The organism is Knoellia sp. LjRoot47, from assembly GCF_964253435.1.
Taxonomy (GTDB): Bacteria; Actinomycetota; Actinomycetes; order Actinomycetales; family Dermatophilaceae; genus Knoellia.
In genome coordinates, this window is sequence record NZ_CAXUQS020000001.1 from 2646168 (window position 1) to 2876853 (window position 230686).

Sequence of the window (230686 nt, forward strand, 5' to 3'; positions counted from 1 at the left end):
CCAGGTCGACCCCGACTCGATCCCGCTCACCGAGATCGCCTGCCCCAACTGCGGCACCCGCGGCCAGTGGACCGAGGCGCGCGAGTTCAACATGATGCTCAAGACCCACCTCGGCGTCATCGAGGACGAGGGCGGCCTGCACTACCTGCGCCCCGAGACGGCGCAGGGCATCTTCGTCAACTTCCTCAACGTCATGCAGACGTCGCGCAAGAAGCCGCCGTTCGGCATCGCCCAGACGGGCAAGAGCTTCCGCAACGAGATCACCCCCGGCAACTTCATCTTCCGCACCCGCGAGTTCGAGCAGATGGAGATGGAGTTCTTCGTCAAGCCCGGCGACGACGACGAGTGGTTCCAGTACTGGATCGACGAGCGCACCCGCTGGTACGTCGACCTCGGTATCAAGCCCGAGAACCTGCGCCACTACGAGCACCCGGCCGACAAGCTCTCGCACTACAGCAAGCGCACCGTCGACATCGAGTACCGCTTCAACTTCACCGGCAGCGAGTGGGGCGAGCTGGAGGGCATCGCCAACCGCACCGACTTCGACCTCACGACGCACAGCCAGCACTCGGGCACCGACCTCGTCTTCTTCGACCAGACGTCGGGTGAGAAGTACACGCCCTACGTCATCGAGCCGGCGGCCGGTCTCTCGCGCAGCCTCATGACGTTCCTCGTCGACGCCTACGCCGAGGACGAGGCCCCCAACACCAAGGGTGGGGTCGACAAGCGCGTCGTGCTCAAGCTCGACCGTCGCCTCGCCCCGGTCAAGGCCGCCGTCCTTCCGCTGTCGCGCAACGCCGACCTCTCGCCCAAGGCCCGCGACCTTGCCGCGACCCTGCGCAAGAACTGGAACGTGGACTTCGACGACGCCGGCGCCATCGGCAAGCGCTACCGCCGCCAGGACGAGATCGGCACGCCGTTCTGCATCACGGTCGACTTCGACACGCTCGAGGACCAGGCGGTGACGATCCGCGAGCGCGACACCATGGCGCAGGAGCGGGTGGCGCTCGACCAGGTCGAGGGCTACCTCGCGCAGCGTCTCGTCGGCTGCTGACGTGGTTCTCGCGCCGGGCGCGCGCATGACGTGGTGACCGAGGCCGCGGGCACCCCGCGAGCCACGTCGTCCGGCACGTCCGCCGGGTCCGCCGGGTCCGCCGGGTCCGCCGGTCCGACGCGGCACCACGCGGGGCTCGTGCTCACGCTCGTCCTCGCGGGCATGGCGATGCTCGGCCCGTTCTCGATCGACACCCCGTTCCCGGCGTTCGCGCAGATGCGTGGCGAGCTCGGTGTCGGCGTCGACGAGATGCAGCTCGTCGTGAGCGCCTACATGCTCGCCTTCGCCGTGATGACGCCGTTCCACGGGCCGCTGTCGGACGCCGTCGGTCGCAAACCCGTCGTCATCGGTGCCCTCACGGCCTACACGCTCGCGAGCGTCGGCTGCGCCCTGTCGACGAGCCTGCCGATGCTGCTCGCCTTCCGTGTCCTCCAGGGCCTCTCCGCGGGTGGTTCGACGATCATCGGCCGCACGATCATCCGCGACCTCTTCGACGGTGCCGAGGCCCAGCGGGTCATGAGCCGCGTCATGATGATCTTCGGTCTCGCCCCCGCGGTGGCGCCGATCATCGGCGGGCTGCTTCTGGGGCTCGGTCCGTGGCCGACGATCTTCTGGTTCATCGGTGGTCTCGCGCTCGTCCTCGCCGTCGTCGTGCTCCTCGTCATCCCCGAGACGCACCCGCCCGAGCGCCGCCGTCCGCTGCGGCTCGGCCCAATGCTCCGGGACGTCGCGCACGTCGCCCGCGACGGACAGTTCGAGCGGATGGGCTGGGCGATCACCCTCGTCTTCGCCGGTCAGTTCATCTACATCGGCGGTGCCGCGATCTTCGTCGTCGACCTCCTCGGCAAGGGCGAGGCCGACTTCTGGCAGTTCTTCGTCCCGATGATCAGCGGCGTGGTCGTCGGGTCGTGGGTCAGCGGCCGCACGGCCGGCCGGGTGGCCCCGCGTCGGCTCATCACCGCGGCGTTCGCGGTGTCGGTCGTCGCCGCCCTCACCAACGTCGCGCTGGCCACCGCCTTCGGGCCGACCCTGCCGTGGGCGGTCGTCGGCCCGAGCCTCATCGCACTCGGGACCGGCGCGGCGTTCCCGACGATCCAGGTGGCCCTGCTCGACCTGTTCCCGCAGGTGCGCGGTGCCGCGGCCTCGGTCGCGGGGGTCATGCCGCTGGCGACCAACGCTGTCGTCGCAGCGGTGCTCACGCCCCTCGTCACCGGGTCGGTGGTGACCCTGGCGCTCGCCAGCCTGACGCTCGTCGTCCTCGGCTGCCTCATGTGGGTCTGGCACCTCGCCGTCGACGTTCGCCGCGCGCGCTCCCTGAAGGCGCAGACGCCGTCCGTCGCCCCCTGACCGGACCCCCGCCGCCCGCTATCGTCGGCCCATGGCTGGGACGACCGACGACGCTTCCGCCGACGTCGTCGCAGACGCCGCGGCGCGTCTGTATGCCGTCCCGCTCGCGGACTTCGTCGCGTCGCGCAAGTCGCTCGCGGCCGAGGTGAAGGCGGCTGCCGGCGCCCCGGCGGCCAAGGCCGTCCTCGCGCTGCGCAAGCCCACGCTCACGGCCTGGGCGATGAACCTCGTACCGCGCGGGGACTCGGCCGCGCTCGCGGAGCTCGTCGGGCTGGGTGCCCGCATGCGGGCCGCGCAGTCACGGCTCGACACCGCCGCCCTCACCTCGGTGAGGGGCGAGCGCGACGCGGCCCTCACGGCATACGTCGCCGCTGTCGTGGCGGCGGCCGAGGACGAGGGAGGGACGCTGTCGGCGTCCGCCCGTGAGGAGGTGCGGGCCAGCGCGATCGCCGCGCTCGCCGACGAGACCGCTGCCGACGCCCTGGCCTCGGGACAGCTGACGCGGTCACTGAGCTACAGCGGGTTCGGCGAGGTCGACCTGTCCGGCGCGGTCGGGGTCACGAGCTCGGGGTCGATCGTCTCGGTGCTGCGCGGTGGTGGTCAGGGCGATGCGGTGGCGCCCGGCGGCGACGGTGGTGCGGCCGGCGGGGGAGGGACGGATGACGAGGACGGCAAGGACGGCGAGGACGGCGAGGACGAGCTCACCCCCGAGGAGCTCGCCCGGGCGGTCGCAGAGGCGAAGGCAGCCAAGGCGGCGGCCCGCGTCCGCGAGAGGGAGCGTCGCGAGGCCGACGCCGAGCTGGCTGCCGCGCAGGACGTGATGTCGCGGGCACAGGCGAGCCTCGACGCCGCCGAGCAGGCCGCTCGCACGGCTCGTCGTGCCGTCGTCGACGCCCAGACGCGCCTCGACGCCGCGCGCTCGACCGTCGCGGACCTGGGCCCTGCGGGCGGCTGACGTTCACAGGTGGCGTCCAGCCCGCTCCGTAGGATGTGGCGCATGGATCGCCCTCGAAGTCCCATCCGGAACCTGTCTGAGCGCCCCGCCAGGAGGTTCCGGTGAATCAGGACACCGCACTCGCCTTCGGGCTCGTGCTGCTCTTCGTCCTCGTCGGTGGCGTGTTCGCCGCCACCGAGCTGGCGCTGGTCTCGCTGCGCGACACCCAGCTCGGCGCGATGGAGCGCAACAGTGCGCGTGGGGCCAAGGTCGCACGGCTGGCGCGCGACCCCAACACCTTCCTTGCCGCCGTCCAGATCGGCGTCACCGTCGCCGGTTTCCTCTCGGCGGCCTACGGCGCGACGACCATCGCGCCCGACGTGGCTCCGCTGCTCGAGCGGGTGGGGATCCCCGAGGGTGCGGCGGGCACGGTCGCGCTCATCCTCATGACGCTCGTCATCGCCTACCTCTCCCTCGTCTTCGGTGAGCTCGTCCCCAAGCGGCTCGCCCTCCAGCGTGCGGCGCCGATCGCCCTGGCCGTGGCGCCCCCGCTGTCGCGGTTCGCCACGCTCATGAAGCCGGTCATCTGGCTGCTGTCACGCTCGACCAACGCGGTCGTGCGGTTGCTCGGGGCCAACCCCGAGGCCGCCGGTGACGAGATGAGCGAGGAGGAGCTGCGCCACCTCGTCGGCCACCACAAGGACCTCGAGGCCGACGAGCGGCAGATCCTCCAGGACGTCTTCGCGGCGACCGACCGCAACCTCAAGGAGGTCATGCGTCCGCGCGGCGAGGTCGACTTCCTCGACGCCTCCGCGACCCTGGCCGAGGCGCGCGCCGTCATCGCGAGCACGCCGCACTCGCGCTTCCCGGTCACGCGCCGCCACTCCGTCGACGACGTCGTGGGCTTCGTCCACGTGCGCGACATCCTCTCGGCCGACGCCGAGGCCGACTCCGACACCCGCGCCGACGCCGACTCGGAGACCCGCGCCGACGGTGCGGGCTCGCCGGCCACCATCGAGCACCTCGTCCGCGAGATCACCGTGATGCCGAGCAGCGGACGGCTGCTCGCGGCCCTCACCCGGATGCGCGAGGGCGTGCACATGGCCCTCGTCGTCGACGAGTACGGCGGCACCGACGGCATCGTCACGCTCGAGGACATCGTCGAGGAGCTCGTCGGTGACATCCGCGACGAGTACGATCCGGCCGACGAGCAGCCCCTCGGCGACGAGCCGGGCGAGGGCGAGCTGGCTCTCGACGCCACCGCCGAGATCGACGGTGGCACCCACCTGGCCGACTACGCCGAGCTCACCGGGACCGAGCTCGCCGTGGAGCGCTACTCCACCGTCGCCGGGCTCGTGCTGGAGCACCTCCAGGACATCCCCGTCGTCGGCGACAGCGTCGTCGTCGACGGTCGCCGCCTCACGGTGCTCGAGATGGACGGGCGCCGGGTGGCCCGGGTCCGGGTCAGTGCGGCGGTCGACACCGCCCCTCGCGAGGCCTGACCCCCCGCCGGTCGACCGGTGGGGAATGCGGACGAACCTGCCGCCGTTCAGTTAGGTGAATGGTCAACTAGTTAGCACAAGGAGTGGGGCAGATGGAGTTCGGCATCTTCACCGTCGGGGACGTCACGACGGACCCGACCACGGGCCAGGCGCCCTCGGAGCACGAGCGCATCAAGGCCACGATCGCCATCGCCAGGAAGGCCGAGGAGGTCGGGCTCGACGTCTTCGCCACGGGTGAGCACCACAACCCGCCGTTCGCCGCCCCGGCCAACCCGCCGGTGCTCCTCGCGAGCATCGCCGCGCAGACCGAGCGCCTCGTCCTGTCGACCTCGACGACGCTCATCACGACGAACGACCCGGTGCGCATCGCCGAGGACTACGCCTACCTGCAGCACCTCTCCGACGGCCGCATGGACCTCATGATGGGCCGCGGCAACACCGGTCCGGTCTACCCGTGGTTCGGCAAGGACATCCGTGACGGACTCGACCTCGCCGTCGAGAACTACGCGCTGCTGCACCGCCTGTGGCGCGAGGAGGCCGTGTCCTGGCAGGGCAAGTTCCGTACCCCGCTCCAGGGGTTCACGTCCACGCCCCGCCCGCTCGACGGCATGCCCCCGTTCGTCTGGCACGGCTCGATCCGCAGCCCCGAGATCGCGGAGCAGGCCGCCTACTACGGCGACGGGTTCTTCCACAACAACATCTTCTGGCCGCTGTCGCACACCAAGCAGATGGTCAACCTCTACCGCCGGCGCTACCAGCACCACGGCCACGGCAAGCACGACCAGGCCATCGTCGGTCTCGGTGGTCAGGTCTTCATGCGGGCCAACAGCCAGGACGCGGTGCGCGAGTTCCGGCCCTACTTCGACAACGCCCCGGTCTACGGTCACGGGCCGTCGATGGAGGAGTTCACCCGCGAGACGCCGCTCACGGTCGGTTCGCCGCAGCAGGTCATCGAGCGCTACGCCACGATGGCCGACCACGTCGGCGACTACCAGCGCCAGCTCTTCCTCATCGACCACGCCGGCCTGCCGCTCAAGACCGTCCTCGAGCAGATCGACATCCTCGGTGGCGAGGTCGTGCCCGAGCTGCGCAGGATCGCGGACGCCCGTCGTCCCGCCCACGTGCCCGCCACGGCACCCCGTCACGCCGAGCGCCTCGCCGCGCTCGACGGCACCCCTGTGGAGGTCTGAGATGACCCGTCGCATCGTCGCCGTGACCGCTGGCCTGTCCGAGCCCAGCTCGACCCGGCTGCTCACGGACCGCCTCACCGAGGCCGTGGACCGGCACGTCACGGCCCACGGCGAGGCCGCCACGATCGAGGTCGTGGAGCTCCGCCCGCTCGCCAGGCACATCGCCGACCAGATGCTCACCCGCTTCCCGACCGGCGAGCTCACCGCGGCGATCGAGAAGGTGCTGTCGGCCGACGCGCTCGTCGTCGTGAGCCCGGTGTTCTCGGGGTCCTACAGCGGGCTGTTCAAGTCGTTCTTCGACAACCTCGACGTCGGTGCCCTGGACGGCAAGCCCGTCCTCATGGGGGCGACCGGCGGCTCCGCCCGTCACTCGCTCATGCTCGACCACGCCATGCGGCCGCTCTTCTCGTACCTGCACGCCGCGGCCGTCCCGACCGGGGTCATGGCGGCGACCGACGACTTCGGCACGGCCGGGCTCGACCGGCGCGTCGACCGGGCCGCGGCTGAGCTCGTCTCGGCCCTGCTCGGTGCCGCGTCCGGCACCTCTGCCGGACGATCGGGGTTCCTGCCCGCCGAGGGCGAGCAGCGCGAGGCCGGCTTCACCGACCGGTTCGACGAGGTGCCCGACTTCACCGACCTCCTGCGCCGCGCCTCGTCCTGACGGTCTCCGCCCGCCGAACACGCCCGCGGGGTGGGCCGCTCGATGGAGGGTACGGCGACGAAGGCTGCTACCGTTGTCACGTTGCCTTTCAGACCACGTTCTGCGTGGCCGACATGACCGACTTGCCCTCGCGAACAGTTCGCGGTGTGTGACCGGGTCGGGAATCGGCGGCAATGAGGACTCCACACGGGAGTTCTCGCAACACACAGAAGAGGCATCACCAGTGGCAACCGGCACCGTGAAGTGGTTCAACAGCGAAAAGGGCTTCGGCTTCATCGAGCAGGACGGCGGCGGCGCTGACGTCTTCGTTCACTACTCGGCGATCGAGAGCAGCGGCTACCGCGAGCTCACCGAGGGCCAGAAGGTCGAGTTCGACGTCACGCAGGGCCCCAAGGGCCCGCAGGCCGAGAAGGTCAAGGGTCTCTGACCTTCGATCACCTTCGAGACTGAGTTCTCGCGCAAAGCCCCCCGACCGCGAGGTCGGGGGGTTTTCGTATGCCGTCCTGCCCGGATCCCTTCCCGCCGCGAGGTCCGCGGCGGGACAGTGGGAGGGTGACCCGACCGCGGCGCGAGGTCGACGACGACTTCGCCGAGTACGTGCGCGCGAGGCAGCAGCAGCTGCTGCACGCGGCCTACCTCGTCTGCGGTGACCGTGAGCTCGCCGAGCGGGTCACCGAGTCCACCTTCGCCGCGCTCCTGCTGAGGTGGCCGAGGGTCGGTGACGACGACGACCCCGACGCCTTCACCCGACGGGTCCTGCACCGGGCTGCACTCACGGCCCGGGTGCCACGGGGCGGTGACGGGCATCGCAGTGGCACCAGCGCCGGCGGAGCCGTTCGCGCTGTGGCGGCCGACCGCAGGACCGGTCCCGGGCTCCCGCCGGAGCTGGCGGCGCTCACCCGCAGGGAGCGCGCCGTGGCCGTCCTGCGCCGGTTCGAGGAGCGGTCCGAGGCCGAGACGGCTCAGGCCCTCGCACTGTCGGACTCGGCGGTGAGGCGGCTGCTGCCCCCGGTCACGCGTGACACGCTCGCCGACGCCGCAGCGCCCCTGGGTGAGCCCGACTTCGTCGAGCGGTCGCGTCGACGGGCGCAGGCCCTGCGACGTCGCAGACGGCGGACGCGGTCGGCCTCGGCTGTCGCCGTCGCCGCAGTGGTCGGTGCGGTCGTGCTCGTCCCGCGCGGCCAGGGCGAGGCCGCTCCACCACAGCCGGCACCCAGCACGAGGACCACCCGCGACCTCGTGGTGGACTCGCAGCCGTGGGACCCGACGCCGTTCGGGCTCCTCGGCACCCTGGCCCAGGTGGGTCCGACCCCCTCGCAGCTGCTCGAGCTGCCCCGGATCGACGAGCTCGTCCGCGGTCAGCTCGCCCTCCCGGACGTCCTGTCGTTCGGGCCGCGCACGGTGATGCGAGACCTCAGCGACCTCGGCGGGAGCAGTGCACCGGTGCGGGCGGTGCTCCTGCGGCACACGTCCGACGGGCTGCGAGCGGTCCTCGTCCGGCCGACGCTCAGCGACCCGTTCGTGCTCGTGGACTCGGTACCCCTCGTGCGCACGGTCGACGAGGCCGGCACCGAGGCCTCGCCGCTCGTGGTCAAGGCCGTCGCCGGTGACCGGCGGCGGGTCATGTTCGTCCAGCCGGGCCGGGTCGTCGTGCTCGACGCCTACACCGGAGAGGCGAGGACCTTCCCCGTCCCGGATCGCTACCTCACCCACGGGGGCTGGGCCCCGGACGGGCGGTCGGTCCTCGTGTGGTCACGGACGTCCCGGTGGCGCATCACCCCGGAGACGGGCACGGTGCGCGACGTCCGCCGAGCGGCGCTGTCCGTGCATCCCGGCAGCTACGAGGTGCGGGTCGAGCCGCCCGACGAGATGCGGGTGCTCGGCTTCGACCCGCAGGGAGCCGGCTCGTCCACGCGCACCGGGCCGAGCGCGCTGTCCGGGGTGTGGGGCGCCACCTTCGCGTCCGGGGACCGCTTCGCGACGGGGGGTTTCCTCGGCCAGGCCGCGGCGCTCGCGGCCAACCAGCGCCGACCCGACGGGCTCTTCCAGGGGGTGTTCGCCGCCGCGGCCGACGATGCGGTCACGCCCCGGCTGCTCATCGCACCCGGGAGCCAAGGAGCCTCCGTCGGGTGCTGCGAGGTGCTGGGCTGGGTCTACCGCGACCAGGTCCTCGTCCGCTGGAACACGACCGACCTGCTCACCTGGAACACCACCACCGGGGCCCTGCTCAGGGTGGCGACCCTCCCGGCCGCCTCGGATCGCCCGGTGCCCGGGAGCCCCGCAGACGCGGTCGCCATCGCCCCCTGAGCGGGCGAGCCGGTGTCGGCCCACCACCGGGTGGGCGCCGGTCGGGGACGACTTCCCTCGCGCGCCCAACCAGACACAGGGGCCCGAGCGTTGGGAGGGTGTGACCATGCACCGGGGACCAGCCGAGGTCGACGAGGACTTCGCCGAGTACGTCCGGGCACGCCAGCAGAGGCTCCTGCGCGCGGCCTACCTCGTCTGCGGCGACGAGCACCTCGCCCAGGACCTGCTCCAGGGCGCGCTCATCAAGCTGGCCCTGAACTGGCCCAAGGTGCGTGACGGGCACCCGGACGCCTACGTCCGGCGCATCCTCTACCGCGATGCGGTCTCCGCGTGGCGTCGCCGCCGGCGTGAGGTCGTGGGTGGCGACGCCCCCCTGCTCGCCGCGACCGCCCCCGAACGGGTCGAGGGTCGCATCGACCGGGTCGACCTCATGAGGGCGCTGGCCCAGCTCGCGCCGAGGCAGCGTGCCGTCGTCGTGCTGCGCTACTTCGAGGACCGCAGCGAGCGCGAGACCGCCGAGGTCCTCGGGGTGAGCCAGGGAACCGTCAAGAGCCAGGCACACGACGCCCTGCGCCGTCTGCGCGAAATCCTGCCCGACCTCAGCCTCGAGACACCCGGAGGTGTGCGATGACGCACGAGCTCAAGGACCTGCTCGAGGAGGCCGTGCAGGACGTCACGGCCCCCGACCTCGGCGCCACCGCCTGGGACGCCGCCCAGGGCACGCGCCGCCGCCGGCGTCTCGTCGCGGCCGTCGCCACCGCGGCCGCCGCGGCCGTGGTCGTCGCCGCCATGGTGCTCCCGGGGGCCACCGACGGGCTGGACACCCTCCCGGGGTCCGGTCCGACGACGACGGGACCGACGCCGTCGGCGACCGGACCGACGCCGTCGGCGACCGGACCGCAGCCCTGGCGGGCCGCCCCGGTGGACCTGCTGGGTGTCGCTGCGGTGTTCGGTCCCACCGCCGCAGAGGCTGCCTCGCTCCCGCGCGTCGACGCCGAGACGGCGCTGGCCCTGGGGCTGCCCGAGAGCCTCGCCCCCACGACCTCGCAGGTGCGCGCGTGGAGCAAGGAGCAGGGCGCCTTGGTGGCCGGCGGCGACGCCACGGCGCCGGTGACCGCAGTGGTGCTCCGCCGTGGAGACACCGGTTCGGTGTTCCCCGTCGTCTACCGGCCCACGCTCGAGCGTCCTTGGCTCGAGGCCGACACGCTCCCGCTCGTCCCCGTCCGCGACAGCGGCGGCAACCAGTCCGACCCGCTTCGGGACCGGGCGATCGCCCCGGACGGGCGACAGGTGGCCTTCGCGCAGCCGGGCAAGGTCGTCGTCCTCGACGTCGTCACGGCGCAGGTGCGGACGATCGCCGTCGACGACCCGTTCCTCGAGGACGTCGGGTGGAACGGCGACGGGTCGGTCCTCGTCGCCAGGTCGTCGGGCCGGCAGTGGCGCGTCGACCCGACGACGCAGGCCGTCACCCTGTTCGGGGACCCGGCCTACGCCGGACGGCACGAGGTCGTCGTGTCGGGCGACGAGACCCTGCTGCGCACGGAGCGTTCCCTCGCTCTCATGGACGAGGGGCGCCGACTGCCCGGGATCTTCGCCGCGACGTGGGGCGAGACGATCAGCGGACCCGGCAACCGGGTCGCCGTCGGCGGCAGCCTCAGCCCGGCCACCGAGGCCACCGCACCGACCGTCGATGGCACCGTCCCGTACCAGGGCGTCCTCACCGTCACCGCTGACACGCTCGACGACCCGGCCATCCTGCTCGCCCCACCCAGCGAGGAGGCCGGCCTCGGCAAGGGCTGCTGTCGCGCCCTGCGCTGGCTCGACCCCGACCGGCTGCTCCTCGTCTGGGACAGGGATCTGCTCGTCTGGGACGGCCGGGCGCGGACGATCACCCGTGCCTCGGTCCGCCCTGTCGGGGCGGAGTCGGAGGCGCCGGGAACCCTCACCGGGTCCTTCGCCGTCGCGCCCTAGCTGGCCGGGCCGGTCTCGACCGGGCGGTCGGGGTCGGTGATCCAGTGGCTCCAGGAGCCGACGTAGGGCACGGCCTCGAACCCGGCGAGGTGGAGCGCCAGGGCGGTGTGAGCCGCCGTCACCCCGGACCCGCACGACGTCCCGACCTCGCCCGCGTCCGTGACGCCGAGCCCGGCGAAGTAGGCCCGGAGCTCGTCGGCCGACCGGAACCGGCCGTCGGCCTCGAGCTGCTCGGCCATCGGCGCGTTGCGGGCGCCGGGGATGTGGCCGGCGACCGCGTCGATCGGCTCGGTCTCGCCCCGGAAGCGCTCTCCCGCACGGGAGTCGAGGAGTATGCCGTCCATCGCCACCCGCGCTGCTCCGTCCGCGTCGAGCACGGCGACCGACCCGGGGCGCACCGTGACGGTGCCAGGCTCCACCACCGGCACCTCCGTCGTCACCGCGCCGCCGGAGGCCCGCCACGCGGCCAGTCCGCCGTCGAGCACCCGGACGTCGGTGATGCCCGCCCACCGCAGCACCCACCACGCACGCGCCGACGCCAGCGACGTCTGCTGGTCGTAGACGACGACCGTGTCGCCGTCGTCGACCCCGACGGCTCGCAGACCGGCCTCGAGGACGGCCGGGTCGGGCAGCGGGTGCCGCCCACCCTCGCCGGGCGGACCCGCGAGCACGGCGTCGAGATCGAGGTGAGGTGCATCCGGGACGTGCGCCACGGCATACAGGGCTGGTCCGTCGCCGGCGAGGGAGTACTGGACGTCGAGGACGCGGACGGTGCCGGCGTCGATGGCGGAGGCGAGCTCGCCCGGAGTGATGAGCGTGGACATGGCGCCAGTCAACCAGTGGGACAATCGTGCGGTCATGACTGCCGCACCCACGACCTCCAGCACCCCCGTCCTGCCGCCCCTGCAGATCGGGCGCCACACGATCGAGTCCCCGGTCGTGCTCGCACCGATGGCCGGCATCACCAACCGGGCGTTCCGCCGGCTGTGCCGCGAGTACGGCTCGGCAGGCTCCGCGGCCGGTGGCGCCAGTGGCGCGTCCAGCCTCTACGTCAACGAGATGGTGACCTCGCGCGCGCTCGTCGAGCGCAGCCCCGAGACCATGCGGCTCATCAGCCACGGCCCCGAGGAGAACCCGCGTTCGGTGCAGCTGTACTCCGTCGACCCCGCCACGGCCGGTCTCGCCGCGCGGATGCTCGTCACCGAGGACCGCGCCGACCACATCGACCTCAACTTCGGCTGCCCCGTGCCCAAGGTCACGCGCAAGGGTGGGGGAGCGGCGCTGCCGTGGAAGACCGAGCTCTTCCGCGGCATCGTCAGCAACGTCGTGCGCGAGGCCAGCCCCTACGGCGTGCCCGTCACGGTGAAGATGCGGATCGGGATCGACGCCGACCACGTCACCTACCTCGACGCCGGGCGGATCGCCGAGGGCGAGGGCGCGGCAGCAGTCGCGCTGCACGGAAGGACTGCGGCACAGGCCTACTCGGGCCAGGCCGACTGGTCGGCCATCGCCCGGCTCAAGGAAGCCGTGACGACCGTTCCGGTGCTCGGCAACGGCGACATCTGGTCGGCCGAGGACGCGCTCGAGATGGTGCGGCAGACCGGCTGCGACGGCGTGGTCGTCGGACGCGGCTGTCTCGGTCGCCCGTGGCTCTTCACCGACCTGGCGGCGGCGTTCGCCGGGACGACCGAGCGGGTCCAGCCGGGCCTGCGCGAGGTGACCGACACGCTCCGGCGGCACGCGACATACCTCGTCGACTTCTACGACGGCGACGAGCTGCGCGGCTGCCGCGACATCCGCAAGCACATCGCGTGGTACCTCAAGGGCTTCCCGGCGGGGTCGACCGTGCGCAACCAGCTGGCGCTCGTCGACAGCCTCCAGGCGCTCGACGACCTCATCGGGTCGATGGACCTCGACGCGCCGTGGCCGGGTGAGCCGGCCGAGGGCCAGCGTGGTCGCGCCGGCTCTCCGCGCGTCGTCGCGCTGCCCGAGAACTGGCTGCGCTCGCGCGCCCTCGACGAGGCGCAGCGGGCCCAGATCGCGCACGCGGAGCTCTCTGTCTCGGGCGGCTGACAGACTTCCGTCCATGGGACAGATCGGTATGCCGGGTGGTTCCGTCGAGCGCCCCGCGCTCTTCTTCCGCGACGCGGCCGAGTTCCGCGCCTGGCTCGAGGCGCACCACGAGACCGCCACCGAGCTGTGGATGGGGCTGCACAAGAAGCACGTCCCCGACCGTGGTCTCACGTGGGAGGACGCCGTGCCCGAGGCGCTGTGCTTCGGCTGGATCGACAGCGTGTCGCAGCGCATCGACGAGGACTCGCGCCGCCAGCGGTGGACGCCGCGCAAGTCCTCGAGCGTCTGGAGCGCGGTCAACATCGCTCACGTCGAGCGGCTCACCGCGGCAGGCCTCATGCGTCCCGCAGGTCTGGCCGTGTTCGAGCAACGCAGGCCCGAGCTGAGCGGCTACTCCTACGAGACCCGCCAGCAGCTCGGTGACGAGCAGCGTTCCCGACTCCTCGCCGACCCCGCGGCCGCGGCGTTCTGGGAGGTCGCGACGGCGTCCTACCGCAACGTCGCCGAGAACTGGGTCGTCACGGCCAAGCGCGAGGAGACGCGCGAGTCGCGGCTGGTCCAGCTCATCGACGACAGCGCGCACGGGCGCCTCATCCCGAGCCAGCGCTACGGCACGACACCCAAGTGGGTCGAGCGTGCGGCGGCAGCCGCCGAGGCCGCGCGGGCGTCGGACGGCCAGCCGCCGGACAGCTAGACGCGCTGCCCGAGGGGGCAGCGCGGACGTCGTGGGGTCAGTCGCCGTCGACGAGGTTGGGCGGAGGCTCGATCGCCTCGATCGCCGTGCCCCATCCGGTAAAGGTCGACGTCGTCACCGAGTCGTCGGCCGTGACGACGAGCTCGAGGGGGCGGCGGTCGCCGTCGACGCACACGCGTGCCGACGTCGGCGCCGGTCCGTCGGCTGGCTGGGTGCCGGCCTTGGGCGCGAGCGTGAGCGTGTGGCAGGTCGCGGCCTGCGCGTCGACCGTGGCCTTCTCCGTCTTCGTGACCCGGGAGGCGTCGTCGAGGACGCCGAGCAGCCCGTCGAGGGTGACGTCCTCGAGGCGCTCCTTCGTCTCGGCCGCGGAGAGCCGGCTCCAGCGGTTCGTGGACTTCTTGACGGACTGGTCCTTGAGGTAGCCGACCCCCGCGACGACGTCGAGGGTCCAGATGTCCTCGCCGACGTGGAGGACCCGTCCCGACATCGGTTCGGTGAGCTCGACCTCGATCTCCTCGTGGGTGGTGCCGCCCCCCTTGGTCTCCGAGGTCGTCGTGCGGGTGACGACGACGGAGCCGGCGGCCAGCGCCGCGTCCTTGATCGGTCCGGTGGTGTCAGACGGCTTCGCCTCCCGCTGCCGGGTGGTCGTCGTCGTCGCGCCGTCTCCCGTGCCGTTGCCGCCGTCGTCGCCGTCACCCTCGCCCGAGCAGCCGGAGACTGCGAGGGTGAGCGCGACCGCGCCCGTCACCATCCGCGCCAGACGTGTGCGCACCGCCACCTCGGTCCCTGCTCGTCGTTGTCTCGATGCGCGGGGCCGGTGCCCCGCGCTGGAGCAACCCTAAGCGGGCGGCCCGGCACCCTCTAGTGTCGTGCGCGTGACGTACACCGCCCGCGACCGGGAGCGCTGGGTCGCCGAGGACCCAGCGCACAAGCGCGCCGACCGCGACGACTTCGCCCGCGACCGGGCGCGGCTCGTGCACTCCGCGTCGCTGCGACGCCTCTCTGCCAAGACCCAGGTGCTCCAGCCGGGCAGCGACGACTTCATCCGCAACCGTCTCACGCACAGCCTCGAGGTCGCCCAGATCGGCCGCGAGTTCGGTGCGGCGCTCGGCTGCGACGCCGACGTCGTGGACACCGCCTGCCTCGCCCACGACCTCGGACACCCGCCGTTCGGCCACAACGGCGAGACGGCACTCAACGAGGTCGCCGCGGACATCGGCGGGTTCGAGGGCAACGCCCAGACCCTGCGGATCCTCACGCGGCTCGAGCCCAAGCGCTTCCACTCCGACGGCCGGCCCGCCGGCCTCAACCTCACCCGGGCCTCGCTCGACGCCACGACGAAGTACCCGTGGTCGCGCGGGCAGTCTCCGTCGCCGACGCCGAAGTTCGGGGTCTACGCCGACGACCTCCCCGTCTTCGCGTGGTTCCGCGAGGGCGCCACCGCCGGTCAGCGGTCCTTCGAGGCCGAGGTCATGGACTGGTCCGACGACGTCGCCTACTCGGTGCACGACGTCGAGGACGCGATCGCGTCGGGCCGCCTCGACCCGCGCCGGCTGTGGGACGCCTCCGACGTCGATGCCGTCCTCGCGGTGGCGACGGCGTCCTATGCCACCGACCTCACGCGCGACGCGCTCGGCTCCGCGCTGGAACGGGTGCTCGCCACGGGGACGGTGCCCACGGCATACGAGGGCTCGCGCAGCGACCTCGCGGCGCTCAAGGACATGACCTCGCGGGTCATCGGGCGCTTCGTGCACTCGGTCGAGACGGCGACCCGCGACCGGTACGGCACCGGTGCGCTGGTGCGGCACGAGGCCGACCTCGTCGTCCCGGTCGCGACGCGGGCCGAGGTCGCCGTGCTCAAGGCCGTGGCGGCGCACTTCGTCATGAACGCCGCCGAGCGCGTCGAGCTCATGGCGGGGGAGCGCGAGGTCATCGCCGACCTCGTCGGTGCCTACCGGCAGGACCCGAGCCGCCTCGACGCCGACCTGCTCGCCGACCACGAGGCCGCCCCGGACGAGGGGGCGGCCCTGCGTGTGGTCGTCGACCAGGTGGCCTCGCTCACGGACGTCCGCGCCCTGGAGCTTCACCGCCGCTGGTGCTGAACGCCACCGTCAGCGCACGACGTCGAGGACGTTGAGCTGGACCCCGTTGCCGTATGCCGCGTACTCCGTCAGCGTGAACCTCCCCTTGTCGGCGTCGGTCGCGAAGAGCCGCTTGCCGGAGCCGAGGACGAGCGGGAAGACGAGCAGGTGGTAGCGGTCGACGAGGCCGGCGGCGGCGAGGCCCTGCGCGAGCCTGGCGCTCGCGTGGACGAGGATCGTCCCGGGCTCGTCGGACTCCTTGAGCGTGGCGACCTCGTCGAGGCCGCGCAGGACCGTGGTGTTGTGCCACTGCGGGTCGGTGAGGGTGCTCGAGACGACGTACTTCGGCATCGCGTTGTAGTCCGCGAACTCCTCCATCGTGGGCCACACGGGCGCGAACTCGTCGTAGGTCTGGCGTCCGAGGAGCAGGCAGCCCGCCTCCTCCTGCTCGCGGCCCTTGATCTCGTAGGCGGCCTCGTCGAACTCGACGTCCTTGAAGGTCCAGCCCGCGTGCGGGTGGTCGCCGCCGCCGGGGGAGTCGATGACGCCGTCGAGGGAGATGAACTCGGAGACGATGAGGGTGCGCATGTGGGGTGGTCCTTCCGGCTGTGTGGCGTGAGGTTCATCCTGTCCACGAACGGGTGAGCCCGGATACGACACCTCGGCGAGGAAGTCTTCCGTCCCCGTGGTGCGGTCGGGGTCAGCGGTGCTCGGCGGGGGCCGTCGCAGCGGGGAGCCGGACCTCCGCATGGAGGCCGCCACCGTCTCGCGGCTGCAGCGTCAGGGTGCCGTGATGGGCGAGGGCGATGCTCCTGACGATGGCGAGCCCGAGGCCGACCCCGCCGTGGTCGTCGCGGACGCGGTCCGTGGCCCGGCGGAACGGCTCGACGAGCGTGGCCACGAGCGCCGGAGTGAGTTGTGGGCCCGTGTTGTCGACGATGACGTGCACCGTGTCGGCGGTGCCGCCCGTCGTGACCCGAACGGTGCGGTCGTCGCCCTCGGGCACGTTGTGCACGATCGCGTTGTGCACGAGGTTGGTGACGAGCTGCTGCAGCAAGGTGGGTGAGCCGGTGGTCGTCGTGGGCGCGCCCGACCTGGTCTCGACCGCGACGCCCCGGGACTCCGCCAGCGCGAGCAGCGACTCGACGGACTCCTCGGCGAGCAGCGAGAGGTCGACGGTCTCGCGGGCGAAGGAGCCCTGGTCGGCGCGACTGAGCAGGAGCAGCGACTCGGTGAGGTCGATCGCCCGGGCGTTGACGGAGTGGAGCCGGTCGACGAGGGCCTGCCGGTCGCCGTCGGGGTCGGCGCGGGCGACGTCGAGCAGGGTCTGGGTCACCGCCAGCGGCGTCCGCAGCTCGTGGGAGGCGTTGGCCGCGAACCGTTGCTGCTCGACGACGTGGGCCTCCAGCCGGGCGAGCATCGAGTCGAAGGCGTCGGCGAGCTCGCGGAACTCGTCCCCGGCGCCCTCCATCGCGATCCGGTGCGCCAGCGACCCCGTGGCGGCGACGCGGGTCGCCTCGGTGATCCGCGCCAGTGGCGCGAGCATCCGTCCGGCGAGGTACCAGCCACCGGCCAGCCCGGCCACGACGAGGAACGCCATGGCCTGTGCCGCCCTCGGCGTGAAGGCGTCGAGCAGGTCGGACCGGGACGGGCTGAACGGTCCAGGGCCCTGGCTCACACCGTCCGGGACGTAGCGCAGGAGGAAGACCCACACGGTCGCGAGGAGGAGCGCGCCAGTCGCCACGACGACGCCGGCGTAGCTCAGGGCGAGCCTGAGCCGGACACTCGTGCCGCGAGGCCGGTCCGCCATCGACGTCCCGTCAGCCATCGGCAGCCGGTCCGCCGTCGTGCTCGTCTCCGGCGGGACGGGCGTCGATCCGGTAGCCGACACCCGGCACGGTGGCGATGACCCACGGCTCACCGAGGCGCTTGCGCAGGGCTGACACGGTGATCCGGACGGCGTTCGTGAACGGGTCGGCGTTCTCGTCCCAGGCACGCTCGAGGAGCTGCTCGGCGCTCACGACGCCACCCTCGGCGTCGACGAGCACCTCGAGGACGGCGAACTGCTTGCGGGTCAGCGCGACGTGCCGTCCGTCGCGGAACACCTCGCGACGGAACGGGTCGAGGCGCAGACCCGCGATCTCCCGGACCGGTGGCCGGCTGCGGCCACGGCGCCGGTCGAGGGCCCGGAGCCGAAGCACGAGCTCGCGCAGCTCGAACGGCTTGGTGAGGTAGTCATCGGCCCCGACCTCGAACCCCGACGCCAGGTCGTCGATCCGGTCGGCGGCGGTGAGCATGAGGATTGGTGTGCCGACCCCGGACGCGACGATGCTCGCCGCCACCTCGTCACCAGAGGGTCCGGGCACGTCCCGGTCGAGGACCGCGACATCGTAGGTGTTGACGCCCAGCAGCTCGAGCGCCGTGTCTCCGTCGCCCGCGACGTCCGCCGCGATCGCCGCGAGCCGCAGGCCGTCCCGGATGGCGCCCGCCATCAGGGGTTCGTCCTCGACGACCAGCACACGCATGCCGCCGATGCTACGAGCCGGGACCTGTCGTCCGCGTATGCAAAACGGCATACGCCCCGGCAACGGGCTCCCACGTTGGCTGGAGCCATGAGCTCCAGTCCCGCCACCCACGCGACCGGCCGCGCGGCGCCCCGGCCGCTGCTCCTCCTCGTCGCGACCTTTCTCGCCGTCGCCGCTGCGGCGGCCGGCCTGGTCCCGGACCGGCCGCGCGCCCTCGCGACGGGCGCCCCGGTCGTGACGCCGCCGCCGCAGGTGGGCGCCCCGGCCAACCCGTCGGTCGTCACCGCGTTCGACGCGCGCACCCGCGAGGTGACCCGGCTCGACCCCGCCCTGCGCGAAGCCCTCCGGCGTGCCGCCGTGGACGCGGTGGGTGACGGCGTCACCTTCGTCGTCAACAGCGGGTGGCGCTCACCGGAGCGTCAGGAGCAGCTGCTGGAGGACGCCGTGGCCGAGTACGGGTCGCGCAGCGAGGCGGCCCGCTGGGTCGCCACGCCGGAGACGTCACCGCACGTGTCGGGCCGGGCGGTGGACCTCGGGGGTTCCGGCACGACCGGCTGGCTCTCCGAGCACGGCTCGCGCTACGGCCTCTGCCAGATCTACCGCAACGAGCCGTGGCACTACGAGCTGCGTCCCGACGCCGTCACCCACGGCTGCCCGCCCATGTATGCCGACCCGTCACGGGACCCGCGGCTGCGCCGGTGACGTCGCCTCGCCGGAGCGCGTGGCCCGCGTGGGGACATGCCGCCACGACCCTCGGGACCACGCGGCATACTGAAGCCCTCACTGGAGCACACGAGGACGGGAGGCGCGCGTGGCCGGGCGGATCAACGCTGACGACGTGCAGACCGTCAAGGAGCGCTCCTCGATCGAGGACGTCGTGCGTGACCACGTGACGCTGCGACCCGGCGGTGTCGGCTCGCTCAAGGGGCTGTGCCCGTTCCACGACGAGAAGACCCCGTCGTTCACCGTGCGCCCGGCCGTCGGCGCCTACCACTGCTTCGGCTGCGGCGAGGGTGGCGACGTCATCTCGTTCGTGCAGAAGGTCGAGCACCTGACCTTCGCCGAGTCGGTCGAGCGGCTCGCCGCCAAGATCGGCATGGAGCTGCGCTACGAGGAGGGTGGCGGCCCCCGGTCCGAGGGTGGCATCGGTCGGCGCTCGCGCCTCATCGAGGCGCACCGGGTGGCCGAGGAGTTCTACGCCTCGATCCTCGTCGACCGGCCCGACGCCCGGCCGGGTCGCGACTTCATGCGCGACCGCGGGTTCGACCGCAAGGTGGCCGAGAAGTTCGGCATGGGCTTTGCTCCGCGCGGCGGCGAGGAGCTGACCCGGCACCTGCGCGAGAAGGGCTTCAGCGAGGACGAGATGGTCACCGGTGGCCTGTCGGGGCGGGGGAGCCGCGGGCTCTACGACCGCTTCCGCGGACGGCTCGTCTGGCCGATCCGTGACGTCACCGGCGACACGGTCGGGTTCGGCGCCCGCCGGCTGCTCGACGACGACCGGATCGCCGCCAAGTACCTCAACACGTCCGAGACCCCCATCTACAAGAAGTCGATGGTGCTCTACGGCCTCGACGCGGCCAAGAAGTCGATCGCCAGCGAGCGGCAAGCCGTGATCGTCGAGGGCTACACCGACGTCATGGCCGCCCAGCTGTCCGGCGTCGAGGGCGCCGTGGCGACATGCGGCACGGCGTTCGGGCTGGACCACATCAAGATCCTGCGGCGCATCATGCGCGACGAGTCCGACGGTGCACCGGCCAAGGTGATCTTCACCTTCGACGGCGACGCCGCCGGCCAGAAGGCCGCGATGAAGGCGTTCGGCGAGGACCAGCGCTGGGCCTCGCAGTCGTTCGTGGCCGTCGCCCCCGACGGCATGGACCCGTGCGACCTGCGCCTGGCCCGCGGCGACGAGGCGGTCAAGGCGCTCGTCGAGGACGCCGTCCCGATGTTCGAGTTCGCGGTGCGCACGACGATCAAGCGCTTCGACCTCGAGACGGCCGAGGGCCGTGTCCAGGCCATGCGGGCCGTCGCGCCGATCATCAACTCGATCCGCGACTCCTCGCTGCGCCCCGAGTACATGCGCACCGTCGCCGGCATGCTCGGCGTCGAGGTCGAGCAGGTCCGCAACGAGGTCCAGCGCGCCGGGCGGATCTCGGCGCGGGAGGCCTCGGAGGGCACGCCAGGACGGCCCGGTGACCGGACGCCGGCGTCGACCGACGACGTGCCCGAGCCCAACGCTCACGAGGACGCCGCCGCGATGCCTGCGCCCAACCTGCGCGACCCCGTCGTCATGACCGAGCGCCAGCTGCTCCAGGCGCTGCTGCAGTACCCGACCCGATTCAGCACCGAGACGATCGACGCGCTGCCGTCGGTGGCGTTCACGGCACCGGCGCATGCGGCGATCTTCGACGGCGTGCGGTCGGTCGCCGCGCGCGCCTCGCAGCTCTCGACGGCCGGGTGGACGGCTGCCGTCGCCGAGGCCGGGCCGCTCGCCGTGCGTGGGCTGCTCGCCGAGCTGTCGGTCGCGCCCCTGCCCACCCGGGTCGACCCGACGACCGGGCTTCCGCCCCAGCGCTACCTCGACTCGCTCGTCATCGGGGTCCACGACGCCGGGCTGAGCCGCCAGATCGCCGACGAGACGGCCGCCATCCGTCGGCTCCAGAACTCACCCGAACCCGCACCGGAGGCCATCCGTGAACGCTCCCGCAAGCTCATCGAGCTCGAGATGAGCCGTGCCCGTCTGCGCGACCGGCTCACCTCATGAGGCTCGGCCGGCTGGGGCGCCGCGGCCCGGACGTGCCCGACGAGGTGTCGTCGGTCCTGGGTGACCGCGCGCGTGTCGTGCTGAGCGTCGCGCGCGACGAGCGTTCCGGCGCAGACCTCGTCGCGACGACGACCCACGTGTATGCCGTCCGCTCCGGTTCCGTGGAGCTCGAGCGTCCGTGGCACATGGTCGACACCGGCGCGTGGGACGACCAGACACGGCTGCTCAGCGTGCAGTGGGTCGACAAGGCCCCCGCCTCGGTGTGGGAGGTCGAGCTGCCCTCGACGTTCCCGCAGGTGCTGCGCGAGCGGGTCCAGGCGACCGTCGTGCTCTCCGACGAGGTCGACCTCGGGGCCAAGCGACGGGCGCGGGTCGTCGTCCGCAAGAACCTCGAGACCCAGGCGTTGCTCGGGCAGACGATCCTCGGGCGGGGCGTGCGCTCCACCGATCCCGAGGTGCGCGAGCAGACCCGGGAGGCACTCGACCGGCTCCGCGAACAGGTCGGTCTCGACTGACCTGCAGGCCCCGGCCGGGGCCGCGGGAGCCGTTTTCGTGACTGACCCCACCCTTTGCTATCGTTGCGCAGCGCGCCGCCCGCGGCACGCCACGTGCGTCAGTCATCGCTGACCGACCTGCGTTCCCCTGTAGCTCAATTGGCAGAGCAGCCGACTGTTAATCGGCAGGTTGTTGGTTCGAGTCCAACCGGGGGAGCAACCGGATGTCGTCCGACGTCCGCGACAGCCGGAGCCACGACCTGTGGGTCCGGCTCTCGCGTTTTCGAGCCCCCACCTGCGGCGATGCCCCAGCATCTCGTCCTGCGCGTCGTGGCCCTCGAGGGCGTGCAGCGGCCTGCGGCTGACCTATGCTGCCGGAGTGTTTGATGAGATGTACTCGGGAAGGTTGGAGCGCTTGCTCGATGCGGCGGAGGCGGCTTCCCCGGTGGAGGCACTCGAGACGGTGACGCGCGAGCTCGGCCGGGCGTTCGGTGCGACGCAGGTGTCCTTCCTCATCGCCGACCTGTCCGGGCGCGCGCTGGTCCGCCTCACGCACGTGCCCCTCGCGGACTCGGTGTTGGCCCGCGTGACCGCATCCGGCGAGCGCGGCGAGGCCCGGGAGCGCGCCACGGTCCTGCCCTTCGACGGCGGGCCGACCGAGCAGGCCGTCCGGACGCAGACCGTCCAGGTCGTCCCGCCCGAGGGCGCTGGAGGCGAGACGGCGGGAGCCTGGACCCTCCTCGCGCCCATCACCGAACGCGGCGAGGTCATCGGCGTGCTCGAGATGCTGCTGCGCGAGGAGCCGGGCGCTGACACGAAGGAGCGCATCGCCCAGATGGCGCACTTCCTCGCGTTCGTCGTCATCGCCAACCGGCGGCACACCGACCTCTTCGAGTGGGGGCAGCGCAGCCGTCCGTCCAGCCTGTCCGCCGAGATCCAGCAGCGGCTGCTCCCCGCGTCCCGCACGTGCGAGGCCGGTGCGTTCACGCTCTCGGCGTGGCTCGAGCCGGCCAGCGACATCGCCGGCGACACCTTCGACTACAGCCTGGCCCGCGACCACCTCCACCTCTCGGTGACCGACGCGATGGGTCACGGTGTCGCGGCCGCGCTCACCGCGACCCTCTGTGTGGGCGGGCTCCGTGGTGCGCGGCGTCGTGGCGCCTCGCTCCTCGAGCAGGCCGCCTCGACCAACGCCTCGCTGGTCGCGCACGCCATCGACAAGACGCTCGATGACTACGTCACCGGCATCGTCGGACGCCTCGACCTCAACACCGGCGTCCTCGAGCTCGTCAACGCCGGCCACGTCCCGCCCTATCTCGCCCGCGGTGACGAGGTGCGGTCGCTCGACCTGCCCGCGGACCTGCCCTTCGGGCTGTTCACCGAGACGTCCTACCGCGCCACGAGCCTCACGCTCGAGCCGGGTGACCGCCTGGTCTTCGTCACCGACGGCATGCTCGAGCGCAGCGCGGCCGGGCTCGACCTGGCCGGCGTCATCGCGCGCACGCGCGACCTGCACCCCCGTGAGGCCGCGCGGTACCTCGCCGACAGCATCCTCGACGAGACCGGTGAGGACCTGCGCGACGACGCGACCATCCTGCTCGTGGACTGGTACGGCGAGCACGGGCAGGTTCGCACGACCGTCTCCGGAGCGGATCCCGCCCGAGCCAGCGCCCGACTGGTCTAGGTATACGAGACAACGACGAAGGGCCCGGATCCGTGACGGATCCGGGCCCTTCGTCGTCGCTGCTCGGCGGACTGTCGCCGCTCTGTGCCGGCGGCGTCAGTCGGCGGCGGCCGCGCCGGGCAGGGGAGCAGGGGTGGCGTGCGCCCCGCCTGCCGTCTTGCCACGGCGGTTGAGCCGCTTCTCGACCGTGACCGCCAGCCGGGAGAGCAGGTAGTTCATCGTGATGAACAGGATGGCGGCGACGATGTAGGCCGGCACCGTGTTGGTGAAGGCCGACCCGAGCGTCTTGGACCACGTGAGCAGCTCGGTGTAGGTGATGGCCGTCCCCAGTGCCGAGTCCTTGAGGATCGTCACGAACTGGCCGATGAGCGCCGGCAGCATGGCCGTGAGCGCCTGCGGGAGCTGGATCGAGCGCAGCACCTGTCCGGTCGTGAGGCCGACGGAGAGCCCGGCCTCGCCCTGTCCCTTGGGCAGGGAGTAGACACCCGAGCGGACGAGCTCGGCGATGACCGCACCGTTGTAGAGGGTGAGGGCCGTGACCACGGCGGCGAGGGGGTTGATGTCGTTGGCGAAGACGCCGTTGCGGGTGTAGACGCCGAACGCGAAGATCATCATGATCAGCACGGGGACGGCGCGGAAGAACTCGACGACGACGCCGCAGATCCACCTCACCGGACGGATCGTCGAGAGCCGGCCCACACCGAACAGCAACCCGAAGACGCCCGCGAAGACGATCGAGATGAGCGCGGCCTTGATGGTGCCCCAGAGGCCCTTGAGGAGGTAGTCGCGCCAGACCGACCGGTCGGTGAGGAACGGCTCCCACATGTAGCCCTGGAGCTGGTTGGCCTCCTGCATCTTGCGGACGACGAAGTACAGCGCCACGAGGGCGATGACTGCACCCACGGCCGCGAGGATCGCGTGCCGACGGCGCGCCCTGGGTCCCGGTGCGTCGAAGAGGACGGACTGCGCGCTCATCGCTTCACCGCCAGTCGACGGGACATGCTCGTGAAGAGCAGCCCGAGGGGCAGGGTGAGGATGACGAAGCCGATGGCGAAGATGAGGAACACGCTGAACCGGCTTCCCTCGTTCTCGATGATCGTCGACATGAGGTTGGCGGCCTCCCCGGCACCGATGACCTGCGCCACGGTGCTGTTCTTGATGAGCGCGATGATCGTGGACCCGATGGGGGCGACCGAGCCGCGGAAGGCCTGCGGCAGCAGGACGTGCTGCATGCTCTGCCCGAAGGTCAGGCCGATCGCGCGCGCCGCCTCGGCCTGCCCTGCCGGCACGGTGTTGACGCCGGAGCGCAGCGCCTCGCAGATGAAGGCGCCGTGGTAGACGGACAGCATCACGACGGCCCAGCGGAAGACGTTGCTGCTGACGTCGGTGGTGTTGAGCTGGATCCCGAGGATGAAGCTGAGCCCGAGGATGCTGAAGACCATGAGCAGCGTGAGCGGGGTGTTGCGGAACGTGTTGACGTACCAGGTGCCGATCCACTGGAAGACCCGCACCGGGGAGAGTCGCAGGATCGCGACGATGGTGCCGAGGAGCATGGCGCCGACCGTCCCGAGGATCGACAGCTGGATGGTGCCCCAGAAGGCAGCCAGCACGTCGTAGTTGCTCAGGATCTCACCCATGCAGGGGACCTTTCCTTGCTGTCGTCGTCGTTCGCGGGCTCAGGTATGCCGTCCGCCCGGGTGAGCGGACGGCATACCCGAGACGCCGTGGAGCCGGTCAGATGCCGGTCAGGTGCCGGTCAGGAGCAGGCGTCGGGCTTCGGCGGGTTGACCGCCGTGTCGACCTTGAACCCAGCTGGGCCGAGGTTCGCGTCGACGGCCTTCTGCCAGTCGCCCGAGCTGACCATCTTGGTGAGGGCCGTGTTGATCTTCTCGCAGAGCGCGGTGTCGCCCTTCTTGATGCCGACGCCGTAGCGCTCCTCGGAGAAGGTCTTGCCGACGACCTTGAGCTTGCCCTTGTACTGGTCCTGCGAGGCGTAGCCGGCGAGGATCGTGTTGTCCGTCGTCAGGGCGTCGACGCCCTTGGAGACGAGGGCCGCGACGCACTCCGAGTACGTGCCGAACTCCTGCAGCTGCACGCCGGGGTACTTGTCCTTGACCTTCTGGGCGGACGTCGAGCCGGTCACCGAACACAGCTTCTTGCCGGTGAGGGTCTCCGGGCCGGTGATCGAGCTGTCGTCGCCACGGACGAGGAGGTCCTGGCCGGCGACGAAGTACGGACCGGCGAAGGAGACGGTCTCCTTGCGCTTGTCGGTGATCGAGTAGGTCGCGAAGATCATGTCGACCTGGCCGGTCGAGATGAGCGTCTCGCGCTGGGCCGACGGTGCCTGGACCCAGGTGATGTCGCCCTCGCCGCTGCCGAGCTCCTTGGCGACGTACTTGGCGACGTCGACGTCGAGGCCGGCGTAGTCGGTGCCCTTCTTGAGGCCGAGTCCGGGCTGGTCGAACTTGATGCCGATCTTCACGGCCTTGCCGGTGCCCCCGCTGGCGTCGCCGTCGGAACCGGCGTTGCCGTCGTTGGCGCTGTCACCGCAGGCGGCGAGACCGAGCGTGAGCACCGATGCGGCGAGAACCGCGCTGAGCTGACGAACCTTCATGTTTTCCTCCTGATTGGGCTGGGTCAGTGCGTGAGGATCTTGCCGAGGAAGTCCTTGGCGCGGTCGCTCTTGGGGTGGGTGAAGAACTCCTCGGGAGTGTTCTCCTCCACGATCTGGCCGTCGGCCATGAAGACGACGCGGTTGGCGGCCTTGCGGGCGAAGCCCATCTCGTGGGTGACGACGATCATCGTCATCCCCTCCTTGGCCAGGCCCACCATGACGTCGAGGACCTCGTTGATCATCTCGGGGTCGAGCGCCGAGGTCGGCTCGTCGAAGAGCATGACCTTGGGGTCCATCGCCAGGGAGCGGGCGATGGCGACGCGCTGCTGCTGGCCGCCGGAGAGCTGGGCCGGGAACTTCTGGGCCTGGTGGGCGACGCCGACGCGCTCGAGGAGCTCCATGGCGCGCTTCTCGGCGTCGGCTTTCTTCTGCTTGCGGACCTTGATCGGGCCGAGCGTGACGTTGTCGAGGATCGTCTTGTGGGCGAAGAGGTTGAACGACTGGAACACCATGCCGACGTCCGCGCGCAGCTGGGCGAGCGCCTTGCCCTCCTCGGGCAGCGTGTTGCCGTCGATGGTGATCGACCCGGACTCGATCGTCTCGAGGCGGTTGATCGCGCGGCAGAGGGTCGACTTGCCGGAGCCGGACGGGCCGATGACGACGACGACCTCTCCCTTGCCGATCTCCAGGTCGATGTCGCGCAGGACGTGGAGGTCGCCGAAGTGCTTCTGGACGTCCTTGAGGACGACGAGGGGCTCAGTCATGGGCGAAACCTACCGTCATGTGCCTGTCGTCACGCATGACTGGCCCGATGCGACACCGATTCGCAACGTGGTCGGCGTGCCCGAACCCCGTCGTATGCCGGGTGCTCACCGCCCGCAGGTAGGCTCGGCCCCGCTTCAGGGGCGGTAGCTCAGTCGGTCAGAGCAGCGGACTCATAATCCGTCGGTCCTCGGTTCAAGCCCGAGTCGCCCCACCACGTCCGACCCGGGCTGCAGTCGAGAGTGCACGACCTGCCGCGGGACGGACCCGGCCACGGCGTGTCGTGCACTCTCGACGTCCTCGACTGGGGGGGAAGTGACCGGGGTGTCCCCGTGGTGTTCGTGGTGCTGGTGCGGCATGATGTGCACACGGTTCACGAGTTCGCTCGTGAGGCGACAAACAGCGGCGCGGAGCGCGCCCTCACAGCAAGCTGGCCGGCATACATGTTCTGCCGCCTCCGAAGACCACGTGCGACGGCGTTGGGGAAGACGTCCCTTGCACACCAAGGAGGCCAGGATGTCTGTCGCGACGCGACGTGTGTCGACCCGGGGAGTGGTGTTCATCCACTCGGCCCCGGCAGCGCTGTGCCCCCACATCGTGTGGGCGCTCGAGTCCGCCACGGGCTTGCGCGTCACCATCGACTGGACCTCGCAGCCCGCTGCGCCGGGTCTCAAGCGGGGTGAGTTCTCGTGGATCGGTGAGCAGGGCACGGGTGCGCGCATCGCCTCGACGCTGCGCGGCTGGCAGGGCGTGCGCTACGAGGTGACCGAGGACCCGAGCGCCGGCTGCGACGGCTCGCGCTGGTCGCACACCCCGAGCCTGGGCATCCACCACGCCACGACCTCCGCGAGCGGCGACGCCGTCATCAACGAGGAGCGGCTCAAGGAGATCCTCCTGCTCGCGCAGGGCTCGCCCGACGCCATCGAGGAGATGATCGAGGAGGTCCTCGGCACCGAGTGGGACGCCGAGCTCGAGCCGTTCCGCTACGCCGGCGAGGGCGCACCCGTGCGCTGGCTGCACCAGGTGGGCTGAAGCGCCGCACCACCCGCACGACCCACACACGTCGCGAGGCCCGCTCCGGTACAGGGGGAGCGGGCCTCGTGACGTGTGCGGGCACCATGCGGAGGAAACCTTGAGGGTCCGGAGGGACATGTTCCCTCCGGACCCTCAAGCTTCCCGCACGAGGAGCACAAGCTGGGAGGTCACAGGGGAATGTTGCCGTGGTCGCCGCGGCGCTGGGGTGCCTCGGCGATGGCCGCCGCGAGGGCCGAGCGGGTGGCGGTGGGCTCGACGATCTCGTCGACGACGCCGATCTCGACCGCGCGGGCGAGACCACCGGACAGGCGGTCGTGCTCGTCGGCGAGCTGCTGCTCGACGGCTGCGCGCTCGGAGTCGTCGACCTCGGCGAGGCGGCGGCGGTGCAGGATCCGGATCGCCGCGACCGAGCCCATGACGGCGACGTGGGCCGTCGGCCAGGCGAACACCTTGGTGGCGCCGAGCGAGCGCGAGTTCATCGCGATGTAGGCGCCGCCGTAGGTCTTGCGGGTCACGAGCGTCACCCGGGGCACGGTGGCCTCGGCGAACGCGTGGAGCAGCTTGGCACCGCGGCGCACGACGCCGTCCCACTCCTGCCCGACGCCGGGGAGGTAGCCCGGGACGTCGACGAGCACGATGAGCGGCACGCCGAACGCGTCGCACATGCGCACGAAGCGCGCGGCCTTCTCGGCGCTGGGGGAGTCGAGGCAGCCGCCGAGGCGCATCGGGTTGTTGGCGATGACGCCGACCGTGCGACCACCGAAGCGACCGAGCTGGGTGACGATGTTGGGCGCCCAGCGCGGGTGCAGCTCGACCGAGTCGGCGTCCTTGTCGAGGACGTTGTCGACGACGGGGTGCACGTCGTAGGCGCGCTTGGCCGACTCGGGGAAGGTCTCCTCGAGGTCGAGGTCCTCGATGCCCGAGGCGTCGAGCGTGCCCTGGTCGGCGAGCAGCGAGCACAGCTGGCGACCGCGCTCGTAGGCCTGCTCGGTCGACTCGGTGACGACGTGGACGACGCCGCTGCGACGGCCGTGCGGCTCGGGCCCGCCGAGGCGGAGGGCGTCGACGGCCTCGCCGGTGACCGAACGGACGACGTCGGGGCCGGTGACGAAGATGCGACCGTCGGGCGCGAGGATGACGATGTCGGTGAGCGCCGGGCCGTAGGCCGCGCCACCGGCGGCCGCACCGATGACGACCGAGATCTGCGGGATCTTGCCGGACGCGCGGGTCATGATCGCGAAGACCTCACCGACCGCGTGCAGGCTGACGACGCCCTCGGGGAGGCGCGCGCCTCCCGAGTGCCAGATGCCGACGACGGGTATGCCGTCCGCCAGCGCCCGCTCGTAGGCCGCGAGGACGACCTTGCAGCCGGCGACGCCCATGGCGCCACCCATGATCGTGGCGTCGGAGCAGAAGGCGGCGACGCGCGTGCCCTGGCAGGTGCCGACGGCGGCGAGCATGCCGGAGTCGTCCTCGGGCGTGATGAGCTCGACCGAGCCCTCGTCGAAGAACTCGGCGAGCCGCAGCCGCGGGTTGCGCGGGTCGGTGGCGCGATCGGGCTTGGGCTTGGTCGCGGCGGACGCGGTGGCGGACGCCTCGTTGGGCTGGTGCGCCATCAGATGCTCTTCACCGCGAGGGCGACGTTGTGGCCGCCGAAGCCGAAGGAGTTGTTGAGGGCAGCGATGTCGCCCTCGGGGAGCTTGCGGTGCTCGCCGCGCACGACGTCGAGCGTGATCTCGGGGTCGAGGTTCTCGATGTTGATCGTCGCCGGGGCGATGCGGTGGTGCACCGAGAGGATGGTGAACAGCGCCTCGAGAGCGCCTGCGGCACCCAGGAGGTGGCCCGTCATCGACTTGGTGCCGCTGACGCACATGCCGTCGGTGGCGTCGCCGAACGCGCGCCGGATGGCGTTGGCCTCGGCGATGTCGCCGACCGGCGTCGAGGTGGCGTGGGCGTTGATGTGCACGATGTCCGCCGGGGTGAGGCCGGCGCGCTGCACGGCCTCGCGCATGGCACGGGACGCACCGGCGCCCTCGGGCTCGGGGGCGGTGATGTGGTGGGCGTCGGACGACATGCCCGCCGGTGCGAGCTCGGCGTAGATCCGTGCGCCGCGGGCCTTGGCGTGCTCCTCGGACTCGAGGACGATGACCGCGGCACCCTCACCCATGACGAAGCCGTCGCGGGCGGTGTCGTAGGGGCGGGAGGCGTGGGCCGGGTCGTCGTTGCGGGTCGAGAGCGCCTGCATCTGCGCGAACCCGGCGAAGGGCAGCGGGTGGATGGCGGCCTCGGTGCCACCGGCGACGACGATGTCGGCGCGGCCGGAGAGGATCTGGTCGACGGCGAGCCCCATGGACTCGGCCCCGGAGGCGCACGCGGAGACGGCGGTGTGGGCGCCGGCCCGCGCGCCGAGGGCGAGCGAGACGTTGCCGCTGCTCGTGTTGGGCATGAGCATCGGGACGGCGAGCGGGAAGACGCGGCGCACGCCCTTCTCGCGCAGGTTGTCCCACTGGGTCAGCAGGGTGTGGACGCCGCCGATGCCGGTGCCGATGGCCACCATGAAGCGCTCGGGGTCGACCTCGGGGCTGCCGGCGTCGGCCCAGGCCTCGCGCGACGCAACCATGGCGTACTGCGCGCTGGGGTCCATGCGGCGGCACTCGACCTTGGTGAGCACCTCCTCGGGGGAGGTGTGGATGGTGGCGGCGAAGGTGACGGGCAGCTCGTACTTCTCGACCCAGTCCTCGTGCATCGGACGGGCGCCGGGGGTCCCGGCGAGGATCGCGTCCCACGTCTCGGTGATCGTCCCACCGAGGGGGGTGGTGGCTCCGAGTCCGGTGACGACGACGCGACGTTCGGTGCTCATGTTCGATGACTCCTTGGCGTGGGACGGGCCGACTTGTTGCGCTCCGGGGCGCGCTTCGGGGCAGGTGTGCCGCCGCGTGCTGCACTCAGGAGCGCAACAAGTCGAAGGGGAGAGCGGGTCAGCTCTGGTTGGACTGGATGAACGAGACGGCGTCGCCGACGGTGCGGAGGTTCTTGACCTCGTCGTCGGGGATGCGCACGCCGAACTTCTCCTCGGCGTTGACGACGATCGTCATCATCGACAGCGAGTCGATGTCGAGGTCGTCGGTGAACGCCTTGTCGCTCTGGACGGTCTCGGGGTCGAGGCCGGTCTCCTCGTTGACGATCTCTGCGAGACCCGCGAGGATCTCCTGCTCGCTCTGAGCCATGTCGTGCTCCTTCATGGTTCGGGTCCGCCGGATGCGGACGCTCTGGGGTGGTGCATGGTGCTGTGGCCCTTGGAACCCGGGGCCCGCGGGAGTCTCTAGGGGAGGGTGACGACCTGGGCGGCATACGACAGGCCGGCACCGAAGCCGATCTGCAGCGCGAGTCCTCCGCGAGGGGCCAGGCCCTCGCGCAGCAGCCGCTCGGTCGCGAGGGGGACCGAGGCTGCGGAGGTGTTGGCCGAGTCGACGATGTCGCGGGCGACGGCCACGTGGTCCGGCACCTTGAGCTGCTTGCACATGGCGTCGATGATGCGGACGTTGGCCTGGTGCGGGATGAAGGCGTCGAGCTGGTCGACCGTCACCCCGGCCACCTCGAGGGCGCGCTGGGCGACGGGAGCCATGCCCCAGACGGCCCAGCGGAAGACCCGCTGGCCCTGCATGCCGATCGTGGGCCAGTCGAGCTTCTGCTCGTGGACGTCGATCCAGCTCTCGTTCTGGGCGATGACGTCCCACTTGTCACCCTCGGAGCCCCACACCGTGGGACCGATGCCCGCGGTGTCGGAGGCGGTGACGATCGCGGCGCCCGCGCCGTCACCGAAGATGAAGGCGGTGCCACGGTCGGTCCTGCTCGTGAAGTCCGAGAGGCGCTCGACCCCCACCACCGCGACGTTGCGGGCGCTGCCACCGCGCACCATGTCGCTGGCGAGCGAGATGCCGTGGCAGTAGCCGGCGCAGGCGGCGGAGATGTCGAAGGCGGCGGGGGAGCCCATGCCCATGCGGTCCGCGAGGGCGGGTGCGGCAGCGGGCGTCTGGTAGGGGTGCGTCACCGTCGCGAGGATGACGGCGTCGATCTCGCCGGCCTCGAGGCCGGCCATCTCCAGAGCGTCCCGGGTCGCGAACTCGGACATGTCGATGACGCTCTCGCCGTCACCGGCGAAGTGCCGGGTCTTGATGCCGGAGCGCTCCTGGATCCACTCGTCGGAGGAGTCGATCGCCTCGACGAGCTCGGAGTTGGGGACGACGCGGCGGGGGCGGTAGGCGCCGATGCCGGAGATGCGCGCGTGGGCGGCGCCGCTGGGCGGGGTGATGAGTCCGGTCACGCGACTCAGCCTTCCTGGGGGTGCAGACGGAGGACGGGCTGGCCGGGGGAGACGGGGTCACCGTCCTCGACGAGCCACTCGACGACGCGGCCACCGTGCGGGGCGACGACCTCGTAGGTGTCGCGCAGGGTGCCGACGGTGGCGACGACGCTGCCGGCGTCGACGGCGGTGCCGACCTCGCTGTGGGTGAACGAGACCATGCCCTTGGCGGGGCTGATGACGAGGCGCCACGTCGGGTCCTGGGCGACGCCGGAGCTCTTGCCGTGCTCCTTGACCATCCGGTGCGCCTGCTCGAGGTCGTCCGGGCTCTTGAGCGCGAGGATCTCGACGTCCTTGAGGACACGCTTGGCGAGCCCGGCGAGGGTGCCGGCCGGCGGGATCTCGATGATGCCCGTGACGCCGAGCTCCTTGAAGGTCTCCATGGTGAGGTCCCAGCGGACCGGGTTGCTCACCTGGCTCACGAGGCGACCGAGCACCTCGCGACCGCTGTGGACGACGGCGCCGTCGCGGTTGGAGACGAGCGGCACGCGCGCGTCGTGCGTCGACATGGCCTTCGCGTAGCCGGACAGGACGTCGACCGCAGGCGCCATGTGCTCGGTGTGGAACGCGCCGGCGACCTTGAGGGGGATGACCCGGGCCTTGGCCGGCGGCTCGGCGGTGAGCGCCGCGAGCTGCTCCATCGTGCCGGCCGCGACGACCTGGCCGGCACCGTTGATGTTGGCAGGAGTGAGGCCGTGGCGCTCGATCGTCGCGGTGACGTCGTCGGGGTCGCCACCCATGACGGCGCTCATGCCGGTCGGGGTGACGGCGCTGGCCTGCGCCATGGCCCGGCCGCGCTCGCGGACGAAGACCATGGCCTGCTCGGCGGAGATGACGCCTCCGGCCGCGGCGGCGGTGATCTCACCGACGGAGTGGCCCGCTCCGGCTCCGACGAGGCGGAACCCGTCGGCAGGGTGCTCGAACAGCGCGAGCAGCGAGACGAGTCCCGACGCCACGATGAGCGGCTGGGCGACGGCCGTGTCCTTGATGGTCTCCTCGTCGGACTCCGTCCCGTGCTTGACGAGGTCCATGCCGGCGACGGCGGAGAGCCAGCCGAGCCGTTCGCGCACGCCGGGGATGGCGAGCCAGGGGGTGAGGAAGCCGGGGGTCTGGGAGCCCTGTCCAGGGCAGACGATCACGAGCACCCCTTCAGCGTGTCGGTCGACCCACCTCCGGGGCGCGACGGCAGGCGACGATTCTCGCCGCCGACTTCTGTAGGGTTCCTACAACTCGCGAGGAGCCGGTCGGGGGACCCGCTGGGCGGGCTCGGGGGCTACTCGTCCGTAGGCCAGGGCGAGGCGGACCGTCTGCGCGTCGTGCGGGTCGGTGAGGTCGTAGCCGATGGTGTCGGCGATCTTGGCGAGGCGGTAGCGCACCGTGTTGGTGTGGACGAAGAGCTCGCGCGCGGTGCCCTCGAGCCCGAGCCCGCCGTCGAGGTAGGCCGCGGCCGTCTCGAGGAGGTTGCCGCCACCGCTGGCTGACAGCGGGGCGTAGACGCGCGACACGAGCGATGCCCGCGCCGGTAGGTCGCCGAGGAGCGCGCGCTCGGCGAGGAGGTCGTCGCTGCGGACCGGGCGGGGAGCCTTGGGCCAGGCGTGGGCGGCCGTGTGGCCCGAGAGCGCGGCGCGCGCGCTGCGCCCCGCGGCATACAGGTGCGGGACGACGGGACCGACGACGATCGGGCCGTCGCCGAAGTGGTCGCCGAGGTGCGACGCCGTGACGAGCGCGTCCGAGACCTGGCCGACGATGCACACGACGCGGCGGCCGTGGATGGCCACCAAGACCTCGACGCCGAACCGCTTGGCCGAGCGGTGCAGCTGGTCGACCACCTGTGCTGCGCCCGTGCTCGGCGTGGAGCCCACGATGACGCACACGTCGCTCGTCGTGCCCCAGCCGAGCGCGGAGGCGCGCGACTGCATCGAGTCGTCGGCCTCGCCTCGGATGACGGCGTCGACGACGAGCGCCTCGAGGCGGGCGTCCCAGGCGCCGCGCGCCTCGGCGGCGTGGGCGTAGACCTCGGCCGCGGAGAACGCGATCTCACGGCTGTAGAGGAGGACGGCCTCGCGGACCTTGACCTCGTCACCGCCGGCGGCCAGGCCCATCGACTCGCGCTCGACGACGTCGACGACGGTGCGCACGAGGTCGAGTGTCTGGCCGAGGCTGATCGACCGGGTCAGCTCACGCGGCGCCGTGCCGAAGACGTCGGCCGTCACGTGCGCCTGGTCCTGGCTCCCCGTGAACCACTCGATGAACGACCGGATGCCGGCCTGGGCGACGAGCCCGACCCAGGAGCGCTCCTCCGGCGGGAGTGCGCGGTACCACCCGTGGGAGGCCTCCATCTGCTGCACCGCGGCGGCTCCGAGGTCGCCCGCGGCACGTTCGACGCGACGCCGGGTGGCCGCTGACGGGCGGCTTCGCGAGGTGGGCACCTCCGGAGTCTATTTGTATGCCGCGCACAATCCGCATCCGCTGTCCACCGGAGACACGCATCGTGAGACGGGTGTGCTGGTCAGGCCTGCCAGCCGAGCAGGGACTCGCCGAGCGTCAGCGTCAGCCACCACACGCCGGCCGCGACGAACGGCAGAGCGAGGATCGGCCACGGCCACCGCGTGAACCAGCGGATCGCCGTGACGAGCAGGACCAGCCAGAAGGCGAGCAGCAGGACGATCGCCCACATCGGGGCAGCCAGACCGGCGGCGACGTAGAACGGCAGCACGGCGAAGAGCCCGAGCACGCCGAGGGTCGCGACCACCCGCTCGAGAATGCGACGTCCGTCCATGGCCCCAGCATCCCGCACCACCGGGACGACCGACTGCCCTTCCGCGACATCCTCGCGGGCGCTCGGTGTCCCGGAAGGGCAATCGGTCGGAACGGAGCGGCGTCAGTCGGTACCGAACTCCATGGCGGCGCGGTCGAGCGCGTCACCGTCGGGTCCCTCGGAGGCCGGGTTGTCGGTGATCCGGTCGTAGCCGCCCGCCGGCAGCTCGCCGAAGAGGGTGCCGTTCTCGACGAGGAGCTGGCCCTGGTCGACGGGCTGCTCGGCGTAGAGCTCGAGCTTGGCGCGGCTGTCGGCGATGTCGAGGTTGCGCATCGTCAGCTGGCCGATCCGGTCGAGCGGTCCGAACGCGGCGTTCTCGACGCGCTCCATCGACAGCTTGTCGGGGTGGTAGCTGAAGTTCTCGCCGCGGGTGTCGACGATCGAGTAGTCGTCGCCACGCCGCAGCCGCAGGGTGACCTCGCCGGTCACGACGGAGGCGATCCAGCGCTGGACGGCCTCGCGGAGCATGAGCGACTGCGGGTCGAGCCAGCGGCCTTCGTAGAGCAGCCGCCCGAGCCGGCGACCCTCGTTGTGGTAGTTCGCGACGGTGTCCTCGTTGTGGACGGCGTTGATGAGCCGCTCGTAGGCGATGTGCAGCAGGGCCATGCCCGGCGCCTCGTAGATGCCGCGCGACTTCGCCTCGATGATCCGGTTCTCGATCTGGTCGGACATGCCCAGGCCGTGCCGCCCGCCGATGGTGTTGGCGAGGTCGACGAGGGCGACGGGGGAGAGCTCCTCGCCGTTGATCGCGACCGGGCGTCCCTGGACGAACCGGACGGTGACGTCCTCCTGCTCGATGACGACCGACTGGTCCCAGTGCTTGACGCCCATGATCGGCTCGACGATCTCCATCGACTCGTCGAGGTGCTCGAGCGTCTTGGCCTCGTGGGTCGCTCCCCAGATGTTGGCGTCGGTCGAGTACGCCTTCTCGGCGCTCGACCGGTAGGGCAGGTCGCGCTCGGTGAGCCACTCGCTCATCTCGTGCCGACCGCCGAGCTCGCCGACGAACGCCGGGTCGAGCCACGGCTTGTAGATGCGCAGTCCCGGGTTCGCGAGCAGCCCGTAGCGGTAGAACCGCTCGATGTCGTTGCCCTTGAAGGTGGAGCCGTCGCCCCAGATCGACACGTCGTCGGCCTGCATGGCCCGCACGAGGAGCGTGCCGGTGACGGCGCGGCCGAGGGGCGTGGTGTTGAAGTACGTCTTGCCGCCGGAGCGGATGTGGAAGGCCCCGCACGCGAGGGCGGACAGCCCTTCCTCGACGAGGGCGCTGCGGCAGTCGACGAGGCGCGCGATCTCGGCGCCGTACTGGCCGGCGCGGTCGGGCACCGTGTCGATCTCCGGCTCGTCGTACTGCCCGAGGTCCGCGGTGTAGGTGCAGGGCACCGCCCCTCGCTCTCGCATCCAGGCGACGGCGACGGAGGTGTCGAGACCCCCGGAGAAGGCGATGCCGACGCGCTCGCCGACGGGCAGGGAAGTGAGTACCTTGGACACGTTGCAAGACTATACAGTCGAGCGCATAACCACAAATGCGCTCGTATGCCGGGCACAACCCGCCGTGCGCCGGTCACCTTCCGTCCACCTCCTCGACAGGCGAGACGTCGCCGACCGCCCTACGTTTGACGGCATGAGGCGACCTCTTCTCTCCGTCCTGCTCGCGGCCGGTGTGGCCCTGTCGACCGTGGCTGCCACGGCACCCGCGGGTGCCGATGCGCCACCGACGTCCCAGGGGCGCGCGAAGTTCACCGAGCCCCTGGTGCACGCCCACCGCGGCGCGTCCGGCTACCGGCCCGAGCACACGCTCGCGGCCTACCGGCTCGCCGTGCAGCAGGGTGCCGACTACATCGAGCCTGACCTCGTCATGACCAAGGACGGGGTACTCGTCGACCGGCACGAGCCCGAGATCGGCGGCACGACCGACGTCGCCAGCCACCCGGAGTTCGCCGACCGCAAGGTCACCAAGACGCTCGACGGCAAGGCCACGACGGGCTGGTGGGTGGAGGACTTCACCCTCGCCGAGCTCAAGACCCTGCGCGCCAAGGAGCGGATCCCGGCGCTGCGTCCCGAGAGCGCGAGCTTCGACGGGCAGTTCGAGGTCCCGACCCTCGAGGAGGTCCTCACCCTGCGCGAGGAGCTCAGCGTCCAGACCGGTCGCACCGTCGGCGTCATCCCCGAGATCAAGCACTCGACCTTCCTCCACGACGCCGGCCTCGACCCCGAGGTCGCGCTCATGGAGGCGCTCACCGCGCACCGGCTCAACCGGGCGAATGCCGCACTCTGGGTGCAGAGCTTCGAGCTCACGCCGCTCATCCGGCTCGACGACGAGCTCGGCTACAAGGCCAACCTCGTCTTCCTCGTGAGCGCGAGCGGCCGCCCCTACGACCTCGAGGCCCAGGGCGACCCCCGCACCTACACCGACCTGCTCACGCCGACGAGCCTCAGGGCCCTGAGCAAGGACATCGACGGGCTCGGCGTCGACAAGAGCCGCGTCATCCCGCGTCGCGCCGACGGCACCCTCGGCACGCCGACCACGCTGGTCGCCGACGCCCACCGGGTCAAGCTCGACGTCACGCCGTGGACGTTCCGCGCCGAGAACTCCTTCCTCCCGGTCGACTACCGCATCGGCACGAACCCGGCGACGCACGGCCGCATGGGTGACGAGGTGACCCGCTTCTTCGAGGCCGGTGTCGACGGCGTGTTCTGCGACCAGCCCGACATCTGCGTCGCCGCACGCGCGGAGTTCCTCGCCCGCCCCTGACAGATGTCACGGCGAGGTCGTGCCTCCCGGCACTGTCGTGGCAGGCGGTCCGCGACCGAGCCTTGAGGCATGACCACGAACGACACACCCGCCGTCGAGATCACGGCACTCACGAAGTCCTTCCCGAGCCGCGCCGGGACCGTCCATGCGGTGCGCGGCCTCGACCTCACCGTCACCCGCGGTGAGGTCGTGGCGTTCCTCGGCCCGAACGGCGCGGGCAAGACGACCACGCTCGACGTCGTCCTCGGGCTGACCACGCCGACCACGGGTGAGGTCCGCGTCCTCGGGCAGTCACCGCGCGAGGCGGTCCGTGCAGGCCGCGTCTCGGCGGTCCTGCAGACGGGCGGGTTGCTGCGCGACCTCACCGTCCTCGAGACGGTCGAGCTCATCGCGAGCACGTATGCCGTCCACGCACCCGTCGCGGACGTCCTGCGTCGGGCGAACCTCACCGCGCTCTCGTCGCGCAAGGTCTCGAAGTGCTCCGGCGGCGAGCAGCAGCGGCTCCGGTTCGCGCTCGCCCTCCTGCCCGACCCCGAGGTGCTCGTCCTCGACGAGCCCACCGCCGGGATGGACGTCTCGGCGCGGCGTGCCTTCTGGGACGCGATGCACGCTGAGGCCGACGCCGGCCGCACCGTCCTCTTCGCGACGCACTACCTCGAGGAGGCCGACAGCTTCGCCGGCCGGATCGTCCTCGTCGCCGAGGGGCGAGTCGTCGCCGACGGACCGACCGACGTCATCCGCGGGCAGGCCCTGGGACGCACCGTGGCGGCCCGGCTCGACGTCGACCTCGTCGACGCGGCCGCGACCGAGCTGCGCGGCCTCGCCGCCGTCCACGAGGTGCGGGTCGACCACGACCGCCTCACGGTGACGACCACCGACTCCGACGGCGTGGCCCGCCTCCTCCTCACCTCCCTGGCCGCACGTGACCTCGAGGTCACCACGGGCTCGCTCGAGTCGGCCTTCATCGCCCTCACCACCACCGCCTCCGAAGGAGCTGCAGCATGACCACGACGAGCACCTCACCCGACCGGCTGACCGAGGACGCCGACGCGACCGCGCGGCAGCCGGCGTCCACGCGTGGCGAGCCGAGGGCGCGAGGGGAGCGGACGGCATACGTGCGTCTGGAGCTCCGGCGCGTCCTGCGCGACCTCGTGACGATGTTCTTCGTCGTGGGGCTCCCGGCGTTCATGTACGTCCTGTTCGGGGCGAGCGCCGGCTACTCGCAGCAGAGTGCGGGCAACGGCAACGTCGCGCTCTACGTCATGATCTCGATGGCCGCCTACGGCGCCGTCACGGCCACCGTCGGCATCGGCGGCATGGCCGCGGTCGAGCGGATGCAGGGGTGGGGCCGGCAGCTCGGGCTCACCCCGCTGGGTGACGGGACCTACGTCGCGACCAAGGCCGTGGTCGCGCTGGTCGTCGCGACGCTGCCGATCCTCGTCGTCTACGTCCTCGGGCTCCTCACGGGCGCCGAGGGCACGGTGACGGCCTGGCTCGGGAGTGCGGCGATCCTCGTCGTGGGCGCGGTGATGTTCGCGCTCTACGGGCTGATCTTCGGGCTGGCCTTCCGGTCCGAGTCGGCCGTCACCGCGGCGTCGGGCTCGCTCGTCGTGCTCGGCTTCCTCGGCAACATCTTCTTCCCGCTCAGCGGGTTCCTCCTCGACCTCGCGCGGTTCACGCCGCTCTACGGTTACGTCTCCTTGGCGCGCTACCCGCTCACCGAGGGCGACGTCATCGACGCCGGTGGTGCGCTGGTCCACGAGGCGCTGTGGATGTCGGTGGCTAACGTGGCCGTGTGGACGACGATCTTCGCGGTGCTCGCGACCTGGCTGGTGCGTCGCAGCCGCGGTCGGCAGTGAGCACACCCTCCCCGGCAGCGGTCCCCGACCGGTCCATGGGGACCCACCCCTGGCAGCGCTGGGGGTGGGTCATGGGTGGCGTGTGGCTCGTCTTCCTCGCCTTCCCCATCGCCGGTGTCGTCGACAGCGGTGAGAGCCGGCCGCGGGTCGTGGCCGCCGTGCTCCTCTTCGTCGCGTTCGCCGTCGTCTACATCCGGGGCTTCCGCGCCATGGCCGGGGCGGGCAGCGACGCCGACGTCGTGCGCAGCGGGGTCGCCCACCTCGCCGTGCTCGTCCTGCTCTGCGGCGCCATCCACGTCCTCGTCGGGCCGGCCTCGGTCGGTGGCGGTCCCTACCTCGTCGCGCTCGCGATGTTCGTCCTGCCGATGTGGGCGGCGGTCGGTGTCACGGCCGTCGTGCTCCTCGTCACCGTGTGGCTCACCGCAGTCTCGAGCGAGCTCGCCGACTCGTGGTACCTCCCCGGCATCGTCCTGCTCGTCGCCGTCGTCACCGCGGTCGTGCGGACCATCGAGCGCCGGAGCATGCTGCACGACGAGCTCGCCGCCGAGCTCACCGTGACGGCCGAGCGGGACCGCGTCGCCCGCGACGTCCACGACGTCATCGGTCACACCCTCACGGCGATGAGCCTCAAGGCCGACGTCGCCGAGAGGTTGGTCGCCACCGACCCCGAGCGTGCGCGCCGTGAGATCGCCGAGGTCGGCGTCCTCAGCCGACAGGCACTCGCCGAGGTGCGTGCGGCCGTCGGCGGGATCCGCTCCGCGCGACTCGACGACGAGATCGCCTCTGCCGCCCGCGTGCTCGTGTCCGCCGGCATCGCGGCGGACATGCCGACCGACCTCACTGTCGTCGACCCGCGCCATCGCGTCGTCCTTGCCTGGGTGCTCCGGGAGGCCGTCACCAACGTCGTGCGGCACAGCGACGCGACCGTGTGCCGAGTGGTCCTCGGGCCGTCGTCCCTCACCGTCGAGGACGACGGGCGCGGACCCTCGGGGCTTCGCGAGGGCAACGGGCTGCGTGGCGTCCGGGAGCGGGTGGACGCCGCCGGGGGCGTGCTGCGGGTCCTCGACGCATCGCCCGGGACTCGTCTGGTCGTGACCCTGTGATCCGGGTGCTCGTCGCGGACGACCAGGCACTCGTGCGCGGTGCCATCGTCACGCTGCTCGGCCTCGAGCCGGACGTCGAGGTCGTGGCCGAGGCGGGCCGGGGTGACGAGGTGCTGCCGCTGCTCGTCGAGCACGAGGTCGACGTCGCGCTCGTCGACGTCGAGATGCCCGGACTCGACGGCATCGAGGTCTGCCGGGCGATCACGGCGGCCGGGCTGCCGACGCGCGCCCTCGTCGTCACGACGTTCGGCCGGCCCGGATTCGTCCGCCGTGCGCTGGAGGCGGGGGCGGCCGGGTTCGTCGTCAAGGACACCCCGGCCTCCGAGCTGGCCGACGCGGTGCGGCGTGTCCACGCCGGGGAGCGTGTCGTCGACGGCGCGCTCGCGGCGGAGTCGCTCATCGAAGGAGCGAACCCGCTCACCGCCAGGGAGCAGGACGTGCTCCGGGCGGCGCTGAGCGGTGCACCCATCGCCGTGGTCGCGAGGACGGTGCACCTGTCGGAGGGGACGGTGCGCAACCACCTGTCGTCGGCGATGGCCAAGACGCACACGTCCACCCGGGCTGAGGCGGCGAACCACGCCCGCGACCGCGGCTGGCTCTGACACCCCGTCCGGAGGAACGGGTCAGCAGCGCCGGCCCGAGACGGCGAGCCAGGTGCCGTCCGCGAGGTGAGCGATCTCGAGGGTGGTGGCTCCGGCGCGAGCGGTGACGGAGTCGCCGGACGGTGTGGGCGTCGCGAGTGTCCACTGCTCGGCAGGGGTCGTGGACCAGTCGCGGTTCTCGTGGAGGTAGCGAGCGACAGCGCCCGTCGGGGTGCCGGCCCCCGTGGCGTCGGGCGCGACGGAGATCGCCCAGCCCGAGCAGGCCGCGCCCGGACCACCGTTCGGCGCGGGGCTGTCGAGCAGGGGAGTGCCGAGGGTGGATCCGGGTCGGGTGGAAACGGAGCCGGAGGCAGGCGGAGGCGTGGGGGCCGTGGTCGTGCCGGGTGCGGCGCCCCCTGCAGCCGAGGAGCTGACGCTGGGTGCGGGGCTGCTCACGGGTGTCGCGCCGGGACCCTCGGCCGTGCCGCAGCCGCCCAGGAGGGCCAGCGCCAGCGCGAGCACGGTCCCGGTCGCCGCACGCCGGAGAGGCAGGTCCATCGTCATGCCGCTTGGACGTCGCTGCGGCCGACCCGGTTCCACGGGACGCCGGCCAACGACAGGCGGGACGGCACACGGAGCCGGGGGCGGGACGGCATACGGAGCCGGGCGGGACGGCATACGGCAGAGGGCGCGGAGCGCCACGGACGCGACTGCGCCACGGACGCGACGGCGCCATGAACGGGACTGCGCCCGCCACCCCGGGTGGGGTGACGGGCGCAGGGAGTCCGGTGAGGCTCGGGTCAGCTGTCGCCGCCCTCGTTGCCGCTGGTGCCGGCGCGGACGTCGAGCAGGTCGTACTTCTCGGCGGCCTTGCCCGGCACGTCGGCCGGGACCTCGCCGCGGGCGGCGAGCACCTGGAGGGTGCGGACCGCGAGCGACGGGCCGTCGACGTGGAAGAAGCGGCGGGCCGCGGGACGGGTGTCGGCGAAGCCGAAGCCGTCGGTGCCGAGCGAGTGGAACTCGCCAGGCACCCACTGCGCGATCTGGTCCGGGACCGCCCGCATGTAGTCGGAGGTCGCGAGCACCGGGCCCTCGACGTCCTTGAGCTTCTGCGTGACGTAGGGGACGCGCTGGTCGTTCTCCGGGTGGAGGAAGGCCTCCTCGTCGCAGGAGAGACCGTCGCGGCGCAGCTCGCCCCACGACGTCACCGACCAGACGTCGGCGGCGACGCCCCAGTGGTCGGCGAGCAGGCGCTGGGCCTCGAGGGCCCACGGCACGCCGACGCCCGACGCGAGGAGTTGCGCCCGGGCGGGGGAGTGCGTCCACCCGGAGGTGTCGGCCTTCTCGATGAGGTGCATGCCGCGCAGGATGCCCTCGGTGTCGACGTCCTCGGGCTCGGCCGGCTGGACGTTGGGCTCGTTGTAGACCGTGAGGTAGTAGATGAGGTCCTCGGGCGAGTCGCCGTACATGCGCTGGAGACCGTCGCGCATGATGTGCCCGATCTCGTAGCCGAACGCCGGGTCGTAGGACACGACGGCCGGGTTGGTCGACGCGAGCAGCGGCGAGTGGCCGTCGGCGTGCTGGGTGCCCTCGCCGGTGAGCGTGGTGCGCCCGGCGGTGGCGCCGATGAGGAAGCCTCGCGCCATCTGGTCGGCAGCGGCCCAGATCGAGTCGCCGGTGCGCTGGAACCCGAACATCGAGTAGAAGATGTAGATCGGGATCATCGGCTCGCCGTGCGTCGAGTAGCTCGTCGCCGCCGCGGTGAAGGCCGCGACCGAGCCCGCCTCGTTGATGCCGAGGTGGAGGATCTGGCCCTGCTCGGACTCGCGGTAGCTGAGCATGAGGTCGTGGTCGACCGGGGTGTAGTTCTGCCCGTGCGGGTTGTAGATCTTGAGCGTCGGGAAGAAGCTGTCCATGCCGAAGGTGCGGGCCTCGTCGGGGATGATCGGCACGATCCGCTTGCCGAACTCCTTGTCGCGCATGAGGTCCTTGAGCAGGCGGACGAAGGCCATCGTCGTGGCGATCGTCTGCTTGCCGGAGCCCTTCTTGACCTGCTTGTAGGCGTCGTCGCCCGGCAGCGTCACCTGGGTGTACTTGCTGCGGCGCTGGGGGATGGGCCCACCGAGCTCACGCCGGCGCTCGAGCATGTACTGCAGCGTCGGGTCGTTCTCGCCGGGGTGGAAGTACGGCGGCTGGTAGGGGTTCTCCTCGATCTGCGCGTCCGTGATCGGCAGGCGCAGGACGTCGCGGTAGCCCTTGAGGTCGTCGACCGTCATCTTCTTCATCTGGTGCGTCGCGTTGCGCCCGGCGAAGCCCTTGCCCAGTGAGTAGCCCTTGATGGTGTGCGCGAGGATGACCGTCGGCTGGCCGGTGTGGTTGACCGCCGCCTGGTAGCCGGCGAAGACCTTGCGGTAGTCGTGGCCACCGCGCTGCAGGTCGTGCCAGATCTGGTCGTCGGTGAGCCCCTCGACCATCTTGCGGGTGCGAGGGTCACGGCCGAAGAAGTGCTCGCGGACGTAGGCGCCGTCGTTGGCGCGGAACGTCTGGTAGTCACCGTCGGTCGTCGTGTTCATGATGTGGCGCAGCGCGTGGTCCCGGTCGGCGGCGAGCAGCGGGTCCCACCCGCGGCCCCAGATGACCTTGACGACGTTCCAGCCGGCACCGCGGAAGAACGCCTCGAGCTCCTGGATGATCTTGCCGTTGCCGCGCACCGGGCCGTCGAGCCGCTGGAGGTTGCAGTTGACGACGAACGTGAGGTTGTCGAGCTCCTCGGTGGCCGCCAGCTGGAGCAGGCCGCGCGACTCCGGCTCGTCCATCTCGCCGTCGCCGAGGAAGGCCCACACGCGCTGGTCGCTCGTGTCCTTGATGCCGCGGTTGGAGAGGTACTTGTTGAACTGCGCCTGGTAGATCGCGTTCATCGGGCCGATGCCCATCGACACCGTCGGGAACTGCCAGTAGTCCGGCATCATCCGCGGGTGCGGGTAGGACGACAGGGCCCGGATCTTGCCGTCGACGAGGTGGCTCTTCTCCTGGCGGAACCCGTCGAGGTCGGCCTCACCGAGGTGGCCCTCGAGGAAGCTGCGGGCGTACATGCCGGGGGAGGCGTGGCCCTGGAAGAAGATCTGGTCGCCACCACCGGGGTGGTCCTGCCCGCGCCAGAAGTGGTTGAAGCCGACCTCGTAGAGGGTGGCGGCCGAGGCGTAGGTGGAGATGTGGCCACCGACGCCGACCCCGGGGCGCTGGGCGCGGTGCACCATGACGGCGGCGTTCCAGCGGATCCAGCGGCGGTACTGGCGCTCGACCTCCTCGTCACCCGGGAACCAGGGCTCCTGCTCCTGGTCGATCGAGTTGACGTAGTCGGTCGCCGTGAGCGACGGGACGCCGATCTGGTTCTCACGAGCCCGCTCCAGCAACCTCAGCATGAGGTAGCGCGCGCGCTGGCGCCCACCCTCGTCGATCACCTGGTCGAGCGAGTCCAACCACTCCGAGGTCTCCTCGGGGTCGATGTCGGTGAGGCTGCTCGGGAGGCCATTGAGGATCGGTCCGGCTTCCTCGCGAAACGTCACGACGTGTCCCTTCTTCGTGCGGATGAGACCAAGAACTGGTCGCGACCATCCTGTCACTGGGGAGTGGCAGCCGTCACACTCGGGTCGGCTGGCAGGCTGTGACCATGACAACCGAGCTCGACCCCGGTGCCGTCACCCTGCGTGGCGACGAGCTGCCGTGGCGCCCCGTGAGCCCCGCACTGCGGACCGTCCGCCTCGTCACGCTGTTCGTCTGGCTCGTGCCGTTCGTCGCGGCGTTCGCCGTGCCGGCGGTCCTCGTGTCGTCCTGGTTCTGGATCGGGGCGGTCGTCGTCCTCGCGGTGCTCGCCTGGGGAGTGTGGCTCATCGGCCGGCAGGTCTCGGCGATCTCGTGGATCGAGCTCCCCGACGAGATCGTCATCCGCAAGGGCCGTCTCTTCCGCTCGCTCGTGAGCATCCCCTACGGCCGGCTCCAGTACATCGACGTCCAGTCCGGTCCGCTCATGCGCTCGCGCGGCATCGCGTCGTGCGAGTTCCACACGGCCTCACCCGAGAGCGGGGGCACGCTGCCCGGGCTGCCGCTGGACGAGGCCGAGGCGCTGCGCGGACGACTCGCGGCCCGCGGCGAGGCCCAGCGAGCCGGCCTGTGACCGAGCCGGACGTGCCCACATCCGGCGTCGGGGGACGTGGCGAGAACGACCTCGGGCTGGGCGAGTGGCAGCACCTCCACCCGTTGTCCCCGCTCGTTCGTGGCGGGGTCGGCGGCATCGCGGTCATCGGGTATGCCGGGTCGCAGTTCGTCGACGACATCTTCCGCAGCATCGGCGGTGGCGGGGACGCCGACGACGACCCGTCGGCCGGGGGTCTCCGCGACGGGCTCGGGTTCCTCTTCGACCACTCGCTCGCCACCAGCGGCGTCGTGCTCCTCGCGCTGCTCGTCGTCGGTCTGCTCGGCTGGCTCTCATGGCGCTTCTCGAAGTTCCGGGTGACCGGTGGTCAGATCGAGCTGCGCAAGGGCTGGCTCTTCCGCGAGCACCGCCAGGTCCCCCTCGAGCGGGTTCAGGCCATCGAGATCAGCCGCCCGCTCATCGCGCAGATCACCGGACTCTCGCAGGTCATCGTCCAGTCCGCCGGTGGCGGCGACTCGCACCTCAAGCTCGCCTTCCTCTCGGCCCGTCGGGCCGACGAGGTGCGGCGCGAGCTCATCGCACTTGCCGGTCGTCGTGACGAGGCGGCACCGCTCAGGGACCTCGGCCACGTCGACGCGCCGGGTGCCCCGGCGGCGGCGAACGCCCCCACCAGAGGTGCCGACGGGACCTTCGGGGGACGCCCCGGCGCAGGCGCGCTCCTCGGCGACGACGAGGGTCGTGAGGTGCTGCGCGTCCCCAACTCACGACTCTTCGTCGCGACGATCCTCCACGGCGGGACGATCTTCCTCGGCGCGGTGGCGCTGATCGGCGCGAGCCTCGCGCTCGCGGCATACGGATCGTCGATCGAGGTGCTCACGGGGGCCGCGATCGCCCTCCCGGCCATCGGCCCGCTCGCGTTCGGCATCGCCGTCAACCGCGTCGGCGAGCTGCTCAAGCACGGCAACTTCCGCCTCGCCGACACAGGGACTGCCGCCCGCATCCAGCACGGTCTCACCGACAAGCGGACGACGACCGTCCCGCTGCACCGCATCCAGGCCGTCGGCATGGTCCAGCCGCTGTGGTGGCGCCCGCTCGGGTGGTGGCGGGTCAGCGTCAACGTCGCCGGGATCGGCCACGACCCGACGGGTGACGACGGCGACAAGGACACGACCGTCCTGCCGGTGGGCACGCTCGACCAGGCCCTCGACGTGCTCGCGCTGCTCGACCCCGCGATCTCTGCGGACGACCTGCGTCGGGCCGCGCTCGGTGACGGGCGCGACGGCGGGTGGACCCTCGTGTCGGAGCGGGCGCGCTCGCTCGACCGGCTCAGCTGGCGCCGCAGCGGCTTCGCCGTCTCGCCGCACTCGCTCATGGTGCGCAGCGGCCGTCTCTGGCGTCGGGTCTCGGTCATGCCGCACGCGCGCGTCCAGTCGCTGACGATGTCGCAGGGCCCGCTCGAGCGCCGCCTCGACCTTGCGACCGTCACGCTCGTCTCCACCCCGGGTCCGGTGTCGGTGTCGATCCAGCACCTCGAGACCGCCACCGCCACCGAGCTCCTGCACGACGAGACCGCCCGGGCCCGCGACGCACGCCACGTTCGGTAGGACTCCCCGGCCCGGGAAATCTCCGGAACCGCTTGCAGAAGCGAGGACGTTCCTAGTCAACTAGAGCTCCCACCGCCGTTCGAGGAGAGGTAGCCGACCGTGAACACGCCTGCAGCACCAGCCGCTGACCCGGGGTCCGCAGACCCGGCGTCCGCCGACACCGGGTCCGCGGACCCGGGCTCCGTCGGCCGACTCGGCTTCGTCGCTGAGCAGATCGTGCAGGAGTTCGGCTGGGACGGTGACGTCGACGACGACTTCAGGTTCGCCGTCGAGGACGTCATCGGGTCCGACCTCGAGGACGAGGACTACACCGGTGAGACCGACGCGGCGCTGCTCTGGTGGCGAGCCGGTGACGGTGACCTCACCGACGCCCTCGTCGACCTCGTCGGCGTCCTCCAGGAGGGCGGCTTCGCCGTCGTCCTCACTCCCAAGGACCGCGACGGCGGAGCGGTCGACCCCTCCGAGATCGACGAGTCCGCAGGCACGGCTGGTCTGCACCGCGCCGGCGCCTTCCACGCCTCCCCGCGCTGGCGGGCCACCAAGCTCGTGGCACCCAAGGGACGCCGCTGACCCCGACTGGGGCAGACTGCAGGGCATGAACGACGTCCTGACCGGTCTCTCCGTGGGGGAGCGGGCCCCCCTGTTCACCCTGCGCGACCAGAACGGCGTCGACGTCTCGCTCGCCGAGCACCTCGGCCGGCGCCACGTGCTGCTCGTGTTCTATCCGTGGGCCTTCTCCGGGATCTGCACCGGCGAGCTCACCGAGATCCGCGACAACCTCGGCAGCTTCGTCACCGAGGACGTCCAGGTGCTGACGATCTCGTGCGACGCGATGTTCTCGCTGCGCGCGTACGCCGACCGCGACGCCTACTTCTTCCCGCTGCTCTCGGACTTCTGGCCGCACGGCGAGGTCGCGAAGGCCTATGGCGTCTTCGACGACAAGGCCGGGGTCGCCCGGCGGGGCACCTTCCTCATCGACCCGGAGGGGATCATCCGCTGGTCGCTCGTGAGCGGCATCGGTGAGCGCCGCGACTTCAGCGGCTACCACGACGCACTCGCCCGCGCCTGACGGCGTCCTGACACAATGGGCGACCGCACGACGCCGAGCGTCGTGCCGGGGCCTGTAGCTCAGTTGGTAGAGCACCGCGTTTACACCGCGGGTGTCGTCGGTTCGAGGCCGGCCGGGCCCACGTGACCTCCACCCTTCGGGACGTCGTCGACGTCCTCGACCGTCTCTATCCACCCCGCACCGCCCAGTCGTGGGACCAGGTCGGTCTCGTGACCGGGGACCCGGAGCAGCCGGTCGAGCGGATCCTGCTCGCACTGGACCCGACGCTCGCCGTCATCGAGGAGGCCCGCGACCTCCACGCCGACCTCGTCGTCACGCACCACCCGTTGCTCCTGCGCGGCATCCACTCGGTCGCGACGACCACGGCCAAGGGTGCGAGCATCACCGGGCTCGTCGTCGGTGACATCGCCCTCTACGTCGCGCACACCAACGCCGACGTCGCCGCGGACGGCGTGTGCGAGGCCCTGGCGTCCGCCGCCGGGCTGACCGACACCGCGCCCCTCGCGGTCGTCGAGGAGCAGCCGCTGGGACGGGTCGGGCGACTCTCGTCCCCGACCACCCTCGGCGCCTTCGCCACCGGGCTGCACGCCGCCCTTCCGGCGGCGGCTGCCGGCCTGCGGGTCTCGGGGCCGCCCGACGCCGCCGTCGAGACGGTCGCCGTGCTCGGCGGGGCGGGCGACGACCAGTTCGCCGCCGTGCGCGCGAGCGGCGCCGACGTCTACGTCACCGCGGACCTGCGACACCACCCGGCGCTCGAGGCCCGCGAGGAGTCGCGGGGCGGTCCGCCGTACCTCGTCGACGCCGGCCACTGGTCGAGCGAGGCGGTCTGGCTGCAGACCCTGCGGGACGCGCTCACCACTGCGCTTAGGGTGGACATCGACATCAGCACAGTGCGCACCGACCCGTGGACCTTCACGGTCGGGGCGGAGAACCTCGGAGGTATGCCGTGAAAGCCGAACCAGCCCGTCAGCTGAGGCTGCTCGACCTCCAGGCCCTCGACACCCGCCTGTCGCAGATCGAGCACGCCCGCAGGACCATCCCGCAGCTCGCGGAGATCGCCGACCTCGAGGGCAAGGCCCGTCTGCTCGACGACCAGCTCATCCGGTCGCGCACCGAGCTCGGTGACGTCAAGCGCGAGATCACCAAGGCCGAGGGCGACGTGCAGCAGGTGCGCGACCGTGCGACGCGCGACCAGCAACGCCTCGACTCCGGTGTCGGCACCGCCAAGGACCTCACTGCCCTCCAGCACGAGCTCGGGTCGCTGGCCCGCCGTCAGGCCGAGCTCGAGGAGGTCGAGCTCGAGGTCATGGAGCGGGCCGAGGCCATCGAGTCCGACGTCGCCGAGCTCGAGCGCGGCCGCGGCGAGCTCACCGAGCGCCTCACTGCCCTGGAGCAGAAGCGCGACGAGCGCCTCGCCGAGCTCGCGACCGAGGAGAGCCAGGTCGGCGCCCCCCGCGACACCGTCGTCGACGAGGTGGGTGAGGACCTCGTCGCGCTCTACGAGAAGATCCGGTCGACGAGCGGCACCGGCGCCGCGGCCCTGCGGCAGCGGCGCTGCGGTGGCTGCCAGCTCGAGCTCAACCCGGTCGAGCTCCGGACCATCAAGGACGCCGCCGAGGACGAGGTGCTGCGGTGCGAGGAGTGCCGCAGGATCCTCGTCCGGACCCCGGAGTCCGGTCTCTGAACGACCCGGGAGCACGAGCGACGGCGACCCTAGGCTGGGTCGCATGACCTATGCCGGTGACGTCACCCCCACCGAGGCGTATGCCGCGGTGACCGCTTCCGAGGACGCCGTCCTCGTCGACGTGCGCACCCGCGCGGAGTGGGCCTACGTCGGTGTCCCTCAGCTGGACCCGCAGCGCCGACCGCTCTTCGTCGAGTGGCAGCGCTACCCCGACGGCAGTGTCAACGACGCCTTCGTGGAGGAGCTGCGCGCTGCCGGTGTGGGCGAGGGCACGGCCCTCTACTTCGTGTGCCGCTCCGGCGTGCGGTCCATCGCGGCCGCGGAGGCCGCGACCGCGGCGGGTCTCGGGCCGGCATACAACGTCCTTGAGGGGTTCGAGGGTCCGCACGACCCGGCCGGGCACCGGACGGTGGCCGGGTGGAAGGTCGCCGGCCTCCCGTGGAAGCAGGGCTGAGATGACCGACGAGGCCGGGTGCTCGTTCCGCCCCGAGACCCTCGCCGTGCGGGGAGGGTTGTCGCGCAGCGGTTTCGACGAGACGAGCGAGGCGATGTTCCTGACCTCGGGGTTCGTCTATGAGTCGGCCGAGCAGGCCGAGGCGGCGTTCAAGGACGAGATCGAGAAGTTCATCTACAGCCGCTACGGCAACCCCACGGTGAGCATGTTCGAGGAGCGGCTGCGCCTGCTCGAGGGCGCCGAGGCCTGCTTCGCCACCTCGTCGGGCATGTCGGCGGTCTGGGTCGCGCTCGCCGCGCTCTGCGGCCAGGGCGACCGGATCGTGTCGTCGCGCGCCCTCTTCGGCTCGTGCTTCGTCATCATCGACGAGATCCTCCCGAGGTTCGGCGTCGAGGCAGTCTTCGTCGACGGTCCCGACCTCGCACAGTGGAGGGGGGCGCTGTCCGAGCCGACGGCCGCCGTCTTCTTCGAGACACCGAGCAACCCGATGCAGGAGCTCGTCGACATCGAGGCGGTCTCGAGGCTCGCCCACGCCGCCGGGGCCACGGTCGTCGTCGACAACGTCTTCGGGACGCCGGTCTTCTCGCGCCCGCTCGAGCACGGCGCCGACGTCGTCGTCTACTCCGCCACCAAGCACATCGACGGGCAGGGGCGGGTCCTCGGCGGGGCGGTGCTCGGGACCTCCGAGTTCATCGACGGTCCGGTGAAGAACCTCATGCGGCACACCGGCCCGGCGATGTCGCCGTTCAACGCATGGGTGCTCGTCAAGGGCCTCGAGACGATGTCGCTGCGGGTGCGCCAGATGGCCGACAACGCCCTCGCCCTGGCCCGCCACCTCGAGTCGCGCGACGGCGTGGTCAGGGTCGTCTACCCCCTGCTCGAGAGCCACCCCCAGCACGACCTCGCCCAGCGCCAGATGACCGGCGGCGGGACGGTCGTGACGTTCGAGGTCGAGGGGGGCAAGGACGTCGCGTTCAGGGTGATGAACGCCCTCCAGCTCGTCGACATCTCCAACAACCTCGGCGACGCGAAGTCTCTGGTCACCCACCCCGCGACGACGACCCACCGCCGGCTCACCGACGAGGCCCGTGCCGCCGTCGGCATCACCGACGGCACGATCCGCATCTCGGTCGGGCTCGAGTCGCCGCTCGACCTCGTCGAGGACGTCGAGGCGGCGCTGGCCGGAGCGCTCCCGGGCTGATGCCGTCCTACCGCGTCACCGTCGACGTCGTCGGTGTGCGTCCGGGTGTGGACCCGCACGACGTCCTGCCTGCCGCCGAGGCGATCCTGGCCAAGACGCACGTCGTCGAGGACCGGTTGCTCGACGTCGCCGACCTGGCGTCGCCCCGGCCCCAGCCGCAGCTGCACCTGAGGTTCGTCGTGCCGTCCTCCGAGCGCGTCACCGAGGACGCGGAGGCCCAGGCCGTGGTGCGCCTCCTCGTGGACGAGCTCGACGCGGTCGCCCTGTGCGGGCGCTGGCAGGTCCGCCGTGGCCCCGGCCGGCGCTGGACCCCGGTCGCCTCCGGCGGGCCCACCTCCGACTGATTGCGAGTTCACAGAGTCGCTCGCTGGCGCTCCCGACTCTGCGAACTCGCAATCAGTCGGGCGGGCTAGCGAGCGGTGACGTCGAGCACCCAGGGTCGGCCGCGTCGGGCCGGCGGGCTGAGTGCGACGTCGAACGCCTCACCGATGATCGCGGCCAGCCTCTCCGGCGTACGAGCGCGCTGACCGACCACGCAGAGGTGGCGGGCGACGAGGCCCCGGGTGTGCTTGGCCATGTGGCTCGCACCCGGCACGCGGACCTGGACCCAGCGGTCGGCGACGTCGCCCGTGGGAGTCCACGCGACGGCATACGTCGAGCTGCGGCAGTCGACGACCACTTCGCGCCCGGCGGCGGGGGCGAGCACGTCGTCGAGGACCGGTCGCCACGCGGAGGCCACCGGTCCGAGACCGGGCAGGTTGACGTCCATCGACAGCCGGTATGCCGTGATCCGGTCCTTGGGTCGTACGGCACCGTGCAGGGCCGAGACGACGACGAGCCACTGGTTGGCCCGTCGGCGCGCCGCGCTGTCCATCGAGGCGAGGTCGAGCGCGTCGTAGAGGACACCGGTGTAGACCTCGGCGGCCGGCGTCGACGGCGCCGTGTCCAGGGCGAGGTTGCGCGCGACCTCGTCGGCCAGCCCGGGGCTCACGCCGAGATCGGCTGTGGCAGTGGGTGACTGGCTCACCTCGCGCAGGTGCTTCGCGACGAGGGACCGGGTCTCGGCCAGCTCGGGGAAGGACCACGTGGTGGGGTCCGCGGGCCTGCCGCGACGCCGGTTCGACTTGGACTCCGACGGGGGCAGGAGGATGAGCACGCCGCCACCCTATGCCGGGTCCGGATGGGTAGGTTGGCGGGCATGCCCCAGCGCCAGATCCGCCTCGCCCCGGCCGACGCCACGACCTCCGAGACCCTGCGGGAGGCCCTGCTCGCCCGCTTCACGGCCATCCGGGCCGAGCTCGGGGTGAGCGAGGAGTTCCCGCCCGAGGTGACCGCGGAGGCGGAGAAGGCGGCGGGTGCACCGGTCGGCCTGCCCGAGCGTGACGAGACGGCCGTGCCGTTCTTCACCATCGACCCGGCCACGTCGATGGACCTCGACCAGGCGATGCACCTCGAGCGCGACGGTGACGGCTACCGCGTGCGCTACGCCATCGCCGACGTGCCGGCGTTCGTCGCCCCCGGGGGTGCGGTCGACACCGAGGCGCGCCGACGGGGCCAGACCGTCTACTGCCCCGACCAGCGCGTCCCCCTGCACCCCACCGTCGTCAGCGAGGGAGCGGCGAGCCTGCTGCCCGGCGAGACCCGACCGGCCTTCGTCTGGGACATGCGGCTCGACGACGAGGGTGAGGGGACGAGCTCCGAGGTCTACCGCGCCATGGTGCGCTCGGTGGAGCGCTTCGACTACGTCGCGGTGCAGGAGCAGGTCGATGCCGGCACCGATGACGAGCGGTGGGTCCTGCTGCGCGAGGTGGGGGAGAAGCGCATCCGCCAGGAGCAGCTGCGCGGCGGCGCCAGCCTCCCGATGCCCGAGCAGGAGGTGCACCTCGGCGACGACGGCGACTTCACGCTCGAGTTCCGGCCGCCGCGCACGGTCGAGGAGTGGAACGCGCAGATCTCGCTGCTCACCGGCATGGCCGCAGCCGACATGATGCTCCACGCGCGCGTCGGGATCCTGCGCACGATGCCCCCGGCGGACCAGGGAGCGGTGGCGCGCTTCCGCCGTCAGGCCAAGGCGCTCGGCGCCCCGTGGCCGGCCGAGCAGGGCTACGGCGACTTCCTGCGCAGCCTCGACCGCACCAACCCCAAGCACCTCGCGCTCATCTACGACGCGACCTCGCTCTTCCGCGGGGCCGGCTACACGCCATTCGACGGCGACGTCCCCGAGCACGTGGAGCAGGCCGCCGTTGCCGACGCCTACGCCCACGTCACGGCGCCGCTGCGTCGGCTCGTCGACCGGTTCGGCCTCGTCATCTGCGAAGCCATCTCGAGCGGCACCGAGATCCCCACGTGGGTGCGCGAGGCGCTGCCGACGCTCCCGGAGATCATGAAGGAGTCCGACCGGGTCGCCGGTGCGGCCGAGCGCATGTGCGCCGACGCCGTCGAGGCCGCTGTCCTCACGCCGCGCGTCGGGGAGACGTTCTCCGCCGTCGTCGTCGACCGGGACGACCGTGGCCTCGAGATCCAGCTCCTCGACGTGCCCGTCGTCGCCCGCGCCAAGGGTGAGGTCGAGCTCGGCGCGACGGTCGACGTCCGTCTCGAGTCGGCGGACGTCGCGACCGGCACGGTGGCGTTCGTCGTCGCGTGAGCGGACGGCATACCGGGTCCGCGTTCCGTATGCCGTCCGCGCGCCCCTATGCTGGGCCGCGCGGACGAGTCAGTCGGACGGTCGCGTCGTGGGCAACCACGTCGAGGAAAGTCCGGGCTCCACAGGGCACGGTGGTGGCCAACAGCCACCCGGGGCGACCCGCGGGACAGTGCCACAGAGAACAGACCGCCTCCCGACCTCGGTCGGGCGGTAAGGGTGAAACGGTGGTGTAAGAGACCACCAGCGACTCCGGTGACGGAGCCGGCTAGGTAAACCCCACCCGGAGCAAGCTCAGACAGTGTGCGTTCGAGGGCGGCCCGCCCGAGCACACGGGTAGAGCGCTGGAGGCCACTGGCAACAGTGGTCCGAGATGGATGACCGTCAGCGTGACCCGGGCAACCGGCCACGCGACAGAACCCGGCTTATGACTGGCTCGTCCGCCCCACGGCCCGTCGCCGGCATCCGGCATACGGTGAAGGCATGCGACTGACCCACCTCGGACACGCGTGCCTCCTCGTCGAGATCGCCGACGAGCGGATCCTCATCGACCCGGGCACGTTCACGCCCTCCTTCGAGGGGCTGCGGGACCTCTCGGCCGTCGTCGTCACCCACCAGCACCCGGACCACCTCGACCAGGCCCGGCTGCCGATCCTCATGCACCACAACCCCGGCGCCCCACTGCTCGTCGACCCGGGGTCCGTCGAGGTCCTCTCGGGCCTCGGGCTGGACAGCGAGGTTCGCAGCGGACCGGGCAAGGTCGGCGCGGTGACGCTCACGCCCGTGGGCGAGACGCACGCCCTCATCCACGACGACATCCCGCGCATCCCCAACGTCGGTGTCGTGCTGCGCGCCGTGGGGGAGCCGAGCCTCTACCACCCCGGTGACAGCCTCGACGGTGACCCCGGCGACGTCGACGTCGTGGCGTTCCCGCTCAACGCGCCGTGGCAGGCGAGCCGTGAGATGGCCGGCTTCCTGCGGCGGCTCAACCCGGTCCGGGCGGTGCCCATCCATGACGCGCTGCTCAGCGAGGTGGGGCGCAGCCTCTACCTCAAGCAGGCGGACTCCTTGGGCGGCGCCGACACGGAGATCCACGACCTCGCCGCTCGAGGTGCGGTCGAGGTCGGGGCCTTGTGACCCCAGCCCACCGGTCGAGAGGAGACAACACGCCGTATGCCGTCCGGCAGAGCGGCGTGTCCTCTCCTCTCGACCTGGACGCTGAGGCGCGCCCGGGTGCTGGACCGGGTTTGGACAGGTAGGTAAGGCTCACCTACTCTCGGCTGCGTGCCCAAGGTCTCCGCGAAGAAGAAGTGCTGCAAGGACAGGCCCCGCTGCAAGGCGTGCCCGGTCGTCCTCATGCGTCTGTCGAAGATGGGCTACGCCGAGCAGCTGACGACGGGCAAGAAGGCGAAGTACGACGTCGACAAGAACATCCCCAAGAAGGCGATGGTGCTCGCCCGCCAGCGCTGAGCCAGGGCCCGCCGGCGCCGAGCCGGCGCCGACCCGCGTCAGAGCGAGTCGTGGTACTCCTGCGCGAGGTGCGCGGCGCCGATGATGCCGGCCTTGTTCTCGAGCACGGCGGGCACGATCTTGGTCCGCAGGTCGAGCAGCGGCAGGAACTGGTCGTGGTCCTTGGACACGCCGCCACCGACGACGAAGAGGTCGGGCCACAGCAGGTTCTCGAGGTGCGAGTAGTAGCGCTGGAGCCGCTCCGCCCACTCGGCGTAGCTGATGCCCTCGATGTCCTTGATCGACGAGGCCGCACGCTTCTCGGCGTCGAAGCCGTCGATCTCGAGGTGGCCCAGCTCGGAGTTGGGGATGAGCACGCCGTTATGGATGAGGGCGCTGCCGATGCCGGTACCCAGGGTCGTGACGATGACGAGCCCGTCCTGGCCCTTGGCGGCGCCGTAGTGCAGCTCGGCGACACCGGCGGCGTCCGCGTCGTTGACGAGGACGATGTCGTGGCCGAGCTTCTTCTCGAGCATCGGCTCGGCGTCGAAGTCGAGCCACGACTTGTCGATGTTGGCGGCCGAGCGCACGACGCCCTTGGTGACGACACCGGGGACGGTGATGCCGATGGGCGAGTCGCCGCGCACGTCGTCGAAGTGGTCGACGATCTGGTCGATGACGTCCGCGACCGCCTCGGGGGTGGACTTCGCGGGGGTGTCGATCCGCTTGCGCTTGGCGGCGAACGCTCCCTTGTCGAGGTCGACCGGAGCGCCCTTGATGCCGCTGCCGCCCACGTCGATGCCCAGCGGCAGACCGGTCTTCTTGCTCATGGGGACTCCTTCGTCCGTCGTGGTCGGTGGTGCGTTCGGGGATCGATGGTGTGGTCAGGGGTCGGTGGGTCAGGGGAGGGTGAGGATCTCGGTGCCGGACTCGGTGACGAGGATCGTGTGCTCGAACTGGGCCGAACGCTTCCGGTCGCGGGTGACCACCGTCCAGTCGTCCTCCCACATGTCCCACTCCTCGGACCCGAGGTTGAGCATCGGCTCGATGGTGAAGGTCATGCCAGGCTCGATGACGGTGTCGTAGGAGGGCGCGGCGTCGTAGTGCGGGATGATCAGCCCGGAGTGGAACGAGCGCCCGATCCCGTGCCCGGTGAAGTCACGGACCACGCCGTAGCCGAACCGCTTGGCATAGCTCTCGATGACGCGGCCGATGACGTTGACCTGGCGCCCGGGCAGCGCCGCCTTGATGCCGCGCATCATCGCCTCGCGGGTCCGCTCGACGAGCAGGCGCGACTCCTCGTCGACGTCGCCGCAGAGGTAGGTCGCGTCGGTGTCGCCGTGGACGCCACCGATGTAGGCGGTGATGTCGATGTTGACGATGTCGCCGTCCTCGAGCCGGCGCGAGTCCGGGATGCCGTGGCAGACGACCTCGTTGACCGACGTGCACAGCGACTTCGGGAAGCCGCGGTAACCCAGCGTCGAGGGGTAGGCGCCGTGGTCGAGGAGGAACTCGTGCCCGACCCGGTCGATCTCGTCGGTCGTCACCCCGGGTTCGATGACCGCGGCCGCGGCCTCCATGGCCTGCGCGGCGATCCGCCCCGCGACGCGCATGAGCTCGATGGTCTCGAAATCCTTGACCTCGGGGGAGAGGTTCTTGTCCGGCGCGGGCTTGTCGACGTACTCGGGCCGCAGGATCGAGGAGGGGACGGCGCGCCTCGGGGAGACCTCGCCCGGAGCGACACTTCCGTACGTCAGCGGCATAGGTTGGAGTCTAGGCAGAGTGCCGATCCGGATACCGAGGAGGACGACGTGGCGTACTGGTACAACATCCAGACCAAGCAGGTCGAGACCGACGAGAACCGCAGTCGCAACGACGACGTCATGGGTCCCTACGACACCGAGGCCGAGGCGAGCAACGCCATCGCGTCTGCCCACGAGAAGACCGAGCAGTGGGACGCCGAGGACCGCGCCTGGGAGGGCGAGAACTCCGAGGACTGAGCCGACACGGCTCGACAGACAGACGAGAGGCGGTATGCCGGGTGCGCACCCGGCATACCGCCTCCGCATCTGACTGCCCTTTCCAGCGCGCGACGTGTGCCTCACTGGAGCTGGCAATCAGTTGCGAGAAGGACGCCTCACTCCTCGAAGGAGTGCTCCGAGGCCGGGAAGGTGCCCGAGGCGACCTCGTCGGCGTAGGCGCGGGCGGCGTTGCCGAGATCGGTGCGCATGTCGAGGAACTTCTTGACGAAGCGGGGCGCGCGTCCGCCGCGCAGGCCGGCCATGTCCTGCCAGACGAGGACCTGGGCGTCGCAGTGCGGGCCGGCGCCGATGCCGATCGTCGGGATGCGGAGCGCCTCGGTCACCTTGGCGGCGACGGGCGCCGGCACCATCTCCATGACGATCGAGAAGCAGCCCGCCGCCTCGAGCGCGAGAGCGTCCTCGAGGAGCCGGTCCGCGCCGTCGCCGCGGCCCTGGACGCGGTAGCCGCCGAGGACGTGCTCGCTCTGCGGGGTGAAGCCGATGTGCCCCATGACGGGGATCCCGGCGCGCACGAGGAGCTCGACCTCGGGAACCATGGCCTTGCCGCCCTCGAGCTTGACGGCGTGGGCCAGGCCCTCCTTCATGAAGCGGGTCGCGGTGGCGAGCGCCTGCTGCGGGCTCGCCTGGTAGGAGCCGAAGGGCAGGTCGGCGACGACCATGGCGTGCTTGGCCGCGGAGGTGACCGCGCGGCAGAGCGGCACGAGGTGGTCGACGGTGACGGGCACGGTGGTCTCGAAGCCGTAGACGTTGTTACCGGCGGAGTCGCCGACGAGGAGCACCGGGATGCCGGCCTCGTCGAAGATCTCGGCGGCATACATGTCGTAGGCCGTGAGCATCGCCCACTTCTCCCCGGTCTCCTTCATCTTCTGCAGGTGGGGGACGCGGATCCGCTTCTGGGGGGCCGCCTGGGCGCCGGTGCCGTAGGGGTTGGTCGTCTCGGCCGAGGGGGAGGGCTGCTCGCTCATGGAGCCGATCCTGTCAGAGTCGGGTCGCTGTCCACGGACCGAGCCGGAAGGTCAAGGGAAGGTCAAGAGAACGTCAGCGTTCTCCATAAATCATTGTGCGATCGGTTTGCACATGTTTCTCTGCAATGGCCGCCTGACCCCTGGCTGGCGATCACATTCGGAGGAAACGTGACACGACGACACACTCGCGCGCTGGCCGGACTGGCCGGCGCGGCACTGGTGGTGAGCCTGGCTCCCATGGGTGCGCAGGCCAAGGACGCGGCCCCGCCGGCCGGCGACACCAAGGCCTCGACCGCAAAGAAGGACGACCTCCCCAACCCCCTGGGTGACGCACAGCGCGCGCTGCGCCAGGAGGCCATCCAGCAGCTCGTCAAGGGCGAGGCGACGACCGAGACGCGTGGTGGCCAGCGGGTCATCAAGATGTCCGGCGACAAGAAGGCCGCGAAGGGCGACAAGGCCAACAAGCCGCGCTTCGTCTCCTACCCCGTCGAGCGCGAGGAGGACATCTTCACGATCCTCGCCGAGTTCGGCACGCAGTCCAACCCCAAGACCGGTGGCACCGCGGGCCCGGTCCGCAACGAGATCCCCGAGCCCGACCGCAACTGGAACGGCGACGCGACCGACAACAACTCGACCGAGTGGGTCGCGGACTTCAACCGCGAGCACTACCTCGACATGATGTTCGGCGAGGGCGAGTCGTTCAAGGACTTCTACGAGAAGCAGTCCAACGGTCGCTTCCTCGCCAAGGGTGACGTCTCCGACTGGGTCAAGGTGCCCGGCAACGCGGCGACCTACGGCAGCAACAAGATCTCCGACGCCGAGGGTGCCTGGCCGTTCGTGCAGGACTCGGCCAACGCCTGGTACGAGTCGCAGAAGACCGCCGGCAAGACCGACGCCGAGATCAAGACCTACCTCGCGCAGTTCGACAAGGTCGACCGCTACGACTACGACGGCGACGGCAACTTCAACGAGCCCGACGGCTACATCGACCACTTCCAGGCCATCCACGCCGGTGAGGGCGAGGAGGCCGGTGGTGGTGCCCAGGGTGAGGACGCCATCTGGTCCCACCGCTGGTACGCCTACTCCAACCAGATCGGCAAGACCGGCCCCGCGCAGAACAAGGCGGGTGGCGTGCAGCTCGGCTCGTCGGGCATGTGGATCGGTGACTACACCACCGAGCCCGAGAACGGCGGCCTCGGCGTGTTCACCCACGAGTTCGGTCACGACCTCGGTCTGCCGGACTACTACGACACCGCCGGTGGCGACAACGGCACCGGCTTCTGGACGCTCATGTCCGGTGGCTCGTGGCTGAACCACGGCAAGGACTCCATCGGCTCCACCCCGGGCTACATGGGTCCGCTCGAGAAGCTGCAGCTCGGCTGGCTCGACTACACGGTCGCCGACAAGAGCGGCAAGTACACCCTCGGCCAGGCCGACCTCGACGGTGCCAAGACGCCCCAAGCGATCGCCGTGCCGCTTCCCGACAAGAAGGTCGTCACCAACTACAACAAGCCGCACAGCGGTGCGGCCGAGTGGTGGAGCGGGTCGGGCAACGACCTCAAGAACGCCATCACGCGTGACGTCGACCTGACCGGCAAGAAGACCGCCAGCCTCTCGGCGTGGCTCGACCACGACATCGAGGAGGGCTACGACTTCCTCTACGTCCAGGGCTCGACCGACGGTGGCGCCAACTGGACCGACATCGACGCGGTCGACGGCAAGAGCGCCGGCTGGGTCCAGAAGACCTGGGACCTGTCGCAGTTCGCTGGCAAGCAGACCAAGCTCCGCTTCCGCTACGTCACCGACGGTGGCCTCGCCCTCAAGGGTGCGTTCATCGACGACATCGCCATCACCGCTGACGGCGCCTCGGTCCTCAACGACAACGTCGAGTCCGGCGCCAACGGCTGGACCGCCGAGGGCTTCACGATCATGTCGGGCACGACCGACAAGATGTACCCGCGCTTCTACCTCGTGGAGAACCGCGTGTACTCGGGCTACGACAAGACCCTGCAGACCGGTCCGTACAACTTCGGTTGGTCCGACACCAAGCCCGACTGGGTGGAGCGCTTCCCCTACCAGAACGGCATGCTCGTCTGGTACGTCGACGGCTCCTTCGCCGACAACAACACGTCTGCCCACCCCGGTGGCGGCCAGTCGCTCCCGGTCGACGCCCGTCCGGCCCCGGTCAAGTTCCCCGGTGGCCAGCTGCTCGGCAACCGCCGTCAGCCCTGGGACGCCACCTTCGGCCAGGAGAAGACCGACTCGGTCACCTTCCACCGCAACGGTGTCCCGGTGACCATCGGCAAGCAGGCGGCGATCCCGACCTTCGACGACACCGACCCCAACAAGTACTGGACCGCGGACAACCCGTGGAACTCGGTCAAGGTGGCCGGTCTCGGCAACAAGATCACGGTCGCCAAGACCATGAAGAAGGGCACCGAGATGGAGCTCAACATCCAGCTCGGCGCCAAGTGAGCCCAGCCACAGGCTGAGTCACCACCATGAGGGGAGGGCCCCGGAGCGAGATGCTCCGGGGCCCTTGCCCTGCCTCCCCCTAGGATGCCGACCATGGATCGTCAGCAGGAGTTCGTGCTCCGCACCATCGAGGAGCGGGACATCCGCTTCGTCCGTCTCTGGTTCACCGACGTCCTCGGTGCGCTCAAGTCCGTGGCCGTCGCGCCGGCCGAGCTCGAGGGGGCCTTCGCCGAGGGCATCGGGTTCGACGGGTCGGTGATCGAGGGCTTCGCGCGCGTCTACGAGGCGGACATGCTGGCCAAGCCGGACCCCTCGACGTTCCAGGTCCTGCCGTGGCGCGGTGAGAGCCCGGGCACGGCCCGGATGTTCTGCGACATCACCCTGCCCGACGGCGCCCCCAGCATGGCCGACCCGCGCCACGTCCTCCAGCGGACCCTCGCCAAGGCCGCCGACCAGGGGTTCACCTTCTACACCCACCCCGAGATCGAGTTCTTCCTCTTCGAGCGGGAGTTCAAGCCGGGGGAGCAGCCGACACCGATCGACCAGGCCGGCTACTTCGACCACGTGCCGCACGGGTCCGCGCAGGACTTCCGTCGCGCGGCGATCACGATGCTCGAGTCCATGGGCATCAGTGTCGAGTTCAGCCACCACGAGGGCGCGCCGGGCCAGAACGAGATCGACCTGCGCTACGCCGACGCCCTCTCGACGGCCGACAACATCATGACCTTCCGCACGGTCATCAAGGAGGTCGCGCTCGAGCAGGACATCTACGCCTCCTTCATGCCCAAGCCGCTCGCGGACCACCCGGGCTCGGGCATGCACACGCACATGTCGCTCTTCGACGGCGACAGCAACGCCTTCTACGAGGCGGGGGCGCCCTACCAGCTCTCCAAGACCGGGCGGCAGTTCATCGCCGGTCTGCTGCACCACGGCGCCGAGATCACCGCGGTGACCAACCAGTGGGTCAACAGCTACAAGCGACTCTGGGGCGGCGGCGAGGCACCGGCCCACCTCACCTGGGGTCACAACAACCGGTCCGCCATGGTCCGGGTGCCCATGTACAAGCCCAACAAGGGGCAGAGCAGCCGCGTCGAGGTCCGGTCCATCGACTCGGCGTGCAACCCCTACCTCGCCTTCGCCGTCCTGCTCGCCGCGGGACTCAAGGGCATCGAGGAGGGCTACGAGCTCGCGCCGGAGACCGAGGACGACGTGTGGGGCCTCACCGACTCCGAGCGCAAGGCGATGGGCATCAAGCCCCTTCCGGCGTCGCTCAGCGAGGCGATCGAGGTCATGGAGGAGAGCGAGCTCGTCGCCGAGACGCTCGGTGAGCACACCTTCGACTTCTTCCTGCGCAACAAGCGTGCCGAGTGGGCCGACTACCGCGGTCAGGTGACCGCGTTCGAGCTCGAGCGGTACCTCCCGCGGCTGTGAGGGGCGCCTCATGAGCGCCCGTATGCCGTCCGTCCCGGGCGACCTGACTCGTCTCGGGTTCGGCGAGTCCCGTCGCGCCGAGACACTGCTCGCCGACAAGGCGCTGGTCCCGCTCGTCAAGGACCGCGAACGCGTCGAGGCCGACGGTCTCGCCGTCGCGCTGTCCAAGGTGGCCGACCCCGACCAGGCCCTGCTGGCCCTCGTCCGCCTCATGGAGGCCGTCGAGTCGCCGGCGCGGGCGTCCGTGCGCGAGGAGCTCGTCGCGGCGCTGCGCGAGCCGGGCCGCTCTCGTGAACGGCTCTTCGCCGTCCTCGGGGCCTCGACCGCGCTGGGGGACCACCTCGTCGCGCGGCCCGAGCACTGGAGCTCGGTCGCCAATGCCTTCCCGCTCGAGGTCGAGGAGCGGATCGATCTGCTCACCCGAGCCGTGCAGGAGCCGCCGGAGGGCGTGATGCCCGAGGACGCGCTGCGCATCGAGTACCGCCGGCAGCTCCTCGGCATCGCGACGCTCGACGTTGCCCGCCCCGACCCGCAGGCCCGCCTGCCCGAGGTGGCCGCAGCCCTGGCCGACCTCGCCGAGGCCGCCCTCGAGGCCGCCCTCGTCATCGCCCGGGCCGCCGTCGGCGAGGATGCCGACCGCTGCCGTTTCGCCGTCATCGGGATGGGCAAGACCGGTGGCCGCGAGCTCAACTACCTCAGCGACGTCGACGTCATCTTCGTCGCCGAGCCCGCCGAAGGCGCCGACGAGGATGCCGCGCTCGCGATCGGCACCGACCTCGCCACCCGGCTCATCAAGATCTGCTCGAGCGCGACGACCGCCGGGTCGCTGTGGCAGGTCGACCCCGCGCTGCGGCCCGAGGGCAAGAACGGCCCGCTCGTCCGCACCCTCGACTCGCACGTGTCCTACTACGAGCGATGGGCCAAGACCTGGGAGTTCCAGGCGCTGCTCAAGGCCCGCCCGGTGGCAGGCGACCGCGCGCTCGGTCGCGCGTACGTCGAGGCCGTGGCGCCGTTCGTGTGGAGCGCCGCCTCCCGAGAGAACTTCGTCGAGGACGTCCAGGCGATGCGGCGCCGGGTCGAGGACAACGTCCCCCACGGCGAGGCCGACCGCCAGCTCAAGCTCGGTCCGGGAGGGTTGCGCGACATCGAGTTCAGCGTCCAGCTGCTCCAGCTCGTCCACGGGCGCGCGGACACCTCGCTGCGCTCCGGCACCACGCTCACCGCGCTGGCCGCGCTGTCCCACGGCGGCTACGTGGGGCGTGAGGACGCGCAGACGCTCGGCACGGCATACCGGCTCCTCCGCACGCTCGAGCACCGGATCCAGCTGCACCGGCTCCGTCGCACCCACCTCATGCCGACGGCGCCCGGTGACCTGCGCTGTCTCGGGCGGGCGCTGGGCCACCAGCGCGACCCCGAGGACTCCGTCGTCGCGCAGTGGCGCACGGCCGCGCGCGAGGTGCGCCGGCTGCACCAACGCATCTTCTACCGTCCGCTGCTGTCGGCCGTGGCGCGGCTCGGACCGGACGAGGTGCGCCTCACGCCCGAGGCTGCGCGCGAGCGGCTGGCGGCCCTCGGCTTCCGCGATCCCCGGGGCGCGTTGCGCCACCTCGAGGCGCTCACCGACGGCGTGAGCCGGCGTGCAGCGATCCAGCGCCAGCTGCTGCCGGTCATGCTCGGTTGGTTCGCCGACGAGGCCGACCCCGACGCCGGGCTGCTCGCCTTCCGCAGGATCAGCGACGCTCTCGGCACGACCCACTGGTACCTCCGGCTCCTGCGCGACGAGGGGAGTGCGGCCGAGCGTCTGGCGCACACCCTCGGGCGGAGCCGGTATGCCGCGGAGCTCCTCCAGCAGGGGCCGGAGTCGGTGCAGTTCCTCGGCGACGCCGGCGGGCTGCGCCCGCGCTCGCGTGACGAGGTGCAGGGCCGGATGCGGTCGGCTGCGGGGCGCAAGGACGACGCCCAGGCGGCGGTGCTCGCGGCTCGGGCGGTCCGCCGCTCCGAGCTCTTCCGGCTCGCGGTGGCCTCGCTCCTCGGGCAGGTCGGACTCGACGAGCTCGGTCGCGCGCTCGCGGACCTCAACGGCGCCCTCATCGACATCACCCTCGAGGTGGTCCTCGCGGGCGTCGAGGAGCAGACCGGTGAGCCGCCACTGAGCCGCCACCTCGTCGTCGGCATGGGCCGGCTCGGGGGTGGCGAGTCCGCGTTCGGCAGTGACGCCGACGTGCTGTTCGTGCACGACCCGGTCGAGGGCGCCGAGTCGCGGGCCGCGCAGGAGCAGGCCCTGGAGGTCGTCAAGGAGCTCATCCGGCTGCTCGGGCTGGCCGCTCCGGACCCCCGGCTCGAGGTCGACTCCGGGCTGCGACCCGAGGGCAAGAACGGGCCGCTCACCCGGTCGCTCGACTCCTACCGCGCGTACTACGAGCGGTGGTCCCTCGTCTGGGAGGCACAGGCCCTGCTGCGTGCCGCGCCGGTCGCCGGAGACGCGGAGCTGGGAGAGGCGTTCGTCGAGCTCATCGACCCGCTGCGCTGGCCCGAGGGGGGACTCGACGCCGGACAGGTCCGCGAGATCCGGACCCTCAAGGCGCGGATGGAGTCGGAGCGGCTGCCCCGCGGTGCCGACCGCAAGACGCACTTCAAGCTCGGCCACGGCGGCCTGAGCGACGTCGAGTGGTGCGTCCAGCTCATCCAGCTCGAGCACGCGCACGAGCACGAGGGCCTGCGCACCACCTCGACGATGGGTGCGCTCGCCGCCGCCCAGGCCGAGGGGCTCGTCGACGCCGACGACGCCAAGGCCCTGTCCGAGTCGTGGCGCCTGGCATCCGAGATGCGCAACGCCGGGCTGCTCGCCCGCGGGCGCACGGTGGACTCCGTCCCGTCGGACCTGCGCGACGCCGACGGCATGGCGCGGATCATGGGCCTGCCGCCGAAGTCGGGACAGGAGCTCGCCAACCGCTACCGCAGGGTGGCCCGTCGTGCCCGCCATGCGGCCGAGCACGTCTTCTACGGGGACGCTACCTAGACTGGGAGCCATGATCCCCGTCCTCGACCTGCGTGGGCGCGCGCCCGGTGTCCGTGAGCTCAGGGGGACGCTGCCCCGTGCCGAGCTCGACGTCGAGGCGGCGCTCGCCACCGTCCGTCCCGTGTGCGACGACGTCGCGGCTCGCGGCGCCGAGGCCGTCCTCGACGCGTCCGAGCGCTTCGACGGCGTGCGGCCCACCTCGCTCCGCGTCCCGGCCGACGTCATCTCCGCTGCCCTCGAGGGGCTCGACCCCGCCGTCCGGGCGGCGCTCGAGGAGTCGATCCGCCGCGCCCGCATCGTCCACGCCGACCAGCGCCGCTCCGAGACGACGACGACCGTCGTGGACGGCGGGACCGTCACCGAGCGCTGGGTGCCCGTCGACCGCGTCGGTCTCTACGTGCCCGGTGGCCGCGCCGTCTACCCGAGCAGCGTCGTCATGAACGTCGTCCCCGCGTTGCTCGCCGGCGTCGGCTCGCTCGCCGTCGCCAGCCCGCCCCAGAAGGACCACGGCGGGTGGCCGCACCCGACGATCCTCGCGGCGTGCGCGCTGCTCGGCGTCGACGAGGTGTGGGCCATGGGTGGGGCGCAGGCCGTCGCCGCGTTCGCCCACGGGTTCGACGGCGACGAGGACCTCGAGCCCGTGAACCTCGTCACCGGTCCCGGCAACATCTGGGTCGCCGCGGCCAAGCGCCTGCTCAAGGGCCTCATCGGCATCGACTCCGAGGCCGGTCCCACCGAGATCGCGATCCTCGCAGACGGCAGCGCCGACCCCGAGCACGTCGCCGCCGACCTCATCAGCCAGGCCGAGCACGACCCTCTGGCCGCCGCCGTCCTCGTCACCGACAGCGCCGACCTCGCCGACGCCGTGCAGGCGGCTGTCGTCCGGCGTGCGGGGGAGACCAAGCACGCCGAGCGCGTTGCCGAGTCGCTCACCGGGCGCCAGTCGGCGGTCGTGCTCGTCGACGACGTCGAGGTGGGCCTCGACGTCGTCAACGCCTACGCCGCCGAGCACCTCGAGATCCACACGGCCGACGCGCCCGCCGTCGCCGCGCGGGTGCGCAACGCCGGAGCGGTCTTCGTCGGGACGTGGTCGCCGGTGAGCCTCGGCGACTACTGCGCCGGGTCCAACCACGTCCTGCCCACGGGCGGGTGCGCCACCCACTCCAGCGGGCTCTCGGTGCAGTCCTTCCTGCGCGGCATCCACGTCGTCGAGTACTCCGAGGCCGCCCTGCGCGACGTCGGCTCGCACGTGGTCACCCTCGCGCGGGCCGAGGACCTGCCCGCGCACGGCGACGCCGTCATCGCCCGCCTGCCCGAGCTTCGATGAGCACCTCGGGACGGAGCCCGGTCGAGGAGCTGCTGCGGGAGGACCTGCGTGGGCGGACGGCATACGGCGCTCCCCAGCTCGACGTGCCGGTCGCGCTCAACACGAACGAGAGCTCGTATGCCGTGCCCGCTGCGGTCGTCGACGACATCGTCGCCGCCGTCGCGGAGGTGGCGCCGGGCCTCAACCGCTACCCGGACCGGGAGTTCACGGACCTGAGAGGTGACCTCGCGGCATACCTCTCACGCAGTGGCACGGAGGTGAGCCCGGAGCAGGTCTGGGCCGGCAACGGCTCCAACGAGGTTCTCCTGCACCTGCTCCAGGCGTTCGGCGGGCACGGTCGCACCGCGCTCGGCTTCACCCCGGCGTACTCGATGCACCCGATCATCACGGCCACGACGGGGACGACGTGGGTCGACGGAATGCGCGGGATCGACGCGCGTGACGGTGGTGGCGGGGGAGCGTTCGACCTCTCGCTCGACTCCGCCGTCGCGCAGGTCCGCGAGCACGACCCGCACGTCGTCTTCCTCTGCTCGCCCAACAACCCGACGGGCACGGCACTCACCCTCGACGTCGTCACGGCCGTCCACGACGCCGCACCTCGGGCCGTCGTCGTCGTCGACGAGGCCTACGCCGAGTTCGCCCGGCCCGGGACGCCGAGCGCCCTGAGCCTGCTCGAGGGTCGGCCACGGCTCGTCGTCACGCGGACGATGAGCAAGGCGTTCGCCTTCGCCGGGGGCCGGCTCGGCTACCTCGCCGCCGACCCCGAGCTCGTCGACGCGCTGCGCCTCGTGCGGATGCCGTACCACCTGTCGTCGCCCGCGCAGGCGATCGCGCGGGCGTGCCTGCGTCACGCCGACACCATGCTCGGCACCGTCGACGCGATCAAGGAGCAGCGCGACCGCGTCGTCTCGACCCTCACCGGGCTCGGGCTCGACCCGGTCCCTAGCGACGCCAACTTCGTCCTCTTCGGCGGGTTGCGCGACAGCGCCACCACGTGGCAGGCGCTCCTCGACACGGGGGTTCTCGTCCGTGACGTGGGGATCGACCACTATCTTCGAGTGACCGCCGGGACCCCGGAGGAGACCACGGCCTTCCTCGACGCCGTGGCCGCCCTGCCGCCCGACCACCTGCGTTCCGCCCACCCCGAAGGACAGCCGTGACCAGCAACCGCACCGCGACGGTGACGCGTTCCACCTCCGAGAGCAGCGTCGAGCTCAGCCTCGACCTCGACGGCACCGGGGTCGGCGAGGTGAGCACCGGGGTGCGCTTCTACGACCACATGCTCCTGTCGCTCGCCAAGCACTCGCTCATCGACCTGCGCGTCAAGGCCACCGGTGACGTCGACGTCGACGCCCACCACACCGTCGAGGACGTCGCGATCGTTCTGGGCCAGGCCCTGCGTGAGGCGCTCGGTGACAAGAGCGGCATCTCGCGGTTCGGCGACGCCACCGTGCCGCTCGACGAGGCGCTCGTGCACGCCGTCGTCGACGTCGCCGGTCGCCCCTACGTCGTGCACACCGGTGAGCCCGCGGGCCAGGAGTACGCCGTCATCGGTGGCAACTACATCGGCTCGCTCACCCGTCACGTCCTCGAGTCCTTCGCCTTCCACGCCGGCATCGCCCTGCACGTCCGCGTGCTCTCCGGCAGGGACCCGCACCACATCGTCGAGGCCCAGTTCAAGGCCGTCGCGCGGGCGCTGCGTGCCGCCGTCGAGCGCGACTCCCGCGTCGTCGGCATCCCGAGCGCCAAGGGTGCGCTCTGAGCCGTGAGCGCCGCTGACCAGACCCCACCCTTCGGACACGGGCTCGTCCTCGTCCGGGGCAGCGCCGCAGCCTCTGCGCGTTGGGTGCGACGCGGGCTCGCCGCGGTCCGGGTCGTGCCGTTGCAGGGCTGGACCGGTGTCTGCCTCGCCGAGGACCTCGCCCACACCGCTGCGCCCTACGACGTCGGGCTCGAGATCCTCGCCGCCCGCCGCGTCCCGACCCGTCACCGCCCGGCAGTCGGTCTGTTCGTCATCGACGGCTGCGCCGTCGTCACCGTGCAGGCCCGCGGGTGGCGGCTGGAACAGCGCTGGCTCGTGTGGGAGCCGGGCACTGGCGTGCGTCGCACCCCCGACCTGCCCGCGCTGCCCGCCGGTCTCGTCGTCGACGTCGCAGGAGCCCGCTCGCGCACGTCCGGCGCCGAGGTGAGTGAGCACTTCTCCGACCCCGACGGCGACCCGCTCGACGTCCTCGTGGGTCTCATGCGCCTGCTCGGGTTGCCCGGTGAGGACCTCCTGCGCGACGGCGCCGACGAGAGTCACCTGCGCATCGACCCGAACCCGCGCTCCATCGCCGCCTTCGACGCGCTGGTCGCCGAGGAGTCGGCCCACCGCAAGGAGTCCGAGCAGTGAGCCAGCGACACGTCGTCGTCCTCGACCACGGCAGCGGCAACGTCCACAGCGCGGTGCGCGCGCTCGAGCGCGTCGGCGCCACGGTCGAGCTCACCGCCGACCGCCAGCGCGCCCTCGACGCGCACGGCCTCCTCCTGCCCGGCGTCGGCAACTTCCACGCCTGCGTCCGGGGGATGCGGGCCGCCGACGCGCCTCGCATCATCGACGTCCGCCTGTCCGGCGGTCGCCCCGTGCTCGGGGTCTGCGTCGGGATGCAGGCCCTCTTCGACTCCTCGACCGAGCCGAGCGGCACGACCGAGGAGGGCCTCGCCGAGTGGCCCGGGGTGGTGGAGCGGCTGGAGGCGCCGGTGGTCCCGCACATGGGCTGGACCGAGGTCGACGTGCCGCGCGGGTCGAGCCTCTTCGCCGGGGTCGAGTCCGAGCGCTTCTACTTCGTCCACTCGTATGCCGTCCGCTCCTGGACGCTGCCCGAGCCCACCGGGCACTTCGCGGCCGTCGCACCCAAGGTCACGACGGCCACCCACGGCGACCGGTTCGTCGCCGCCGTCGAGAACGGCCCGCTGTCGGCGACCCAGTTCCACCCGGAGAAGTCCGGTGAGGCGGGTCTGCACCTCCTCGAGAACTGGGTCCGCTCGCTCTGAGCCACCGCGCCCCATCGGCCCGCACCGCACTGCCCCGCAACCACCAACCCACGATGATGAAGGTGTCATGACCACGCCCCGCCTCCAGCTCCTGCCCGCCGTCGACGTCGCCGGGGGTCGCGCCGTCCAGCTCGTCCAGGGGGTCGCCGGCTCCGGCGGCGAGTTCGGCGAGCCGCTCGAGGCCGCGATGCGCTGGCAGGAGCAGGGCGCCGAGTGGCTGCACCTTGTCGACCTCGACGCGGCGTTCGGGCGCGGCGACAACGCCGAGCTCCTCGCGACGATCGTCGGCACGCTCGACATCCAGGTCGAGATGAGCGGCGGCATCCGCGACGCCGAGACCCTCGAGCGAGCGCTCGCCACCGGCTGCCGCCGGGTCAACCTCGGCACCGCCGCCCTCGAGGACCCCGAGTGGACCGCCTCGGCCATCGCCGAGCACGGCGACCGGGTCGCCGTCGGGCTCGACGTCCGCGGCACGACGCTTGCAGCCCGGGGCTGGACCCAGGAGGGCGGCGACCTCTGGGAGACGCTCGAGCGCCTCGACCGTGAGGGCTGCGCCCGCTACGTCGTCACCGACGTCAACAAGGACGGCATGCTCAAGGGCCCCAACGTCGAGCTGCTGCGTGACGTCTGCGCCCGCACCGACCGCCCCGTCATTGCCTCCGGAGGCGTCTCGACGCTCGACGACATCGCCGTGCTGCGCACGATGGTCGGCGAGGGGGTCGAGGGCGCCATCACCGGGTCCGCGCTCTACCGCGGGGCGTTCACCCTCCCCGAGGCGCTCGACGTCGCGGGCCGCCCGTGACCCGCGACCTCGTCTTCACCGGCTTCGAGGGCGACGACGGCTCGGCTCCTCCTGGCCTGACCGCGGCCCTCGAGAACGTGGATCCCGCGGCCCTCATGGCGGCGCTGCGCGAGTCACGGCTCCTCGTCCCCATCGTCGCCGAGCCCGTCGAGACGGCGACCGAGGGGGGGCTGACCGTCGACAAGCAGACCGACATGGCCGCGGTGACCCTTGTCGCCCCCGATGGCGAGCGGGCCCTGCCCGTCTTCAGCAGCCTCGCCGCCCTCGCCGCCTGGGACCCGGCTGCCCGCCCCGTCCCCGTCACGGCCGCCCGCGCCGGCCAGGCCGCCGTGAGCGAACGCTGCGACGTCGTGGTCGTCGACGTCGCCGGCCCGCAGACCCGCGTCCTTCGCCCCTCGATGGTGTGGGCGCTCGCGCAGGAGCGCGACTGGACCCCACCGCACCTCGACGAGTTCGTCGCCACCGGCGCCGCCCGGGCCGTCGCCGACGAGCCACAGGTCGTCTCCCACTCCATCGAGGAGGGCGCACCCACCGGCCAGGGAGTCCTCGGCATCGTCCTCGAGCTCACCCCCGGCCTCGACCCCGCCGAGGTCCAGGCGGTCGCCACCCGCGTGGGGGAGCGCCTGGCCACCGACGGTGAGCTCCGCGCCCGGATCGACGGCCTCGCCTTCCGCATCCGCTGACCCCCCTCTGCCGACCGGCCCGACCCTTGCGTCGTCCGTGACGCGCTAGCGATCCTCCGGCCAGCGCGCCGACTGTCGCTGCCGGGTCACCTTGACCTGGCGAGCGCGCCAGCCTGTCGGACCGACGCACGTCCCGAACGACGCCACGGCTCGGACCTCGGCGCTGGGGGCGTCCGGTACGACGCGAGGGGAGCGGACGGCATACGTGGATTTCGTGGGCGGGCGCGATCCTGATAACGTTGGGCGCTGACCGGCTGTGTCCCTCGGGACATGGTGCGCAAGTGAAGCTCGCTTCCACCCGCGACGACCTCAGGGTCGCCGGGTTCTCCACCTCGGTCACGGCGTACGTGTATGCCGTGGGCTCCCGATGTGGTCGGACGTGAGGCTTCTCGTGCGCAGCGCGAGGAGCCTCTTCTCATGTCTGGTCCAGCAGCACCAGACGTCCTCGACCTCAAGGAGCATGACATCAGCGAGCCTCGCATCAACGACCGCATCCGGGTTCCGGAGGTGCGGTTGGTTGGCCCCAACGGCGAGCAGGTCGGCATCGTCCGCGTCGAGGATGCCCTGCGCCTCGCCGCGGAGGCAGACCTCGACCTGGTCGAGGTGGCCCCGATGGCCAAGCCTCCCGTCGCCAAGCTCATGGACTTCGGCAAGTACAAGTACGAAGCCGCCATGAAGGCCCGAGAAGCGCGCAAGAACCAGGTCAACACGGTCATCAAGGAGATCAAGCTCCGGCCGAAGATCGACCCGCACGACTACGCCACCAAGAAGGGCCACGTCGTCCGGTTCCTGGGCGGTGGTGACAAGGTCAAGGTGACCATCATGTTCCGCGGTCGCGAGCAGTCGCGTCCGGAGCTCGGCTACCGCCTCCTCCAGAAGCTGGCCGAGGACGTCATCGAGCTGGGCACCGTCGAGTCGGCGCCCAAGCAGGACGGGCGCAACATGATCATGGTGCTGGCCCCGACCAAGAAGAAGTCCGAGGCTCGCGCCGAGCAGCGTCGCAAGAAGGATGACGCGGCCGTCGCCACCGAGGCACCGACCGAGGCCGAGGCTCCGGCCGAGGCGCCCGCAGCCGCGAAGGTCGACGAGGCCGTCGCCGCCGAGTAGGCGACGCCCCACACTTTTCCCGCAAGCAGCACCACAGCAGCACCGACAGCGAAGGAGATCGGCAGCCATGCCGAAGAACAAGACCCACAGCGGCACCAAGAAGCGCTTCCGCGTCACCGGTTCCGGCAAGGTCATGCGCGAGCAGGCCGGTCACGTCCACAAGTTCCACGAGAAGACCCCGCAGAAGGCTCGCGCCCTCTCCAAGGACGTCCTCGTTTCCAAGGCCGACGTCAAGAAGGTCAAGAAGCTTCTCGGCATCTGAGCCGAGTTTCCCGAACGTCCAAGAACAGCAAGGAGTACTCACGTGGCACGCGTGAAGCGGGCGGTCAACGCCCACAAGAAGCGCCGGGTCGTCCTCGAGCGGGCGAGCGGCTACCGCGGTCAGCGGTCCCGTCTCTACCGCAAGGCCAAGGAGCAGGTCACCCACTCCCTTGGCTACGCCTACCGCGACCGTCGCGCCCGCAAGGGTGACTTCCGTCGCCTGTGGATCCAGCGCATCAACGCTGCGGCCCGCGCCAACGGCATGACCTACAACCGCCTCATCCAGGGCCTCAAGGCCGCCGAGATCGAGGTCGACCGTCGCATGCTCGCCGAGCTCGCCGTCAACGACGAGGCCGCCTTCGCTGCCCTCGTCGAGATCGCCAAGGCGAACGTCCCCGCGCAGCAGCCGGTCACCGACAAGGTCTCCGCCTGAGCCACCACAGGGCGCACCTCTGCGCCTTGTCCGAAGCGCCGGGAGAGCCGTGCTGACCAACGTCCGATCCGATCGGGTCAAGTCAGTGCGATCGCTCTCCCGGCGCTCGGTGCGTGAGCGGACCGGTCGTTTCGTCGTCGACGGCCCGCAGGGCGTGCGCGAAGCGATCCGGTATGCCGCAGCGCGCGTCGACGACCTCTACGTCACCTCCGCGGCCCTCGAGCGGCACGACGCCATCGTCCGGGACGCGCTGCAGGCCGGGATCCGGGTCCACGAGACCGACGACGCCGTCCTCGACGCGATGTCCGACACCGAGTCGCCCCAAGGACTGCTCGCCGTGGTCGCCGCCGAGCCGGCCACGCTCGACGACGTGCTGGCCCGCGCGCCGAGGCTGCTCGTCCTGCTGAGCAACGTGCGCGACCCCGGCAACGCCGGCACCGTCATCCGCGGCGCCGACGCGTTCGGCGCCGACGCCGTGCTCGTCACCGAGGGTTCGGTCGACGTCCTCGCTCCCAAGGTCGTCCGCTCGGCGGTCGGCTCGATCTTCCACCTGCCCGTCGTCACAGGGCTCGACGTCGAGGCGACGCTCGAGGCCCTGTCGGCTCACGGCATACGGACGTTCGCGGCCGACGGCGTCGGCGAGACCCTGCTGCCCGACGTCGACGTGGGCGCGCCGCACGCGTGGGTCATGGGCAACGAGGCGTGGGGTCTCCCGGCCGAGATCCGCGACCGCTGCGACGAGGTCGTGCGCGTCCCGATCTCGGAGCGGGTCGAGTCGCTCAACCTCGCGATGGCCGCCACGGTGTGCCTCGCTGCGTCATCGGGGGCGACGCGACGCCCCTGACGTGATGGGATGTGGCCATGGACCCGCAGGCACCCGACGAGCCCGTGCTCACCGTCCCGCGATCTGCGGCCAACTCGGCGGCCGAGATGCTCCCCGACGGACTCGTCGCCGCCGACTCCGAGGGCATCGTCACGTCGGTGAACCACCGGGCCGAGCAGATGCTCGGGCGACGGGCCGACGAGCTCGTCGGCGAGGACATCCGGGTCGCGCTGCCGCTCGAGACGCGCAACGGCGAGTCGTGGTGGGCGATGACCGACCCGTGGAACGGTCTGCGCACGCGCACCGGCCACCGGGAGAAGCTGCTCCAGCTCCCCGACGGGATCGAGCTGCTCATCACCGCGCGCTACCTTCGCGCCGGCCGGGCCGGGCCGCTCGGCGCCATCCTGCTCTCGCTGCGCGACGCCGAGGGGCGGCGCCGCGCCGAGCTCGACCACGCTGCGCTCATCTCGACGATCGCCCACGAGCTGCGCTCGCCCCTCACCGGAGTCAAGGGGTTCACCTCGACGCTGCGGCGGCGCTGGGACCAGTTCACCGAGGAGCAGCGGCTGACGATGCTCGAGGCGATCGACGCCGACGCCGACCGGCTCACCCGGCTCATCACCGACCTGCTCGACGTCTCCCGGATCGACTCCGGCCGGCTGCGGATCCACGAGGTGCCTCTCGGCACGCGTGACATCTTCACGCGCCACGTCGAGCGCCACGTCGCCGCCGGGCAGGACGCCCAAGGCTTCACGATCACCGTCGGCGAGGGCGCCGAGGAGATCTACGCCGACCCGGATCGGCTCGACCAGGTGCTCGCCAACCTCCTCGAGAACGCCGTGCGACACCGGGCCGAGCACGTCACGCTCGACGCGTCGTCGTGGTCCGGGCCGACCGGACCGGGCGTCATGCTCAGCGTGAGCGACGACGGCACCGGGATCCCGGCCGAGCAGCGGCGCGCGGTGTTCAGCCGGTTCTGGCACGGCCCGAGCGGCGGTGGGACCGGTCTCGGTCTCTACATCGTGCGCGGTGTCGTCGAGGCCCACGGTGGCTGGGCGGAGATCGACGACGCCCCCGGCGGCGGGGCGGTCGTGCGGGCGTTCTTCCCGGCCGAACCCGCCTGACACCGAGCCGGCTCGGAGCCGGCGAGGACCCGGCTCGGAGCCGGCTCGAAGCCGGCGAGGACCCCGCGCCGGTCCGGCACGGGCCCGGGACGGACCCCGTCGGCGCCGGGAACGGGATCGACCTAGGCTGCTCCCGGGCCGACCGGCCCAGGGATCGAAGAGGGGTGTCACGTGTCCGTCGTGTCGATCGCGCCCTACCGGGCCGCGCTCGCCAGTCCGGGTCTGAAGTCCGCGCTCCTGCTTGGCGCCTTCGTCCGGATCCCCGTCTTCTCCGCGGGCGTGCTGCTCACCGTCCACGTCGTGACCACGCTGGGGGAGTCGTATGCCGCGGCCGGCTTCCTCGCGGCCGTCGCCACCGTGGCCATCGCGATCAGCGGGCCGTGGCGCGGTCGGCTGCTCGACCGCATCGGGCTGCGCCGCGTCGTCCTGCCGTCGACCCTCGTGGCGCTCGTCTGCTGGTCGGTCGCACCCTGGGTGGGCTACCTCCCGCTGCTCGTCCTCGCCGCCGTCGCGGGCCTGTTCGTCATCCCCACCTTCTCGATCATCCGTCAGGCCGTCATCGCCGCCGTCCCCACGACCGAGCGCCGGACCGCGATCTCGCTCGATGCGGTCGCGGTCGAGCTCTCGTTCATCGTCGGTCCGGCCGCCTCGATCTGGGCGGCGTCGCACTGGGACACCCGGTGGGTGCTCTTCGCCATCCAGATGCTCGGTGTCGTCGGTGGCGTGACGCTCTGGCTCGTCGACCCCGTGCTGCGCTCCGAGAGCGAGGACGCGGAGGAGTCGGTCCGGCCACGGCGCTCGGACTGGTTCGGCGTGCCGTTCGTCGCGGTGTGCCTCGCGGCCTCGTGCGCGACGTTCGTGCTGTCGGGCACCGACCTCGGCATCGTCGCGAGGATGCGCGAGCTCGACCAGCCGACCGCGATCGGGCTCGTCCTCGCCCTGTGGGGACTCGGGTCCCTCGTGGGTGCCCTGGTCTACGGAGGGCTGAGCCAGCCCATCTCGACGTTCTGGCTGCTGGGAGTGCTCGCGTTCGTCACGCTGCCGATGGCCCTGTCCGGCGGCGCTCTCTCCCTCGGCGGGCTCGGGTTCCTCGCCGGCCTGCTCTGCGCCCCGACGATCACCGCGAGCATCGACCAGGCGACCCGGATGGTCCCCGCCTCGGCGCGCGGCGAGGCCATGGGCTGGCACGGATCGGCCCTCACCCTCGGTGGCGCCCTGGGTGCGCCGTTCGCCGGTCTGGCCATCGACCGCGTCGGCGCCGGTGGTGGCTTCGTGGCACCGGCGCTCGTCGGTCTCCTCGTGGCCGCGCTGGGCGCCGGGGCGGCCCAAACCCGGCGGCATCGTCGCGCGCCCGCGCGATAGGCTGGGCCCATGTCGCCCGCGTCTGGCCCCAGCACCCCCCGTGCCGTGCGCCGATTTATCGTGCCCTCGGGTGCGACGACGCCTGCCTGAGCCCTCGTGCACCGGGCGCCCGGCGTCCCGCACGGCCCGAGGGCGCCGCGACCTCCCAGAGACGTCCCAGCCTTCCCCGGCGCGACTGTGCCGCGCCACGCGACGAGAGTGGAACCCCAATGTCAGGACCCAACACGAACTTCGACCCGGTCGAGGTCGCGGCGCTCGACCCCGAGCACGTCGAGGGGGCCGTCACCTCGGCCCTCGAGGCCGTCTCGGGCGCGAGCTCGCTCGACGAGCTCAAGGCGCTGCGCGCGACCCACACCGGTGACAAGTCCCCGCTCGCCCTCGCCAACCGCGAGATCGGTGCGCTCCCGCCGAGCGCCAAGGCCGAGGCCGGCAAGCGCGTCGGTCAGGCACGCGGCCGGGTCAACGCCGCGTTCGCGGCGCGTCAGGTCGAGCTCGAGGCCGAGCGCGACGAGCGCATCCTCACCGAGGAGGCCGTCGACGTCACGCTGCCGACCGGCCGTCGTCCGCTCGGTCGCCGGCACCCGATCGAGCTCATGTCGCAGCGCATCGCCGACCTCTTCGTCGGCATGGGCTGGGAGATCGCCGAGGGGCCCGAGATCGAGGCCGAGTGGTTCAACTTCGACGCCCTGAACTTCGACGCCGACCACCCGGCGCGGCAGATGCAGGACACGTTCTACGTCGACCCGCCCGAGGACGGGCTCGTCCTGCGCACCCACACCTCGCCGGTCCAGGCCCGCACGCTGCTCGACCGCGGTGTCCCCGTCTACGTCGCGGCGATCGGTCGCGTCTTCCGGACCGACGAGCTCGACGCGACGCACATGCCCGCCTTCCACCAGGTCGAGGGGCTCGCGGTCGACGAGGGCATCACCATGGCGCACCTCAAGGGCACGCTCGACCGCCTGGCGAGCGAGCTCTTCGGTGACGGCATCACGACCCGGCTGCGCCCGTCCTTCTTCCCCTTCACCGAGCCGAGCGCCGAGATGGACCTGCGCTGCTTCGTCTGCCGCGGCGAGGACCCCGACTGCCGAGCCTGCAAGGGCACGGGTTGGATCGAGTGGGGTGGCTGCGGGATGGTCAACCGCAACGTCCTCACCGCCTGCGGCGTCGACCCCGACCGCTACACCGGCTTCGCGTTCGGCATGGGCATCGACCGGGCGCTGATGTTCCGCTCGGGCGTGAGCGACATGCGCGACATGATCGAGGGCGACGTGCGCTTCGACGCCCAGTTCGGGCTGGAGATCTGATGCCCGGCACCGCTGTCCCCGCACCCGTCGTGGGTGCCTTCCTTCCCGCCGGCCTGGAGATCTGATGCGCATTCCCGTCGAATGGCTCCGCGAGTACGTCGCGGTCCCCGAGGACGCCCGAGGGCTGCAGATCGCTGCCGACCTCGTGAGCGTCGGGCTCGAGGAGGAGGGGCTGCACACCGGTGGTGTCACCGGTCCGCTCGTCGTCGGCCGCGTCCTCACCCGCGAGCCCGAGCCGCAGAAGAACGGCAAGACGATCAACTGGTGCAGCGTCGACGTCGGTGACGCCAACGGCACCGGCGAGCCGCAGGGGATCGTCTGCGGCGCCCACAACTTCGAGCCCGGCGACCTCGTCGTCGTCATCCTCCCCGGCGGGGTGCTCACGACGCCGCAGGGCCCGCTCGAGGTCAGCGCCCGCAAGACCTACGGGCACGTGTCGGCCGGGATGATCTGCTCCGAGCGCGAGCTCGGCATCGGCGACGACCACGACGGGATTCTCGTCCTCACCCGGAAGTTCGCGGGTGACGACGCCCTGCTGGCGCGCCTCACCCCCGGCACGGACGCCATCCCCCTGCTCGGTCTCGATCGTGAGACGGTCGAGGTCAACGTCACGCCCGACCGCGGCTACTGCTTCTCGGTGCGTGGTGTGGCCCGCGAGTACGGCCACGCGACCGGCGCGACGTTCACGGACCCCGTCAGCACTCTCGATGCGGCGGCGCCGAGCCGGACTGACGGCGGCTTCCCCGTCGAGCTTCGCGACGAGTCGCCGATCCGCGGGCGCGACGGGTGCGACCGCTACGTCGCCCGCGTCGTGCGCGGCATCGACGTCTCGGCGCCGACGCCGCCGTGGATGGCGGCGCGGCTCACCGAGGCGGGCATGCGGCCCATCTCGCTGCCTGTCGACGTGACCAACTACGTCATGCTCGGCCTCGGCCAGCCGCTGCATGCCTTCGACCTGGCGACGCTGGAGGCGCCGATCGTCGTGCGTCGCGCCCGCGCGGGGGAGCGGATCACCACTCTCGACGACGCCGACCGCGCCCTCGACACCGACGACCTCCTCATCACCGACCGTGGTGGCGAGCGACCCGTCGCGATCGCCGGTGTCATGGGTGGCGCGGACACCGAGGTGGGCAGCGAGACGCGGGACGTCCTCATCGAGGCCGCGCACTTCGAGCCGGTGAGCATCGCGCGCTCGGCCCGTCGCCACAAGCTGCCGTCGGAGGCGTCGCGCCGCTTCGAGCGTGGCGTCGACACGGCACTGGCCGCCGCGGCCGCACAGCTCGCGGTCGACCTCCTCGTCGAGCACGGCGGCGGGACCGCGGACACCGACGTCACCGACGTCGGGACGCCGGCCGCGCCCGCGCCGGTCTCGATGCCGGTGACCTTCCCCTCCCGCATCATCGGGGTGGACTACCCCGAGGCCGAGGTCGTCACCATCCTCGAGGCGATCGGCTGCACGGTGACCCGGGACGCCGACGACCTCACCGTCGTGCCGCCCACCTGGCGTCCCGACCTGACGACCGCGCCCGACCTCGTCGAGGAGGTCGCCCGCATCTCCGGGTACGACGCCATCCCCTCGGTGCTCCCGACGCCGCCGGGCGGACATGGTCTCACGCACGGTCAGCGGATCCGGCGCATCGCCGCCGACGTGCTCGCCGGACAAGGGCTGTTCGAGGTGTGGAGCGCGCCCTTCGTCGGCGCCGACCGCTACGCCGACCTCGGTCTCGACACCGACGCCGAGGTCGCACGGTCGGTGCGGCTGGCCAACCCGCTGTCCGACGAGCAGCCGCTCATGCGCACCCGCCTGCTGGCCACCATGGTCGACGCCCTGCGCCGCAACGTGGCCCGAGGCACGCGCGACGTCGGCCTGTTCGAGGTGGGCCTGGTCGTCGACCTCGAGGGTGAGCAACGGTCCGCGCCGACCGAGGACGTCGGCATCCGCCCCTCCGACGACGTTCTGGCCGCGATCAGGGCTGCCGTCCCGGCGCAGCCGCGCCACCTCGCCTTCCTGCTCTCGGGCGACCGTGACCGCGCGGGCTGGTGGGGTCCCGGTCGCCGGGCCGACGTCACCGATGCCATCGATCTCGCCCGAGTGCTGGGCGAGGCCCTCGGCGTCGCCGTCACTACTGTCGCGGACGCGGTGGCACCCTTACACCCCGGGCGGTGCGCCCGGGTCGAGCTCGCCGACGGGACCGTCCTCGGCCACGTCGGGGAGCTCCACCCCAAGGCCGTCGCCAGCCTGGGCCTCCCGGCACGCACGGTCGGTGGTGAGCTCGACCTCGACGTGCTCTCCCGCGCGGCCGAGGCCCCACTGACCGCACGCACGCTCACGACCTTCCCGATGGCGCAGAGCGATGTCGCGCTCGTCGTGGACGACTCGGTGACGGCGTCGGCGGTCGAGTCGGCACTGCGCGTCGGCGCCGGTTCCTCGCTGGAGTCGGTCTCGCTCTTCGACGTCTACCACGGCGACCAGCTCGAGCCGGGGCGCAAGTCGCTGGCCTACCGTCTCACCTTCCGGGCGCCGGACCGCACCCTGACGACCGAGGAGGTCTCGGGGCTGCGCGACAAGGCCGTCGCCGAGGCCGCCACACGCACGGGCGCGGTCCAGCGGTGACGTCACCGGTCGCGATCGTCACTGGCGCCTCGCGCGGCATCGGGGCCCACCTCGCCGACGTCCTCGAGGCGAACGGGTATGCCATGGAGCGCGGCTCGCGCTCCACGGCCGAGGTGACCGACCGGGCAGCGGTCGAGGCGTGGGTCGGCGACGTCGTCGAGCGACACGGGCGCATCGACCTGCTCGTCAACAACGCCGGGGTCATCGACGCCGAGGTCCCGCTCGCCGAGAGCGACCCGGACGAGTGGTGGCGCACCGTCGAGACCAATGTCCGTGGCCCATACCTCATGACCCGGGCCGTGCTGCCGCACCTGGACCGCGACTCGGGGCGCATCGTCAACCTCGCCTCCGGCGCGGGCTACCGCAACGCCGACAGTGCGACGGCATACAACCTCAGCAAGGGCGCCCTGTCGCGGCTGACCTCGCAGTTGGGCCTGGGGGAGCAGCGCACGGCCCTCGTGTTCGACCTCGCGCCGGGCGTCGTGCGCACCGACATGACGCTGGGCATGACCATGCACCGTGGGCGCACGGAGTGGACCTCGCCGACCGAGGTGAGCGACCTGCTCCTCGCGATCGCGCGCGGCGAGCTCGACGAGTGGAGTGGTCGCATGGTGCGCGCCGGCACCGACACGGTCGCGTCGCTCACGGCACGCGCCCGCTCCGGGCTCGGTGCGGCGGACCGCACGCTGGGCCTGCTGGCCTGGGGTGAGGACGACCCGCTGGGCTGATGGCGTCAGGTGCCGTTGACGCGGATCCGGTCGAGGACCGAGTCGTCGATCGCGGCCCGCAGGCGGAGGCAGGTCGACCACAGGAGCAGCGCATCGGCGCGGCTCCCCGGCGGCCAGCCGGAGCTGTCGCCCGGGTCCGACTCCGAGACGGCGAGCAACGTCCGGGTGTCGGCCGGGTCGACCGCCGGCCACGCACCCACGCAGGTCCGCGCACGCGCGACGAGCTGGACGGCATACCCTCCGTCTCGTGTCCGGGACCACGCGGCGACGGATGCCGGAGACGTCGAGGCGAGGTCCCCGATCGTCTCGACGCCCCGCTCCGTGAGGACTGTGGTCCAGCGCTCGCCGACCCCGCGCAGCGCGCGGACCGAGAGCGATGCGACCACCGATGCCATGCCCGGTTCCGGGCCCTCGCCGGGCGCCGTGGGCGCCTCGCGCACGAGCCCGGAGGGGCGCATGACGATCTCCGCCTGCCACACCACCGACTCCCACGGGGTCGTGTCCGACGCCGGCTTGGAGCCGATCCGCCCGACGACGCGTTCGACCGTGAGGGCTCCTGCCGCGTCGACGGCGCGCAGGGCTCCCGCGACGCCGGCGTCGGCCTCGCGGGCGACCAGTGCGGCGAGCTCGGCCGGTCCCACGGTCACGCCTCCGTCCGGAAACGGATCTCGATCTCGCCGAAGACGTCGGCCCGCTCGGTGGGCTCGCCCGGCTCCGGGGCGGTGAGGGGCGGCCGGACGCGCAGGCGCAGGTCGCGGATGCCGTCGAGCACCTCGGGCCGCAGGATCGTGGCGCGGGGGCCGACCAGGTCGCCGATGCGACTCACCGGCAGGCCGCCGAGGACGGAGCGGGTCGCGGCCGGGGTCAGCCCCGGAGCGGCCGCACGGGCGGGCGCCGGCTCGGTCGCGGTCCGGCGCACCGTGCTGAAGGCGAGCTTGGCGCGCAACGTCCCGCCGTCGACGAGGACGCGCGGGACGCCACGTCGCCGCACCTCCTGGACCGACTCGAGGTGGCGCCGCGCGAGGAACAGCGCGACGGCGTTGCGGATGGTCCCGACGTCACCGGTCGAGAGTCCTCCGTCGCGCGTGGGGAGCTTCACGGACAGCTCCGCCAGGGTCTCCTCGCTGGGCGTGGGGCCGCCGGTGACGACCGTGGTGCCGCCCTTGCCGTCGGGGAAGAGCTCGATGAGCGTGAGGTCGACCATCCCCCCGGTGATCGACGTCGCGGCCACCTCCTCGGGTGTGACCTCCGCCGCGGCGTCGAGCGCGCGCAGGCGGTCCTCCTGGCTGGCGTGGGACGCGACGATCGAGTCGAGGGTCTCCACCAGGAGGACCGCCACGAACTCCGCGAACCCCACGTCCGACACATCGCTGTCAGGCATGGCTCAGGCTCCTTCGGGGTCGGGCGTCAGGGGGTGTCGAGCGGCAGGTAGTCGGTCTTGAAGTTGATCTTCACGCCACCGGTGATGGTGACGTCGACGCCCGAGTTCGAGCCGCTCGCGGTGTTGCTCGTGCTGACGTTGACCGACGTGTAGGCGGTGCTCGCCGACGCCTTGACCCAGGCCGACAGGATGCTCCCCGTCTGGGCGTTGGCCTTGAACTGGAACTGCTGGCTCGAGTAGCGGCTCGAGTTGTTGCGCAGGAAGTCCGAGCCGTAGGAGTGGAAGTTCAGGCCGCTCTCGATCGTGCCGTCGGTGACGACGAGGCGCAGCATGCCGAGCTTGACCATCTCCTTGAGCAGGGTGTACTTGTTCGCCGCCACGCGCTGCGCCACTGCCTCGCGGAGGGTGTCGATCGCCTTGTCGTCGAGGTTGCCCGCCTTGGCGGCCTTGTCGTTGGTCACCGCGTTGGTCGCGGGGTCCGTGATCGTGAGCGCGGTGTTGATGGCGGTCGCCTCGTCGGCGCTGAGCTTGCCACCGGCGGTGACCGCCGTGGGGCTGTCGCTCGTCGCCGGCGTCTCGGTGTTGCGCGGCGCGATGGCCGTGAGCACCTGCATGATCTCGCCGGGACCGATGTCGTCCTTGGTCTCGTTGACATAGGCCGTGAGCGACTTGCTCGTGGCCTGCAGCAGCTCGATGAACGCCTGCTGCTGGCGCAGGTTGGAGGCGACGAGCGTGTCGAACACGTCGCTCACGAGCTTCGTCGTGAACTCGACGAAGCCGATCTCGCCCAGGCGCGTTGCGGCACCGATGGCGTCGTTGACACCGGACATGGTTCTTCTCCTCGTGACATGACATCCGCCGGGTGCGGTGTCGCAACGGGGAGGAGGGGTGTGGGGCGCCCCCTGATACAGCCGGACGGAAATTGCATACAGTTGTGATGCCGTGCAAGACTATGCACATGCTGAGAGTCGCAGTCGCCGGAGCGAGCGGGTACGCCGGGGGCGAGGTCCTCCGCTGGCTGCTCCAGCACCCGGAGGTCGAGGTCGGCGCCGTGACCGCGGGCGGCAACGCCGGTGCCCGGCTCGGCACGATCCACCCCCACCTCTTCCCGCTCGCGGACCGGGTGCTCGACGAGACGACGCCCGAGGTCCTCGCCGGGCACGACGCCGTCGTCCTCGCGCTGCCGCACGGCCACTCGGCCGCCGTCGCCGCCGCACTCGGGGAGGGCACCACGGTCATCGACTGCGGCGCGGACTTCCGCCTCCGCGACGCCGAGGCGTGGACCACCTTCTACGACACCCCGTATGCCGGGTCGTGGGCCTACGGTCTCCCGGAGCTCTCGCTCGCCGGCGGCTCCAAGGCCCGCGCGGGGCTCGTCGGAGTGGACCGGGTCGCCGTGCCCGGGTGCTACCCGACGGCCGTCTCGCTCGCTCTCGCCCCCGGTCTCGCCGCGGGCGTCCTCGAACCCGACGACGTGGTCGTCGTCGCGGCCTCCGGCACGTCGGGTGCGGGGAAGGCCCTCAAGCTGCACCTGCTCGGGTCCGAGGTCATGGGGTCGATGTCGCCCTATGGCGTCGGTGGCGTGCACCGGCACACGCCCGAGATCGAGCAGAACCTCTCATCGGCGGCCGGTGCCCCCGTCACCGTCTCGTTCACGCCGACGCTCGCCCCGATGCCGCGGGGCATCCTCGCCACGTGCACGGCACGCGTGGCCCCCGGCACGACGCCGGAGGCGGTCCGCGACGCCTGGCGGACGGCATACGAGCACGAGGCGTTCGTCCACCTCCTCGAGCCCGGCGCGTGGCCGACCACGTCCACGGTCGTCGGGAGCAACCACGTCACCGTCCAGGTCGCGCTCGACGAGCGCACCGGGCGCGTCGTCGCCGTCGCGGCGGTCGACAACCTCGCCAAGGGCACGGCCGGTGCGGCCGTCCAGTGCCTCAACCTCACCGCCGGTCTGCCCGAGGCGACCGGCCTGCTCGGATCGGGGGTGGCGCCGTGAGCGCCATGCCGCTGCACCTCATGACCCATCCGGAACCCCTCGTCGTCGCCCGCCTCGACGGTGGCGCCGACGTGACGTGGGACTGGACCCAGGGGCCGTTCGCGTCCCTCACCCGGACGCCGCAGGAGACGTCGGTCGTCGGACTCGCCGAGCTCGTGCCCGACGAAGTCCTCACCGAGGGCCCGTTCCGCGGTGTCGAGGTCGCGGGTCCGCTCGCGTTCGACGCGGTCGGCGTCATGGCCGAGATCCTCGCGCCGCTCGTGACCGCGGGCATCAGCGTGCTCGCGATGTCGACCTTCGACACCGACTGGGTGCTCGTGCCCGAGGACCACATCACGACGGCGTCCGAGGCATGGCGCAAGGCCGGTCTCATCGTCACCCCGACGGTCCTCACCGGACGGACCGACTCGTGAGCGTCACTGCGCCACAGGGCTTCCGGGCATCGGGGGCGACCGCGGGTCTCAAGGCGTCCGGGTCCTCCGACGTCGCGCTCGTCGTCAACGACGGCCCCGACCACCACGTTGCCGCCGTCTTCACGTCCAACCGCATCGAGGCCGCTCCGGTGACGTGGTCGCGGCAGGCCGTGCAGGACGGGCGCGCCGACGCGGTCTTCCTCAACTCCGGTGGCGCCAACGCCTGCACGGGCGCCCGGGGCTTCCAGGACACGCACCGCACTGCGGAGCTCGTCGCCGCCACGCTCGGGTGCAGCGCTCTCGACGTCGTCGTCTGCTCGACGGGTCTCATCGGCGAGTTCCTGCCGATGGACCGGATCGAGGCAGGCGTCGGTCTCACCGCGGGCGCGCTCGCCGCCGAGGGTGCCGACGCCGCCGCACGGGCCATCATGACGACGGACTCGGTCCCCAAGCAGGCCACCGCCACCCGCGACGGATGGTCGGTCGGCGGCATGGCCAAGGGCGCCGGGATGCTCGCGCCCGGCCTCGCGACGATGCTCTGCGTCATCACCACCGACGTCGTCACCGACGCCGCGACGCTCGACGTCGCCCTGCGGTCCGCCACGGCGCAGACCTTCGACCGCGTCGACTCCGACGGCTGCATGTCGACCAACGACACCGTCGTGCTCCTCGCCTCCGGTGCCTCGGGAGTGAGTGCCGACGCGCAGCTGGTCGCCGCGGCCGTGACCGAGGTCTGCGCCTCGCTGGCCCGCCAGCTCGTCGCCGACGCTGAGGGTGCGAGCCACGACATCGCCGTCGAGGTGCGCGCCGCCGCGACGGAGGCCGAGGCGGTCGACGTCGCGCGCTCGGTGACCCGCAGCAACCTCTTCAAGGCGGCCATCTTCGGTCGCGACCCCAACTGGGGCAGGGTGCTCGCCGCTGTCGGCACGACGAACGCGGCCTTCGACCCGACGAGCATCGACGTCTCGATCAACGGGGTGCAGGTGTGCCGTGCCTCGTCGGTGGGCGACGACCGCGACCTCGTCGACCTCGAGCCTCGTGAGGTCAGGGTCGTCGTGGACCTCCACGCGGGCGATGCGACCGCGACGGTGTGGACCAACGACCTCACCCACGACTACGTCCACGAGAACTCGGCCTACAGCACGTGAGGACCTCCCAGTGACCGACGACCTCACCCGTCTCAAGGCGAGCACCCTCGTCGAGGCCCTGCCGTGGCTCGAGGCGTTCCGGGGTGCGCTCGTCGTCGTCAAGTACGGCGGCAACGCCATGGTCGACGACGACCTCAAGCTCGCCTTCGCCCAGGACATCGCCTTCCTGCGCTACGCCGGGCTGCGACCCGTCGTCGTCCACGGTGGCGGACCGCAGATCAAGGCGATGCTCGACCGGCTCGGTCTCGAGAGCGAGTTCAAGGCGGGCCTGCGCGTCACCACCCCCGAGGTCATGGACGTCGTCCGGATGGTCCTCACCGGTCAGGTGGGGCGTGAGCTCGTCGGCCTGCTCAACCAGCACGGTCCGCTCGCCGTCGGCCTGTCGGGGGAGGACGCAGCCCTGTTCGGCGCACGCCGCCGTGGGGTCGTCGTCGACGACGTCGAGGAGGACCTCGGTCTCGTCGGCGACGTCGTCTCGGTCAACACCCAGGCCGTCGTCGACCTGCTCGACGCGGGCCGGATCCCCGTCGTGTCCACTGTCGCACCCGACCTCGACCACCCGGGACAGGTCCTCAACGTCAACGCCGACACCGCCGCCGCCGCTCTCGCCGCCGCACTCGGAGCGCGCAAGTTCGTCGTCCTCACGGACGTCGAGGGCGTGTATGCCGCGTGGCCCGACCGGTCCTCCCTGCTCTCGACCCTGCCCCTCAGCCAGGCCCGTGAGCTCCTCACCCGCGTGGACGCCGGCATGATCCCCAAGCTCGAGGCGTGCATCCGCGCGGTCGAGGACGGCGTCCCGCAGGCCCACGTCATCGACGGACGCGAACCCCACTCCCTGCTCCTCGAGGTGTTCACCTCGCAGGGCATCGGCACCCTCATCGAGGAGGACGCATGAACACACCCCACGAAAGCGCTGGCAGCCAGGACGAGCTGCTCGACCGCTATGCCTCCTCGCTCATCCCGGTCTTCGGCCGTCCGCAGCTCGTCCTCGAGCGCGGCGACGGCGCCTGGGTGTGGGACACCGACGGCAAGCGCTACCTCGACCTCGTCGGCGGCATCGCCGTCAACGCGCTCGGCCACAACCACCCGGCGCTCGTCGCGGCCGTGTCGAAGCAGGTCGCCGAGATGGCACACATCTCGAACTTCTACACCTCCCGGGCGCAGATCGAGCTCGCCGAACGCGTCCTCGCGATTGCCGGGGCACCCGCCGGATCGGGCGTCTTCTTCGCCAACTCCGGTGCCGAGGCCGTCGAGGCCGCGATCAAGCTCTCCCGGCGCACCGGTCGCACCGGTCTCGTCGCCGCCGAGGGCGCCTTCCACGGACGGACCACCGGCGCCCTGGCGCTGACGTCCAAGGCCGCCTACCGGGAGCCGTTCGCGCCGCTCATCCCCGACGTCACGCACGTGCCCTACAACGACATCGAGGCCCTGCGCGCCGCCGTCACGCAGGAGACCGCCGCCGTCGTCCTCGAACCCGTCCAGGGTGAGGCGGGAGCGATCGTCGCGGACCCGGCATACCTGCGTGCGGCACGCGAGATCACCACCGCGGCAGGTGCGCTGCTCGTCATCGACGAGGTCCAGACCGGTATCGGACGCACCGGCGACTGGTTCGGGTTCCAGGCCAGCGGGATCGTGCCCGACGCGATCACGCTCGCCAAGGGCCTCGGCGGCGGGCTGCCCGTCGGCGCGATCGTGACGTTCGGCGCCGAGGTGACGGGCCTGCTCACCGCCGGCCAGCACGGCTCGACCTTCAGCGGCAACCCGCTCGTCGCCGCCGCCGGGCTGAGCGTCCTGTCCACGATCGAGGCCGAGGGACTGCTCGACCACGTGCAGGCCATGGGGGAGCACCTCGTCGCGGCCGTCACCGCCCTCGACCACCCCGACATCGAGGGCGTGCGAGGTCGCGGGCTGCTCCGCGCGATCGTCCTGCGCTCCGACCTCTCGGCGGGCATCGCGACCGCCGCTCGTGAGGCCGGCTTCCTCGTCAACGCCGTTGCGCCCGACGCGATCCGGCTCGTCCCGCCGCTCGTCGTCACGCGCGAGGAGATCGACCTCCTCGTGACCGCGCTTCCCACGCTCATCGCCACCGCCAAGGAGACGACATGACCACCACGCCCAGGCACTTCCTGCGGGACGACGACGTCACACCGGCCGAGCAGGCCGAGATCCTCGAACGCGCCGCGGCGATCAAGGCGCGCCCGTTCAGCGACCGGTGCCTCGAGGGGCCCGAGGTCGTCGCGGTGCTCTTCGACAAGCAGACCCTGCGCACCCAGGTGTCGTTCGCCGCGGCCATCGCGCACCTCGGCGGCTTCCCGCTCGTCATCGACGGCAAGCTCGCCCAGGTCGGCGTGCGCGAGTCGATCGCCGACGTCGCCCGGGTGCTCACCCGCGAGGCCAAGGTCATCGTGTGGCGCACCTACGGCCAGGAGCGGATCGAGGAGATGGCCGCGCACTCGAGCGTCCCGGTCGTCAACGCGCTCACCGACGAGTTCCACCCGTGCCAGATCCTCGCGGACCTCCTGACGATCAAGGAGCACAAGGGCACGCTCGCCGGCCTGACGTTCGCCTACGTCGGTGACGGAGCCAACAACATGAGCCACAGCTACCTCCTCGGCATGGCGCTGTCCGGGCTGCACGTCCGGATCGGGACGCCCGCGGCCTACCAGCCGTCACCGCCGCTGCTCGCCCGCGCCGAGGAGATCGCCGCCTCGACCGGCGGCTCGGTCACCGTCGTCGAGGACCCGGAGGAGGCCGTCGCCGGCGCCGATGTCGTCGCCACCGACACGTGGGTCTCGATGGGCTTCGAGAAGGAGAAGAAGTCGCGCCAGGGCTCCGCCAGCCCGTTCGCCCGCTACGCCGTGAGCGCCGACCTCATGGCGCGGGCCAAGCCGGACGCGATCTTCCTGCACTGCCTGCCCGCCTACCGTGGCTTCGAGGTCGACGCCTCGGTCATCGACGGGCCTCAGTCGGTCGTGTGGGACGAGTCCGAGAACCGGTTGCACGCCCAGAAGGCCGTCCTGTCGTGGCTGCTCGAGAAGAGCGGGGCGCAGGCCCGATGACCGTCTCGTCCAGCCGCACCGGTCGCCAGCGACGCATCGTCGAGATCCTGTCGACCCAGCCCGTGCGCTCCCAGACCGAGCTCCTCGGCATCCTCGCCGGGGACGGCATCGACGTCACCCAGGCCACCCTGTCGCGAGACCTCGTGGACATCGGTGCCGAGAAGGTCCGCGTCGGCAAGAACCTCGTGTATGCCGTCCCCGGAGAGGGCGGTGACCGCACCGTGCGCGTCGCTCCCGACGAGGTCGAGACGTCGGGCCGACTGGCGCAGCGCTGTCACGAGCTCCTCGTCTCGGCCGAGCAGTCGGCCAACCTCGTCGTCCTGCGGACCCCGCCGGGGGCGGCGAACTTCCTCGCGTCGGCCATCGACCACACGACCGTCCCCGGGGTGGTCGGCACGATCGCGGGGGATGACACGATCATGGTCATCACGACGGGGACGGCCGCCTCACGCAAGGTGGCCGCCCGACTCATGGCCTACACCCGCAAGGAGAACGTGTGAGCAACCCAGAGGCGACCGAGCAGGCCCGGTCCGGGCTGAGCCTGTGGGGAGGGCGCTTCAGCGGTGGCCCGGCCGACGCCCTCGCGGAGCTGTCCCGCTCGACGCACTTCGACTGGCGGCTCGCGCTGCACGACATCGCCGGGTCGCGTGCCCACGCGCGAGTCCTGCACGCGGCAGGACTTCTCGGTGACGACGACCTCGCCGCGATGCTCGACGCGCTCGCCCGGCTGGCGACCGACGTCGAGTCGGGAGCCTTCGTCCCCGGCCCCGGCGACGAGGACGTCCACACCGCCCTCGAGCGCGGTCTCATCGAGCGCGCCGGTCCCGAGGTCGGCGGACGGCTGCGTGCCGGCCGGTCCCGCAACGACCAGGTCGCGACGCTCGTCCGCATGTATCTCCGCGAGCACGCCCGCACCGTCGCCGGCCTCGTCGTCGACGTCGTCGATGCGCTCGTCGCGCAGGCGGAGCGGCACCCGGACGTCGCCATGCCCGGACGCACGCACCTGCAGCACGCCCAGCCGGTCCTGCTCGCCCACCACCTGCTCGCCCACGCCTGGCCCCTGCTGCGTGACGTCGAGCGGCTGCGCGACTGGGACGCCCGGGCGGCGCTCAGCCCTTACGGCTCCGGCGCCCTCGCGGGCAGCTCGCTCGGCCTCGACCCGGAGGCCGTCGCGTCGGACCTCGGCTTCGCCGGCTCGGTCGAGAACTCGATCGACGGCACCGCAGCCCGAGACGTCGTCGCGGAGTTCGCGTTCGTGACGACGATGGTCGCGGTCGACCTGTCACGCATCGCCGAGGAGGTCGTCCTCTGGGCGACCAAGGAGTTCGGCTTCGTCACGCTCGACGACTCGTACTCGACCGGGTCGAGCATCATGCCGCAGAAGAAGAACCCCGACGTCGCCGAGCTCGCTCGTGGCAAGGCGGGCCGCCTCGTGGGCAACCTCGGCGGACTCCTCACGACGCTCAAGGGCCTGCCGCTCGCCTACAACCGCGACCTCCAGGAGGACAAGGAGCCGGTCTTCGACTCGATCGACACCCTCGAGGTCCTCCTGCCCGCCTTCAGCGGGATGGTCGACACCCTCGTGTTCGACACTGCCCGCCTCGAGTCCCTCGCGCCGCAGGGCTTCTCGCTCGCGACCGACATCGCCGAGTGGCTCGTGCGCGAGGGCGTCCCGTTCCGCGTGGCGCACGAGGTGGCGGGCGAGTGCGTGCGGGTCTGCGAGTCCCGCGGCATCGAGCTCTGGGACCTCACCGACGACGACCTCGCCGGCATCTCCGAGCACCTCACGCCCGCGGTCCGCGACGTGCTGTCGGTCGAGGGGTCCTTGGCGTCGCGCGACGCCAAGGGCGGCACCGCACCGGTGCGTGTGGCAGAGCAGCTCGAGCGGGCGCGCACCGCACGCGACGCCGCCTGGTCGTGGGCCGGGTCGTTGCCGACGGTCCGGTGAGCCTCGAGCGGTCCTTCTTCGCACGACCGGCGCTCGTCGTGGCGCCGGAGCTCCTCGGGTGCCGAGTCACCCACGGCGGCGTCACCGCCCGGCTCACCGAGGTCGAGGCGTATGCCGGCGAGGGCGCCGACCCGGGCTCGCATGCCTTCCGCGGCCGGACCCCTCGCACCGAGGTGATGTTCGGCGAGGCAGGGCACCTCTACGTCTACTTCAGCTACGGCATGCACTGGTGCGCCAACGCGGTGTGCGGCGACGAGGGCGAGGCGCAGGCGGTGCTGCTACGCGCCGGTGAGGTCGTCGCCGGTCACGAGGTCGCCGCGAGCAGGCGAGCGGGCGTGACGCAGCGCGACTGGGCGCGGGGTCCGGCCCGGCTCACCTCGACGTTGGCGATCGACCGGGCGCACGACGGCAGCGACATCGCCGGGCAGGGTCCGGTGCGCTTCGAGGCGCCGGACGAGCCGGTCGACCTCGCACAGATCCGGACCGGACCACGGGTCGGCGTGAGCGGCCCCGGTGGTGACGGGACGGCATACCCCTATCGGTTCTGGCTCGACGGCGAGCCGACCGTGAGCGCCTACCGGCCCGGCGTCACTCGCCGACGTACGCGCTGATCTCCCCGCGGATCCGCGTCTTGACGTCGTCCGGGGCGTAGCTGACGTCCACGGCCGTCGTCGCGAGGTCGGCGAGACCCGCCTCGTCGAGGTCGAGCAGGTCGGCGGCGATGGAGTACTCGCGGCCCAGCGTCGTCCCGAACATCGGCGGGTCGTCACTGTTGACCGTGACGACCACACCGGCGTCGCGGAGGGCTCGAAGGGGGTGGTCCTCGAGCCGCTCCACGCACCGGGTCGCGATGTTCGACGTCAGGCACACCTCCAGCGGGATCCGCTCTGCGACAAGGCGTTCGACGAGTCGCGGGTCGTCGATCGACCTGATGCCGTGACCGATCCGCTCGGCACCGAGGGCCTCGAGCGCGTCCCACACCGACTGGGCGTCGGTCGACTCGCCGGCGTGGGGGAGTGACCGCAGGCCGGCCGCACGCGCCCGGTCGAAGTGCGGCTTGAACTGCGGTCGCGGCACCTCGGGGCCACCGAGACCGAAGCCGATGAGCGCCTCCGGACCGTGGTCGATCGCGTAGCCGATGGTCGCGTCGGCGGAGTCGAGCCCGGCCTCGCCGGGGATGTCGTAGATCCACCGCAGGACGATGCCGTGGTCGCGCTCGGCAGCACGGCGGGCGTCCTCGATCGCCTCGGTGTAGGCCTCGATGGGGATACCCATCCGCACGCTCGTGAACGGCGTCATCGTCAGCTCGGCGTAGCGAACCTGCTGTGCCGCAAGGCCTTCGGCGACCTCGTACGTGAGCAGGTGGATGTCCTCGGGCGTCCGCAGCAGCGACACGACCGCGAGGTAGACGTCGATGAAGTGGGCGAAGTCCGAGAACGTATAGAAGTCGCGCAGCGCCTCGATGTCCTGCGGGACACCGGAGTCCGGGTGACGCTCGGCCAGCCTGGCCACGGTCTCCGGCCGCGCCGACCCCACGTGGTGGACGTGCAGCTCTGCCTTCGGCAGACCTGCGATGAACCCGTCGTATGCCGTCCGCTCACCCATGCGACGCAGTCTGTCAGTCGGCCAGGGCCTGGGTGACGGCGCGCGCGCCCAGCGGCGCCAGGTCGTGACCCCGGGGCCCGTAGATCCAGTGCGCGAAGCACCCCTGGATCGCGGCGCACGCGCGACCCCACGCCCACGCGACGTCGTCGACCTCGAGCAGCCGCCGGAAGCGCTGCCGCCCGTCGGGGCCGAGCACCCACCAGGCAGGGGTGAGGTCGGTGGCGGCGTACCCCGTCGTGAGCGTCCCGAAGTCGAGCAGCCCCACGAGCTCGTCGCCGCGGGCTACGAGGTTGCCGGGGATGAGGTCGGCGTGCAGGAGGACGGGTCTCTCGTCGGGGACGCCCGCAGCGAGGGCGTCGTCGACGATCCCCCGGATGTGCGAGGCGTCGAGCGGTCCGGACAGGACGTCGTCGGAGTCGTCGAGGCCCTCGGCCCGTTCGCTGAGGTGCCCGCCGCGCGACCCGCGGGGCCACTCCTCCCGGGGGACGGCACCGAGGTCGATGTCGCGGAGCGCCGCCACCGTCTCGGCGAGGGCGTCGGGCCAGGCGAGCGGCACGGTGTCGGACAGCACGCGGGCGGCGACGTCCTCGCCCTCGATCCAGTGGTTGACCGTCCAGATGTGGGGATAGCGCTCGGTCGGGGTCCCGAGGTGCTCGACCTCGGGCACCTCGAGGGGAAGCCGCCCACGCAGCCGGGGCAGCCAGTCGACCTCCTTGCGCAGCCCGGCCTCGGCGTCCTCGTGACGTGGCACCCGGACGAGGAGCGCGTCCCCGAGCCGATAGGTGGTGTGCTCGGTGCCAGAGGTCGTCATCGGCGAGAGCGGGAGGTCGCGCCACCGGGGGCACTGGCTGTCCACGAGTGAGCGCACCAGCTCGTCGGTGACCGGCGTCTCGCCGTCGAAGAGGGCAGGCATGGCCCACATCCCACACGCTGACGCGGTGCGTCGTCCACCGAGTTCGGCGTGGCAGGCTGGCGCCCGTGAACGACATCTTTGCCGAGCTCCAGTGGCGCGGCCTCGTGGCCCAGACGACCGACGAGGACGCCCTGCGCGACGCCCTGACCGCGGGACCGGTCACGGGCTACTGCGGCTTCGACCCGACGGCGCCATCGCTGCACTTCGGCAACCTCGTGCAGCTCATCGTGCTGCGGCACCTGCAGCGGGCTGGGCACAAGGTGATCTGCCTCGTCGGGGGGTCGACGGGCCTCATCGGTGACCCACGGCCGAGCTCCGAGCGAGTCCTCAAGACCAAGGAGCAGACCGCCGAGTGGGTCGGGCGCATCCAGCAGCAGGTGCGGCCCTTCCTCGACTTCGAGGGCGACAACCCCGCGATCATGGTCAACAACCTGGACTGGACGGCCCCGATGTCCGCGCTGGACTTCCTGCGCGACATCGGCAAGCACTTCCGGGTCAACCAGATGGTCAAGAAGGACGCCGTCGCCGCGCGCCTCAACTCCGACGAGGGGATCTCGTACACCGAGTTCAGCTACCAGATCCTCCAGGGCCTCGACTTCCTCGAGCTCTACCGCTCGCACGGGTGCACGCTCCAGACCGGTGGACAGGACCAGTGGGGCAACCTCACCGCCGGCTCGGACCTCATCCACAAGGTCGAGGGTGAGTCGGTGCACCTGCTCACGACACCCCTGGTCACCGACTCCGCCGGCAACAAGTTCGGCAAGAGCGAGGGCAACGCCGTCTGGCTGTCGGCCGACATGACAAGCCCCTACGCCTTCTACCAGTACTGGCTCAACGTCGAGGACGCCTCGGTGATCAAGCTCCTGCGGATCTTCACCGACCGCACGCAGGACGAAGTCGCCGAGCTCGAGCGCCAGGTGGCCGAGGAGCCGTTCCGTCGGGCGGCCCAACGGACCCTGGCTGCGGACGTGACGACGCTCGTCCACGGAGCCGAGGCGACGGCCTCGGTCCAGGCCGCCTCGGAAGCACTGTTCGGCAAGGGCGACCTCACCGCGCTCGACGCCCGCACGCTCGACGACGCGACGGCCGAGCTTCCCGGGGGAGAGGTGACCCCTGGGATGACCATGACCGATGCCCTCGTGGCGGTCGGTCTGGTCGACTCGCGCAACGCCGCACGCCGCGCGATCGGTGACGGTGGGGCCTCGGTCAACGGCGTGAAGGTGACCGATCCCGAGCTCACGCTGTCCGAGGAGCACTTCCTGCACGGCTCCGTGGCCATCCTCCGTCGTGGCCGCAAGTCCATGGCAGCGGGGCGACGGTCGTAAACCGTTGTCGCACAGCCCGATCGGGCCCGTTGGCGCTGTCTCGACAGACGCCGGACGGGCCCGATTTGGTTTCTGGCGAGAACGTCATCTACTGTTCTCGATGTCAGCCCGAGAGGGAGGAACGGACACCACTGCGCAGGGCCCACGGCCCCGCACGAAGTAGGCCGGTCCCGGGGTTGGCCCCAACAGCTCGACACAGCGGAAACGTTGTCGACGGTGTGACGCCCACGAGGCGTGACGGTTGGGAGTGACCGACCGTCACGAATCAGCGGAGACGCGGGTTTGGAACGCGGCCCACAGGCTGCTACGGTTGGCGCCCCGCGAAGATCCAAGTGCAGTCGGATCCGGCGGTTCCGAGAGGGACGTGGCCGGGTTTGACGCCCAAGTGTGGCCGCGGGTAGTTTTGAGTGGTTGCCCTTGATGCTGGCCTGCGGGTTGGTGGATGGTGTGCGTCCGATCCTTGAGAACTCAACAGCGTGTCAAAAATCGATGCCAATACCTCGTCTCGTTGCGGTGGTGGCGCGGCCCCTGTTCTGGGGTTGTGTTGTTGTCGTGGCGAACGAATTTTTTTCCTTTGGTTGACAATGATCATTCAGCAGTTTTTTGCTGGTTGTTCTTGCTCAGCCAGGATTTGTACAACCCTTTGTGGGTAATGTTTTTCCCTGGCTTTGGCTGGGGGATAGCAATCATCAACGGAGAGTTTGATCCTGGCTCAGGACGAACGCTGGCGGCGTGCTTAACACATGCAAGTCGAACGGTGACCTCGAGAGCTTGCTCTTGGGTGAACAGTGGCGAACGGGTGAGTAACACGTGAGTAACCTGCCCCTGACTCTGGAATAAGCGCTGGAAACGGCGTCTAATACCGGATATGACACACCCTCGCATGGGGAGTGTGTGGAAAGTTTTTCGGTCTGGGATGGACTCGCGGCCTATCAGCTTGTTGGTGAGGTAATGGCTCACCAAGGCGATGACGGGTAGCCGGCCTGAGAGGGCGACCGGCCACACTGGGACTGAGACACGGCCCAGACTCCTACGGGAGGCAGCAGTGGGGAATATTGCACAATGGGCGAAAGCCTGATGCAGCGACGCCGCGTGAGGGATGACGGCCTTCGGGTTGTAAACCTCTTTCAGCAGGGAAGAAGCGCAAGTGACGGTACCTGCAGAAGAAGCACCGGCTAACTACGTGCCAGCAGCCGCGGTAATACGTAGGGTGCGAGCGTTGTCCGGAATTATTGGGCGTAAAGAGCTTGTAGGCGGTTTGTCGCGTCTGCTGTGAAAATCCGGGGCTCAACCCCGGACTTGCAGTGGGTACGGGCAGACTAGAGTGTGGTAGGGGAGACTGGAATTCCTGGTGTAGCGGTGAAATGCGCAGATATCAGGAGGAACACCGATGGCGAAGGCAGGTCTCTGGGCCACTACTGACGCTGAGAAGCGAAAGCATGGGGAGCGAACAGGATTAGATACCCTGGTAGTCCATGCCGTAAACGTTGGGAACTAGGTGTGGGTCTCATTCCACGAGATCCGTGCCGCAGCTAACGCATTAAGTTCCCCGCCTGGGGAGTACGGCCGCAAGGCTAAAACTCAAAGGAATTGACGGGGGCCCGCACAAGCGGCGGAGCATGTGGATTAATTCGATGCAACGCGAAGAACCTTACCAAGGCTTGACATATACCGGAAACATCCAGAGATGGGTGCCCCGCAAGGTCGGTATACAGGTGGTGCATGGTTGTCGTCAGCTCGTGTCGTGAGATGTTGGGTTAAGTCCCGCAACGAGCGCAACCCTCGTTCTATGTTGCCAGCACGTGATGGTGGGGACTCATAGGAGACTGCCGGGGTCAACTCGGAGGAAGGTGGGGATGAGGTCAAATCATCATGCCCCTTATGTCTTGGGCTTCACACATGCTACAATGGCCGGTACAAAGGGCTGCGAAACCGCAAGGTGGAGCGAATCCCAAAAAACCGGTCTCAGTTCGGATTGGGGTCTGCAACTCGACCCCATGAAGTTGGAGTCGCTAGTAATCGCAGATCAGCAACGCTGCGGTGAATACGTTCCCGGGCCTTGTACACACCGCCCGTCAAGTCACGAAAGTCGGTAACACCCGAAGCCGGTGGCCCAACCCTTGTGGAGGGAGCCGTCGAAGGTGGGACTGGCGATTGGGACTAAGTCGTAACAAGGTAGCCGTACCGGAAGGTGCGGCTGGATCACCTCCTTTCTAAGGAGCACTGGCCACGTTTTGTGGTCCAGGCCCTGTTTCGTCCCCGCCTGTGGGACGGCAGGTGCTCAAGGGTGGAACATCGATTATTTGGCGTCGTCTCGTGCACTGCACGCAAGTACAGCCGGCTTCCCTTTGTGGGGGGTGGGTGTGGAACGTGGTGGTGTGTCGGGTCGGCGCCTGACACGTTGTTGGGTCCTGAGGGCTCGGGCGTCAAGCTCGGATCGTCAGGCCGGTATCCGGTCAGGACTGTCACCGCTGGTGAACCGTCCAGCTCTGCCCCTGGTGGGTGGGTGTTGGGTAGGCATTGCAGCGCATGGTGGTGGGCCGCCCGTATGTTGAGAACTACACAGTGGACGCGAGCATCTTTATCTTTGCGTATCAAGTTTTTAAGGGCGCACGGTGGATGCCTTGGCACCAGGAACCGAAGAAGGACGTAGGAATCTGCGATAAGCCACGGGGAGTCGATAACCAGACTGTGATCCGTGGATTTCCGAATGGGGAAACCCGGCTGGAGGCAAGTCCAGTCACTCTCATCTGAACACATAGGGTGAGTAGAGGGAACGTGGGGAAGTGAAACATCTCAGTACCCACAGGAAGAGAAAGCAACCGCGATTCCGTGAGTAGTGGCGAGCGAAAGCGGAAGAGGCTAAACCGTATCTGTGTGATAGCTGTCAGGCGTTGCAGGTACGGGGTCGTGGGACCTCTCGGTCAGGACTGACATCCTGGCATGGAGTCAAAAATTCGCGGTGTAGTCGAAGGGCATTGAATGGCCCGGCACAGAGGGTGCGACCCCCGTAGACGAAACATCGTGAACTTCAGAGAGTTATCCCAAGTAACACGGGGCCCGAGAAATCCCGTGTGAATCTGGCGGGACCACCCGCTAAGCCTAAATATTCCCTGGTGACCGATAGCGGACAAGTACCGTGAGGGAAAGGTGAAAAGTACCCCGGGAGGGGAGTGAAATAGATCCTGAAACCGTGTGCCTACAATCCGTTGGAGCCTCCTTGTGGGGTGACAGCGTGCCTTTTGAAGAATGAGCCTGCGAGTTAGTGCTCAGTGGCGAGGTTAACCCGTGTGGGGAAGCCGTAGCGAAAGCGAGTCCGAACAGGGCGTATGAGTCGCTGGGTCTAGACCCGAAGCGGAGTGATCTACCCATGGCCAGGTTGAAGCGACGGTAAGACGTCGTGGAGGACCGAACCCACTTAGGTTGAAAACTGAGGGGATGAGCTGTGGGTAGGGGTGAAAGGCCAATCAAACTCCGTGATAGCTGGTTCTCCCCGAAATGCATTTAGGTGCAGCGTCACGTGTTTCTTACCGGAGGTAGAGCTACTGGATAGCCGATGGGCCTCAACAGGTTACTGACGTTAGCCAAACTCCGAATGCCGGTAAGTGAGAGCGTGGCAGTGAGACTGCGGGGGATAAGCTCCGTAGTCGAGAGGGAAACAGCCCAGACCACCAGCTAAGGTCCCAAAGCGTGTGCTAAGTGGGAAAGGATGTGGAGTTGCATTGACAACCAGGAGGTTGGCTTAGAAGCAGCCACCCTTTAAAGAGTGCGTAATAGCTCACTGGTCAAGTGATTCCGCGCCGACAATGTAGCGGGGCTCAAGCACACCACCGAAGCTGTGGCATTGACATATTGCCCGGCCACCACACCTGCGGGTTGGTGGTCCAAGCGTGTTGATGGGTAGGGGAGCGTCGTGTGGCCAGGGAAGCGGCGGAGTGATCCAGCCGTGGAGGCCACACGAGTGAGAATGCAGGCATGAGTAGCGAATGACGGGCGAGAAACCCGTCCGCCGAATAACCAAGGGTTCCAGGGTCAAGCTAATCTGCCCTGGGTAAGTCGGGACCTAAGGCGAGGCCGACAGGCGTAGTCGATGGACATCCGGTTGATATTCCGGAACCGGCGAAGAACCGCCCATGACGAACCTTTTGATGCTAAGCGCCTGAAACCCGCTGACGTCTTCGGACCGATGCGGGCGGAGCGCGCGACCCGATCTGGTAGTAGTCAAGCAATGGAGAGACGCAGGAAGGTAGCCTCCGCGTGGCGATGGTAGTCCACGTCCAAGGGTGTAGGGAGTGACATAGGCAAATCCGTGTCACACATGTCCTGAGACCTGATAGTGACCGCGAATGCGGGAAGCAGGGTGATCCTATGCTGCCAAGAAAATCTTCTAGCGAGGTTCGAGCCGCCCGTACCCCAAACCGACTCAGGTGGTTAGGTAGAGAATACCAAGGCGATCGAGTGAATCATGGTTAAGGAATTCGGCAAAATACCCCCGTAACTTCGGGAGAAGGGGGGCCCAGAGGGTGAAGTTCTTCACGGACTAGCCTGAACGGCCGCAGAGACCAGGGAGAAGCGACTGTTTACTAAAAACACAGGTCCGTGCTAAGTCGCAAGACGATGTATACGGACTGACGCCTGCCCGGTGCTGGAAGGTTAAGAGGACGGGTTAGATCGTAAGGTCGAAGCTCAGAATTTAAGCCCCAGTAAACGGCGGTGGTAACTATAACCATCCTAAGGTAGCGAAATTCCTTGTCGGGTAAGTTCCGACCTGCACGAATGGCGTAACGACTTCTCCACTGTCTCAACCATGAACTCGGCGAAATTGCACTACGAGTAAAGATGCTCGTTACGCGCAGCAGGACGGAAAGACCCCGGGACCTTTACTATAGCTTGGTATTGGTGTTCGGTACGGCTTGTGTAGGATAGGTGGGAGACTGTGAAGCCGGCACGCCAGTGTCGGTGGAGTCAACGTTGAAATACCACTCTGGTCGTTCTGGATATCTAACCTCGGTCCGTGATCCGGATCAGGGACATTGCCTGGTGGGTAGTTTAACTGGGGCGGTTGCCTCCTAAAAGGTAACGGAGGCGCTCAAAGGTTCCCTCAGCCTGGTTGGTAATCAGGTTTCGAGTGTAAGTGCACAAGGGAGCTTGACTGCGAGACAGACATGTCGAGCAGGGACGAAAGTCGGAACTAGTGACCCGGCGCTGGCTTGTGGAAGCGGCGTCGCTCAACGGATAAAAGGTACCCCGGGGATAACAGGCTGATCTTGCCCAAGAGTCCATATCGACGGCATGGTTTGGCACCTCGATGTCGGCTCGTCGCATCCTGGGGGTGGAGTCTCTCCCAAGGGTTGGGCTGTTCGCCCATTAAAGCGGTACGCGAGCTGGGTTTAGAACGTCGTGAGACAGTTCGGTCCCTATCCGCTGTGCGCGTAGGAAATTTGAGAAGGGCTGTCCCTAGTACGAGAGGACCGGGATGGACGAACCTCTGGTGTGTCAGTTGTTCTGCCAAGAGCACCGCTGATTAGCTACGTTCGGAAGTGATAACCGCTGAAAGCATCTAAGCGGGAAGCACGCTTCAAGATGAGATTTCCATGGACCTCGTGTCCGAGAGGCTCCCAGCTAGACTACTGGGTTGATAGGCCAGACGTGGAAGTGCAGTAATGCATGTAGCTGACTGGTACTAATAAGCCGATAACTTGATACACACCAAAAGATTTTGTTGTGCTCGCGTCCACTGTGCAGTTCCCGAGATACGGTCGGGACCCCCGAGAACACGGGGTGTGAATCCACTGACATCTCCATAGAGTTTCGGCTGTCATAGCGAAGGGGAAACGCCCGGCTCCATTCCGAACCCGGAAGCTAAGCCCTTCAGCGCCGATGGTACTGCACTGGTGACGGTGTGGGAGAGTAGGACGCAGCCGGACAAACATTCAAGAAATGGCCCGCCCACCCGGCGGGCCATTTCTCATTTCACCTGTCAATTGCACAGTGCTTTGCGCGCCTCGAGACTGCGTCGGCCACGTCGGCCGGCACCGGCTCGCGGCCCCTAGACTGCACGTGCTCCTGTGGCGCCCTGCGCCGCCCGATCTGCCTGGAGGCACCGATGAACGACGAGAACCGTGGACCGCGCCGCGACGGTGGGCGTGACGACTCCCGTCGGAGCGGGTCCGGTAGTGGCGGCGGTTCGCGAGGTCGGGACGCGAGTGGTCGCGGCCCCCGCGGGGCGGGACGCCCGGAGCGCGACGACCGTCGTGGTTCGGGGCGTCCACAGCGTGACGAACGCAGCGGGTCGGGTCGACCGGAGCGCGATGACCGCCGCGGAGGAAGCTCCGCCCGCTTCGGTGGTCGCGACGACCGACGTGATGACCGCCGTGACGGGGGTCGCCCCCCGCGAGGTGGCGCCGAGCGCGACGGTGAGCGCGGCGGGCCGCGGCTGGCACCGAAGAGCCCCCGGCGTCCCGAGCCGCGGATCCCGGACGGGGTCACCGGCAAGGAGCTCGATCGCTCCGTGCACCACCAGCTGCGCACCCTGAGCAAGGAGAACGCCGAGGGCGTCGCCCAGCACCTCGTCATGGTCGCCGCACTCCTCGAGGCCGATGACGTCGAAGGCGCGATGGCGCACGCCGAGACCGCGGTCCGGCGCGCCGGTCGCGTGCCCGCCGCCCGTGAGGCGCTCGGCATGGTGGCCTACCGCACCGGCGACTTCGCCCGTGCGCTCGGCGAGTTCCGCACGGTCCGCCGGATCAGCGGCTCGGACCACCTCATTCCGCTCATGGTCGACTGCGAGCGCGGCCTGGGCCGGCACGAGCGTGCCCTCGACCTCGCGCAGTCGCCCGAGGCCAAGCGCCTGCCCACGCAGGAGAAGGTCGAGCTCGCCATCGTCGTCTCGGGCATCCGCCGTGACCTGGGGCAGACCGATGCCGCCCTCGTCGCCCTGCAGATCCCGCAGCTCAAGAAGTCGAACCAGCCACGGTTGGCCTACGCCTACGCCGACACCCTGCTCGGGCTCGGTCGCGCGGACGAGGCGCGCGAGTGGTTCGAGAAGGCCGCGGAGGCCGACACCGAGTACGAGACCGACGCGGTCGAGCGGCTCGAGGAGCTCGACGGTGTCAGCGTCACCGACCTCCTCGGCGGCGCCGACGAGGAGGACGAGGTCGACGAGTGAGGCTCGTCGACCGCTACGACGCCATCGTGTGCGACCTCGACGGGGTCGTCTACCGCGGTGACCCCGCCGTGCCGTATGCCGTGGACTCCCTGTCCGCGGCCGGCATACCCATCCAGTACGCGACCAACAACGCGTCCCGGTCACCCTCCGAGGTGGGGGACCACCTCCGCAGGCTGGGACTCTCGGTGCAGGACTCGGCCGTGGCGACGAGCAGCCAGGCCGCCGCGTGGCTGCTCACCCAGCACGTCCAGGTCGGCGCGTCCGTCCTGGCCGTCGGGGGAGAGGGAGTGGCGCAGGCCCTGCGCGAGCGGGGGTACGTTCCCGTGCGGTCGGCCGCCGCCGAACCGGTCGCCGTGGTCCAGGGTTACGGGGCCGAGGTCACCGCGGACGACCTGGCGCAGGCGGCCTACGCCGTGCAGCAGGGTGCGCTGTGGCTCGCCACGAACACCGACCACACGCTCCCGACGGCCCATGGCTACGCGCCGGGCAACGGTGCGCTGGTCCTCGCCGTCGGTGCGGCGGTGGGACGCGGGCCGGATCTCGTCGCGGGCAAGCCGGACGAGCCGCTCTACCTCATGTGCGCCGAGCGGCTCGGGGTCGCACCCGAGCGCGTCCTCGCGATCGGGGACCGGCTCGAGACCGACATCGAGGGCGCCCACCAGGCGGGGATGGACTCGCTGCTCGTGCTCACGGGAGTCCACGGCGTGCACGACGCCGTGTCCGCGCCACCGCAGGCCCGGCCGACCTGGGTGGCCCGTGACCTGCGCGCCCTGCTCGATGACGTCGACACGCTCGAGCCGGCGTCGGCGGCGCTGCGCTCCGAGTGGGCCGCGCGTGACAACGCGGCCACCGGCGTCGACGTCAGCCGTCCCGTGCCGGAGGAACTCGCAGCACTCGCGGAGTGACGGCCCGTCTTCGTGGGCACACTCACGAGTAGCGTGTGGCGAAACCACCACGAAGCACAGGAGGACTCCATGGCCCAGCGGTCGATCAAGGGATACGTCGAGCTCGCTTCCGGACTCGGCGAGATGACGAGGAGCGCTGCCAAGGACGCAGCGGCCGAGTTCGTCGCCCTCACCAACAACGACCTGTCAGCCAAGAAGGTCACCAAGCAGGCGAGCCGTCTCGCCGACGACCTCTTCGCGGCGGCGAACACCAACCGCAAGAACCTCGTCGCGCTCGTGCGCTCCGAGGTCGACAAGGCCGTGGGTCGTCTCGACGTGGCCACACTGCAGCGGGAGCTCTCGTCGGTGGCCGACACGGTGCAGGCCCTGCGGGGGCAGGTGGAGGAGCTCGCCGGTTCGCTCTCGGGCCGCACGTCCACGGCAGCGTCGAGCGCCGCGACCGGCGTCGCCTCTCTGGCCGACACCGCCGGTGACACCGTCGCCGATGTCGCGCCTGTCGTGGCGCCGAGCCCGAGCCGGCGTCCAGCGCGGTCGGCGCTGAAGAAGTCCTCGGCCGCAACGCCCGCCACGAAGACCTCGGCTGCGAAGAAGACGACGGCCAAGAAGTCGTCCGCGAAGAAGGCCCCGGCCAAGAAGACGTCGACCGCCAAGAAGTCCAGCGCCACCACGGCCGCGGCCACGACGTCGTCCACGGCCAAGAAGTCCCCGGCATCGTCGACAGCAAAGAAGGCGACGGGCACGAAGAAGGCGGCGACGACGTCGACCGCGAAGAAGGCCCCGGCCAAGAAGGCGTCCACCACGAAGAAGTCGACCGCGAAGAAGTCGACCGCGAAGAAGTCGACCGCGAAGAAGTCCGCGGCCTCGACGTCGGCGACCAAGGCCTCCCCGAGCTCGGCTTCCACCTCGTCGACCGGTTCGACCTCGTCCACGGCGGGCGCGTGAGCGAGCACGTTCGCGAGGGCGACGACCTCTCCGAGGCGGAGCAGCCCCAGTCCGAGGCCGCGCAGCCCCAGTCCGAGCCGTCCGAGCAGCTTGAGCGCAACCAGACCGAGGCCGACCAGACGGAACCCGAGCACGCCGGGCCCAACCAGACCGGGCCCGACCAGACCGAGTCCGACCAGACCGAGTCCGACCAGACCGGGGGTGGCACGGGCACTCCCGCGGCCCCCGAGACGGGCGACCTCGTCATCGACGCCGCCCTCCGGGACCTCGCCGAGGCCCCGGAAAACGACCTCGACGCCCAGGTCGAGCGAGGCGAGCAAGTCCAGCGCACCCTCCAGGGTCGCCTCAGCGACCTCGGGGGCTGACATCGCTCGGCTCGACGCCGAGCTCGTCCGCCGTGGACTGGCCCGGTCGCGCGGCGAGGCTCGGGAGCTCATCGAGGGTGGCCTCGTCACCATCGACGGGCGGGCGGCGAGCAAGGCGTCGTCCGCCGTCGACGAGGCGACCCCGGTCGCCGTGTCGGCGGACCGCCCGAGGTGGGTGGGGCGCGCCGCCCACAAGCTCGAGCACGCCTTCACCTCGTGGGAGGCTCGCGGCCTGACCGCGGAGGGTCGGCACTGCCTCGACGTGGGCGCGTCGACGGGTGGGTTCACCCAGGTGCTGCTCGCCCGCGGCGCCACGGACGTCGTGGCGCTCGACGTCGGTCACGGGCAGCTCGTGGCGGAGATCCGCGACGACCCGCGGGTGACCGAGCGCAGCGGCACGTCGATCCGCGACGTCACGCCCGGAGACCTCGGCGGCACCTTCGACCTCGTCGTGGGTGACCTGTCGTTCATCTCGCTCACGCTGGTCCTCGCCCCGATCGCGGCACTCGCGGCCCCGGGCGCGGACGTGGTCGTGCTCGTCAAGCCGCAGTTCGAGGTCGGGCGGGGACGCCTGAGCAAGAACGGGATCGTCACCGACCCGAGGCACCGGCGCCAGGCCCTCACCGACGTCCTCGCGGCGGCCACCGAGGCAGGCCTCGGCGTGAACGGTCTCGAGCGCAGCCCGATCAGCGGGGGAGAGGGCAACACCGAGTACCTCCTGTGGGCGCGGTCGGGGGTCTCGGGCACGATGGACCCCGACGCACTGACCGCAGCCGTTCGGGGCCTGAGCAAGGGAGGACCACCATGAGCCAGTCACGCCGCATTCTGCTCGTCGTCCACCCGTCCCGCCCCGAGGTCCACGACCACGCGCTCGGCGTCGTCAAGCGCCTCACAGCCGCCGGCGTCTCCGTCGCGGTCATCGCCGACGAGATGTTGGGCACCCCGCTCGAGGGCCAGCCCGACCTCGTCGCCGCCGACCCGGCCGACCCCACGGCGGGGTGCGAGCTCGTCTGCATCCTCGGTGGCGACGGCTCCATCCTGCGCGCGGCCGAGCTCTCGCGCGGTTCGGGGGTGCCGCTGCTCGGGGTGAACTTCGGCCACGTCGGCTTCCTCGCCGAGGTCGAGCGGGACGACCTCGACGTCACGGTCGAGCGGATCGTCGAGCGCAGCTATGCCGTCGAGGAGCGCATGACCCTCGAGGTCACGGCCGTCCACGACGGCGAGACCGTCTTCGAGAGCTGGGCCCTCAACGAGGTCACCGTCGAGAAGGCGTCGCGCGAGCGGATGATCGAGCTCACCGTCGAGATCGACGGGCGACCACTGTCGACGTGGGGCTGCGACGGGGTCGTCATGGCCACGCCGACCGGGTCCACGGCATACGCGTTCTCCGCGGGTGGACCTGTCGTCTGGCCCGACGTCGAGGCACTCCTGCTCGCCCCCATCAGCGCCCACGCACTCTTCGCCCGACCCCTCGTCGTGGGACCCGAGAGCCAGCTCGCCGTCGAGGTCGTCCCGGGCACGCAGGGTTCGGGTGTGGTGTGGTGCGACGGTCGGCGTGCCGTCGACCTGCCGCCCGGTGCCCGTATCCAGGTCCACCGCAGCAGCGACCCGGTGCGCCTCGCGCGCTTCGCGGCCTCCCCCTTCACCGACCGGCTCGTGGAGAAGTTCGACCTCTCCGTGCACGGGTGGCGTGGCGCCGCGCGTCGCGCCAACGGCTCCGACCCCGAGGCGGGCTGAACCCACCGTGCTCCAGGAGATCAGGATCAAGGACCTCGGCATCATCGATGAGTCGCTCATCGAGTTCGGGCCGGGACTGACCGTGCTGACCGGTGAGACCGGTGCCGGCAAGACGATGGTCGTCACGAGCCTCGGACTGCTCCTCGGCGCGCGCTCCGACTCCGGGCTCGTGCGTCAAGGCTCCGACCGGGCCGTCATCGAGGGCGTCTTCGACGTGCCCGCCGACCACCCCGCCGCGACCCGCGCCGTCGAGGCCGGGGGAGACGTCGACGAGAGCCTCGTCCTCGTCCGCTCGGTGAGTGGTGAGGGACGCTCTCGCGCCCACGTCGGCGGACGGAGCGCGCCCGTCGGCGTCCTCGGCGAGCTGGGGGAGCACCTCGTCGCCGTCCACGGACAGGCCGACCAGTGGCGCCTGCGCCGGCCCGAGGAGCACCGCGAGCTGCTCGACACCTTCGGTGGAGCGACGCTGGGACGGGTGCGGACGGCATACGACACGGTGTATGCCGACCACGCGGCTGCCGTGACCGAGCTCGAGAACCTGCGCACGGCCGCTCGCGAGCGCGCCCAGGAGCTCGACCTGCTGCACCGGGGCCTCGAGCGCATCGAGGCCCTCGAGCCGCAGCCCGGCGAGGACGTCAGCCTGCGCACCGAGGACGAGCGGCTCGCCCATGCGGAGGAGCTGCGCTCCGGGTCGGCGCAGGCCCAGGCGCTGCTCGCCGGCGACGACGACGCCCTCGGGGGCGGCAACGCCGGCGTCATGGGTGAGCTCGCGGCCGCCCGTTCCGCGCTCGCCCAGGTGAGCGCCAACGACCCCGCGCTGGCCGACCTCGAGCGCCGGCTCGTCGAGGTCTCCCACGTCGTGACCGACCTCGCCTCCGACCTGTCCGCCTATGTCGCCGACGTCGACCTCGACCCCGGCCGCCTGGAGTGGGTGCAGACCCGCCGCGCGGCGCTGTCGGACCTCACCCGCAGCTACGGCGAGAGCGTGGACGAGGTCCTCGCCTGGGGCGAGTCGGCCGCTCGACGCGTGCTCGAGCTCGAAGGCGACGACGACCGGATCACCGTTCTCGAGGGGCGCGTCGCCGAGCTCGAACAGCAGCGGGCCGCCGCCGCCGCGGACCTCACCGCCGCCCGCACCAAGGCGGCCAAGGCCCTGTCGAAGCGGATCAGTGACGAGCTGGGGCATCTGGCCATGGGTTCGGCCACGGTGGTCATCGGCGTCGAGCAGCCGGGACGCCTCGGTCCGCACGGCGCCGACGACGTCGAGATCGGGCTCGCCGCCAACATCGGGAGCACCCCACGCAGCGTGAGCAAGGTGGCCTCCGGCGGTGAGCTGTCCCGCGTCATGCTCGCCATCGAGGTCGCGACCGCGCAGGCGGACAGCACGCGTGCGGTGCCGACCTTCGTCTTCGACGAGGTGGACTCGGGCGTCGGTGGGCGAGCGGCCCTCGACGTGGGTGCCCGCCTCGCCGCGCTCGCCGCCAGCGCCCAGGTCATCGTCGTGACCCACCTCGCGCAGGTGGCCGCCCACGCCGACCACCACCTCGTCGTGTCCAAGGCGGACGACGGCAAGGTCACGCGCAGCGGCGTGCGACGCGTCGCGGGGGAGGAGCGGGTGAGCGAGCTCGCGAGGATGATGGCCGGCAGCGAGAGTGACGCCGCCCTCGAGCACGCACGGGACCTCCTCAGCGACCTCGGCCACAGCACGGTCTGAGGCGGTCCCGGCGGCGCGGCCGTGCACGGCCGCGCGACCACAGCGTGGCACGATGGGCGGGATGCCCTTCACGACCCGCCTCCGACGCGAACGCGACCCCGGACCCGCCGGTGTCAGGGGTCCCGCGCGCGTCGACCCGCGCACCAAGGACCTGACCAAGCGACTCAAACCCGGCGACGTCGCGGTGATCAACCACGTCGACATCGACAAGGTGAGTGCCGAGGCCCTCGTGGCGTGCCGACCCAGCGCGGTCGTCAACGCCGCAGCCTCGATCTCGGGGCGCTACCCCAACCTCGGCCCCGAGATCCTGCTCGCCGCCGGGATCCCGCTGCTCGACGAGGTCGGCGAGGACGTCATGTCGCTCGACGAGGGGACGCTCGTCCGCCTCGAGGGCAACGAGCTGCTCGCCGGCGACACGGTCGTCGCGACGGGCACGGCGCTCGACGCCGCCATCGTCACCGACTCGATGAGCGAGGCGCGTTCCGGTCTCAACCACCAGCTCGAGGCCTTCGCCGCCAACACGATGGAGTACCTCAAGCAGGAGCGGGCGCTGCTCCTCGACGGCGTCGGTGTCCCCGACATCGCGACCGACCTCGAGGGTCGTCACGTGCTCATCGTCGTGCGTGGCTACCACTACAAGGAGGACCTGCAGATGCTGCGGTCCTACATCCGTGAGTACAAGCCGATCCTCATCGGGGTCGACGGCGGTGCGGACGCGATCGTCGAGGCGCGGCACAAGCCCGACCTCATCGTCGGTGACATGGACTCGGTCTCGGACGCCACGCTGCGCTGCGGCGCGGAGGTCGTGGTGCACGCCTACCGCGACGGTCGCGCCCCCGGACTCGAGAGGGTGCGCGAGCTCGGCGTCGAGCCGGTCGTCTTCCCGGCCACCGGGACGAGCGAGGACGTCGCGATGCTCCTCGCCGACGACAAGGGCGCCACCCTCATCGTGGCCGTGGGTACCCACGCCACGCTCGTCGAGTTCCTCGACAAGGGCCGCGCCGGCATGGCGAGCACGTTCCTCACCCGACTGCGGGTCGGCGGCAAGCTCGTCGACGCCAAGGGCGTGTCCCGTCTCTATCGCTCCCGCATCTCGGGCTGGTGGCTCGTCGCCATGGTCCTCGTCGGGCTGTGCGCTCTCATCGCCGCGCTCTGGGCCACGCCCGGCGGCAAGGTCCTGCTCCAGGTCCTCGGCGCCCGCCTCGACGATCTCTGGTCCGCACTCGGAGGAATTGTCACGTGATCGACTTCCGCTACCACCTCGTCTCGATCGTCTCGATCTTCATGGCCCTCGCCGTGGGGATCGTGCTCGGTGCGGGCCCACTCAAGGGCTCGATCGGTGACACGCTCACCCAGGAGGTCACCCAGCTCCGCGAGGACCGCAGCGCGCTGCGCACCGAGCTCGACTCCGCCCGCAAGGCCGGCGCCGCGCGCGACGAGCTCACCACCGACGCCCGCGCCCGCCTCGTCGGCGGGACGCTCACCGGCGGCACGGTCGCCCTCGTCGTCCTCCCGGGCGCCGACGCCGACGACGTCTCCGCGGTCGCCGAGACCCTCACCGCGTCGGGGGCGACCATCGTCTCCCGCACCACCGTCGAGGAGGCCTGGGTTCCCGACGGCGACGACGCGACCAGCTCGCAGACGACGCTCGCGACCGAGCTGCGTCGCGCGCTGGGGCTGCCCGTGGCCGCAGCGTCCGACACCGCCCCGCTCGACGACGTCCTCGCCGCAGCGCTGGTGTCGACCTCGGGAGGCGCGGTCACCGATGCGGGCAAGCGCGCGCTCGACTCCCTCAACGGCGCCAACCTCATCGACGGCGACAGCGCGGACCTGCAGCGGGCCACCAACGCCGTCATCGTCGGCGGCGTCATCAAGGGTGACGTCGCCGCGGACCGCGACCGGGTGGCCAACCGACTGGCCGGCCTGGCGGCGGCCCTGGACCGGGCGGGCAAGGGTGCCGTGCTCGCCTCCGATGTCGGCGTGAGCGGGTTCGCCAACGCGTCCTCCGTGGTGCGCGCCGCTCGCGGCGACGCGACGACCGCTCGCAACCTCTCGACCGTCGACGACATCAGCCTGTCGCTGGGCCACGTGAGCGTCGTCTATGCCCTCGTCCAGCAGAACGCCGGTGGCGTCGGACAGTTCGGCCTCGGTGACGGCGTCTCCGCCGCCTACCCGCCGGTCCCGGCGCCGTGAGCCGACGGCCCCTCGTCGCCGGCCTCGTCGCCGCGGCGACCGCGGGCGGACTGTCGACACTGCGCCGGTCGCTGCCGCAGGACCTGCGCACCCCTTGGGAGCGCACCAACCACGCCGGTGACCCGGTGACGCTGCTGGAGGGCCCGATCTTCGCGGTCGCCGCTGCCGCTGGTGCGGTCGCGGGAGGCTCGCCGTCGGCACCCGCCGCCGTCGCCGGCCTCGGCTCCGCGGCGTTCGGCGCGCTCGACGACCTCGCCGGGGACTCCGCGAGCAAGGGGCTCAAGGGACACCTGGGAGCCCTCGCCCGCGGAGAGGTGACCACCGGCGCCGTGAAGATCGTCGGCATCGGGGCCACGGGTCTCGCCGCTGCCGTCCTCGCCGACCGGAGCGCCTCGCGTGCCACCTCCCGCAGCTTCGGGTCTCGCGTCGGTCGCGTCGGTCGCGCCGCTCGCGGTAGCGACCCGGGCGCGAGCCTGCTGGGCACCCTCGTCGGCGGTGCCGCCATCGCGGGCGCCGCCAACCTCGCCAACCTCTTCGACCTGCGGCCGGGCCGGACGCTCAAGGTCACGGTCCTCACCGGTCTGCCCGCACTCCTGCCGCCGGGATCGCGTGGCGCCGCGACCGCCGCGGCTGCCCTCGGCGCCGCCGCCGGGACGCTGCCGGACGACCTGGCGGGTCGCTCGATGCTCGGCGACACCGGGGCCAACGCCGCCGGCGCCCTCATCGGGCTCGCCGTCGTCGAGCGCACGGGACTTCGCGGCCGCCTGGCGCTGCTGGCCGTGACCGCCGGGCTCACCGTCCTGTCCGAGAAGGTCTCGTTCAGCAAGGTCATCGAGGGCAACGACGTGCTCCGCCGCCTCGACGCCCTCGGGCGTCCGCAGCGATGAACGCGCGTCGCGCCGCGGCCGGCATCGCCGGAGCCGCGGGACTCATCGCGGTCACGACCCTGTTCGCGCGCTTCGCCGGGGTCGCCCGCATCTTCGTCTTCGCGGACTCCGTGCGCGCCCGCGGCGTCGGCGAGGTCTACCAGAGCGTCAACGCGCTCCCCAACGTCCTCTTCGAGGTCGCCGCAGGCGGCATCCTCGCTGCGGTCGCGGTGCCGCTCATCGCGCACTGGCTGGGAGCGGGGGAGCGTGAGCGCGCCGACGGCATCGCCTCGGTCCTGCTCTCCTGGGCGCTGGTCGTGCTCGTCCCGCTGGCGCTGCTCCTGTGGGTCGCCGCGCCGGCGATCTCGGGGCTCATGGTCGACGACTTCGACCCGCAGGCCCAGGAGGTCGGTGCCCGACTGCTGCGGATCTTCGCGATCCAGCTGCCGCTCTACGGCGTGGGCATCATCCTCACCGGGCTCCTTCAGGCGCACCGCCGCTTCCTCATGGCCGCCCTCGCGCCGCTGCTGTCGTCGGTCGTCGTCCTGGGCTCCTACCTCTGGTACGGCTCGCTCACCGACGGCGAGACCGCACCCTCGAGGGTGAGCGACGAGGCCCTCACGGTCCTGGGGTGGGGCACGACGCTCGGCGTGGTCGCACTGTCGCTGCCCCTCGTCGTCCCCGCCCTGCGCACGGGCTGGCGCTGGCGTCCGGGGCTCCGGCTCGCACCCGACGACGCCCGGCGGATCGGCGGCCTCGCCGGTGCGGGCGTGCTGGCCCTGCTCGCCCAGCAGGCCGCCGTCCTCGCGACGATGTGGCTCACGAACCACTCGGGGGACCGCGGCGCGTTCCCCGTCTACCAGTACGTCCAGGCCGTCTACGTCCTTCCGTATGCCGTCCTCGCCGTCCCCGTGGCCGTGAGCGCCTTCCCGGCGCTCGCCTCCCGGACCGGTGCGGGTGAGGAGGTCGGTGCCACGCTGGCCCGGGCCCTGCGCGGCGTCCTCGTGCTCACCGGGCTCTCGGCCGGGGTGCTGCTCGCCGCCGCGCCCGCCATCGGCGCCTTCTTCCAGCTGCTCGACAGCCGGCGCGGCGACGCCGGGTCGAGCCCCGCGGCCCTGGCCGCGATGTCCGGTGCCCTCGTGACCTATGCACCCGGCCTCGTCGGGTTCGGCCTCACGGCGCTGCTCACCCGGGCGCTGTACGTCAAGGGCCGCCCGCTCCACGCCGCGCTCGCCGTCGCGGCCGGGTGGCTCGTCGCGCTGCTCCCGATCGTCGTCGTCGGTCCCGACCAGGGGCCCGGGCCGACCCTGCGTGCGCTCGGTCTGGCGTCGTCGCTCGGCATGACCCTGTCGGGTCTGCTGCTCTGCGTCCTCGTGCGGCGGGAGTGGGGCGAGGCCGCCACGCGCGGCGCCGCCCGCACCACCGGGGCCCTCGTGGTCGCCGCAGCCGTGGCGCTCGGGGTCGGTGACCTCGTCACGCACGGCCGGGCTCTCGACGACGTGGTCGAGGTGCTCGTGGTCGGCGTCGCCGCGGGCGCAGCGGCCCTCGTCGCGGGGCTCGTGGTCCTGGGCTGGGCGGACCGAGAGATGATGGGCGACGTCCTGCGCCGCGGCAGGGCCCGTCGCAGGGGAGGAGACGCGTCATGAGGGTCGCTCTGGTCATGGGGACGAGCGCCGGAGGCACCGGCCGTCACGTCCACGACGTCGTCACCGGCCTCGTCGGCGCCGGACACGACGTCGTCGTGCTCGCCCCCGCGGGTGAGCTCGACCAGTTCGCCTACGCGTCGACCGGCGCGGCGACCGTCGAGCTCGCCGTGTCCGACCGACCGCACCCGGTGCGCGACGCCCGGGCACTCGCCGTGCTGCGCCGGGTCTGTGGCGGGGCGGACGTCGTCCACGCCCACGGGGCCCGGGTCGGGGCGCTCGCCACCGCGGCCCTCGTCGGACAGTCCGTCCCGCTCGTCGTGACCCTGCACAACGCGTCACCGGGCGGCGGTGTGCCCGGCCGCATCCACGCCGTCCTCGAGCGCGTCGTCGCCCGCGGCTCCGACCTCGTCCTCGGTGTCTCTGCCGACATCGTCGACACCCAGCGCCGGCTGGGCGCCCGGCGTTCCGAGCTCGCGGTCATCGCCGCACCGCCGCCGGCGACCGTCCACCGCGACCGGTATGCCGTGCGGCAGGACCTCGGCATCGACCCACGAACCATGCTGCTCGTGACCGTCGCCCGGCTCGCACCGCAGAAGGACCTCGACCTGCTCGTCGACGCCGTCGCCGAGATGCTCGAGCGGCACGACATCGACGTGGTCGCCGTGGTGGCGGGGGACGGGCCGGACAAGGACCGTCTCCAAGGCCGGATCGACGCCGCGCGCGTGCCGGTGCGCCTGCTCGGTCACCGCAGTGACGTCGCCGACCTCATCGCCGCGGCCGACGCCGTGGTCTCGACCGCACGCTGGGAGGGGCAACCGGTGGGGCTGCAGGAGGCGCTGCACTCCGGGGCCGCCATCGTCGCCACCGACGCCGGTGGCACCGGCGCGGTCGTCGGCGACGCCGCGATCCTCGTGCCGGTGGGCGACGTGCCCTCGATGGCCCGGGCCCTCACCGACGTCCTGCTCCACGGCGCCGTCCGCGACGACCTCCGCTCGCGGGCCATCGCCCGAGGTGGTGAGCTCCCGACGAGTGCCGACGCGCTGGAAGCCGCGCTCACGGCATACCGGTCCGTCCTCTGAGACGACGCCTTCTCGGGTCCGGCCCCGGAGAGTCGTGGTGAGACGGTCGCTCCCGATGACGTATTGTTGAAGCCCGTGGTGGCTCAGACGAAACAGATCTTCGTGACCGGAGGCGTCGCCTCTTCGCTCGGCAAGGGCCTCACGGCATCCAGCCTCGGATTCCTGCTCAGGGCACGCGGTCTCCGCGTGACGATGCAGAAGCTCGACCCCTATCTCAACGTCGACCCCGGGACGATGAACCCGTTCCAGCACGGCGAGGTCTTCGTCACCGACGACGGGGCCGAGACCGACCTCGACGTGGGGCACTACGAGCGCTTCCTCGACCGCAACCTCGTCGGCAGCGCCAACGTCACGACCGGTCAGGTCTACAACCAGGTCATCGCCAAGGAGCGTCGCGGCGAGTACCTCGGGGACACGGTCCAGGTGATCCCGCACATCACCAACGAGATCAAGGACCGCATGCGGGCCCAGGCCGCCGGCGCCCCCGGGGTCGACGACCGTGAGGCGCCCGACGTCATCATCACCGAGATCGGTGGCACGGTCGGCGACATCGAGTCGCTGCCGTTCCTCGAGGCCGCCCGCCAGGTGCGTCACGACCTCGGCCGTGACAACGTCTTCTTCCTCCACGTCTCGCTCGTGCCCTACCTCGCGCCGAGCGGTGAGCTCAAGACGAAGCCGACGCAGCACTCCGTCGCCGCGCTCCGCCAGGTCGGCATCCAGCCCGATGCCCTTGTGCTGAGGGCCGATCGAGAGATCCCCGAGCCGATCAAGCGCAAGATCTCGCTCATGTGCGACGTCGACACCGAGGGTGTGGCGGCCGCCGTCGACGCCCCGAGCATCTACGACATCCCCAAGGTCCTGCACCGCGAGGGCCTCGACGCCTACGTCATCCGCCGGCTCTCGCTGATCTTCCGCGACGTCGACTGGACCGACTGGGACCGTCTCCTCGGCCGGGTCCACAACCCGGAGCACCGGGTCGAGGTCGCCCTCGTCGGCAAGTACATCGACCTGCCCGACGCCTACCTCTCGGTCACCGAGGCGCTGCGTGCCGGTGGTTTCCACCACGACGCCAAGGTCGCGATCCGATGGGTCGCCAGCGACGAGTGCCAGACCGCCGCCGGAGCCCAGAAGGCCCTCGGTGGGGTCGACGCCGTCCTCGTCCCCGGTGGCTTCGGCGTCCGCGGCATCGAGGGCAAGCTCGGCGCGCTGACCTGGGCCCGCGAGCACCGCGTCCCCACGCTCGGCATCTGCCTCGGGCTGCAGTGCATGGTCATCGAGTACGCCCGCAACGTCGCCGGCATCGAGGGGGCGAGCTCGACCGAGTTCGACCCCGAGACCCCGGCGCCGGTCGTCGCGACCATGGAGGAGCAGAAGGCGTTCGTCGAGGGCGCCGGTGACCTCGGCGGCACGATGCGCCTCGGCTCGCAGCGCGCCGACCTGCGCGAGGGCTCGGTCGTTGCCGAGGTCTATGGCGCGACGAGTGCCGACGAGCGCCACCGCCACCGCTACGAGGTCAACGAGTCCTACCGCGAGCAGCTCGAGTCCGCAGGCCTCGTCATCTCGGGCACGCACCCCGAGCTCGGCCTCGTCGAGTTCGTCGAGCTGGCGCGTGAGGACCACCCCTACTACGTCGCCACGCAGGCCCACCCCGAGTTCAAGTCGCGCCCGACCCGGGCGCACCCGCTGTTCGCCGGGCTCATCGGTGCCGCCATCGAGGAGCAGCGTGCCGCGCGGCTCGTCGAGGTCGAGCGCCCCAAGGTGCCGGTGGAGGCCGACGCCCCGTGACGTCGCAGCGCCTCCACGACGAGCACGACCCGCAGCCCGTGCGGCACAGCGAGGTCGTCATGGAGGGGCGGGTCTGGGACGTCGTCCGCGACGAGGTCGACCTGGGTGACGCGGGCACGCACGTGCGCGAGTACGTCCGCCACCCGGGAGCCGTCGCGGTGCTCGCCCTCGACGGCGAGGACCGCATCTGCCTCGTGCAGCAGTACCGCCACCCCATCAGGACCCGCGAGTGGGAGGTCCCGGCCGGCCTGCTCGACGTCCCCGGCGAGCCGCCGTGGGAGGCCGCGGCGCGTGAGCTGCACGAGGAGGCCGACCTCGTGGCCGGCCGCCTCGAGGTGCTCGTCGACCTCCACCCGTCGCCGGGTGGGCTCGACGAGGCGATCCGCGTCTTCCTCGCCCGCGAGACCAGTCCCGTCCCCGAGGACGAGCGTCATGTCCGTGAGGCGGAGGAGCACGGTATGCCGTGTGCCTGGGTGCCGCTGGACGACGTCGTGGAGGCGGCTCTCGACGGCCGGGTCCAGAACGGGATCCTCGTCGCTGCCGCCCTCGCCGCCAAGGTGGCGCGGGCCCGTGGGTTCGACACCCTTCGCCCGCACGACGTGGCGTGGCCGCAACGACCCACGCCCTCGCTCGCGCTCGCCCCGGAGACGACGCCGTGATCGGCGGCTCCGCGTCAGGTGGACCGTGCCCGTGCGGTGGTGTCCCACAGGGGGCCTCCCTGGCCACGTGCTGCGGGCCCTACCTGTCGGGTGAGACCTGGCCACCGACCCCGGGAGCGGTCATGCGGTCGCGCTACACGGCATACACCGTGGGTGACTCCGACCACCTGTTCCGCACGTGGCACCCCGCGACCCGGCCGGCCGACGTCGAGCCCGACCCGGGACTCACGTGGACAGGGCTGGACGTCATCTCCGAGACCGGGGACGAGACCGAGGGTGTGGTCGAGTTCGCGGCGCACTGGATGTCCGGCGAGGGCGCGACCCGGCAGCGCGGGGTCGTCCGGGAGCGCAGCACGTTCACGCGTCGTGCGGGTCGCTGGGTCTATCGCGACGGGGTCCCGACCGACCGCTGAGGCCCCTGCGGGCCGTCGGCCGTGGCGAATCCGGTTCGTGCCGGAGGGGCGCCACTCCGTAGGATGAGGGCGTTCATCCACCCCCGTCCCGAAGGACCTCCCCGTGCTCCGCACCCATGAGGCCGGCACCCTGCGCGCCGACTCCACCAGCTCGACCGTCACGCTCACCGGTTGGGTGGCCAAGCGTCGCGATCACGGCGGCGTGGCGTTCATCGACCTGCGGGACGCCAGCGGGGTCGTCCAGGTGGTCGCCCGCGACGAGGTCCTCACGGGGGCTGCGCACGACCTGCGCGCCGAGTTCTGCATCAAGGTGACCGGCGAGGTCATCGCGCGCACCGAGGCCAACGTCAACCCCGACCTGCCCACGGGCGAGATCGAGGTCGTCGCCTCCGCGATCGAGGTGCTCGCCCCGAGCGCGCCCCTGCCGTTCCAGATCGACGAGCGCGTCACGGTCGGCGAGGAGGCCCGTCTCAAGCACCGCTACCTCGACCTGCGCCGCCCGGGCGCGTCGTCCGCGGGTGCCGCGATCCGGCTGCGGTCCAAGGTCAACGCCGCCGCCCGCGAGGTGCTCGGCGCGCGTGACTTCGTCGAGATCGAGACGCCCACCCTCACCCGCTCCACGCCCGAGGGCGCGCGCGACTTCCTCGTGCCCGCTCGCCTCGCGCCGGGCTCCTGGTACGCCCTGCCGCAGAGCCCGCAGCTGTTCAAGCAGCTGCTCATGGTCGCCGGCATGGAGCGCTACTACCAGATCGCGCGCTGCTACCGCGACGAGGACTTCCGCGCCGACCGCCAGCCCGAGTTCACCCAGCTCGACATCGAGATGAGCTTCGTCGAGCAGGCCGACGTCCTCGAGCTCGGCGAGGCCATCGTCACGAAGGTCTGGCAGCTCATCGGCGTCGAGCTCGACGCGCCGTTCGAGCAGATGACCTACGCCGACGCCATGAAGCGCTTCGGCTCCGACAAGCCCGACCTCCGCTTCGGCAACGAGCTCGTCGAGTGCACCGACTACTTCGCGAACACGCCCTTCCGGGTGTTCCAGGCCGAGTACGTCGGGGCCGTCGTCATGCCCGGTGGCGCCAGCCAGCCGCGCAAGCAGCTCGACGCGTGGCAGGACTGGGCCAAGAGCCGCGGCGCCAAGGGCCTCGCCTACGTCCTCGTGCAGGAGGACGGCGAGCTCGGCGGACCGGTCGCCAAGAACCTCTCCGACGAGGAGAAGGCCGGTCTCGCCGCGCACGTCGGCGCCCAGCCCGGCGACTGCGTCTTCTTCGCCGCCGGCCCGACGAAGTCCTCGCGCGCGCTCCTCGGCGCCGCCCGCCTCGAGATCGGCAAGCGCTGCGACCTCATCGACGAGGACGCCTGGAGCTTCCTCTGGGTCCTCGACGCTCCGCTGTTCGAGCCCGCGTCCGAGGCCGTCGCCGCCGGTGACGTCGCCGTCGGCGGGGGAGCGTGGACGGCCGTCCACCACGCCTTCACCTCGCCCAAGGCCGAGTTCCTCGACACCTTCGACACCGACCCCGGCCCGGCGCTCGCCTACGCCTACGACATGGTCTGCAACGGCAACGAGATCGGTGGTGGCTCGATCCGTATCCACCGCCGCGACGTGCAGGAGCGGGTCTTCAAGGTCATGGGCCTGTCCGACGAGGAGGCCCAGGAGAAGTTCGGCTTCCTCCTCGACGCCTTCGCCTTCGGCGCCCCGCCGCACGGTGGCATCGCGTTCGGCTGGGACCGCATCGTCTCGCTGCTCGCCGGCACCGAGTCGATCCGCGACGTCATCGCCTTCCCCAAGTCGGGCGGCGGCTACGACCCGCTCACCGCGGCCCCGGCACCGATCACGCCGGAGCAGCGCAAGGAGGCCGGCGTCGACGCCCAGCCCGAGGCCCCCGCCGAGAAGGCCTGAGATGACGACGGCGGCCGACGTCAGCGTGGATGCCCGGCCGCTGCACTCCGCGCGCCCTGTCCGGGTGATGCTCTGGGACGCCGACGGTGTCCTCCAGCACCCGCGGCACGAGTGGCGACCCCGTCTCGAGTCGTGGGGAGGCCCGGGCTTCGCCGAAGCCCTCTTCGAGGCCGAGATCCCGGCCCTGCGCGGTGAGGAGCCCTTCCGGGAGTCGCTCGCGCGGCTGCTGCGAGCGCGCCCTGAGGTTACCGTCGGGGTCGACGACCTCCTCGAGCTCTGGGAGCAGGTCGACCTCGACGACGCGGCGGTCCGGCTCGTGCGGGAGGTCGCCGGCTCCGGCGTGAGCTGCGCCCTCGCGACGAACCAGCAGGACCACCGCAAAGCGTTCCTGCGTCGCACGTTCGGCTACGACGAGGTCTTCGCACGCTCCTTCTACTCGTGCGACCTCGGCGCGAGGAAGCCCGAGCCGGAGTACTTCGAGCGGGTGCTCGCCAGCCTGGGCGTCGCGCCCGAGGACGCCGGCGAGGTCGGCTTCGTCGACGACAGCCTGCCCAACGTCGAGACCGCGCTGGGAATGGGCATCCGCGCCGTCCACCACGACCCCGCCTCGGGCGTCGACGGGCTGCGGTCCGTGCTGGGATGGTCCACATGAGCTCGCAGGACGCCGACGCCGGTGCCGAGCACGACGTCGCGCACGACGTCGTGCACGACGTCGCGCACGACGTCGTGCACGACGCCGTCCACGACGCCGTGCAGCGCTACGCGCAGCGCCAGCCCGAGCTGCGTCAGGTCGCCGACCAGTTCGTCACGATGGTCACCGCCCTGCTCGACGACGCGGGCATCAACTACGTGAGCGTCACCGGTCGCGCCAAGAGCGTCGCGTCGTTCGCCGGCAAGGCGTCTCGGACCGTCGACGGCGCACCCGCCTACGCCGACCCCCTCACCGAGATCACCGACCAGATCGGCGTGCGGGTCGTGACCTACCTCCAGGGCGACGTCACGGCCGTCGCGGACCTGCTCGCGGGGGAGTTCAGCGTCCTCGACGACCGGGACCTCGGCCAGGAGACGGCGCAGCAGGGACGCTTCGGCTACTCCTCCCGCCACCTGTTGGTGACGCTCGACGACGAGGCCAGCGACCCGGCATACGCACACCTTCGCGGGCGCTCCGCCTCGGTGCAGGTGCGCACGATCCTCCAGCACGCGTGGGCCGAGTTCGAGCACGACGTGCGCTACAAGGGCTCGGTCCCGGCCGCGGACGTCTCCGACCTCGACCGCCGGTTCACGCTCGCCGCAGGGCTGCTCGAGCTCGCCGACCGTGAGTTCACGGCCATCCGCGACCGGCTCCAGGCCGGTGGTGGGCCGGGTGGGGGCTCGCCCGACGACGACCCGCGCATCGCCGGGCCCGACCTCGCGGCGTTCCTCACGGCGCACTTCAGCGACGCCGGCTGGTCGCGCACCGACCACTACTCGTGGATCTCCGGCCTCCTGCTCGAGCTCGGCATCACCTCGCTCGACGAGCTCGGGGGCCTCCTCGGCACGGTCGACGCGCAGGGGATCAACGAGCGGATGGACTACCGCTACCCGGCGGGGGCCGTGCGCCGTCTCGACGACGTGCTGCTCGCCGTGTTCGGTCCGCGCTACATCCACCTGCACGGCAACGCGCACCGCGTCGAGTCACTCACCGCGCGCCTCGAGAAGGTGCGCGCCTCCCAGCCCTGACCTGGAAGCCGGTCCGGGCACGGAGCCCGACCCGGTAGCCGAGCCGCTCGTAGAGCGTGCGGGCGTGGTCGTTGTCCGCGAAGACTCCCAGGATGCACGCGCCCGTGCGGTCGAGCCCGTCCCTCGTGAGGTATGCCGTGACGGCGGCTCCCAGCCCACGTCCCCTGAGCGAGCCGTCGACGACGATGCCGCCGAGGAGCGGCGGGTCGGCGTTGCCCGGCTCGGTGCACCCGCACGCGACGACCCGGCCCGCATCACGGACGACGGCCCACCGCTGCTGGGGGTGCTGGCCCGGGAGCGCGTGGGGCTGCGGGTTGTGGGTGCGGACGAAGTCGGTGAGCTCGGCGGCATCACCGTCGTGCCACGCCACGTCGCCCTCGGCGGCGATCGGCGGGGGAGGAGCGGTCGTCCACATCCGGTCCCACGCGTTGCCACCGCGGAGACCGAGAGCCTCCTGCAGCGGTGCATAGATGTCGACGGGCGCGGTGACGTGGTCGGGCGCGAGCCGCTCGACCCATGAGCGCAGGGAGTCGCCCCCGGCGAGGACGCCGACGTCGTCCGGATCGCCGAGCACGATGACCCCGAGCCGGCCGTCGGCCCAGTGCTGCGCCCACGCGACGGCGTCGGTGCCGGGCACGCGCAGGCCGGGGTCGACGAGCGTCTGCGCTAGGTCGAAGCGGGCGAAGGGGTGGTCGGCGGTCGCAGCGACGAGCTCGTCGCGGGACGAGAGCGGCTCGACGCCGCGACCGGACGCGCTCACCGGGTGAGGAAGGAGACGAGCGCTTCGTTGAACTCGTCGCGGTGGCTCGTGTTGATGCCGTGCGGCCCGTCCTCGACCGTGACGAGCTCGCTGCCCTCGACCTGCTCGTGGGTGCGCTGGCCGGACACCTCGACCGGCACGATCGCGTCGGAGTCACCGTGGATGACGAGGGTCGGGACGGTGACCTTGGCGAGGTCGCCGGTGAAGTCCTCGAGCCACGACCCGATGCACGCGACGGCGGCGTCGAGGTCGGCCTGCGCGGCGATGGCCTTGGCCTCCTCGCGCTGCTCCTGCGTGACCTTGAGGTCGCCGTCGGCGCTGAAGAAGTTCGTCGTGAACTCGTCGAGGAACCCCTCGCGGTCGTTGCGCAGGCCCGCCTGCATCTTCTCGGCCTCCTCGCGGGGGAGCCCGCCGTCCGGGTTGTCGTCGCTCTTGAGCAGCCACGGCGGGATCGCGGCGGCGAACGCGATGCTGTGCAGCCGGTCCTCGCCGTGGGTGCCGACGTAGCGGGCGACCTCGCCGCCGCCCATGGAGAAGCCGACCAGGGAGACGTCGCGCAGGTCGAGCCGCTCGATGAGGTCCGCGAGGTCGGAGGTGAGCGCGTCGTAGTCGTAGCGACCGTCGGCGGCCGGTGCCGACTGCCCGAACCCACGGCGGTCGTAGGTGATGACGCGGAGCCCGGCAGCGGTGAGCGCGGGCACGGTGTCCTTCCACGAGGCGCCGGAGAGCGGCCAGCCGTGGATGAGGACGACGGGGCGGCCGTCGCCGCCGGTGTCCTCGTGGTGCAGCGTGGGGGAGGTGGAAGTCGTGTCGGACATGGTTCACCTTTCGCGTGCTGGGGAAGTCGGGGGTTCTCCGACCCTATGCACGGAGTTCGGCGCACGCTGAACGGCCGACGGGTGTGATCTGGGTCACATCATGGCGTCGTCGGTGCCGCGGGTTAGTGTGCTCGCGTGTCTGCCGCCGATCTCTTCGCCTCGACCGAGGGCACGGGTGAGGCGTCGCTGCCCCCGCTCGCGGTTCGCATGCGACCCGCCTCGATCGACGAGGTACGCGGCCAGGCCGAGATCCTGCGTCCGGGCAGCCCGCTCCGCCGCCTCATCGAGGGCTCCGGTGGGACCGCCGGCCCGCTGAGCGCGATCCTCTGGGGCCCGCCCGGCACGGGCAAGACGACGCTGGCCCACCTCGTCGCGACCGCGGCACACCGCGAGTTCGTCGAGCTGTCCGCGGTGACGGCCGGGGTCAAGGACGTGCGCGCCGTCATGGAGGCGGCGGCTCGCAACCGCGACCTCTACGACCGCCAGACCGTCCTCTTCCTCGACGAGATCCACCGCTTCACCAAGGCCCAGCAGGACGCCCTGCTCCCCGGCGTCGAGACCCGCCAGGTCATCCTCGTCGCCGCGACGACCGAGAACCCGTCGTTCTCGGTGATCGCCCCGCTCCTCTCGCGCTCGATGCTCATCACCCTGACCTCGCTCGACGACACCCAGGTCGCGGAGGTCCTCGACTCCGCAGTGGCGGACGCGCGGGGTCTCGACGCGGCATACGTGCTCTCGCACGAGGCGCGCGAGCACCTCGTCCGGATCGCGGGCGGCGACGCGCGCCGGGCCCTCACCTCGCTCGAGGCCGCCGCGGGGGTGGCCCAGGACGACGCCCCGATCACCTCGGAGGCGGAGCAGGTGACGATCACCCTCGCCCACGCCGAGCAGGCCGTCGCGCAGGCGTCGGTGCGCTACGACAAGACCGGCGACCAGCACTACGACGTCGCGTCGGCGTTCATCAAGTCGATGCGCGGCTCCGACGTCGACGCCGCCCTGCACTACCTCGCCCGCCAGCTCGAGGCGGGGGAGGACCCCCGGTTCATCGCGCGGCGCATCGTCATCGCCGCCAGCGAGGACGTCGGCATGGGCGACCCGACCGCGCTCCAGACGGCGGTCGCCGCGATGCACGCCGTCGCCCAGATCGGCATGCCGGAGGCGCGGATCATCCTCGCCCAGGCCGTCGTCCACAACGCCCTCGCGCCCAAGAGCAACGCCGCGTATGCCGGGATCAACGCGGCCATCGCCGACGTCCGTGCCGGACGCGGCGGTGCCGTGCCGCCTCACCTGAGGGGCAGCGGGTATGCCGGTGCGTCCCGCCTTGGGCACGGCGACGGCTACGTCTATGCGCACGACCAACCCGATGGTGTCGCTCGCCAGCAGTACCTCCCGGACGACCTCCACGGGACGACGGCGTACTACGAGCCGACCGACCGCGGGTTCGAGGCCCGGCTGCAGGAGCGCTGGACCTGGCTCAAGGAGCGGCTCGGCCGCAGCTGAGGCCCCGCCCGGGGCTCGCAGGGTCAGGACCCGCCGCGGAACGCAGGCGCGGGCGGCAGGAGTCGGCACGTAGGATTCACCGGTGCCCGGCAACCCGGGCGCGACGCACTCGACCTCAGGACAGACGACATGGAAACCGCCGAGATCCGGCGCCGTTGGCTCACCTTCTTCGAGAAGAACGGCCACACGGTGGTGCCCTCCGCACCCCTCATCCACGACGACCCCAACCTGCTCTTCGTCAACGCCGGCATGGTGCCGTTCAAGCCGTACTTCCTGGGTCAGGAGACGCCGCAGTGGGACCGCGCCACGAGCGTGCAGAAGTGTGTCCGCACCGGTGACATCGAGGAGGTCGGCAAGACCTCGCGCCACGGCACGTTCTTCCAGATGAACGGCAACTTCTCGTTCGGCGACTACTTCAAGAAGGACGCGATCCGCCTCGCGTGGGAGCTCCTCACGTCGTCGCAGAGCGAGGGCGGCTACGGCCTGGACCCCGACCGGCTCTGGGCGACCGTCTACGAGGACGACGACGAGGCCGAGCGCCTCTGGGCCGAGTACACCTCGATCCCACTCGACCGGATCGTGCGCCGCGGCAAGGCCGACAACTACTGGCACATGGGCGTCCCGGGTCCCGGCGGCCCGTGTAGCGAGATCTTCTACGACCGCGGCCCCGAGTACGGCCGCGAGGGCGGCCCGGCGGTCGACGAGGACCGCTACATGGAGATCTGGAACCTCGTCTTCATGCAGTACGAGCTGAGCGCCGTCCGCTCCAAGGTCGACTTCGACATCGCGGGTCCGCTGCCCGCCGAGAACGTCGACACGGGCATGGGGCTCGAGCGCATCGCGAGCATCCTCCAGGGCGTCGACAACCTCTACGAGATCGACGAGGTCTACCCCGTCCTCGAGAAGGCCGCGGAGCTCACCGGCAAGACCTACGGTGCGCACTCCGGCCACGCGGCGAGCGAGTCCAACCCGGACGACGTCCGCCTGCGGGTCGTCGCCGACCACGTCCGCTCCTCGCTCATGCTCATCGGTGACGGCGTCACCCCGGGCAACGAAGGCCGTGGCTACGTCCTGCGCCGGATGCTGCGACGCGCCGTGCGCTCGATGCGCCTCCTCGGTTTCGCCGAGCCGGCGCTGCCGCACCTGCTCCCGGTGTCGATGGAGCGGATGAAGCAGTCCTACCCCGAGCTCGAGACCGGCTTCGACCGGATCAGCCAGATCGCCTATGCCGAGGAGGAGGCGTTCCGACGCACCCTCGCGTCCGGCACGACGATCCTCGACACCGCCGTGACCCGGACCAAGGAGTCCGGCGGGCAGGTGCTGGCGGGCGACCAGGCGTTCCAGCTCCACGACACCTACGGCTTCCCGATCGACCTCACGCTGGAGATGGCGGAGGAGCAGGGCCTCTCGGTCGACCGCGAGGGCTTCACCCGGCTCATGCAGGAGCAGCGCGACCGTGCCAAGGCCGACGCGAAGGCCAAGAAGTCCGGCCACGCCAACACCGAGGTGTGGAAGGACCTGCGGGCAGCCGGCGAGACCGACTTCCGCGCGTGGCACGAGCTGACGAGCGAGGCCAAGGTCCTCGGCCTCGTCGTCGACGGCGAGCGCGTCGAGGAGATCGAGCCCGGCCAGCGCGGCCAGGTCGTCCTCGACCGGACCCCGTTCTACGCCGAGTCCGGTGGCCAGATCGCCGACGAGGGCATCATCACGGCCGACGGCGTCCACCTCAAGGTCATGGACGTCCAGCGCCCGGTCAAGGGCCTCATCGCGCACACGGTCGAGGTGGTCCACGGACCGCTGCGCACCGGGGCGCCCGTCCTCGCCGAGGTCGACCCCGAGTGGCGCCTGTCCGCGTGCCAGGCGCACTCCGGCACGCACGTCGTCCACGCCGCCCTCCGTCAGGTGCTCGGCCCGTCGGCGCTGCAGTCCGGCTCCTACAACAAGCCCGGCTACCTCCGCCTCGACTTCGCGTGGGGCCAGGCGCTCTCGGCCGCGACGCGCAGCGAGATCGAGGAGGTCGCCAACCTCGCCGTCCGCAAGGACCTGCCCGTCTCCGCGGCGTGGATGCCGCTGGCGCAGGCGCGCGAGCTCGGCGCGCTCGCGCTCTTCGGCGAGACCTATGGCGAGGACGTGCGCGTCGTCGAGATCGGCGGCCCTTGGTCGCGCGAGCTCTGCGGTGGGACGCACGTCGGTCACTCCTCGCAGGTCGGTGCCCTCACGGTGACCGGTGAGTCCTCCGTGGGCTCCGGCGTCCGCCGCCTCGAGGCGTTCGTCGGCATGGACGCCCTGCGCTACCTCGCGCGGGAGCGCGCCATCGTCGCCGAGCTCACCGGCCTCGTCGGCGCCCAGCCCGGCGAGCTCACCGAGCGCGTCGCGGCGATGGTCACCCGCCTCAAGGACGCCGAGCGCGAGCTCGAGCGCTCCCGCAAGCAGGCCGTGCTCGCGGCCGCCGGCTCGCTCACCGACAACGCGAAGGACGTCGGCGGGGTGCGCTTCGTCGGGCACGACGCCGGTGCGGACGCCGGAGCCGACGACGTGCGCGCCATGGTCCTCGACGCCCGCCAGAAGCTCGGCGACGGTGCTCCGTCGGTCGTCGCCGTCACCGGTGGCGCCAAGGGCCGTCCGGTCGTCGTCATCGCGACCAACCAGGCCGCGCGCGACCGTGGCATCAGAGCCGGCGAGCTCGTGCGGATCGCGGCGCAGACCCTCGGTGGTGGTGGCGGCGGCAAGGACGACATCGCCCAGGGCGGTGGCCAGGACCTCGCCAAGACCGGTGAGGCCATCAACGCCGTCGAGTGGCGCGTGGGGGAGCTGGCCGGTTGAGCGTGCGCCCCGGGGTCCGCTTGGGGGTCGACGTCGGCACGGTCCGTGTCGGGGTGGCCGTCAGCGACCCCCGGGGCGTGCTCGCCAGCCCCTACGCGACGCTCCAGCGGACGTGGCCGGACGACGACACGACCGACGACGACATCGCCACGATCGTGGCGCTCGCGGCCGAACGCGAGGCCGTCGAGGTCGTCGTGGGCCTGCCACGCTCACTTTCCGGGGGCGAAGGACCTGCCGCGGGGGCAGCCCGCCAGTATGCTGCGGAGTTGGCCCGCCGGGTGTCGCCCGTGAGCGTGCGTCTCGTCGACGAGCGCCTCACGAGTGTCGATGCCCACAGGGTCCTGCGCCACAGTGGTGTTGATGGACGTCGGCAACGCGCCGTCGTCGACCAAGCGGCTGCGGTCCTCATCCTCCAGGCCGGCCTGGACGAGGAACGCGCCTCGGGTCGCCCACCGGGTGAGCCGGTGAAGGACAAGCGGCGCAGGCCGAAGACGAAGGACGGACAGCGGTGAGCCAGAACCACCTCGACACGACGATCTTCGGCGAGCCGCCACCCGACGAGCCGCGTCGTCGTCGCCACCGCCGCCGTCGGCGGGGCAAGGGCCGCCGCATCGTGACGATCCTCGTCGCCGTCGTGCTCGTCGGCGGGGCCGCCGCCACCGCCTTCACGCTCCTCAAGCCGCTCGTCTCGTCGCTCGTCGGTGGTGGGACCTCCGAGGCCGAGGACTTCCCGGGTCCCGGCGAGGGCGAGGTCCAGGTCACCGTCAAGGCCGGGGACAGCGGTGAGGCGATCGCCACCGCGCTCAAGGCGGCCGGCGTCGTCAAGACGCGGACGGCATACCTCAACGCCTCGGCTGCTGACCCCGAGCAGAGCGCGAAGATCCAGGCCGGCACCTACTCGCTGCGCAAGGGCATGACCGCCGCCGACGCCTTCGCGATGCTCAGCGACCCCGGCAACCGCGCCGTCCTGCGCGCGACGATCCCCGAGGGACTGTGGGTCAACGAGATCTTCGCCCGCCTGAGCAAGGCCACCGGCGTGCCGGTCAAGGACTACCAGGCCGCGGCCAAGAACACCGCGGCCCTCGGCCTGCCCGAGTCCGCCAAGGGTCGGCTCGACGGCTACCTCTTCCCGTCGAGCTACGAGTTCGACGACAAGGTGCCCGCCGCGACGCAGCTCAAGCAGATGGTCGCCATGACCCTCGCCGAGCTCAAGAAGGCCGGCGTGCAGCCGGGCGACTACAACCGGATCCTCACGGTCGCCTCGATCATCGAGGGCGAGGTCAACGGCGACGCCGACCGCGCCAAGGTCGCCCGGGTCATCGAGAACCGTCTCGACGACCCCAACGGCCCGACGATCGGCCGGCTCCAGATGGACTCGACCGTCCACTACATCGAGCAGAAGCGTGGCCGCGCCGGCACCTCCAACGAGGCGCGCAACTCCGACAGCCCCTACAACACCTATAAGGTGCAGGGTCTGCCGCCGGGTCCGATCAACAGCCCGGGTGCCGCGTCGATCGAGGCCGCTGCCGCTCCCGCCGACGGTCCCTGGTTCTACTTCGTCGCGGTCAACCCCGATACGGGTGAGACGAAGTTCGCCGTGACCCAGGCCGAGCACGACGCCAACGTGCGCGAGTTCAACGAGTGGTGCTCCAACAACAAGGACAAGTGCTGAGAGCCGCAGTCCTCGGGTCGCCGGTCTCGCACTCGCTCTCGCCTGCCCTCCACACCGCGGCGTATGCCGCACTCGGCCTAGCGGACTGGACGTACGTCCGTCGTGAGGTCACCGAGGTCGAGCTCGGCGACGTCGTGGCCGAGTTCGACGAGGAGTGGCGCGGGCTGAGCCTGACGATGCCGCTCAAGGAGGTCGCGTTCGAGGTGGCCGACACGGTGACCGACGTGGCCCGGGCGGCAGGGGCGATCAACACGCTCGTCCGTCGCGAGGACGCCCGCTGGGACGGCGCCAACACCGACGTCGCCGGCATCGTCGGCGCACTGGATGGCGTCGACCACGGCGGAGTCGCGACGATCCTCGGCTCGGGGGCGACGGCCCGATCGGCCGCGCTCGCGCTCGCCGAGCTCGGGGTGAGTGACGTCGTCGTCGCGGCCCGCAACGTCGAGACGTCCGCCGACCTCGTCTCCCTCCTGACCGATCGGGGCGTGCGGGCGGCGCGCCGACCGCTGGAGGAGTGGGCGCGGGCACCCCGCCCACTCGTCGTGTCCACCCTCGCCCCGGGCGCCAGCGAGTACGCCGGCGCGGCCGTGGTGGGTGACGGCGAGAGCCTGCGCGGAACCACGCTCATGGACGTCGTCTACGCCGACTGGCCGACACCGCTGGCGCGGGCCGCCCGTGCCCACGGCGCCGACGTCGTCTCGGGCCTCGACATGCTCGTCCACCAGGCGGCGGCCCAGGTGGAGCTCTTCACCGGGCTGCGGCCACCGCTTGACGTCATGTTCGCCGCGGCGCGCGAGGGCGTGGCCTGATGTCGTCGACCGTGCTCGGCGTCCTCGCGCTCGTCGTGCTCGTCGTCGCCGCGCTCGCGGTCGGGCACGTCACGGCCCGCGAGCTCTCCACCGGGGGCTACCGCATCGCCGAGGACGAGGCGACGCACGCCACCCTGCCGTCGTGGTGGGTCGCCCCGCTGCTGGCCGCGCTCGTCCTCCTCCTCGCGCTCACGGTCGGTGAGACGGCCGCGTACGCCGCGCTGCCGGCATACCTGCTCTTCGCCTGGCTCACCGTGTGCCTCGTGTGGATCGACATCGACGTCCACCGGCTGCCGATCGGGCTCACCCGTCCGGCGCTGCCGGCGTTCGCCCTGCTGCTCGTGCCGCCGACGGTCGCGACGGGGGAGTGGGAGCGGCTGCTCGTGGCGGGGATGTGCAGCCTGGGGCTCACGGTGGCCTACGTCGCGTTCGGGTTGCTGCCCGGTGGTGGGTTCGGCGGCGGCGACATCCAGCTCGCGCCGGCCATCGGCCTCCTGCTCGGCTGGTTGTCGGTCGGCCACGTCGTCGTCGGGACGATGGCGGCGTTCGTCGTGGGTGGTCTCACCGCCCTCGTGCTGCTCCTCACGAAGCGGGCCGGTCGCACGTCGGCCATGGCGTTCGGGCCCTCGATGTGCGCCGGCGCGATCGTCGCGGTGGCGTGGGGGCAGTCGCTCATCGACGGCTACCTCGGCCGCTGAGGGCGGTGGCCGTCGCTGCGAGCGGTAGCGTCGAGCGATGACGACGCGCTGGCTCTTCGGTGACCAGCTCGGACCGCACTTCCTCGACGACCACGACGGACCGGTCGTCATGGTGGAGTCGCGCAGGGTCTTCGCCCGGCGACGCTTCCACCGCGCCAAGGCGCACCTCGTGCTCTCGGCCATGCGCCATCGTGCGGCCGAGCTCGGAGACCGGGTGGACCTCCGGCAAGCCGACACCTATGCCGAGGTCGTGGGTGGTCTCTCGCAGGTCGACGTCGTGCACCCGACCTCGTATGCCGCGCTCGGGCTCGTCCGTCGGCTCGGCGTCGAGGTGCTCGACCCGCGGGGCTTCGCGACCTCGCGCGAGGACTTCACCCGCTGGGCGCAGGGGCGCGGTGGCCGGCGGCTGCTCATGGAGGACTTCTACCGCGAGGTACGCCGGCGGCACGACGTGCTCATGGACGGCGGCGAGCCCGCGGGTGGGCAGTGGAACTTCGACCACGACAACCGCGAGCCGCCGCCCAAGGGCGCGACCACCCTCGGCGTGACGCAGCCGTGGTGGCCCGACGAGGACGAGATCGACGAGCAGGTGCGGGCCGACCTCGACCGATGGGAGCGCGACGGCGACGTCTCCTTCATCGGGCGCGACGGTCCCCGGCGGTTCGCTGCGACCAGGGCCGAGGCTCTGGCGGCCCTCGACCACTTCGCGGAGCACCGGCTCGCGTCGTTCGGGGCGCACGAGGACGCCGTGCTCGAAAGGGATGCGTGGATGGCGCACAGCCTGCTCAGCGTCCCGCTCAACCTCGGCCTGCTCGACCCGCTGGAGGTCGCCGCGCGGGCCGAGACGGCATACCTCGCAGGGGACGTGCCCATCGCGAGCGCCGAGGGGTTCGTGCGCCAGGTGATCGGCTGGCGGGACTACGTGTGGCACCTGTACTGGTACCAGGGGGAGGGCTACCGGCGACGCAACGCCCTGGAGGCGACGCAGCGACTGCCGAAGTGGTTCGCCGAGCTCGACGCCGACGCCACCGAGGCGAGGTGCCTGTCGCACACGCTCGACCAGGTCGCCGAGCACGGCTGGGTCCACCACATCCCGCGCCTCATGGTGCTCGGGTCGTACGCGATGCAGCGCGGGTGGGCCCCGACGCAGGTGACCGACTGGTTCCACCGCGCGTTCGTCGACGGCTACGACTGGGTCATGGTGCCCAACGTCGTCGGCCTGTCGCAGCACGCGGACGGTGGGGTCATGGCCACCAAGCCCTACACGTCCGGCGGTGCCTACATCAACACGATGAGCGACCACTGCGGCTCGTGCCGCTTCAACCCCAGGGTGCGGGTGGGGGAGGACGCGTGCCCGTTCACCGCGGGGTACTGGTGGTTCCTCGACCGCAACCGCGAGCGGCTGGCCGGCAACCAGCGGATGGCGCGGGCGGTGCAGGGGCTGGACCGGCTCAGCGACCTCGAGGCGCTCGTCGCGCAGGAGGAGGACCGGGGCAACCGCGCGCCGTGACGCCCTTCGGTGGCATCGGCCTCGGTGGCGGCCCGGTGGTGGCCTTGGTGGCGGTCGGTCAGAACTGCTGGATGGGACCCGGGGCCGGAACCCCGAACTCCTCGCGCAAGGTGGTGCGGCGCCCGGCCGCCTCGAGCGCGTCAGCGACCCTGCCGACCGGCCGCGCCGACGGCCAGACGTGGACGGCCATGAGGACGAGCGACACGACTGCGCCGACGGCATACGTGAGGATCCCTCCCTCGACGACGAACGCCGCCACGAGCGACGCGATGGCGATGACCTCGCTCAGCGCGAACCGCAGGATCATCGAGCTCTGCCACCGGGTCCGGGCCGCCGTCTCGGCGTCGGCGTCGGACAGGTCCGGGTCGAGCGGCTGCACGCGGTAGCCGACCGACTCCAGGAGGAGGTGCACGACGACACCGGCCACGAGTTGGGCGGCGACGAGCCACATGGGCGGCGTGTCCTCGGTGCCGAGCACGAAGAACATCGCGATGCCGATGAACACCAGCGCGGCCATGAGGGCGCCGGCGAGGATCCGGACGGACTGGGCGAACGGCGCGGCCGGCGGTGGTGTCGTCGTCATGCCGTGAGGGTAGCCGCGGCCGGCCGCGTGGCTCGGGAGGTCGCCGCGTGCCTCGGCAGGTTGCCGCGTGGCTCAGGAGATAGTCGCGTGGCTCAGGAGGTCGCCGCGGCCTTCGCGTCGTCGAGCCGCTCGGTGAGGTGGACGGTCACCTCGTCGCCGGTGCCCTTGCCGATGGCGTCACGGACCTCGCGGGTGACCGCGAGCTTGTGCGTGCCGTCGCCGAGGGCCATGAAGGACCCGCGGAAGGGGTGGTCGTCGATCGTCCCCGCCACCTTGACGAGACCGCGCGTGCCGAAGAACTCCGCGCTCCAGTCGGTGACGAGGTAGGTCCAGCCGCCCGGGGCGCTGCTGGTGGCGAGGGTGCCGGTGAACGTGCGGTCGAGTGTCGACATGGTCTGCTCCTGAGAGTGCGACGGGACGGTGGAGGGGGTCAGCCGTACATGAGCGAGCCGGGGGTGGTGAGCTCGGTGCCCGTCTCGAGCCAGGTCTTGAGGCCCGAGAGCACCATCGGCCAGCCGCCGTGGATGGCCTCGCTCACGTCGTCGGGCAGCTGGTCGTGAACGACCGTGAGTCGGCAGGAGTCGCCGACCTCCTCGATCTCCCACGTGACCCGCGACGTGCCGGCGGACTCGGCGTCGTCGTCCCAGTGCGCCCGGAAGCTCTGGACGAGGCGGCGCGGCGGGTCGACCTCGAGGTTCTCGCCGTCGACGAGCGGGCCGTCCGCCCCGTCGTGGGTCATGACATAGGGGGAGCCCTGTGTCCACTCCGACGCGATCGTGTTGCCGAAGTGGAACCGGCGGCGGATGTCGGGGTCGGTGATCGCGTGCCACAGCCGGTCCGGCGTGGTGCGGATGTAGATCTCGAAGACCTTGGTCTGGCTCATGCGCGCTGCCTCCAGCTCGTCCTTGAGCCCGACGAGGCCGGCGGCCCAGGGCTCGGTGTACTTGCTGACCCAGCGGTCGTGGACCTGTCGGATGCCGACGGGGTTGAGGTAGTGCAGCTTCTCGCGACCGCTGCGCCGGCTCACGACGAGACCGGCCTCCTCGAGCTGGGTCAGGTGCTTGGCGACGCCGATCCGGGTCATGTCGAACCGCGCCGAGAGGGACCGCAGCGTCTGGCCGTCCTCGCCGAAGAGCGCGTCGAGCAGCGCCCGGCGGGTCGGGTCGGCGAGCGCCCGGAAGATGAGGTCCACGGTCGACACATTAGGAAACCAATTGGTTTCCTGTCAAGAGTCGGTATGCCGTCCGCCCCCGACCGCGCCCACGTCCTGACCGCGCCCACGTCCTGACCGCGCTCCGATTGCTGGGCGGCCTGCATGGGAGGATCGGCCCATGCTTCGTTGGTTGACCGCAGGTGAGTCGCACGGCCCTGCCCTCCTGGCCACGATCGAGGGTCTGCCCGCCGGTGTCGAGGTGACCCGCAAGGACCTCGCCGACGCGCTCGCCCGTCGTCGGCTCGGCTACGGCCGGGGTGCTCGCATGAAGTTCGAGCAGGACGAGGTCGAGTTCCTCGGCGGCGTCCGGCACGGACTGACGATGGGCTCGCCGGTGGCGATCCGCATCGGCAACACCGAGTGGCCCAAGTGGGAGACGGTCATGTCGGCCGACCCGGTCTCCGACGAGGCGTATGCCGCATCGAACGACGTGGGCGCCGACAAGGAGGTCGCGCGCAACAAGCCGCTGACCCGTCCCCGTCCCGGCCACGCGGACCTCGTGGGCATGCAGAAGTACGGCTTCGACGACGCCCGGCCCGTCCTCGAACGGGCCTCGGCGCGCGAGACCGCCGCCCGGGTCGCCCTCGGTGAGGTCGCAGCCCGCTTCCTCGAGCAGGCCTACGGCATCCGCCTCGTCTCGCACACCGTGTCGATGGGTCCGGCGGGTGTCGCCGACGACGCACCGCTGCCCACGCCCGACCAGGTCGCCGAGATCGACGCCGACCCCGTGCGCACGCTCGACCCCGCCGGCTCTGCCGCGATGGTCGCCGAGGTCGAGTCCGCCAAGAAGGACGGCGACACCCTCGGTGGCGTCGTCGAGGTCCTCGCCTACGGCCTGCCGCCGGGTCTCGGCTCGCACGTCCACTGGGACCGCCGCCTCGATGCCCGGCTCGCCGGAGCGCTCATGGGCATCCAGGCCATCAAGGGCGTCGAAGTCGGTGACGGCTTCCGCACCGCGGCTCGTCGCGGGTCCGCCGCCCACGACGAGATGGAGCGCGACGAGTCGGGCACGATCCGTCGGCGCACCGGCCGCGCCGGTGGCACCGAGGGCGGCATGTCCAACGGTGACGTCTTGCGGGTGCGCGCCGCGATGAAGCCGATCTCCACCGTCCCGCGGGCGCTCGACACGATCGACACGACGGGGGAGGGCGAGGCCAAGGCGATCCACCAGCGCTCCGACGTCTCCGCCGTCCCCGCTGCGGGGGTGGTGGCCGAGGCCATGGTCGCGCTCGTCCTCGCCGAGGCCTGCCTCGAGAAGTTCGGCGGCGACTCGGTCGCCGAGACGCGACGCAACCACGCGGCATACCTCGCCGCCATCCCCGAGACGATGCGCTCGTGGTGAGCTCGCAGCGGCCCGCGGTCGTCCTCATCGGACCGCCCGGCTCCGGCAAGACGACGATCGGCTCGGCGCTCGCCGAGGCTCTCGCGGTCTCCTTCCACGACACCGACGCCGCGATCGAGGCCGACCAGGGCTGCTCGATCTCCGACATCTTCGTCCTCGACGGGGAGCACGCCTTCCGCGCGCTCGAACGCGCCGAGGTGGCCCGTGCGGTCGGTGCCGAGACCGGCGTCGTGGCGCTGGGTGGCGGGGCGCCGATGGACGAGTCGACCCAGGAGGTCCTCGCCGACCACGTCGTCGTCTTCCTCGACGTGGGCATTGCCGACGCCGCCAAGCGGGTGGGCTTCGACGCCAGCCGTCCGCTGCTCGCCATCAACCCCCGGGCCGCGTGGACCAAGCTCATGAACGAGCGCCGCCCCACCTACGAGCAGCTCGCGACCCACCGGGTCGACACCGCCGGGCGCGCCGTCGACGACGTCGTCGCGGAGATCGTGTCGCTGGTCGGGCCTGCCCGATGAGCGTGGTCTCCGTCGGTGGCGACTACGACGTCGTCATCGAGAGCGGGTGCTCCTCGCGCGTCGCCGACGTCGTCGGTGAGGGCGTGCGCCGCGCGTTGGTCGTGCACCCGGACTCGATGCGGTCGCTCGGGGAGACGGTCACCGCATCGTTGCGCGACACCGGGATCGAGGCGTATGCCGTCGGCGTCCCCGACGCGGAGGACGCCAAGACCGCGACCGTCGCCGCGGACCTGTGGTCGCTGCTCGGTCGCCACGGCTTCACCCGCACCGACGTCGTCGTCGGCGTCGGGGGAGGGACGGTCACCGACCTCGCTGGGTTCGTCGCCGCGACCTGGCTGCGGGGTGTGCCCGTGGTGCAGGTGCCGACGACGTTGCTCGGCATGGTCGACGCCGCCGTCGGTGGCAAGACCGGCATCAACACGCCCGAGGGCAAGAACCTCGTCGGCTCGTTCCACCCACCGCGGGCCGTCCTGTGCGACCTCGACGTGCTCGCGACGCTGCCGCGGAAGGACTACGTCGCGGGGCTGGCCGAGATCATCAAGGCCGGGTTCATCGTCGACCCGGTCATCCTCGACCTCGTCGCCTCGGATCCTGAGGCTGCCGGGCGGTTCGACGGTCCGCACACGCTCGAGCTCGTCGAGCGCGCCATCCGGGTCAAGGCCGACGTCGTGAGCCAGGATCTGCGCGAGTCGTCGCTGCGGGAGATCCTCAACTACGGCCACACGTTCGGGCACGCCGTCGAGCAGGTCGAGCAGTATCGCCGGCGGCACGGTGAGGCGGTCGCCATCGGCATGGTCTTCGCCGCCGAGCTCGCGGGTGCGGCCGGGGTGCTGGGCCGGGACGTTGTCGATCGCCACCGCGAGGTGCTCACATCGGTCGGTCTGCCGACGTCCTACGAAGCAGGGCGCTGGACCGAGCTCGAGACAGCAATGCGCCGCGACAAGAAGACCCGCGGCGACCTGCTGCGCTTCGTGGTCCTGGAGGACGTCGCCCGGCCCGTGCGTCTGGAAGGCCCGACCCCGGAACAGCTCCACACGGCCTACGCCGCGGTCTCAGCCTGACGCTGTGGAGGAGCGTGAGGTCTCACTCTCATGCCGATGAGCGGACGCTCAGGAAGTTGCACGATGCACCCTGCGAGTGAGCCCACTGCTGAGAAGGTGAGTGCGTGACATCGGACAAAACCTGGCCGAGCGAGGCGGAGATTGAGGCTCAGTGGCTAGCGCTCGCGCATGGGACTCTGACCCGTGAGCAGGTGCACGAATGGACGATGCCTTGGGTTGAGGGCGACGGAGCCGGGTGGCACAGCGGCCTCGGGCACGTCGAGAACGGTCTGCAGACTCTGCACGGATTCTCGATGGCCTACGACCCGGCAACCCCGCATCTGATCCACCATGGCCCGCCAGGCGTCTACGTGAAGTCCAGGGAGGACATCGTCGCTGAGTTGGCCCGCTGGATGGAGGAACGGTGAGCCCAACACACGGATCTGCCGCTTGTAGTGCTTATGGCAAGCGATCCAAGTCGCGCATGTGCAGGAGGGATCGAAGCGATAGTTCACGCCGAGCTGCCGCGCTCTCCAGTCCGTCGACGATGACGGCGGCCCCCATCCAGCTGGCCCCGGCGTCCTCGGTCAGCCCCTTACAAGCGATTGCCTGCCCGCCGGATGCGATCCAGTCATCCACGAATAGCACTCGGTCGCCCGGGTGCAGTTGGGACTTGCGGATTGCCAACTCGAGGTGACGGTCTTGGTAGTCGGGAGGCGTGAGGCGCGTCAGCCAGGGGTCATCGTCAGAGCCGCGTCGAGCGCCCTTACGAACCTCCGCGAAGCCGATCCTCAAATGATTGGCGACAAGCGGTCCCAACAGGGAGCCATGCGCCACGGTGCCCATGACGACCGTGGGTGTCATGTCGACGAACAGATTCGCCAACGCCGGGCCTATCGTCTGCAAGATCTCGGGCTGTCGCCACCACTGCGTGTAATCGGCGTAGTGGGTGCGCTCCTCCGGCCAGACAGGTGGATCTGACCGCCAGCGGAGGTTGGCGAGCAGGTGGTCTTTCAAAGCGGTCACGGGCGTCAGTGTCTCAGCGTCCCCCATGGCGGTCGCACACTTGCAGTCGATTGAACATCCGGATTTGCCGCGATCAGTGCGTGGGCCGATGGCCGGGTGGATACATCGGAAGCTCTTCCGCAGGGTCAGGATCGCAAGATCGCCAGGGCGTCGACACGGGCCGGCTTCGAGCTGGCGGAGCGCACGGTGATCGCGGCGTTGGAGAACGCTGCGGTGGTGAGGGTCACCGTGGCTCGTGACCACTTCGTCGCGTTCAGACCGATCTGCCCGATCTTCTTGCGGCCGACGTAGACGTCGACCGTGCCCTGGCCCGGGCCTCGCAGCGCCACGACCGAGACCTTGCTTCCGGTCTGACCGCTTCGGGAGACCTGGGCGCCGATCGCCGACAGTGTCGTGGTCGTCCCTGAGAGCGCCATCGACGACGTCGTGCGGCTCGTCCTACCGGCGACAGCGAGCGACCGGTCGTCGAAGGGCACGCTCGTGCAGACGGGCGTGGCCCACGGTCCGATGTTGCCGGCGGCATCCCGGGCACGGGCACGGAAGCACAGGTCCTGTCCGACGCTCACCGAGCCGCGCTGCGAGGCGGCCTGGGCGTTCGTCCACGCTGTCGGCTGCACCCATGGCCCGTAGCCGGCGCCGCTCGAGGCGCGCCGGTAGGCGATATCGGTGCTCGTCCAGTCCTGCCCGTTGACTCCGACCTGGAAGGAGTAGGTCACGGTGCGAGTGGTCGTGGCCGGTACGACGCGGGGTCCCACGGTCGGGGCAGCGATCACCGGCGCGACCGTGTCGCGGTTGACGCATGACACGGCTGACCAGGGTCCGACGTTGCCCGCTCGGTCTCGGGCTCGGACCGACCAGCACGTGTCGCGCCCGGTGGTGTCCGGGAGAGCCACCCTGGTGGTGGTGAGGCTCGACGACCACGCAGCCGTGAGCCACGCCGTCGGGCTCGGACTCTGCTGGTGGACAGGCTGCTGGTAGCGCACGTCGTACGACGACAGTCCGCTGGGATGCTGCGTGGTCGATGCGGTGGTGTCCTGCGCGGTCCACGCGGCGAAGAGCGCCTGGTTCGTGTGCGGTGGCGACCCGCCGACGCTGGTGATCGTGGGACCAACCGTGTCGTCGGTGGTGGTCGGTGCCGCCGTCAGCCAGTCGAGGTCCGCAACTCGCGCGAGGAGGGCGTCGTCCAACCAGGCCAGCATGGGTGCGTCGGTCGCCGGCGCCACTACGGATCCGTACGAGCTCAGCGGGCCGAAGGTCCTCGTCGTGAAACCGGCTCCGAGGTCGCGCACGACGATGCGGCCGCCTGCGCTCGTCCACTCGGTCCAGGATGCGAATCCGGCGCCGAGTGCGGGCCAGACGTTCTGGGTGCCGGCGAGTGGCCGGGGCTTGAGCATGCCGGTGGTGTCGAGGATCTGCCACACGTTGTTGCACCGGGCCAGCACCCAACGTCCGCGCGCCATGAGTGGGGCGTTGTCACAGGTGGTCGCGCCGGTCTGGACCAGGCGCGACGACCCGGTGGCGAGGTCGCGGCCGGTCAGCCTGCCCTGTGCGTCGGGCCCGGTCCACTCGGTGGTGCCGTCGACGGCTGTTGCCGTGTTCGGATCACTCGGCGTCCCGAGCGCAGCCCCTGTGCGGGCGTACTCATAAGTGGAGCCGCCCGGTGCGTTGCGCCGCACGACCACACCGCCAGCGCCCAAAGTGAGCTCGACGTGCGAGCCGGTCACCGTCCGCCGCCCACCAGGCCAGGAGATGACGAATCCGGAGTTGGGCGCGTCGCCGGTCCGGGTGATCACCGTGCCCCCGTCGGCGGAGGACAGCAGCCCCGGCACCGGTCCGGACGCGTCAGTTCGACGTAGCGCCGGACCGCTGCCGTCAGCCGGCGCGGACCACGTCTCGCCCTCGGGCACGTAGCCGTAGCCGGTGTGGACCCGGCCGCCATCGAGCGCCAGCGTCCGCGCCGGACGCCCGATCTCGGGAAGGTCCACGAGCGTCCGCACAGGCTTCCCGTCCTCGAGAACGACGACACGACCATTGGGCGTGTCGGTCAGGTGCGCCACGAGCCTGCCGTCACCCAGGGAGCGAATCTCGCTCGCGCCACTGAGGAGCGGCGGGCCCCACGCACCGCTGTCGAGATCCACCGCATGCAGTGAGTACGTGCGCCCGTCGACGTTCTGGAGGCGGGCAAGGCCGTCGCCGTACGCCACGTAGGGCGCGTAGTAGTCCTCGGTACCCGGGAGGGTCGCCGACCCCGAGCCGGGGCCGCGACGGTCCCACCAGGCGACGGTCCGGGTCTGGGTCGAGTTGTCCCAGCTGACGACGAACCACTTGGTGGGGCCCGCGACGATCCGCGCCCGGTCCCCGGTCGTTGGCAGCTCTGTGGCCTTCGCGGTGTCGAGATCGACCTGCTGGACCATCGCCCCGGTGCCGTTGGTCACGAGAAGACCGGTCGAGTCCCCGACGATGGTCGGGCCGGCGCTCGTGGGCCAGGAGAGCTCCATGCCCTCCACGACTCGCACCGGCTGGCCCGGCCGCCGGAGGATCGCGTGGTGGTCCTGATCTGCACTGAGTACCCACGACTCGCCGACGGATGCGACGAACTCGCCGGCGGGGACCGTGATGGTCCAACGGGGGGCGCCGGAGACCGCATCCGTGGCCACGACCTGATTGCTCTCGTACCAGTACCCAGGGCTGGTCTTGAGCAGGGTTCGACCCGAGAGAGCCGTCGTGTCGGTGCCGGGCTCGTAAGGCACGCGAGCGGCGACCGAGCCATCGTCGGTGCTCCGGAGCTCAATGTCCTGCGGTTGGCCGGGACGGTAGGTCTCGCGGGTGATGCCGGCAAGCTCCGGGGAGAACAGGCCCATGCGGGTTCCGAGCTCGGCGTCCTCGGCCACATGCGGGACGGGCCGCCCGGGGGAGGGCTCCGCGGCGTTCGCGCTGGTCCCGCTCGCCGGGATGGTGACAGCCATACCGATGGCCAGCGCCACCGTCCCCCACAGTCGTGCCTGCCCCAATGTCCTGCCGCCTTCGCGTCCCGTGCCCCGCGCTGCGCGTCGGCCGCGTCATCGTAACGGCGTGCCCGAGAGGGGCGCTGCACCTTCGCGAAAACGGGCTGTGTGTGGGATCCCTCCCTCATGGCGGCTGGAAGGGATCGTGCGACCCACGCCGCATCCGGATCGCTCTCACGGCACGTGCTGCGGGAGATCCCTTCGATCACCGGGCCTGACAGGATCGTGCCGAGGAGAGGGGAGAAGGGGACGTGAGCAGACCAGAGCTGCGGCTCGACGTCGACTACGGCGCGAGTCCGCTGTGGACCGACGAAGGAAGTACGCCGATCGAGAGTTTCTCGCTGAGCCCGCGCCTGAGCGAAGAACTGCACCGCTGGGCCACCGAGTTCGACGCCACCACTCCTCAGGGTCGGCGCATGAAGCGGGGTGGCTACGTCCCCTCGGACTGGCTCGACCGGGGTCGACGTCTGGCACGACAGCTCCAAGCCGAAGTCGGCGATGCCTACCTCGTCGTCTACGGACGTGACAGGGCGGCGGCGCTGGAGGATGAGGCTGGGTACGGATCTCAGGAGGAGGAACGATGAAGCTGTTGCTGACCTCGGGTGGCGTCACCAACCCGAGCATCGAGGCGGCTCTCGTGCGTCTGCTCGGCAAGCCCGTCGCCGAGTCCTCGGCTCTGCTCATCCCGACGGCGCAGTGGGGGCATCCGATGTGCGGCCCGCAGTCGGTGCGAGGGCTCGTCGCCGCCGACGAGAGCCGGCGACACCTGTCCGGACTGGGGTGGGCGTCGCTGGGAGTCCTCGAGCTCACGGCGCTGCCGAGCGTCGGTCGTGGACGATGGGTGCCGTGGGTCCAGGAGGCCGACGTGCTCCTCGTCGACGGAGGCGACGCGACGTACCTGTGCCACTGGATGAGGGAGTCCGGTCTGGCCGACCTCCTGCCATCACTGGACGACACCGTCTGGGTCGGGGTCAGCGCCGGGAGCATGGTGCTCACGCCCCGGATCGGGGAGTACTTCGTCGAGTGGCCGGGCGCGACGGACGACCGTGGGCTGGGACTCGTCGACTTCTCGATCTTCCCGCACCTCGACGTCTTCCCGACCAACACCATGACCCATGCCGAGCGGTGGGCCAGTGACGTCGGCGGCCCGGCCTATGTGATGGACGACCAGAGCGCCATCGCCGTCGTCGACGACACCGTGGACGTGGTCTCGGAAGGTCAGTGGCGCAGGCTCACGCCGTAGGCAGAGCGCCAGCACACGGCATACGAGATCTGTCCCGGACTGCGGGGGATCCGCGAAGGGGCGTCATTCAGGAGCGGGTGCCGGAAGCACGTCGCGCCACGAGTGGCGGGGTGCGTAACCAAGCAGGTCTCGGGCCTTGTCGATCGAGTAGAAGGTCTCGTCCCGCTCCATGGGCCGGGTCAGGGGTATGCCGTCGTAGAAGCGCTCGCGGATCTCGTCCGTCGTGGCGGCGACGGACATGTCGGCGTTGGCGACGTTGAAGACCTCGTACCCGAGGCCGTCGACCTCGAGGCAGCGCTGCACCATGTGGCCGAGGTCGCGGGTGTCGATGTAGGCGAAGATGTTGCGCCGTCGCAGCGCCGGGTCGGCGAGGAAGTCCGGGAACAGCTCGGCGTACTCGTGCGGCTCGATGACGTTGTTGATCCGGAGCCCGTAGATGTCGGCTCCCGTGCGAGCAGCGAACGAGCGGGCCGTCACCTCTCCCGCGACCTTGGACATCGCGTAGGAGTCCTCGGGCACGGTCGGGTGCTCCTCGTCCACGGGGACGTAGTCCGGCCGGCGCTCTCCTTGCGCGAAGCACACGCCGTACGTCGTCTCCGAGGAGGCGAAGACGACCTTGCGGATCCCGAGCGAGGTGGCCGCCTCGAGGACGTTGTAGGTGCTGAGGACGTTGGTTGCGTAGGTCCGCGAGTCCGCCGCCTTGAGGATGGCGGGGATCGCCGCGAAGTGCACGACGGCGTCGTAGGTGGGCCTGCGCTCCAGGTCGAGCTCGGACATCCGCGCCAGCCCTGCCATCGCCGAGTAGGTCTCACCCGCGTCGGTGAGGTCGACCGTGAGGTCGGTGACCGAGGGGTGTCCCAGCGGCACGAGGTCGGCGTTGGTGACGTCGTGACCCTGGTCCGCCAGGTGGGCGACGACGTGCTTGCCGGCCTTGCCACTGCCGCCGGTGAAGAAGATCCGCATGAGCCGATCCAACCACCGGCCGGCCGCGATGCGGGCCTCAGGTCGTCGCGGTCGCGGACTCCGGTGCCTCGACGTCGCGGTCGCGCTCGGGCCACATGATCGCGGTGATGTCGCGCGCCAGGTCGGGTCCGAGCGCGCCCCACCCGGGCTCGTAGCCGTAGACCTCGCGCAACGGTGTGCCGACCCGGTTGCCGTCGAGGATCTCCACGGCGTCGGCGTCGATGAGCCCGGGGTGGGCGACCCCACACGCCTCCGAGACCTTGAGCAGGTCCCGCCGCAGGGTCTGGAGGTAGTTGGCGACGCGCACCGACTTGAGTGCCGGGTCGAGGCCGTGGGCAAGCCACGCGTCCTGGGTGGCCACGCCCGTGGGGCAGCGGTCGGTGTGGCACTTCTGCGACTGGATGCACCCGAGGGCGAACATGGGCTCGCGGGCGACGTTGACCATGTCGGCACCGAGCGCGAAGGCCACGAGCGCGTTCTCGGGCAGGCCGAGCTTGCCGCTGCCGATGAACGCCAGGTCGTCGGTGAGCCCGGCGCGGGCGAAGGTCGAGTACACCCGGGCGAACCCGACTCGTAAGGGCAGGGCGACGGTGTCGCTGAAGACGAGCGGCGCTGCTCCGGTGCCGCCCTCGCCGCCGTCGACGGTGACGAAGTCGACCCCGCGCGACCGCCCCGACATCTGCTCGGCGAGCTGCTCCCACAACTCCATCTCCCCGACCGCGGACTTGATGCCGACGGGCAGACCGGTCTCCTGGGCGATCCGCTCGACCCAGTCGAGCATGCTGTCGACGCTGTCGAACTCGGCATGCCTCGAAGGGCTCGCGCAGTCCTGCCCCATCGGTATGCCGCGGATCCGGCTGATCTCCTCGGTGATCTTCGCGGCCGGCAGGAGTCCGCCGAGTCCGGGCTTGGCGCCTTGGCTCAGCTTGACCTCGATCGCCTTGACCGGTGCCGACTGGACGAGGTCCTTGAGCCGCGCGAGGTCGAAGCGGCCCTGCTCGTCGCGGCAGCCGAAGTAGGCCGTGCCGATCTGGAAGATCAGGTCACCGCCCTGGCGGTGGTGGTCGGCCAGCCCGCCCTCGCCGGTGTTGTGGAGCGCGCCGGCCAGCGCGACCCCCTTGTTGAGCGACTCGATGGCGTTGCCGGACAACGACCCGAAGCTCATCGCCGAGACGTTGACGACCGAGCCGGGGCGGAACGCGTGGGTCCGTCCGCGAGGTGCGCCCAGCACCTTGGCGCCCGGCAGGTCGACGGCGTCGTCGTGCCCGTGTGCGACCGACGTCGACGGCGCGGACGGTGCGAACGTCCGGTGCTTGACGATGACGTAGCCCTCGGTGTTCTCGACGTCGTTGTCGGTGCCGAAGCCCACATAGTTGTTTTCGCCTTTTGAGCTCGCGTAGACCCACGAGCGCTGGTCGCGCGAGAACGGGCGCTCCGCGTCGTTGCTCGTGATGATGTACTGCCGCAGCTCGGGCCCGATCTTCTCCAGCCAGTAGCGGGCGTGCGCGATGACGGGGAAGTTGCGCTTGAGCGAGTGCTTCTTCTGGGTGAGGTCCCGGGCGGCCACCCCGGCCAGTCCGACGACGACGGCTCCGACCAGCGACTTCGCTCTCATGCCCGGCAGTCTGCACCCGCGGCGGCCACCGGCGGGGGAGGCGCTCACAGCGACCGCACAGCGGGGTCATGGTCGGGTCCGGGGCGCGGCCGCCAGAGTGTCGGCATGAGCCCACGACAGAGCCCCCAGCAGCCCCACCCCGACCACGACCGCGGCCTCGAGTTCGACGTGGCCACGCTCCTCGACCGGCGACGCGCGCTCGGCCTGTTCGGCGGCGCCGGGCTGCTGGCGCTCGCGGGCTGCGCAGACGCCACGACGGGCTCCTCGTCAGGCACGTCCGCCGGCTCCGCGTCGGCCTCCGCGACGGCGAGCGCCTCCGCCTCGTCGACGGCGAGCACTTCAGGGGTGAGCAGCGAGGTACCCGACGAGACCGGCGGCCCCTACCCGGGCGACGGCAGCAACGGTGCCAACGTCCTGGACGACTCGGGGATCGTCCGCTCCGACATCACGAGCTCGTTCGGCACCTCGACGACGAGGGCTGAGGGCGTCCCGCTCACGGTGAACCTCACCGTCACCGACAGCGCGAACGGGTATGCCGCGATGCCGGGCGTCGCGGTCTACCTCTGGCACTGCGACCGGGACGGCAACTACTCGATGTACTCGCAGGGTGTCGAGAACGAGAACTACCTGCGCGGGGTGCAGCCGACGAACGACACCGGGACGGCGACGTTCACGACGATCTTCCCCGCGGCATACATGGGTCGTTGGCCGCACATCCACTTCGAGGTCTACCGGTCCACGGCCGAGGCGACGAGCAGCGGCCAGATCGTCAAGACCTCGCAGCTGGCCCTGCCCGAGGCGGTGTGCAACACGGTCTACGCGACCGCGGGCTACGAGCAGAGCGTGCGCAACATGTCGCAGACCTCGCTGACGTCCGACAACGTCTTCGGCGACGACGGCGGGATCCACCAGCTCGCGACGGTGACCGGCGACGCGTCGAGCGGGTTCGTCGCCAACCTCACGATCGGGGTCTGACCCGAGGCACGGCTCGTCCGTGCACCTAGACTCCGGACCATGGCAGCCGCGCAGTCCACCGAGAGCGACGAGTCCGAGGTCACGACCTACCTCCTCGTCGACGGCGAGAACATCGACGCCACCCTCGGCACCTCGATCCTCGGCCGACGGCCGCAGCCCGACGAGCGGCCCCGGTGGGACCGGCTCGTCGCGTTCGCCAGGGAGGCGTGGGGCCAGGAGGTCCGCGGCCTGTTCTTCCTCAACGCGTCGACGACGATGCCGATGTCGTTCATCCAGGCGCTCACCGCGCTCGGCTTCCAGCCGGTGCCGCTGTCCGGCGACTCCGACGTCAAGGTCGTCGACGTCGCCATCCAGAAGACGCTGCGCGCGATCAAGGACCGCGACGCCGACGTCATGCTCGTCAGCCACGACGGCGACTTCCTCACCGAGGTCGAGTCGCTCCTCGAGGACGACGACCGGCGGGTCGGTCTCATGGCGTTCCGCGAGTTCCGCAACAGCGGGTTCACCGCGCTCGAGGCCGATGGGCTCGAGAGCTTCGACCTCGAGTACGACGTCAAGGCGTTCACGTCGTCGCTCCCGCGCATCCGCGTCATCCCGATCGACGAGTTCGACCCGGCCCAGTTCCTCTGAGCCTGCGCGGATTCGGGGTGCGGGCGTCCGGCGGATAGACTTCCGGGCGATCTCCCGACCCTCAATGGAAGCGACTGTCACGTGGCATCGACGAACGACCTCAAGAACGGCCTCGTCCTCAACCTCGAAGGCCAGCTCTGGTCCGTCGTGGAGTTCCAGCACGTCAAGCCCGGCAAGGGCCCGGCCTTCGTGCGGACCAAGCTCAAGCACGTCCTCTCGGGCAAGGTCGTCGACAAGACGTTCAACGCCGGCACCAAGGTCGAGACGGCCAACGTCGACAAGCGCACGATGCAGTACCTCTACAACGACGGCACCGACTACGTCTTCATGGACGGTGACACGTTCGACCAGATCGCGGTAACCCCGGCGATCGTCGGTGACGCGGCGAAGTTCATGCTCGAGAACCAGGACGCGATCGTGGCCCGCCACGAGGGCAACGTGCTCTTCATCGAGCTCCCCGCCTCGGTCGTCCTCGAGATCCAGTACACCGAGCCCGGCCTCCAGGGCGACCGCTCCACCGGCGGCACCAAGCCGGCGACGCTCGAGACCGGCGCCGAGATCGGTGTCCCGCTGTTCCTCAACACCGGCGACAAGGTCAAGGTGGACACCCGCGACGGGTCCTACCTCGGCCGCGTCAACTGATCGGCAGCTGCTCTCCACATGGCAGCCCGCACCAAGTCGCGCCGGCGCGCGATCGACCTCCTCTTCGAGGCCGAGCAGCGCCAGCTCAACGCCAGTGAGCTCCTCAAGGAGCGCCTCGCCACCCCGGTGACCGAGGCCCCGCTCAACGAGTTCACGGCCGACCTCGTCTCCGGCGTCGTCGACCATTGGACCCAGATCAACGACCTGCTCACGACGTACTCGCAGGGCTGGTCGCTCGACCGCATGCCCGCCGTCGACCGCGCGATCCTGCGGGTCGGCGCGTTCGAGGTGCTCTTCTCCGAGGTCCCCGAGGCCGTGGCGATCAGCGAGGCGGTGGCGCTCGCGACCGAGCTCTCCACCGACGACAGCCCGAAGTTCGTCAACGGGCTGCTCGCCCGTCTCGCCGAGGTCAAGCCGACCCTGGCGTGACCTCGCACGTCCGACCCGCGACGGCCGCCGACCTCCCTGGTCTGGCGGCCGTCGAGGCGTCCGGGGACCGGCTCTTCGACACGGTCTTCGACGGCGTCGACTGGCCCCCGCCGGAGTCGGGTGAGGCGCGTGCTGCGCGGGCGGGCTTCCTCCTCGTCGTCGGCGACCCCGTCGTCGGCTTCGCCCACGTCCTCTCCCTCGCGCAGGGCTGGCACCTCGAGCAGCTCGTCGTCGACCCGGCCCACGGTCGCCGAGGGCTCGGGTCGGCTCTCCTCGATGCCGTATGCCGTGAGGTCACCTCCCGCGGCGGCGACCGGGTCAGCCTGCGCACCTATGCCGACGTGCCGTGGAACGCGCCGTTCTACGGTCGCCACGGGTTCGACCCGCTCACGCCCGAGCCGGACTGGATGACGCCGATGCGCGAGGCCGAGGAGCGGATGGACCTGATGCGCTTCGGGCGCCGGGTCGCCATGGTGCGACGACTCGCTGACTGACCCCGACAACCCGCGGCCCGGCCCCACCGGCGCCTGGCGCCGGTTGTCGGGGGTCGCTCGCGCCGTCGGGGGCAGCGCGCGGCCCGACGACGCAGGGTGGCCCCGACAACCCGCGGCCCGGCCCCACCGGCGCCTGCGACCGCCTGACAGGATCTGGCGTCATGCGCAGACTCGTCTACTACGTCGCGACCACCCTCGACGGCTTCATCGCCGGCCCGGACGGGGGTGACCCGAGCGCGTCGGACTTCTTCCCGATCACGCCCGACGTCATCGAGTACATCGTGACGCACTATCCCGAGACCCTGCCCGGCCCCGCGCGCGACGCCATGGGCATCGACGGCGAGGGAACGCACTTCGACACCGTCATCGAGGGGCGCGCCTCCTACGACCTCGGCCTGGCGGCGGGGCTCGACGACGCCTACCCGCACCTGCGCCACCTCGTGGTGTCGACCACCCTCGCCGGCCGCGACGACCTGCCCGTCGAGGTCGTCGCCGGCGACCCCATCGAGCGGGTGCGCGAGCTCAAGGCCGAGGACGGAGGGAAGGACATCTGGCTCGTCGGTGGTGGCACCCTCGCCCACGCCCTCCTGCCCGAGGTCGACCGGCTCGTGCTCAAGGTCAACCCCTCCGTCATCGGTGCCGGGACCCCGCTGTTCGCAGGGGACTTCAGCCACGCCCGGTTCGAGCCGGTGGAGCAGGTCGACCTCGCCGGCGGCGTCCGCGTGGTCACCCTCGACCGGGTGCGATGAGCGGGGCCGACGAGCACCTCGACGCCTGGGAGGCGTGGAAGGCCTCACCGTGGGGACGGATTCGCTTCGCGCTCGTCGCCGACGCGCTCGACGAGGCGGTCGCCTCGCTGGGCAGCGCGCCGCTGCGGATCCTCGACGTCGGCGGTGCCGACGGCTTCGAGACCCTCCCGTATGCCGTCCGCGGACACTCGCTCACCGTCGCCGACCCCGCCGAGGGCTTCCTCGACCGTGGCCGGGCCGAGGCCAGACGGCTCGGCGTGGAGGACAGGGTCCGCTGGACCACCGCGGGACTGGACGACCTCTCGGGGACGGGCGAGACGGCATACGACGTCGTGGTCTGTCACTTCGTCCTGCAGTACCGCCCGGAGGGAGCGCTCGCCGGCGACCTTGCCGCCCTGGCCCGGGTGACGAGGCCCGGGGGAGTCGTCTCGGTGGTCTGCCCCAACGATGCCGGCGCGGTGCTGCGGACGCTCACCCGTCAGGGGCCGGCGGCCGCGCGCGCCGAGCTGGGGCGGGCGACGCAGCGCAGCCACACGTTCGAGCACGAGTCGCGCAAGCTCTCGCTCGACGAGGTCGTGACCGGGATGGCCGCGGTCGGTCTCGTCGAGGAGTCGTGGCTGGGCGGACGGGTGGCCAACGACCTCGTCGCCGACGACGACGCCAAGCACGACCCGGCCTACTTCGACGAGCTCCTCGCGCTCGAGCGCGAGTTCTGCCGACGCGACCCCTACCGCCAGGTGGGGGCGTTCTGGCAGGTCACCGCGCGGCGGACGTGACCGGTAACCGCGCTCCGAAGACGACCTCGGGCCACGCGGCCTGGGCGAGCCAGGCGCGGTAGGCCTCGACGTCGGCGTCCGCCGGGGGGAACAGCGGCGCGCGTGCGGGGGAGGCGGCGCAGGTGTCCGCGGAGTCGGGTGTCGTGAGCGGCTGCGGGTGCACGGTGCCTCCTTCGGCGTGGGAGCGGTGTGCGGCCAGTACATCACATGACGTTGGGTCAGGCATAGCACTGAGTTATGTGTTCCCCAACCGTGGACGCGCCGGGGAGCCGGGTTGGGGAGCGGGCGGGGCACTCGCTACAGTGATCGCGACCGACCGACATCCTTTAACGACCTGTCCAGTGAGGCAGGGAAGGAGGTCTCGACACTGATGTGTCCTGACGCACCTGTGCCCACCCGCTCCTCGAGCGAGACCGACCCCGCAGACGACGGGAGGACGGTCCTCGGAGCGGCCGACATCTCCCGGGCCCTGCGTCGCATCGCCCACGAGATCCTCGAGGCCAACAAGGGCTCCGACGGCCTCGTCCTCCTCGGGATCCCGTCCCGCGGCGTCCCGCTCGCCCGCCGGCTCGCCGCGATCATCGCCGAGTTCGAGGGCAGTGAGATCCCGGTGGGCAGCCTCGACATCACGATGTACCGCGACGACCTGCGCCGCCAGCCGACGCGGGCGCCGATGCCGACCCAGATCCCGGACGCCGGCGTCGACGGCAAGACGGTCGTCCTCGTCGACGACGTCCTCTACAGCGGCCGCACGGTGCGTGCCGCCCTCGACGCGCTCGCCGACCACGGCCGCCCCGCCGCCGTGCGCCTCGCGGTCCTCGTCGACCGCGGCCACCGCGAGCTGCCCATCCGCGCCGACCACGTCGGCAAGAACCTCCCCACCGCCCAGACCGAGAAGGTCCGGGTGCGGCTCGCCGACTTCGACGAGGCCGACAGCGTGACGATCACCGGAGGTGCCCGATGACCACCGCGACACAGGCGGGGATGCCGCGCCACCTGCTCTCGATGGCCGACCTCGACGCCGGGGCCATCCGCACCGTCCTCGACACCGCGGCCCAGATGCACGACGTGCAGAAGCGCGAGGTCAAGAAGATCCCGACGCTGCGCGGACGCACGATCATCAACCTCTTCTTCGAGGACTCCACCCGCACCCGGAGCTCGTTCGAGATCGCCGGCAAGTGGATGAGCGCCGACACGATCAACATCACCGGCAAGGGGTCGGCGACCTCCAAGGGCGAGTCGCTGCGCGACACGGTCCGGACCATCGACGCCATGGGGGTCGACGCGTTCGTCATCCGCCACGGCGCGTCCGGCGCCTGCCACCAGGTCGCCGGCTGGGTCGATGCGCACGTCATCAACGCCGGTGACGGCACGCACGAGCACCCGACCCAGGCCCTGCTCGACGCCTACACGATGGAGCGGCGGCTCGGCTCGCTCGAGGGCCGCCACGTCGCCATCGTCGGCGACCTCGCCCACTCGCGGGTCGTGCGGTCCAACCTCATCTCGCTGCAGCGGCTCGGCGCCCACGTCACGCTCGTCGCGCCGCCGACGCTCATGCCGAGCGGCATCGGGGCCTGGGCCGAGCGCGACGGGTTCGCGCTGAGCCACGACCTCGACGCCGTGCTCCAGGGCCGCGAGGGCAAGGCCGTCGACGCGCTCATGATGCTGCGCGTCCAGAAGGAGCGGATGAGCGGCGGCTACTTCTCCACCGCACGTGAGTACACCGTCGGCTACGGGCTCACCCGGCCCCGGCTCGCCGACCTCGTCGAGAGGAACCCCGAGATCGTCATCTGCCACCCCGGCCCCATGAACCGCGGGCTCGAGATCAGCGCCGATGCGGCCGACGCCGCCCAGAGCCTCGTCCTCGACCAGGTGAGCGCCGGTGTCGCGGTGCGGATGTCGGTGCTCTACCACCTGCTCGCGGGCGAGGACACGCCCACGGTGGGCACCACGAACGAGGGGAGTGCGGCATGAGCGACCTGCTCATCACGGGGGCACGACTCCTCGGGGGCGAGGCCAAGGACGTCCTCGTTCTCGGGGGCACGATCAGCGAGGTCGGCACCGGACTCGAGGCGCCGGGCGACGTCGAGCGGCTCGACGCCGACGGTCTCGCCCTGCTGCCGGGCTTCGTCGACCTCCACACCCACCTGCGCGAGCCGGGCCGCGAGGACGCCGAGACCATCGCGACGGGTGCGGCCGCGGCCGCCGCGGGCGGCTACACCGCCGTGCTGGCCATGGCCAACACCAACCCGGTGACCGACACCGCCGAGGCTGCCGAGCGCGTCCTCGACCTCGGTCGCGACACCGAGCTCGTCGACGTCCAGCCGATCGGCGCGGTGACCAAGGGCCTCGCCGGCGAGGAGCTCGCCGAACTGGCCCTCATGCACCGCTCCCGCGCCGGCGTCCGGGTCTTCTCCGACGACGGCCGCTGCGTCTCGGACGCGCGCCTCATGCGGCGCGCGCTCGAGTACGTCCGCGCGTTCGGCGGCGTCGTGAGCCAGCACAGCCAGGACCCCGACCTCGCCGGCCCGAGCGCCTGCTGCCACGAGGGTGAGCTGAGCGGTCGCCTCGGCCTGCCCGGGTGGCCCTCGGTCGCGGAGTCGAGCATCATCGCCCGCGACGCCCAGCTGGCCCGCCACACCGGCTCCCGCGTCCACGTCGCGCACGTGACGACCGCCGAGGGGGTCGAGGTCGTGCGCTGGGCCAAGGCGCAGGGCATCGACCTCACCGCCGAGGTCACGCCCCACCACCTTCTGCTCACCCAGGACCTGCTCAGCGGCTACGACCCGACGTTCAAGGTCAACCCCCCGCTGCGCCCGAGCGAGGACGTCGAGGCGCTGCGGGCGGCCCTGGCCGACGGAACGATCGACGCCGTCGCCACCGACCACGCACCGCACGCGCGGCACGACAAGGAGCACGCGTTCGTCGACGCCGCCTTCGGGATGCTCGGTCTCGAGACCGCCTTCGCCGTCGTCCACGACACGATGGTCCGCAGCGGCGCGCTCGACCTCGCGACGCTGGCCGACCGCATGTCGACCGCGCCGGCCCGCATCGCCGGGCTGTCCGGTCACGGCGGCGCGATCGAGGCGGGAGCGCCCGCCAACCTCGTCCTCGTCGACACCGAGGCGAGCCAGACCGTGGACGCCGCAGCGTCGAAGTCGCTGTCCCGCAACAATCCGTGGCACGGCATGAGCTTCACCGGTGCCGTCCACTCCACGATCCTGCGCGGACGGCTCACGTCCACGCTCCAGGGAGCCTCATGAGCAGCCACACGCACACCCGCGAGCCCGCCGTGCTCGTCCTCGAGGACGGCCGCACCTTCACCGGGAGCGCCTACGGACACCGCGGCGAGACCGTCGGCGAGGCCGTCTTCTGCACCGCGATGACCGGCTACCAGGAGACCCTCACCGACCCGAGCTACCACCGCCAGGTCGTCGTCATGACCGCGCCGCACGTCGGCAACACCGGCTGGAACGACGAGGACGACGAGTCCTCGCGCATCTGGGTCTCCGGCTACGTCGTCCGCGACCCCGCCCTGCGCCCGTCGAGCTGGCGCTCGCGGCGCACCCTCGAGGACGAGCTCGACGCGCAGGGCGTCGTCGGCATCTGCGACATCGACACCCGCGCCCTGACCCGGCACCTGCGTGAGCGCGGCGCCATGCGGGTCGGCATCTTCTCCGGCGACGACGCCCGTATGCCGTCCGACCGGCTCCTCGAGCGCGTCACCTCCGCGCCCCTCATGGAGGGCTCGGCCCTGGCCCAGGAGGTCAGCACCGACGAGACCTATGTCGTGGAGGCGGTGGGGGAGAAGCGCTTCACGGTGGCCGCGGTCGACCTCGGCATCAAGTCGATGACGCCCCACCAGATGGCCGAGCGCGGCATCGAGGTGCACGTCCTGCCCGCCACCGCGACGGCCGACGACATCCGCGCCGTCCAGCCCGACGGCGTCTTCTTCAGCAACGGACCGGGTGACCCGTCCACCGCCGACCACGAGGTCGGTGTGCTCCGCGAGGTGCTGAGTGCGTCGATCCCGTTCTTCGGGATCTGCTTCGGCAACCAGCTGCTCGGACGCGCGCTGGGCTTCGGCACCTACAAGCTCAAGTACGGCCACCGCGGCGTCAACCAGCCGGTCATGGACCGCAGCACCGGCAAGGTCGAGGTGACCGCGCACAACCACGGGTTCGCCGTCGACGCCCCGCTCGACCGCGACACCGACACCGAGTTCGGCAGCGCCCGCGTCTCGCACGTCTGCCTCAACGACGACGTCGTCGAGGGGCTCGAGCTGCGTTCTGCCGCAGGCGATCTCACGGCCTTCTCGGTGCAGTACCACCCGGAGGCGGCAGCGGGACCGCACGACGCGGCATACCTGTTCGACCGGTTCGTCGATCTGCTCAACTCGACCAAGAAGGTGAATGCCTGAGATGCCGAAGCGCGACGACATCACGAGCGTCCTCGTCATCGGGTCCGGCCCGATCGTCATCGGCCAGGCCTGCGAGTTCGACTACTCCGGCACCCAGGCCTGCCGGGTGCTGCGCGAGGAGGGCGTGCGCGTCATCCTCGTCAACTCCAACCCGGCGACGATCATGACCGACCCCGAGTTCGCCGACGCGACCTACATCGAGCCGATCACCCCCGAGGTCGTCGAGAAGATCATCGACAAGGAGCGCCCCGACGCGGTGCTCGCGACCCTCGGTGGCCAGACGGCGCTCAACTGCGCCATCGCGCTTCACGAGGCCGGCGTCCTCGAGAAGTACGGCTGCCCGCTCATCGGCGCCAACGTCGAGGCCATCCAGCTGGGTGAGGACCGCCAGCTGTTCAAGGGGGTCGTCGAGCGCTGCGGCGCCGAGAGCGCCCGCTCCGTCATCGCCCACACGATGGACGAGGTGCTCGCCGCCGCCGACGAGCTCGGCTACCCGCTCGTCGTCCGCCCCTCCTTCACCATGGGTGGGCTCGGCTCCGGCTTCGCCGACGACGAGACCCAGCTGCGCCGCATGGCCGGCGCCGGCCTCCAGGCCAGCCCCACGACCGAGGTGCTGCTCGAGGAGTCGATCAAGGGCTGGAAGGAGTACGAGCTCGAGGTCATGCGTGACCACCGCGACAACGTCGTGGTCGTCTGCTCCATCGAGAACCTCGACCCGATGGGCGTCCACACCGGTGACTCGATCACCGTCGCCCCCGCGCTCACCCTCACCGACCGCGAGTACCAGCGGATGCGCGACATCGGCATCGCCGTCATCCGCGAGGTCGGCGTCGACACCGGCGGCTGCAACATCCAGTTCGCCGTCAACCCCCGCGACGGCCGCATCATCGTCATCGAGATGAATCCGCGCGTCTCGCGCAGCTCGGCGCTGGCGTCGAAGGCGACGGGCTTCCCGATCGCCAAGATCGCGGCGAAGATGGCGATCGGCTACACCCTCGACGAGGTCCCCAACGACATCACCCGCGAGACCCCGGCGAGCTTCGAGCCGAGCCTGGACTACGTCGTCGTCAAGGTGCCGCGGTTCGCGTTTGAGAAGTTCCCGGCCGCCGACGACACCCTCACGACGACGATGAAGTCGGTCGGCGAGGCCATGTCGATCGGGCGCAGCTTCACCGAGGCGATGCAGAAGGCCCTGCGCTCGACCGAGCAGAAGGGCTCGTCCTTCCACTGGCGCGGCGAGGCGCTCACGCGCGAGGAGGCGCTCGAGCTGCTCACGGTGGCCGTGCGCCCCACGGACGGCCGCATCGTCACCGTCCAGCAGGCGATGCGCGGCGGTGCGACCGTCGAGGAGACGCACGCCGCCACCGGCATCGACCCGTGGTTCCTCGACCAGATCGAGCTGCTCAACGACATCGCCCGCGAGCTGGGGGAGTCGGCCGAGCTCACGCCGGACCTGCTGCGGCTGGCCAAGCGACACGGCTTCAGCGACGCGCAGCTCAGCGAGATCCGTCGTATGCCGGAGGCCGTGGTCCGCGGTGTCCGTCACGCCCTCGGCGTACGCCCGGTCTTCAAGACCGTGGACACCTGCGCGGCCGAGTTCGCGGCGCAGACGCCGTACCACTACAGCTCCTACGACGAGGAGAGCGAGGTGGCTCCGCGCGAGCGTGAGGCTGTCCTCATCCTCGGGTCGGGCCCGAACCGCATCGGTCAGGGCGTCGAGTTCGACTACTCGTGCGTGCACGCGAGCTTCGCGCTGCGCGACGCGGGCTACGACACGGTCATGGTCAACTGCAACCCCGAGACGGTCTCGACCGACTACGACACGTCGAGCCGGCTCTACTTCGAGCCGCTGACGCTCGAGGACGTGCTCGAGGTCTACCACGCCGAGAAGCAGGCGGGCCCGATCGCTGGTGTCATCGTCCAGCTCGGCGGACAGACGCCGCTCGGCCTCGCCCGCGCGCTCAAGGACGAGGGCGTGCCGATCGTCGGCACCTCGCCCGAGGCCATCGACCTCGCCGAGGACCGTGGCGCCTTCGGGCGCGTCCTCGCAGAGGCGAAGCTGCCCGCGCCCCAGCACGGGACGGCATACAGCGCCGCGGAGGCGCTCGAGGTCGCGCAGGGGATCGGCTACCCGGTCCTCGTGCGCCCGTCGTACGTCCTCGGCGGTCGCGGCATGGAGATCGTCTACGACGACGACACCCTCGTGACCTACGTCGAGCGCGCGACGAACGCCTCGCCCGAGCACCCGGTCCTCGTCGACCGCTTCCTCGACGACGCCATCGAGATCGACGTCGACGTCCTCTACGACGGCACCGAGATGTACCTCGGTGGCGTCATGGAGCACATCGAGGAGGCCGGCATCCACTCCGGCGACTCCGCCTGCGCACTGCCGCCGGCCACCCTCGGCAACGCCGAGATCGAGCTCGTCCGCGAGTCCGCCCGCCGGCTGGCCCAGGGCATCGGCGTCGTCGGGCTGATGAACGTCCAGTTCGCCCTGGCGCAGGACATCCTCTACGTCCTCGAGGCCAACCCGCGCGCGTCGAGGACCGTGCCGTTCGTCGCGAAGGCGACCGGGGTCGCCCTGGCCAACGCCGCGAGCCGGATCATGCTCGGCGCCACCATCGCCCAGCTGCGCGAGGAGGGCGTCCTGCCGCCGAGCGGGGACGGTGGCACGCTGCCGCCGCACGCGCCGATCTCGGTCAAGGAGGCCGTGCTGCCCTTCCACCGCTTCCGCACCGCCGACGGCACGATGGTCGACTCCCTGCTCGGGCCGGAGATGCGCTCCACCGGTGAGGTCATGGGGATCGACTCGACGTTCGGGCGAGCGTTCGGCAAGAGCCAGCTCGCGGCATACGGAGGGTTGCCCGACAGCGGCACGGTCTTCGTGTCGGTCGCCAACCGCGACAAGCGCGCGATGCTCTTCCCGGTCAACCGGCTCGTCGACCTCGGCTTCACCGTCGTCGCCACCTCCGGCACCGCGGACGTGCTGCGCCGCAACGGGATCCCCGCCGAGGTCATCCGCAAGATCACCGAGAGCGAGGGTGACGCGCAGGCGAGCGACGCCCGCACGATCGGCCAGCTCATCCTCGACGGCGAGATCGCGATGGTCATCAACACGCCGACCGGGCAGAGCGCCCGCGCCGACGGCTACGCCATCCGCGCGGCCGCCAACACCGCGGACGTCCCACTCATCACGACGGTGCAGGAGTTCGCGGCCGCGGTCCAGGCGATCGAGGCGCTGCGACGCGGCGACCTCACGGTGACCTCGCTCCAGGAGCACGCCCGCAACCTCGACCTCATGCAGGTGGCCGGCCGATGAGCACTGGTCGACCCGAGGGTGCCGCCGCCCGTCCCGGCAGCGGTGTCGTGCAGGTCCAGGGGGAGGTCATCGCGACCCGGCGCGTCGGCGCCTACCACCACCTGACGATCGTCGCGCCCGGCGTCGCCGAGCTCGCGCGCCCCGGCCAGTTCGCCGCTCTCGCCGTGGGCGGGCCGACGACCGGCAACCTGCTGCGCCGCTCGTTCTCGATCCACAAGGTCAGCCCGTCGGGCACCTATGGCGGGACGCTCGACCTCGTGCTCGCCGCCAAGGGTCCGGGCACGCAGTGGCTCACCGCGCTGCGTGCGCACGACACGGTCGACGTCGTCGCCCCGCTCGGCCGACCGTTCCCGCTGCCGACCGAGCCGGTCGCGACCGTCCTCGTCGGCGGCGGCTACGGCTCGGCGCCGCTGTTCTGGCTCGCCGACGTGCTGCGCGAGCGCGGGTGCAGCGTCGAGATGGTGCTCGGCGCCGCCTCGGAGGACCGGCTGTTCGGCGTCGTCGAGGCCCGGCGTGCCGCCGACGGCGTGACCGTGACGACCGACGACGGGTCCGCCGGGCACAAGGGATGGGTCAGCGACGTCCTGCCCGAGGTGTTCCGGCGCACCGGCGCTGCCGTCGCCTACGCCTGCGGACCGATGGGGATGCTCCAGTCGGTGACGCGGGTCGCGGCCGAGCACGGGGCCGTCGCCCAGGTCGCCGTCGAGGAGTCGATGGCGTGCGGTGTCGGCGTGTGCATGACCTGTGTCATGCCGGTGCGCGACAAGGCCGGGGTGACCAAGATGGTGCGCTCCTGCGTCGAGGGCCCGGTCTTCCGTGGTGACCGCATCCGGTGGGGGGCCTTCCACGACGGTGTCTGCGGGGTCCCCGAGGACACGGTCGGTGCGCCGAGGGTGGGAGGACACTGATGGCCGTCGACATGTCCGTGACGTTCACCGGCCGCACCCTGCCCAACCCGGTGATGACGGCCTCCGGCTGCGCCGCCAACGGTCGTGAGCTCCACCGCTTCTTCGACGTCTCGCACCTCGGGGCGTTCGTCACCAAGACGGTGATGATGGACCCGCGCTCGGGTCGTGGCACGCCGCGCATGGCCGAGACGGCCTCCGGGATGCTCAACTCGATCGGCCTGCAGGGTCCCGGCATCCACGCCTTCGTCGAGAACGACCTGCCGTGGCTGAAGTCCGTCGGCGCGCGGGTGCTCGTCTCGATCGCCGGCAACACCGCGGGGGAGTTCGCCGACGTGGCACGCGTCCTCGCCTCCAGCGACGCCTTCGACTGCGTCGTCGGGGTCGAGGTCAACATCTCGTGCCCCAACGTCGCCAACCGCGGTCTCGTCTTCGCGAACGACCCGCTCGCCTCCGGCAAGGTCATCGCCCTCGTGCGCGAGCAGCTGCCCCGCGACGTACCGATGTTCGCCAAGCTCACGCCCGACGTCACCGACATCGTCTCGATCGCGGACGCCGCGGTGAAGTCCGGCGCCACCGGCCTGACGATGATCAACACCCTCCTCGGGATGGTCATCGACACCGACCGGCTCCGGCCGCAGCTCGGCGGGATCACCGGTGGGCTCTCGGGTCCGTCCATCCGCCCGGTCGCCGTCCGCGCGCTGTGGCAGGTGACCGCCGCCATGCGCGACGGGCGCTTCCAGACGGTGCCGCTCATCGGCGTCGGGGGAGTGCGCACCGGACGCGACGCGCTCGAGCTCATCGCCGCCGGCGCCACCGGCATCCAGGTGGGCACCGCGACCTTCAACGACCCGACCGCACCGCAGCGCGTCCTCACCGAGCTCGAGGCGCTCGCCGAGTCCCACGGCGTCGCCCGCATCACCGAGCTCGTCGGGGTCGCGCACGACAGGATGGTGATCCCGTGAGCACGACACCCAGCCACGCAGCAGCGGCCGCGGAGGCGGCCACGACCTCGACCTTCGGCCAGCGGCTGCGTGCGGCCACCGCTCAGCACGGCCCGCTGTGCGCCGGCATCGACCCGCACCGGGCCCTCGTGGAGTCGTGGGGGCTGACCTACGACCTCGACGGCCTGCGGTCCTTCACCAGGTCCTGCGTCGAGGCCTTCGCCGGGCACGTCGCGATCGTCAAGCCGCAGTCGGCCTTCTTCGAGGTCTTCGGGTCCGCGGGCATCGCCGTGCTCGAGGACGCCATCCGTGAGCTGCGTGCCGCCGGCACGCTCGTCCTGCTCGACGCCAAGCGTGGCGACATCGGCTCGACGATGGCCGCCTACGCCGAGGCCTACCTCGGTGCCGGCGCCGTCTCGCCCGTGGACGCGCTCACCGCCAGCCCCTACCTCGGCTACGAGTCCCTGCGACCCGCGCTCGACACCGCTGCGGCCAACGGCCGCGGGCTCTTCGTGCTCGCCCTGACGTCGAACCCCGAGGGCGCCTCGGTCCAGCACGCCCGGGCCGGTGAGCTCAGCGTCGCGGGATCGATCGTGCACGGCGCCACTGCCGAGAACACCCCGGCGGCGGATGCCGGCGACCTCGGCAGCACCGGCCTCGTCGTCGGCGCCACGGTGGGCTCGGCGGTCCAGGACCTCGGGCTCGACCTCGCCTCGGTCAACGGTCCGCTGCTCGCCCCGGGTGTGGGCGCTCAGGGCGGCACGGCCGACGACCTGCGACGAGTCTTCGGCGACGCGCTGGGCAACGTGCTGCCCGCGAGCAGCCGCGAGGTGCTCGCCGCCGGGCCCGACGTCACCGCGCTGCGGGACCGCGCGGGCCGGACCAACGAGGCCATGGCGGCACTGCTGTCCTGACTCGTTCTCGGCAGAGCACGCAGGCCGAGCGGGTCAACCACGAATCACCGGTCCGTGCCGAGCATCGCGTCCGTGGTTAAATCGCTCGAAGGCGTTGAGAAGCAGCGTCGTCACCACTTGGAGGACATCCGTCATGGCACTCCCGCCGCTGACACCGGAGCAACGCTCTGCCGCGCTGGAGAAGGCGGCTCAGGCCCGTCGCGAACGGGCGTCCGTCAAGAACCGCCTCAAGTACGCACAGGGTGACCTCGGTGAGGTCATCACCGAAGGGAAGTCCAACGACGTGATCGGCAAGATGCGCGTGTCCGCGCTCCTCGAGTCGATGCCCGGCGTCGGTCGGGTCAAGGCCAAGGCGCTCATGGAGGAGATCGGCATCAGCGAGAGCCGTCGCGTCCGCGGCCTCGGCCAGAACCAGATCTCCGCGCTCCTCACCCGCTTCTCCAAGGCGTGAGCTCACCCTCCAGGCTCACCGTGCTCGCCGGGCCCACCGCCGTGGGCAAGGGAACCGTCGCCGCCCACGTCCGCGAGCACCACCCCGACGTCTGGCTGTCGGTCTCCGCGACGACGCGCAAGCCCCGTCCCACCGAGGTCGACGGGGTGCACTACCACTTCGTGAGCAACGAGGAGTTCGGTCGCATGGTCGACCACGACGACCTCCTCGAGTTCGCGACCGTGCACGGCCGCGCCCAGTACGGCACGCCGCGCGGCCCGGTCGAGGCCGCGCTCGCCGAGGGTCGCCCGGCCCTGCTCGAGATCGACCTCCAGGGTGCGCGCCAGGTGCGCGAGACGATGCCGGACGCGCTCTTCGTATTCCTTGCCCCACCGAGCTGGGACGAGCTGGTCCGCCGGCTCGTCGGCCGGGGGACCGAGACCGCGGAGGAGCGGGAGGTCCGGCTCACCACCGCCAGGGCCGAGCTCGCCGCGGCCGAGGAGTTCGACGTGACCATCGTCAACGACGACGTTCGGCGGGCCGCCGACGAACTCGTATCATTGATGCGCACCCCCCACCAGACGAAACGAGACTGATTCCGTGTCAGGCACCAAGGCCAACCCCATCGGCATCACCAACCCGCCGATCGACGAGCTGCTCCAGCACGCCGACTCCAAGTACTCCCTCGTCCTCTACTCGGCCAAGCGCGCGCGCCAGATCAACGCCTACTACGCGCAGCTGCAGGAGGGCCTCCTCGAGTACGTCGGCCCCCTCGTCGACTCCGAGGTCCACGAGAAGCCGCTGTCCATCGCGCTGCGCGAGATCAACGGCAACATGCTCACCTCAGAGAAGATCGAGGACTGAGCCACCCGTGCGCGTCGTCCTCGGTGTGGCGGGCGGCATCGCGGCATACAAGGCCTGTTCGCTGCTCCGCCTGCTCTCCGAGGCGGGGCACGACGTCACGGTCGTGCCGACGGCAGCGGCGCTGAAGTTCGTCGGGGCTCCCACGTGGGCTGCCCTGTCGGGCAAGCCGGTGAGCACCGACGTCTGGACCGACGTCCACGAGGTGCCCCACGTGCGGCTCGGCCAGGAGGCCGACCTTGTCGTCGTCGCACCGGCGACCGCCGACCTGCTCGCCAAGGCCGCGACCGGTCAGGCCGACGACCTGCTCACCAACGTCCTCCTCACGGCGCGCTGCCCGGTCGTGCTCGCCCCGGCGATGCACACCGAGATGTGGGACCACCCGGCCACCCAGGCCAACGTCAGCACGCTCACCGAGCGCGGCGTTCACGTCGTCCCGCCCGCGAGCGGCCGGCTCACCGGCAAGGACACCGGTCCCGGACGGCTTCCCGAGCCCGAGGACCTGTATGCCGTGTGCGAGCGTGAGCTCGCCCGCTCGGCCTCCGCTGCCCGCACCTCCACCGCCCCTGCGTCTGCGGATCCGGTGGCTAGAGCCACCACATCCGCAGACGCTGCCGTGCGTCGTGGGGACCTCGCCGGGCGGCGCGTGGTCGTCACCGCCGGCGGCACCCGCGAGCCGCTGGACCCCGTGCGCTTCCTCGGCAACCGAAGCTCGGGCAAGCAGGGCCTTGCCCTCGCCGCCGCAGGGGTGGCCCGCGGAGCCGACGTCACGCTCGTGACCTCCGCCCCGGCGGACCTGCCCGGCGTCGACGTCGTGACCATCGAGACCGCCCTCCAGCTCCGCGACGCCGTCGTCGCCGCGACCGCCGACGCCGATGCGGTGGTCATGGCGGCCGCCGTCGCCGACTTCCGGCCGTCGAGCTATGCGAGCACCAAGATCAAGAAGCACCACGAGACCGGTGCCGACGGCTCGTCCGACGAGTCCGCGCCGAGCATCACGCTGGTGCGCAACCCCGACATCCTCGCCGACCTCGTCAGGAGCCGTGTCGGGTCGGCCAGGCCGGTCATCGTCGGGTTCGCCGCCGAGACCGGCGACGAGTCCGGCTCGGTGCTCGACCACGGCCGCGCCAAGCTCGAGCGCAAGGGCTGTGACGTCCTCGTCGTCAACGAGGTCGGCGAGGACAAGACGTTCGGCGCCGACGACAACACCGTGACGATCCTGCGTCGTGGCAGCGACGAGGGCATCGAGGTCGGCCCGGCGAGCAAGTCGGTGGTCGCCGACGCCGTCTGGGACGTCGTCTCCAGCCTGCTCTGACACCGCCCCGGCCCGTCACCACACACCGACTTCTTGCGACTTCGCAGAGTTGTGAGCGCCAGCGAGTGACTCTGCGAAGTCGCAACACGTCGAGGCTCTGACACGGGTGGGTCCCGCTGTGGGCGGGGCCGATCGTGCATACCCGGGCAGGACTCGACCCCGGGACGTGGTGTCCCGGGGTCGAGGGGCTGTCTGTGCCCCGGCGCCGTGGCGCCGGAGGCGGTGCTACTTCCGCTTGCCGGAACCCTTGCGGCCCGATCCGGCCTTCTCGACCTCGCGCTCGGCGTCAGCCTGCTGCTCGGCGTCGGCAGTCGCGGCCTCATCGGCCGCCTCCGTGTCGTTCGTCGCGGCGTCGTTCGTCGCGGCGTCGTTCGTCGCGGCATCGTCCGCCACGGCCTCGGTGTCGTTCGTCGCGGCGTCGTCGGCCGCCTCGGCGCCCATCTGGTCCGTCGTCGAGTCAGCCTGGGGTGCGTCACCCTCGGGCTCGACGGTCTCCGCGGTCTCGGTGTCCACGGGGGTCTCGTCAGCCGGTGCCTCACCGAAGCCCGCCTGGCCGAGGGCCGACGCGCCGCCGAGGGTGGCGAGCATGTTGCGGACATTACTCAGCTGGGCAGTGATGCTGTCGCGGCGGGCCGTGGCGGCGGCCAGCTCGCGCTCGGAGTCGCGCTTGATCCGGTCGGCCTGCTCCCGGGCCGAGGTCACCACGGCGGAGGCCTCGGCCTTGGCCTGGTCGAGGATGGAGACGGCCTCGGCCTCGTGCGACCGGCGCTTCTCCTCGGCCTCACGGGTCAGCGTCTCGGCCCGCTCCTCGAGCTCGGCGATCCGCGCCTCGTGGGTGCTCTCCGCGGTCATGAACTCCTCGGCAGCGCGGCCCCGGCGCTCCTGGAGCGTGCTCTCGAAGTCCGCAGCGGCTGCGGCGGCGCGGGCGCGCTGGCTCTCGAAGTAGGCCTCGGCCTCCTCGCGGCGGGCGGACGCCTCGCGCCCGGCGTCCTCGATCATCGACGAGGACTCGAGCTTGGCGGTGCCGATGGTCTCGGACGCCGCGACGTCGGCGCGCTGGCGCACCTCCTCCGCGTAGCGGTCGGCCTCGGCCCGCACCGTGGCCGCCGACTCCTCGACGAGACGGCGGTGCTCGGCGGCGTCGTTGGTCGCGGACTCGCGGATCGAGGCCGCTTCCTCGTCGGCGAGCGTGAGCATGGCCCCGATCCGCTCGCCGAGGTTGGCGAACGTGGGGGAGGAGGACTGCGCGCTGCGCGCCTCGAGCTCGGCGACAAGCGCCTTCTGCTCCGCCAGGGCCTCGGCGAGGGCGGCGTTGTCCTGGGTGACCTTGGTCAGCTCCACGGTGACCTGGGCGACCTCCTGGCGGGCGGAGTCGACGGTGTTGGCGATGGTCGCGAGGTGGCGGTCGACCTCGGTGGGGTCGTAGCCACGGAAGATCGTCGGGAACTGGGGCGTGCTCATGACTGCTCCTGGTGCGGGGTGGGGGGCGGGGACAGGTTCGGTTCGCCGACGGCGAGGGCGTCGATGACGCCGCTGAGGTCGGCCAGCTGGGCGGTGATGGCGTCGCGCCGGGCGGCGAGCGTGGCGACCTCGTCGCGGGCCCGCTCGACGCCGGCCTCGGCCTCGGCGCGGATCGCGTCGGAGCGCGACTGGGCTTCGGACGTGATGCGAAGGACTTCGGCTCGGGCCGCCCGGTGCTGCTCGTGCGCCTCGCGCTGGAAGCGCTCGACGTCGTCGGCGGCGCTGCGCCGCACGAGCTGGGCGCCCCGCTCGGCCTCGGCGAGCCGTCGTTCGGCACGGGCCTCGGCCTCGGCGGCCTTCTCCTGGGCCGTCCGGGTCAGCCGCTCGGCCTCGCGGCGGGCGTCCTCGAGGGTGCGCGCGGCGTCGGCCCGAGCCTCGTCGAGGACCGACGTCGCCTGGGCACGCAGGTTCGCCGACTCGGCTTCGGCCTCGGAGGTGAGGTCGGCCGCCCGCGCCGCGGCACTGCCTGTGAAGGTGGCGATCCGGTCCCGGTGCTGGCGCGCCCGCTCGGACAGTGCGCGGTGCTGGTCACGACGCTGCGCCATGGTCTCGCGCTCGGCGGTGCCGACGATGTCGCGGACGGTCGCCTGTGCCCACGCGAGGTGCGCCTCCGTGGAACGGATGAGCTCGTCGGCCTCGGCCCGCGAGCGCTCGAGGTGCTCCGCGGCCTCGCGCCGGGCCGTGACGAGGACGGACTCGCGCTCCTCGCCGGCGGTGCGGGCCACCTGCTCGGCCTCGGACCGCAGGGCGTCGGCGGCGCGCTCGGCCTCGAGACGGTGCCCGACGGCATACGACTCCGCCTCGTCGCGAAGGCGCTGGGAGTCCTCCTCGGCACGGGTGCGCAGCCCCACGACCTCCTGCTCGGCCGCGGCCCGCTGGAGCGTCCACTCCTCGCGGGCGACGGCGATCTCGCCTTCGGCCCGCTCGACACGGAGTCGGGCGGTCTCCTCGGCGGCGGCCACGATGGACGCGGCGCGGGTCTCGGCGGCCGCGACGAGGGCGGCGGCGTCCTCCTCGGCGACGGCCAGCGCCTCGTCGGCCGTCTTGGAGGACCGGGCCCGGACGAGCGAGGCCTGGTCGGTGGCATCGGCGAGGAGCGCGTTGGCCTCATCCCGCGCCGCGTCGAGGACCGCGGTGGCCTCGGCCCGGGCCCGCTCGAGCGAGGACGTCACGCCCTCGAGCTCGGAGAGCGCGTCGGCCGTGCGGGCCCTCACCTGCGCGGCGTCACGGCGCGCCTCGGCGACCTCGCGCAGCGAGTCGGACCGGACCTCTTCGGCGAGGCGCTGGGCCCGCGCCAACAGGTCGAGGGGGTCGTTCACGCCGCACATCATGCACCACCTCCACCCGGCGCGCTGGTCCGGACGAGCGCCCCCGCACGGGGCCGGCTGCCCAAGGGACGGCTGCCGCCGTCCACCATGCGTCGGAGGGGTTAGATTTGGTTCCCCGCTGCCGCAGGCGCGGATGACCGACCTGATCCCGTACGAAAGAGAGCCCCGGGTGGCTGCACGCCTGTTCACGTCCGAGTCCGTCACCGAGGGGCATCCCGACAAGATCTGTGACCAGATCTCGGACTCGATCCTCGACGCCATGCTCGAGCAGGACCCTCGGGCGCGTGTCGCCGTCGAGACGATGGTGACGACCGGGCTCGTCCACGTCGCGGGTGAGGTCACGACCGAGGCCTATGTCGAGATCCCCAAGATCGTGCGCGACACGGTGCTCGGCATCGGATACGACAGCTCGACCAAGGGCTTCGACGGTGCCTCGTGCGGCGTCGAGGTCTCGATCGGCCAGCAGAGCCCGGACATCGCACAGGGCGTCGACACGGCCTACGAGAACCGCACGGGCGGCGTGGACCCGCTCGACAAGCAGGGTGCCGGCGACCAGGGCCTGATGTTCGGCTACGCCTGCGACGACACGGCCGACCTCATGCCGCTGCCGATCTTCCTCGCCCACCGCCTCGCCGAGCGCCTCACGGCGGTCCGCAAGGGTGAGGACGTCGCCTACCTCCGCCCGGACGGCAAGACCCAGGTGACGATCAGCTACGAGGGCGACAAGGCGGTCAAGCTCGACACGGTCGTCCTGTCGACCCAGCACGCCGAGGGCATCTCGCTCGACGGCCTGCTCAGCCCCGACATCGAGAAGCACGTCATCGGCCCGGTGCTCGCCGAGCTCGCCGAGACGGGGACCGAGCTCGACACGTCGAACTACCGCTCGCTCATCAACCCGACCGGGACGTTCGTCATCGGTGGCCCCATGGGTGACGCCGGCCTCACCGGTCGCAAGATCATCGTCGACACCTACGGCGGCATGGCCCGGCACGGTGGTGGCGCCTTCTCCGGCAAGGACCCGTCGAAGGTCGACCGCTCCGCCGCCTACGCCACCCGATGGGTCGCCAAGAACGTCGTCGCCGCGGGTCTGGCACGCCGCTGCGAGGTCCAGGTCGCCTACGCCATCGGCAAGGCCCAGCCGGTCGGCATATACGTCGAGACCTTCGGCACCGAGACCGTGGCCGCGGACAAGATCCAGAGTGCCATCCTCTCGGTGTTCGACCTGCGTCCGGCGGCGATCCTCGACGCGCTCGACCTGCTCCGCCCGATCTACAAGCCCACCGCTGCCTACGGCCACTTCGGCCGCACCACGGCCGAGGGCGTGCAGGACCCGTTCACCTGGGAGCGCACCGACCGCGTCGAGGACCTCCAGCGCGCGGTCAAGGGCTGACCCCTGAGCACGACGACGACGGGCCCGCTGCTCCTCGCGCACGACGACGAGGGCACCGGGCCCGCCGTCGTCCTCATCCACTCGGGCATCACCGACCGGGGCATGTGGGCGCCGGTCCTGCCCGCGCTCGCCGCGTCGCACCGCGTCGTCGCCCCCGACCTGCGCGGGTTCGGCGAGTCGCCGCAGCCGGGTGAGGACTACGCCGACGCCGACGACGTCGCGCACCTCCTCGACGCCCTCGGCATCGACCGGGCCGCCGTCGTGGGCTCCTCCTACGGTGGCCGGATCGCCCTCGAGCTGGCGGCCCGGCACCCCGAGCGGGTCGCGTCGCTCGTCCTGCTCAACGCGGCCTACCGCGGGCTCGAGGTGACCGACCCGGACGTCCTGGCCTTCGGGGAGCGCGAGGACGAGCTGCTGGAGGCGGGCGACGTGGCAGGCGCCACCGCGCTCAACGTCGACTTCTGGCTCCTGCCCGAGGTGCCCGAGGCGGTGCGTGCCGACGTGGCCCGCATGCAGCGCCGGGCCTTCGAGGTGCAGCTCGCCGCCGACGAGCAGGACCCGCCGCCGCGGGCGGAGCGAATCGACGTCGACGCGGCGGCCATCGGCGTGCCCACCCTCGTCGTCTCCGGCGACCGCGATGTGGCCCACCACCGCGACATCGCACGACTCCTCGCCCGCGAGATCCCGGGGGCCGAGCTCGTCGAGCTCGACTGGGCGGGGCACCTGCCGTCGGTCGAGCGCCCCGACGAGATGGCCGCGCTCATCCTCGACCGACTCGACCGGCTCGACCGACTCGGCCGCTGACCTGTCCGCGCGGTCGTCTAGTTTCGGGGGATGACCGAGTCGGGTGAGGGCACACAGCTGGCGCTGATCGAGCCCTCGGCGCGCTCGCGGCCCCGCCCCAAGTCCGGTGGCGAGCTGCTCGCCGACACCGACCCGGTCGCGTCCGTCCTCGTCGACACCGGCCTGGCGCACCTCGACCGCCCGTTCGAGTACCTCGTGCCGGCCTCGATGGCCGACGACGTCGTGCCCGGCGTGCGGGTCAAGGTGCGCTTCGCCGGGCAGGACCTCGACGGCTTCGTGCTGTCCCGCGCCGCCGAGGCCGAGCACGAGGGACGACTTGCGACCCTGCGCCGCCTCGTTTCGCCCGAGGCGGTCCTCACTCCCACGGTGCTCGAGGCCGCGCGCGCCGTCGCCCGCCGCTATGGCGGTGTCGTCGGCGACGTGCTCCGCCTCGCCGTGCCCCCGCGCCACGCGGCCGCCGAGAAGGCCCTGCCCGTGGAGGGCCCGGTCTGCGACGCCCCCGCGGAGGTCGAGTCGGTCGCCTGGAGCCGGTATGCCGGCGGGCCGGCCTTCCTCTCGCACCTCACCTCGGGAGGGGCACCCGCCGCGTCGCTGCTCGCGGCCCCGAGCGTCGACCCGGCGCAGGACTGGCCCCGCCTCCTCGCCGACGCGGCCGCCGCCGCGCTCGCCGGTGGCCGCGGCAGCATCCTCGTCGTCCCGGACGGCCGCGACGTGGCCCGGGTCGAGGCAGCACTCACCGAGCGGCTCGGCAAGGGTCACCACGTCCGGCTCACCGCCGACCAAGGACCGCAGGCGCGCTACACGGCATACCTCAAGGTGCTGCGCGGGCACGCTCAGGTCGTCGTGGGGTCGCGCGCGGCGGCGTTCGCCCCGGTGCGCGACCTCGGGCTGGTCGCGTGGTGGGACGACGGCGACGACCTGCACGACGAGCCGCGCGCGCCCTACCCCCAGGTCCGCGAGGTGGCGCGCATCCGTGCGGCCGCCGAGGGGGCCGCCCTGCTCAGCGCCGGGTTCACGCGCACCGTCGCGCTCTCGCAGTGGTGCACCGACGGTGTCGTCGTCCCGCTCGAGGCCGACCGCTCCCTCCTGCGTCGCGTCGTGGCGCGCGTGCGCATCGCCGGTGAGGGGTCCGACCTCGCCCGCGACCCCGCCGCCGCCCGGGCACACCTGCCGTCCTCCGCATGGCAGGCGGCCAAGGAGGCCCTGACGCGGGGACCGGTGCTCGTGCAGGTGCCGCGGCGCGGCTACCTTCCCTCGCTGTCGTGCCAGGACTGCCGACGGCCTGCCCGGTGCCGCGTCTGTTCGGGTCCGCTGGGGCTGCGCGGTCCCGACTCGCCCCCCACCTGCCGCTGGTGTGGAGCCGTCGAGACGCGGTTCGAGTGCCAGAACTGTGGGTCGCCCCGGCTGCGGTCCTCGGTGGTCGGGGCCCGGCGCACGGCCGAGGAGCTCGGCCGCGCCTTCCCGGGCGTCCCGCTCGCCACCTCGGGAGCCGGCAACGTCGTGGACGCTGTCGACGCCAAGCCCCGCCTCGTCATCTCGACGCCCGGTGCGGAGCCGGTCGCGGACGGTGGCTACGCCGCATGCCTCCTGCTCGACGCGTGGGCGCTGCTCGACCGGCCCTCGCTCGATGCCGCCGAGGAGTCGCTGCGCCGGTGGATGGGTGCGGTGGCGCTGACCCGCGGCGCCGCCGACGGCGGCGTGGTGGTGCTCGCCGGCGCACCCACCCACACGACCGTGCCCGCCGTCGAGGCCCTCGTGCGCTGGGACCCCGCGTGGTTCTCCGAGCGCGAGCTGACCGAGCGCCGCGAGCTCTCCCTGCCGCCCACGACGCGCGTCGCGACCCTCACAGGGGCGCGGGCCGCCCTGAGATCCGCGGTCGACGAGATGCGGCTGGGGGAGTCGGTGCAGGTGCTCGGACCGCTCCCGGTCGACCAGGACACCGAGCGGCTCGTCCTCAGCGCGTCGCTCGCGGACGGCCCGGCCCTGGCCGCCGAGGTCGCGGCCATGAGGGCCCGCAGGTCGGCCCGCAAGGAGACGTCACCGCTCACGGCACGGCTCGACCCACGCGACCCCGCAACCTGAGCACACCCCTGGTTCCTCGGGAGGGGCGAGCCGAGGCCCGGGGGCGGTTCGTAGACTGGCCCGCGTGACGAGCGAGCGCAGGCAGACCCGATGAGGCTGGTCTTCGCCGGCACCCCCGAGACCGCGGTGCCCTCGCTGGAGGCGCTGCTCGACTCCGGCCACGAGGTGGTCGCGGTGCTCACCCGGCCCGACGCCCGCGCGGGCCGCGGCCGCACCCTGCACCCGTCACCGGTCAAGGCCGTGGCGCTCGAACGCGGCATCGAGGTGCTCACGCCCGCCTCGCCGCGCGACCCCGAGTTCCAGGCGCGGCTGCGCGAGCTGGAGCCCGACGCCTGCCCGGTCGTGGCCTACGGCGCGCTGCTTCCGCGCGAGGTCCTGGACATCCCGGCCCACGGCTGGGTCAACCTGCACTTCTCGGTTCTGCCCGCCTGGCGTGGTGCGGCACCGGTGCAGCGCGCGATCATGGCGGGCGACGAGACCACCGGTGCGACGACGTTCGTCATCGAGGAAGGCCTCGACACCGGTCCGGTGCTCGGCCTCATGACCGAGACGATCCGCCCCGACGACACGTCCGGAACCCTGCTCGACCGGCTCGCGCGCGCCGGCGCGGGGCTCCTCGTCGCGACGATGGACGGTCTCGCCTCGGGTGACCTCACCGCAGTGCCCCAGCCGGCCGAGGGCGTCTCGCACGCCGCCAAGCTCACGACGGCCGACGCCGAGGTCGTGTGGACCAAGCCTGCGTATGCCGTGAGTCGCCAGGTGCGCGGCTGCACCCCCGCGCCCGGCGCGTGGACGACCTTCCGCGGCGACCGCCTCGGCGTGGGCCCGGTGGCGCTCGCCCCCGCCGACGAGGTCGCCGGTGACGGGGGCGCGCAGGCGCTCGCCCCCGGGGAGATCCGTGCCACGAAGCGCGCGGTCCACGTGGGCACCGCGTCCGGCGCGGTGACGCTCGGTGAGGTACGCCCGCAGGGCAAGAAGCCGATGGCGGCCGCCGACTGGGCCCGTGGCGTCCGGATCGACGTGGGCGAGGCGTTCTCCGCCGCCACTACGCTGTCCTGATGCCCGCACCCGACTCGCCCCGCCAGCCCCGCCGACCCCAGGGCGGCGGCCGCGGTGGTGGCGGTGGTCAGGGCGGCTCACGTGGTGGCCAGCGCGGCGCCCAGCGCTCGCGCCAGCGTCCCAGTGACCGGGCCAAGCACGCCGAGCCGGCACGGTTCGCGGCCTACACCCTGCTGCGTGCGGTGGCCGACGGCGCCTACGCCAACCTCGAGTTCCCCTCGATCCTGCGCCGCCACCGACTCGACGCCCGGGACGCGGCGTTCGCGACCGAGCTGGCCTTCGGGACGCTGCGGATGCAGGGCTTCTACGACGCCGTCATCGTGCAGGCCGCAGGTCGCCCGGCCGCGAAGATCGACGCAGGAGTGCTCGACGTCCTGCGGCTCGGCGCCCACCAACTCCTCGGGATGCGCGTCCCCTCGCACGCCGCCGCAGACCAGACGGTGGGTCTGGCGCGCACGGTCAGCGGTGCCGGGGCGAGCGGCTTCGTCAACGCTGTGATGCGCCGGGTCAGCGAGCGCACCCGCGAGGAGTGGGTGGCCCTCGTCGTGCCCGAGGGCGGGTCCACGGCGGCGCTCGCGACGGAGTACTCCCACCCCGAGTGGGTCGTGAGCGCCCTGCGCGGCGCGCTGCTCGGCCACGGGCGGGCCACGGCCGAGACCGTCGACGGTGAGCTGCGCACGTTGCTCGAGAGCGACAACACGCCGGCCAAGGTCAGCCTCGTCGCCCGCCCGGGTCTGGCCACCGTCGACGAGCTCGTCGAGGCCGGTGCGACGGCGAGCGCGACCTCGCCCTACGGAGCCGTCCTCGACTCCGGTGACCCCGGCGCCATCGCCGCGATCCGTGAGCGCCGCGCCGCCGTGCAGGACGAGGGTTCGCAGCTGCTCGCGGTCGCCCTCGCCACGGCCCCGGTGACCGCCGAGGTGCCCGAGCGCTGGCTCGACCTGTGCGCCGGGCCGGGTGGCAAGAGCGGGGTGCTCGGCGCCCTCGCGCTCGAGGCCGAGGCCGACCTCGTCGCCGTCGAGGTGAGCGAGCACCGTGCCCAGCTCGTCCGCACCACGCTCGAGCCGATCACGGCCAGGGCGTCCGCGACCGGACGGCGGGTCGAGGTGCGCACCGCGGACGGCCGCGAGATCGGCGAGGCCGAGCCCGCGGCATACGGACGGGTCCTGGTCGATGCGCCGTGCACCGGCCTCGGCGCGCTGCGCCGCCGACCGGAGGCGCGCTGGCGCCGACAGCCCGCTGACCTCGCCCAGCTCGGGCCGCTGCAGCGCGACCTCCTGCGCAGCGCGCTCGACGCGGTGGCTCCCGGCGGTCTCGTCGGCTATGCGACATGCAGCCCACACCCCGCGGAGACGACGTTCGTCGTCCGCGACGTCCTCAAGAAGCGCGACGACATCGAGGTCGTCGACGCCCGCGACCTCTTCCGGGACGCCGCGGGTGCAGTGCTGCACGACCTCGGCGACGGTCCCGAGGTCCAGCTGTGGCCGCACGTGCACGGCACCGACGCGATGTTCTTCACGCTCCTGCGCAAGAAGGCCTGAGCCCCCGGTCGGGGTCGCACGCACCTCGCTAGGGTGAGCGCCGTGCAGATCTCACCGTCGATCCTCTCCGCCGACTTCGCCAACCTCCAGTCCGAGCTCGACGCGATCTCGAACGCCGACTGGGCCCATGTCGACGTCATGGACAACCACTTCGTGCCCAACCTCACGCTCGGGCTGCCGATCGTCGAGTCGCTGCTCAAGGTGTCGCCGATCCCGCTCGACTGCCACCTCATGATCGAGGACCCCGACCGCTGGGCCCCGGCCTACGCCGAGGCCGGGGCGCAGTCGGTGACCTTCCACGTCGAGGCGGCGCGGGACCCGCGAACGCTGGCGAGGACCCTGCGTGACGCCGGTGCTCGGGCCGGCATGGCGATCAAGCCCGGGACGCAGTGGGCGCCCTACGAGGAGCTGCTGCCCGAGCTCGACATGGTGCTCGTCATGACGGTCGAGCCCGGCTTCGGTGGGCAGTCGTTCATGGCCGACCAGATGCCCAAGGTGGCGCAGGTGCGCGAGGCGGTCCGCCGACACGGCGGTGAGGTGTGGATCCAGGTCGATGGGGGAGTGTCGGCCAAGACCATCGAGCAGTGCGCCGAGGCCGGGGCCAACGTGTTCGTCGCCGGGTCCGCCGTCTACGGCGCGGAGTCGGCCGCGGCCGCGGTCGACGAGCTGCGTTCTCTCGCAACGGCGCACGCCCACTCGTGATGGGCGAACGCGTGCTCGAGTCGCTCGCGCCCGGCGAGGTGCTGCGCGGACGTGAGGTCGTGGGGGAGGAGGTCTCCGGGGTGTCGTGGGAGAGCGCCGAGGTGCTCGACTGCGTCTTCGAGGAGTGCACGTTCACGAGCTGCAACCTGTCGATGACGGTGCTCACCGACACCCGCTTCGTCGACTGCACGTTCGTCGGCTGCAAGCTGCTCGCGGTGAACTGGACCGCCACTGGCGCCGGCTCGATGCTCGCGCAGCCGCTCCGGTTCGAGAGGTGCCGCCTGGACGGCACGACCTTCGCCGGCCTGGACCTGGGCGGGTTCGTCTTCCGCGACTGCCAGCTCACCGACGTCGACCTCAGCGAGTGCGACCTGCGCCGCGCCGACCTCGGCGGGTCCGACCTCTCGGGTGCCCGCTTCTCGCGGGCCGACCTGCGCGACGCCGACCTCCGGGGCACCCGCGGGCTCGCCCTCGACCCCCGCGACACCCGGCTCAAGGGGGCGCGGATCGACCTCGACGCGGCCCCGGGCCTGCTCGAGGTCTTCGGCGTCGTCATCACCTGATCCACCCGGGCCCGGCGTGGGCGAGGTCACGGCGGACGGGAGTTCGGCGCGAGGGGGCGGCTGCGGCATACTGGAAGGGACGTGCTCCGGGGTCGGTGCAATTCCGAACCGGCGGTGACAGTCCGCGACCCGACCGCAGCCAGCGGCCGGTTGACTGGGTGGAACTCCCAGACCGACGGTGAGAGTCCGGATGGTAGGCAGCACGTGACAGCGAGGCCCCTCAGGGGTCGCGCCGTCCGACGTCACGCTGTGACCCGTCGGCGGCGCTCCGTCGCCCGCACGTCCCCCGGAGCTCGACCGAACGGTCTCGAGCACGAGGGCAGGACGCATGCAGGAGCGGAGCACGACGGACACGCAGTGGATGCTGCGCGCCCTCGGCGTCGCCGCTCACGGACCTGAGGCCGACCCCAACCCCCGGGTCGGGTGCGTCCTCGTGGGCGCCGACGGCAGCCTCGTCGCGGAGGGCTGGCACCGCGGTGCGGGGACACCCCACGCGGAGCCCGCCGCGCTCGAGGCGGCGGGCGACCGCGCACGGGGAGCGACGGCATACGTCACGCTCGAGCCGTGTCACCACACGGGCCGCACGGGTCCCTGCTCGCACGCGCTCGCCGCTGCGGGCGTGGCGCGAGTCGTGTATGCCGTGAGCGACCCGAACGCGTCGGCCGCCGGTGGTGCCGCGTGGCTGGCCGACCACGGCATCGCGACCGAGGGCGGACTCCTGGAGGCGGACGCCATCGCCCTCAACCGCACGTGGCTGCACCGCACCCGCACGGGACGTCCGTGGGTCACGTGGAAGCTCGCGACGACGCTCGACGGCCGCAGCGCCGCCGCCGACGGCACAAGCATGTGGATCACCGGTCCGGAGGCGCGCCAGGACGTGCACGAGCACCGGGCGCGCTGCGGGGCGATCGTCGTCGGCACGGGCACGGCGCTCGCCGACGACCCCCGACTCACCGCCCGACACCCCGACGGCAGCCTCCACGCCACCCAGCCCCTGCGGGTCGTCATGGGACAGCGCGACCTGCCCGCGACGGCCCACGTCCTCGACGACTCCGCCGAGACCGTGCACCTGCGCACCCGGTCGCCGCGCGAGGTGCTCACCCACCTGTCCGACCGCGGGATCCACCACGTGTGGCTCGAGGGCGGGCCGACCGTCGCCGCGGCCTTCATGGCCGACGGGCTCGTCGACGAGATCGTCGCCTACGTCGCCCCCGTCCTGCTCGGTCGCGGGCGGCAGTCGGTGAGCGACCTCGGCATCACGACCATCGACGACGCGTTGCGTCTCGAGCCCACCGACACGCGGATGATCGGCCACGACGTCCGCATCACCGCCACCCTCCAGGAGGCCCGCTGATGTTCACCGGAATCGTCGAGGAGCTCGGCCGGGTCGACCGCATCGACCTCGCCGAGGAGTCCGCCCGGCTCACGCTGCGCGGCCCGCTCGTCACGAGCGACGCCGTCCACGGGGCGTCGATCGCCGTCAACGGGGTGTGTCTCACCGTCGTCGACCACGACGTCGAGGAGGGCTGGTTCACCGTCGACGTCATGGCGGAGACGTTGTCCCGCACTGGTCTCGGCGCGCTGGGCCCGCAGAGCCCGGTCAACCTCGAGCGGGCGATGGCGGCCTCGGCCCGCTTCGGCGGACACATCGTCCAGGGCCATGTCGACGGCACCGCCACCGTGCTCGAGCGTGTCCCCGGGGACCGGTGGGAGGTCGTGACCTTCACGCTGCCGCCTGCCCTCGCGCGCTACGTCGTCGACAAGGGCTCGATCACCGTCGACGGTGTGAGTCTCACGGTCTCGGCCGTCACCGACGACACCTTCAGCGTCTCGCTCATCCCGACCACCCTCGAGCTCACGACCCTCGGCCACCGTGCCGTCGGGGACACCGTCAACCTCGAGGTCGACGTCCTCGCGAAGTACGTCGAGCGACTGCTCTCCACCTCTCCCGCGCACCGCGCCACCCCTGACCGCACGACTGAGAACACCACGACCACGGAGGTCCCCGCATGAACTGGCTCGAGCGCCTCTTCGAGGCCCAGCTGACGATCGGCAGCTCGCACATCCTGTGGCGCGAGGTCGTCGGCAACGCCTTCGGGTTCGCCTCCGCGATCGGTGGCATGCGGCGTCGCGTCTGGGCCTGGCCGGTCGGCATCATCGGCAACGCCCTGCTCTTCACCGTCTTCTTCGGCGTCGCCTTCTCCAACCCGCAGCACCAGACGCTCTATGGCCAGGCCGGGCGCCAGGTGTTCTTCATCCTCACGAGCGTCTACGGCTGGTGGCGCTGGCAGGAGCACCGCAAGGCACGCGGCGCCGACTCGCCGGCGATCACGCCGCGCTGGGCCACGGTCCGGGAGCGGACGGCATACGTCGGGGTGTGGGCCGCAGGCCTCGTCATCGGGCAATGGGTCTTCGCGACGATCGGCGCGGGCTGGCCGGCGCCGCGCTGGTACTTCTGGTGCGATGCGTGGATCTTCGTCGGCTCGATGCTCGCGACCTATGCGATGGCCCGCGGCTGGAACGACTTCTGGCTCATGTGGATCGCCGTCGACCTCGTCGGGGTCCCGCTGCTGTGGCACTCGAAGTTCTATCCCTCCGCGGTCCTGTATGCCGTCTACGGCGCGTTGGTCCTCTACGGCTTCACCGTGTGGCTCAAGGCCTCCCGCGTGGAGGCCGACCCCGACCGGGAGCTCACCGAGGCCGTGCGATGACTGGCCTGTCGACGGTCGAGGAGGCCCTCGCGGCCCTGCGCGCCGGCCGACCGGTGCTCGTCACGGACGACGAGGACCGCGAGAACGAGGGCGACGTCGTCCTCGCCGCCCAGACGCTCACCGACGAGTGGATGGCGTGGACGATCCGGCACTCGTCGGGCTACGTCTGCGCCCCCATGACCGACGCCGTGGCCGACCGGCTCGACCTCCCGCTCATGGTGAGGGACAACGCGGACCGGTTGCGGACGGCATACACGGTCACGGTGGACGCGGCCGTGGGCGTGACGACGGGGATCAGCGCGGCCGACCGCGCGCACACGGTGCGGCTCCTCTCGGACCCGGGCACCACCGCGGCCGACCTCGTGCGCCCGGGCCACGTCGTGCCGCTGAGGGCCCGTGACGGGGGAGTGCTCACCCGTCGCGGCCACACCGAGGCGGCCGTCGACCTGTGCCGTCTCGCCGGTCTCGAGCCCGTCGGTGCGATCGCCGAGCTGACCCACGACGACGGCACGATGATGCGGCTGCCCGCCGTGCTCGACCTCGGCGCCGATCACGACCTGCCGGTCATCACGATCGAGCAGCTCGTCGCGCACCGCCAGCGGCACGACCGCGTCCGGCGCCACGCGACGTCGACGCTGCCCACCCCCGACGGCACGTTCACCATCCACGCCTACCGCGACACCCTCACCGGCGACGAGCACCTGGCCCTCGTGAGCCCTCTCGGTCTGGGCGACGGACCGGTGCTCGCGCGGCTGCACAGCGAGTGCCTCACCGGCGACGTCTTCGGCTCCGCCCGCTGCGACTGCGGCCCCCAGCTGCGTCGCGCCCAGGCGCGTGTGGCGAGGGAGGGTGGTGTCGTCGTCTACCTGCGCGGCCACGAGGGCCGTGGCGTGGGGCTGGCCGACAAGATCGCCGCGTATGCCGTGCAGGACACCGGGATCGACACCGTCGCCGCGCAGGAGGAACTCGGCCTGCCGGTCGACGCCCGCGACTACGCCGCGGCGACGGCGATCCTGCACGACCTCGGCATCGACGCGGTGCGCCTGCTCACCAACAACCCCGACAAGGTGGCCTCGGTCCGGTCCGCCGGCATCGACGTCGCCACCGTCGAGCGGCTCCAGGTCGCGCCGGTCCCGACGAACGCGGCCTACCTGCGCACCAAGCGCGACCGGCTCGGCCACGACCTCGTCCTCGACACCCACGACGCCACGGAGGCGAGCGCATGAAGGCCGGAGCACCCGAGGTCCAGGTCGACGGGACCGGTCTGCGCGTCGCCGTCATCGCTGCCTCGTGGCATGACGTCGTCATGGACGGGCTCATCGACGGTGCGGTGCGGGCCCTGGCCGGTGCCGGGCTCCCGGACGTGCCGGTGGTGCGCGTGCCCGGCACGGTCGAGCTGTCCGTCGCCGCCGCTCGCCTCGCCCCGACCCACGACGCGCTCGTCGCGCTCGGGGTCGTCATCCGCGGCGGGACCCCGCACTTCGAGTACGTCTGCAGCGGCGTCACCCACGGCCTCACCGACGTGAGCACCCGCACCGGCGTGCCGGTCGGGTTCGGCGTCCTCACCTGCGACACCGAGGAGCAGGCGCTCGACCGCGCCGGCCTGCCCGGGTCCGGCGAGGACAAGGGCGCCGAGGCCGCCCTCGCCGCTGTCGCCACGGCGGTCGCACTCAGGGGTCTCGCTCCGCGTCCGTTGTCCGGGGCATGAGTCGCCCCCTCGTACGATTGTCCCCGTGAAGACCTTCGACGCGCTGTTCGCCGAGCTCACCGACAAGGCCGCGACCCGACCCGAGGGCTCGGGGACCGTCGCCCAGCTCGACGCCGGCGTGCATGCCATCGGCAAGAAGATCGTCGAGGAGGCCGCCGAGGTGTGGATGGCCGCCGAGCACGAGAGCGACGAGCGCGCCGCCGAGGAGATCTCGCAGCTGCTCTACCACCTGCAGGTCCTCATGGTCGCCAAGGGCCTGACCCTCGACGACGTCTACACCCACCTCTGAGACACGAGCCCCCCATGCTGCGCATTGCCGTCCCCAACAAGGGTTCCCTCGCCGAGCCCGCCGCCGAGATGCTGCGGGAGGCGGGCTACCGCACCCGTCGCGACTCCAAGGAGCTCGTCGTCACCGACGAGGCCAACGGCGTCGAGCTCTTCTACCTCCGCCCGCGTGACATCGCGGTCTACGTCGGCTCCGGCACCGTCGACTGCGGCATCACCGGCCGCGACCTGCTGCTCGACTCGGGCAGTGCCGCCACCGAGGTCATGGCCCTCGGCTTCGGCGGTTCGACCTTCCGGTATGCCGGCCGCCCCGGTTCCGTGTCGACGCTCGCCGACATCGCGGGTCGCCGGGTGGCCACGAGCTACCAGGGTCTCGTCGAGAAGCACCTTGCCGACCACGGCGTCCAGGCCGAGGTCGTGCGCCTCGACGGCGCCGTCGAGACCGCGATCACCCTCGGGGTGGCCGATGTCATCGCCGACGTCGTCGAGACCGGCGCGACGCTGCGCAGCCAGGGCCTCGAGGTCTTCGGTGACCCGATCCTGCGCAGCGAGGCCGTGCTCATCCGCCGTGACGGCAGCGACCAGGACTCCGGCATCGCCGTGCTGCGGCGCCGGATGCTCGGCGTCGTGACCGCCCGCCACTACGTCATGCTCGACTACGACGTCCCCGCCGCCCTCGTCGACGAGGCGTGCGCGATCACCCCCGGCCTCGAGTCACCGACCGTCTCCAGCCTGCAGAACCCCGAGTGGAAGGCCGTACGCGCCATGGTCCCGCGCTCGGGCACCAACCAGGTGATGGACCGGCTCTGGGAGATGGGCGCTCGCGCCATCCTCGTCACCGACATCGCCGCGTGCCGCCTGTGAGCGAGGTCCTGCCCCACGGCCCGTTCCGCTCGCGGCGCGGGCGCATCATGGCGACGGTCATGGCCGTCGTCTCGGTCGTGTTGTTCGTGGCGCTGGCGCTGCTCGTGGCGGGGCCGGACGCGACCGGGGGCTGGGTCGTCGCCGACCGGATCATGATGGCCGTCATCGGCATCGGGCTCGCCCTCGTGCTGTGGCGGTGGGCGGCCATCAAGGCGGTGCCGGACGACGCCGGGCTCACCGTGCAGAACCTCGTCGGGCGTCGCCACATCCGGTGGGAGCAGATCGACGACGTGACGTTCGACGAGGGTGACCCGTGGGTCAGCCTGCACCTCACCGACACCGAGACGGTCCCGGTGATGGCGATCCAGCGCGCCGACGGTGCCGACGCCCGGGCCGAGGCGCACCGGCTCGCCGACCTCGTCGCCGCCTCTCGTGACCACTCCTGACCACACGCCTGATCACACCCGAGGACCCGGGCCGCCACGAGATCGGGCAGACGGCACCCTCTCGCGCTCGGATCGTGCAGGCTCCCCGATCTCGACGCCGCCTCCTGGGTGACTGGCCGCCTCCTGGGTGACTGGCCGCCTCCCGGGGACGGGGACGTCAGGGGACCTGGGGTCGGTCCGGCCTGAGGAGGATGGCCGCGCCGAGCTGGACGAACATCAGCGACGCGAGCACGAGCCAGATCGTCGAGTAGCTCCCGGACAGGTCGCGCACCGCGCCCATCGTCGTCGGCCCCATCGACGCGACGGTGTAGGACACGAGGAAGGCCATCGCGGTGAACCGGGCAGCGGCGGCGGGCGACACGGCATACCGGACGAGCAGGACGAGCCCGATCGCGAAGGACGCTCCCTGGGCCACGCCGAGGAGCAGCGCCCAGACCCACGGCGCGGCGTCGGGCGCGAGCCACACGCCGGCCTGCCCGGCGAGACCGCACAGCGCGGCGCCGACGAGCGGCACCCGCCAGTCGCCCACCCGGTCGGTGATCGCGGGCCCCACGAGGCCCGACACGAACTGCGCACCGGTGAACACCGAGAGCAGCAGCCCGGCGTCCTGCGCCTCCCAGCCGTGCCCGACGTAGGTGGGGGAGAGCCAGGCGAGCGTGGAGTAGAACTCCCACGACTGCACCGCGAGGAACCCGGCGAGCATCCACGCGGTCCGGCTCCGCCAAGGCAACCGGTGGCTGGAGTCCGGCGGGTGCTGGTCGTGGTCGCCGCCACGGTGGACGGCCCGGTCGACGGGCAGCCACAGCACGACTCCGGCGACGGCGACCAGACCCCAGAAGCCGAGCGCGACGTCCCAGTCACCGAGCGCGCCGGCCAGCGGCACGGACACGGCCGCGGCGACGGCGGCCCCACCCATCATCGCGAACATCTGCAGACCCGTCGCGAGCCCGGCACGACCGGGCGGGAACGACGCCTTGACCATGCCCGGCAGCAGCGTGCCCGCCAGCGCGATGCCCGCGCCGGCGCAGAGGGTGCCGAGGTAGAGGGCGGCGACCTCGTGGCCGAACCCGCGTGCGAGGTTGCCCACGGCGATCGCGACCATCGCCAGCGAGATGCACCGGGCCACGCCGAGCCGCAGCCCGAGCCGGGCCGACGGCGGTGCGAGCAGCCCCATGCAGAGCACCGGCAGCGTCGTGAGCACGCCGAGCCAGACCGAGCTCAGCCCGAGGTCCTCACGGATGCGCGGAAGCAGCGGCGGCAACGACGTCATGAGGGTCCGCATGCTCAGTGACACCGCGACGACGCCGAGGACGACGAGCCAGAGCGGGGGACCGTCTGCCGGACGCGCCTCGTCGGCGGCGGCAGCGGAGGAACCCGTGTCGAGCGTCAGGTCGGCGGCAGCGCGACCGGGCGAGACGGCATACAGCTGGCGTTCCTGGTCGGCCCACTCGTCCCAGTGCGCCTCGAACACCGCACCGTCGCGGGAGATCGCGCGGGACCACCGCTGGTCGGTGGGGGCTTCGACCCACACCCGGGCGGACGCCGAGTCGCCGGCGATCGCGAACGCCCCCACGCCCTCGAGGACGACGAGATCGCTCCGGGGCACGTCGGCGGCGGCACCGGGCTCGTCGACGTCCCAGTCCCACGTCGGGTGGCTCGCGGGCCGACCCGTGGACCAGGCGTCGACGAGCGAGGCGCGGGCGAGGTCGACCGTGGACAGCAGACCCGTCCAGCCCTGGTGCATGTCGTCGACGTGGAGGACGAGCGCGCCGAGCGCATCGCCGAGGTCACCGCCCAACGTGGTCTTGCCCGAGCCGCTCGGTCCGTCGACGGCGACGATCGTGACGTCCCCGGCCCTCGGGCCCCGCTCCGACAGGAGCCGGCGGACATCTCCCACGAGCCCTGCCACGTCGGTCACTGCGTCCACTGCCACACGCTCAACCCTAGGTCGGCTCCTCGTCGGGTGCGTCGTCGCCCAGGAGGCGGTCGTCGTCGAGCTCGCGGTGCGACGCCGGCACGAGCTCACCGGCCTCCTCGACGGGCAGGCCGGTGAGGACGAGCAGGTCCACGACCATCGACCGGACCTGTGCCCGGATGACCTCGCCCGACAGGCCCGAGGCCGGGTCGACGACGGCGCTGCGTTCGGCGAGGCGGTGCAGGCCGGCACGGGCACTCGTCGGCTCGTGGCGCTGGTGCAGCTCGCGAGCGATGTCGTCGCACGACAGCGCGAGGTCGTCCAGCAGCGCGGTGTATGCCGGGGGAATCACCTCGCCGCGTCGCGTCCCGACGAGCGCCCGCCGGACGAGGACGCGCAGGTTGCGGATCGCGCGGTCCAGCGGTTCGAGGAGGTCGGCGACAGCCTGGGCACCGGGGAGGTGGCGGCGCCGGAACGGCGACAGGCGGACGACGGCGACGCCCTCGGATGCCAACGACTGCAGTTCGTCGAGCATGCCCTCGGAGGCCCGGGCCCGACGGAGCGTCACGCCCGCGAGCTCGCCGTCGTCGGTCCGGATCACCGTCGCCGTCTCGCGCAGGATGGCCGCGATCTCCTCGACCACGCGAGCAGCCTTCTGGCGCGGTCGCTGCAGCCCGGTGGCGGGCACGAGGACGCTGATGACGAGCGCCACCGCGCCACCGATGACCGCGTCGAGCCAGCGGGTGAACGCCTGGTCGGGCGCCGCCAGGAGGGTCGTGATGATGGCCGCCTGGACCCCGGCCTGGATCGTCAGCAGGATGCCGGCGCCGACGAGCGACGCGATCGTCATCGCGAGCACGACGACGACGAGCACCTGGAGGACGCCGCTGCCGAAGACGTGCGAGAAGACGTCACCGATGAAGACGCCCAGGGCGACGCCGATCATCACCTCGACGGCTCGACGCACGCGCTGCCCGTAGGACATGCCGAGCGTAATGATCGCGGTCACCGGTGCGAAGAACGGCATCCGGTGCCCGAAGACGTCACCGGCGAGCCACCACGCGAGCGCCGCACCGAACCCGCACTGGAGGATGAAGGCGAGCCGGCTCACCAGCCGGTCGGTCCGGATCCGGGCCTCGGAGCGGGAGCGCCGCGCGACGCGGGCGGGCAGGTCGGAGGCGGACGGCATACGTCGCATCATCTCGCGGCGGATAGCCTGCCCACGTGAGCGTCGCCATCCGTGTCATCCCGTGTCTCGACGTCGACGCCGGTCGCGTCGTCAAGGGCGTGAACTTCGAGAACCTGCGTGACGCCGGCGACCCCGTCGAGCTCGCCCGCTCCTACGGCGAGCAGGGCGCCGACGAGCTGACCTTCCTCGACGTCACGGCGAGCAGCGGCGACCGGGCGACGACCTACGACGTCGTGCGGCGCACCGCCGAGCAGGTCTTCATCCCGCTCACCGTCGGCGGGGGAGTGCGCACCGTCGACGACGTCGACCGCCTGCTGCGCAGCGGCGCCGACAAGGTCGGCGTCAACACGGCCGCCATCGCCCGACCCGAGCTCATCGCCGAGACCGCCGACCGGTTCGGCTCCCAGGTGCTCGTGCTCTCCGCCGACGTGCGGCGCCGCCGCGGTGACGACGGCGCCGTCACCGACGACGTCGAGGTGACGACCCACGGTGGCCGCACGGGTACCGGGCTCGACGCCGTCGAGTGGTGCGTGCGCGCGGCCGAGCTCGGCGCCGGCGAGATCCTGCTCAACTCGATGGACGCCGACGGCACCAAGGCGGGCTTCGACCTCGACCTCATCGCCCGGGTCCGCCGCGAGGTGACGATCCCGGTCATCGCGAGCGGCGGTGCGGGCGCGGTCGAGCACTTCGCGCCCGCGGTGCGGGCCGGCGCCGACGCGGTGCTCGCGGCGAGCGTCTTCCACTTCGGCGACCTCACCATCGGCCAGGTCAAGGACGCGCTGCGCGCCGACGGCCACCCCGTGCGCTGATCAGGTCAGCTGCCAGACGCACAGCGCCACCATGACGACGGCGAGCACCACGTAGACGCCGGTGATGACGACCCGCCCCCGTCGGTGGTCCTCGACCCTCGTGCCGTCGAGCACCTCGCTCGACCGGGTCCAGGCGAGCACCGGCATGACGAGGACCAGCAGCACGACGAGCCCGGCGGCCCCGCCCAGGCCCCAGCTGCCGAAGAAGGTCCACACGCCGGTCACCGGACCACGCCGTCGTCCCACCAGTAGTGGAACCCGCCGTTGCCGGCGCTGGCCTCCTCGACGGCGCGTCGGGCCGCGGGCAGGGCACTGAGCCCGCCGACCGTGAGCGCGCTGAGCACCGCCGACGGGAGCGGAGCGCTGATGCACGCGAGGAAGAGCCGGGTCGGCAACGGCATGTCGGTCCGGCGCCACACGAGCTCGAGCACCGCCCACGCCGAGACGACGGCCGGTGCGGCGATCGGCACGACGAGGCCGAGGCCGTCACCGGCCGCGTCGCCCATCGAGTGCCACGTCGTCGCCACGGCGAGCGCTCCGACCCCCGCGGTCACCGCCCACAGCCACGGCGAGAACTCGTCCCGCAGCGCGGTGAGGACACGCGGTCCGGACGCCTGCACCGTCACGTCAGAGACCGAAGCGGGACGACTCGAAGGCGCTGACCGCCTCCGGGGACCCGGTCACCTCGACCTGTGCGACGTTCCTGCGCCCGTATGCCGTGAGCAACAGCTCCAGCGGCTCTCCCGACACGACGACGGTCCCGTCGCCCCCGCCGCGGCCGCCGAAGGTGAGCGCCTCGCGCCTCGGGGCGTGGAGCTCGACGGCCGAGGGGACGCGGCGGAACAGCAGCCGGCCCATGCGCGACAGCAGCGCCCAGATCGCGGCGTCGAGCTGCGGCGACACCTCACGGCGGGGGCCCGGGGTGCCGTCGCCGCGCAGGACGTCCTCGTGGTGGATGACCATCTCGGCGAGGTTGACCGCGTTGTCGACGACGGGCAGCTGCGCGGGATGCCAGATCGGCGGGCCCGAGCGCACGGCGCCGACGAGGTCCGGCCACGGCTGGGCGGCCACCTTGGCCTGCTCGCGCTCCGTGCGGTCCTTGAGGAACGGGACCCAGATGCCCGAGGCGACGTCGGGACGGCCCTCGCGCACGACGAGGTGCGCGGCGAGATCGCGGGTGGTCCACGGCATACAGAGGGTCGGGGCGTCGGGTCCGACGGCCTCGAAGGTGTCGCAGAGGTCGAGACGCTCCCTGCGCGCGAGGGATCCGGGGCTGTCGGTCATGGGCCCATCCTCGCGCCTTCGTGGCCGGGCGGCACAATGGCGGTCGTGCCCGACCTCGACCCCACCGTCTCCAGCCGTCTCCGCTTCGACGACTCCGGCCTCGTCGCCGCCATCGTCCAGCAGCACGACACCGGCGAGGTCCTCATGCTCGGCTGGATGGACGCCGAGGCCCTGCGCCGCACCCTCACCGAGGGCCGGGTGACGTTCTGGTCGCGCAGCCGCCAGGAGTACTGGCGCAAGGGGGACACCTCGGGGCACGCGCAGTACGTCAAGTCGGTGGCCCTCGACTGCGACGGCGACGCCCTCCTCGTGCGGGTCGAGCAGGTGGGCGCGGCCTGCCACACCGGAGACCGCACCTGCTTCGACGCCGGTGCGCTCGAGGTCGTCGTGGGGGAGCCGGCACCGTGACCGCCGCGCCCCAGTCACCTCGGCAGCCGCAGCCGCAGCCGCAGCCGCAGCCGCAGCCGACCCCCGACCTGTCGTTCGGGACGACCTGGCCTTCGCTGCCGCTGTTCCAGGTGCTCGCCGAGGGCCGTCGCGTCATCCCCGTCGTGCGCCGGCTCATGGCCGACGCCGAGACGCCCGTCGGGCTCTACCGCAAGCTCGCCCAGAACCGGCCGGGCACGTTCCTCCTCGAGTCCGCCGAGCACGGCGGGGTCTGGAGCCGCTACTCGATCATCGGTGCGGCCAGCCGGGCCACGCTGACCGAGAAGGACGGCGAGGTGCACTGGATCGGCGAGGCGCCGGTCGGGGCGCCGACGACCGGCCTCGCCACCGACGCCCTGCGCGAGACCGTCGCCGCGCTCGCGACCGACCCCATCCCCGGGCTCCCGCCGCTCACCGGCGGGATGGTCGGGATGATCTCGTACGACGCGGTCCGTCGCTGGGAGAAGGTCCCGTCGACGACGCCGGACGTGCTGCACCTGCCCGAGCTCGCGATGATGCTCGCCACCGACCTCGCCGTGCTCGACCACGCCGACGGCTCGGTGCTGCTCATCGCCAACGCCGTGAACTATGACGCCACCGACGAGCGGGTCCAGGACGCCTGGACCGACGCCGTCGCCCGGCTCGACGCGATGACGCACGACCTCGCCGCCGGTGCCGAGAGCACGGTCTCCGTCGTCGACGGCCCTGTCGTCGACGAGGCCCTCCGGGGCGTGAGCGCCAACCTCACCCGCGACGAGTACGAAGCCATGGTCGAGAGCGCCAAGGAGGACATCCGCGCCGGCGAGGTCTTCCAGGTCGTGCTGTCGCAGCGGTTCTCGATGCCCTGCCCCGCCGACGCGCTCGACGTCTACCGCGCGCTGCGGGCGGGCAACCCCAGCCCCTACATGTACCTGTTCCGGTTCACGCGACCGGACGGGACGGCATACGACGTCGTCGGGAGCTCCCCGGAAGCGCTCGTCAAGGTCACCGGGTCGCAGGCCATCACGCACCCCATCGCCGGGTCGCGGCCGCGCGGCAAGTCGCCCGAGGACGACGTGCGGCTCGCCGAGGACCTGCTCGCGGACCCCAAGGAACGCTCCGAGCACGTCATGCTCGTCGATCTCGGCCGCAACGACCTCGGGCGCGTGTGCCGGCCCGGCACGGTCGACGTCGTCGAGTTCATGGACGTGCGCCGCTACAGCCACGTCATGCACCTCGAGTCCACGGTGGTGGGGGAGCTGCGCGACGGTGTGCGGGCCTACGACGTGCTCGTCTCGACCTTCCCCGCGGGCACGCTGTCCGGTGCGCCGAAACCGCGTGCGCTCTCGCTCATCGAGGGCTACGAGCCGTCGCGGCGCGGTGTCTACGGCGGGGTCGTGGGCTATCTCGACTTCCACGGCGACCTCGACATGGCCATCGCCATCCGCACCGCGCTCCTCGACGGCGGCACCGCCCACGTCCAGGCCGGCGCCGGGATCGTCGCCGACTCCGTGCCCCGCACCGAGCACGACGAGTGCGTCGCCAAGGCGACCGCCGCCCTGCGCGCGGTCGCGACCGCCTCGGCCCTGAGGAAGGTCCCGTGAGCCTGCTGCGCCGTCGGGGCACCCTCATCCTCCTCGTCGTCCTCGGCGCGCTGCTCGTCATCGTCACCGCATCCCGGACGTGGCTCACCGGCTCCGTCGACGACGTCGTCCTCGGGCAGTCGTCGGTCTCGGCCACCGGCTCCGAGGTCGCGGGTGGGGTCGTCGCGCTCGCCCTGGTCGTCGTCGCGGGCGCTGTGGCGTCGGCGACCGCAGGACCGCGCGCCCGCATCGTCGCCCTCGTGCTCACGGGCCTGGCGACGCTCGGCGGTGTCGTCATCGTCGCCCGGGTCCTGCTCGACCCCGACGGCGCCCTCGGGCCCATCGCCGCGGCCGCCGCCGGCCGGACCGGCAGCATCGAGACGCACGCCACCCCGGGTGGCTGGCCGTGGGTGGCCGTCGTCGGGTTCGTCCTCGCCGGGCTCGCCCTGCTGGGACTGGCGCGGGTCCGCCGCGTCGCCCCCGGGCTGTCCTCGCGCTACGAGGCGCCGGGTCGCGCGCCCGAGAGCGACTGGGACCAGCTCAGCGCGGGCGAGGACCCGACCGATGTCGGTCCGTCGGCGCGGGAGTGACAGAATGGCGCACGCACACACCACTTCCGACGGAGGCACCCATGGCTGATCACCACGACGACGACCACCACGGCCACAGCCTGGCTGCGTGGGTCATGGTCGGCATCGTGCTCCTCGCCACGGCCGTCATGTCGCTCGCCGTCGTCCTCGCCAGCGTGGGCCTGTTCATCGTGGGCGTCGTCCTCACCGTCGTCGGCCTCGTCGCCGGCAAGGTGCTGGCGCTCGCGGGCCACGGTGTCAACGGCGCCGTCGCGCGCGCCGACAGCAACCTCTCCTGAGCCGGCGCGCATGAGCACCGTGCTCGACGCCATCGTCGCCGGTGTGCGCGAGGACCTCGCCGTCCGCACCGAGCAGGTCAGCCAGTCCGACCTCGAGCGCCGCGTCGCCGACCTGCCGGCCGCCATCGACGCCGAGGAGCGTCTGCGTGCCCCGGGACTGTCACTCATCGCCGAGGTCAAGCGGGCGAGCCCGAGCAAGGGCCACCTCGCCGAGATCTCCGACCCGGCCTCCTTGGCGTCGACCTACGCCGACGCGGGCGCCACGGCCATCAGCGTCCTCACCGAGCAGCGCCGCTTCCACGGCAGCCTCGCCGACCTCGACAGCGTCCGGGCGGCGGTGTCGGTCCCCGTCCTGCGCAAGGACTTCATGGTCACCGACTACCAGCTCTGGGAGGCGCGGGCGCACGGGGCCGACATCATCCTGCTCATCGTCGCCTCGCTCACCGATGCCGAGCTGGCGCGCATGCACGCCCTGGCCCACGAGCTCGGGATGACCGCGCTCGTGGAGGTCCACGACGAGGGCGAGACCCAGCGAGCGGTCGACGCAGGCGCCTCGGTCATCGGGGTCAACGCCCGCAACCTCAAGACCCTCGAGGTCCACCGCGACACCTTCTCGCGCCTCGTCCCGCTCATCCCACCGGGAGTCGTCAAGGTCGCGGAGTCCGGTGTCTCCGGTGCCGCCGACGCGACCCTGTATGCCGTGCAGGGGGCCGACGCGGTCCTCGTCGGCGAAGCGCTCGTGAGCGGTGCCGACCCCGCTGCCGCCGTGCGCGAGATCGTCGCCGCCGGAGGTGGCTCGTGAGCGCCGGCAGCGCCGGCAGGTTCGGCGCGTTCGGCGGCCGCTACGTCCCCGAGGCCCTCGTCCCCGCGCTCGAGCAGCTCGACGAGGCCCGGACGTCGGCGATGCAGGACCCGACGTTCCTCGCCGAGCTCGAGCACCTCCACCGCACCTACACCGGTCGGCCGAGCATCATCACCGAGGTGCCCCGGTTCGCCGCCCACGCCGGTGGCGCGCGGATCATCCTCAAGCGCGAGGACCTCAACCACACGGGCTCGCACAAGATCAACAACGTCATCGCCCAGGCGCTGCTCACCAAGCGGATGGGCAAGAGCCGTGTCATCGCCGAGACGGGCGCCGGCCAGCACGGCGTGGCCACGGCCACCGCCGCGGCCCTCATGGGCCTGTCGTGCCGCGTCTACATGGGCAAGGTCGACACCGAGCGCCAGGCGCTCAACGTCGCCCGCATGCGGATGCTCGGCGCCGAGGTCGTCGCGGTCGAGCACGGCAGCGCCACCCTCAAGGACGCCATCAACGAGGCGCTGCGCGACTGGGTCACCAACGTCGACGACACCCACTACCTCATCGGCACCGTCACCGGGCCGCACCCGTTCCCCGAGATGGTGCGCGACTTCCACCGGATCATCGGCGTCGAGGCGCGCGAGCAGGTGCTCGAGCTCACCGGCCGCCTGCCCGACGCGGTCGTCGCCTGCGTCGGCGGCGGGTCCAACGCCATGGGCATCTTCCACCGCTTCATCGAGGACGAGGGTGTGCGACTCGTCGGCGTCGAGGCCGGGGGAGAGGGCCTCGAGGGTCGTCACGCAGCGCGGTTCGCCAGTGCCATCCCGGGCGTGCTCCACGGCGCCATGAGCTACCTCATGCAGGACGAGGACGGCCAGACGGTCGAGTCGCACTCGGTGTCCGCCGGGCTCGACTACCCGAGCGTCGGGCCGGAGCACTCGTTCCTGCGGGACTCGGGGCGCGCCGACTACGTCTACGCCACGGACGACCAGGCCATGGAGGCCTTCGCCCTCCTCTGCCGCACCGAGGGCATCATCCCCGCGATCGAGTCGGCCCACGCGCTGGCCGGGGCGCTCGTCCTCGGACGTGAGCTGGGACCCGACGGGATCATCCTCGTCAACCTGTCCGGGCGCGGCGACAAGGACATGCACACGGCTGCCGAGTGGTTCGGCCTCGTCGACGATGGCGACGACGTCGTCCCCTCCGGCGAGTCCGACGACCCGGGCGCCACCGGCGACGGGCGGGCGCAGCTGTGAGCGCCATCGCGGGGCCGGGCCCCGACCTCGGCGTCTCCGACGTCCTCGCCCGTTGCCGCGCCGAAGGGCGCGCCGCGCTCATCGGCTACCTCCCCGTCGGCTTCCCCGACGTCGAGGGCTCGATCCGCGCCATGGTCGCGATGGTCGAGTCCGGCGTCGACATCGTCGAGGTCGGCCTGCCCTACTCCGACCCGCTCATGGACGGCCCCGTCATCCAGCACGCCGCCGAGACGGCGCTGGCCGGTGGCGCCCACGTCGTCGACGGCTTCCGCGCGACCCGGGCCATCCGTGACGCGGGTGCTCCCGCCCTCGTCATGAGCTACTGGAACCTCATCCTGCGCCGCGGCGTCGACCGCTATGCCGCTGAGCTCGCCGCTGCTGGTGGCGCGGGCCTCATCACCCCCGACCTCATCCCCGACGAGGGCGAGGAGTGGATCGCCGCGAGCGAGCGGGAGGGGCTCGACCGGGTCTTCCTCGTCGCGCCGAGCTCCACGCCGGAGCGCCTCTCGCGCGTCACCGACGCGTGCCGCGGTTTCGTCTACGCCGCGTCGACGATGGGCGTCACCGGCGAGCGCACGAGCGTCGGCTCCTCGGCCCGCGAGCTCGTCGAGCGCACCCGGTCCGTGACCGACCTTCCGGTGTGCGTCGGGCTCGGCGTCTCCCACGGCGACCAGGCGGCCGAGCTGGCCCAGTACGCCGACGGGGTCATCGTCGGGACCGCGTTCGTGCGCACCCTCACGGGTGACGGGGAACTCGGGGCCCGGCTCGACGCGTTGCGGGAGTTGACGGCCGACCTGGCCAGGGGAGTGAGGGAAGGAGCGAGGTGAGCACTCGTGTCGCCGACGGACTCGGGTCGATCGCCCGTCTCGTCCTCGGCGCAGTGTTCCTCGTCGCCGGTGGCCTCAAGGTCACGACTCCCGACGCCTCGGCCAAGGCCACGCAGGCCTACCAGGTGCTGCCGCACGACCTCGCCGCCTATGTCGGCTACGCCCTCCCGACCATCGAGATCCTCCTCGGCCTGCTGCTCGTCCTCGGGCTGTTCACCCGCACCGCGGCCGTCCTGACCTCGCTGCTGCTCGTCGTCTTCGTCGCCGGGATCGCGCAGGCATGGGCGCGTGGCCTCACCATCGACTGCGGCTGCTTCGGCGGCGGCGGGACGGTGGCCGCCGACGAGACGTCGTACCTGCCGCGCATCCTCGAGGACCTCGGGATGCTCGCGTGCGGGCTGTGGCTCGCTGTGCGTCCCCGATCCCTGTTCTCCCTCGACCGCGCGCTCTTCCGCGCGCCCTGACCCCTCCGACCGCCCCTTCGTCCAGGAGTACGAGCACCATGGCCACAAAGCCCAGCCCCCGCAGCGACCGGCAGGCGAAGATCGACGCCGTCCGCAAGGACACCGGCGGGGGAGCCAACCGGATCGTCGTCGGGGCGGTCGTCGCGGTCATCGCGATCATCGCCGTGGTCGGAGGTGTCGTCGTGGCCGAGCGCAACAAGCAGGACCGGGTCGGGACGAGCACCGCCGTCCCCGCCGGTGCGGCCGGCATGGGTCAGGGCTTCGTCGCCAACGCCGACGTCCCGCTCCAGCCGGGCGCGCCGACACTCGACGTCTACGAGGACTTCCAGTGTCCGTCGTGCGCCCAGTTCGAGCGCGTGATGGGTTCCACCGTCGCGGACCTCGCGAAGCAGGGCAGGATCAAGCTCGTGTACCACCTCAAGACGTTCCTCGACGCCAACCTCGGCACCACCCACTCGCTCGAGATGGGCAACGCCGCGATGTGCGCGGCCGACGCCGGGAAGTTCCAGGCCTTCCACGACTCCGTCTACGCCAACATGCCCGCCCAGGAGGGCGCGGGCTGGTCCACGGCCCAGGTCAAGGGCTTCGCCGAGGGCGCCGGCATCACCGGCGGAGCGCTCGACACCTGGCAGCAGTGCGTCGACGACAAGAAGTACACCGCCTACGTCGAGTCCACGGAGGAGTCGTCCGGCAAGGCCGGCATCAACTCGACGCCGACCGTCGAGCTCGCCGGTCGCAAGCTCGACTTCGACGCCGTGCCGAACCCGGCCGCGCTCACCGCAGCAGTTGAGGCGGCCACGAAGTGATCGCCGCTACCCTGCCCGCCGCGATCCCTGCGACGATCCCGAGCCCCACAGCCGGCGTGCTCCACCTCGGGCCGCTGCCGATCCGCGGCTACGCCCTGTGCATCCTGCTCGGCATCGTCGTCGCCGTCTGGCTCACCGACCGCAGGATGCGCGACCGCGGAGGTGAGCCGGGACAGGTCATGGACGTCGCGGCATACGCCGTCGTGGCCGGCATCATCGGTGGGCGCCTCTACCACGTCATCACCACCCCGGACCCGTACTGGGGTGAGGGCGGCCACCCGCTCGACGCGTTCAAGATCTGGGAGGGCGGCCTCGGCATCTGGGGCGCCGTGGCCCTCGGCGCGCTCGGGGCCTGGGTCGGGTGCCGCCGGGTCGGCGTGCGCTTCCTCGACTTCGCCGACGCCGCCGCACCGGGCGTCGCCATCGCCCAGGGCATCGGTCGCTGGGGCAACTGGTTCAACAACGAGCTCTACGGCGGTCGCACCGACCTGCCGTGGGGCCTGACCATCCACCAGTGGGACAACGGCGCCGGCCGGGCCGTGCGTGACGCCTCCGGTGACCCCGTGGTCCTCGGCACGTTCCACCCGACGTTCCTCTACGAGTTCCTCTGGGTCATGCTCCTCGCGGGCGTGCTCCTGCTCGTCGACCGTCGGTTCTCGCTCGCACGCGGCCAGCTGTTCGGTCTCTACATCGCCGGCTACCCGATCGGCCGCATCATCATCGAGAAGATGCGCACCGACGAGGCCGAGCTCATCCTGGGCCAGCGGCTCAACGTGTGGACGAGCATCCTCGTCTTCCTCATCGGGGTGGCAGTCTTCGTCCACACGGGCCGACGGGCCGCGTCGGACCACGCGTCCGACCCGGATGTCCCGGTCGACCCGGACCGCTCGGACGATCCGGAGCGTCTCGACGACTCGGGCGACGAGGACGAGGCGGACGAGCCAGCCCGCGCGGACACGCCGGAGGTCCTCGCCCCCGAGCAGCGCAAGGGCCGCGAGAGCGATGCGGGCACATCCACGATGTGAGATTTGCCGCTCGCAGTGCAAGACGGTTGTGGGCTAGCATCCGTTGCACGTGGCCACCGCTGTCCGCGTCCGATGACCTCCCGTGCCCGGACACCTCGTGTCTGACGCCCCCGACTCCCTGAGGACGGTGACCCGACGTGTCCCCGACGCGCTTCTCCGCCCACCCGGCCGACACCGGTCTCTACCGGCGCGACCACGAGCACGACGCCTGCGGCGTCGCCATGGTCGCCACGATGCGCGGGACGGCCGGGCACGACATCGTCGAGCACGCCCTCACGGCGCTGCGCAACCTCGACCACCGTGGCGCCACCGGCGCCGACCCGCTCGTGGGGGACGGCGCGGGCATCCTCATCCAGGTCCCGGACGCGTTCTTCCGCGCGGTGCTCGACGTCGACCTGCCCGAGTCCGGCGCCTACGCCGCCGGCATGGCCTACCTCCCGCTCGATGCCGACGAGCGCGCCGAGGCCGAGGCCCGGATCGCCCAGATCGCCACCGAGGAGGGCCTCGATGTCCTTGCCTGGCGTGACGTGCCCGCGGCTCCCGAGCTCGTGGGCGAGATGGCACGCGCCTGTATGCCGTTCTTCCGCCAGCTCTTCGTCGCGGCTCCCGATCGCGCGGTGCGCGAGATCGAGCTCGACCGGCTCGCGTTCTGCCTGCGCAAGCGCGCCGAGCGTGAGGTCGAGGTCTACTTCCCGTCGCTGTCCTCGCGGACCATCGTCTACAAGGGCATGCTCACCACCGGCCAGCTCGAGCCGTTCTTCCCCGACCTGTCCGACGAGCGGGTGGCCTCCGAGCTCGCCCTCGTCCACTCGCGCTTCTCGACCAACACCTTCCCGAGCTGGCCGCTGGCGCACCCCTACCGCCTCATGGCGCACAACGGTGAGATCAACACCGTCAAGGGCAACCGCAACTGGATGCGCGCCCGCGAGAGCCAGCTCGTCTCCGACGTCATCCCCGGAGACCTCGAGCGCATCTTCCCGACCTGCACCCCGGACGCGTCCGACTCCGCGAGCTTCGACGAGGTGCTCGAGCTGATCCACCTCGGTGGCCGTTCGCTGCCGCACGCCGTGCTCATGATGATCCCCGAGGCGTGGGAGAACCACGCCGACATGGACCCGGCCCGGCGCGCCTTCTACGAGTTCCACTCGACGTTCATGGAGCCGTGGGACGGCCCCGCCTGTGTCGCGTTCACCGACGGCACGCTCATCGGCGCCGTGCTCGACCGCAACGGCCTGCGGCCCGGTCGCTACTGGGTCACCGAGGACGGCCTCGTCGTCCTCGCCTCGGAGGCCGGTGTCCTCGACCTGCCCGCCGACAAGGTCGTCAAGCGCGGACGCCTCCAGCCCGGCCGGATGTTCCTCGTCGACACCGCCGCCGGCCGCATCGTGAGCGACGACGAGGTCAAGTCCGAGCTCGCCGCAGAGCACCCCTACGAGGAGTGGCTCCACGCCGGCCTGCTCACCCTCGACGAGCTGCCCGAGCGCGAGCACATCATCCACACCGCCGCGTCGGTCGCGCGTCGCCAGCGCACCTTCGGCTACACCGAGGAGGAGCTCAAGATCCTCCTCGCGCCGATGGCCCGCACCGGTGGCGAGGCCCTGGGCTCGATGGGCACCGACTCGCCCGTCGCCGTCCTCTCGGACAAGCCTCGGCTGCTCTTCGACTACTTCACCCAGCTCTTCGCGCAGGTCACCAACCCGCCGCTCGACGCCATCCGCGAGGAGCTCGTCACCTCGCTCGGCACGGTCATCGGCCCCGAGGGCAACATGCTCGAGGCGTCCCCGGTCCACGCACGCCAGGTCGTCCTGCCCTTCCCCGTCATCGACAACGACCAGCTCGCCAAGATCGTCCACATCAACGCCGACGGCGACCTGCCCGGCTACGCCACCCACGTCGTGCGGGGCACCTACCTCGTCGACGCCGGGGAGCCGGCCCTGCGCGCCCGCCTCGACGAGATCTGCCGCGAGGTCAGCGAGGCGATCGCCCGCGGCGCCCGCTTCGTCGTGCTGTCCGACCGCGACTCCGACCGTGACCACGCGCCGATCCCCTCGCTGCTGCTCACCTCGGCGGTCCACCACCACCTCATCCGCGAGAAGACCCGCAACATGGTCGGTCTCCTCGTCGAGGCCGGTGACGTCCGCGAGGTGCACCACGTCGCCCTCCTCGTCGGCTACGGCGCCGCGGCGATCAACCCCTACCTCGCGATGGAGACCGTCGAGGACATGGTCCGCACCGGTGCCATCACCGGCGTCACCGCGGAGGATGCGGTCAAGAACCTCATCAAGGCGCTCGGCAAGGGCATCCTCAAGGTGATGTCCAAGATGGGCATCTCCACCGTCGCGTCCTACCGCGGCGCCCAGGTCTTCGAGGCCCTCGGACTGTCGCAGGAGCTCGTCGACCAGTACTTCACCGGCACTGTCTCGCAGCTCGGTGGCATCGGGCTCGACGTCATCGCCGCCGAGACCGCGGCCCGCCACGACTCGGCGTACCCGACCGACGGCGTGATCCTGTCCCACCGCAAGCTCCGCGTCGGCGGCGAGTACCAGTGGCGTCGTGAGGGTGAGCCCCACCTCTTCGACCCCGACACCGTGTTCCGCCTGCAGCACGCCACCCGCGAGCGGCGCTACGACATCTTCAAGCAGTACACCGAGCGCATCGACAACCAGGCCGAGCGGCTCATGACGCTGCGCGGGCTCTTCGAGCTCGGCGGCAGCGCGCAGCGCGAGCCGATCCCGGTCGACGAGGTCGAGCCGGTGAGCGAGATCGTCAAGCGCTTCAACACCGGCGCCATGAGCTACGGCTCGATCAGCCAGGAGGCGCACGAGACCCTCGCGGTCGCGATGAACCGCCTCGGCGGTCGCTCCAACACCGGTGAGGGCGGCGAGGACCTCGAGCGCCTCCTCGACCCCGAGCGCCGCTCGGCGATCAAGCAGGTGGCTTCCGGACGCTTCGGCGTGACATCGGTCTACCTCACGAACTCCGACGACATCCAGATCAAGATGGCGCAGGGTGCCAAGCCCGGCGAGGGCGGCCAGCTGCCCGGCCCCAAGGTCTACCCGTGGGTGGCCCGGACCCGCCACAGCACGCCCGGTGTCGGGCTCATCAGCCCGCCGCCGCACCACGACATCTACTCCATCGAGGACCTCGCCCAGCTCATCCACGACCTCAAGAACGCGAACCCGTCGGCCCGGATCCACGTCAAGCTCGTCTCCGAGATCGGGGTCGGCACGGTCGCGGCCGGTGTCTCCAAGGCGCACGCCGACGTCGTCCTCATCTCCGGCCACGACGGCGGCACCGGTGCCTCGCCGCTCACCAGCCTCAAGCACGCCGGCGGTCCGTGGGAGCTCGGCCTCGCCGAGACCCAGCAGACGCTCGTCCTCAACGGACTGCGCGACCGGATCGTCGTGCAGGTCGACGGCCAGATCAAGACCGGCCGTGACGTCGTCATCGCCGCCCTGCTCGGCGCCGAGGAGTTCGGCTTCGCCACGGCCCCGCTCGTCGTGAGCGGCTGCATCCTCATGCGGGTCTGCCACCTCGACACCTGTCCCGTCGGCATCGCCACGCAGAACCCGGAGCTGCGTTCGCGCTACTCCGGCAAGCCCGAGTTCGTCGAGACCTTCTTCGAGTACATCGCCGAGGAGGTGCGTGAGCACCTCGCCTCGCTGGGCTTCCGCAGCATCGAGGAGGCGATCGGTCAGATCACCGCGCTCGACACGAGCAAGGCGGTCCAGCACTGGAAGGCGTCGGGTCTCGACCTCGCGCCGATCCTCACCGAGGTCGAGAGCCCCGACGGCTCCGGCAAGCGGCACACGGTCGCCCAGGACCACGGCCTCGAGAAGGCACTCGACCACCAGCTCATCGCCGTGGCCCGCGAGGCGATCGACGACGGCACCCCGGTCACCGGGGAGTTCTCGGTCCGCAACGTCAACCGCACCGTCGGCACGATGCTCGGCCACGAGGTCACCCGGGTGCACGCGACGGGGCTTCCCGACGACACCATCGACCTCACGCTGCGCGGCTCCGCCGGCCAGAGCTTCGGGGCCTTCGTGCCCAAGGGCGTGACGCTGCGCCTCGTCGGCGACGCCAACGACTACGTCGGCAAGGGCCTGTCCGGTGGACGCATCGTCGTCGCGCCCGACCCGTCCGCTCCGCTCACCGCCGAGGACAACGTCATCGCCGGCAACGTCATCGGCTACGGCGCGACCTCCGGCGAGATCTTCCTGCGCGGCCGCGTCGGCGAACGCTTCTGCGTCCGCAACTCCGGCATCACCGCGGTCGTCGAAGGGGTGGGTGACCACGGCCTCGAGTACATGACCGGCGGCACCGTCCTCGTCCTCGGCTCGACCGGGCGCAACGTCGCGGCCGGCATGTCCGGTGGCGTCGCCTATGTCCTCGACCTCGACGAGGCCAAGGTCAACCGCGAGCTCGTCGACGTGTCGGGCCTGCGCGACGGCGACGTCGATGTGGTGCGCGACCTCCTCACGCGCCACCGTGAACTCACCGGGTCGCCCGTCGCAGCCCGGCTCCTCGATGACTGGGAGGCGGCGCGAGACCGCTTCTCGCTCATCCTTCCCCGCGACTACCAGCGTGTCCTCGACGTGCGTGCCGCAGCCGAGGCCGAGGGCCTCGACCTCGACGGCACCGAGGTCTGGGACCGGATCATGGAGGCATCCCGTGGCTGACCCCCAAGGCTTTCTCAAGACCCGTGAGCGCGAGCTCCCCGCCCGTCGGCCCGTGCCCGTCCGCATCAGGGACTGGCGCGAGGTCTACGAGGAGCAGGAGCTCGGCCAGCTCCAGCGTCAGGCCGGTCGCTGCATGGACTGCGGGATCCCGTTCTGCCACAGCGGTTGTCCGCTCGGGAACCTCATCCCGGAGTGGAACGACCTCGCGTGGAAGGGCGACTGGCGCCAGGCGATCGAACGGCTGCACGCCACCAACAACTTCCCGGAGTTCACCGGTCGCCTCTGCCCGGCCCCGTGCGAGACCGCATGCGTGCTCGGCATCAACCAGCCCGCCGTGACGATCAAGCAGGTCGAGGTGACGACCATCGAGAAGGCGTTCGCCGACGGTGGGGTCGCCCCCCGCCCGCCGGAGCGCCTGTCGGGCAAGACGGTGGCCGTCGTCGGCTCCGGCCCAGCCGGTCTCGCCGCCGCCCAGCAGCTCACCCGGGCCGGCCACACCGTCGCGGTCTACGAGCGCGCGGACCGGCCCGGTGGCCTCCTGCGCTACGGCATCCCCGAGTTCAAGATGGAGAAGTCGGTGCTCGACCGCCGGCTCCAGCAGATGCAGTCCGAGGGCACCCGCTTCCGCAGCTCGGTCGACGTCGGCAACGACGTCACGTGGGAGCAGCTCAAGGCCCGCTACGACGCCGTCGTCATCGCGATGGGCGCCACCGTGCCCCGCGACCTCGAGGTCCCCGGTCGCCGCGTCGAGGGCGTCATGCAGGCGATGGACTTCCTCCCCCCGGCCAACCGGGTGGCGATCGGCGAGACCGTCGACGGCCAGGTCACGGCCGAGGGCAAGGACGTCATCGTCATCGGCGGCGGTGACACCGGCGCCGACTGCATCGGCACCTCGCACCGGCAGGGCGCGCGCTCGGTCACGAGCCTCGAGATCATGCCGCGGCCGGGGGAGGAGCGCGCCGCGGGACAGCCGTGGCCGACCTACCCGATGACGTTCCGGGTCGCCTCCGCGCACGAGGAGGGCGGTGACCGCCTGTATGCCGTGAGCACCCAGGAGATCCTGTCCGACGACGACGGCCGGGTCAGCGGGCTGCGCATCCACGAGGTGCGCCGTGGCGAGAGTGGCTTCGAGACCGTCGAGGGCACCGAGCGGGTGATCCCGGCCCAGCTCGTGCTGCTCGCGATGGGCTTCCTCGGCCCGCAGACCGAGTCGCTCGTCGCCCAGCTGGGCGTCGAGCTCGACGAGCGCTCCAACGTCCGGCGTGGGTCGGACTACATGTCGAGCGTGCCGGGTGTCTTCGTCGCCGGCGACGCCGGCCGGGGCCAGTCGCTCATCGTCTGGGCCATCGCCGAGGGTCGCGCCGCGGCCCACCACGTCGACGCCTGGCTGTCCGGCAAGCCCTCCCGCCTGCCGCGTCCGGTCAACCCCACGGACCGCCCTCTCACGGTGTGACCCGCGTCACCGCGTAAACGGTTGCCTCGATAGGCTGGTGGGCATGCGCCGCGCCAAGATCGTCTGCACCCTGGGTCCGTCCACGTCCAGCCCCGAACAGCTCCGCGAGCTCGTCCGTTCGGGGATGGACGTGGCCCGGTTCAACCTCTCCCACGGCGACCTCGCCGACCACGCCCGGGTCTACATGGACGTGCGCCGGGCCAGCGACGAGACGGGCCACGCCGTGGGCATCCTCGCCGACCTGCAGGGCCCCAAGATCCGCACGGGACGCTTCACCGACGGCTCGGTCATGCTCGAGCAGGGCGCGCGCTTCACGATCACCAACCGTGACGTCGAGGGCACGGTCGACGTCGTCGGCACGACGTATGCCGGCCTCCCGGCCGACGTGTCGGCGGGCAACACGATCCTCATCGACGACGGCAAGCTCAACCTCCTCGTCGTGAGCTCCGACGAGACCGACATCGTCTGCGAGGTCGTCGAGGGCGGCGTCCTGAGCAACAACAAGGGCATCAACGTCCCGGGTGCGGCCATGAGCGTCCCGGCCCTGTCCGAGAAGGACGAGGACGACCTGCGCTGGGCCCTCGACCAGCGGGTCGACATGATCGCCCTGTCGTTCGTGCGCAGCGCCGCCGACATCGAGCCGGTGCACAAGATCATGGACGAGAAGGGCATCCGCCTGCCGGTCATCGCCAAGATCGAGAAGCCGCAGGCCGTCGACAACCTCGACGAGATCGTCCGGGCCTTCGACGGGCTCATGGTCGCCCGCGGCGACCTCGGCGTCGAGATGCCGCTCGAGACCGTACCGCTCGTCCAGAAGCGCGCCTGCGAGCTCGGCCGCCGCAACGCCAAGCCGGTCATCGTCGCCACCCAGGTGCTCGAGTCGATGATCAGCAACAGCCGCCCCACCCGCGCCGAGGCCTCGGACGCGGCCAACGCCGTGCTCGACGGCGCCGACGCGCTCATGCTGTCGGGCGAGACGAGCGTCGGCGCGCACCCGATGGAGGCCGTGAGCACCATGGCCCGGATCATCGAGAACACCGAGGAGCACGGCCTCGGCCGCATCCGCCCGCTCGACACCAAGCCCCGCACCAAGGGCGGCGCCGTCACCGCCGCGGCCGCCGAGATCGGCGAGCTGCTCGGCTGCCGCTACCTCATCACCTTCACCGTGAGCGGCGACTCCTCGCGCCGCCTCTCGCGCGTGCGGCCGCGGATCCCGATGCTCGCCTTCACGCCGCACCAGTGGACCCGCTCGCAGCTCGCCCTCACCTGGGGTGTCGAGACCTTCCTCACCCCGCCGGCCCGCCACACGGACCAGTTCGCGATGCAGGTCGACGAGGAGCTGCTCGCCTGCGGCAAGGTCTCCGAGGGCGACCTCGTCGTCATCGTCGCCGGCTCGCCGCCCGGCATCCCCGGATCGACCAACGCCCTTCGCGTGCACCGCATCGGAGACGCGAAGAACCGGGTCGCGCCGGCATACGAGGACGAGCCCGCAGAGGCCTGAGGGCGGTCGGCGGCAGGGGCACGTCCCCGAGGTCGGTAGACTGCCCGCACCCCCGGCCGGGGTGGTGGAATGGCAGACACGGAGCACTCAAAATGCTTTGCCCGCAAGGGCGTGCGGGTTCAAGTCCCGCCCTCGGCACCCGACCGGCGCGTCCCCTAGGCTGCTCTCGTGACCGAGACGACGACCGAACCCACCCCGACCGCCAAGCGCATCCTCGTCGCCGAGGACGAGGCGATCATCCGCCTCGACCTCTCCGAGATGCTCGGGGAGGCCGGCTACGACGTCGTCGGCCAGGCGAGCAACGGTGAGCAGGCCGTCGAGATGGCCAGCGAGCTGCGTCCGGACCTCGTGATCATGGACGTCAAGATGCCCGTCCTCGACGGCATCTCCGCCGCCGAGCAGATCGGCAAGGAGCGGATCTGCCCCGTCGTCATGCTCACGGCGTTCAGCCAGACCGAGCTCGTCGAGCGCGCCCGCGACGCCGGTGTCATGGCCTACATCGTCAAGCCGTTCACGGCCACCGACGTCGTCCCGGCCATCGACATCGCCATGTCGCGCTGGGGCGAGCTCAAGACGCTCGAGAGCGAGGTGGCCGACCTCGGTGAGCGCCTCGAGACCCGCAAGGCCGTCGACCGCGCCAAGGGCGTCCTCATGGCCAAGCTCAAGATCACCGAGTCCGAGGCCTTCCGCTGGATCCAGAAGACCGCGATGGACCGCCGCATGGGGATGAAGGAGGTCTCCGACGCGGTGGTCGCCGGGATGGAGAAGGCCTGACGCGCCTGCTGGGGCGTCTGCTCGACCGGACGTCGTTCCGCTCGACCCGACGTGCCAACCCGGGTCGAGCGGTCCTTGATCGGGTGACCCGATGGTGCGGCCGGCCTGATCGCGTATGCCGGCCGGCCGGCATACGCACGCCTGTCACCTCAGGGCGACGACGACCTGCGTGAGCAGGGGAGCGACGACGAGGGCCGGCAGCATGTCGGCCACGGGCACGTCCTTGATGCGGAGCAGCCGCAGGCCGATGCCGGCGAGCATGAGCCCGCCGGTCGCGGTGAGGGCAAGGATGTGCGGCTCCGGGAGGACCGAGCCCAGGAGCACGCCCACGACGGTCAGGGCACCCTGGACGACGGCAACCGACCCGGCTGACAGCAGCACGCCGATGCCGAAGGTGGACGCGAACGCCAGCGCGGCGAACCCGTCGAGCACCGACTTGAGCAGCAGCTGGTCGATCCCGCGGCCGAGCCCGTCGGACAGCGATCCGAGGATGGTGAGCGGCCCGACGCAGAACAGGAGTGAGGCGCTGAGCCAGCCCTCGATGAACTTTTCGCGGGCCGAGGTGCCATGCGCGGAGTCGTCGGTGTCGGCGAGTGCGGGGGAGCGGCGGGCGAACCACGCCTCGATGGTCCCGGCGAGCGCCTCGAGGCGGTCGCCGATGCGCAGCAGCGACCCGATGATCGAGCCGATGAGCAGGGACCCCAGGACGATGAGGACCGGCGCCCCCGAGCCCGTGGCGTCGGACAGGACGTCGTCCGTGACGCTCACCGCCGAGAGCCCGGCCATGAGGAGCGTGGTCAGCCCGAGGCAGTCGGTGACGACCGAGCGGGTGCGGTCGGGGAAGCGGTGCCCGATGGCCATGCCCGCGAGGGCGCCGAGGACGACGGTGACGACGTTGATGACCGTGCCGAGGCCGGGAAAGGAGAGATCCACGGCCGGAACTCTACGTTCGGCGAAGGATCTGTCGCGTTGGGCTACCGCAAGGAGGTTTCGACCCGTAATGTCAGCATGTCAACCGCGCAGGGGGCTGTGAGGTCGAGGAGGCACCGTGGTGCGCAACCTGGTCGAGGTCTCTGCCGTGCCCAAGGACGACCTCGACGACCTCGTCGGCCTGTGGATGGCCGCCAAGGTCGACGCCGGTGTGCCGATCGAGGTGGCCGCCCGCTTCGCCAACGACGGACGCTTCGCCACGGCGATGAGTCGTCCCGACGTCTTCGCCCACGTGGCCCGCATCGACGGTCGCCCCGTCGGCTACGTCATGACCTCCGAGAACCCGTTCGGGCTGAGCCCCGAGCCCGAGATCGCCGTCGAGCAGCTCTACGTCGAGCCGGCCGCCCGCCGCCACGGCGTGGCCCGGTCGCTGCTCTGCGCGGTCGTCGGCCTCGCCGAGCGCTCCGGCTCCGACGTCATCGTGAGCAACGTGCCGACCCAGAGCCGCGAGGCGCACCGCTTCTTCGCCCGGCTCGGGTTCTCGTCGGTCATCGTGCGCCGCGTCGTCGGGACGAGCGCCCTGCGCCGCCGCCTCGCCCCCTCGGGTGGTGTGGGTGCGGCCGTGGACCAGCTCATCCGGCGCCGCCGGTCGCTGCGCTCGGTCCCCTCCCGCGCCAGCTGAAGCACGACTGATTGCCCCACGGCGAGGCGCCCTCGCTGCGCTCGGGCCTCGCCGTGGGGCAATCAGTCGGTCCCGGCGCCGGGGGGTGCGTCGCGCAGGAGGCACGTGATCCGTGACGTGCAGACCTTGCGTCCGTCCTCGTCGGTGATGACGATCTCCCACGAGCACAGCGTGTTGCCCAGCGAGATGGGGGTCGCGACACCGGTGACCAGCCCGCTGCGCGCTGCGCGGTGATGCGTCGCGTTGATGTCGGTGCCGACGGCGATCCGCTGCGGCCCGGCGTGCAGTGCCGAGCCGACCGAGCCCAGGGTCTCGGCCAGCACGACCGACGCCCCGCCGTGCAGGAGGCCGTAGGGCTGGGTGTTGCCCTCGACCGGCATGGTCCCCACGACCCGCTCGGCCGTGGCCTCGAGGATCTCGATCCCCATGCGCCGCATGAGGGTGTTCGGAGTGCGTGCCGTCGTCGGCCCGGTGACGGGCCGGTCGTCCTGTGCTGCGCTGCTCATGGTGGTCGCCTTCTCTGCTGTCGGGGGCTGGCCATAGGCTGCCATGCGTGAGTCGCCTCCTTCTCCTCGACGGTCATTCCCTTGCCTACCGCGCGTTCTTCGCGTTGCCGGTGGAGAACTTCTCGACGAGCACCGGTCAGCACACCAACGGCGTCTACGGCTTCACCTCGATGCTCATCAACGTGCTCCGCGACGAGGCCCCGACCCACGTGGCGGTCGCCTTCGACGTCTCGCGCCAGACCTTCCGCTCCGAGGAGTACTCCGACTACAAGGCGACCCGTTCGGCGACCCCGAGCGAGTTCCAGGGCCAGGTCGCGCTCGTGCGCGAGGTGCTCGACGCACTGCGCATCAAGCACGTCCAGCTCGACGGGTTCGAGGCCGACGACGTCATCGCGACCCTGACGACGATGGCCGAGGCCGAGGGCATGGAGGTCGTCATCTGCACCGGCGACCGTGACGCCTTCCAGCTCGTCACCGACAAGGTCTCGCTCATCTATCCCGTGCGCGGCGTCTCCGACGTGTGGCGGATGGACCCCAAGGCCGTCGAGGAGAAGTACCTCGTGCCGCCCGAGCGCTACAGCGACCTCGCCGCCCTCGTCGGCGAGACGAGCGACAACCTCCCGGGTGTGCCGGGCGTCGGACCCAAGACCGCGGCCAAGTGGCTCGGTCTCTACGGCGATCTCTCGGGTGTCGTCGCCCACGCCGACGAGATCAAGGGCAAGGCGGGGGAGTCGCTGCGCGAGCACCTCAGCGGCGTCCTGCGCAACCGCCGGCTCAACCAGCTCGTCCGCGACCTCACGCTGCCCGTGACCATCGCCGACCTCGAGCGGGCCACGTGGGACCGCGAGGAGGTCCACAAGGTCTTCGACGGCCTCGAGTTCCGCGTCCTGCGCGAGCGGCTCTTCGAGACGTTCGACGCCGCACCGGACGAGGCCGAGGGCGGCTTCGACCTCGACGCGTCCGTCCTCACCTCGGGCGACGTCAAGGAGTGGCTCGACGAGCACGCCACCACCGACCCGACCGGGGTCCACGTCGTCGGCGTGTGGGGTCGTGGCACGGGCGACGTCAGCGCGGTGGGCCTGGCCACGGCAGGTGACGCGGCGGCATACATCGACGTCACCGAGCTCGACGAGGCGGGCGAGAAGGCTCTGGCCGACTGGCTCGCCGACGAGACGCGGCCCAAGATCCTGCACGACCTCAAGGGCCAGATGCATGCACTGGCCGCGCGGGGTATGCCGGTGCGCGGGGTCGCGATGGACACCGCGCTCGCCGCCTACCTCGTCAAGCCCGACCAGCGCAGCTTCGACCTCGCCGACCTCGTCGTCCGTCACCTCGGCCGTGAGCTCAAGGCAGAGGAGCCCGCCGGAGGGCAGGGGATGCTCGACCTCGGCACCGAGGACGAGGTCGTCGGCCAGGACGCCATGGTGCGGGCGCGCGCCGTCCTCGACCTGTCGGTGCCGCTCGCGGACCAGCTGGAGTCGACCGGAGGCACCGAGCTGCTGCGTGACCTCGAGCTGCCGCTCGTCGACATCCTCGCGTCGATGGAGCGCACCGGGATCGCTGTCGACACCGACGCCCTGAGCTCGCTCGAGGCGGACTTCGCGGCCAAGGTGCGCGAGGCCCAGCTCGACGCCTACGACGCGATCGGCGGCGACGAGATCAACCTCGGCTCGCCCAAGCAGCTGCAGACGGTGCTCTTCGAGACGCTCGGGCTGCCCAAGACCAGGCGCACCAAGACCGGCTACACGACCGACGCCGACGCCCTCACCGACCTCTTCGCCAAGACCGAGCACCCGTTCCTCGAGGCGCTGCTGCGCCACCGCGACGCCACTCGGCTCCGGATCACCGTCGAGGGCCTCATCAAGTCGGTGGCCGAGGACCAGCGGATCCACACGACCTACATCCAGACGATCGCGGCCACGGGTCGCCTGTCCTCGACCGACCCCAACCTCCAGAACGTCCCGATCCGCACCGAGGAGGGGCGCCGCATCCGCGAGGTCTTCGTCGTCGGTGACGGCTACGAGTCGCTCATGAGCGCCGACTACAGCCAGATCGAGATGCGCATCATGGCGCACCTCTCTGGCGACGAAGGGCTCATCGAGGCGTTCCGCACGGGGGAGGACCTCCACCGGTTCGTCGGCGCCCGCGTGTTCGGCGTCGAGCCGCAGGACGTCACCGCCGAGATGCGCAGCAAGGTCAAAGCGATGAGCTACGGCCTCGCCTACGGCCTGTCCGCGTTCGGGCTGTCCAAGCAGCTGACGATCTCGACGGGCGAGGCCCAGGGCCTCATGGACGAGTACTTCGCGCGGTTCGGTGGGGTGCGCGACTACCTCCGCGAGGTCGTCGCCGAGGCCCGGGCCACCGGCTACACCGCGACGATGCTCGGCCGCCGCCGCTACCTGCCCGACCTCACGAGCGACAACCGGCAGCGGCGCGAGGGCGCCGAGCGGATGGCGCTCAACGCCCCGATTCAGGGCTCGGCCGCCGACATCATCAAGCTCGCGATGATGGGCGTCGACAAGGCCCTGCGAGAGTCCGGCGCGAAGTCACGCATGCTTCTCCAGGTCCACGACGAGCTCGTGCTCGAGGTGGCCAAGGGCGAGCGCGACGACGTCGAGGCGCTCGTGCGCCACGAGATGGGTCGTGCGATCGAGATGGACGTCCCGCTCGACGTGAGCGTGGGCCACGGCCACAGCTGGCACGACGCCGCCCACTGACCCGCACGGCGCCTCGCCGACCCTTCGCGAGACCGTCGGGCAGCGGCGGGTGAACCTGTCGGTTCGCCGGTGCGGACGGCATACGCGGTCGTAGTCTGCAGGCATCGGCACCGGTGAGCCCCTGGGCCGCCGACGCCGTCCGACGGACGGAGCGACCATGAAGGTCACGCGACGGGTCAACGCCGCCATCGGCGTCCTCACGCTGGTGGTCAGCCTCGTGGCGTCGATGTGGCGCTACGACCACGACCGTGCGTTCGGGCCGGGGCTGCTCCTCACCTCCGCGATCTTCGGCTTCGTCGCGATCACCCTGGTCATCACGTGGCGTCGGCACACCGCGGTCCCGGGCTCGGCCCCGATGAGCGCGGGCCTCGTCTGGCTCTTGCTGCTCATCCTCACGACGATCGCGATCTGGGACCTCGTCCCGTCGAGTCGGCGGCCGGCATACGGGCTGCTGCTCGCGGTCGTCGTGGGCGTCGTGCTCGGTGCGGCGGCCGGCCCGAGCGTCGACCTCGGACCCGAGGACGACGACCGGGTCTGAGTCAGTCCAGCGGACGGCGCGCCGGGCGCGGCAGGCTCACGAGCGTGCCCAACGCCGCGACGACGAGGGCGGCGACGAGGAACGTCGTCGCCACCTCACGGAGGGTGTCGTGCCGCCAGACCGTCGTCACGAGGGTGGCGACCGCGACTGCGGTCCAGACCAGGTAGCCCACGACGTGCCACCCCCGGGCCGCCCCCCAGAACACGAGCACCTGCGAGAGCGCCCACGCCCCACCGAGTGCCGTGAAGACCGGGACCAGGTCGGCAAGATGCTCGTAGGCCGGACCCCCCACGACTCGGATGAGCGGGGAGGAGAGTGCGGCGGACAGGGCGACGCCGACGGCGACGATTGCGGCTGTCCCGCCCAGCGCGAGGAGGAGCGGTCGAGCGCCTCGCGCCCGGGACATGCCCGGGTACAGCACGGTGACCAGGAAGGCCGGCCCCCAGAAGGCCGCCTTCGCGAAGAGGCTGAGGACGGCATACGCCCCCGAGCTGTCGCCGGGCAGGACATGACGGGCAACGGGCGTGTCGACCGTCGAGGCCACGAGCAGGGCGGACGTACCGGCCATCCCGACGAGGACGCGGCGCACCTGCGTGGGGACGTCCGCGTCGAGGCTGCGTCGCAGGTGTCCACGCACGAGGAGGACGGCACCGGCGGCCACGAGCCACGCCGCTGCGGTCGTGAGCGCCATGACTCCCGTGACGCCCCAGCCCAGCACGGCGGCGCCGGCGCCACCCGCCGTGCGCAGGAGCGAGACCACGGCGTAGAGCGACCCGAGTGCGACGAATCGTTCGCCGCCCTGGAGGCTGCCCTGAACGCCGGCGGTGACGCAGGTGGGAGTCATGGCCGCGGCCACGAGGAGCACAGGTGCGGGTCCCGAGAGGTGCAGCACGCGGACGATGATTGGTGTGAGCACCAGGACGGCGCCCGTGACGACCAGACCGACGACCACACCCGTGCGCAGGGCACTGGCGTGCGCATCCGGTCGGTGAAGCGCGACCCGCCAGGCACTGACGAGCTGGGTCGAGAGGGCTGCGACCCCGGCGATGATGACGAGGTTGAGCAGCGAGGCGACGGCGCCGAGATCATCGGCGCCGAGCTCGCGGTTGAGGACGAGGAAGAGCGCGTACGCCACCACGTTGGCGAGGAGGGTGCCCGCGCCGACCGCGCTCAGCGCAGCCGAGGACCTCGCCGAGACCCGGCGGGGCGAGCTCGCAGTGTCCGTGGGCATGGGCTCGCTGGTCACCTGGTGACGACCGAGGAGCTCGTGAGCCTGCTGCAGAGTCGCGGCACAGGACCCCACCGGTTGCTCACCCGGGCATGATCCGTGCTCCCGCCGTAGTGGGAGCGGACGAACGAGAGACGAGTGGGCTCGCTGTACCAGTCGTCGTTCCACTCGGACTCGGGGAGATACAGGTCGAAGCGGGGGTCGTCGTTGACGCGCAGGCGTGTCTGGAACAGCTCGGGGACCGCATCGGCGGTGACAGTGACGGTGCGATCGCGGGCCACCTCGAACCAGGGCGACACGAAGTTGCCATCCGCGTCCACGATGACGAGCCGTGCCTGCGGGACCCCACGGTCGAACTCGAGGCCGACCTGCCGAGCCTCACCTCCCTGCTGGTCGAACAGGGGGAGGAGCCCGGGTTGGTAGTCGACGAACGTCGGGGTGACGCTGGCCACCATGCGCCGCTGCTCCACGAGGTTCCACGGCTCGTACTGGTCGCCGGTGTTGACGTACAGGGCGGCGCAGTCGCCGACGACGTGGAGCTCGTCCGCGCGACCATTCGCCGGAACGGTCGACGACGTGTGCACGAGTCTCGCGACGGGGGAGTCCGGTCCGCCGCTCAGCCTCTCCTGCAGTGACAGGAACGACGTGAGCTCGGACCCGCGGTGCGTCTGCGCCGCCACGAGGGCTCCCGTGGCAACCTGTGCGAGGACGGAGAAGGCGCAGAGCACCGCCATGAGTGCGACGACTCCCCGGCGGACGAGGGACCTCGAACGCTCGAGCAGGGCCACGAGGTACCACGCACCGATCGTGCCGACGACGACCAGAGCCGGTACGAAGTCGCTCGTGTAGCGGTGGGCCAAGTAGCCGTAGCCCATGACACCTCCGCCGATGAGGATCGTGCCCGCTGCGGGCCATCGCAGGGCCACCACCTCGCGACTCGCGCGTCGTCGCAGCAGCACGGGGAGTGCGGACAGGCAGAGGAGGAACAGCAGCGGCATGAAGGCCGTCACGCTGCCGGTGCGGTAGGTCTGGTCGACGAAGGCCCCCCCGTAGGCGGGGGCCGGCTCAGCAGGCAGGGTGATCCACGGGAAGTAGTCGACGAACCGTATGCCGTCCGGCCGGAAGTAGTTGACCAGCGTCGTCTCGAAGAACTGCGGCCCGGTAATGGTCCCCCCGTTGACCTCGAGCGCCTGGCGCCTGTGCGCGTTGACCTCGGTCCAGACCTGCGACTGCAGGGGAAACAGGTACGGGTGGTGGAACTTGATCCAGTTGTACGTGACCGAGGCCGCGGCGGGAAGTGCTCCGGCGGCGACGACCGACAGGGCGAGCTTCGTCCTCGCCGAACACCATGGCGAGCGACGTCGCACCAGCATCCAGACTCCCAGTCCCACCGACGCACCGCTGAGGGCCAGACCCCCGGGGGTACGGGTGAGGGCCAGGGCCGTGACGAAGCCGCCCAGAGCGAGGACCGAGGTCCGCGCCGGTTCCAAGGCGACGCGGAGCAGCCAGTACGCAGAAGCCACTGCGAGCGCCGATGCCCAGAGGTACACCTCGTGGTAGACCCAGGGCAGGGCGGCGTCGAAGGTGAGGACGGTGCCACCGGTGATCGCTGCGAGCAGGACGGCGGCCACCGCACCATCGGTCCGGCTGAGCGGCGCACCGGGACGCAGGCAGTCCCGGACCAACCACACGAGTCGCGTGGCGAACACCGCCAGGACGACCCAAGCGAGGGCCATCGACACCACCGTCAGACGTCCGTCGAGCTCGTGGGTGAGCAGCTGCACCGGGATGCGCAACAGCGCGGGGAACGGCGGGAAGTACATGTACGTCTTGCCGTCGATGACGAAGCTCTCGATCCCGAGAGAGCCGTCGGGCACGCTGAGTCGACCGTCGAGGAAGGCGGTGGCCTGCGCGTCGAAGAAGTTTGAGGCGAAGCGCCGTGCCACCGCGGTACGGAGTGGGTCGGGACGGAAGTTCAGCAGGACCAGGAGGAAGGGGAGGCCACCCAGCACCAGTCCTGCCGAGGTGGCCACCACACGGGGACGTGGCGTGGGGTCAGGACTCAAAGGCGTTCCAGCTTGTAGAGGAACTGGTACCCGAAGAAGGTCGGCCTGACGCGGACGGCTGCCCGGTCGGCAGCGGACGCCCACCGCGCAAGACGTCCGACCGCGCGGTTCCCCCCGCGCTCGAGGATCTCCACCGGTGAGCCCACGGTGCGGCGCTCGACGATGCGCAGGCCGCCCTGGTCGATGAGTCGCTCGAAGCTGCGCCGCGTGAAGAAGCGAACGTGACCGCGGTCCAGCGGACCCCGCTGGTCGTAGTCGAAGGTGCCGGACGCCGTGCGGAGCCGCGGGTACCAGTGACCGAAGTTGGGGATGCTCACGAGGATGCAGCCCTCCCCGGACAGGCGGCTCACCATGTCGGCCATGAGGGCGTCCGGGTCGATGACGTGCTCGAGGATGTCGCCGGCGACGATGACGTCGTATCCCTCCCCGGCCTCGTCGGGAAGCCCATGGTTGAGGTCTGCCTCGACGAAGGCGTCGACTCGTTCTCCCACGCCGTCGTGCTTGACGAGATCGACCCCCACCACCCGGTGACCCATCGCACGGATGAGTCCGGCGAAGTGCCCGTCGGAACAACCGACGTCGAGGACCGAGGCGGACGGAACACCAGTCATCCAGCTCAGCAGTTGGCCGTGCGAGGAGTGCGCGCTGTGCTTGACCTGGTAGGCGTCTGTGTCGGCGCTCGAGCCGCCGCCGAAGCCCATGAGCTGCGCCCGGTGTCGCACGACGTCGACGGCCACGTCCCGGGCGTAGGCCATGCCGTTGACGTAACAGATCTCGTCGCCGTAGTAGGTCGGGATCGGGACCTCGACGATGCGCTTCCTGACCCCGAGCATCCCGAGAATGATCTCGGTGTCGAAGTCGAAGCCGTCGGAGTAGTCGGCGAACGGGATGTCGCGCAGGGCATCGGTGCGGTAGGCCCGGTAGCCGCTGTGCCACTCGGTCAGCGACGCGCCCGTCATCGCGTTCTGGAACGTCGTGAGGATGCGGTTGCCGACGTACTTGTAGAGCGGCATCCCGCCCTTGAGCGCCGAGCCGCGCTCCATCATGCGAGAGCCCATGACGGCATCGGCGTCACCCGAGACAAGGGGGGAGACGATGTCCTCGATGATCTCGGGCGCGTACTGGCCGTCGCCGTGCAGGAGCACGACGATGTCGAGGCCCTCCTCGATCGCCCAGCGGTAGCCGAACTTCTGGTTGCCGCCGTAGCCGAGGTTCTCGACGTGGCGGATCATGGTGAGCGGCAAGGTGTTGCCACTCTGGTACTCGAGGCCCACCTGGTAGGTCTCGTCCTGGCTGGCGTCGTCGCAAACCAGGACGTGGTCCAAGCGCGTGCGGAAGTCCTCCGGAATCCGGTCGAGCGTGGCCCGCAGCGTGGACGCCGCGTTGTAGGCGACGACGAGTACGCCGACCCTGGGCTCGGCCCCTGTTTCCGCCCGGTCTTCTGACGCCATCGTCAACCCTCTCGATCTCGCTGTGCCGCGTGGCCGTCTCGCCTCGCGCGTGCACACCCGGTGAATCGTACCGGTAGGTAATGTGGGCGGCCACGTTCTGGCATACTCCCGCGCATGACCCACGCCACCCTCGTCGACATGGAGTCGCTGCGGACCAAGCTTCCGCGCCTTGCCGGAGAGTATGCGTCGGCCCAGCCGTTCCCGCACGTCGTGCTCGATGGTGTTCTCACGCAGGATGCATTCCGTCAGGCGGTGGCCGAGTTCCCCGCGATCGGGGACCCGTTCTGGAAGGGGTACCTCCACGTCAACGAGACGAAGTACGGCAACACGCAGCCCGACACGTGGGGCCCGACCCTCAACGCGGTGGCGCGGGAGTTCGTCTCGCCGGAGTTCGTCACCTTCCTCGAGGAGCTCACCGGCATCCCGAATCTGCTCCCAGACTGGACCATGGACGGTGGTGGGTTGCACCAGACCCTGCGTGGTGGCCACCTCAACGTCCATGCCGACTTCACGACCCACCACGTCAAGGAGAACTGGAGTCGGCGGGTCAACATCCTGCTCTACCTCAACGACGAGTGGCGTGAGGAATGGGGCGGACAGCTCGAGCTCTGGGACTCCCAGATGACCGCGGCCCAGGCGAAGGTCCAGCCGGCCGGCAACCGCATGCTCGTCTTCACGACGAGCCACGACAGCTTCCACGGGCATCCGGATGCCCTGACGTGCCCCGAGGGCATGGCCAGGCGCTCCATGGCGCTCTACTACTTCACGGAGGAGGCGAGCCCGGTCCGCAAGGCGACCAACTACCGTGCGCGTCCCGACGAGTCCGCGTCCAAGCGCGCCGCCATCGCCGTGGACCGTGGTGCCGTCGACCTCTACGACCGCGCGAAGCGCAGGCTGGGCATCTCTGACGAGCAGGTCAGCGGAGTGCTCAAGAAGGTCAACCTCCTGCGTCGGCGCACCAAGAAGTAGGTCCCGCCGAACCGACTGGCATACCGGTCTCCCGGACGGGCCTACGCGTGTGCTGCGTCTCGATCCTCCAGGCCACCCCGCTCATCCTTGGCGTGGCGGGGCCGACCGATACCTCTCGTCCAGCGACTGACTGGCTCGTCCACCCAGCGGTGGAGCGCCGTAACGAGCAGGCCAAGCCCTACGACGGTGAGGATCAGACGGGAGATATTGCTCCATCCCGCGGTGTGCCTTGTCACTGCGTGGAAGACGGGCAGGTGCCACACGTACAAGGTGAGAGACACCGCGCCGAGCGATCGAAGCGGTCGTGCAGCGAAGAGACGTGACGCCGGGCTGGTGGACTGATGATCGAGGGACGCTGCAAGCACGAAGAGGGTGGCGGCAGCAGCCACGGCAATTCCCTGCGCCTTGAAGTAGGCGTCGATCCCCAGCTGAGTGCCACTGAAGATGATCGCCAGAAGCAGCAGTGTTGCCGCACCGACGGCCGCGGGGGCCTCTCGGCGCCACTGGGATGCCCGATCCCACAGCAGCCCAGCGAGTACTCCCCATAGCGCGGCATCCGCTCGGGTCGACGTACGCAGTGAAGCGCTATACCAGCCCTCCGTCTCGTACACATGCCATCGCCACCACGTCACACCCACGATCAGTACCACTACCGCGACCGTCAGCGCGGTGCGCCGACGCCCCCACAAGGCGATGGCCAGCGCAAGAACGATGAAGACGTGCAGCTCAACGCTCAGGTACCAGAGGTGTCCCAAATCGCTACGGGCCTCGAAGGCGTTGTCACGGACGTACCAGTTCCATGTGTAGGTTGCCACGGCGAAGACCGACTTCTTCGTGGTCGCGTCGCTGGCCGTGTCCGTGTCGTCGATGCCGGCGACGACCGTCACTGCGACCAGGAGAAGTCCTACTTGCGCGCTGATCCGAAGCAGTCGCCGAACGAGAGAGGCCGCGGGTCCGGTTGAGCCAGACCGGTCGAAACCATCCAGCATGCTTCGGGTTACGAGGAACCCGCTCAGAACGAGAAAGATGGAGACCGCCACGCTGCCGGCTTTGAACCAGCCGTCGAACGGTGCGATCTGGTGCAGGTCGTCAAAGGGATAGATCACCCAGATGTGCGACAGGACGACCAACAGGATCGCCAAGCCGCGCAGGCCGTCCAGCGTCTGGAGCGTGTGCTCAGAACGATGCGAGGAGGCGGACACGCGCGTCACCGTATCTCACTGCCGATCCCACGCTCACCCTCTTCGCTCAGCCGTATCGGCGCGCGGAAGAGGGGCGAGTTCTTGAGCCACCGTCTGGTGGGGTCTTCGATCAATCTCTGTGCCACGTAGGTGGCACCAGCGAGAAGAGCGAAGGCGAGGACGCTGCGGGCCTGCCAGCTCGCTGAGGTGGTGTGACGAGCCACGGTCTCGAAGATGATGAGGTGCCACACATATATTGCGAGGGACGCGTTGCCGAGGTACTGCAGGGCAGGGGTTCTGAAGAACCGCGACGCCCAGCATTGTTCCGAGCTGTAGTGGAGGGCGCAGACCAGGACGACACTGACCAGCGTGAAGGCGACGCCCCAGTGTCGGAGGTACTGCAGGGGGTCAATCTCACCGGACAGAAGGAGGAGTCCGAGTAGCAGCACGGTGGACAGCAGCGCGACACGATCCGCCCAGTCCCGCCAGCGCGCGACATAGCGGATCGCGAGCGCGGCCACCACGCCGAGGATGAGTCCGTCGGATCGTGTCGTGGTCATCAATGATGCGGGAAACCAGCCATCGGCGGCGAGCACGAGGAACCGGTTGACGACGACGGCGACTGCTGCAAGCGTCAGGACGACTCCTAGGACGAGTCGACGACGGGAGAAGACGATGAGCAGGGGCAGGAGTAAGTAACACTGCTGCTGCACGCTGAGGTACCAGAGATGTCCAAGATCACCCCGAGCCTCGAAGACATGCTCGAGCGCGTATTGGTTCCACGTGTAGGTGAGGACGTTGACAACGGAGCGGTAGGTGGCCGTGTCCGAGTACGGATCAGTGGAGTCGAAGCGATGGATGGCGACGACGGCTAGGCAGGCTGGCACGAGCTGGACACCAATGCGGACGATGCGGCGCAGATAGAACCTCAGTGGGTCGAGTGATCCACGCTCCCTCTCCTTGATGAGAGTCAGCGAGACGATGAAGCCGCCGATGACGAAGAACACCACGACGGAACCACCTTGAAAGATGCCTCGGATCACAGGAATCTGGTCGGTGAGCTCGCGGGACCACAGGATCCACGCGTGGTTGATGACGACGAGGATGATCGTCACGCCTCGCAGACCATCCAATGCCGTGACACGCGTATCCGTCCGGATGGACTGCAGTTCCATGGGCGGCACGTTAGCTCGTGTCGACGCCGAGCCGGGCACGGCGTTGGCGCTGGTAGGTTCTCGGCCCACACGTCGGCCACGCGCAACCACGTCGGCCATCGCGAGCACAGTGAAGGAGAGACGTCCTGTTCTCTCAGGTGGCGGCTGCCGGTCGGCAAGACGACGACGAAGCCCCACCCATGACTCGCGCGCCCTCGTTTCTCGTCGTGGGGTGGTCGTGCCTCATCGCCGTCGTCGTCCTCGGCCCGGCGCTCGGACGGGGCGTCGTCCTGGCCTACGACCTCGCCTGGTCGCCGGACGCTCGTCTCACCCCGGTCGCGACCGGTTCGGGAACCGCAGTTCCACGTGCGGTGCCAAGTGACGCGGTCGCGTGGCTGGCAGGGCTCGCGCTGACCCCGGCGTTGGCGCAGAAGGTCGTGCTCGTCCTGATCCTCGTCGGGGTGTCCCTCGGCGCCGTCGCCCTCGCACGCGACCTCCGCCCGTCGCTCGGCCGGGGACCGATGCTGCTCGTGGCGCTCGCGGCCGTGTGGAACCCCTTCGTCTCCGAGCGGCTGGTCATCGGTCAGTGGACGACCCTGCTCGGGTATGCCGTCCTTCCGTGGGCCATGCGGTCCGTCAGCCGGGCGCTTCGCGGAGCGAGCAGCTGTCTCGCGGTGGCCGTCCCCGTAGCCGTGGCCGGTGTCGGAGGGGTCAACAGCGTCCTGCTGGTGGCAGGTGCCGTTGCTGCCATGACCGTCGTCGGCGTGCATCGGGCCCGCCGCAACGCCGGCCTGACGTTGGGTGTCGCCGCAGTGGTGGGCGCCGGCATCTCGGCGGCGTGGGTCGTCCCCTCCATCCTGAGCTCGCCCTCTCTCGTCGCAGACCAGGTCACGGCCTTCGCCGCAACGGCGGACACCCCCTTGGGGGTCGCGGGGTCGCTCGTCAGCGGGGGAGGTTTCTGGAACGTGGCCTCCCATCCCGCGGCCCGCAACACCGTGGGGCTCGCTCTCGTGGCTGCGGCCGTGTCGATCCTGTTCGGCGGCTGGTTCCTCCAGGAGGTGGTGCGCCGACGACGGCTCGCGCTCGCGGCCCCCGCCCTGGTGGGTGGACTCGTGCTGGCCCTGAGCCTTCTTCCACCGCTTGGCGACCTGTGGGTCCTGGTGGTCACCGAGCTCCCCGGCGGCGGTGCGCTCCGGGACAGCCAGAAGTTCGTCGCGCCGTGGGTGGTGGCCATCGCCGTGGGTGCCGGTCTGGCCGTCGACTCGCTGGCGCGGCGCTCGCCCGCCCTGCGTGGCCCCGGGTTGGTGGCCGGCCTCGGGCTCGTCGCCCTGTTGTCGCCCCAGCTCGTCTGGGGCGTGGGCGGCCGGTTGTCGGCGGTCACGGTTCCTCCCGAGCTGCGATCTGCCGCTGCCCGGACCTCGTCCTTGCCCGAGGGCGATGTGGGCCTCCTGCCGTGGAACCAGTACCGGCGTTATGGGTGGAACGCCGACCGGATCTCGCTGACCATCGCCCCTCGCATGGTCGGCCATCGCGTCCTGTTCAACGACGCGCTGCCGCTTCGCTCGGGTGAGGTCCTGGGTGAGGATCCGCGCGCAGCGCGAGTGAGCGCGGACATCGGGTCGGGGACCTCCCCCGCGCAGGCGCTCGTGCGGGCGGGCGTGACGTACATCGCTCTGGAGCGCGACACCGGCCTCGCGACCGACGAGCCTTCTGTGCGCGCCGTCGGGGTGGTGCGCATCGACACGCCGCAGCTGCTCGTCGTCGAGGTTCCGCAGGCGGAGCCCTCCCCAGGCGGAGGACAGCGCAGTGTCGTCGTCGGCTGGGTCGTGACGGTCCTCACGGCGATCGGCGTGCTTGTGGCGTGTGTCGCGACCTCGATGCGGCGAAGGTTACCGGCTGGTCTGTTACGATCGCGCCCATGACTGCTCTCGCTTCCGTGATCGCTGGCGCCATCCTCGCTGTGGTCGCCATCATCGGTGGTGTCTCGGCCATCACCCCGTCGGCGAACTCGGCCGCGAAGAGCGAGCAGGTCGTCACCTACGACGCCCCCTGACGCGCCGGGGCAACGCCCCGCGTCAGACAGAGACCGGCACCCTGTGGCGCCGGTCTCCGCTTGTCTGCTCAGCGTGCCTGCCGACCCGCTGCGTCGAGCAGCGCACGTTCCCACTTCTCCACCGCCTCATCCCAGTGGAACTGTGCCACCCACGAGACGACCTCCTCGCTCATCCGGCGCCGGAGGTCGGCGTCGGACAGGAGCTCTCGGACGGCGTCGACGAAGGCGTCGGTCCCGTGGTCGACGAGCAGCCCTGTGCGCCCGTGCACGATCGAGTTGGTGGGTCCACCGGCCTCGGTGAAGGCCACCGTCGGCGTGCCGTGCACTCCCGCCTCGACGACCACCAGCCCCCATCCCTCCTTGAGGCTGGGCATGAGGTGGACCCAGGCCCGGGCGAGGAGCCGGTGCTTCTCGGTCTCGGAGACGTGACCGTGGAACGTGACGCGGTCCTCCACCCCGAGCTGCCGGGCGGTGTCGTGGAGGTTCGGGTCCCACCACCCGGAACCGACGACGTCCAGCGTGAGCGCAGGGATCTCGTCCGCGAGGCGGGCGACGGTCTCGAGCGCGATCTCGACGCGCTTCTGCGGCACCAGCCTGCCGAGGACCACGAGGGACGGGTGCTCCGACCGGTGGGTGCCGTCCAGCGGGGTGTGGTCGGTCCCGTTGTGGATCACCTGGATCTGGTCCTGACCCACCCCGAGTCCGCTCAGCTCACGCTTGGTCGAGTCGCTCACAGCGACGTAGCGGCTGCGGCGATACACCGTCGGGGCCAGCCGCGACTCGAGCCACCATCCGGCCCGCGACAGGCGTGGTCCGAAGACGACCGGCCACTGCTCCTTGTGTACGTGGTGGACGAGGTTGACGACCGGACGCCGCCGGGTCAGGGGACTGAGGTACGGCATACCGTTCTGGACGTCGACGACGACGTCCGCGGCATACCGGTGGACGAGGTTGGCGGCCAGGGCGCGAGGGTAGATGCCGTACCGCCCGCCCTTGCGGATGTAGTGCACACCGTTCACGACCTCGTCCGGCAGTGCCCCCGGGTAGGCAGCGGTCCGGAAGATGACCTCGTGGCCGCGGTCGGCGAGACCCTCCGCAACCGTGACGAGGTACTTCTCCGCGCCGCCGGCCTCGGGGTGGTGCATGTCGCGCCAGTTGAGCAGCAGGATGCGCAGGGGCACTGGGGTCACCTCCATCGGTGTCGGCGTCGTCGGGCGTCACAGCGACGACAGATGGAGATGGTTAGATTCCCGTCATGCAGAGCGCGCCGGTCGGCAGATACCGAACAGTAGCAAGATCTGTGAGGCTCTTCCGATCGTTCCTCGTCGAGCAGACGGACCCCGACCGCTTCTACACCGACGTCGCCGACGACACGGTCGCGCTCATCACCCGGCACGAGCAGCTCGACGGCAGGACGGTCCTCGATGTCGGTGCCGGACAGGAGCAGTTCGCCCCCCGGTTCGTCGCGCGTGGCGCGCGATACCTCGCAGTCGACATCGAGCGCGGTGCGCTGAGGACCGGCCCCGACGCGGGGGCGGTGGTCGGACGGGGGGAGCAGCTCCCCTTCGCCGACGACGCCGTCGACGTCGTCATGTCGAACAACGTCATGGAGCACGTGCCCGACCGCGGCGCTCTGCTGGACGAGATGCTGCGGGTGGTGCGACCTGACGGGCTCGTCTTCGTCTCGTACACCGCGTGGTACGGACCGTGGGGTGGCCACGAGACCTCCCCCTGGCACCTGGTCGGCGGGCATCGGGCACGACGCCGCTACGAGCGTCGCCACGGGCGGCCGCCCAAGAACCGGTTCGGCGAGACGATGCACGCCGTCACGGTGCGCGAGGGGCTCGGCATGGCGCACCGCAGCGATGTCGAGATCCTCCAGGTGGCCCCCCGCTACTTCCCCGAGTGGGCCGACGTGGTGCTCAGAGTGCCCGGGCTCCGCGAGCTGGTGACGTGGAACCTGATGCTGGTACTTCGCCGGCGGTGACACGACGCTGGAAGACGTTCGACCCTGCGGTTCTCGCGGGGCTCTTCGTCGTGTGGGCGGCCGCTTGGTCCGTCGCCCCCGGCCGGGTGGCTGCGGACACGAAGACCGACCTGTTCGTCGACCCATGGGGTTTCCTCTCGTCCGCGCTGCACGCGTGGGACCGACAGGTCACCTGGGGCGGTCTGCAGAACCAGGCCTATGGGTACCTCTTCCCGATGGGTCCCTTCTTCGGGATCGGCTCGGAGATCCTCCCCATGTGGGTCGTGCAGCGGCTGTGGTGGACCACGCTGCTCACGGCCGGGTTCGCGGCGACCCTGGGTCTGCTGCGAGCGCTGGAGGTGGGAGGCCCCCGCGTGCGCATCGTCGCCGCACTCGCCTACGTGCTCTCGCCGCGAGTCGTGAGCACGATCGCCACCGTGTCGTCGGAGGCGCATGCCCAGCTGTTGGCGCCGGCCATCCTGTGGCCGCTCGTCCTGGTCGACCGTGGTCGGCTGTCGGCGCGCAGGGGGGCGGCCCTGAGTGGGCTGGCCATCCTGTGCTGCGGTGGCGTCAACGCCACGGCGACGGCCTGCGCGATCCTGCCGTCGGTGTTGTGGCTGCTCACCCGGCGATCGTGGTGGCGCCGGCCCGTGACCTGGTTGTGGGGGGTCATGGTCCTGGGTGCCACCAGCTGGTGGCTGGTGCCCCTCGTGGTCCTCGGGAGGTACTCGCCACCCTTCTTGGACTGGATCGAGAACGCCCAGACCGTGTCGGCGCAGATCACGTCGCTGGACACCCTGCGCGGCACGACGCACTGGCTCGGCCACCTCGTCACCGCCGCGGGCGAGTGGTGGCCCGCGGGTCACCAGCTCGTCGCCTCGCCCTCGAGCATCCTGCTCACGACCGGTGTCATGGCCTTCGGGCTCGCGGGCCTCACCCTGCGGCGACTTCCGCACCGCACCTTCCTGCTGTCCTGCCTCGCCGTCGGCGTGCTCGCGATCTCGCTGCCGCACCGGACCCCGTTCGGCTCGCCGGTCGTCGACGTCGTCCAGGCCGCACTGGACGGGAGCCTCGCGCCCCTGCGCAACGTGCACAAGGCCGACCTCCTGGTCCGGCTTCCCCTGGTGGTCGGCCTGGCCCACGGGCTGCACGTCGTCGCTTCGAGCACACGGGTGGCACGTCGGTGGCGCCAAGGCCTTGTCGCTGCCATCGCCGTGCTCGTCGTGGGCGCTGCGTCACCCGCATTCAGCGGCGCGATCGCGGCGCGCGGAACCTTCACCGAGATGGCGCCGCAGTGGCGGGACCTGGGCCGGTGGCTCGACCAGCGACCCGACGAGCGTGCGCTCGTCGTCCCGGCGTCGGGCTTCGGAGAGTACGTCTGGGGTCGCACCATGGACGAGCCGTTGCGCCCCCTGACCACCGCGGCGTATGCCGTGCGTGATGCGGTTCCGCTCGCGCCGGCAGGCACCATCCGACTGCTCGACGAGGTCGAGGCGCGCCTGCAGACCGGGCGCTCCCTCGACGGTGCGACGGCGATGCTGCGTGCCGCCGGTGTGCGGCACCTCGTCGTGCGCAACGACCTCTCGTCCGGCGAGTCGGGCCAGCCGCCGGTCGCCCTGTCGCGCTCGGCGGTGAGGGGATCACCTGACATCACGTTCACCAAGGGTTTTGGCTCCACGTGGCTCGACGCGTCCGGGCAACGTGTGTTCCCGGTGGAGGTCTACACGCTGCGCGGTGACGTCGCCGCGGACGTCACGGTGTGGGACGCCCGCGATGCCCTGGGGGCGACCGGTGCCACCGAGGACCTCGCGCGGTTGGCGGACGCCGGCCTCGGAGATCGGCCGGTGATCTTCGACGGGGACCGCACCCGCAGCCTTCGACCGACGACGAGCGTGGCGACGGACGGATTCCGTGCACGCACCCGCTGGTTCGGTGCGCCGCGTGGGCAGGACGTCACGAGTGCGCTGACCGCGCGGGCAGCCCGCGAGGCCCCGGACTACCTGCCGTGGCCCGAGGTCGACCGCCGGTCGGTGGTGACCTACGACGGCATACGGGACGTCGGTTCGTCATCGTCGATCGCCACGGACTACGGCGTCGCTGGCCTCCAGCCGGCCCACCGGGCGTTCGCCGCCATCGACGGCGACGACGCCACCTCCTGGGTCACGGTCGGTGACCCCGACCCCGAGCTGACCGTCGACCTCGAGGAGCCCCGGGACCTCCGGGAGATCTCCGTGCTCCCCCTCGTGGACCGCAAACGCTTCGGTCAGGCGCTCGGCGTGCCGACCCGGGTCCGGGTGACCACGCAGCACGGCTCGGTCGAGGCTGACCTCACGACCGGCGGCTCCGCCACGAGGGTCGCCCTTCCTGAGGGCGCCACGGGACGGGTCGGCGTCCGCGTCCTGGACACCACCGAGGGTGCACCCAGTGGAACCGTCACCGGGCTGGCCGAGCTCACCATCCCCGGTGTCCGACCGCAGGAGGTGGTCCAGACGCCACGGACGTCCGGCGAGGACCTGGCCGACAGTGCCGTCCTCGGCGCCGGCCTGACCGGGAGGGACGGCTGCGCCGTGGCCTCCCCGGAGATCATCTGCCTGACGGGGCAGCTCCTCGACCCCGAGTCCAGCGGGCCCATGGTCCGTGACGTCGCCGGGCTGGCAGCCGGACCCAGGACGGTGCGGGGCACCCTTGCGGTCGACCCGCAGCAGCCGTCCTCCGCCCTCTCCGACGTCCCGGGCGTGGACGTGCGGGTGAGCAGCCAGCGCGGCTACGCGCCGACCCAGCTCCCGTCCGCCCTGGTGGACTCCGACGAGCGCACGGCGTGGAGTCCGTCCTCGGACGACACGAGCCCTTCGGTGACCCTGACCCTGAGCCATGTGACGCGGATCGAGGGGGTGCGGCTCCAGGTGCGGGACGACTGGGCTCGCTTGGCCGCCCCCGCGGTCGTCCTCGACATCGACGGGACCGAGTTCACCAGACGACTGCCCGCGCACGGGGTCCTGACCATCCCACCCACCTCCGGTCGGCGGATCACGCTGAGCTTCGTCGACGTCCCGGCGCCGGAACGACAGGGTCTGGACTCCCTCCAGCTCGAGGAGGTCGAGGTCGTCGGTCACCCCTTCTCTGTGCCGGTGCAGGCACTGAGCGCGGAGTGCGGGCGTGGGCCCCGGCTGACCGTGGACGGACGGACGATCCCGACCTCCGCCACGGCGACACGCGATGGACTGCTCGGTCTCAGTGACGTCACGTGGCAGGCCTGCGAGGACGTGGACGTCGCGGGCGGCGCGATCCACCGCGTCGAGCTGGGCGGCTGGGAGGGCCTGGTTCCGCGATCGGCCGTCATCTCTCCACGGATGCCGGCCGGTGCTGCGCCCAGCTCCACGGCTGTCACCACGACGCGGGTCAGTCCCACGTCGCTTCGGGGCGAGGTGGGAGCCGGTCCACAACGCCTCGTCGTCATGACGGACAACGCCAACGCCGGCTGGGAGGCGAGGATCGACGGAACCCGACTCCCGAGCCAGGTCGTCGACGGTCGACGTCAGGGTTTCGTCGTTCCGGCAGGCAGCGGGGGGACGCTGGCCATCACGTTCGCCCCCGACCGCACCTACCGCTGGGGGTTGTTCATCGGGTTCGCGCTCGCAGCGCTCGTCGTCGCCGCCGCGGCATGGCCGGGTCGCGGACGCGGTCAGGGACGCGATCGCGTCGCCGACCCCTCGCACCGGGGATGGAAGCGTGTCGCTGCACTCGTGGCACCGGTCGTGGTGGCGGGGCTCGTGGCAGGTCCCGTGGGTCTCGTCATCGGCGTCGTGGCGGTGGCCGTGGCACGCATCGTCGGACAGGGCCCCCTCACGGCCGGGCTCGTTCTCACCCTGGGGATGGGTGCGGCGATGGTCCAGGCGTTCGCCGCACCCGGGGTCGTGGGGAGCTCACTGGTGTCGAGCCTGGTCTGGCTCCTCGTGGTCGGCGCGTTCGTCCTGGCGTTGGCGGCGGCGCAGGATGCGTCCGACGAGGCGTGAGGCGGGTACCTCGATCCAGTAGTGGCTCAGTGCTGCGAGGCCGATTGTCGTCGGCAGCCCGACCGCGAGCAGGGGGAGCAGGCCGCCGGAGAACTCGGGGACGTCGGTGATCTCGTAGATGGCCGCGAAGACGGGAAGGTGCCAGAGGAAGAGCCCATAGCTGATGACACCGAACCAGCGGATCCACGGGTGGGTCAGCGCCGAGGCGTAGAGCGAGTGTGTGCCCATCGTGAGCGGGAGGAGCAGACAGAGAGCGACGAGGGTGCAGAGCGCCGAACGCACGAGGAGCTGGCTGCCGTCGGCAGGGGCGACGGTGAGCGGACCGGTGACCGCTGTCGTTGCGAGGAGGTAGGCCGCGCCGGCGACGGCGAGGCACGCCACGGCGTCCCTGCCCCAGCGCACCAGGGCCGTGCTCACAGGGTGGCGGGGCACGAGGAGCGCCTCGGCACACAGCATCCCTACGAGGAACTGGGGCCCTCGGGCGTGCAGCCACATGTGGGTGCTCACGTCGACGCCGAAGACCTCGCCCCCGCGGAAGCCCGATGCCAGGGTCAGCAGGACCGTGGCCAGCGCGACGACGACGAGCGGCCGGTCGGGATGGCGGCGTCGGAGGGCGGCCAGACCCAGGACGACCAGGGGTAGCGCAGCGTAGAAGGAGATCTCGGTCGCGAGACTCCACGACTGGTTGAACGACGAGATCCACGCGTCCGGGACGTAGATCTGCAGGGCAAACGTGTGGAGCAGCCAGCTCCTCAGCGGTGGGTTGGCGAAGACGACGACGGCCGCCAAGGTCGCCCAGTAGGCCGGCAGCACCCGCGCCGCACGACGCAGGAGGTATCCGCCGAGGTCGAGCGGACCCGACCCCTTCGCGATGAGCCCACGGTGGAGGAGGAAGCCGGAGAGGGCGAAGAAGATCCCCACCCCGAAGTCGCCACGCGACCACAACCGGCCCATGAGTCCACCCGTGGCCCCGAAGCCGGTGAGGAAGGCGGCGTGGGTGAGGATGACCATCACCGCGGCGACTGCGCGCAGCCCGTCCAGTGCGGGAATGACCGTCACCGCACCCTCGGGCGCGGTGGTCGCGCGGGACGTGCTCATGGGCGCACTTTAGGCGAGACGCAGCCGTGCGCGGGAGGTGCAGGAATTCTGTGGTACTCGCTGGTAGGGTCTCGTCAACTTGTTCCGTGTTCTACCTGAGACAAAGGTGTCCCGCAGATGCGCAGAATCATCGGTCTGGTCTTGATGGGCCTTGCCGGCTTCCTCCTCACCGCCGCGTTGCTGGCGCTCGTGTACATCCCGGGACAGGTGAAGAAGACCCCCTTGGACACGGACTCCAACACCCGGCTCTCGGGTCAGGCCGCCGCCCTCCCCACGGGCGAGGGCGCCCCGGTCAAGGCGCTGAGCCACACCGTGGCCGACGGTGCCAAGTCGGACGGTGACGTCGTCGTCTTCGACACCTTCACCTGCCTCATCACCGACCCGGACGGCAACGCGCCCGACTGCGTCGACGACTCGAACACCGGTGAGGGCACCAGGCTCGTGTCGGCGACGACCGACCGGTTCGCCACCAACCGCAAGACCGGCCTCTCGGTCAACACGGCCAAGTACATCGGTGACGCCACGCCGCACGAGGGACTGGTCAACAAGTTCCCCTTCGACGTGGAGAAGAAGACCTACCCCTTCTGGGACGGCATCCTCGGTCGCGCCGTCGACGCCACGTTCGAGGGCGAGGAGAAGGTCAACGGCTGGAACACCTACAAGTTCGTCATCGACGTGGCCGACGAACCGGCCGAGATCTCCAACGGCATTCAGGGCACCTACTCGTCGCTCAAGACGATGTACATCGACCCTCGGACGGGTGCCATCCAGAAGCAGACCGAGAAGCAGAAGCGCGTCCTCGAGAATGGCACCACCGTCCTCGACCTCGACTTCGGCTTCACCGATGAGACCGTCGCGGCCAACATCAAGGACGCCAAGGCCAACGACAGCAAGCTCGGCCTGGTCGAGAAGCTCCCACTCATCGCCGGGCTGCTCGGTCTCCTTGCCGCCGGCGCCGGCTTCTTCCTCTGGAGCGGCGCTCGCCGTGCCGACGGTGGCGATGACGTGCGCAGGGGGCCCGACGGCGACGGGGGCGACCCGGCCGAGGAGCGTTCGATCGACGTCTTCGGTGACTCCGACGAGGCCGCCACGCGCAGCCGCGCGGGCGTGCGCCGTTGACGCGACACCGCTGACGCGACACCGCTGACGCCAGAGGGCCTCGCCGGAGCATCGGCGAGGCCCTCTGGCGTCAGCTCACGGGACGGCGGCAGACGAAGATCGCGGTGCCGGGGATGACCGCCCCGCGCGTCGGCGACCACCCGCCCCAGGTCTCGGTGTTGTCCTCGGGCCACTCCGGCTCCACGACGTCCTCGACGAGCAGCCCGGCCGCGACGATCTCTCGGATCCGGTCACCCATCGTCCGATGGTGCTCGACGTAGGTCGCCCGGCCCACGCCGTCCGACTCGACGTAGGGCGTCCGGTCGAAGTAGCTGAGCCGGGCCACGAGCCCCGCCTCCGACGGGTCGTCGGGGAAGGCCCACCGGATCGGGTGGGTGGTCGAGAACACGAACCGTCCGCCCGGCCTGAGCACCCGGGCGACCTCGGCCATGACGGCCGCACTGTCCGCGACGAACGGCACGACCCCGTATGCCGTGAAGACCGTGTCGAAGACCGCGTCACCGAACGGGAGGGCGAGGGCGTCGCACTGCAGCAGCGGGGGAGCGGTCCCGGTCCTCTCGCTCAGCCCGGCGCCGACGCGCAGCATGCCCATCGACAGGTCGGTGGCCACGACGGAGGCACCGACGTGGCGCTCCAGCCACCGCGCGCACTGCCCCGCGCCAGCGCCGATCTCGAGGACCCGCTGGCCCGGTGCCGCCGCGAGCAGCCCGAGGTCCTCCTCGGTCCACCCCTCCGGGCCCCAGACGAACTCGTCGTCCCCGAGGAAGCTGCCGTGCTCGGCGTAGTAGTCGGCGGCCTCGCCGTCCCACCAGGCACGGTTGGCGGCCTGGGTCTCACCGGTCCCGGCGGTGCGCCGACCGACGTCCTCGCTCACCGGCATACCCCGCTTTGACCCTGCATGGACCAGGTCGGTAGTCTTGACCAGCATTCTTCTGTGTTCCCGCATGCCCACGCAGCTCCTGCGTCACGCGGCGCACACTCAGCATCACCCCATCGAATCCATCTGTCCACATCGGAGTTCCTACTACATGACTGCCAGCACGGTCGCCAAGACCGCCCCTCAGATCGCCATCAACGACATCGGCTCTGAGGAAGACCTTCTCGCCGCCATCGACGCGACGATCAAGCACTTCAACGACGGAGACATCGTCGAAGGCCGCATCGTCAAGGTCGACCGCGATGAGGTTCTGCTCGACATCGGCTACAAGACCGAGGGTGTCATCCCCTCGCGCGAGCTCTCCATCAAGCACGACATCGACCCCAACGAGGTCGTCAAGGTCGGCGACGAGGTCGAAGCCCTCGTTCTCCAGAAGGAGGACAAGGAAGGCCGCCTCATCCTGTCCAAGAAGCGGGCTCAGTACGAGCGCGCCTGGGGCACGATCGAGAAGGTCAAGGAGGAGGACGGCGTCGTCACCGGCACCGTCATCGAGGTCGTCAAGGGTGGTCTCATCCTCGACATCGGCCTGCGTGGCTTCCTCCCCGCCTCCCTCGTCGAGATGCGTCGCGTCCGCGACCTCCAGCCGTACGTCGGCAAGGAGATCGAGGCCAAGATCATCGAGCTCGACAAGAACCGCAACAACGTGGTCCTGTCGCGCCGCGCGTGGCTCGAGCAGACGCAGTCCGAGGTGCGCACGACGTTCCTCAAGGAGCTCCAGAAGGGCCAGGTCCGTTCGGGCGTCGTGTCCTCCATCGTCAACTTCGGTGCGTTCGTGGACCTCGGCGGCGTCGACGGTCTCGTCCACGTCTCGGAGCTGTCCTGGAAGCACATCGACCACCCGTCCGAGGTCGTCGAGGTCGGCGACGAGGTCACCGTCGAGGTGCTCGACGTCGACATGGACCGCGAGCGTGTCTCCCTGTCGCTGAAGGCGACGCAGGAGGACCCGTGGCAGCACTTCGCCCGCACGCACGCCATCGGCCAGGTCGTCCCCGGCAAGGTCACCAAGCTCGTCCCGTTCGGTGCGTTCGTGCGCGTCGAGGACGGCATCGAGGGCCTCGTCCACATCTCCGAGCTGGCCGAGCGCCACGTGGAGCTGCCGGAGCAGGTCGTCACCGTCGGCGCCGACATCTTCGTCAAGGTCATCGACATCGACCTCGAGCGTCGTCGCATCTCGCTCTCGCTCAAGCAGGCCAACGAGGACGGCGCGGGCCAGGTCGAGTTCGACCCGACCCTCTACGGCATGGCCGCCGAGTACGACGAGCAGGGCAACTACAAGTACCCCGAGGGCTTCGACTCCGAGACCAACGAGTGGCTCGAGGGCTACGAGAAGCAGCGTGAGGTCTGGGAGAAGCAGTACGCCGAGGCTCACTCCCGCTGGGAGGCCCACCGCACGCAGGTCGAGGAGGCCGCCAAGGCCGACGCCGAGGCCGCTGCCGGTGGCGACACCGCCACGTCCTACAGCAGCGACTCCGCCTCCTCCTCGTCCGACTCGGACGACGAGGGCACGGGCTCGCGTCCGGCCGCTCCGCCGGCCAACGAGGGCACCCTCGCCTCCGACGAGGCCCTCGCCGCGCTGCGCGAGAAGCTCACCGGAAACTGAGCCGACCGGCATACGCCTCGTATGCCGTGACGCACGACCGAAGGCCCGGTCCCCTCGCGGGGGCCGGGCCTTCGGCCTGTCCGGGGCCGGGCGGGGTGAGACACTTCCGCGACGCCGGCAACCTTTCGGTCGCTCACGGCGTAGGAACGAGTGTCAGCAGGGGGACGAACGTCATGGGGGAGAGCGTCATGAGAGCAGCGCGCGGAGGTGTCCGCAGGCCGGTGGTCCGGGCCATGGCCGGGGTCGTGGTCGCGGCGGTTGCCTCGGTCTCGTCGGGGTGCACGGCGAGTCCCGCAGACGGACCCACGGTGGAGGAGTCAGTGAGCTCCGCTGCCGTGCCGGGCGCACCCGAGCTCGGACCGTCGTCGGGCTCCAGCAGCGCACCGGCGGGATCGACAGCGGCACCGACGGGCTCGGTGCGCCCCACGCCGAGCACGACCACGACGGCCGCGAAGCCGACCCCGCAGCGGGCGGTGAGGCTGCTGCACGAGGGTGCCCCGCCCGAGCCCGGGATCGAGGAGAACACGCCGTGGACCCCGGCGGCCGTCAAGGTGACCGTGTGCTGGCAGGACGTGCCGCTCACGGGAGCCAGGGAGCAGCGAGCAGTGTCGGCGCTGGTCGACATGGAGCGCTGGAGCGAGGGGCTCGTCGTCTTCGGGACGGCGGACCAGGCCGTGCGCTTCATGCAGGTGGCGCGGATCTCGGTCTCGGAGTGCTCCGCCGGCGACGGTTCGCCGTGGCAGGGACGGATGCAGGAGCTGCGCGGCGTGTGGGGTGACGGCGTGGCGATCTCCTACGGCTCCTCGACGTCACCCTCGAGCACGGGTCCGCCCCTGGGCGAGACGACGCTCGTGCTGGCCCGGGTCGGGCGCGCCGTGACCTACGCCGTGCGCGGGAGCCACGGCATCCTCGGGCCGACGGTGAGCGCGCAGGGGGTTGCCGAGCTGCGCCCCGCTCTCGACCACGTCGCACCCCAGCTGTGCCGCTACACGCGAGCCGGCTGCTGACGGGGTCCGCAGCGCTGCACGGTCGTGCCAGAGTGGGTCGCATGGCACGCACCATCGCGACGAACGACCGGGTCGACCTCGACGAGCTGCTGGACTTCGTCCGCCCCCGGCACCACATGGTTCTCATGACGACCCGACGCGACGGCCGCCCCCAGGCGTCGCCGGTCACGGGCGGGGTCGACGAGCAGGGGCGCATCGTCATCTCGACCTACCCCGAGCGCGCCAAGACCACGAACGCGCGGCGCGAGCCGCACGTGAGCGTCATGGTGCTCTCGGACGACTTCGGTGGCGCCTGGGTCCAGGTCGACGGGGACTGTGAGGTCATCGACATGCCGGAGGCGGCCGACGCCCTCGTCGACTACTACCGCTGCATCTCCGGGGAGCACCCGGACTGGGACGAGTACCGCCAGGCGATGCGCGAGCAGGACAAGTCGCTGCTCCGCATCACGCCGACGCGGTGGGGTCCGGTCGCGACCGGTGGCTTCCCCGCCCGTCTCGCCTAGCAGCGCTCAGCCGCGGCCCGGCCGCCGGTGAGGTCGGTGACGAGCGTTGCCAGGGTGGGGTGCTCGACGTCCGACGCCGTGGCCCAGTAGGCCGGCCGACCGTAGGACGTGCGCGGGTCCTCGTCCACGAGCCCGTCCTCGCACCCGACGTAGCGGCCACCGCCGAGCCGCACCATGAACGCCCCGGCAGCGACGTCCCACGAGTTCGTGTGCAGGTCGAACGTCGCATCGGCCCGACCGGTCGCCACGTGCGCGAGCCCGAGGGCGCCGCTGCCGAGCGTGCGCACCGACCCGTAGGCCCGCACGAGCCGACCGCTGGCGCTGAGGGCCTCGTCGCCGAAGACCTCGAGGTCGAGCATGCGCGGGAAGGTCCCGAGCACCAAGCCGTCGATCTCGCGCTCGACCCGTCGGGGCACGGCCGGTGCGCCGTTGACGGTCACCCCGGTGAGATCAGCGGCATACACCTCCCCGAGGGCGGGAGCGGCGACGACACCGGCGACGACCTCGCCGTCGACGGCGGCCGCGATCGACACGCACCAGAAGGCGAGCCCGTGGCTGAAGTTGACCGTCCCGTCGATGGGGTCGACGTGCCAGGTGACCCGGCCGGTACCCGTGCGACCTCCCTCCTCGCCGACGACGACGCTGTCGGGCTCGGCGGCGAGCAGCTCCTCGCGCAGGATCCGCTCGGACTCGAGGTCGTGCTCGGTGACGAGGTCGTGCGGTCCGCCCTTGTGCTCCACCGCCATGGGTCGCCGGAAGACGGGGAGCAGGTATGCCGTGCTTCTCGCGGCCGCCCGTTCGGCCACCTCGCGCAGCCGCACGGACTCCTCGACGGGGACGGCCGGGTGCGTCACCGCGGCTCGTCGCCCACGGGCATGAGCCACGCGCGACCCTCCTCGAACCCGACGTCGAGGAAGTCACCCGGAGCGAAGGTCTCGTGCGCGTGCGGGTCGGCGACCGAGACCACGAGGTTGCCGGCCTCGGTCTCGATGTCGTACTCGATCGACTCGCCGTAGAACATCGACGACAGCACACGCCCGACCGAGCCAGCCACGGCACTGTCGTCGGTGGGGGAGAGGCGCACCGACTCGGGCCGGACGAGCAGCGTCACGGGGGCGTCGACCGCGACGTGCGGGTGGCTCGGGACGGTCCACTGCCGCCCGAGCACGCTCACCCGGGCTGACCCGTCCTCGATGCCGTGGACGTCGACGTCGAGGAAGTTGGCGCGGCCGATGAAGTCGGCGACGAAGACCGACAGCGGGTGGCGGTAGATCTCCTCGGGGGTGTCGACCTGCTCGATGACTCCGACGTTCATGACGACGATCCGGTCCGACATCGTCATCGCCTCGTCCTGGTCGTGAGTGACGAAGACCGTGGTGATGCCCAGACGCCGCTGGAGCCGGCGGATCTCACCGCGCATCTGCACGCGGAGCTTGGCGTCGAGGTTGGACAGGGGCTCGTCGAAGAGCAGGACCTTGGGACGCATGACGAGCGCCCGGGCGAGCGCGACCCGCTGCTGCTGACCGCCGGACATCTGGTGGGGAGCCCGGTCGCGGTAGGGGCCGAGGTTCATCGAGGTGAGTGCGGTCTCGACCTCCTCGGCAACGCGGGCTGCGGGCAGCTTCTTGAGCTTGAGCCCGTAGGCGACGTTGTCGAAGACGCTGAGGTGCGGGAAGAGGGCGTACGACTGGAAGACCATCGCCATCGGCCGCTTGTTCGGTGCGACCTTGTTGAGGAGGTCGTCGTCCAGGCGGATCTCACCGGCGGTCGGTGTCTCGAACCCGGCGATCATGCGCAGGGTCGTCGTCTTGCCGCAGCCCGACGGGCCGAGCAGGGTGATGAACTCACCGGGCTCGATGTCGAGGTCGACGTCGCGCACGGCCGGGGTGGCCGAGGCGTCGTCGCCGTAGACCTTGCGCAGGCTGCGGAGCGTCACGCGTCCCGGGGTCGCCGTCGCGAGGCTGTCGCGGGCGCTCTGGACGGAGTCGGTCCTGCCGGTCCGGTCGGGGTCGCCCTCGACCGGGTGGGCGGGGTCGTTCTGGTGGGTCCGGTCGGTCTGCTGGGTCATGACACTCTCCGAGGGGGACGTCATCGGCGGTGGATGCCGCGGATCGAGGGGTGGAGCATCGCGAGGTTGAGCAGCCCGATGAAGCTCAACACGATGACGATGAGGATGGCGCAGTAGGCGAAGGCGTTGCCGAACCGGCCGGCGTCGACCTCGGCGAGGATCTGGCTCGTCATGATCTTGGTCTGCGGCGTCGTGATGAAGACGATCGGCGACAGGGTCGTCATCGAGCGGGCGAACGCGTAGGTGAGCCCCGAGAGGAGCGCCGGCCGGATGAGCGGCAGCGTGATCTTGCGGAACGTCGTGAAGCTGCTGGCACCCAGGCTCGTCGACGCCTCGTCGATGGCCGGGTTGATCTGCTGGAGCGCGGCGATGCCGGCCCGCTGGCCAGAGGGGAGGGAACGCGCGACGAAGACCATGACGATCGCCATCGCGCCACCGAGGATCGCCGAGCCACCGGCCACGGCGGGGAACCACTGCCGACCGCCGAGGATGGTCGGGGTGTTGAAGGCGATGGCGTAGCCGATGCCGATGACCGTGCCCGGCACCGACAGCCCGAGCATGCCGACGAAGTCCATGAGGCCGGAGGTGCGCTTGAGCTTGCTCACGACGAGCCAGGCGATGAGCATGCCGAGGAGCCCGGCGATGGGAGTGGCCACGAGGGCGAGCAGGGTCGTTGTGAACATCGCGTCCGAGCCGATCCCCGCGAGGACGAACCGGTAGTGCGACAGGGTGAAGTCGTTGTTGACCCCGAAGATCTTGACGAACCCGCCGAAGATGACCGTCGCGTACATGAGGACGACGAGACCGGCGACGAGGCACGCGGCCGTGAGGATCGGGATGCGCAGCGCGGGAGCGGTGATGAGCTCAGGGGAGCCCGCGGGCTTGCCGGTCACCGTGACGACGTTCTTGCGGCTCACCCAGTAGCGCTGGACGAGGAAGACGCTCAGCGCCGGGAGGAGCAGGACGAGCGAGTATGCCGCGCCGCCGGCGACGTTGTACTCACCCGTCACGGCCAGGTAGGCGCGCGAGGCGAGCACGGTGTAGTCGCCGCCGAGCACGAGCGGGTTGGCGAGGTCGGCGATCGACTCGACGAAGAGCAGGAGGAACGAGCCGGCGATGCCCGGGACGAGCATCGGCAGCGTGACCGACGTGAAGATCTTGAGCTTGCTCGCACCGAGGTTGGACGCGGCCTCGTCGAGGCTCGGGTCGAGGCTCTCGAGCATCCCCTTGAGGTTCATGTAGGACACGGGGAAGAACGACAGGGTGAGGACGAAGACGAGTCCCTTGAGGCCGTAGATGTCGATCTCGAGCCCGAGGAGCTTGTTGCTCACGATCCCATTGCGACCGAACATCGTGATGGCCGCGGTCGCGACCGCGAAGGGCGGCGACACGATGGGCATGAGCGAGATGAGGTGCAGCAGCTTCTTGCCACGGAACTTCAGTCGCACCTGCGCGTAGGCCATGACGAACCCGACGGCGG

The 230686-nt window shown here is 71.2% G+C and carries 216 protein-coding genes, 4 tRNA genes, 3 rRNA genes, 1 other RNA gene and 1 riboswitch (2 of these 225 only partly in view); of the genes, 165 read left to right on the plus strand and 59 right to left on the minus strand.

Annotated features, from left to right (window positions below; genetic code table 11):
• From ACSQ11_RS12770 to ACSQ11_RS12815, 10 genes are all read left to right on the plus strand, one after another.
• On the plus strand, nt 1-1054 hold the 3' portion of the coding sequence (locus ACSQ11_RS12770; protein WP_436005955.1) for a glycine--tRNA ligase. It extends 362 nt beyond the left edge of the window; the window shows 1054 of its 1416 coding nt (coding positions 363-1416); its start codon lies beyond the left edge, outside the window; its stop codon occupies nt 1052-1054.
• 33 nt (nt 1055-1087) lie between these two features.
• The gene (locus ACSQ11_RS12775) at nt 1088-2401 is read left to right on the plus strand and encodes a multidrug effflux MFS transporter (protein WP_436005957.1); all 1314 of its coding nucleotides are present in this window, start codon (nt 1088-1090) and stop codon (nt 2399-2401) included.
• A 31-nt stretch (nt 2402-2432) separates the two neighbouring features.
• A complete protein-coding gene (locus ACSQ11_RS12780) occupies nt 2433-3356 on the plus strand; it encodes a hypothetical protein (protein WP_436005959.1) in 924 nt (307 codons plus the stop codon).
• 101 nt (nt 3357-3457) lie between these two features.
• A complete protein-coding gene (locus ACSQ11_RS12785) occupies nt 3458-4837 on the plus strand; it encodes a hemolysin family protein (protein ID WP_436005961.1) in 1380 nt (459 codons plus the stop codon).
• 92 nt (nt 4838-4929) lie between these two features.
• On the plus strand, nt 4930-6027 hold the full coding sequence (locus tag ACSQ11_RS12790; RefSeq protein WP_436005963.1) for an LLM class flavin-dependent oxidoreductase: 1098 nt from the start codon (nt 4930-4932) through the stop codon (nt 6025-6027).
• 1 nt (nt 6028) lies between these two features.
• A complete protein-coding gene (locus ACSQ11_RS12795; RefSeq protein ID WP_436005965.1) occupies nt 6029-6688 on the plus strand; it encodes an FMN reductase in 660 nt (219 codons plus the stop codon).
• 223 nt (nt 6689-6911) lie between these two features.
• Nucleotides 6912-7115 carry a cold-shock protein gene (locus tag ACSQ11_RS12800; protein ID WP_035910714.1) on the plus strand — a complete coding sequence of 68 codons (204 nt, stop codon included), beginning with the start codon at nt 6912-6914 and terminating at the stop codon, nt 7113-7115.
• A 125-nt stretch (nt 7116-7240) separates the two neighbouring features.
• On the plus strand, nt 7241-8995 hold the full coding sequence (locus ACSQ11_RS12805) for a sigma factor-like helix-turn-helix DNA-binding protein (protein ID WP_436005968.1): 1755 nt from the start codon (nt 7241-7243) through the stop codon (nt 8993-8995).
• 106 nt (nt 8996-9101) lie between these two features.
• On the plus strand, nt 9102-9626 hold the full coding sequence (locus tag ACSQ11_RS12810) for a SigE family RNA polymerase sigma factor (protein WP_436005970.1): 525 nt from the start codon (nt 9102-9104) through the stop codon (nt 9624-9626).
• The gene (locus tag ACSQ11_RS12815; RefSeq protein ID WP_436005972.1) at nt 9623-10966 is read left to right on the plus strand and encodes a hypothetical protein; all 1344 of its coding nucleotides are present in this window, start codon (nt 9623-9625) and stop codon (nt 10964-10966) included. The genes ACSQ11_RS12810 and ACSQ11_RS12815 overlap by 4 nt, the downstream gene beginning before the upstream one ends.
• Here the strand turns inward: ACSQ11_RS12815 and ACSQ11_RS12820 are convergent.
• Nucleotides 10963-11790 carry a sulfurtransferase gene (locus ACSQ11_RS12820; protein WP_436005974.1) on the minus strand — a complete coding sequence of 276 codons (828 nt, stop codon included), beginning with the start codon at nt 11788-11790 and terminating at the stop codon, nt 10963-10965. The genes ACSQ11_RS12815 and ACSQ11_RS12820 overlap by 4 nt on opposite strands.
• A gap of 34 nt (nt 11791-11824) precedes the next feature.
• On the opposite strand from ACSQ11_RS12820, the gene dusB reads away from it, so the two are divergent.
• Together dusB and ACSQ11_RS12830 are read left to right on the plus strand one after the other, a co-directional pair.
• Nucleotides 11825-13039 carry a tRNA dihydrouridine synthase DusB gene (gene dusB / locus ACSQ11_RS12825; protein ID WP_436005976.1) on the plus strand — a complete coding sequence of 405 codons (1215 nt, stop codon included), beginning with the start codon at nt 11825-11827 and terminating at the stop codon, nt 13037-13039.
• 13 nt (nt 13040-13052) lie between these two features.
• Nucleotides 13053-13733 carry a YdeI/OmpD-associated family protein gene (locus tag ACSQ11_RS12830; RefSeq protein WP_436005978.1) on the plus strand — a complete coding sequence of 227 codons (681 nt, stop codon included), beginning with the start codon at nt 13053-13055 and terminating at the stop codon, nt 13731-13733.
• A gap of 37 nt (nt 13734-13770) precedes the next feature.
• Here ACSQ11_RS12830 and ACSQ11_RS12835 read toward each other — a convergent pair whose 3' ends face one another.
• Nucleotides 13771-14505 (minus strand): hypothetical protein, encoded by a 735-nt coding sequence (locus ACSQ11_RS12835; RefSeq protein WP_436005980.1) that lies wholly within the window; start codon nt 14503-14505, stop codon nt 13771-13773.
• 103 nt (nt 14506-14608) lie between these two features.
• Here ACSQ11_RS12835 and ACSQ11_RS12840 point away from each other — a divergent pair, with 103 nt between their 5' ends.
• On the plus strand, nt 14609-15835 hold the full coding sequence (locus ACSQ11_RS12840; protein WP_436005982.1) for a deoxyguanosinetriphosphate triphosphohydrolase: 1227 nt from the start codon (nt 14609-14611) through the stop codon (nt 15833-15835).
• A gap of 9 nt (nt 15836-15844) precedes the next feature.
• Here ACSQ11_RS12840 and ACSQ11_RS12845 read toward each other — a convergent pair whose 3' ends face one another.
• The 3 genes from ACSQ11_RS12845 to ACSQ11_RS12855 form a co-directional block, all read right to left on the minus strand.
• Nucleotides 15845-16402 carry a dihydrofolate reductase family protein gene (locus tag ACSQ11_RS12845; RefSeq protein ID WP_436005984.1) on the minus strand — a complete coding sequence of 186 codons (558 nt, stop codon included), beginning with the start codon at nt 16400-16402 and terminating at the stop codon, nt 15845-15847.
• A 112-nt stretch (nt 16403-16514) separates the two neighbouring features.
• A complete protein-coding gene (locus ACSQ11_RS12850; protein WP_436005986.1) occupies nt 16515-17642 on the minus strand; it encodes a sensor histidine kinase in 1128 nt (375 codons plus the stop codon).
• Complete coding sequence (locus ACSQ11_RS12855; RefSeq protein ID WP_436005988.1) at nt 17635-18339, minus strand: response regulator transcription factor; 705 nt, start codon at nt 18337-18339, stop codon at nt 17635-17637. Before ACSQ11_RS12855 ends, ACSQ11_RS12850 begins: the two co-directional genes overlap by 8 nt.
• 87 nt (nt 18340-18426) lie before the next feature.
• On the opposite strand from ACSQ11_RS12855, the gene ACSQ11_RS12860 reads away from it, so the two are divergent.
• The 5 genes from ACSQ11_RS12860 (at nt 18427) to ACSQ11_RS12880 (ending at nt 23278) form a co-directional block, all read left to right on the plus strand.
• Nucleotides 18427-19041, plus strand: coding sequence for a M15 family metallopeptidase (locus ACSQ11_RS12860; RefSeq protein WP_436005990.1), 615 nt, complete (start codon nt 18427-18429; stop codon nt 19039-19041).
• Between the two features lie 109 nt (nt 19042-19150).
• Nucleotides 19151-21100: a DNA primase gene (gene dnaG, locus ACSQ11_RS12865; RefSeq protein WP_436005992.1), complete on the plus strand. Its 1950-nt coding sequence runs from the start codon at nt 19151-19153 to the stop codon at nt 21098-21100.
• Nucleotides 21097-21615 (plus strand): hypothetical protein, encoded by a 519-nt coding sequence (locus tag ACSQ11_RS12870; protein WP_436005994.1) that lies wholly within the window; start codon nt 21097-21099, stop codon nt 21613-21615. The genes dnaG and ACSQ11_RS12870 overlap by 4 nt, the downstream gene beginning before the upstream one ends.
• A gap of 123 nt (nt 21616-21738) precedes the next feature.
• Nucleotides 21739-21811 (plus strand) — tRNA-Asn (locus ACSQ11_RS12875).
• A 228-nt stretch (nt 21812-22039) separates the two neighbouring features.
• A complete protein-coding gene (locus ACSQ11_RS12880; protein ID WP_436005996.1) occupies nt 22040-23278 on the plus strand; it encodes a PP2C family protein-serine/threonine phosphatase in 1239 nt (412 codons plus the stop codon).
• 96 nt (nt 23279-23374) lie between these two features.
• On the opposite strand, the gene ACSQ11_RS12885 is transcribed toward ACSQ11_RS12880, so the two are convergent.
• The 4 genes from ACSQ11_RS12885 to ACSQ11_RS12900 all read right to left on the minus strand — a co-directional run bounded on the left by ACSQ11_RS12885 (nt 23375) and on the right by ACSQ11_RS12900 (nt 26656).
• Nucleotides 23375-24253 (minus strand): amino acid ABC transporter permease, encoded by an 879-nt coding sequence (locus ACSQ11_RS12885; RefSeq protein WP_147066521.1) that lies wholly within the window; start codon nt 24251-24253, stop codon nt 23375-23377.
• Nucleotides 24250-24915, minus strand: a complete 666-nt coding sequence (locus tag ACSQ11_RS12890; RefSeq protein WP_147066523.1) for an amino acid ABC transporter permease — start codon at nt 24913-24915, stop codon at nt 24250-24252. Before ACSQ11_RS12890 ends, ACSQ11_RS12885 begins: the two co-directional genes overlap by 4 nt.
• 119 nt (nt 24916-25034) lie before the next feature.
• Nucleotides 25035-25892 carry a transporter substrate-binding domain-containing protein gene (locus ACSQ11_RS12895; RefSeq protein ID WP_436005999.1) on the minus strand — a complete coding sequence of 286 codons (858 nt, stop codon included), beginning with the start codon at nt 25890-25892 and terminating at the stop codon, nt 25035-25037.
• A 23-nt stretch (nt 25893-25915) separates the two neighbouring features.
• Nucleotides 25916-26656 carry an amino acid ABC transporter ATP-binding protein gene (locus ACSQ11_RS12900; protein WP_436006001.1) on the minus strand — a complete coding sequence of 247 codons (741 nt, stop codon included), beginning with the start codon at nt 26654-26656 and terminating at the stop codon, nt 25916-25918.
• A gap of 138 nt (nt 26657-26794) precedes the next feature.
• Between ACSQ11_RS12900 and ACSQ11_RS12905 the strand changes: the two genes are divergently transcribed.
• Both ACSQ11_RS12905 and ACSQ11_RS12910 read left to right on the plus strand, forming a co-directional pair.
• Nucleotides 26795-26871: transfer RNA gene (locus ACSQ11_RS12905), tRNA-Ile, on the plus strand.
• A 299-nt stretch (nt 26872-27170) separates the two neighbouring features.
• Entirely contained in the window at nt 27171-27686 is a 516-nt protein-coding gene (locus ACSQ11_RS12910; protein WP_436006003.1) for a DUF3145 domain-containing protein, read from the plus strand.
• 170 nt (nt 27687-27856) lie between these two features.
• On the opposite strand, the gene ACSQ11_RS12915 is transcribed toward ACSQ11_RS12910, so the two are convergent.
• From ACSQ11_RS12915 to argG, 8 genes are all read right to left on the minus strand, one after another.
• Nucleotides 27857-29305: an acyl-CoA carboxylase subunit beta gene (locus ACSQ11_RS12915; RefSeq protein ID WP_436006005.1), complete on the minus strand. Its 1449-nt coding sequence runs from the start codon at nt 29303-29305 to the stop codon at nt 27857-27859.
• Nucleotides 29305-30549, minus strand: coding sequence for a beta-ketoacyl-ACP synthase II (fabF, locus tag ACSQ11_RS12920; protein WP_436006007.1), 1245 nt, complete (start codon nt 30547-30549; stop codon nt 29305-29307). The genes ACSQ11_RS12915 and fabF overlap by 1 nt, the downstream gene beginning before the upstream one ends.
• Nucleotides 30550-30667: 118 nt before the next feature.
• On the minus strand, nt 30668-30916 hold the full coding sequence (locus ACSQ11_RS12925; protein ID WP_035901591.1) for an acyl carrier protein: 249 nt from the start codon (nt 30914-30916) through the stop codon (nt 30668-30670).
• A 95-nt stretch (nt 30917-31011) separates the two neighbouring features.
• Entirely contained in the window at nt 31012-32022 is a 1011-nt protein-coding gene (locus tag ACSQ11_RS12930; protein WP_436006778.1) for a beta-ketoacyl-ACP synthase III, read from the minus strand.
• Nucleotides 32019-33197 (minus strand): acyltransferase domain-containing protein, encoded by a 1179-nt coding sequence (locus ACSQ11_RS12935; protein WP_436006010.1) that lies wholly within the window; start codon nt 33195-33197, stop codon nt 32019-32021. Before ACSQ11_RS12935 ends, ACSQ11_RS12930 begins: the two co-directional genes overlap by 4 nt.
• 78 nt (nt 33198-33275) lie before the next feature.
• Nucleotides 33276-34481, minus strand: coding sequence for a PucR family transcriptional regulator (locus ACSQ11_RS12940; protein WP_436006012.1), 1206 nt, complete (start codon nt 34479-34481; stop codon nt 33276-33278).
• A gap of 80 nt (nt 34482-34561) precedes the next feature.
• On the minus strand, nt 34562-34831 hold the full coding sequence (locus ACSQ11_RS12945; RefSeq protein ID WP_436006014.1) for a hypothetical protein: 270 nt from the start codon (nt 34829-34831) through the stop codon (nt 34562-34564).
• A 102-nt stretch (nt 34832-34933) separates the two neighbouring features.
• The gene (argG, locus tag ACSQ11_RS12950; protein WP_436006016.1) at nt 34934-36361 is read right to left on the minus strand and encodes an argininosuccinate synthase; all 1428 of its coding nucleotides are present in this window, start codon (nt 36359-36361) and stop codon (nt 34934-34936) included.
• A 133-nt stretch (nt 36362-36494) separates the two neighbouring features.
• On the opposite strand from argG, the gene ACSQ11_RS12955 reads away from it, so the two are divergent.
• The 5 genes from ACSQ11_RS12955 (at nt 36495) to ACSQ11_RS12975 (ending at nt 41189) form a co-directional block, all read left to right on the plus strand.
• The gene (locus tag ACSQ11_RS12955) at nt 36495-37625 is read left to right on the plus strand and encodes a glycerophosphodiester phosphodiesterase family protein (protein ID WP_436006018.1); all 1131 of its coding nucleotides are present in this window, start codon (nt 36495-36497) and stop codon (nt 37623-37625) included.
• Nucleotides 37626-37694: 69 nt separating this feature from the next.
• Nucleotides 37695-38630 carry an ABC transporter ATP-binding protein gene (locus tag ACSQ11_RS12960; RefSeq protein ID WP_436006020.1) on the plus strand — a complete coding sequence of 312 codons (936 nt, stop codon included), beginning with the start codon at nt 37695-37697 and terminating at the stop codon, nt 38628-38630.
• Nucleotides 38627-39484 carry an ABC transporter permease gene (locus tag ACSQ11_RS12965; protein ID WP_436006022.1) on the plus strand — a complete coding sequence of 286 codons (858 nt, stop codon included), beginning with the start codon at nt 38627-38629 and terminating at the stop codon, nt 39482-39484. The genes ACSQ11_RS12960 and ACSQ11_RS12965 overlap by 4 nt, the downstream gene beginning before the upstream one ends.
• Before the next feature lie 35 nt (nt 39485-39519).
• Nucleotides 39520-40587, plus strand: a complete 1068-nt coding sequence (locus tag ACSQ11_RS12970; RefSeq protein ID WP_436006024.1) for a sensor histidine kinase — start codon at nt 39520-39522, stop codon at nt 40585-40587.
• Nucleotides 40584-41189 (plus strand): response regulator transcription factor, encoded by a 606-nt coding sequence (locus ACSQ11_RS12975; RefSeq protein WP_436006026.1) that lies wholly within the window; start codon nt 40584-40586, stop codon nt 41187-41189. Before ACSQ11_RS12970 ends, ACSQ11_RS12975 begins: the two co-directional genes overlap by 4 nt.
• Nucleotides 41190-41210: 21 nt before the next feature.
• Here ACSQ11_RS12975 and ACSQ11_RS12980 read toward each other — a convergent pair whose 3' ends face one another.
• On the minus strand, nt 41211-41726 hold the full coding sequence (locus tag ACSQ11_RS12980) for a hypothetical protein (RefSeq protein WP_436006028.1): 516 nt from the start codon (nt 41724-41726) through the stop codon (nt 41211-41213).
• Between the two features lie 242 nt (nt 41727-41968).
• Nucleotides 41969-44734 (minus strand): pyruvate dehydrogenase (acetyl-transferring), homodimeric type, encoded by a 2766-nt coding sequence (gene aceE / locus ACSQ11_RS12985; RefSeq protein WP_436006030.1) that lies wholly within the window; start codon nt 44732-44734, stop codon nt 41969-41971.
• Between the two features lie 104 nt (nt 44735-44838).
• Between aceE and ACSQ11_RS12990 the strand changes: the two genes are divergently transcribed.
• The 10 genes from ACSQ11_RS12990 to ACSQ11_RS13035 all read left to right on the plus strand — a co-directional run bounded on the left by ACSQ11_RS12990 (nt 44839) and on the right by ACSQ11_RS13035 (nt 51677).
• Entirely contained in the window at nt 44839-45342 is a 504-nt protein-coding gene (locus ACSQ11_RS12990) for a PH domain-containing protein (RefSeq protein ID WP_436006032.1), read from the plus strand.
• Between the two features lie 11 nt (nt 45343-45353).
• Nucleotides 45354-46925, plus strand: a complete 1572-nt coding sequence (locus tag ACSQ11_RS12995) for a PH domain-containing protein (RefSeq protein WP_436006034.1) — start codon at nt 45354-45356, stop codon at nt 46923-46925.
• A 99-nt stretch (nt 46926-47024) separates the two neighbouring features.
• Entirely contained in the window at nt 47025-47495 is a 471-nt protein-coding gene (locus tag ACSQ11_RS13000; RefSeq protein WP_436006036.1) for a DUF3052 domain-containing protein, read from the plus strand.
• A gap of 25 nt (nt 47496-47520) precedes the next feature.
• Nucleotides 47521-47994, plus strand: a complete 474-nt coding sequence (locus ACSQ11_RS13005) for a peroxiredoxin (protein ID WP_436006038.1) — start codon at nt 47521-47523, stop codon at nt 47992-47994.
• Between the two features lie 48 nt (nt 47995-48042).
• Nucleotides 48043-48115 (plus strand) — tRNA-Val (locus tag ACSQ11_RS13010).
• Between the two features lies 1 nt (nt 48116).
• A complete protein-coding gene (locus ACSQ11_RS13015) occupies nt 48117-48944 on the plus strand; it encodes a Nif3-like dinuclear metal center hexameric protein (RefSeq protein ID WP_436006040.1) in 828 nt (275 codons plus the stop codon).
• Entirely contained in the window at nt 48941-49678 is a 738-nt protein-coding gene (locus ACSQ11_RS13020; protein WP_436006042.1) for a zinc ribbon domain-containing protein, read from the plus strand. The genes ACSQ11_RS13015 and ACSQ11_RS13020 overlap by 4 nt, the downstream gene beginning before the upstream one ends.
• Before the next feature lie 43 nt (nt 49679-49721).
• The gene (locus ACSQ11_RS13025; protein WP_436006044.1) at nt 49722-50132 is read left to right on the plus strand and encodes a rhodanese-like domain-containing protein; all 411 of its coding nucleotides are present in this window, start codon (nt 49722-49724) and stop codon (nt 50130-50132) included.
• A gap of 1 nt (nt 50133) precedes the next feature.
• Nucleotides 50134-51333: an O-succinylhomoserine sulfhydrylase gene (locus tag ACSQ11_RS13030; protein WP_436006045.1), complete on the plus strand. Its 1200-nt coding sequence runs from the start codon at nt 50134-50136 to the stop codon at nt 51331-51333.
• A complete protein-coding gene (locus tag ACSQ11_RS13035) occupies nt 51333-51677 on the plus strand; it encodes a hypothetical protein (RefSeq protein WP_436006047.1) in 345 nt (114 codons plus the stop codon). The genes ACSQ11_RS13030 and ACSQ11_RS13035 overlap by 1 nt, the downstream gene beginning before the upstream one ends.
• Before the next feature lie 65 nt (nt 51678-51742).
• Here ACSQ11_RS13035 and ACSQ11_RS13040 read toward each other — a convergent pair whose 3' ends face one another.
• Nucleotides 51743-52489, minus strand: coding sequence for a YaaA family protein (locus tag ACSQ11_RS13040; protein WP_436006049.1), 747 nt, complete (start codon nt 52487-52489; stop codon nt 51743-51745).
• 42 nt (nt 52490-52531) lie between these two features.
• On the opposite strand from ACSQ11_RS13040, the gene ACSQ11_RS13045 reads away from it, so the two are divergent.
• The 4 genes from ACSQ11_RS13045 to ACSQ11_RS13060 all read left to right on the plus strand — a co-directional run bounded on the left by ACSQ11_RS13045 (nt 52532) and on the right by ACSQ11_RS13060 (nt 55444).
• Nucleotides 52532-53977, plus strand: a complete 1446-nt coding sequence (locus tag ACSQ11_RS13045; protein WP_436006051.1) for an RNB domain-containing ribonuclease — start codon at nt 52532-52534, stop codon at nt 53975-53977.
• 65 nt (nt 53978-54042) lie between these two features.
• An RNA gene (gene rnpB, locus ACSQ11_RS13050) (RNase P RNA component class A) lies at nt 54043-54417 on the plus strand.
• Between the two features lie 40 nt (nt 54418-54457).
• Nucleotides 54458-55111 (plus strand): MBL fold metallo-hydrolase, encoded by a 654-nt coding sequence (locus ACSQ11_RS13055; RefSeq protein ID WP_436006053.1) that lies wholly within the window; start codon nt 54458-54460, stop codon nt 55109-55111.
• Between the two features lie 147 nt (nt 55112-55258).
• Nucleotides 55259-55444 carry a hypothetical protein gene (locus tag ACSQ11_RS13060; protein WP_436006055.1) on the plus strand — a complete coding sequence of 62 codons (186 nt, stop codon included), beginning with the start codon at nt 55259-55261 and terminating at the stop codon, nt 55442-55444.
• Nucleotides 55445-55482: 38 nt separating this feature from the next.
• Here ACSQ11_RS13060 and ppgK read toward each other — a convergent pair whose 3' ends face one another.
• Nucleotides 55483-56253, minus strand: coding sequence for a polyphosphate--glucose phosphotransferase (ppgK, locus tag ACSQ11_RS13065; RefSeq protein WP_436006057.1), 771 nt, complete (start codon nt 56251-56253; stop codon nt 55483-55485).
• Between the two features lie 69 nt (nt 56254-56322).
• Nucleotides 56323-57186: a type I methionyl aminopeptidase gene (gene map / locus ACSQ11_RS13070; protein WP_436006059.1), complete on the minus strand. Its 864-nt coding sequence runs from the start codon at nt 57184-57186 to the stop codon at nt 56323-56325.
• Between the two features lie 48 nt (nt 57187-57234).
• Between map and ACSQ11_RS13075 the strand changes: the two genes are divergently transcribed.
• Nucleotides 57235-57423, plus strand: coding sequence for a methionine aminopeptidase (locus tag ACSQ11_RS13075; RefSeq protein ID WP_436006061.1), 189 nt, complete (start codon nt 57235-57237; stop codon nt 57421-57423).
• Nucleotides 57424-57560: 137 nt separating this feature from the next.
• Here the strand turns inward: ACSQ11_RS13075 and panB are convergent, their stop codons facing one another.
• Nucleotides 57561-58430 carry a 3-methyl-2-oxobutanoate hydroxymethyltransferase gene (gene panB, locus ACSQ11_RS13080; protein WP_436006063.1) on the minus strand — a complete coding sequence of 290 codons (870 nt, stop codon included), beginning with the start codon at nt 58428-58430 and terminating at the stop codon, nt 57561-57563.
• Nucleotides 58431-58598: 168 nt separating this feature from the next.
• On the opposite strand from panB, the gene ACSQ11_RS13085 reads away from it, so the two are divergent.
• The 19 genes from ACSQ11_RS13085 (at nt 58599) to ACSQ11_RS13175 (ending at nt 80956) form a co-directional block, all read left to right on the plus strand.
• The gene (locus ACSQ11_RS13085) at nt 58599-60905 is read left to right on the plus strand and encodes an immune inhibitor A domain-containing protein (protein WP_436006065.1); all 2307 of its coding nucleotides are present in this window, start codon (nt 58599-58601) and stop codon (nt 60903-60905) included.
• Nucleotides 60906-60998: 93 nt separating this feature from the next.
• Nucleotides 60999-62336, plus strand: coding sequence for a type I glutamate--ammonia ligase (glnA, locus tag ACSQ11_RS13090; RefSeq protein ID WP_436006067.1), 1338 nt, complete (start codon nt 60999-61001; stop codon nt 62334-62336).
• Between the two features lie 10 nt (nt 62337-62346).
• A complete protein-coding gene (locus ACSQ11_RS13095) occupies nt 62347-65355 on the plus strand; it encodes a bifunctional [glutamine synthetase] adenylyltransferase/[glutamine synthetase]-adenylyl-L-tyrosine phosphorylase (RefSeq protein ID WP_436006069.1) in 3009 nt (1002 codons plus the stop codon).
• 10 nt (nt 65356-65365) lie between these two features.
• Nucleotides 65366-66682, plus strand: a complete 1317-nt coding sequence (gene hisD, locus ACSQ11_RS13100) for a histidinol dehydrogenase (RefSeq protein ID WP_436006071.1) — start codon at nt 65366-65368, stop codon at nt 66680-66682.
• Nucleotides 66679-67842 (plus strand): histidinol-phosphate transaminase, encoded by a 1164-nt coding sequence (locus ACSQ11_RS13105; RefSeq protein ID WP_436006073.1) that lies wholly within the window; start codon nt 66679-66681, stop codon nt 67840-67842. Before hisD ends, ACSQ11_RS13105 begins: the two co-directional genes overlap by 4 nt.
• The gene (gene hisB / locus ACSQ11_RS13110; protein WP_436006075.1) at nt 67839-68444 is read left to right on the plus strand and encodes an imidazoleglycerol-phosphate dehydratase HisB; all 606 of its coding nucleotides are present in this window, start codon (nt 67839-67841) and stop codon (nt 68442-68444) included. Before ACSQ11_RS13105 ends, hisB begins: the two co-directional genes overlap by 4 nt.
• Before the next feature lie 3 nt (nt 68445-68447).
• On the plus strand, nt 68448-69074 hold the full coding sequence (locus ACSQ11_RS13115; RefSeq protein ID WP_436006077.1) for a hypothetical protein: 627 nt from the start codon (nt 68448-68450) through the stop codon (nt 69072-69074).
• Complete coding sequence (gene hisH / locus ACSQ11_RS13120; RefSeq protein ID WP_436006079.1) at nt 69071-69715, plus strand: imidazole glycerol phosphate synthase subunit HisH; 645 nt, start codon at nt 69071-69073, stop codon at nt 69713-69715. Before ACSQ11_RS13115 ends, hisH begins: the two co-directional genes overlap by 4 nt.
• A gap of 67 nt (nt 69716-69782) precedes the next feature.
• Nucleotides 69783-70517 (plus strand): bifunctional 1-(5-phosphoribosyl)-5-((5-phosphoribosylamino)methylideneamino)imidazole-4-carboxamide isomerase/phosphoribosylanthranilate isomerase PriA, encoded by a 735-nt coding sequence (gene priA, locus ACSQ11_RS13125; protein WP_436006081.1) that lies wholly within the window; start codon nt 69783-69785, stop codon nt 70515-70517.
• Nucleotides 70514-71200: an SseB family protein gene (locus tag ACSQ11_RS13130; protein WP_436006083.1), complete on the plus strand. Its 687-nt coding sequence runs from the start codon at nt 70514-70516 to the stop codon at nt 71198-71200. Before priA ends, ACSQ11_RS13130 begins: the two co-directional genes overlap by 4 nt.
• Before the next feature lie 417 nt (nt 71201-71617).
• Nucleotides 71618-72307, plus strand: coding sequence for a translation initiation factor IF-3 (gene infC / locus ACSQ11_RS13135; RefSeq protein WP_436006085.1), 690 nt, complete (start codon nt 71618-71620; stop codon nt 72305-72307).
• A gap of 67 nt (nt 72308-72374) precedes the next feature.
• On the plus strand, nt 72375-72569 hold the full coding sequence (gene rpmI, locus ACSQ11_RS13140) for a 50S ribosomal protein L35 (RefSeq protein ID WP_009775194.1): 195 nt from the start codon (nt 72375-72377) through the stop codon (nt 72567-72569).
• 42 nt (nt 72570-72611) lie between these two features.
• The gene (gene rplT / locus ACSQ11_RS13145; protein WP_436006087.1) at nt 72612-73001 is read left to right on the plus strand and encodes a 50S ribosomal protein L20; all 390 of its coding nucleotides are present in this window, start codon (nt 72612-72614) and stop codon (nt 72999-73001) included.
• A gap of 49 nt (nt 73002-73050) precedes the next feature.
• Complete coding sequence (locus ACSQ11_RS13150) at nt 73051-73845, plus strand: TrmH family RNA methyltransferase (protein WP_436006089.1); 795 nt, start codon at nt 73051-73053, stop codon at nt 73843-73845.
• A 17-nt stretch (nt 73846-73862) separates the two neighbouring features.
• A complete protein-coding gene (locus ACSQ11_RS13155) occupies nt 73863-74948 on the plus strand; it encodes an ATP-binding protein (RefSeq protein WP_436006091.1) in 1086 nt (361 codons plus the stop codon).
• A gap of 171 nt (nt 74949-75119) precedes the next feature.
• Nucleotides 75120-76310, plus strand: coding sequence for an MFS transporter (locus tag ACSQ11_RS13160; RefSeq protein WP_436006093.1), 1191 nt, complete (start codon nt 75120-75122; stop codon nt 76308-76310).
• Nucleotides 76311-76519: 209 nt separating this feature from the next.
• Complete coding sequence (pheS, locus tag ACSQ11_RS13165; protein WP_436006095.1) at nt 76520-77614, plus strand: phenylalanine--tRNA ligase subunit alpha; 1095 nt, start codon at nt 76520-76522, stop codon at nt 77612-77614.
• A 64-nt stretch (nt 77615-77678) separates the two neighbouring features.
• Nucleotides 77679-80228, plus strand: coding sequence for a phenylalanine--tRNA ligase subunit beta (pheT, locus tag ACSQ11_RS13170; RefSeq protein ID WP_436006097.1), 2550 nt, complete (start codon nt 77679-77681; stop codon nt 80226-80228).
• Entirely contained in the window at nt 80225-80956 is a 732-nt protein-coding gene (locus ACSQ11_RS13175; RefSeq protein ID WP_436006099.1) for an SDR family oxidoreductase, read from the plus strand. Before pheT ends, ACSQ11_RS13175 begins: the two co-directional genes overlap by 4 nt.
• A gap of 5 nt (nt 80957-80961) precedes the next feature.
• On the opposite strand, the gene ACSQ11_RS13180 is transcribed toward ACSQ11_RS13175, so the two are convergent.
• Genes ACSQ11_RS13180 through ACSQ11_RS13190 form a run of 3 tightly spaced genes read right to left on the minus strand, consistent with a single transcriptional unit; the run spans nt 80962 to nt 83167 of the window.
• Complete coding sequence (locus ACSQ11_RS13180) at nt 80962-81603, minus strand: hypothetical protein (protein WP_436006101.1); 642 nt, start codon at nt 81601-81603, stop codon at nt 80962-80964.
• Nucleotides 81600-82337 carry a hypothetical protein gene (locus tag ACSQ11_RS13185; protein ID WP_436006103.1) on the minus strand — a complete coding sequence of 246 codons (738 nt, stop codon included), beginning with the start codon at nt 82335-82337 and terminating at the stop codon, nt 81600-81602. The genes ACSQ11_RS13180 and ACSQ11_RS13185 overlap by 4 nt, the downstream gene beginning before the upstream one ends.
• Before the next feature lie 26 nt (nt 82338-82363).
• Entirely contained in the window at nt 82364-83167 is an 804-nt protein-coding gene (locus ACSQ11_RS13190) for a hypothetical protein (protein ID WP_436006105.1), read from the minus strand.
• A gap of 128 nt (nt 83168-83295) precedes the next feature.
• Between ACSQ11_RS13190 and argC the strand changes: the two genes are divergently transcribed.
• Genes argC through ACSQ11_RS13235 form a run of 9 tightly spaced genes read left to right on the plus strand, consistent with a single transcriptional unit; the run spans nt 83296 to nt 91518 of the window.
• Entirely contained in the window at nt 83296-84339 is a 1044-nt protein-coding gene (gene argC / locus ACSQ11_RS13195; RefSeq protein ID WP_436006107.1) for an N-acetyl-gamma-glutamyl-phosphate reductase, read from the plus strand.
• A 5-nt stretch (nt 84340-84344) separates the two neighbouring features.
• Nucleotides 84345-84752, plus strand: coding sequence for an ACT domain-containing protein (locus ACSQ11_RS13200; protein WP_436006780.1), 408 nt, complete (start codon nt 84345-84347; stop codon nt 84750-84752).
• A complete protein-coding gene (gene argJ, locus ACSQ11_RS13205; protein WP_436006109.1) occupies nt 84749-85900 on the plus strand; it encodes a bifunctional glutamate N-acetyltransferase/amino-acid acetyltransferase ArgJ in 1152 nt (383 codons plus the stop codon). The genes ACSQ11_RS13200 and argJ overlap by 4 nt, the downstream gene beginning before the upstream one ends.
• 10 nt (nt 85901-85910) lie before the next feature.
• The gene (gene argB, locus ACSQ11_RS13210) at nt 85911-86795 is read left to right on the plus strand and encodes an acetylglutamate kinase (RefSeq protein ID WP_436006111.1); all 885 of its coding nucleotides are present in this window, start codon (nt 85911-85913) and stop codon (nt 86793-86795) included.
• Nucleotides 86792-88006: an acetylornithine transaminase gene (locus ACSQ11_RS13215; RefSeq protein WP_436006113.1), complete on the plus strand. Its 1215-nt coding sequence runs from the start codon at nt 86792-86794 to the stop codon at nt 88004-88006. The genes argB and ACSQ11_RS13215 overlap by 4 nt, the downstream gene beginning before the upstream one ends.
• Nucleotides 88003-88959 carry an ornithine carbamoyltransferase gene (gene argF / locus ACSQ11_RS13220; protein ID WP_436006115.1) on the plus strand — a complete coding sequence of 319 codons (957 nt, stop codon included), beginning with the start codon at nt 88003-88005 and terminating at the stop codon, nt 88957-88959. Before ACSQ11_RS13215 ends, argF begins: the two co-directional genes overlap by 4 nt.
• On the plus strand, nt 88956-89459 hold the full coding sequence (locus ACSQ11_RS13225; protein WP_436006117.1) for an arginine repressor: 504 nt from the start codon (nt 88956-88958) through the stop codon (nt 89457-89459). The genes argF and ACSQ11_RS13225 overlap by 4 nt, the downstream gene beginning before the upstream one ends.
• Nucleotides 89456-90907, plus strand: a complete 1452-nt coding sequence (gene argH / locus ACSQ11_RS13230; protein ID WP_436006119.1) for an argininosuccinate lyase — start codon at nt 89456-89458, stop codon at nt 90905-90907. Before ACSQ11_RS13225 ends, argH begins: the two co-directional genes overlap by 4 nt.
• A complete protein-coding gene (locus tag ACSQ11_RS13235; RefSeq protein ID WP_436006120.1) occupies nt 90877-91518 on the plus strand; it encodes a DNA-3-methyladenine glycosylase in 642 nt (213 codons plus the stop codon). Before argH ends, ACSQ11_RS13235 begins: the two co-directional genes overlap by 31 nt.
• Here ACSQ11_RS13235 and ACSQ11_RS13240 read toward each other — a convergent pair.
• Together ACSQ11_RS13240 and ACSQ11_RS13245 are read right to left on the minus strand one after the other, a co-directional pair.
• A complete protein-coding gene (locus ACSQ11_RS13240; protein ID WP_436006122.1) occupies nt 91496-92512 on the minus strand; it encodes an adenosine deaminase in 1017 nt (338 codons plus the stop codon). The genes ACSQ11_RS13235 and ACSQ11_RS13240 overlap by 23 nt on opposite strands.
• Before the next feature lie 13 nt (nt 92513-92525).
• Nucleotides 92526-93425, minus strand: coding sequence for an aminoglycoside phosphotransferase family protein (locus ACSQ11_RS13245; protein WP_436006124.1), 900 nt, complete (start codon nt 93423-93425; stop codon nt 92526-92528).
• A 65-nt stretch (nt 93426-93490) separates the two neighbouring features.
• On the opposite strand from ACSQ11_RS13245, the gene tyrS reads away from it, so the two are divergent.
• The 22 genes from tyrS (at nt 93491) to ACSQ11_RS13355 (ending at nt 119838) form a co-directional block, all read left to right on the plus strand.
• A complete protein-coding gene (gene tyrS / locus ACSQ11_RS13250; RefSeq protein ID WP_436006126.1) occupies nt 93491-94750 on the plus strand; it encodes a tyrosine--tRNA ligase in 1260 nt (419 codons plus the stop codon).
• A gap of 689 nt (nt 94751-95439) precedes the next feature.
• A 16S ribosomal RNA gene (locus ACSQ11_RS13255) occupies nt 95440-96963 on the plus strand.
• 379 nt (nt 96964-97342) lie between these two features.
• Nucleotides 97343-100457, plus strand: a 23S ribosomal RNA gene (locus ACSQ11_RS13260).
• Between the two features lie 103 nt (nt 100458-100560).
• Nucleotides 100561-100677, plus strand: a 5S ribosomal RNA gene (gene rrf / locus ACSQ11_RS13265).
• Together the 16S, 23S and 5S rRNA genes form the textbook arrangement of a ribosomal RNA operon.
• A 584-nt stretch (nt 100678-101261) precedes the next feature.
• Entirely contained in the window at nt 101262-101918 is a 657-nt protein-coding gene (locus tag ACSQ11_RS13270; protein WP_436006128.1) for a tetratricopeptide repeat protein, read from the plus strand.
• A complete protein-coding gene (locus ACSQ11_RS13275) occupies nt 101915-102823 on the plus strand; it encodes an HAD-IIA family hydrolase (RefSeq protein WP_436006130.1) in 909 nt (302 codons plus the stop codon). Before ACSQ11_RS13270 ends, ACSQ11_RS13275 begins: the two co-directional genes overlap by 4 nt.
• 69 nt (nt 102824-102892) lie before the next feature.
• Nucleotides 102893-103765: a hypothetical protein gene (locus ACSQ11_RS13280; protein ID WP_436006132.1), complete on the plus strand. Its 873-nt coding sequence runs from the start codon at nt 102893-102895 to the stop codon at nt 103763-103765.
• Entirely contained in the window at nt 103762-104130 is a 369-nt protein-coding gene (locus ACSQ11_RS13285; RefSeq protein WP_436006134.1) for a hypothetical protein, read from the plus strand. The genes ACSQ11_RS13280 and ACSQ11_RS13285 overlap by 4 nt, the downstream gene beginning before the upstream one ends.
• A gap of 1 nt (nt 104131) precedes the next feature.
• Nucleotides 104132-104938, plus strand: coding sequence for a TlyA family RNA methyltransferase (locus tag ACSQ11_RS13290; protein WP_436006782.1), 807 nt, complete (start codon nt 104132-104134; stop codon nt 104936-104938).
• Nucleotides 104935-105867, plus strand: a complete 933-nt coding sequence (locus tag ACSQ11_RS13295) for an NAD kinase (RefSeq protein WP_436006136.1) — start codon at nt 104935-104937, stop codon at nt 105865-105867. Before ACSQ11_RS13290 ends, ACSQ11_RS13295 begins: the two co-directional genes overlap by 4 nt.
• Before the next feature lie 7 nt (nt 105868-105874).
• Nucleotides 105875-107581 (plus strand): DNA repair protein RecN, encoded by a 1707-nt coding sequence (gene recN, locus ACSQ11_RS13300; protein WP_436006138.1) that lies wholly within the window; start codon nt 105875-105877, stop codon nt 107579-107581.
• A 61-nt stretch (nt 107582-107642) separates the two neighbouring features.
• Nucleotides 107643-108824, plus strand: a complete 1182-nt coding sequence (gene steA / locus ACSQ11_RS13305; RefSeq protein ID WP_436006140.1) for a putative cytokinetic ring protein SteA — start codon at nt 107643-107645, stop codon at nt 108822-108824.
• Nucleotides 108821-109774 (plus strand): copper transporter, encoded by a 954-nt coding sequence (locus tag ACSQ11_RS13310; RefSeq protein WP_436006142.1) that lies wholly within the window; start codon nt 108821-108823, stop codon nt 109772-109774. Before steA ends, ACSQ11_RS13310 begins: the two co-directional genes overlap by 4 nt.
• Entirely contained in the window at nt 109771-110661 is an 891-nt protein-coding gene (locus ACSQ11_RS13315; protein WP_436006144.1) for a hypothetical protein, read from the plus strand. The genes ACSQ11_RS13310 and ACSQ11_RS13315 overlap by 4 nt, the downstream gene beginning before the upstream one ends.
• A complete protein-coding gene (gene murJ / locus ACSQ11_RS13320; RefSeq protein ID WP_436006146.1) occupies nt 110658-112286 on the plus strand; it encodes a murein biosynthesis integral membrane protein MurJ in 1629 nt (542 codons plus the stop codon). The genes ACSQ11_RS13315 and murJ overlap by 4 nt, the downstream gene beginning before the upstream one ends.
• Nucleotides 112283-113365: a glycosyltransferase family 4 protein gene (locus ACSQ11_RS13325; RefSeq protein ID WP_436006148.1), complete on the plus strand. Its 1083-nt coding sequence runs from the start codon at nt 112283-112285 to the stop codon at nt 113363-113365. Before murJ ends, ACSQ11_RS13325 begins: the two co-directional genes overlap by 4 nt.
• A 78-nt stretch (nt 113366-113443) precedes the next feature.
• On the plus strand, nt 113444-115150 hold the full coding sequence (locus ACSQ11_RS13330; protein WP_436006150.1) for a CTP synthase: 1707 nt from the start codon (nt 113444-113446) through the stop codon (nt 115148-115150).
• Entirely contained in the window at nt 115147-115809 is a 663-nt protein-coding gene (locus ACSQ11_RS13335) for an NUDIX domain-containing protein (RefSeq protein ID WP_436006152.1), read from the plus strand. The genes ACSQ11_RS13330 and ACSQ11_RS13335 overlap by 4 nt, the downstream gene beginning before the upstream one ends.
• Nucleotides 115806-116222 carry a YchJ family protein gene (locus ACSQ11_RS13340; RefSeq protein WP_436006154.1) on the plus strand — a complete coding sequence of 139 codons (417 nt, stop codon included), beginning with the start codon at nt 115806-115808 and terminating at the stop codon, nt 116220-116222. The genes ACSQ11_RS13335 and ACSQ11_RS13340 overlap by 4 nt, the downstream gene beginning before the upstream one ends.
• A gap of 103 nt (nt 116223-116325) precedes the next feature.
• Entirely contained in the window at nt 116326-118119 is a 1794-nt protein-coding gene (gene aspS / locus ACSQ11_RS13345; protein WP_436006156.1) for an aspartate--tRNA ligase, read from the plus strand.
• 1 nt (nt 118120) lies between these two features.
• Entirely contained in the window at nt 118121-118771 is a 651-nt protein-coding gene (locus ACSQ11_RS13350; protein WP_147065315.1) for an HAD family hydrolase, read from the plus strand.
• Nucleotides 118768-119838, plus strand: a complete 1071-nt coding sequence (locus ACSQ11_RS13355; protein ID WP_436006158.1) for a GTP pyrophosphokinase — start codon at nt 118768-118770, stop codon at nt 119836-119838. The genes ACSQ11_RS13350 and ACSQ11_RS13355 overlap by 4 nt, the downstream gene beginning before the upstream one ends.
• Here the strand turns inward: ACSQ11_RS13355 and ACSQ11_RS13360 are convergent.
• Complete coding sequence (locus tag ACSQ11_RS13360) at nt 119798-120598, minus strand: GNAT family N-acetyltransferase (RefSeq protein ID WP_436006160.1); 801 nt, start codon at nt 120596-120598, stop codon at nt 119798-119800. The genes ACSQ11_RS13355 and ACSQ11_RS13360 overlap by 41 nt on opposite strands.
• Complete coding sequence (locus ACSQ11_RS13365; RefSeq protein WP_436006162.1) at nt 120595-121416, minus strand: alpha/beta fold hydrolase; 822 nt, start codon at nt 121414-121416, stop codon at nt 120595-120597. The genes ACSQ11_RS13360 and ACSQ11_RS13365 overlap by 4 nt, the downstream gene beginning before the upstream one ends.
• A 207-nt stretch (nt 121417-121623) precedes the next feature.
• On the opposite strand from ACSQ11_RS13365, the gene ACSQ11_RS13370 reads away from it, so the two are divergent.
• From ACSQ11_RS13370 to ACSQ11_RS13400, 7 genes are all read left to right on the plus strand, one after another.
• Complete coding sequence (locus ACSQ11_RS13370; RefSeq protein ID WP_436006784.1) at nt 121624-122916, plus strand: replication-associated recombination protein A; 1293 nt, start codon at nt 121624-121626, stop codon at nt 122914-122916.
• A 129-nt stretch (nt 122917-123045) separates the two neighbouring features.
• A complete protein-coding gene (alaS, locus tag ACSQ11_RS13375; RefSeq protein WP_436006164.1) occupies nt 123046-125739 on the plus strand; it encodes an alanine--tRNA ligase in 2694 nt (897 codons plus the stop codon).
• Nucleotides 125736-126251, plus strand: coding sequence for a Holliday junction resolvase RuvX (ruvX, locus tag ACSQ11_RS13380; RefSeq protein ID WP_436006166.1), 516 nt, complete (start codon nt 125736-125738; stop codon nt 126249-126251). The genes alaS and ruvX overlap by 4 nt, the downstream gene beginning before the upstream one ends.
• Nucleotides 126248-127411, plus strand: a complete 1164-nt coding sequence (gene mltG / locus ACSQ11_RS13385; protein ID WP_436006168.1) for an endolytic transglycosylase MltG — start codon at nt 126248-126250, stop codon at nt 127409-127411. Before ruvX ends, mltG begins: the two co-directional genes overlap by 4 nt.
• Nucleotides 127405-128220, plus strand: a complete 816-nt coding sequence (locus ACSQ11_RS13390) for a shikimate dehydrogenase (RefSeq protein ID WP_436006170.1) — start codon at nt 127405-127407, stop codon at nt 128218-128220. Before mltG ends, ACSQ11_RS13390 begins: the two co-directional genes overlap by 7 nt.
• Nucleotides 128220-128918, plus strand: coding sequence for a prepilin peptidase (locus ACSQ11_RS13395; protein ID WP_436006172.1), 699 nt, complete (start codon nt 128220-128222; stop codon nt 128916-128918). The genes ACSQ11_RS13390 and ACSQ11_RS13395 overlap by 1 nt, the downstream gene beginning before the upstream one ends.
• Nucleotides 128919-128955: 37 nt before the next feature.
• Nucleotides 128956-130428 (plus strand): cryptochrome/photolyase family protein, encoded by a 1473-nt coding sequence (locus tag ACSQ11_RS13400; RefSeq protein ID WP_436006174.1) that lies wholly within the window; start codon nt 128956-128958, stop codon nt 130426-130428.
• Nucleotides 130429-130486: 58 nt separating this feature from the next.
• On the opposite strand, the gene ACSQ11_RS13405 is transcribed toward ACSQ11_RS13400, so the two are convergent.
• The 3 genes from ACSQ11_RS13405 to ACSQ11_RS13415 all read right to left on the minus strand — a co-directional run bounded on the left by ACSQ11_RS13405 (nt 130487) and on the right by ACSQ11_RS13415 (nt 132203).
• A complete protein-coding gene (locus ACSQ11_RS13405) occupies nt 130487-131011 on the minus strand; it encodes a hypothetical protein (RefSeq protein WP_436006176.1) in 525 nt (174 codons plus the stop codon).
• A gap of 92 nt (nt 131012-131103) precedes the next feature.
• Nucleotides 131104-131403 carry a DUF1905 domain-containing protein gene (locus ACSQ11_RS13410; protein WP_436006178.1) on the minus strand — a complete coding sequence of 100 codons (300 nt, stop codon included), beginning with the start codon at nt 131401-131403 and terminating at the stop codon, nt 131104-131106.
• Nucleotides 131404-131441: 38 nt separating this feature from the next.
• Nucleotides 131442-132203, minus strand: coding sequence for an ArsR/SmtB family transcription factor (locus ACSQ11_RS13415; RefSeq protein ID WP_436006180.1), 762 nt, complete (start codon nt 132201-132203; stop codon nt 131442-131444).
• A 139-nt stretch (nt 132204-132342) separates the two neighbouring features.
• On the opposite strand from ACSQ11_RS13415, the gene aroC reads away from it, so the two are divergent.
• The 4 genes from aroC to ACSQ11_RS13435 all read left to right on the plus strand — a co-directional run bounded on the left by aroC (nt 132343) and on the right by ACSQ11_RS13435 (nt 135549).
• Nucleotides 132343-133566, plus strand: coding sequence for a chorismate synthase (gene aroC / locus ACSQ11_RS13420; RefSeq protein WP_436006182.1), 1224 nt, complete (start codon nt 132343-132345; stop codon nt 133564-133566).
• Nucleotides 133560-134081 (plus strand): shikimate kinase, encoded by a 522-nt coding sequence (locus tag ACSQ11_RS13425; RefSeq protein ID WP_436006184.1) that lies wholly within the window; start codon nt 133560-133562, stop codon nt 134079-134081. The genes aroC and ACSQ11_RS13425 overlap by 7 nt, the downstream gene beginning before the upstream one ends.
• Complete coding sequence (aroB, locus tag ACSQ11_RS13430; RefSeq protein ID WP_436006186.1) at nt 134078-135142, plus strand: 3-dehydroquinate synthase; 1065 nt, start codon at nt 134078-134080, stop codon at nt 135140-135142. The genes ACSQ11_RS13425 and aroB overlap by 4 nt, the downstream gene beginning before the upstream one ends.
• 104 nt (nt 135143-135246) lie before the next feature.
• The gene (locus tag ACSQ11_RS13435) at nt 135247-135549 is read left to right on the plus strand and encodes a hypothetical protein (protein ID WP_436006188.1); all 303 of its coding nucleotides are present in this window, start codon (nt 135247-135249) and stop codon (nt 135547-135549) included.
• A 31-nt stretch (nt 135550-135580) separates the two neighbouring features.
• On the opposite strand, the gene ACSQ11_RS13440 is transcribed toward ACSQ11_RS13435, so the two are convergent.
• Together ACSQ11_RS13440 and ACSQ11_RS13445 are read right to left on the minus strand one after the other, a co-directional pair.
• On the minus strand, nt 135581-136147 hold the full coding sequence (locus ACSQ11_RS13440) for a phosphoribosyltransferase family protein (protein ID WP_436006190.1): 567 nt from the start codon (nt 136145-136147) through the stop codon (nt 135581-135583).
• Between the two features lie 125 nt (nt 136148-136272).
• Nucleotides 136273-139113, minus strand: coding sequence for a hypothetical protein (locus tag ACSQ11_RS13445; protein WP_436006192.1), 2841 nt, complete (start codon nt 139111-139113; stop codon nt 136273-136275).
• Nucleotides 139114-139403: 290 nt separating this feature from the next.
• Between ACSQ11_RS13445 and ACSQ11_RS13450 the strand changes: the two genes are divergently transcribed.
• Nucleotides 139404-139736, plus strand: a complete 333-nt coding sequence (locus ACSQ11_RS13450) for a hypothetical protein (RefSeq protein WP_436006194.1) — start codon at nt 139404-139406, stop codon at nt 139734-139736.
• Entirely contained in the window at nt 139733-140395 is a 663-nt protein-coding gene (locus ACSQ11_RS13455) for a Type 1 glutamine amidotransferase-like domain-containing protein (RefSeq protein WP_436006196.1), read from the plus strand. Before ACSQ11_RS13450 ends, ACSQ11_RS13455 begins: the two co-directional genes overlap by 4 nt.
• Before the next feature lie 63 nt (nt 140396-140458).
• Here ACSQ11_RS13455 and ACSQ11_RS13460 read toward each other — a convergent pair whose 3' ends face one another.
• Together ACSQ11_RS13460 and ACSQ11_RS13465 are read right to left on the minus strand one after the other, a co-directional pair.
• Nucleotides 140459-141358, minus strand: coding sequence for an NAD-dependent epimerase/dehydratase family protein (locus ACSQ11_RS13460; RefSeq protein WP_436006198.1), 900 nt, complete (start codon nt 141356-141358; stop codon nt 140459-140461).
• A gap of 37 nt (nt 141359-141395) precedes the next feature.
• Complete coding sequence (locus ACSQ11_RS13465; RefSeq protein WP_436006200.1) at nt 141396-142973, minus strand: FMN-binding glutamate synthase family protein; 1578 nt, start codon at nt 142971-142973, stop codon at nt 141396-141398.
• A 105-nt stretch (nt 142974-143078) separates the two neighbouring features.
• Here ACSQ11_RS13465 and ACSQ11_RS13470 point away from each other — a divergent pair, with 105 nt between their 5' ends.
• From ACSQ11_RS13470 to ACSQ11_RS13500, 7 genes are all read left to right on the plus strand, one after another.
• Complete coding sequence (locus tag ACSQ11_RS13470; protein WP_436006202.1) at nt 143079-143948, plus strand: intradiol ring-cleavage dioxygenase; 870 nt, start codon at nt 143079-143081, stop codon at nt 143946-143948.
• Between the two features lie 39 nt (nt 143949-143987).
• Nucleotides 143988-144578: an NYN domain-containing protein gene (locus ACSQ11_RS13475; RefSeq protein WP_436006204.1), complete on the plus strand. Its 591-nt coding sequence runs from the start codon at nt 143988-143990 to the stop codon at nt 144576-144578.
• Between the two features lie 81 nt (nt 144579-144659).
• The gene (efp, locus tag ACSQ11_RS13480; RefSeq protein ID WP_436006206.1) at nt 144660-145220 is read left to right on the plus strand and encodes an elongation factor P; all 561 of its coding nucleotides are present in this window, start codon (nt 144660-144662) and stop codon (nt 145218-145220) included.
• A gap of 18 nt (nt 145221-145238) precedes the next feature.
• On the plus strand, nt 145239-145649 hold the full coding sequence (gene nusB / locus ACSQ11_RS13485; RefSeq protein WP_436006208.1) for a transcription antitermination factor NusB: 411 nt from the start codon (nt 145239-145241) through the stop codon (nt 145647-145649).
• Nucleotides 145646-146143, plus strand: coding sequence for a GNAT family N-acetyltransferase (locus ACSQ11_RS13490; protein WP_436006210.1), 498 nt, complete (start codon nt 145646-145648; stop codon nt 146141-146143). The genes nusB and ACSQ11_RS13490 overlap by 4 nt, the downstream gene beginning before the upstream one ends.
• A gap of 161 nt (nt 146144-146304) precedes the next feature.
• A complete protein-coding gene (locus tag ACSQ11_RS13495) occupies nt 146305-146892 on the plus strand; it encodes a dihydrofolate reductase family protein (RefSeq protein ID WP_436006212.1) in 588 nt (195 codons plus the stop codon).
• Complete coding sequence (locus ACSQ11_RS13500; RefSeq protein ID WP_436006214.1) at nt 146889-147668, plus strand: methyltransferase domain-containing protein; 780 nt, start codon at nt 146889-146891, stop codon at nt 147666-147668. The genes ACSQ11_RS13495 and ACSQ11_RS13500 overlap by 4 nt, the downstream gene beginning before the upstream one ends.
• On the opposite strand, the gene ACSQ11_RS13505 is transcribed toward ACSQ11_RS13500, so the two are convergent.
• On the minus strand, nt 147649-147831 hold the full coding sequence (locus tag ACSQ11_RS13505) for a hypothetical protein (protein WP_436006216.1): 183 nt from the start codon (nt 147829-147831) through the stop codon (nt 147649-147651). The genes ACSQ11_RS13500 and ACSQ11_RS13505 overlap by 20 nt on opposite strands.
• A gap of 207 nt (nt 147832-148038) precedes the next feature.
• Here ACSQ11_RS13505 and pyrR point away from each other — a divergent pair, with 207 nt between their 5' ends.
• The 12 genes from pyrR to ACSQ11_RS13565 all read left to right on the plus strand — a co-directional run bounded on the left by pyrR (nt 148039) and on the right by ACSQ11_RS13565 (nt 160776).
• On the plus strand, nt 148039-148632 hold the full coding sequence (gene pyrR / locus ACSQ11_RS13510; protein ID WP_436006218.1) for a bifunctional pyr operon transcriptional regulator/uracil phosphoribosyltransferase PyrR: 594 nt from the start codon (nt 148039-148041) through the stop codon (nt 148630-148632).
• 20 nt (nt 148633-148652) lie between these two features.
• Nucleotides 148653-149642 carry an aspartate carbamoyltransferase catalytic subunit gene (locus tag ACSQ11_RS13515; protein ID WP_436006786.1) on the plus strand — a complete coding sequence of 330 codons (990 nt, stop codon included), beginning with the start codon at nt 148653-148655 and terminating at the stop codon, nt 149640-149642.
• Entirely contained in the window at nt 149639-150931 is a 1293-nt protein-coding gene (locus ACSQ11_RS13520; protein ID WP_436006220.1) for a dihydroorotase, read from the plus strand. The genes ACSQ11_RS13515 and ACSQ11_RS13520 overlap by 4 nt, the downstream gene beginning before the upstream one ends.
• Nucleotides 150928-152088 carry a glutamine-hydrolyzing carbamoyl-phosphate synthase small subunit gene (carA, locus tag ACSQ11_RS13525; protein ID WP_436006222.1) on the plus strand — a complete coding sequence of 387 codons (1161 nt, stop codon included), beginning with the start codon at nt 150928-150930 and terminating at the stop codon, nt 152086-152088. The genes ACSQ11_RS13520 and carA overlap by 4 nt, the downstream gene beginning before the upstream one ends.
• 1 nt (nt 152089) lies before the next feature.
• Complete coding sequence (gene carB / locus ACSQ11_RS13530; RefSeq protein ID WP_436006788.1) at nt 152090-155407, plus strand: carbamoyl-phosphate synthase large subunit; 3318 nt, start codon at nt 152090-152092, stop codon at nt 155405-155407.
• A complete protein-coding gene (locus tag ACSQ11_RS13535) occupies nt 155404-156315 on the plus strand; it encodes a dihydroorotate dehydrogenase electron transfer subunit (protein ID WP_436006224.1) in 912 nt (303 codons plus the stop codon). The genes carB and ACSQ11_RS13535 overlap by 4 nt, the downstream gene beginning before the upstream one ends.
• Complete coding sequence (locus ACSQ11_RS13540) at nt 156315-157277, plus strand: dihydroorotate dehydrogenase (protein ID WP_436006226.1); 963 nt, start codon at nt 156315-156317, stop codon at nt 157275-157277. The genes ACSQ11_RS13535 and ACSQ11_RS13540 overlap by 1 nt, the downstream gene beginning before the upstream one ends.
• The gene (gene pyrF, locus ACSQ11_RS13545) at nt 157274-158170 is read left to right on the plus strand and encodes an orotidine-5'-phosphate decarboxylase (protein ID WP_436006228.1); all 897 of its coding nucleotides are present in this window, start codon (nt 157274-157276) and stop codon (nt 158168-158170) included. Before ACSQ11_RS13540 ends, pyrF begins: the two co-directional genes overlap by 4 nt.
• A 133-nt stretch (nt 158171-158303) precedes the next feature.
• Nucleotides 158304-158621, plus strand: coding sequence for an integration host factor, actinobacterial type (gene mihF / locus ACSQ11_RS13550; RefSeq protein ID WP_436006230.1), 318 nt, complete (start codon nt 158304-158306; stop codon nt 158619-158621).
• Complete coding sequence (gene gmk / locus ACSQ11_RS13555) at nt 158618-159196, plus strand: guanylate kinase (RefSeq protein ID WP_436006232.1); 579 nt, start codon at nt 158618-158620, stop codon at nt 159194-159196. The genes mihF and gmk overlap by 4 nt, the downstream gene beginning before the upstream one ends.
• 4 nt (nt 159197-159200) lie before the next feature.
• Nucleotides 159201-159464, plus strand: coding sequence for a DNA-directed RNA polymerase subunit omega (gene rpoZ / locus ACSQ11_RS13560; protein ID WP_035947719.1), 264 nt, complete (start codon nt 159201-159203; stop codon nt 159462-159464).
• 7 nt (nt 159465-159471) lie between these two features.
• Nucleotides 159472-160776, plus strand: coding sequence for a bifunctional phosphopantothenoylcysteine decarboxylase/phosphopantothenate synthase (locus ACSQ11_RS13565; protein WP_436006234.1), 1305 nt, complete (start codon nt 159472-159474; stop codon nt 160774-160776).
• A gap of 225 nt (nt 160777-161001) precedes the next feature.
• Here the strand turns inward: ACSQ11_RS13565 and ACSQ11_RS13570 are convergent, their stop codons facing one another.
• The gene (locus ACSQ11_RS13570; RefSeq protein ID WP_436006236.1) at nt 161002-162237 is read right to left on the minus strand and encodes a DivIVA domain-containing protein; all 1236 of its coding nucleotides are present in this window, start codon (nt 162235-162237) and stop codon (nt 161002-161004) included.
• Nucleotides 162234-163616: a hypothetical protein gene (locus tag ACSQ11_RS13575; RefSeq protein ID WP_436006238.1), complete on the minus strand. Its 1383-nt coding sequence runs from the start codon at nt 163614-163616 to the stop codon at nt 162234-162236. Before ACSQ11_RS13575 ends, ACSQ11_RS13570 begins: the two co-directional genes overlap by 4 nt.
• A gap of 178 nt (nt 163617-163794) precedes the next feature.
• On the opposite strand from ACSQ11_RS13575, the gene metK reads away from it, so the two are divergent.
• From metK to ACSQ11_RS13650, 15 genes are all read left to right on the plus strand, one after another.
• Entirely contained in the window at nt 163795-165015 is a 1221-nt protein-coding gene (metK, locus tag ACSQ11_RS13580) for a methionine adenosyltransferase (protein ID WP_436006240.1), read from the plus strand.
• A 27-nt stretch (nt 165016-165042) separates the two neighbouring features.
• Nucleotides 165043-165819: an alpha/beta fold hydrolase gene (locus tag ACSQ11_RS13585; protein ID WP_436006790.1), complete on the plus strand. Its 777-nt coding sequence runs from the start codon at nt 165043-165045 to the stop codon at nt 165817-165819.
• 30 nt (nt 165820-165849) lie between these two features.
• A complete protein-coding gene (locus tag ACSQ11_RS13590) occupies nt 165850-167901 on the plus strand; it encodes a primosomal protein N' (protein ID WP_436006242.1) in 2052 nt (683 codons plus the stop codon).
• 90 nt (nt 167902-167991) lie between these two features.
• On the plus strand, nt 167992-168960 hold the full coding sequence (fmt, locus tag ACSQ11_RS13595) for a methionyl-tRNA formyltransferase (RefSeq protein WP_436006244.1): 969 nt from the start codon (nt 167992-167994) through the stop codon (nt 168958-168960).
• Entirely contained in the window at nt 168960-170501 is a 1542-nt protein-coding gene (locus ACSQ11_RS13600) for an RsmB/NOP family class I SAM-dependent RNA methyltransferase (RefSeq protein ID WP_436006246.1), read from the plus strand. Before fmt ends, ACSQ11_RS13600 begins: the two co-directional genes overlap by 1 nt.
• Nucleotides 170502-170543: 42 nt before the next feature.
• On the plus strand, nt 170544-171203 hold the full coding sequence (gene rpe, locus ACSQ11_RS13605) for a ribulose-phosphate 3-epimerase (protein WP_436006248.1): 660 nt from the start codon (nt 170544-170546) through the stop codon (nt 171201-171203).
• A gap of 11 nt (nt 171204-171214) precedes the next feature.
• Complete coding sequence (locus ACSQ11_RS13610) at nt 171215-171766, plus strand: pentapeptide repeat-containing protein (protein ID WP_436006250.1); 552 nt, start codon at nt 171215-171217, stop codon at nt 171764-171766.
• Nucleotides 171767-171843: 77 nt separating this feature from the next.
• A riboswitch (FMN riboswitch) is annotated at nt 171844-171974 on the plus strand.
• 120 nt (nt 171975-172094) lie between these two features.
• Entirely contained in the window at nt 172095-173120 is a 1026-nt protein-coding gene (gene ribD, locus ACSQ11_RS13615; protein ID WP_436006252.1) for a bifunctional diaminohydroxyphosphoribosylaminopyrimidine deaminase/5-amino-6-(5-phosphoribosylamino)uracil reductase RibD, read from the plus strand.
• The gene (locus tag ACSQ11_RS13620; RefSeq protein WP_436006254.1) at nt 173120-173779 is read left to right on the plus strand and encodes a riboflavin synthase; all 660 of its coding nucleotides are present in this window, start codon (nt 173120-173122) and stop codon (nt 173777-173779) included. The genes ribD and ACSQ11_RS13620 overlap by 1 nt, the downstream gene beginning before the upstream one ends.
• Nucleotides 173776-174477 (plus strand): nicotinamide riboside transporter PnuC, encoded by a 702-nt coding sequence (gene pnuC / locus ACSQ11_RS13625; protein ID WP_436006256.1) that lies wholly within the window; start codon nt 173776-173778, stop codon nt 174475-174477. Before ACSQ11_RS13620 ends, pnuC begins: the two co-directional genes overlap by 4 nt.
• Nucleotides 174474-175703: a 3,4-dihydroxy-2-butanone-4-phosphate synthase gene (gene ribB, locus ACSQ11_RS13630; protein ID WP_436006258.1), complete on the plus strand. Its 1230-nt coding sequence runs from the start codon at nt 174474-174476 to the stop codon at nt 175701-175703. Before pnuC ends, ribB begins: the two co-directional genes overlap by 4 nt.
• Nucleotides 175700-176185, plus strand: a complete 486-nt coding sequence (ribH, locus tag ACSQ11_RS13635; protein WP_436006260.1) for a 6,7-dimethyl-8-ribityllumazine synthase — start codon at nt 175700-175702, stop codon at nt 176183-176185. The genes ribB and ribH overlap by 4 nt, the downstream gene beginning before the upstream one ends.
• 25 nt (nt 176186-176210) lie before the next feature.
• Complete coding sequence (locus ACSQ11_RS13640; protein ID WP_147065431.1) at nt 176211-176474, plus strand: phosphoribosyl-ATP diphosphatase; 264 nt, start codon at nt 176211-176213, stop codon at nt 176472-176474.
• Nucleotides 176475-176488: 14 nt separating this feature from the next.
• Nucleotides 176489-177334, plus strand: coding sequence for an ATP phosphoribosyltransferase (hisG, locus tag ACSQ11_RS13645; RefSeq protein ID WP_436006263.1), 846 nt, complete (start codon nt 176489-176491; stop codon nt 177332-177334).
• A complete protein-coding gene (locus ACSQ11_RS13650; protein WP_436006265.1) occupies nt 177331-177780 on the plus strand; it encodes a PH domain-containing protein in 450 nt (149 codons plus the stop codon). The genes hisG and ACSQ11_RS13650 overlap by 4 nt, the downstream gene beginning before the upstream one ends.
• A 157-nt stretch (nt 177781-177937) precedes the next feature.
• Here the strand turns inward: ACSQ11_RS13650 and ACSQ11_RS13655 are convergent, their stop codons facing one another.
• Together ACSQ11_RS13655 and ACSQ11_RS13660 are read right to left on the minus strand one after the other, a co-directional pair.
• Nucleotides 177938-179713: an MFS transporter gene (locus tag ACSQ11_RS13655; RefSeq protein WP_436006267.1), complete on the minus strand. Its 1776-nt coding sequence runs from the start codon at nt 179711-179713 to the stop codon at nt 177938-177940.
• Nucleotides 179714-179723: 10 nt separating this feature from the next.
• Entirely contained in the window at nt 179724-180884 is a 1161-nt protein-coding gene (locus ACSQ11_RS13660) for an FUSC family protein (RefSeq protein WP_436006269.1), read from the minus strand.
• A gap of 35 nt (nt 180885-180919) precedes the next feature.
• Here ACSQ11_RS13660 and hisF point away from each other — a divergent pair, with 35 nt between their 5' ends.
• Complete coding sequence (gene hisF / locus ACSQ11_RS13665) at nt 180920-181693, plus strand: imidazole glycerol phosphate synthase subunit HisF (RefSeq protein WP_436006271.1); 774 nt, start codon at nt 180920-180922, stop codon at nt 181691-181693.
• Here hisF and ACSQ11_RS13670 read toward each other — a convergent pair whose 3' ends face one another.
• From ACSQ11_RS13670 to ACSQ11_RS13680, 3 genes are read right to left on the minus strand one after another with little or no spacing between them, the layout of a single operon-like run.
• The gene (locus tag ACSQ11_RS13670) at nt 181694-181918 is read right to left on the minus strand and encodes a hypothetical protein (protein WP_436006273.1); all 225 of its coding nucleotides are present in this window, start codon (nt 181916-181918) and stop codon (nt 181694-181696) included.
• A complete protein-coding gene (locus tag ACSQ11_RS13675) occupies nt 181915-182319 on the minus strand; it encodes a hypothetical protein (protein WP_436006275.1) in 405 nt (134 codons plus the stop codon). The genes ACSQ11_RS13670 and ACSQ11_RS13675 overlap by 4 nt, the downstream gene beginning before the upstream one ends.
• A gap of 1 nt (nt 182320) precedes the next feature.
• Nucleotides 182321-182977, minus strand: a complete 657-nt coding sequence (locus tag ACSQ11_RS13680; protein ID WP_436006277.1) for a TIGR03085 family metal-binding protein — start codon at nt 182975-182977, stop codon at nt 182321-182323.
• Between the two features lie 36 nt (nt 182978-183013).
• On the opposite strand from ACSQ11_RS13680, the gene hisI reads away from it, so the two are divergent.
• The 15 genes from hisI to ACSQ11_RS13755 all read left to right on the plus strand — a co-directional run bounded on the left by hisI (nt 183014) and on the right by ACSQ11_RS13755 (nt 199420).
• On the plus strand, nt 183014-183385 hold the full coding sequence (hisI, locus tag ACSQ11_RS13685; RefSeq protein WP_147065447.1) for a phosphoribosyl-AMP cyclohydrolase: 372 nt from the start codon (nt 183014-183016) through the stop codon (nt 183383-183385).
• Nucleotides 183382-184986 carry an anthranilate synthase component I gene (locus tag ACSQ11_RS13690; protein WP_436006279.1) on the plus strand — a complete coding sequence of 535 codons (1605 nt, stop codon included), beginning with the start codon at nt 183382-183384 and terminating at the stop codon, nt 184984-184986. The genes hisI and ACSQ11_RS13690 overlap by 4 nt, the downstream gene beginning before the upstream one ends.
• Nucleotides 184983-185555: a Trp biosynthesis-associated membrane protein gene (locus ACSQ11_RS13695; RefSeq protein WP_436006281.1), complete on the plus strand. Its 573-nt coding sequence runs from the start codon at nt 184983-184985 to the stop codon at nt 185553-185555. Before ACSQ11_RS13690 ends, ACSQ11_RS13695 begins: the two co-directional genes overlap by 4 nt.
• 41 nt (nt 185556-185596) lie before the next feature.
• Nucleotides 185597-185833: an HGxxPAAW family protein gene (locus ACSQ11_RS13700; RefSeq protein WP_436006283.1), complete on the plus strand. Its 237-nt coding sequence runs from the start codon at nt 185597-185599 to the stop codon at nt 185831-185833.
• Nucleotides 185834-185843: 10 nt separating this feature from the next.
• Nucleotides 185844-186635: an indole-3-glycerol phosphate synthase TrpC gene (trpC, locus tag ACSQ11_RS13705; RefSeq protein WP_436006285.1), complete on the plus strand. Its 792-nt coding sequence runs from the start codon at nt 185844-185846 to the stop codon at nt 186633-186635.
• On the plus strand, nt 186632-187888 hold the full coding sequence (trpB, locus tag ACSQ11_RS13710) for a tryptophan synthase subunit beta (protein ID WP_436006287.1): 1257 nt from the start codon (nt 186632-186634) through the stop codon (nt 187886-187888). The genes trpC and trpB overlap by 4 nt, the downstream gene beginning before the upstream one ends.
• Nucleotides 187885-188715 carry a tryptophan synthase subunit alpha gene (trpA, locus tag ACSQ11_RS13715; protein WP_436006289.1) on the plus strand — a complete coding sequence of 277 codons (831 nt, stop codon included), beginning with the start codon at nt 187885-187887 and terminating at the stop codon, nt 188713-188715. Before trpB ends, trpA begins: the two co-directional genes overlap by 4 nt.
• Nucleotides 188712-189179 (plus strand): MauE/DoxX family redox-associated membrane protein, encoded by a 468-nt coding sequence (locus tag ACSQ11_RS13720; protein ID WP_436006291.1) that lies wholly within the window; start codon nt 188712-188714, stop codon nt 189177-189179. Before trpA ends, ACSQ11_RS13720 begins: the two co-directional genes overlap by 4 nt.
• A 38-nt stretch (nt 189180-189217) precedes the next feature.
• Nucleotides 189218-189985: a DsbA family protein gene (locus ACSQ11_RS13725; protein WP_436006293.1), complete on the plus strand. Its 768-nt coding sequence runs from the start codon at nt 189218-189220 to the stop codon at nt 189983-189985.
• Nucleotides 189986-190008: 23 nt separating this feature from the next.
• On the plus strand, nt 190009-191010 hold the full coding sequence (lgt, locus tag ACSQ11_RS13730; RefSeq protein WP_436006792.1) for a prolipoprotein diacylglyceryl transferase: 1002 nt from the start codon (nt 190009-190011) through the stop codon (nt 191008-191010).
• A 137-nt stretch (nt 191011-191147) separates the two neighbouring features.
• Nucleotides 191148-195692, plus strand: a complete 4545-nt coding sequence (gltB, locus tag ACSQ11_RS13735; protein WP_436006295.1) for a glutamate synthase large subunit — start codon at nt 191148-191150, stop codon at nt 195690-195692.
• Nucleotides 195685-197145 (plus strand): glutamate synthase subunit beta, encoded by a 1461-nt coding sequence (locus ACSQ11_RS13740; RefSeq protein WP_436006297.1) that lies wholly within the window; start codon nt 195685-195687, stop codon nt 197143-197145. The genes gltB and ACSQ11_RS13740 overlap by 8 nt, the downstream gene beginning before the upstream one ends.
• Nucleotides 197146-197188: 43 nt before the next feature.
• Nucleotides 197189-198646 carry a pyruvate kinase gene (gene pyk, locus ACSQ11_RS13745; RefSeq protein WP_436006299.1) on the plus strand — a complete coding sequence of 486 codons (1458 nt, stop codon included), beginning with the start codon at nt 197189-197191 and terminating at the stop codon, nt 198644-198646.
• A 55-nt stretch (nt 198647-198701) separates the two neighbouring features.
• Nucleotides 198702-198784, plus strand: a tRNA-Leu gene (locus ACSQ11_RS13750).
• A 30-nt stretch (nt 198785-198814) separates the two neighbouring features.
• Nucleotides 198815-199420 (plus strand): ANTAR domain-containing response regulator, encoded by a 606-nt coding sequence (locus ACSQ11_RS13755; RefSeq protein ID WP_436006301.1) that lies wholly within the window; start codon nt 198815-198817, stop codon nt 199418-199420.
• A 144-nt stretch (nt 199421-199564) separates the two neighbouring features.
• Here ACSQ11_RS13755 and ACSQ11_RS13760 read toward each other — a convergent pair whose 3' ends face one another.
• A complete protein-coding gene (locus ACSQ11_RS13760) occupies nt 199565-200353 on the minus strand; it encodes a DUF554 domain-containing protein (protein ID WP_436006303.1) in 789 nt (262 codons plus the stop codon).
• A gap of 115 nt (nt 200354-200468) precedes the next feature.
• Here ACSQ11_RS13760 and ACSQ11_RS13765 point away from each other — a divergent pair, with 115 nt between their 5' ends.
• On the plus strand, nt 200469-201032 hold the full coding sequence (locus ACSQ11_RS13765) for an N-acetyltransferase family protein (RefSeq protein ID WP_436006305.1): 564 nt from the start codon (nt 200469-200471) through the stop codon (nt 201030-201032).
• A 62-nt stretch (nt 201033-201094) separates the two neighbouring features.
• On the opposite strand, the gene ACSQ11_RS13770 is transcribed toward ACSQ11_RS13765, so the two are convergent.
• Nucleotides 201095-201469, minus strand: a complete 375-nt coding sequence (locus tag ACSQ11_RS13770) for a PaaI family thioesterase (RefSeq protein WP_436006794.1) — start codon at nt 201467-201469, stop codon at nt 201095-201097.
• Nucleotides 201470-201585: 116 nt separating this feature from the next.
• On the opposite strand from ACSQ11_RS13770, the gene polA reads away from it, so the two are divergent.
• Both polA and ACSQ11_RS13780 read left to right on the plus strand, forming a co-directional pair.
• Nucleotides 201586-204255: a DNA polymerase I gene (gene polA / locus ACSQ11_RS13775; protein WP_436006307.1), complete on the plus strand. Its 2670-nt coding sequence runs from the start codon at nt 201586-201588 to the stop codon at nt 204253-204255.
• 157 nt (nt 204256-204412) lie between these two features.
• Nucleotides 204413-204793, plus strand: coding sequence for a hypothetical protein (locus ACSQ11_RS13780; protein WP_436006309.1), 381 nt, complete (start codon nt 204413-204415; stop codon nt 204791-204793).
• A 1-nt stretch (nt 204794) separates the two neighbouring features.
• Here ACSQ11_RS13780 and ACSQ11_RS13785 read toward each other — a convergent pair whose 3' ends face one another.
• The 3 genes from ACSQ11_RS13785 to ACSQ11_RS13795 form a co-directional block, all read right to left on the minus strand.
• Nucleotides 204795-206024: a lipopolysaccharide biosynthesis protein gene (locus tag ACSQ11_RS13785; protein WP_436006311.1), complete on the minus strand. Its 1230-nt coding sequence runs from the start codon at nt 206022-206024 to the stop codon at nt 204795-204797.
• A gap of 11 nt (nt 206025-206035) precedes the next feature.
• Nucleotides 206036-207967 carry a hypothetical protein gene (locus ACSQ11_RS13790; RefSeq protein ID WP_436006313.1) on the minus strand — a complete coding sequence of 644 codons (1932 nt, stop codon included), beginning with the start codon at nt 207965-207967 and terminating at the stop codon, nt 206036-206038.
• Nucleotides 207968-208083: 116 nt separating this feature from the next.
• A complete protein-coding gene (locus ACSQ11_RS13795) occupies nt 208084-209538 on the minus strand; it encodes a bifunctional glycosyltransferase/class I SAM-dependent methyltransferase (protein ID WP_436006315.1) in 1455 nt (484 codons plus the stop codon).
• A gap of 114 nt (nt 209539-209652) precedes the next feature.
• Here ACSQ11_RS13795 and ACSQ11_RS13800 point away from each other — a divergent pair, with 114 nt between their 5' ends.
• Nucleotides 209653-210507 carry a 2OG-Fe(II) oxygenase gene (locus ACSQ11_RS13800; RefSeq protein WP_436006317.1) on the plus strand — a complete coding sequence of 285 codons (855 nt, stop codon included), beginning with the start codon at nt 209653-209655 and terminating at the stop codon, nt 210505-210507.
• Nucleotides 210508-210548: 41 nt separating this feature from the next.
• Here ACSQ11_RS13800 and ACSQ11_RS13805 read toward each other — a convergent pair whose 3' ends face one another.
• Both ACSQ11_RS13805 and ACSQ11_RS13810 read right to left on the minus strand, forming a co-directional pair.
• On the minus strand, nt 210549-211709 hold the full coding sequence (locus ACSQ11_RS13805; RefSeq protein ID WP_436006319.1) for an acyltransferase family protein: 1161 nt from the start codon (nt 211707-211709) through the stop codon (nt 210549-210551).
• 5 nt (nt 211710-211714) lie between these two features.
• Complete coding sequence (locus ACSQ11_RS13810; protein ID WP_436006321.1) at nt 211715-212863, minus strand: acyltransferase family protein; 1149 nt, start codon at nt 212861-212863, stop codon at nt 211715-211717.
• A 179-nt stretch (nt 212864-213042) separates the two neighbouring features.
• Here ACSQ11_RS13810 and ACSQ11_RS13815 point away from each other — a divergent pair, with 179 nt between their 5' ends.
• The gene (locus ACSQ11_RS13815) at nt 213043-214764 is read left to right on the plus strand and encodes a hypothetical protein (RefSeq protein ID WP_436006323.1); all 1722 of its coding nucleotides are present in this window, start codon (nt 213043-213045) and stop codon (nt 214762-214764) included.
• Nucleotides 214761-214895 (plus strand): hypothetical protein, encoded by a 135-nt coding sequence (locus tag ACSQ11_RS13820; protein ID WP_436006325.1) that lies wholly within the window; start codon nt 214761-214763, stop codon nt 214893-214895. Before ACSQ11_RS13815 ends, ACSQ11_RS13820 begins: the two co-directional genes overlap by 4 nt.
• A 68-nt stretch (nt 214896-214963) precedes the next feature.
• On the opposite strand, the gene ACSQ11_RS13825 is transcribed toward ACSQ11_RS13820, so the two are convergent.
• A complete protein-coding gene (locus ACSQ11_RS13825; protein ID WP_436006327.1) occupies nt 214964-216076 on the minus strand; it encodes a glycosyltransferase family 4 protein in 1113 nt (370 codons plus the stop codon).
• 119 nt (nt 216077-216195) lie between these two features.
• On the opposite strand from ACSQ11_RS13825, the gene ACSQ11_RS13830 reads away from it, so the two are divergent.
• Entirely contained in the window at nt 216196-216882 is a 687-nt protein-coding gene (locus ACSQ11_RS13830; RefSeq protein ID WP_436006329.1) for a class I SAM-dependent methyltransferase, read from the plus strand.
• Entirely contained in the window at nt 216879-220874 is a 3996-nt protein-coding gene (locus ACSQ11_RS13835; protein WP_436006331.1) for an alpha-(1->3)-arabinofuranosyltransferase domain-containing protein, read from the plus strand. Before ACSQ11_RS13830 ends, ACSQ11_RS13835 begins: the two co-directional genes overlap by 4 nt.
• On the opposite strand, the gene ACSQ11_RS13840 is transcribed toward ACSQ11_RS13835, so the two are convergent.
• A complete protein-coding gene (locus ACSQ11_RS13840; protein ID WP_436006333.1) occupies nt 220785-221972 on the minus strand; it encodes an acyltransferase family protein in 1188 nt (395 codons plus the stop codon). The two genes, ACSQ11_RS13835 and ACSQ11_RS13840, sit on opposite strands and share 90 nt — an antisense overlap.
• A 117-nt stretch (nt 221973-222089) precedes the next feature.
• On the opposite strand from ACSQ11_RS13840, the gene ACSQ11_RS13845 reads away from it, so the two are divergent.
• Nucleotides 222090-223091 (plus strand): DUF3068 domain-containing protein, encoded by a 1002-nt coding sequence (locus tag ACSQ11_RS13845; RefSeq protein ID WP_436006335.1) that lies wholly within the window; start codon nt 222090-222092, stop codon nt 223089-223091.
• A gap of 70 nt (nt 223092-223161) precedes the next feature.
• Here ACSQ11_RS13845 and ACSQ11_RS13850 read toward each other — a convergent pair whose 3' ends face one another.
• Entirely contained in the window at nt 223162-223971 is an 810-nt protein-coding gene (locus ACSQ11_RS13850; RefSeq protein ID WP_436006337.1) for a class I SAM-dependent methyltransferase, read from the minus strand.
• A gap of 148 nt (nt 223972-224119) precedes the next feature.
• Here ACSQ11_RS13850 and rpsA point away from each other — a divergent pair, with 148 nt between their 5' ends.
• Nucleotides 224120-225628: a 30S ribosomal protein S1 gene (gene rpsA, locus ACSQ11_RS13855; RefSeq protein WP_436006339.1), complete on the plus strand. Its 1509-nt coding sequence runs from the start codon at nt 224120-224122 to the stop codon at nt 225626-225628.
• A 133-nt stretch (nt 225629-225761) separates the two neighbouring features.
• Here rpsA and ACSQ11_RS13860 read toward each other — a convergent pair whose 3' ends face one another.
• Nucleotides 225762-226055: a hypothetical protein gene (locus tag ACSQ11_RS13860; RefSeq protein WP_436006341.1), complete on the minus strand. Its 294-nt coding sequence runs from the start codon at nt 226053-226055 to the stop codon at nt 225762-225764.
• Here ACSQ11_RS13860 and ACSQ11_RS13865 point away from each other — a divergent pair.
• Both ACSQ11_RS13865 and ACSQ11_RS13870 read left to right on the plus strand, forming a co-directional pair.
• Complete coding sequence (locus ACSQ11_RS13865) at nt 226045-226635, plus strand: hypothetical protein (protein ID WP_436006343.1); 591 nt, start codon at nt 226045-226047, stop codon at nt 226633-226635. The two genes, ACSQ11_RS13860 and ACSQ11_RS13865, sit on opposite strands and share 11 nt — an antisense overlap.
• Before the next feature lie 41 nt (nt 226636-226676).
• On the plus strand, nt 226677-227138 hold the full coding sequence (locus tag ACSQ11_RS13870) for a PPOX class F420-dependent oxidoreductase (protein WP_436006345.1): 462 nt from the start codon (nt 226677-226679) through the stop codon (nt 227136-227138).
• On the opposite strand, the gene ACSQ11_RS13875 is transcribed toward ACSQ11_RS13870, so the two are convergent.
• The 3 genes in view from ACSQ11_RS13875 to ACSQ11_RS13885 are tightly spaced (at most 20 nt apart) and all read right to left on the minus strand, a layout consistent with a single transcriptional unit that may run on beyond the window.
• Nucleotides 227135-228022 carry an inositol monophosphatase family protein gene (locus ACSQ11_RS13875; protein ID WP_436006347.1) on the minus strand — a complete coding sequence of 296 codons (888 nt, stop codon included), beginning with the start codon at nt 228020-228022 and terminating at the stop codon, nt 227135-227137. The two genes, ACSQ11_RS13870 and ACSQ11_RS13875, sit on opposite strands and share 4 nt — an antisense overlap.
• The gene (locus tag ACSQ11_RS13880; protein WP_436006349.1) at nt 227989-229206 is read right to left on the minus strand and encodes an ABC transporter ATP-binding protein; all 1218 of its coding nucleotides are present in this window, start codon (nt 229204-229206) and stop codon (nt 227989-227991) included. The genes ACSQ11_RS13875 and ACSQ11_RS13880 overlap by 34 nt, the downstream gene beginning before the upstream one ends.
• Nucleotides 229207-229226: 20 nt before the next feature.
• Nucleotides 229227-230686, minus strand: partial view of an ABC transporter permease gene (locus ACSQ11_RS13885; RefSeq protein ID WP_436006351.1) — the 3' portion only. 283 nt of this gene lie beyond the right edge of the window; the window shows 1460 of its 1743 coding nt (coding positions 284-1743); its start codon lies off the right edge, out of view; its stop codon occupies nt 229227-229229.

Bases quoted from the DNA above. Each gene is read 5' to 3' on its own strand.
- ACSQ11_RS12780 (WP_436005959.1), top strand. From the start codon at position 2,433: ATGGCTGGGACGACCGACGACGCTTCCGCCGACGTCGTCGCAGACGCC.
- ACSQ11_RS12790 (WP_436005963.1), top strand. From the start codon at position 4,930: ATGGAGTTCGGCATCTTCACCGTCGGGGACGTCACGACGGACCCGACC.
- ACSQ11_RS12795 (WP_436005965.1), top strand. From the start codon at position 6,029: ATGACCCGTCGCATCGTCGCCGTGACCGCTGGCCTGTCCGAGCCCAGC.
- ACSQ11_RS12810 (WP_436005970.1), top strand. From the start codon at position 9,102: ATGCACCGGGGACCAGCCGAGGTCGACGAGGACTTCGCCGAGTACGTC.
- ACSQ11_RS12815 (WP_436005972.1), top strand. From the start codon at position 9,623: ATGACGCACGAGCTCAAGGACCTGCTCGAGGAGGCCGTGCAGGACGTC.
- ACSQ11_RS12820 (WP_436005974.1), bottom strand. From the start codon at position 11,790: ATGTCCACGCTCATCACTCCGGGCGAGCTCGCCTCCGCCATCGACGCC.
- dusB (WP_436005976.1), top strand. From the start codon at position 11,825: ATGACTGCCGCACCCACGACCTCCAGCACCCCCGTCCTGCCGCCCCTG.
- ACSQ11_RS12830 (WP_436005978.1), top strand. From the start codon at position 13,053: ATGGGACAGATCGGTATGCCGGGTGGTTCCGTCGAGCGCCCCGCGCTC.
- ACSQ11_RS12845 (WP_436005984.1), bottom strand. From the start codon at position 16,402: ATGCGCACCCTCATCGTCTCCGAGTTCATCTCCCTCGACGGCGTCATC.
- ACSQ11_RS12850 (WP_436005986.1), bottom strand. From the start codon at position 17,642: ATGGCTGACGGGACGTCGATGGCGGACCGGCCTCGCGGCACGAGTGTC.
- ACSQ11_RS12855 (WP_436005988.1), bottom strand. From the start codon at position 18,339: ATGCGTGTGCTGGTCGTCGAGGACGAACCCCTGATGGCGGGCGCCATC.
- ACSQ11_RS12860 (WP_436005990.1), top strand. From the start codon at position 18,427: ATGAGCTCCAGTCCCGCCACCCACGCGACCGGCCGCGCGGCGCCCCGG.
- ACSQ11_RS12870 (WP_436005994.1), top strand. From the start codon at position 21,097: ATGAGGCTCGGCCGGCTGGGGCGCCGCGGCCCGGACGTGCCCGACGAG.
- ACSQ11_RS12885 (WP_147066521.1), bottom strand. From the start codon at position 24,253: ATGAGCGCGCAGTCCGTCCTCTTCGACGCACCGGGACCCAGGGCGCGC.
- ACSQ11_RS12890 (WP_147066523.1), bottom strand. From the start codon at position 24,915: ATGGGTGAGATCCTGAGCAACTACGACGTGCTGGCTGCCTTCTGGGGC.
- ACSQ11_RS12895 (WP_436005999.1), bottom strand. From the start codon at position 25,892: ATGAAGGTTCGTCAGCTCAGCGCGGTTCTCGCCGCATCGGTGCTCACG.
- ACSQ11_RS12900 (WP_436006001.1), bottom strand. From the start codon at position 26,656: ATGACTGAGCCCCTCGTCGTCCTCAAGGACGTCCAGAAGCACTTCGGC.
- ACSQ11_RS12910 (WP_436006003.1), top strand. From the start codon at position 27,171: ATGTCTGTCGCGACGCGACGTGTGTCGACCCGGGGAGTGGTGTTCATC.
- ACSQ11_RS12915 (WP_436006005.1), bottom strand. From the start codon at position 29,305: ATGGCGCACCAGCCCAACGAGGCGTCCGCCACCGCGTCCGCCGCGACC.
- fabF (WP_436006007.1), bottom strand. From the start codon at position 30,549: ATGAGCACCGAACGTCGCGTCGTCGTCACCGGACTCGGAGCCACCACC.
- ACSQ11_RS12925 (WP_035901591.1), bottom strand. From the start codon at position 30,916: ATGGCTCAGAGCGAGCAGGAGATCCTCGCGGGTCTCGCAGAGATCGTC.
- ACSQ11_RS12945 (WP_436006014.1), bottom strand. From the start codon at position 34,831: ATGGACGGACGTCGCATTCTCGAGCGGGTGGTCGCGACCCTCGGCGTG.
- ACSQ11_RS12955 (WP_436006018.1), top strand. From the start codon at position 36,495: ATGAGGCGACCTCTTCTCTCCGTCCTGCTCGCGGCCGGTGTGGCCCTG.
- ACSQ11_RS12960 (WP_436006020.1), top strand. From the start codon at position 37,695: ATGACCACGAACGACACACCCGCCGTCGAGATCACGGCACTCACGAAG.
- ACSQ11_RS12965 (WP_436006022.1), top strand. From the start codon at position 38,627: ATGACCACGACGAGCACCTCACCCGACCGGCTGACCGAGGACGCCGAC.
- ACSQ11_RS12970 (WP_436006024.1), top strand. From the start codon at position 39,520: ATGGGGACCCACCCCTGGCAGCGCTGGGGGTGGGTCATGGGTGGCGTG.
- ACSQ11_RS12980 (WP_436006028.1), bottom strand. From the start codon at position 41,726: ATGGACCTGCCTCTCCGGCGTGCGGCGACCGGGACCGTGCTCGCGCTG.
- ACSQ11_RS12990 (WP_436006032.1), top strand. From the start codon at position 44,839: ATGACAACCGAGCTCGACCCCGGTGCCGTCACCCTGCGTGGCGACGAG.
- ACSQ11_RS13005 (WP_436006038.1), top strand. From the start codon at position 47,521: ATGAACGACGTCCTGACCGGTCTCTCCGTGGGGGAGCGGGCCCCCCTG.
- ACSQ11_RS13025 (WP_436006044.1), top strand. From the start codon at position 49,722: ATGACCTATGCCGGTGACGTCACCCCCACCGAGGCGTATGCCGCGGTG.
- ACSQ11_RS13030 (WP_436006045.1), top strand. From the start codon at position 50,134: ATGACCGACGAGGCCGGGTGCTCGTTCCGCCCCGAGACCCTCGCCGTG.
- ACSQ11_RS13035 (WP_436006047.1), top strand. From the start codon at position 51,333: ATGCCGTCCTACCGCGTCACCGTCGACGTCGTCGGTGTGCGTCCGGGT.
- ACSQ11_RS13045 (WP_436006051.1), top strand. From the start codon at position 52,532: ATGCCCCAGCGCCAGATCCGCCTCGCCCCGGCCGACGCCACGACCTCC.
- ACSQ11_RS13055 (WP_436006053.1), top strand. From the start codon at position 54,458: ATGCGACTGACCCACCTCGGACACGCGTGCCTCCTCGTCGAGATCGCC.
- ppgK (WP_436006057.1), bottom strand. From the start codon at position 56,253: ATGAGCAAGAAGACCGGTCTGCCGCTGGGCATCGACGTGGGCGGCAGC.
- map (WP_436006059.1), bottom strand. From the start codon at position 57,186: ATGCCGCTGACGTACGGAAGTGTCGCTCCGGGCGAGGTCTCCCCGAGG.
- panB (WP_436006063.1), bottom strand. From the start codon at position 58,430: ATGAGCGAGCAGCCCTCCCCCTCGGCCGAGACGACCAACCCCTACGGC.
- glnA (WP_436006067.1), top strand. From the start codon at position 60,999: ATGGATCGTCAGCAGGAGTTCGTGCTCCGCACCATCGAGGAGCGGGAC.
- ACSQ11_RS13095 (WP_436006069.1), top strand. From the start codon at position 62,347: ATGAGCGCCCGTATGCCGTCCGTCCCGGGCGACCTGACTCGTCTCGGG.
- hisD (WP_436006071.1), top strand. From the start codon at position 65,366: ATGATCCCCGTCCTCGACCTGCGTGGGCGCGCGCCCGGTGTCCGTGAG.
- ACSQ11_RS13105 (WP_436006073.1), top strand. From the start codon at position 66,679: ATGAGCACCTCGGGACGGAGCCCGGTCGAGGAGCTGCTGCGGGAGGAC.
- priA (WP_436006081.1), top strand. From the start codon at position 69,783: ATGACCACGCCCCGCCTCCAGCTCCTGCCCGCCGTCGACGTCGCCGGG.
- infC (WP_436006085.1), top strand. From the start codon at position 71,618: ATGTCTGGTCCAGCAGCACCAGACGTCCTCGACCTCAAGGAGCATGAC.
- rpmI (WP_009775194.1), top strand. From the start codon at position 72,375: ATGCCGAAGAACAAGACCCACAGCGGCACCAAGAAGCGCTTCCGCGTC.
- ACSQ11_RS13155 (WP_436006091.1), top strand. From the start codon at position 73,863: ATGGACCCGCAGGCACCCGACGAGCCCGTGCTCACCGTCCCGCGATCT.
- pheS (WP_436006095.1), top strand. From the start codon at position 76,520: ATGTCAGGACCCAACACGAACTTCGACCCGGTCGAGGTCGCGGCGCTC.
- pheT (WP_436006097.1), top strand. From the start codon at position 77,679: ATGCGCATTCCCGTCGAATGGCTCCGCGAGTACGTCGCGGTCCCCGAG.
- ACSQ11_RS13185 (WP_436006103.1), bottom strand. From the start codon at position 82,337: ATGCCTGACAGCGATGTGTCGGACGTGGGGTTCGCGGAGTTCGTGGCG.
- ACSQ11_RS13190 (WP_436006105.1), bottom strand. From the start codon at position 83,167: ATGTCCGGTGTCAACGACGCCATCGGTGCCGCAACGCGCCTGGGCGAG.
- argC (WP_436006107.1), top strand. From the start codon at position 83,296: ATGCTGAGAGTCGCAGTCGCCGGAGCGAGCGGGTACGCCGGGGGCGAG.
- ACSQ11_RS13200 (WP_436006780.1), top strand. From the start codon at position 84,345: ATGCCGCTGCACCTCATGACCCATCCGGAACCCCTCGTCGTCGCCCGC.
- ACSQ11_RS13215 (WP_436006113.1), top strand. From the start codon at position 86,792: ATGAACACACCCCACGAAAGCGCTGGCAGCCAGGACGAGCTGCTCGAC.
- argF (WP_436006115.1), top strand. From the start codon at position 88,003: ATGACCACCACGCCCAGGCACTTCCTGCGGGACGACGACGTCACACCG.
- ACSQ11_RS13225 (WP_436006117.1), top strand. From the start codon at position 88,956: ATGACCGTCTCGTCCAGCCGCACCGGTCGCCAGCGACGCATCGTCGAG.
- ACSQ11_RS13240 (WP_436006122.1), bottom strand. From the start codon at position 92,512: ATGGGTGAGCGGACGGCATACGACGGGTTCATCGCAGGTCTGCCGAAG.
- ACSQ11_RS13245 (WP_436006124.1), bottom strand. From the start codon at position 93,425: ATGCCTGCCCTCTTCGACGGCGAGACGCCGGTCACCGACGAGCTGGTG.
- ACSQ11_RS13280 (WP_436006132.1), top strand. From the start codon at position 102,893: ATGGCCCAGCGGTCGATCAAGGGATACGTCGAGCTCGCTTCCGGACTC.
- ACSQ11_RS13295 (WP_436006136.1), top strand. From the start codon at position 104,935: ATGAGCCAGTCACGCCGCATTCTGCTCGTCGTCCACCCGTCCCGCCCC.
- steA (WP_436006140.1), top strand. From the start codon at position 107,643: ATGCCCTTCACGACCCGCCTCCGACGCGAACGCGACCCCGGACCCGCC.
- murJ (WP_436006146.1), top strand. From the start codon at position 110,658: ATGAACGCGCGTCGCGCCGCGGCCGGCATCGCCGGAGCCGCGGGACTC.
- ACSQ11_RS13325 (WP_436006148.1), top strand. From the start codon at position 112,283: ATGAGGGTCGCTCTGGTCATGGGGACGAGCGCCGGAGGCACCGGCCGT.
- ACSQ11_RS13350 (WP_147065315.1), top strand. From the start codon at position 118,121: ATGACGACGGCGGCCGACGTCAGCGTGGATGCCCGGCCGCTGCACTCC.
- ACSQ11_RS13355 (WP_436006158.1), top strand. From the start codon at position 118,768: ATGAGCTCGCAGGACGCCGACGCCGGTGCCGAGCACGACGTCGCGCAC.
- ACSQ11_RS13365 (WP_436006162.1), bottom strand. From the start codon at position 121,416: ATGTCCGACACGACTTCCACCTCCCCCACGCTGCACCACGAGGACACC.
- ACSQ11_RS13370 (WP_436006784.1), top strand. From the start codon at position 121,624: ATGCGACCCGCCTCGATCGACGAGGTACGCGGCCAGGCCGAGATCCTG.
- alaS (WP_436006164.1), top strand. From the start codon at position 123,046: ATGGAAACCGCCGAGATCCGGCGCCGTTGGCTCACCTTCTTCGAGAAG.
- ACSQ11_RS13395 (WP_436006172.1), top strand. From the start codon at position 128,220: ATGTCGTCGACCGTGCTCGGCGTCCTCGCGCTCGTCGTGCTCGTCGTC.
- ACSQ11_RS13400 (WP_436006174.1), top strand. From the start codon at position 128,956: ATGACGACGCGCTGGCTCTTCGGTGACCAGCTCGGACCGCACTTCCTC.
- ACSQ11_RS13405 (WP_436006176.1), bottom strand. From the start codon at position 131,011: ATGACGACGACACCACCGCCGGCCGCGCCGTTCGCCCAGTCCGTCCGG.
- ACSQ11_RS13410 (WP_436006178.1), bottom strand. From the start codon at position 131,403: ATGTCGACACTCGACCGCACGTTCACCGGCACCCTCGCCACCAGCAGC.
- aroC (WP_436006182.1), top strand. From the start codon at position 132,343: ATGCTTCGTTGGTTGACCGCAGGTGAGTCGCACGGCCCTGCCCTCCTG.
- aroB (WP_436006186.1), top strand. From the start codon at position 134,078: ATGAGCGTGGTCTCCGTCGGTGGCGACTACGACGTCGTCATCGAGAGC.
- ACSQ11_RS13445 (WP_436006192.1), bottom strand. From the start codon at position 139,113: ATGGCTGTCACCATCCCGGCGAGCGGGACCAGCGCGAACGCCGCGGAG.
- ACSQ11_RS13455 (WP_436006196.1), top strand. From the start codon at position 139,733: ATGAAGCTGTTGCTGACCTCGGGTGGCGTCACCAACCCGAGCATCGAG.
- ACSQ11_RS13460 (WP_436006198.1), bottom strand. From the start codon at position 141,358: ATGCGGATCTTCTTCACCGGCGGCAGTGGCAAGGCCGGCAAGCACGTC.
- ACSQ11_RS13465 (WP_436006200.1), bottom strand. From the start codon at position 142,973: ATGAGAGCGAAGTCGCTGGTCGGAGCCGTCGTCGTCGGACTGGCCGGG.
- ACSQ11_RS13470 (WP_436006202.1), top strand. From the start codon at position 143,079: ATGAGCCCACGACAGAGCCCCCAGCAGCCCCACCCCGACCACGACCGC.
- ACSQ11_RS13475 (WP_436006204.1), top strand. From the start codon at position 143,988: ATGGCAGCCGCGCAGTCCACCGAGAGCGACGAGTCCGAGGTCACGACC.
- nusB (WP_436006208.1), top strand. From the start codon at position 145,239: ATGGCAGCCCGCACCAAGTCGCGCCGGCGCGCGATCGACCTCCTCTTC.
- ACSQ11_RS13495 (WP_436006212.1), top strand. From the start codon at position 146,305: ATGCGCAGACTCGTCTACTACGTCGCGACCACCCTCGACGGCTTCATC.
- ACSQ11_RS13500 (WP_436006214.1), top strand. From the start codon at position 146,889: ATGAGCGGGGCCGACGAGCACCTCGACGCCTGGGAGGCGTGGAAGGCC.
- pyrR (WP_436006218.1), top strand. From the start codon at position 148,039: ATGTGTCCTGACGCACCTGTGCCCACCCGCTCCTCGAGCGAGACCGAC.
- ACSQ11_RS13515 (WP_436006786.1), top strand. From the start codon at position 148,653: ATGCCGCGCCACCTGCTCTCGATGGCCGACCTCGACGCCGGGGCCATC.
- ACSQ11_RS13520 (WP_436006220.1), top strand. From the start codon at position 149,639: ATGAGCGACCTGCTCATCACGGGGGCACGACTCCTCGGGGGCGAGGCC.
- carA (WP_436006222.1), top strand. From the start codon at position 150,928: ATGAGCAGCCACACGCACACCCGCGAGCCCGCCGTGCTCGTCCTCGAG.
- carB (WP_436006788.1), top strand. From the start codon at position 152,090: ATGCCGAAGCGCGACGACATCACGAGCGTCCTCGTCATCGGGTCCGGC.
- ACSQ11_RS13535 (WP_436006224.1), top strand. From the start codon at position 155,404: ATGAGCACTGGTCGACCCGAGGGTGCCGCCGCCCGTCCCGGCAGCGGT.
- ACSQ11_RS13540 (WP_436006226.1), top strand. From the start codon at position 156,315: ATGGCCGTCGACATGTCCGTGACGTTCACCGGCCGCACCCTGCCCAAC.
- mihF (WP_436006230.1), top strand. From the start codon at position 158,304: ATGGCACTCCCGCCGCTGACACCGGAGCAACGCTCTGCCGCGCTGGAG.
- ACSQ11_RS13570 (WP_436006236.1), bottom strand. From the start codon at position 162,237: ATGAGCACGCCCCAGTTCCCGACGATCTTCCGTGGCTACGACCCCACC.
- ACSQ11_RS13590 (WP_436006242.1), top strand. From the start codon at position 165,850: ATGACCGAGTCGGGTGAGGGCACACAGCTGGCGCTGATCGAGCCCTCG.
- fmt (WP_436006244.1), top strand. From the start codon at position 167,992: ATGAGGCTGGTCTTCGCCGGCACCCCCGAGACCGCGGTGCCCTCGCTG.
- ACSQ11_RS13600 (WP_436006246.1), top strand. From the start codon at position 168,960: ATGCCCGCACCCGACTCGCCCCGCCAGCCCCGCCGACCCCAGGGCGGC.
- ribD (WP_436006252.1), top strand. From the start codon at position 172,095: ATGCAGGAGCGGAGCACGACGGACACGCAGTGGATGCTGCGCGCCCTC.
- ACSQ11_RS13620 (WP_436006254.1), top strand. From the start codon at position 173,120: ATGTTCACCGGAATCGTCGAGGAGCTCGGCCGGGTCGACCGCATCGAC.
- pnuC (WP_436006256.1), top strand. From the start codon at position 173,776: ATGAACTGGCTCGAGCGCCTCTTCGAGGCCCAGCTGACGATCGGCAGC.
- ribB (WP_436006258.1), top strand. From the start codon at position 174,474: ATGACTGGCCTGTCGACGGTCGAGGAGGCCCTCGCGGCCCTGCGCGCC.
- ribH (WP_436006260.1), top strand. From the start codon at position 175,700: ATGAAGGCCGGAGCACCCGAGGTCCAGGTCGACGGGACCGGTCTGCGC.
- hisG (WP_436006263.1), top strand. From the start codon at position 176,489: ATGCTGCGCATTGCCGTCCCCAACAAGGGTTCCCTCGCCGAGCCCGCC.
- ACSQ11_RS13660 (WP_436006269.1), bottom strand. From the start codon at position 180,884: ATGCCGTCCGCCTCCGACCTGCCCGCCCGCGTCGCGCGGCGCTCCCGC.
- ACSQ11_RS13680 (WP_436006277.1), bottom strand. From the start codon at position 182,977: ATGACCGACAGCCCCGGATCCCTCGCGCGCAGGGAGCGTCTCGACCTC.
- hisI (WP_147065447.1), top strand. From the start codon at position 183,014: ATGGCGGTCGTGCCCGACCTCGACCCCACCGTCTCCAGCCGTCTCCGC.
- ACSQ11_RS13700 (WP_436006283.1), top strand. From the start codon at position 185,597: ATGGCTGATCACCACGACGACGACCACCACGGCCACAGCCTGGCTGCG.
- trpC (WP_436006285.1), top strand. From the start codon at position 185,844: ATGAGCACCGTGCTCGACGCCATCGTCGCCGGTGTGCGCGAGGACCTC.
- ACSQ11_RS13725 (WP_436006293.1), top strand. From the start codon at position 189,218: ATGGCCACAAAGCCCAGCCCCCGCAGCGACCGGCAGGCGAAGATCGAC.
- pyk (WP_436006299.1), top strand. From the start codon at position 197,189: ATGCGCCGCGCCAAGATCGTCTGCACCCTGGGTCCGTCCACGTCCAGC.
- ACSQ11_RS13770 (WP_436006794.1), bottom strand. From the start codon at position 201,469: ATGCGGCGCATGGGGATCGAGATCCTCGAGGCCACGGCCGAGCGGGTC.
- ACSQ11_RS13780 (WP_436006309.1), top strand. From the start codon at position 204,413: ATGAAGGTCACGCGACGGGTCAACGCCGCCATCGGCGTCCTCACGCTG.
- ACSQ11_RS13785 (WP_436006311.1), bottom strand. From the start codon at position 206,024: ATGCCCACGGACACTGCGAGCTCGCCCCGCCGGGTCTCGGCGAGGTCC.
- ACSQ11_RS13795 (WP_436006315.1), bottom strand. From the start codon at position 209,538: ATGGCGTCAGAAGACCGGGCGGAAACAGGGGCCGAGCCCAGGGTCGGC.
- ACSQ11_RS13800 (WP_436006317.1), top strand. From the start codon at position 209,653: ATGACCCACGCCACCCTCGTCGACATGGAGTCGCTGCGGACCAAGCTT.
- ACSQ11_RS13810 (WP_436006321.1), bottom strand. From the start codon at position 212,863: ATGGAACTGCAGTCCATCCGGACGGATACGCGTGTCACGGCATTGGAT.
- ACSQ11_RS13815 (WP_436006323.1), top strand. From the start codon at position 213,043: ATGACTCGCGCGCCCTCGTTTCTCGTCGTGGGGTGGTCGTGCCTCATC.
- ACSQ11_RS13820 (WP_436006325.1), top strand. From the start codon at position 214,761: ATGACTGCTCTCGCTTCCGTGATCGCTGGCGCCATCCTCGCTGTGGTC.
- ACSQ11_RS13840 (WP_436006333.1), bottom strand. From the start codon at position 221,972: ATGAGCACGTCCCGCGCGACCACCGCGCCCGAGGGTGCGGTGACGGTC.
- ACSQ11_RS13845 (WP_436006335.1), top strand. From the start codon at position 222,090: ATGCGCAGAATCATCGGTCTGGTCTTGATGGGCCTTGCCGGCTTCCTC.
- ACSQ11_RS13850 (WP_436006337.1), bottom strand. From the start codon at position 223,971: ATGCCGGTGAGCGAGGACGTCGGTCGGCGCACCGCCGGGACCGGTGAG.
- rpsA (WP_436006339.1), top strand. From the start codon at position 224,120: ATGACTGCCAGCACGGTCGCCAAGACCGCCCCTCAGATCGCCATCAAC.
- ACSQ11_RS13870 (WP_436006345.1), top strand. From the start codon at position 226,677: ATGGCACGCACCATCGCGACGAACGACCGGGTCGACCTCGACGAGCTG.
- ACSQ11_RS13880 (WP_436006349.1), bottom strand. From the start codon at position 229,206: ATGACCCAGCAGACCGACCGGACCCACCAGAACGACCCCGCCCACCCG.